This is a genomic window from Pseudomonas sp. 203-8 (assembly GCF_020708595.1).
Classification (GTDB): Bacteria; Pseudomonadota; Gammaproteobacteria; order Pseudomonadales; family Pseudomonadaceae; genus Pseudomonas; species Pseudomonas aeruginosa.
Genome location: NZ_JAJFDF010000004.1, coordinates 284,157 through 499,765, shown reverse-complemented (window position 1 = coordinate 499,765; position 215,609 = coordinate 284,157). Strand labels below are relative to the sequence as shown.

Annotated in this window: 231 protein-coding genes, 5 tRNA genes, 2 pseudogenes and 3 riboswitches (2 of these 241 cut by a window edge); of the genes and pseudogenes, 117 read left to right on the top strand and 121 right to left on the bottom strand. The window is 66.3% G+C overall.

The genetic code is table 11. From position 1 onward, the window contains the following. Nucleotides 1-204, top strand: the 3' end of a protein-coding gene (locus LJF27_RS12380) for an OprD family porin (RefSeq protein WP_003099122.1). The gene continues 1,074 nt to the left of window position 1, outside the view; the window shows 204 of its 1,278 coding nt (coding positions 1,075-1,278); its start codon lies off the left edge, out of view; its stop codon occupies nt 202-204. A gap of 156 nt (nt 205-360) precedes the next feature. Beyond that, nucleotides 361-732 (top strand): hypothetical protein, encoded by a 372-nt coding sequence (locus tag LJF27_RS12375; RefSeq protein WP_003116594.1) that lies wholly within the window; start codon nt 361-363, stop codon nt 730-732. A gap of 42 nt (nt 733-774) precedes the next feature. On the opposite strand, the gene LJF27_RS12370 is transcribed toward LJF27_RS12375, so the two are convergent. Both LJF27_RS12370 and LJF27_RS12365 read right to left on the bottom strand, forming a co-directional pair. Further along, a complete protein-coding gene (locus LJF27_RS12370; protein WP_023116947.1) occupies nt 775-1,119 on the bottom strand; it encodes a cupin domain-containing protein in 345 nt (114 codons plus the stop codon). Nucleotides 1,120-1,230: 111 nt separating this feature from the next. Further along, nucleotides 1,231-1,440 carry a hypothetical protein gene (locus LJF27_RS12365; RefSeq protein ID WP_003090820.1) on the bottom strand — a complete coding sequence of 70 codons (210 nt, stop codon included), beginning with the start codon at nt 1,438-1,440 and terminating at the stop codon, nt 1,231-1,233. 269 nt (nt 1,441-1,709) lie between these two features. Here LJF27_RS12365 and LJF27_RS12360 point away from each other — a divergent pair, with 269 nt between their 5' ends. Continuing rightward, nucleotides 1,710-1,898 carry a hypothetical protein gene (locus tag LJF27_RS12360; RefSeq protein WP_003090821.1) on the top strand — a complete coding sequence of 63 codons (189 nt, stop codon included), beginning with the start codon at nt 1,710-1,712 and terminating at the stop codon, nt 1,896-1,898. Nucleotides 1,899-1,912: 14 nt separating this feature from the next. Here the strand turns inward: LJF27_RS12360 and LJF27_RS12355 are convergent, their stop codons facing one another. Next, nucleotides 1,913-2,104 (bottom strand): hypothetical protein, encoded by a 192-nt coding sequence (locus LJF27_RS12355; protein WP_003099127.1) that lies wholly within the window; start codon nt 2,102-2,104, stop codon nt 1,913-1,915. 348 nt (nt 2,105-2,452) lie between these two features. Here LJF27_RS12355 and LJF27_RS12350 point away from each other — a divergent pair, with 348 nt between their 5' ends. Further along, a complete protein-coding gene (locus LJF27_RS12350; RefSeq protein WP_003090823.1) occupies nt 2,453-3,148 on the top strand; it encodes an alpha/beta hydrolase in 696 nt (231 codons plus the stop codon). Nucleotides 3,149-3,195: 47 nt separating this feature from the next. Here LJF27_RS12350 and LJF27_RS12345 read toward each other — a convergent pair whose 3' ends face one another. After that, nucleotides 3,196-4,095, bottom strand: coding sequence for a Dyp-type peroxidase (locus LJF27_RS12345; RefSeq protein WP_003119903.1), 900 nt, complete (start codon nt 4,093-4,095; stop codon nt 3,196-3,198). Nucleotides 4,096-4,436: 341 nt separating this feature from the next. Beyond that, nucleotides 4,437-5,018, bottom strand: a complete 582-nt coding sequence (locus LJF27_RS12340) for a TetR/AcrR family transcriptional regulator (RefSeq protein ID WP_003090825.1) — start codon at nt 5,016-5,018, stop codon at nt 4,437-4,439. Between the two features lie 87 nt (nt 5,019-5,105). Here LJF27_RS12340 and LJF27_RS12335 point away from each other — a divergent pair, with 87 nt between their 5' ends. Together LJF27_RS12335 and LJF27_RS12330 are read left to right on the top strand one after the other, a co-directional pair. Beyond that, nucleotides 5,106-6,074: an enoyl-CoA hydratase/isomerase family protein gene (locus LJF27_RS12335; protein WP_003114421.1), complete on the top strand. Its 969-nt coding sequence runs from the start codon at nt 5,106-5,108 to the stop codon at nt 6,072-6,074. 5 nt (nt 6,075-6,079) lie between these two features. After that, nucleotides 6,080-6,562 (top strand): DUF6632 domain-containing protein, encoded by a 483-nt coding sequence (locus LJF27_RS12330; RefSeq protein ID WP_003114422.1) that lies wholly within the window; start codon nt 6,080-6,082, stop codon nt 6,560-6,562. 150 nt (nt 6,563-6,712) lie between these two features. Here the strand turns inward: LJF27_RS12330 and LJF27_RS12325 are convergent, their stop codons facing one another. The 3 genes from LJF27_RS12325 to LJF27_RS12315 form a co-directional block, all read right to left on the bottom strand. Beyond that, the gene (locus LJF27_RS12325; protein ID WP_003099138.1) at nt 6,713-7,123 is read right to left on the bottom strand and encodes a nucleotide triphosphate diphosphatase NUDT15; all 411 of its coding nucleotides are present in this window, start codon (nt 7,121-7,123) and stop codon (nt 6,713-6,715) included. Between the two features lie 21 nt (nt 7,124-7,144). After that, nucleotides 7,145-7,924: a PhzF family phenazine biosynthesis protein gene (locus LJF27_RS12320; protein ID WP_003114424.1), complete on the bottom strand. Its 780-nt coding sequence runs from the start codon at nt 7,922-7,924 to the stop codon at nt 7,145-7,147. Nucleotides 7,925-8,010: 86 nt separating this feature from the next. Further along, entirely contained in the window at nt 8,011-8,250 is a 240-nt protein-coding gene (locus LJF27_RS12315; protein ID WP_003114425.1) for a hypothetical protein, read from the bottom strand. A gap of 331 nt (nt 8,251-8,581) precedes the next feature. Here LJF27_RS12315 and LJF27_RS12310 point away from each other — a divergent pair, with 331 nt between their 5' ends. Then, entirely contained in the window at nt 8,582-9,607 is a 1,026-nt protein-coding gene (locus LJF27_RS12310; RefSeq protein ID WP_003451910.1) for a diguanylate cyclase, read from the top strand. 6 nt (nt 9,608-9,613) lie between these two features. Here the strand turns inward: LJF27_RS12310 and LJF27_RS12305 are convergent, their stop codons facing one another. Further along, nucleotides 9,614-9,835 carry a hypothetical protein gene (locus LJF27_RS12305; RefSeq protein WP_003114427.1) on the bottom strand — a complete coding sequence of 74 codons (222 nt, stop codon included), beginning with the start codon at nt 9,833-9,835 and terminating at the stop codon, nt 9,614-9,616. Between the two features lie 263 nt (nt 9,836-10,098). On the opposite strand from LJF27_RS12305, the gene LJF27_RS12300 reads away from it, so the two are divergent. Continuing rightward, nucleotides 10,099-10,269: a hypothetical protein gene (locus tag LJF27_RS12300; protein WP_003099153.1), complete on the top strand. Its 171-nt coding sequence runs from the start codon at nt 10,099-10,101 to the stop codon at nt 10,267-10,269. A gap of 92 nt (nt 10,270-10,361) precedes the next feature. On the opposite strand, the gene LJF27_RS12295 is transcribed toward LJF27_RS12300, so the two are convergent. The 4 genes from LJF27_RS12295 to LJF27_RS12280 all read right to left on the bottom strand — a co-directional run bounded on the left by LJF27_RS12295 (nt 10,362) and on the right by LJF27_RS12280 (nt 12,379). Further along, complete coding sequence (locus tag LJF27_RS12295; protein WP_003122551.1) at nt 10,362-10,883, bottom strand: hypothetical protein; 522 nt, start codon at nt 10,881-10,883, stop codon at nt 10,362-10,364. A 198-nt stretch (nt 10,884-11,081) separates the two neighbouring features. Further along, nucleotides 11,082-11,669 carry a type IV secretion system toxin Tse4 gene (gene tse4, locus LJF27_RS12290; RefSeq protein ID WP_003099160.1) on the bottom strand — a complete coding sequence of 196 codons (588 nt, stop codon included), beginning with the start codon at nt 11,667-11,669 and terminating at the stop codon, nt 11,082-11,084. Nucleotides 11,670-11,673: 4 nt separating this feature from the next. Further along, nucleotides 11,674-12,111 (bottom strand): type VI secretion system immunity protein Tsi4, encoded by a 438-nt coding sequence (gene tsi4, locus LJF27_RS12285; RefSeq protein WP_003099162.1) that lies wholly within the window; start codon nt 12,109-12,111, stop codon nt 11,674-11,676. A 191-nt stretch (nt 12,112-12,302) separates the two neighbouring features. Further along, nucleotides 12,303-12,379: transfer RNA gene (locus LJF27_RS12280), tRNA-Val, on the bottom strand. Nucleotides 12,380-12,562: 183 nt separating this feature from the next. On the opposite strand from LJF27_RS12280, the gene LJF27_RS12275 reads away from it, so the two are divergent. Continuing rightward, on the top strand, nt 12,563-13,846 hold the full coding sequence (locus tag LJF27_RS12275; RefSeq protein ID WP_003114430.1) for an NAD(P)/FAD-dependent oxidoreductase: 1,284 nt from the start codon (nt 12,563-12,565) through the stop codon (nt 13,844-13,846). A gap of 50 nt (nt 13,847-13,896) precedes the next feature. Here LJF27_RS12275 and LJF27_RS12270 read toward each other — a convergent pair whose 3' ends face one another. The 3 genes from LJF27_RS12270 to LJF27_RS12260 all read right to left on the bottom strand — a co-directional run bounded on the left by LJF27_RS12270 (nt 13,897) and on the right by LJF27_RS12260 (nt 16,295). Next, nucleotides 13,897-14,853 carry a formate/nitrite transporter family protein gene (locus tag LJF27_RS12270; RefSeq protein WP_023116948.1) on the bottom strand — a complete coding sequence of 319 codons (957 nt, stop codon included), beginning with the start codon at nt 14,851-14,853 and terminating at the stop codon, nt 13,897-13,899. Nucleotides 14,854-14,934: 81 nt separating this feature from the next. Further along, on the bottom strand, nt 14,935-15,864 hold the full coding sequence (locus tag LJF27_RS12265) for a PA2778 family cysteine peptidase (RefSeq protein WP_003162463.1): 930 nt from the start codon (nt 15,862-15,864) through the stop codon (nt 14,935-14,937). A gap of 32 nt (nt 15,865-15,896) precedes the next feature. Beyond that, the gene (locus tag LJF27_RS12260) at nt 15,897-16,295 is read right to left on the bottom strand and encodes a PA2779 family protein (RefSeq protein ID WP_003090843.1); all 399 of its coding nucleotides are present in this window, start codon (nt 16,293-16,295) and stop codon (nt 15,897-15,899) included. Between the two features lie 407 nt (nt 16,296-16,702). Here LJF27_RS12260 and LJF27_RS12255 point away from each other — a divergent pair, with 407 nt between their 5' ends. Then, nucleotides 16,703-17,047, top strand: a complete 345-nt coding sequence (locus LJF27_RS12255) for a helix-turn-helix domain-containing protein (RefSeq protein WP_003115217.1) — start codon at nt 16,703-16,705, stop codon at nt 17,045-17,047. 53 nt (nt 17,048-17,100) lie between these two features. Here the strand turns inward: LJF27_RS12255 and LJF27_RS12250 are convergent, their stop codons facing one another. Next, nucleotides 17,101-17,709: a flavodoxin family protein gene (locus LJF27_RS12250; RefSeq protein ID WP_003114434.1), complete on the bottom strand. Its 609-nt coding sequence runs from the start codon at nt 17,707-17,709 to the stop codon at nt 17,101-17,103. A gap of 154 nt (nt 17,710-17,863) precedes the next feature. On the opposite strand from LJF27_RS12250, the gene bamI reads away from it, so the two are divergent. From bamI to LJF27_RS12220, 6 genes are all read left to right on the top strand, one after another. Then, nucleotides 17,864-18,523: a biofilm-associated metzincin protease inhibitor BamI gene (bamI, locus tag LJF27_RS12245; RefSeq protein WP_003124476.1), complete on the top strand. Its 660-nt coding sequence runs from the start codon at nt 17,864-17,866 to the stop codon at nt 18,521-18,523. A gap of 77 nt (nt 18,524-18,600) precedes the next feature. Continuing rightward, nucleotides 18,601-20,400, top strand: coding sequence for a metalloendopeptidase Mep72 (gene mep72, locus LJF27_RS12240; RefSeq protein WP_003452301.1), 1,800 nt, complete (start codon nt 18,601-18,603; stop codon nt 20,398-20,400). 171 nt (nt 20,401-20,571) lie between these two features. After that, complete coding sequence (locus tag LJF27_RS12235) at nt 20,572-21,129, top strand: DUF2975 domain-containing protein (RefSeq protein WP_003090849.1); 558 nt, start codon at nt 20,572-20,574, stop codon at nt 21,127-21,129. Between the two features lie 8 nt (nt 21,130-21,137). Then, nucleotides 21,138-21,356 (top strand): helix-turn-helix domain-containing protein, encoded by a 219-nt coding sequence (locus tag LJF27_RS12230; protein ID WP_003108924.1) that lies wholly within the window; start codon nt 21,138-21,140, stop codon nt 21,354-21,356. 114 nt (nt 21,357-21,470) lie between these two features. Further along, nucleotides 21,471-21,938, top strand: coding sequence for a GAF domain-containing protein (locus tag LJF27_RS12225; protein ID WP_003104034.1), 468 nt, complete (start codon nt 21,471-21,473; stop codon nt 21,936-21,938). A gap of 66 nt (nt 21,939-22,004) precedes the next feature. Next, nucleotides 22,005-23,243, top strand: coding sequence for a M20/M25/M40 family metallo-hydrolase (locus tag LJF27_RS12220; protein ID WP_003452304.1), 1,239 nt, complete (start codon nt 22,005-22,007; stop codon nt 23,241-23,243). Between the two features lie 21 nt (nt 23,244-23,264). Here LJF27_RS12220 and mcpN read toward each other — a convergent pair whose 3' ends face one another. Beyond that, nucleotides 23,265-24,860, bottom strand: a complete 1,596-nt coding sequence (mcpN, locus tag LJF27_RS12215; protein ID WP_003452307.1) for a nitrate chemoreceptor McpN — start codon at nt 24,858-24,860, stop codon at nt 23,265-23,267. A 243-nt stretch (nt 24,861-25,103) separates the two neighbouring features. Between mcpN and LJF27_RS12210 the strand changes: the two genes are divergently transcribed. Further along, a complete protein-coding gene (locus LJF27_RS12210) occupies nt 25,104-26,183 on the top strand; it encodes a hypothetical protein (protein WP_003452310.1) in 1,080 nt (359 codons plus the stop codon). A 434-nt stretch (nt 26,184-26,617) separates the two neighbouring features. Then, on the top strand, nt 26,618-27,103 hold the full coding sequence (locus tag LJF27_RS12205; protein WP_003138785.1) for a hypothetical protein: 486 nt from the start codon (nt 26,618-26,620) through the stop codon (nt 27,101-27,103). 88 nt (nt 27,104-27,191) lie between these two features. Here LJF27_RS12205 and LJF27_RS12200 read toward each other — a convergent pair whose 3' ends face one another. From LJF27_RS12200 to LJF27_RS12185, 4 genes are all read right to left on the bottom strand, one after another. Further along, nucleotides 27,192-27,482, bottom strand: a complete 291-nt coding sequence (locus LJF27_RS12200) for a hypothetical protein (protein WP_003116583.1) — start codon at nt 27,480-27,482, stop codon at nt 27,192-27,194. A 93-nt stretch (nt 27,483-27,575) separates the two neighbouring features. Beyond that, on the bottom strand, nt 27,576-28,172 hold the full coding sequence (locus tag LJF27_RS12195; protein ID WP_003104044.1) for a hypothetical protein: 597 nt from the start codon (nt 28,170-28,172) through the stop codon (nt 27,576-27,578). Between the two features lie 80 nt (nt 28,173-28,252). After that, complete coding sequence (locus LJF27_RS12190) at nt 28,253-29,287, bottom strand: hypothetical protein (RefSeq protein ID WP_003090863.1); 1,035 nt, start codon at nt 29,285-29,287, stop codon at nt 28,253-28,255. Nucleotides 29,288-29,553: 266 nt separating this feature from the next. Beyond that, nucleotides 29,554-30,210, bottom strand: a complete 657-nt coding sequence (locus tag LJF27_RS12185; protein WP_003116580.1) for a GntR family transcriptional regulator — start codon at nt 30,208-30,210, stop codon at nt 29,554-29,556. Nucleotides 30,211-30,314: 104 nt separating this feature from the next. Here LJF27_RS12185 and LJF27_RS12180 point away from each other — a divergent pair, with 104 nt between their 5' ends. From LJF27_RS12180 to LJF27_RS12165, 5 genes and pseudogenes are all read left to right on the top strand, one after another. Further along, nucleotides 30,315-31,529, top strand: coding sequence for an MFS transporter (locus LJF27_RS12180; protein ID WP_003090864.1), 1,215 nt, complete (start codon nt 30,315-30,317; stop codon nt 31,527-31,529). 27 nt (nt 31,530-31,556) lie between these two features. Next, complete coding sequence (locus LJF27_RS12175) at nt 31,557-32,150, top strand: cysteine hydrolase family protein (RefSeq protein WP_003104048.1); 594 nt, start codon at nt 31,557-31,559, stop codon at nt 32,148-32,150. Between the two features lie 591 nt (nt 32,151-32,741). Beyond that, a pseudogene (locus LJF27_RS30530) lies at nt 32,742-32,810 on the top strand (hypothetical protein); the annotation flags it as partial. A gap of 970 nt (nt 32,811-33,780) precedes the next feature. Next, a complete protein-coding gene (locus LJF27_RS12170) occupies nt 33,781-36,405 on the top strand; it encodes an ATP-binding protein (protein ID WP_023116949.1) in 2,625 nt (874 codons plus the stop codon). Nucleotides 36,406-36,423: 18 nt separating this feature from the next. Next, entirely contained in the window at nt 36,424-38,691 is a 2,268-nt protein-coding gene (locus tag LJF27_RS12165) for an AAA family ATPase (protein WP_023116950.1), read from the top strand. A 207-nt stretch (nt 38,692-38,898) separates the two neighbouring features. On the opposite strand, the gene LJF27_RS12160 is transcribed toward LJF27_RS12165, so the two are convergent. From LJF27_RS12160 to LJF27_RS30525, 29 genes are all read right to left on the bottom strand, one after another. After that, complete coding sequence (locus LJF27_RS12160) at nt 38,899-39,159, bottom strand: hypothetical protein (RefSeq protein WP_023116951.1); 261 nt, start codon at nt 39,157-39,159, stop codon at nt 38,899-38,901. Continuing rightward, nucleotides 39,156-39,524: a hypothetical protein gene (locus LJF27_RS12155; RefSeq protein ID WP_023116952.1), complete on the bottom strand. Its 369-nt coding sequence runs from the start codon at nt 39,522-39,524 to the stop codon at nt 39,156-39,158. Before LJF27_RS12155 ends, LJF27_RS12160 begins: the two co-directional genes overlap by 4 nt. Then, complete coding sequence (locus LJF27_RS12150; RefSeq protein ID WP_023116953.1) at nt 39,521-40,150, bottom strand: glycoside hydrolase family 19 protein; 630 nt, start codon at nt 40,148-40,150, stop codon at nt 39,521-39,523. The genes LJF27_RS12155 and LJF27_RS12150 overlap by 4 nt, the downstream gene beginning before the upstream one ends. A 245-nt stretch (nt 40,151-40,395) precedes the next feature. Then, nucleotides 40,396-40,632, bottom strand: a complete 237-nt coding sequence (locus tag LJF27_RS12145) for a hypothetical protein (protein WP_019682828.1) — start codon at nt 40,630-40,632, stop codon at nt 40,396-40,398. Further along, nucleotides 40,632-42,392, bottom strand: coding sequence for a hypothetical protein (locus tag LJF27_RS12140; protein WP_023116954.1), 1,761 nt, complete (start codon nt 42,390-42,392; stop codon nt 40,632-40,634). Before LJF27_RS12140 ends, LJF27_RS12145 begins: the two co-directional genes overlap by 1 nt. Continuing rightward, complete coding sequence (locus LJF27_RS12135; RefSeq protein ID WP_023116955.1) at nt 42,389-43,249, bottom strand: hypothetical protein; 861 nt, start codon at nt 43,247-43,249, stop codon at nt 42,389-42,391. The genes LJF27_RS12140 and LJF27_RS12135 overlap by 4 nt, the downstream gene beginning before the upstream one ends. After that, entirely contained in the window at nt 43,246-44,247 is a 1,002-nt protein-coding gene (locus tag LJF27_RS12130; RefSeq protein ID WP_023116956.1) for a hypothetical protein, read from the bottom strand. Before LJF27_RS12130 ends, LJF27_RS12135 begins: the two co-directional genes overlap by 4 nt. After that, a complete protein-coding gene (locus tag LJF27_RS12125) occupies nt 44,247-47,798 on the bottom strand; it encodes a hypothetical protein (RefSeq protein ID WP_023116957.1) in 3,552 nt (1,183 codons plus the stop codon). The genes LJF27_RS12130 and LJF27_RS12125 overlap by 1 nt, the downstream gene beginning before the upstream one ends. A 48-nt stretch (nt 47,799-47,846) precedes the next feature. Beyond that, complete coding sequence (locus tag LJF27_RS12120; RefSeq protein WP_023116958.1) at nt 47,847-48,257, bottom strand: hypothetical protein; 411 nt, start codon at nt 48,255-48,257, stop codon at nt 47,847-47,849. Continuing rightward, on the bottom strand, nt 48,254-51,514 hold the full coding sequence (locus LJF27_RS12115; RefSeq protein ID WP_031643210.1) for a tape measure protein: 3,261 nt from the start codon (nt 51,512-51,514) through the stop codon (nt 48,254-48,256). The genes LJF27_RS12120 and LJF27_RS12115 overlap by 4 nt, the downstream gene beginning before the upstream one ends. A gap of 228 nt (nt 51,515-51,742) precedes the next feature. Beyond that, nucleotides 51,743-52,183: an RICIN domain-containing protein gene (locus LJF27_RS12110; protein WP_014602839.1), complete on the bottom strand. Its 441-nt coding sequence runs from the start codon at nt 52,181-52,183 to the stop codon at nt 51,743-51,745. A gap of 232 nt (nt 52,184-52,415) precedes the next feature. Continuing rightward, a complete protein-coding gene (locus tag LJF27_RS12105; RefSeq protein WP_004353040.1) occupies nt 52,416-53,162 on the bottom strand; it encodes a hypothetical protein in 747 nt (248 codons plus the stop codon). Nucleotides 53,163-53,189: 27 nt separating this feature from the next. Then, on the bottom strand, nt 53,190-53,384 hold the full coding sequence (locus LJF27_RS12100) for a hypothetical protein (RefSeq protein WP_023116961.1): 195 nt from the start codon (nt 53,382-53,384) through the stop codon (nt 53,190-53,192). A gap of 50 nt (nt 53,385-53,434) precedes the next feature. Next, nucleotides 53,435-53,872 (bottom strand): hypothetical protein, encoded by a 438-nt coding sequence (locus LJF27_RS12095; protein ID WP_015648938.1) that lies wholly within the window; start codon nt 53,870-53,872, stop codon nt 53,435-53,437. Next, nucleotides 53,869-54,150 carry a hypothetical protein gene (locus LJF27_RS12090; RefSeq protein ID WP_023116962.1) on the bottom strand — a complete coding sequence of 94 codons (282 nt, stop codon included), beginning with the start codon at nt 54,148-54,150 and terminating at the stop codon, nt 53,869-53,871. Before LJF27_RS12090 ends, LJF27_RS12095 begins: the two co-directional genes overlap by 4 nt. Before the next feature lie 32 nt (nt 54,151-54,182). Continuing rightward, entirely contained in the window at nt 54,183-55,181 is a 999-nt protein-coding gene (locus LJF27_RS12085; RefSeq protein ID WP_004353033.1) for a major capsid protein, read from the bottom strand. A gap of 67 nt (nt 55,182-55,248) precedes the next feature. Beyond that, nucleotides 55,249-55,884, bottom strand: a complete 636-nt coding sequence (locus LJF27_RS12080) for a head decoration protein (RefSeq protein WP_023116963.1) — start codon at nt 55,882-55,884, stop codon at nt 55,249-55,251. Continuing rightward, on the bottom strand, nt 55,881-57,053 hold the full coding sequence (locus LJF27_RS12075) for a head maturation protease, ClpP-related (RefSeq protein ID WP_023116964.1): 1,173 nt from the start codon (nt 57,051-57,053) through the stop codon (nt 55,881-55,883). The genes LJF27_RS12080 and LJF27_RS12075 overlap by 4 nt, the downstream gene beginning before the upstream one ends. Further along, a complete protein-coding gene (locus LJF27_RS12070; RefSeq protein ID WP_023116965.1) occupies nt 57,037-58,503 on the bottom strand; it encodes a phage portal protein in 1,467 nt (488 codons plus the stop codon). Before LJF27_RS12070 ends, LJF27_RS12075 begins: the two co-directional genes overlap by 17 nt. Then, a complete protein-coding gene (locus LJF27_RS12065) occupies nt 58,503-58,727 on the bottom strand; it encodes a hypothetical protein (RefSeq protein ID WP_019396964.1) in 225 nt (74 codons plus the stop codon). The genes LJF27_RS12070 and LJF27_RS12065 overlap by 1 nt, the downstream gene beginning before the upstream one ends. Before the next feature lie 11 nt (nt 58,728-58,738). Continuing rightward, the gene (locus LJF27_RS12060; protein ID WP_023116966.1) at nt 58,739-60,748 is read right to left on the bottom strand and encodes a phage terminase large subunit family protein; all 2,010 of its coding nucleotides are present in this window, start codon (nt 60,746-60,748) and stop codon (nt 58,739-58,741) included. A 2-nt stretch (nt 60,749-60,750) separates the two neighbouring features. Then, entirely contained in the window at nt 60,751-61,326 is a 576-nt protein-coding gene (locus LJF27_RS12055) for a hypothetical protein (protein WP_023116967.1), read from the bottom strand. A 254-nt stretch (nt 61,327-61,580) separates the two neighbouring features. Beyond that, a complete protein-coding gene (locus LJF27_RS12050) occupies nt 61,581-62,318 on the bottom strand; it encodes a hypothetical protein (RefSeq protein ID WP_023116968.1) in 738 nt (245 codons plus the stop codon). Then, nucleotides 62,315-62,665: a phage holin family protein gene (locus LJF27_RS12045; RefSeq protein ID WP_019726481.1), complete on the bottom strand. Its 351-nt coding sequence runs from the start codon at nt 62,663-62,665 to the stop codon at nt 62,315-62,317. The genes LJF27_RS12050 and LJF27_RS12045 overlap by 4 nt, the downstream gene beginning before the upstream one ends. Nucleotides 62,666-63,239: 574 nt before the next feature. Next, complete coding sequence (locus tag LJF27_RS12040) at nt 63,240-63,611, bottom strand: hypothetical protein (protein ID WP_019396873.1); 372 nt, start codon at nt 63,609-63,611, stop codon at nt 63,240-63,242. Further along, nucleotides 63,608-65,854 carry a VapE domain-containing protein gene (locus tag LJF27_RS12035; RefSeq protein WP_049877514.1) on the bottom strand — a complete coding sequence of 749 codons (2,247 nt, stop codon included), beginning with the start codon at nt 65,852-65,854 and terminating at the stop codon, nt 63,608-63,610. Before LJF27_RS12035 ends, LJF27_RS12040 begins: the two co-directional genes overlap by 4 nt. Next, a complete protein-coding gene (locus tag LJF27_RS12030) occupies nt 65,818-65,982 on the bottom strand; it encodes a TraR/DksA C4-type zinc finger protein (RefSeq protein WP_405045491.1) in 165 nt (54 codons plus the stop codon). The genes LJF27_RS12035 and LJF27_RS12030 overlap by 37 nt, the downstream gene beginning before the upstream one ends. Before the next feature lie 37 nt (nt 65,983-66,019). Beyond that, a complete protein-coding gene (locus LJF27_RS12025) occupies nt 66,020-66,574 on the bottom strand; it encodes a phage regulatory CII family protein (RefSeq protein WP_019726483.1) in 555 nt (184 codons plus the stop codon). 305 nt (nt 66,575-66,879) lie between these two features. Next, nucleotides 66,880-67,116, bottom strand: a complete 237-nt coding sequence (locus LJF27_RS30525; RefSeq protein ID WP_071537471.1) for a transcriptional regulator — start codon at nt 67,114-67,116, stop codon at nt 66,880-66,882. An 81-nt stretch (nt 67,117-67,197) separates the two neighbouring features. Here LJF27_RS30525 and LJF27_RS12020 point away from each other — a divergent pair, with 81 nt between their 5' ends. The 8 genes from LJF27_RS12020 (at nt 67,198) to LJF27_RS11985 (ending at nt 70,922) form a co-directional block, all read left to right on the top strand. Beyond that, entirely contained in the window at nt 67,198-67,938 is a 741-nt protein-coding gene (locus LJF27_RS12020; protein WP_071536510.1) for an XRE family transcriptional regulator, read from the top strand. A 272-nt stretch (nt 67,939-68,210) separates the two neighbouring features. Further along, nucleotides 68,211-68,522 carry a hypothetical protein gene (locus tag LJF27_RS12015; protein WP_023116972.1) on the top strand — a complete coding sequence of 104 codons (312 nt, stop codon included), beginning with the start codon at nt 68,211-68,213 and terminating at the stop codon, nt 68,520-68,522. A gap of 9 nt (nt 68,523-68,531) precedes the next feature. Further along, a complete protein-coding gene (locus LJF27_RS12010; RefSeq protein ID WP_023107148.1) occupies nt 68,532-68,825 on the top strand; it encodes a phage antirepressor KilAC domain-containing protein in 294 nt (97 codons plus the stop codon). Nucleotides 68,826-68,975: 150 nt separating this feature from the next. After that, entirely contained in the window at nt 68,976-69,206 is a 231-nt protein-coding gene (locus LJF27_RS12005; protein ID WP_019726488.1) for a hypothetical protein, read from the top strand. Next, nucleotides 69,203-69,520 carry a pyocin activator PrtN family protein gene (locus LJF27_RS12000; RefSeq protein WP_019726489.1) on the top strand — a complete coding sequence of 106 codons (318 nt, stop codon included), beginning with the start codon at nt 69,203-69,205 and terminating at the stop codon, nt 69,518-69,520. Before LJF27_RS12005 ends, LJF27_RS12000 begins: the two co-directional genes overlap by 4 nt. 50 nt (nt 69,521-69,570) lie before the next feature. Beyond that, nucleotides 69,571-70,197, top strand: a complete 627-nt coding sequence (locus tag LJF27_RS11995) for a hypothetical protein (protein ID WP_023116973.1) — start codon at nt 69,571-69,573, stop codon at nt 70,195-70,197. Beyond that, nucleotides 70,194-70,433, top strand: coding sequence for a hypothetical protein (locus LJF27_RS11990; RefSeq protein ID WP_023116974.1), 240 nt, complete (start codon nt 70,194-70,196; stop codon nt 70,431-70,433). Before LJF27_RS11995 ends, LJF27_RS11990 begins: the two co-directional genes overlap by 4 nt. A 9-nt stretch (nt 70,434-70,442) precedes the next feature. Next, nucleotides 70,443-70,922, top strand: a complete 480-nt coding sequence (locus tag LJF27_RS11985) for a hypothetical protein (protein WP_023116975.1) — start codon at nt 70,443-70,445, stop codon at nt 70,920-70,922. Nucleotides 70,923-71,233: 311 nt separating this feature from the next. Here LJF27_RS11985 and LJF27_RS11980 read toward each other — a convergent pair whose 3' ends face one another. Further along, nucleotides 71,234-71,974 (bottom strand): hypothetical protein, encoded by a 741-nt coding sequence (locus LJF27_RS11980; RefSeq protein ID WP_153549384.1) that lies wholly within the window; start codon nt 71,972-71,974, stop codon nt 71,234-71,236. Between LJF27_RS11980 and LJF27_RS11975 the strand changes: the two genes are divergently transcribed. Together LJF27_RS11975 and LJF27_RS11970 are read left to right on the top strand one after the other, a co-directional pair. Further along, the gene (locus LJF27_RS11975) at nt 71,965-72,432 is read left to right on the top strand and encodes a phosphoadenosine phosphosulfate reductase family protein (RefSeq protein ID WP_023116977.1); all 468 of its coding nucleotides are present in this window, start codon (nt 71,965-71,967) and stop codon (nt 72,430-72,432) included. The two genes, LJF27_RS11980 and LJF27_RS11975, sit on opposite strands and share 10 nt — an antisense overlap. Before the next feature lie 111 nt (nt 72,433-72,543). After that, nucleotides 72,544-72,819, top strand: a complete 276-nt coding sequence (locus LJF27_RS11970; RefSeq protein ID WP_003130859.1) for a pyocin activator PrtN family protein — start codon at nt 72,544-72,546, stop codon at nt 72,817-72,819. Here the strand turns inward: LJF27_RS11970 and LJF27_RS11965 are convergent. After that, nucleotides 72,793-73,947, bottom strand: coding sequence for a site-specific integrase (locus LJF27_RS11965; RefSeq protein ID WP_023116979.1), 1,155 nt, complete (start codon nt 73,945-73,947; stop codon nt 72,793-72,795). The genes LJF27_RS11970 and LJF27_RS11965 overlap by 27 nt on opposite strands. 143 nt (nt 73,948-74,090) lie before the next feature. Here LJF27_RS11965 and dusA point away from each other — a divergent pair, with 143 nt between their 5' ends. After that, nucleotides 74,091-75,071 (top strand): tRNA dihydrouridine(20/20a) synthase DusA, encoded by a 981-nt coding sequence (gene dusA, locus LJF27_RS11960; protein WP_016562059.1) that lies wholly within the window; start codon nt 74,091-74,093, stop codon nt 75,069-75,071. A gap of 79 nt (nt 75,072-75,150) precedes the next feature. Further along, nucleotides 75,151-76,074 (top strand): transaldolase, encoded by a 924-nt coding sequence (gene tal, locus LJF27_RS11955; RefSeq protein ID WP_003090868.1) that lies wholly within the window; start codon nt 75,151-75,153, stop codon nt 76,072-76,074. An 87-nt stretch (nt 76,075-76,161) separates the two neighbouring features. Here tal and rssC read toward each other — a convergent pair whose 3' ends face one another. After that, nucleotides 76,162-76,644, bottom strand: a complete 483-nt coding sequence (gene rssC / locus LJF27_RS11950; protein WP_003104052.1) for an anti-sigma factor antagonist RssC — start codon at nt 76,642-76,644, stop codon at nt 76,162-76,164. Beyond that, nucleotides 76,641-77,825, bottom strand: a complete 1,185-nt coding sequence (gene rssB / locus LJF27_RS11945; protein WP_003119890.1) for a two-component system response regulator RssB — start codon at nt 77,823-77,825, stop codon at nt 76,641-76,643. The genes rssC and rssB overlap by 4 nt, the downstream gene beginning before the upstream one ends. A gap of 255 nt (nt 77,826-78,080) precedes the next feature. On the opposite strand from rssB, the gene pilZ reads away from it, so the two are divergent. Further along, the gene (pilZ, locus tag LJF27_RS11940; RefSeq protein WP_003104055.1) at nt 78,081-78,380 is read left to right on the top strand and encodes a cyclic di-GMP-binding protein PilZ; all 300 of its coding nucleotides are present in this window, start codon (nt 78,081-78,083) and stop codon (nt 78,378-78,380) included. Nucleotides 78,381-78,437: 57 nt separating this feature from the next. Here pilZ and LJF27_RS11935 read toward each other — a convergent pair whose 3' ends face one another. Continuing rightward, on the bottom strand, nt 78,438-79,142 hold the full coding sequence (locus LJF27_RS11935; RefSeq protein WP_003114777.1) for an MlaA family lipoprotein: 705 nt from the start codon (nt 79,140-79,142) through the stop codon (nt 78,438-78,440). Between the two features lie 102 nt (nt 79,143-79,244). On the opposite strand from LJF27_RS11935, the gene LJF27_RS11930 reads away from it, so the two are divergent. Then, the gene (locus LJF27_RS11930; protein WP_003114776.1) at nt 79,245-79,649 is read left to right on the top strand and encodes an acyl-CoA thioesterase; all 405 of its coding nucleotides are present in this window, start codon (nt 79,245-79,247) and stop codon (nt 79,647-79,649) included. 1 nt (nt 79,650) lies between these two features. Here the strand turns inward: LJF27_RS11930 and LJF27_RS11925 are convergent, their stop codons facing one another. Then, nucleotides 79,651-80,370, bottom strand: a complete 720-nt coding sequence (locus LJF27_RS11925; RefSeq protein WP_003104061.1) for a UTRA domain-containing protein — start codon at nt 80,368-80,370, stop codon at nt 79,651-79,653. A 133-nt stretch (nt 80,371-80,503) separates the two neighbouring features. On the opposite strand from LJF27_RS11925, the gene LJF27_RS11920 reads away from it, so the two are divergent. The 3 genes from LJF27_RS11920 to LJF27_RS11910 all read left to right on the top strand — a co-directional run bounded on the left by LJF27_RS11920 (nt 80,504) and on the right by LJF27_RS11910 (nt 82,162). Beyond that, nucleotides 80,504-81,247: an HAD family hydrolase gene (locus tag LJF27_RS11920; RefSeq protein WP_003452346.1), complete on the top strand. Its 744-nt coding sequence runs from the start codon at nt 80,504-80,506 to the stop codon at nt 81,245-81,247. After that, the gene (locus tag LJF27_RS11915) at nt 81,244-81,825 is read left to right on the top strand and encodes a phosphonate degradation HD-domain oxygenase (RefSeq protein ID WP_003090877.1); all 582 of its coding nucleotides are present in this window, start codon (nt 81,244-81,246) and stop codon (nt 81,823-81,825) included. Before LJF27_RS11920 ends, LJF27_RS11915 begins: the two co-directional genes overlap by 4 nt. 73 nt (nt 81,826-81,898) lie before the next feature. Further along, complete coding sequence (locus LJF27_RS11910) at nt 81,899-82,162, top strand: DUF4404 family protein (RefSeq protein ID WP_003090878.1); 264 nt, start codon at nt 81,899-81,901, stop codon at nt 82,160-82,162. 66 nt (nt 82,163-82,228) lie between these two features. On the opposite strand, the gene queF is transcribed toward LJF27_RS11910, so the two are convergent. The 3 genes from queF to ptrA all read right to left on the bottom strand — a co-directional run bounded on the left by queF (nt 82,229) and on the right by ptrA (nt 84,157). Next, nucleotides 82,229-83,059: an NADPH-dependent 7-cyano-7-deazaguanine reductase QueF gene (gene queF, locus LJF27_RS11905; RefSeq protein WP_003098780.1), complete on the bottom strand. Its 831-nt coding sequence runs from the start codon at nt 83,057-83,059 to the stop codon at nt 82,229-82,231. A gap of 117 nt (nt 83,060-83,176) precedes the next feature. Next, nucleotides 83,177-83,794, bottom strand: a complete 618-nt coding sequence (locus tag LJF27_RS11900; protein WP_003119888.1) for a cupredoxin domain-containing protein — start codon at nt 83,792-83,794, stop codon at nt 83,177-83,179. Between the two features lie 171 nt (nt 83,795-83,965). Further along, the gene (gene ptrA / locus LJF27_RS11895) at nt 83,966-84,157 is read right to left on the bottom strand and encodes a T3SS anti-activator PtrA (RefSeq protein WP_003090881.1); all 192 of its coding nucleotides are present in this window, start codon (nt 84,155-84,157) and stop codon (nt 83,966-83,968) included. A 125-nt stretch (nt 84,158-84,282) separates the two neighbouring features. Between ptrA and LJF27_RS11890 the strand changes: the two genes are divergently transcribed. Then, nucleotides 84,283-84,963 (top strand): heavy metal response regulator transcription factor, encoded by a 681-nt coding sequence (locus tag LJF27_RS11890; protein WP_003098784.1) that lies wholly within the window; start codon nt 84,283-84,285, stop codon nt 84,961-84,963. Further along, nucleotides 84,960-86,291, top strand: a complete 1,332-nt coding sequence (locus tag LJF27_RS11885) for a sensor histidine kinase (protein ID WP_003090883.1) — start codon at nt 84,960-84,962, stop codon at nt 86,289-86,291. The genes LJF27_RS11890 and LJF27_RS11885 overlap by 4 nt, the downstream gene beginning before the upstream one ends. A 49-nt stretch (nt 86,292-86,340) precedes the next feature. On the opposite strand, the gene LJF27_RS11880 is transcribed toward LJF27_RS11885, so the two are convergent. The 4 genes from LJF27_RS11880 to LJF27_RS11865 all read right to left on the bottom strand — a co-directional run bounded on the left by LJF27_RS11880 (nt 86,341) and on the right by LJF27_RS11865 (nt 89,531). After that, complete coding sequence (locus LJF27_RS11880; RefSeq protein WP_003090884.1) at nt 86,341-87,120, bottom strand: ABC transporter permease; 780 nt, start codon at nt 87,118-87,120, stop codon at nt 86,341-86,343. Continuing rightward, entirely contained in the window at nt 87,117-88,049 is a 933-nt protein-coding gene (locus LJF27_RS11875) for an ABC transporter ATP-binding protein (protein ID WP_003090885.1), read from the bottom strand. The genes LJF27_RS11880 and LJF27_RS11875 overlap by 4 nt, the downstream gene beginning before the upstream one ends. 75 nt (nt 88,050-88,124) lie before the next feature. Next, the gene (locus LJF27_RS11870; protein WP_003108953.1) at nt 88,125-88,745 is read right to left on the bottom strand and encodes a glutathione S-transferase family protein; all 621 of its coding nucleotides are present in this window, start codon (nt 88,743-88,745) and stop codon (nt 88,125-88,127) included. A 114-nt stretch (nt 88,746-88,859) separates the two neighbouring features. Further along, nucleotides 88,860-89,531, bottom strand: coding sequence for a transglutaminase-like domain-containing protein (locus LJF27_RS11865; protein ID WP_003098789.1), 672 nt, complete (start codon nt 89,529-89,531; stop codon nt 88,860-88,862). Nucleotides 89,532-89,683: 152 nt separating this feature from the next. Here LJF27_RS11865 and LJF27_RS11860 point away from each other — a divergent pair, with 152 nt between their 5' ends. From LJF27_RS11860 to LJF27_RS11800, 13 genes are all read left to right on the top strand, one after another. Beyond that, nucleotides 89,684-92,131, top strand: a complete 2,448-nt coding sequence (locus LJF27_RS11860) for an acyl-CoA dehydrogenase (protein ID WP_003108955.1) — start codon at nt 89,684-89,686, stop codon at nt 92,129-92,131. Nucleotides 92,132-92,259: 128 nt separating this feature from the next. Then, a complete protein-coding gene (locus tag LJF27_RS11855; RefSeq protein ID WP_003119883.1) occupies nt 92,260-92,640 on the top strand; it encodes a PA2816 family glutamine-rich protein in 381 nt (126 codons plus the stop codon). Between the two features lie 58 nt (nt 92,641-92,698). Next, nucleotides 92,699-93,109: a PA2817 family protein gene (locus LJF27_RS11850; protein WP_003090890.1), complete on the top strand. Its 411-nt coding sequence runs from the start codon at nt 92,699-92,701 to the stop codon at nt 93,107-93,109. A 264-nt stretch (nt 93,110-93,373) separates the two neighbouring features. Next, nucleotides 93,374-94,099, top strand: a complete 726-nt coding sequence (locus LJF27_RS11845; RefSeq protein WP_003090891.1) for a Crp/Fnr family transcriptional regulator — start codon at nt 93,374-93,376, stop codon at nt 94,097-94,099. 65 nt (nt 94,100-94,164) lie between these two features. Beyond that, nucleotides 94,165-94,758 (top strand): RNA polymerase sigma factor, encoded by a 594-nt coding sequence (locus LJF27_RS11840; protein ID WP_003116572.1) that lies wholly within the window; start codon nt 94,165-94,167, stop codon nt 94,756-94,758. Between the two features lie 69 nt (nt 94,759-94,827). Beyond that, nucleotides 94,828-95,070 (top strand): RebB family R body protein, encoded by a 243-nt coding sequence (locus tag LJF27_RS11835; protein WP_003090893.1) that lies wholly within the window; start codon nt 94,828-94,830, stop codon nt 95,068-95,070. Between the two features lie 30 nt (nt 95,071-95,100). After that, nucleotides 95,101-95,733, top strand: coding sequence for a hypothetical protein (locus LJF27_RS11830; protein WP_003108962.1), 633 nt, complete (start codon nt 95,101-95,103; stop codon nt 95,731-95,733). A 50-nt stretch (nt 95,734-95,783) separates the two neighbouring features. Continuing rightward, a complete protein-coding gene (locus tag LJF27_RS11825; protein ID WP_025921238.1) occupies nt 95,784-97,925 on the top strand; it encodes a hypothetical protein in 2,142 nt (713 codons plus the stop codon). A gap of 10 nt (nt 97,926-97,935) precedes the next feature. Then, nucleotides 97,936-98,130, top strand: a complete 195-nt coding sequence (locus LJF27_RS11820) for a hypothetical protein (protein ID WP_003116569.1) — start codon at nt 97,936-97,938, stop codon at nt 98,128-98,130. Nucleotides 98,131-98,153: 23 nt separating this feature from the next. After that, nucleotides 98,154-98,393, top strand: coding sequence for a hypothetical protein (locus LJF27_RS11815; protein ID WP_003116567.1), 240 nt, complete (start codon nt 98,154-98,156; stop codon nt 98,391-98,393). A 53-nt stretch (nt 98,394-98,446) separates the two neighbouring features. Continuing rightward, nucleotides 98,447-98,992, top strand: coding sequence for a hypothetical protein (locus LJF27_RS11810; protein WP_003452364.1), 546 nt, complete (start codon nt 98,447-98,449; stop codon nt 98,990-98,992). Between the two features lie 150 nt (nt 98,993-99,142). Beyond that, complete coding sequence (locus LJF27_RS11805) at nt 99,143-99,463, top strand: RebB family R body protein (protein WP_003108980.1); 321 nt, start codon at nt 99,143-99,145, stop codon at nt 99,461-99,463. Nucleotides 99,464-99,525: 62 nt separating this feature from the next. Further along, nucleotides 99,526-99,846, top strand: a complete 321-nt coding sequence (locus LJF27_RS11800; RefSeq protein WP_003108983.1) for a RebB family R body protein — start codon at nt 99,526-99,528, stop codon at nt 99,844-99,846. A 209-nt stretch (nt 99,847-100,055) separates the two neighbouring features. Here the strand turns inward: LJF27_RS11800 and LJF27_RS11795 are convergent. From LJF27_RS11795 to LJF27_RS11785, 3 genes are all read right to left on the bottom strand, one after another. Beyond that, nucleotides 100,056-100,131: transfer RNA gene (locus tag LJF27_RS11795), tRNA-Gly, on the bottom strand. A gap of 84 nt (nt 100,132-100,215) precedes the next feature. Further along, nucleotides 100,216-100,291: transfer RNA gene (locus tag LJF27_RS11790), tRNA-Gly, on the bottom strand. Nucleotides 100,292-100,293: 2 nt separating this feature from the next. After that, nucleotides 100,294-100,369, bottom strand: a tRNA-Glu gene (locus LJF27_RS11785). Between the two features lie 217 nt (nt 100,370-100,586). Between LJF27_RS11785 and LJF27_RS11780 the strand changes: the two genes are divergently transcribed. Together LJF27_RS11780 and LJF27_RS11775 are read left to right on the top strand one after the other, a co-directional pair. After that, nucleotides 100,587-101,360: a hypothetical protein gene (locus LJF27_RS11780; protein WP_003090903.1), complete on the top strand. Its 774-nt coding sequence runs from the start codon at nt 100,587-100,589 to the stop codon at nt 101,358-101,360. Between the two features lie 61 nt (nt 101,361-101,421). Continuing rightward, nucleotides 101,422-102,084, top strand: coding sequence for a glutathione S-transferase family protein (locus tag LJF27_RS11775; protein WP_003114770.1), 663 nt, complete (start codon nt 101,422-101,424; stop codon nt 102,082-102,084). Nucleotides 102,085-102,093: 9 nt separating this feature from the next. On the opposite strand, the gene LJF27_RS11770 is transcribed toward LJF27_RS11775, so the two are convergent. Both LJF27_RS11770 and LJF27_RS11765 read right to left on the bottom strand, forming a co-directional pair. Then, on the bottom strand, nt 102,094-102,576 hold the full coding sequence (locus LJF27_RS11770) for a GAF domain-containing protein (protein WP_003090905.1): 483 nt from the start codon (nt 102,574-102,576) through the stop codon (nt 102,094-102,096). Continuing rightward, on the bottom strand, nt 102,573-103,463 hold the full coding sequence (locus LJF27_RS11765) for an ATP-binding protein (RefSeq protein WP_003143737.1): 891 nt from the start codon (nt 103,461-103,463) through the stop codon (nt 102,573-102,575). Before LJF27_RS11765 ends, LJF27_RS11770 begins: the two co-directional genes overlap by 4 nt. 82 nt (nt 103,464-103,545) lie before the next feature. Between LJF27_RS11765 and sagS the strand changes: the two genes are divergently transcribed. Continuing rightward, complete coding sequence (gene sagS / locus LJF27_RS11760) at nt 103,546-105,906, top strand: two-component system sensor histidine kinase/response regulator SagS (protein ID WP_003158678.1); 2,361 nt, start codon at nt 103,546-103,548, stop codon at nt 105,904-105,906. 18 nt (nt 105,907-105,924) lie between these two features. On the opposite strand, the gene ospR is transcribed toward sagS, so the two are convergent. From ospR to msrB, 3 genes are all read right to left on the bottom strand, one after another. Next, complete coding sequence (gene ospR / locus LJF27_RS11755) at nt 105,925-106,416, bottom strand: hydroperoxide stress response transcriptional regulator OspR (protein WP_003114767.1); 492 nt, start codon at nt 106,414-106,416, stop codon at nt 105,925-105,927. Further along, complete coding sequence (locus LJF27_RS11750; RefSeq protein WP_003090910.1) at nt 106,413-106,898, bottom strand: glutathione peroxidase; 486 nt, start codon at nt 106,896-106,898, stop codon at nt 106,413-106,415. The genes ospR and LJF27_RS11750 overlap by 4 nt, the downstream gene beginning before the upstream one ends. Before the next feature lie 111 nt (nt 106,899-107,009). After that, nucleotides 107,010-107,408 carry a peptide-methionine (R)-S-oxide reductase MsrB gene (gene msrB, locus LJF27_RS11745; RefSeq protein WP_003090911.1) on the bottom strand — a complete coding sequence of 133 codons (399 nt, stop codon included), beginning with the start codon at nt 107,406-107,408 and terminating at the stop codon, nt 107,010-107,012. 184 nt (nt 107,409-107,592) lie between these two features. On the opposite strand from msrB, the gene LJF27_RS11740 reads away from it, so the two are divergent. From LJF27_RS11740 to LJF27_RS11725, 4 genes are all read left to right on the top strand, one after another. Continuing rightward, nucleotides 107,593-108,804 carry a pyridoxal phosphate-dependent aminotransferase gene (locus LJF27_RS11740; protein ID WP_003090913.1) on the top strand — a complete coding sequence of 404 codons (1,212 nt, stop codon included), beginning with the start codon at nt 107,593-107,595 and terminating at the stop codon, nt 108,802-108,804. 51 nt (nt 108,805-108,855) lie between these two features. Next, nucleotides 108,856-109,308, top strand: coding sequence for a hypothetical protein (locus LJF27_RS11735; RefSeq protein ID WP_003116564.1), 453 nt, complete (start codon nt 108,856-108,858; stop codon nt 109,306-109,308). Nucleotides 109,309-109,441: 133 nt separating this feature from the next. Then, complete coding sequence (gene htpX / locus LJF27_RS11730; RefSeq protein ID WP_003090915.1) at nt 109,442-110,317, top strand: protease HtpX; 876 nt, start codon at nt 109,442-109,444, stop codon at nt 110,315-110,317. Nucleotides 110,318-110,457: 140 nt separating this feature from the next. Beyond that, entirely contained in the window at nt 110,458-111,585 is a 1,128-nt protein-coding gene (locus tag LJF27_RS11725) for a M14 family metallopeptidase (RefSeq protein ID WP_003116563.1), read from the top strand. A 31-nt stretch (nt 111,586-111,616) separates the two neighbouring features. Here the strand turns inward: LJF27_RS11725 and LJF27_RS11720 are convergent, their stop codons facing one another. Together LJF27_RS11720 and LJF27_RS11715 are read right to left on the bottom strand one after the other, a co-directional pair. Further along, entirely contained in the window at nt 111,617-112,273 is a 657-nt protein-coding gene (locus LJF27_RS11720) for a thiopurine S-methyltransferase (RefSeq protein WP_003452374.1), read from the bottom strand. A gap of 55 nt (nt 112,274-112,328) precedes the next feature. After that, nucleotides 112,329-112,775, bottom strand: a complete 447-nt coding sequence (locus LJF27_RS11715; RefSeq protein WP_003106084.1) for a universal stress protein — start codon at nt 112,773-112,775, stop codon at nt 112,329-112,331. Between the two features lie 129 nt (nt 112,776-112,904). On the opposite strand from LJF27_RS11715, the gene LJF27_RS11710 reads away from it, so the two are divergent. The 6 genes from LJF27_RS11710 to LJF27_RS11685 all read left to right on the top strand — a co-directional run bounded on the left by LJF27_RS11710 (nt 112,905) and on the right by LJF27_RS11685 (nt 119,975). Further along, on the top strand, nt 112,905-113,864 hold the full coding sequence (locus LJF27_RS11710; RefSeq protein ID WP_003143729.1) for a LysR family transcriptional regulator: 960 nt from the start codon (nt 112,905-112,907) through the stop codon (nt 113,862-113,864). A 137-nt stretch (nt 113,865-114,001) separates the two neighbouring features. Next, nucleotides 114,002-115,594, top strand: coding sequence for an MFS transporter (locus LJF27_RS11705; protein WP_003114761.1), 1,593 nt, complete (start codon nt 114,002-114,004; stop codon nt 115,592-115,594). A gap of 11 nt (nt 115,595-115,605) precedes the next feature. After that, the gene (locus LJF27_RS11700) at nt 115,606-116,670 is read left to right on the top strand and encodes an HlyD family secretion protein (protein ID WP_003114760.1); all 1,065 of its coding nucleotides are present in this window, start codon (nt 115,606-115,608) and stop codon (nt 116,668-116,670) included. Continuing rightward, on the top strand, nt 116,667-118,106 hold the full coding sequence (locus tag LJF27_RS11695; RefSeq protein WP_003452375.1) for an efflux transporter outer membrane subunit: 1,440 nt from the start codon (nt 116,667-116,669) through the stop codon (nt 118,104-118,106). Before LJF27_RS11700 ends, LJF27_RS11695 begins: the two co-directional genes overlap by 4 nt. 36 nt (nt 118,107-118,142) lie before the next feature. Continuing rightward, a complete protein-coding gene (locus LJF27_RS11690) occupies nt 118,143-119,114 on the top strand; it encodes a LysR family transcriptional regulator (RefSeq protein WP_003106096.1) in 972 nt (323 codons plus the stop codon). 90 nt (nt 119,115-119,204) lie between these two features. Beyond that, entirely contained in the window at nt 119,205-119,975 is a 771-nt protein-coding gene (locus LJF27_RS11685; RefSeq protein ID WP_003109673.1) for a DODA-type extradiol aromatic ring-opening family dioxygenase, read from the top strand. A gap of 366 nt (nt 119,976-120,341) precedes the next feature. On the opposite strand, the gene LJF27_RS11680 is transcribed toward LJF27_RS11685, so the two are convergent. Next, entirely contained in the window at nt 120,342-122,045 is a 1,704-nt protein-coding gene (locus LJF27_RS11680; protein ID WP_003119873.1) for a DEAD/DEAH box helicase, read from the bottom strand. Nucleotides 122,046-122,355: 310 nt separating this feature from the next. Here LJF27_RS11680 and LJF27_RS11675 point away from each other — a divergent pair, with 310 nt between their 5' ends. Continuing rightward, nucleotides 122,356-123,147 carry a crotonase/enoyl-CoA hydratase family protein gene (locus LJF27_RS11675; RefSeq protein ID WP_003104155.1) on the top strand — a complete coding sequence of 264 codons (792 nt, stop codon included), beginning with the start codon at nt 122,356-122,358 and terminating at the stop codon, nt 123,145-123,147. A gap of 25 nt (nt 123,148-123,172) precedes the next feature. Here the strand turns inward: LJF27_RS11675 and LJF27_RS11670 are convergent, their stop codons facing one another. Further along, complete coding sequence (locus tag LJF27_RS11670) at nt 123,173-123,922, bottom strand: spermidine synthase (RefSeq protein ID WP_003119872.1); 750 nt, start codon at nt 123,920-123,922, stop codon at nt 123,173-123,175. A gap of 174 nt (nt 123,923-124,096) precedes the next feature. On the opposite strand from LJF27_RS11670, the gene LJF27_RS11665 reads away from it, so the two are divergent. Further along, nucleotides 124,097-125,443, top strand: a complete 1,347-nt coding sequence (locus LJF27_RS11665) for a class II 3-deoxy-7-phosphoheptulonate synthase (RefSeq protein WP_017149146.1) — start codon at nt 124,097-124,099, stop codon at nt 125,441-125,443. Nucleotides 125,444-125,483: 40 nt separating this feature from the next. Here the strand turns inward: LJF27_RS11665 and LJF27_RS11660 are convergent, their stop codons facing one another. Continuing rightward, nucleotides 125,484-126,692, bottom strand: coding sequence for a winged helix-turn-helix domain-containing protein (locus LJF27_RS11660; protein WP_017149147.1), 1,209 nt, complete (start codon nt 126,690-126,692; stop codon nt 125,484-125,486). Nucleotides 126,693-126,774: 82 nt separating this feature from the next. Beyond that, nucleotides 126,775-127,008: a DUF1127 domain-containing protein gene (locus LJF27_RS11655; protein ID WP_003104163.1), complete on the bottom strand. Its 234-nt coding sequence runs from the start codon at nt 127,006-127,008 to the stop codon at nt 126,775-126,777. Nucleotides 127,009-127,104: 96 nt separating this feature from the next. On the opposite strand from LJF27_RS11655, the gene LJF27_RS11650 reads away from it, so the two are divergent. Continuing rightward, nucleotides 127,105-127,959 (top strand): LysR substrate-binding domain-containing protein, encoded by an 855-nt coding sequence (locus LJF27_RS11650; protein WP_003090936.1) that lies wholly within the window; start codon nt 127,105-127,107, stop codon nt 127,957-127,959. Nucleotide 127,960: 1 nt separating this feature from the next. On the opposite strand, the gene LJF27_RS11645 is transcribed toward LJF27_RS11650, so the two are convergent. Continuing rightward, nucleotides 127,961-128,710 carry a sulfite exporter TauE/SafE family protein gene (locus tag LJF27_RS11645; RefSeq protein WP_003114755.1) on the bottom strand — a complete coding sequence of 250 codons (750 nt, stop codon included), beginning with the start codon at nt 128,708-128,710 and terminating at the stop codon, nt 127,961-127,963. 99 nt (nt 128,711-128,809) lie between these two features. Between LJF27_RS11645 and LJF27_RS11640 the strand changes: the two genes are divergently transcribed. The 3 genes from LJF27_RS11640 to ohrR (LJF27_RS11630) all read left to right on the top strand — a co-directional run bounded on the left by LJF27_RS11640 (nt 128,810) and on the right by ohrR (LJF27_RS11630) (nt 130,880). Continuing rightward, entirely contained in the window at nt 128,810-129,766 is a 957-nt protein-coding gene (locus LJF27_RS11640; RefSeq protein WP_023116982.1) for a LysR family transcriptional regulator, read from the top strand. Nucleotides 129,767-129,851: 85 nt separating this feature from the next. Next, nucleotides 129,852-130,307 (top strand): hydroperoxide stress response transcriptional regulator OhrR, encoded by a 456-nt coding sequence (ohrR, locus tag LJF27_RS11635; RefSeq protein ID WP_003090940.1) that lies wholly within the window; start codon nt 129,852-129,854, stop codon nt 130,305-130,307. A gap of 144 nt (nt 130,308-130,451) precedes the next feature. Further along, complete coding sequence (gene ohrR / locus LJF27_RS11630) at nt 130,452-130,880, top strand: organic hydroperoxide resistance protein OhrR (RefSeq protein ID WP_003104171.1); 429 nt, start codon at nt 130,452-130,454, stop codon at nt 130,878-130,880. 87 nt (nt 130,881-130,967) lie between these two features. Here ohrR (LJF27_RS11630) and efp read toward each other — a convergent pair whose 3' ends face one another. Together efp and earP are read right to left on the bottom strand one after the other, a co-directional pair. Beyond that, nucleotides 130,968-131,534, bottom strand: a complete 567-nt coding sequence (efp, locus tag LJF27_RS11625; RefSeq protein WP_003090942.1) for an elongation factor P — start codon at nt 131,532-131,534, stop codon at nt 130,968-130,970. Nucleotides 131,535-131,576: 42 nt separating this feature from the next. Next, a complete protein-coding gene (earP, locus tag LJF27_RS11620; protein ID WP_003452377.1) occupies nt 131,577-132,707 on the bottom strand; it encodes an elongation factor P maturation arginine rhamnosyltransferase EarP in 1,131 nt (376 codons plus the stop codon). A 155-nt stretch (nt 132,708-132,862) separates the two neighbouring features. On the opposite strand from earP, the gene LJF27_RS11615 reads away from it, so the two are divergent. Both LJF27_RS11615 and oprI read left to right on the top strand, forming a co-directional pair. Continuing rightward, nucleotides 132,863-132,952 (top strand) — tRNA-Ser (locus LJF27_RS11615). A 416-nt stretch (nt 132,953-133,368) separates the two neighbouring features. Continuing rightward, nucleotides 133,369-133,620 (top strand): outer membrane lipoprotei OprI, encoded by a 252-nt coding sequence (gene oprI, locus LJF27_RS11610; protein ID WP_003090944.1) that lies wholly within the window; start codon nt 133,369-133,371, stop codon nt 133,618-133,620. A gap of 123 nt (nt 133,621-133,743) precedes the next feature. Here oprI and LJF27_RS11605 read toward each other — a convergent pair whose 3' ends face one another. From LJF27_RS11605 to tesA, 3 genes are all read right to left on the bottom strand, one after another. Then, entirely contained in the window at nt 133,744-134,715 is a 972-nt protein-coding gene (locus LJF27_RS11605) for a L,D-transpeptidase family protein (RefSeq protein WP_003090946.1), read from the bottom strand. Between the two features lie 77 nt (nt 134,716-134,792). Then, nucleotides 134,793-135,071: a hypothetical protein gene (locus tag LJF27_RS11600; RefSeq protein WP_003452378.1), complete on the bottom strand. Its 279-nt coding sequence runs from the start codon at nt 135,069-135,071 to the stop codon at nt 134,793-134,795. A 55-nt stretch (nt 135,072-135,126) separates the two neighbouring features. Further along, entirely contained in the window at nt 135,127-135,732 is a 606-nt protein-coding gene (tesA, locus tag LJF27_RS11595; RefSeq protein WP_003114753.1) for an esterase TesA, read from the bottom strand. 10 nt (nt 135,733-135,742) lie between these two features. Here tesA and LJF27_RS11590 point away from each other — a divergent pair, with 10 nt between their 5' ends. Genes LJF27_RS11590 through greB form a run of 3 tightly spaced genes read left to right on the top strand, consistent with a single transcriptional unit; the run spans nt 135,743 to nt 139,485 of the window. After that, nucleotides 135,743-136,426, top strand: a complete 684-nt coding sequence (locus tag LJF27_RS11590) for an ABC transporter ATP-binding protein (protein WP_003090949.1) — start codon at nt 135,743-135,745, stop codon at nt 136,424-136,426. Between the two features lie 8 nt (nt 136,427-136,434). Next, entirely contained in the window at nt 136,435-138,927 is a 2,493-nt protein-coding gene (locus LJF27_RS11585) for an ABC transporter permease (protein ID WP_078465430.1), read from the top strand. A gap of 51 nt (nt 138,928-138,978) precedes the next feature. Next, nucleotides 138,979-139,485 (top strand): transcription elongation factor GreB, encoded by a 507-nt coding sequence (gene greB / locus LJF27_RS11580; RefSeq protein ID WP_003090951.1) that lies wholly within the window; start codon nt 138,979-138,981, stop codon nt 139,483-139,485. A gap of 12 nt (nt 139,486-139,497) precedes the next feature. On the opposite strand, the gene LJF27_RS11575 is transcribed toward greB, so the two are convergent. Next, nucleotides 139,498-139,815, bottom strand: a complete 318-nt coding sequence (locus LJF27_RS11575) for a hypothetical protein (protein ID WP_003452382.1) — start codon at nt 139,813-139,815, stop codon at nt 139,498-139,500. 176 nt (nt 139,816-139,991) lie between these two features. Here LJF27_RS11575 and thpR point away from each other — a divergent pair, with 176 nt between their 5' ends. From thpR to LJF27_RS11560, 3 genes are all read left to right on the top strand, one after another. Then, the gene (thpR, locus tag LJF27_RS11570) at nt 139,992-140,540 is read left to right on the top strand and encodes an RNA 2',3'-cyclic phosphodiesterase (protein WP_023116983.1); all 549 of its coding nucleotides are present in this window, start codon (nt 139,992-139,994) and stop codon (nt 140,538-140,540) included. Nucleotides 140,541-140,735: 195 nt separating this feature from the next. After that, the gene (gene lipA, locus LJF27_RS11565) at nt 140,736-141,671 is read left to right on the top strand and encodes a triacylglycerol lipase (protein ID WP_003090955.1); all 936 of its coding nucleotides are present in this window, start codon (nt 140,736-140,738) and stop codon (nt 141,669-141,671) included. Nucleotides 141,672-141,720: 49 nt separating this feature from the next. Continuing rightward, nucleotides 141,721-142,743, top strand: a complete 1,023-nt coding sequence (locus tag LJF27_RS11560) for a lipase secretion chaperone (RefSeq protein ID WP_003452388.1) — start codon at nt 141,721-141,723, stop codon at nt 142,741-142,743. 166 nt (nt 142,744-142,909) lie between these two features. On the opposite strand, the gene LJF27_RS11555 is transcribed toward LJF27_RS11560, so the two are convergent. Together LJF27_RS11555 and LJF27_RS11550 are read right to left on the bottom strand one after the other, a co-directional pair. Continuing rightward, nucleotides 142,910-143,344: a DoxX family protein gene (locus LJF27_RS11555; RefSeq protein ID WP_003090958.1), complete on the bottom strand. Its 435-nt coding sequence runs from the start codon at nt 143,342-143,344 to the stop codon at nt 142,910-142,912. Nucleotides 143,345-143,442: 98 nt separating this feature from the next. After that, nucleotides 143,443-144,873, bottom strand: a complete 1,431-nt coding sequence (locus LJF27_RS11550; RefSeq protein ID WP_003114749.1) for a transglycosylase SLT domain-containing protein — start codon at nt 144,871-144,873, stop codon at nt 143,443-143,445. Nucleotides 144,874-145,119: 246 nt separating this feature from the next. On the opposite strand from LJF27_RS11550, the gene LJF27_RS11545 reads away from it, so the two are divergent. The 5 genes from LJF27_RS11545 to LJF27_RS11525 all read left to right on the top strand — a co-directional run bounded on the left by LJF27_RS11545 (nt 145,120) and on the right by LJF27_RS11525 (nt 150,181). Beyond that, entirely contained in the window at nt 145,120-145,923 is an 804-nt protein-coding gene (locus LJF27_RS11545; RefSeq protein ID WP_009876725.1) for a TatD family hydrolase, read from the top strand. A gap of 138 nt (nt 145,924-146,061) precedes the next feature. After that, nucleotides 146,062-147,534, top strand: a complete 1,473-nt coding sequence (locus tag LJF27_RS11540; protein WP_003110283.1) for a methyl-accepting chemotaxis protein — start codon at nt 146,062-146,064, stop codon at nt 147,532-147,534. A gap of 125 nt (nt 147,535-147,659) precedes the next feature. Then, on the top strand, nt 147,660-148,019 hold the full coding sequence (locus LJF27_RS11535) for an Mpo1-like protein (protein ID WP_023116984.1): 360 nt from the start codon (nt 147,660-147,662) through the stop codon (nt 148,017-148,019). 86 nt (nt 148,020-148,105) lie between these two features. Next, nucleotides 148,106-148,594 carry a hypothetical protein gene (locus tag LJF27_RS11530; RefSeq protein WP_003119860.1) on the top strand — a complete coding sequence of 163 codons (489 nt, stop codon included), beginning with the start codon at nt 148,106-148,108 and terminating at the stop codon, nt 148,592-148,594. A 9-nt stretch (nt 148,595-148,603) separates the two neighbouring features. Beyond that, nucleotides 148,604-150,181, top strand: a complete 1,578-nt coding sequence (locus LJF27_RS11525) for a GGDEF domain-containing protein (protein ID WP_003101679.1) — start codon at nt 148,604-148,606, stop codon at nt 150,179-150,181. Between the two features lie 8 nt (nt 150,182-150,189). On the opposite strand, the gene LJF27_RS11520 is transcribed toward LJF27_RS11525, so the two are convergent. The 7 genes from LJF27_RS11520 to LJF27_RS11490 form a co-directional block, all read right to left on the bottom strand. Continuing rightward, nucleotides 150,190-150,987 (bottom strand): acyl-CoA thioesterase, encoded by a 798-nt coding sequence (locus LJF27_RS11520; protein WP_003090970.1) that lies wholly within the window; start codon nt 150,985-150,987, stop codon nt 150,190-150,192. Nucleotides 150,988-151,067: 80 nt separating this feature from the next. Further along, complete coding sequence (locus LJF27_RS11515; RefSeq protein WP_003114744.1) at nt 151,068-151,838, bottom strand: CHAD domain-containing protein; 771 nt, start codon at nt 151,836-151,838, stop codon at nt 151,068-151,070. Beyond that, a complete protein-coding gene (tgpA, locus tag LJF27_RS11510; protein ID WP_003122520.1) occupies nt 151,835-153,841 on the bottom strand; it encodes a protein-glutamine gamma-glutamyltransferase TgpA in 2,007 nt (668 codons plus the stop codon). The genes LJF27_RS11515 and tgpA overlap by 4 nt, the downstream gene beginning before the upstream one ends. Beyond that, on the bottom strand, nt 153,838-154,791 hold the full coding sequence (locus LJF27_RS11505; RefSeq protein ID WP_023116985.1) for a DUF58 domain-containing protein: 954 nt from the start codon (nt 154,789-154,791) through the stop codon (nt 153,838-153,840). Before LJF27_RS11505 ends, tgpA begins: the two co-directional genes overlap by 4 nt. Next, nucleotides 154,791-155,708 carry an AAA family ATPase gene (locus LJF27_RS11500; protein WP_003090974.1) on the bottom strand — a complete coding sequence of 306 codons (918 nt, stop codon included), beginning with the start codon at nt 155,706-155,708 and terminating at the stop codon, nt 154,791-154,793. Before LJF27_RS11500 ends, LJF27_RS11505 begins: the two co-directional genes overlap by 1 nt. 247 nt (nt 155,709-155,955) lie before the next feature. Next, complete coding sequence (pyrF, locus tag LJF27_RS11495; protein WP_003090975.1) at nt 155,956-156,654, bottom strand: orotidine-5'-phosphate decarboxylase; 699 nt, start codon at nt 156,652-156,654, stop codon at nt 155,956-155,958. Nucleotides 156,655-156,750: 96 nt separating this feature from the next. Then, complete coding sequence (locus LJF27_RS11490; protein WP_003101696.1) at nt 156,751-157,644, bottom strand: LysR family transcriptional regulator; 894 nt, start codon at nt 157,642-157,644, stop codon at nt 156,751-156,753. A 45-nt stretch (nt 157,645-157,689) separates the two neighbouring features. Here LJF27_RS11490 and LJF27_RS11485 point away from each other — a divergent pair, with 45 nt between their 5' ends. Next, nucleotides 157,690-158,331 carry a DUF924 family protein gene (locus LJF27_RS11485; RefSeq protein ID WP_004344575.1) on the top strand — a complete coding sequence of 214 codons (642 nt, stop codon included), beginning with the start codon at nt 157,690-157,692 and terminating at the stop codon, nt 158,329-158,331. A 22-nt stretch (nt 158,332-158,353) separates the two neighbouring features. On the opposite strand, the gene LJF27_RS11480 is transcribed toward LJF27_RS11485, so the two are convergent. Continuing rightward, nucleotides 158,354-159,244: a LysR family transcriptional regulator gene (locus LJF27_RS11480; protein ID WP_003117638.1), complete on the bottom strand. Its 891-nt coding sequence runs from the start codon at nt 159,242-159,244 to the stop codon at nt 158,354-158,356. Between the two features lie 91 nt (nt 159,245-159,335). Between LJF27_RS11480 and LJF27_RS11475 the strand changes: the two genes are divergently transcribed. Further along, nucleotides 159,336-159,806 (top strand): multidrug/biocide efflux PACE transporter, encoded by a 471-nt coding sequence (locus LJF27_RS11475; protein ID WP_003117639.1) that lies wholly within the window; start codon nt 159,336-159,338, stop codon nt 159,804-159,806. Nucleotides 159,807-159,814: 8 nt separating this feature from the next. Here the strand turns inward: LJF27_RS11475 and LJF27_RS11470 are convergent, their stop codons facing one another. Continuing rightward, nucleotides 159,815-160,726, bottom strand: a complete 912-nt coding sequence (locus LJF27_RS11470; RefSeq protein WP_003090981.1) for a response regulator — start codon at nt 160,724-160,726, stop codon at nt 159,815-159,817. 1 nt (nt 160,727) lies between these two features. Further along, nucleotides 160,728-162,029 (bottom strand): sensor histidine kinase, encoded by a 1,302-nt coding sequence (locus tag LJF27_RS11465; protein WP_023115247.1) that lies wholly within the window; start codon nt 162,027-162,029, stop codon nt 160,728-160,730. A 236-nt stretch (nt 162,030-162,265) separates the two neighbouring features. Here LJF27_RS11465 and LJF27_RS11460 point away from each other — a divergent pair, with 236 nt between their 5' ends. After that, the gene (locus LJF27_RS11460) at nt 162,266-162,433 is read left to right on the top strand and encodes a DUF2897 family protein (RefSeq protein WP_003090984.1); all 168 of its coding nucleotides are present in this window, start codon (nt 162,266-162,268) and stop codon (nt 162,431-162,433) included. A 232-nt stretch (nt 162,434-162,665) separates the two neighbouring features. Next, nucleotides 162,666-163,430, top strand: a complete 765-nt coding sequence (locus LJF27_RS11455) for a CPBP family intramembrane glutamic endopeptidase (RefSeq protein ID WP_003090986.1) — start codon at nt 162,666-162,668, stop codon at nt 163,428-163,430. Here the strand turns inward: LJF27_RS11455 and atuR are convergent, their stop codons facing one another. Continuing rightward, nucleotides 163,431-164,054 (bottom strand): atu genes transcriptional repressor AtuR, encoded by a 624-nt coding sequence (gene atuR, locus LJF27_RS11450; protein ID WP_003117641.1) that lies wholly within the window; start codon nt 164,052-164,054, stop codon nt 163,431-163,433. A gap of 253 nt (nt 164,055-164,307) precedes the next feature. On the opposite strand from atuR, the gene LJF27_RS11445 reads away from it, so the two are divergent. From LJF27_RS11445 to LJF27_RS11410, 8 genes are all read left to right on the top strand, one after another. Then, a complete protein-coding gene (locus LJF27_RS11445; RefSeq protein ID WP_003117642.1) occupies nt 164,308-166,110 on the top strand; it encodes an acyclic terpene utilization AtuA family protein in 1,803 nt (600 codons plus the stop codon). Nucleotides 166,111-166,179: 69 nt separating this feature from the next. Continuing rightward, nucleotides 166,180-167,058 carry an SDR family oxidoreductase gene (locus LJF27_RS11440; protein ID WP_003090991.1) on the top strand — a complete coding sequence of 293 codons (879 nt, stop codon included), beginning with the start codon at nt 166,180-166,182 and terminating at the stop codon, nt 167,056-167,058. Nucleotide 167,059: 1 nt separating this feature from the next. Then, nucleotides 167,060-168,676, top strand: coding sequence for a geranyl-CoA carboxylase subunit beta (atuC, locus tag LJF27_RS11435; protein ID WP_003114738.1), 1,617 nt, complete (start codon nt 167,060-167,062; stop codon nt 168,674-168,676). Nucleotides 168,677-168,792: 116 nt separating this feature from the next. Continuing rightward, nucleotides 168,793-169,953 (top strand): citronellyl-CoA dehydrogenase, encoded by a 1,161-nt coding sequence (atuD, locus tag LJF27_RS11430; RefSeq protein WP_025921194.1) that lies wholly within the window; start codon nt 168,793-168,795, stop codon nt 169,951-169,953. Between the two features lie 20 nt (nt 169,954-169,973). Next, entirely contained in the window at nt 169,974-170,768 is a 795-nt protein-coding gene (gene atuE / locus LJF27_RS11425) for an isohexenylglutaconyl-CoA hydratase (protein WP_003090995.1), read from the top strand. Nucleotides 170,769-170,813: 45 nt separating this feature from the next. Then, nucleotides 170,814-172,799, top strand: coding sequence for a geranyl-CoA carboxylase subunit apha (gene atuF, locus LJF27_RS11420; protein ID WP_003160590.1), 1,986 nt, complete (start codon nt 170,814-170,816; stop codon nt 172,797-172,799). 57 nt (nt 172,800-172,856) lie between these two features. Next, a complete protein-coding gene (locus LJF27_RS11415) occupies nt 172,857-173,681 on the top strand; it encodes an SDR family oxidoreductase (protein ID WP_003101741.1) in 825 nt (274 codons plus the stop codon). 161 nt (nt 173,682-173,842) lie between these two features. Beyond that, nucleotides 173,843-175,669, top strand: a complete 1,827-nt coding sequence (locus LJF27_RS11410) for a long-chain-acyl-CoA synthetase (RefSeq protein ID WP_003117644.1) — start codon at nt 173,843-173,845, stop codon at nt 175,667-175,669. Nucleotides 175,670-175,682: 13 nt separating this feature from the next. Here LJF27_RS11410 and LJF27_RS11405 read toward each other — a convergent pair whose 3' ends face one another. The 13 genes from LJF27_RS11405 to cobG form a co-directional block, all read right to left on the bottom strand. Further along, nucleotides 175,683-176,105 carry a hypothetical protein gene (locus LJF27_RS11405; RefSeq protein WP_003091000.1) on the bottom strand — a complete coding sequence of 141 codons (423 nt, stop codon included), beginning with the start codon at nt 176,103-176,105 and terminating at the stop codon, nt 175,683-175,685. Nucleotides 176,106-176,450: 345 nt separating this feature from the next. Further along, the gene (sbrR, locus tag LJF27_RS11400) at nt 176,451-177,215 is read right to left on the bottom strand and encodes an anti-sigma factor SbrR (protein ID WP_016562070.1); all 765 of its coding nucleotides are present in this window, start codon (nt 177,213-177,215) and stop codon (nt 176,451-176,453) included. Next, nucleotides 177,212-177,796, bottom strand: a complete 585-nt coding sequence (gene sbrI / locus LJF27_RS11395) for an ECF family RNA polymerase sigma factor SbrI (RefSeq protein WP_003119848.1) — start codon at nt 177,794-177,796, stop codon at nt 177,212-177,214. The genes sbrR and sbrI overlap by 4 nt, the downstream gene beginning before the upstream one ends. 328 nt (nt 177,797-178,124) lie before the next feature. After that, nucleotides 178,125-179,564 carry a PLP-dependent aminotransferase family protein gene (locus LJF27_RS11390; protein WP_003091003.1) on the bottom strand — a complete coding sequence of 480 codons (1,440 nt, stop codon included), beginning with the start codon at nt 179,562-179,564 and terminating at the stop codon, nt 178,125-178,127. Nucleotides 179,565-179,785: 221 nt separating this feature from the next. Further along, a complete protein-coding gene (locus LJF27_RS11385; protein WP_003107036.1) occupies nt 179,786-180,154 on the bottom strand; it encodes a hypothetical protein in 369 nt (122 codons plus the stop codon). 85 nt (nt 180,155-180,239) lie between these two features. Further along, nucleotides 180,240-180,878 carry a response regulator transcription factor gene (locus LJF27_RS11380; protein WP_003091005.1) on the bottom strand — a complete coding sequence of 213 codons (639 nt, stop codon included), beginning with the start codon at nt 180,876-180,878 and terminating at the stop codon, nt 180,240-180,242. Between the two features lie 193 nt (nt 180,879-181,071). After that, nucleotides 181,072-181,881 (bottom strand): OmpA family protein, encoded by an 810-nt coding sequence (locus LJF27_RS11375; RefSeq protein WP_003091007.1) that lies wholly within the window; start codon nt 181,879-181,881, stop codon nt 181,072-181,074. After that, on the bottom strand, nt 181,881-182,240 hold the full coding sequence (locus LJF27_RS11370; RefSeq protein ID WP_003091008.1) for a DUF4398 domain-containing protein: 360 nt from the start codon (nt 182,238-182,240) through the stop codon (nt 181,881-181,883). Before LJF27_RS11370 ends, LJF27_RS11375 begins: the two co-directional genes overlap by 1 nt. Beyond that, on the bottom strand, nt 182,237-183,085 hold the full coding sequence (locus tag LJF27_RS11365) for a substrate-binding periplasmic protein (RefSeq protein ID WP_003117645.1): 849 nt from the start codon (nt 183,083-183,085) through the stop codon (nt 182,237-182,239). The genes LJF27_RS11370 and LJF27_RS11365 overlap by 4 nt, the downstream gene beginning before the upstream one ends. Before the next feature lie 69 nt (nt 183,086-183,154). Next, nucleotides 183,155-184,834 carry a precorrin-3B C(17)-methyltransferase gene (gene cobJ / locus LJF27_RS11360; protein WP_014833942.1) on the bottom strand — a complete coding sequence of 560 codons (1,680 nt, stop codon included), beginning with the start codon at nt 184,832-184,834 and terminating at the stop codon, nt 183,155-183,157. Next, nucleotides 184,827-185,579, bottom strand: coding sequence for a precorrin-2 C(20)-methyltransferase (locus tag LJF27_RS11355; protein WP_003091011.1), 753 nt, complete (start codon nt 185,577-185,579; stop codon nt 184,827-184,829). Before LJF27_RS11355 ends, cobJ begins: the two co-directional genes overlap by 8 nt. Beyond that, on the bottom strand, nt 185,576-186,202 hold the full coding sequence (locus tag LJF27_RS11350; protein ID WP_003117647.1) for a precorrin-8X methylmutase: 627 nt from the start codon (nt 186,200-186,202) through the stop codon (nt 185,576-185,578). Before LJF27_RS11350 ends, LJF27_RS11355 begins: the two co-directional genes overlap by 4 nt. After that, complete coding sequence (gene cobG / locus LJF27_RS11345; RefSeq protein ID WP_003158669.1) at nt 186,199-187,569, bottom strand: precorrin-3B synthase; 1,371 nt, start codon at nt 187,567-187,569, stop codon at nt 186,199-186,201. Before cobG ends, LJF27_RS11350 begins: the two co-directional genes overlap by 4 nt. 89 nt (nt 187,570-187,658) lie before the next feature. Continuing rightward, a riboswitch (cobalamin riboswitch) is annotated at nt 187,659-187,910 on the bottom strand. A gap of 85 nt (nt 187,911-187,995) precedes the next feature. On the opposite strand from cobG, the gene cbiE reads away from it, so the two are divergent. The 3 genes from cbiE to LJF27_RS11330 are packed head-to-tail and all read left to right on the top strand — an operon-like array spanning nt 187,996 to nt 191,061. Further along, complete coding sequence (gene cbiE, locus LJF27_RS11340) at nt 187,996-189,243, top strand: precorrin-6y C5,15-methyltransferase (decarboxylating) subunit CbiE (RefSeq protein ID WP_003114023.1); 1,248 nt, start codon at nt 187,996-187,998, stop codon at nt 189,241-189,243. Continuing rightward, nucleotides 189,236-190,336 (top strand): cobalt-precorrin-5B (C(1))-methyltransferase, encoded by a 1,101-nt coding sequence (locus tag LJF27_RS11335; protein WP_003114022.1) that lies wholly within the window; start codon nt 189,236-189,238, stop codon nt 190,334-190,336. The genes cbiE and LJF27_RS11335 overlap by 8 nt, the downstream gene beginning before the upstream one ends. Next, nucleotides 190,333-191,061: a cobalt-precorrin-6A reductase gene (locus LJF27_RS11330; protein ID WP_003158668.1), complete on the top strand. Its 729-nt coding sequence runs from the start codon at nt 190,333-190,335 to the stop codon at nt 191,059-191,061. Before LJF27_RS11335 ends, LJF27_RS11330 begins: the two co-directional genes overlap by 4 nt. 53 nt (nt 191,062-191,114) lie before the next feature. Here LJF27_RS11330 and mntP read toward each other — a convergent pair whose 3' ends face one another. Continuing rightward, nucleotides 191,115-191,684 carry a manganese efflux pump MntP gene (gene mntP, locus LJF27_RS11325; protein ID WP_003091017.1) on the bottom strand — a complete coding sequence of 190 codons (570 nt, stop codon included), beginning with the start codon at nt 191,682-191,684 and terminating at the stop codon, nt 191,115-191,117. Nucleotides 191,685-191,693: 9 nt separating this feature from the next. Beyond that, nucleotides 191,694-191,859, bottom strand: a riboswitch (yybP-ykoY riboswitch). A 157-nt stretch (nt 191,860-192,016) separates the two neighbouring features. Continuing rightward, a riboswitch (cobalamin riboswitch) is annotated at nt 192,017-192,222 on the top strand. 98 nt (nt 192,223-192,320) lie between these two features. On the opposite strand from mntP, the gene LJF27_RS11320 reads away from it, so the two are divergent. Genes LJF27_RS11320 through LJF27_RS11305 form a run of 4 tightly spaced genes read left to right on the top strand, consistent with a single transcriptional unit; the run spans nt 192,321 to nt 197,299 of the window. Then, nucleotides 192,321-194,477 (top strand): TonB-dependent receptor, encoded by a 2,157-nt coding sequence (locus tag LJF27_RS11320; RefSeq protein ID WP_003452422.1) that lies wholly within the window; start codon nt 192,321-192,323, stop codon nt 194,475-194,477. A gap of 52 nt (nt 194,478-194,529) precedes the next feature. After that, a complete protein-coding gene (locus LJF27_RS11315; protein ID WP_003101422.1) occupies nt 194,530-195,303 on the top strand; it encodes an ABC transporter ATP-binding protein in 774 nt (257 codons plus the stop codon). Further along, on the top strand, nt 195,300-196,271 hold the full coding sequence (locus tag LJF27_RS11310) for an ABC transporter substrate-binding protein (RefSeq protein ID WP_023109850.1): 972 nt from the start codon (nt 195,300-195,302) through the stop codon (nt 196,269-196,271). Before LJF27_RS11315 ends, LJF27_RS11310 begins: the two co-directional genes overlap by 4 nt. Continuing rightward, entirely contained in the window at nt 196,268-197,299 is a 1,032-nt protein-coding gene (locus LJF27_RS11305; RefSeq protein WP_017149160.1) for a FecCD family ABC transporter permease, read from the top strand. The genes LJF27_RS11310 and LJF27_RS11305 overlap by 4 nt, the downstream gene beginning before the upstream one ends. Here the strand turns inward: LJF27_RS11305 and LJF27_RS11300 are convergent, their stop codons facing one another. The 3 genes from LJF27_RS11300 to LJF27_RS11290 all read right to left on the bottom strand — a co-directional run bounded on the left by LJF27_RS11300 (nt 197,300) and on the right by LJF27_RS11290 (nt 199,766). Beyond that, the gene (locus LJF27_RS11300) at nt 197,300-198,166 is read right to left on the bottom strand and encodes an MBL fold metallo-hydrolase (RefSeq protein ID WP_003101427.1); all 867 of its coding nucleotides are present in this window, start codon (nt 198,164-198,166) and stop codon (nt 197,300-197,302) included. It abuts the gene before it with no gap. A 119-nt stretch (nt 198,167-198,285) separates the two neighbouring features. After that, the gene (locus LJF27_RS11295) at nt 198,286-198,879 is read right to left on the bottom strand and encodes a LysE family translocator (RefSeq protein ID WP_003114018.1); all 594 of its coding nucleotides are present in this window, start codon (nt 198,877-198,879) and stop codon (nt 198,286-198,288) included. Nucleotides 198,880-198,929: 50 nt separating this feature from the next. Continuing rightward, nucleotides 198,930-199,766: an AraC family transcriptional regulator gene (locus LJF27_RS11290; RefSeq protein WP_003160598.1), complete on the bottom strand. Its 837-nt coding sequence runs from the start codon at nt 199,764-199,766 to the stop codon at nt 198,930-198,932. Nucleotides 199,767-199,976: 210 nt separating this feature from the next. Here LJF27_RS11290 and LJF27_RS11285 point away from each other — a divergent pair, with 210 nt between their 5' ends. After that, nucleotides 199,977-200,750 carry an SDR family oxidoreductase gene (locus LJF27_RS11285; protein WP_003101432.1) on the top strand — a complete coding sequence of 258 codons (774 nt, stop codon included), beginning with the start codon at nt 199,977-199,979 and terminating at the stop codon, nt 200,748-200,750. A gap of 50 nt (nt 200,751-200,800) precedes the next feature. Then, entirely contained in the window at nt 200,801-201,058 is a 258-nt protein-coding gene (locus LJF27_RS11280) for a hypothetical protein (RefSeq protein WP_003101434.1), read from the top strand. Nucleotides 201,059-201,069: 11 nt separating this feature from the next. On the opposite strand, the gene LJF27_RS11275 is transcribed toward LJF27_RS11280, so the two are convergent. Together LJF27_RS11275 and LJF27_RS11270 are read right to left on the bottom strand one after the other, a co-directional pair. Beyond that, nucleotides 201,070-202,707, bottom strand: a complete 1,638-nt coding sequence (locus LJF27_RS11275) for a methyl-accepting chemotaxis protein (RefSeq protein ID WP_003114016.1) — start codon at nt 202,705-202,707, stop codon at nt 201,070-201,072. 84 nt (nt 202,708-202,791) lie between these two features. Continuing rightward, nucleotides 202,792-203,781, bottom strand: a complete 990-nt coding sequence (locus tag LJF27_RS11270) for a LysR family transcriptional regulator (protein ID WP_012613913.1) — start codon at nt 203,779-203,781, stop codon at nt 202,792-202,794. 100 nt (nt 203,782-203,881) lie between these two features. On the opposite strand from LJF27_RS11270, the gene LJF27_RS11265 reads away from it, so the two are divergent. Genes LJF27_RS11265 through LJF27_RS11245 form a run of 5 tightly spaced genes read left to right on the top strand, consistent with a single transcriptional unit; the run spans nt 203,882 to nt 208,139 of the window. Continuing rightward, a complete protein-coding gene (locus LJF27_RS11265; RefSeq protein ID WP_003114014.1) occupies nt 203,882-205,051 on the top strand; it encodes a M20 aminoacylase family protein in 1,170 nt (389 codons plus the stop codon). Nucleotides 205,052-205,110: 59 nt separating this feature from the next. Next, nucleotides 205,111-205,896 carry an ABC transporter substrate-binding protein gene (locus LJF27_RS11260; RefSeq protein ID WP_003114013.1) on the top strand — a complete coding sequence of 262 codons (786 nt, stop codon included), beginning with the start codon at nt 205,111-205,113 and terminating at the stop codon, nt 205,894-205,896. Between the two features lie 55 nt (nt 205,897-205,951). Then, complete coding sequence (locus LJF27_RS11255) at nt 205,952-206,641, top strand: ABC transporter permease (RefSeq protein ID WP_003091034.1); 690 nt, start codon at nt 205,952-205,954, stop codon at nt 206,639-206,641. Further along, nucleotides 206,638-207,351 carry an ABC transporter permease gene (locus tag LJF27_RS11250; RefSeq protein WP_003091035.1) on the top strand — a complete coding sequence of 238 codons (714 nt, stop codon included), beginning with the start codon at nt 206,638-206,640 and terminating at the stop codon, nt 207,349-207,351. The genes LJF27_RS11255 and LJF27_RS11250 overlap by 4 nt, the downstream gene beginning before the upstream one ends. A 20-nt stretch (nt 207,352-207,371) precedes the next feature. Further along, nucleotides 207,372-208,139 (top strand): ABC transporter ATP-binding protein, encoded by a 768-nt coding sequence (locus tag LJF27_RS11245; protein ID WP_003091036.1) that lies wholly within the window; start codon nt 207,372-207,374, stop codon nt 208,137-208,139. A gap of 9 nt (nt 208,140-208,148) precedes the next feature. Here LJF27_RS11245 and LJF27_RS11240 read toward each other — a convergent pair. Continuing rightward, nucleotides 208,149-208,361: pseudogene (locus LJF27_RS11240) on the bottom strand (GNAT family N-acetyltransferase); the annotation flags it as partial. 99 nt (nt 208,362-208,460) lie between these two features. Between LJF27_RS11240 and LJF27_RS11235 the strand changes: the two are divergent. Beyond that, a complete protein-coding gene (locus tag LJF27_RS11235) occupies nt 208,461-209,792 on the top strand; it encodes an esterase/lipase family protein (RefSeq protein ID WP_003101445.1) in 1,332 nt (443 codons plus the stop codon). 55 nt (nt 209,793-209,847) lie between these two features. Here the strand turns inward: LJF27_RS11235 and LJF27_RS11230 are convergent, their stop codons facing one another. After that, the gene (locus LJF27_RS11230; RefSeq protein WP_023102998.1) at nt 209,848-211,356 is read right to left on the bottom strand and encodes a PA2928 family protein; all 1,509 of its coding nucleotides are present in this window, start codon (nt 211,354-211,356) and stop codon (nt 209,848-209,850) included. A 122-nt stretch (nt 211,357-211,478) separates the two neighbouring features. Further along, nucleotides 211,479-212,093, bottom strand: coding sequence for a LysE family transporter (locus LJF27_RS11225; RefSeq protein ID WP_023116987.1), 615 nt, complete (start codon nt 212,091-212,093; stop codon nt 211,479-211,481). 65 nt (nt 212,094-212,158) lie between these two features. Here LJF27_RS11225 and LJF27_RS11220 point away from each other — a divergent pair, with 65 nt between their 5' ends. Beyond that, on the top strand, nt 212,159-213,085 hold the full coding sequence (locus LJF27_RS11220) for a LysR family transcriptional regulator (protein WP_003091041.1): 927 nt from the start codon (nt 212,159-212,161) through the stop codon (nt 213,083-213,085). A gap of 10 nt (nt 213,086-213,095) precedes the next feature. Here the strand turns inward: LJF27_RS11220 and LJF27_RS11215 are convergent, their stop codons facing one another. After that, entirely contained in the window at nt 213,096-213,686 is a 591-nt protein-coding gene (locus tag LJF27_RS11215) for a TetR/AcrR family transcriptional regulator (protein WP_003119828.1), read from the bottom strand. A 125-nt stretch (nt 213,687-213,811) separates the two neighbouring features. On the opposite strand from LJF27_RS11215, the gene LJF27_RS11210 reads away from it, so the two are divergent. Next, nucleotides 213,812-214,921 (top strand): alkene reductase, encoded by a 1,110-nt coding sequence (locus LJF27_RS11210; RefSeq protein ID WP_023102996.1) that lies wholly within the window; start codon nt 213,812-213,814, stop codon nt 214,919-214,921. Nucleotides 214,922-214,986: 65 nt separating this feature from the next. Continuing rightward, on the top strand, nt 214,987-215,609 hold the 5' portion of the coding sequence (locus LJF27_RS11205; protein WP_003091044.1) for an MFS transporter. 556 nt of this gene lie beyond the right edge of the window; only the first 623 of its 1,179 coding nucleotides appear in the window; the start codon lies at nt 214,987-214,989; its stop codon lies off the right edge, out of view.

Below are 215,609 nucleotides of genomic sequence, written 5' to 3'. Positions count from 1 at the left end.
AACATCAAGACCGCCGAGACCAGCAACGGCAAGGAGCGCGAGATCTTCAACCAGGTCCAGTACGTGGTGCAGAGCGGTCCGGCCAAGGACCTCACCCTGCGTCTGCGCAGCTCGTTCCTGCGTGTCTCCAACGACGCCCGCTCGTACAACGACGACGGCAACGAAATCCGTGCCTTCGTCGAGTACCCGTTCAGCGTGTTCTGATCGAACCTGCGAGCGCGACGAGAACCCCGGGCCAGTCCCGGGGTTTTCTTTTTTGCGTTTCGTGCGCCAGTTCAACCTTATCGGGTAGAGCCGTACAGCTTCGGAAAGCCAGTGATAGCATTCGCTCTCGCTTGCCATTGCTTATCGATATCGACAATGCCGTTCCGGAAACACCTTCTGCTCCCCCTCCTCGGTCTTGCCCTGCTGCTCGGCGGTTGCGGCCCTAGCGTCAGCTACTCCTACATTCCGCCGACCAGCGATGCCGGCCTGCACTGCGTGAGCCAGTGCAATGCCGAGAAGCGCCAGTGCAAGACCCTCACCAAGCTGCAGCAGCGCCAGGACGAGGCGCTCTACCAGGCGCAGAGCACGGCCTACAACTACTGCATGCAGAACAGCGACAAGAAGAAGCGCAAGTCCTGCCCCTACCCGCAGCGCAACTTCGATTTCGGCGACGACTGCCAGGACGAGTACCGCAGTTGCTACCAGTCCTGCGGCGGCACCATCCGCCGCATCGTCCACCAGGACTGAGGCGCGACGTCCGGCAGGCATCCCGGACGTGCGGCAATACCGTCAGGCGAAGACGAAGTGCTTGCGCACCGTCTCCACTACCTCCCAGGTACCACGCAGGCCCGGCTCGATGACGAACACGTCGCCCGCCCTCAGGTGCACCGGTTGCTCGCCTTCCGGGGTGATGATGCAGTAGCCGTCGAGGAAGTGGCAGAACTCCCAGCGTTCGTAGTTCACCTCCCACTTGCCCGGCGTGCAGATCCAGGTGCCCATCAGCTTGCTGCCGTCCGCCGAGGCGTATGCGTTGAGGTTGACGGTATGCGGATCGCCGTCGATCCGCTTCCACTTGGTGGCGTCCAGCACGGGTACGGGACAGGTATCGCGCAGTACGGTGATGAAATCTGACATGGTCGCTCCAGGAAGGCAGTGGATGAATGCCTCACCATAGGGCCACGCGCGGGGCGCCGGTTGTCTGGGTTCGACATCCGCCTAGCTGAAAGCGCTAGGCAGCCCGTGCGCTCAGCGACGCCTGCCATTCAGCGCTGCCAGCAGGTCGCAGACCATGATCAGCAGCAGCATGGGTACGGCGAACGGAAAGAATGCCAGCGCCGCGTATTCGTAGGCCTGGCCCGTCCACCACAGGCAAAGGCTGGCGACCGCCACGAGCAGGAAGCTGGCGGCGACGATGAACTTGCACAAGCGCGAGGCGAATCTGAGCGTATCGTCCACGACGAATCTCCTTCGGCGACTCCCCCGCAGTCTGCCGAAACCGCTCTGTCCCGGCGGTGACGCAAGAATGACGATTCGGACAGAATTGTTACGCCTGCCGCAAAACTTCATTCCACTTTGTTAGCTGGCTAATCAAATTCCCCCTTGATATCGTCTTTTTCGCCAGATCCCCAAGGCCTGGCAAATGTCCCTTGTACAGGCCATTACCAACCCTCCCCCCGCTTGGTAATGGCCTTTTTTTCCCTTCTGCCGTAGTCCATGGAGATCGCATGCCACGCATTGCCCTGGTCCTGGGTGTGCTGCTGGTCAGCGCCTGCGCACAGCCTGTCACGCCGGACTCGATAGTCGAGGAATCGTTTTCCCGCAGCGCCAGCGAACGCCAGCTGGAAGAGCTGAACCGCCAGGGCCTTCCCTACGAGCAGTACCGGCTGCGCCGCCAGCGCATTCTTGGCCGCTGATCCCGGCACCGCGCCTAGCGCTTCTTCGGCACCACCGCCCGCACCGCCTCGCAGACGACCAGCCCGACCATCAGCGGGATCAGCAGCGGCAGGATCGACATCGAGAGGTTTTCCGCTCCCGAGCTGAGGAGAAACGGAAACTGGCTGAGGAAGGCGACCATCGCCAGGCTGAGCAGGATCAGCAGGCCGTAGAGGCATGACGCCAATTTCAGAGCTTTTTCCATGACCGGGTAGAAAGTGAAGGATTCGAAAGAAAATCTACCCGCCCCGCTCCCCCGGTATGGCGAGAAGCAAGATTTTTTCAGATTCGGGTGCCCCGAAAAGACGCGAACCCGACCGACCGATCACCCCTCCATGCCCGTCGCGACAACCCGATCGGTCGGGTCCGGACTTGCAACATACCGCCGTGCCGATATCACGTCGCCTACCGGAACAAGGAGTTGTTCTTTTCGACGAACGTCCTCGCCTCCCGCTATCGCCCGCCCATCGCGACCTCGTATGCTCGCCGGGCGATGTCTCATGCCAGCAACCCTCACCCACAAGGGAGCAACACGATGAGCAACCTGCCTGCGATCATCCTGGTCCACGGCTTCTGGGGCGGCGCCGCCCACTGGAGCAAGGTCATTCTCGAACTGAAACGCCTCGGCCACGACAACCTGCATGCCGTCGAACTACCGTTGACCTCGCTGGCGGACGATGCCGAGCGGACGCGCAAGATGATCGCGCAGCAACAGGGGCCGGTCCTGCTGGTCGGACACTCCTATGGCGGCGCGGTGATCACCGAGGCCGGCAACCAGCCGAATGTGGTCGGGCTGGTCTATATCGCCGCCTTCGCCCCCGACAGCGGCGAAAGTCCCGGTGGCATCACCCAGGAGCACTTGCCCCTGGCCGCAGCGAACCTGGCGCCGGACAGCGATGGCTATCTCTGGGTGAAGGCGGACAGGTTCCACGAAAGCTTCTGCCAGGATCTCGCTGCGGACGAAGGGCTGGTCATGGGCATCACCCAGAAGGCTCCGCTGGCCAGCACTTTCGGCGATGCCATCGGCAGCCCGGCCTGGAAGAGCAAGCCCTCCTGGTACCAGATTTCCAGCGCCGATCGCATGATTGCGCCGGAGAACCAAGAGCGGATGGCCGCGCGGATCGCACCGAGGAAGATCGTCACCCTCGATGCCAGCCACGCGTCACTGGCCTCGCGAGCGAAAGAAGTAGCGGCGCTGATCGACGAGGCCGCCGTGGCCACCGCCCACTAGCGCCGCGCAGGACGCGGCAGCAGGCCTGGCCTGCTGCCGCGGCGGGCTCAGAGGCCGAGGGCGGACAGGTCGAGGCGGCCGTCGGCCATGGGCGGACACCAGAAGTAGCTGCCGCTGATCGGCCGGGTGAAACGGAACAGGCCATCGAGCACCCCGTCTTCCACGCCGATCATCCGTAGCCACTGGACCTCGAAGGCCTCGAACGAGCGGCCGAAGGCGGCAAACAACAGCCCCGCGCGGTGCTCGTCGGACCAGGGCGCGCCGCGCCGCAGGAGGAACGCGGCGGGCTCGAAGCTTTCCTGCTCGGTGCGCTTGACGTGGGCGTAGGCCGGCGCGTCTTCCAGTTCTTCATCGTCGGACTTGCGGCGGCCGATGATGTTGTCCATCTCCTCGCCGGGGATCGCCTGCATCCGGTCGAAGTCATGCAGCCACTGCTGGACAGCAACGAAACTGCCGCCATCCAGGCCCGCACCGCGCCCGGAGACCAGCGCGGCTTCGAGCGCCGCATCGCCCTTGGGGTTCTCGGTGCCGTCCTTGTAGCCGGACAGGTCGCGGTCCTCGCCGTAGAGGAACGCATCCACCGCGCCGGTCCGCTGGAAGGCCGGCGCCAGCGACCGTTCCAGCGCGTGCGAGCGCAGCGTCACCTCGCCGCGATCCTCGCCGCGCAGCCAGCACCACAGCGCGGAGGGCGTGGACGGCAGGTCGATGCCGGGCGCGGCGAGCACCGGATAGTCCTTCATGCCCTCGACGGTCTTGCCGAGGCTGAGCATCAGCGAATGGCCGATACCCACCACCAGCTGGTAACCATCGGTGGCCGCGGCCAGGCTGGCCAAGGTCGCGGCCACCTGCTCGGGTTGGGAAATGCTGAAAAACAGGTAGCGACCCACCACCGGAATCGGGGTGAGAATGCCTGGCTGAGCCGCGCTCATGTTGCCTCCATCTATCATCAGGCCGTGCGCCGCTCGTGGCGATGCACCTTCGATCTCGTTCTGGTTCGAGCAATGCTCGGTTTCGGAGCGCAGCGGCGGGCGACGCCAAGCGAAGCGGCTCCGAAATACCCGCGCATCCTAAACCGGTGCAACGCCAGAGACCACTCGAAGACGAGGGAAAAGCGCGAAGTCGAACCTGCGTCGCTCAGAACTCCATCGGCATGAGACCGACCACCAGGCCGGCGACGGCAAGGGCAAACACCAGCAGGGCCTTGGCGAGTTCGAGATGATGGGCGTTCATGGGCTTACCTGTCGGAGGGAAAGCCTGACGCTAGACGCCGAACATTGCAGTTGTGCAATCAGTCCCGGTCCGCTTGCGGCGAAACCGCTCCGCTCGCCGAAAGCAGGCCCAGCGCATGCTCCAGCGCCGCATCCAGGACCTTGTCGCGCGCCACCTCGCTCGCCTGGGCACGCGCGAGAAGCACCGCGCCGACCGACAGGCAGGTGAGCACCCAGGCCCGGTTCTCGTCGCCCATCAGTTCGGCCAGCCGCCGTTGCCGCTGTTCCAGGGCGCGTTCGAAGGTTTCCCGCACCTCGGGCCCTGCCCGGCCCACCTCGGCGGCCAGCGCCGGAATCGGGCAGCCCATGTCGGCATGCTGCGCATGACCGCGACTGAGGTAGAGACGGGTGGCGCCGGCCAGTTGCTCCAGGCTGTCCAGCGGAAAGGCATCGTGCTGGGCGCTCAGCTCGCGCTGCAGGATCGCTTCGAGCAACTCCGCCTTGCTGGAGAATTGCGAGTAGAACGCCCCGGTGGTAAGACCAGCCGCCTTCATCAAGGTGTCCAGGCCGGTGCTGGCGAAGCCCTGGCGCTTCACCAGCGGAGCGGCCTTGCTCAACAGCAGGGCGCGGGTGGCCTGTTTCTGTTCCGGTTTGTAGCGCATGCCGACTATCCGTTGGTTGGGGAGACGATGTCGTCACATTGGATAATGATCTTTATATAACGCTCGCTATCCAATGAGGAAGCCGCAATGACTCTAGCACCGCGACACCTGCGCATAGAACAACGAGGACGCGTCCTGCAAGTCCTGCTCGACAATCCCCCGGCGAACTTCCTCACCACGGCGGTGATGCAGGAGCTGGCCGACCTGCTGGAAGACCTTGAGCAACGCCAGGACATCGGCGCCGTCATCCTTTCCGGAGCGGCGGACGGGGTCTTCCTGACCCACTTCGACGTCGACGAGATCGAGCGCGCCGTCGCCCCCATCACCTTTTCCATGCCGGCCTGGCTGACACGCCTGCTGCTGGAAAGCGAAAGCCTCCTGCGCCACTTGCCTGGGGCGAGGAAGCTGCTGCGGCGCACCCTGCTGGCAGGCGTCGCCGACATGAACCTGTTCCATGAGGTCACCGCGCACATGCGCCGCATGGACAAGGTGTTCATCGCCGCGATCAACGGCCTGGCCCTGGGTGGCGGCTGCGAGCTGGCGCTGGCCTGCGACCTGCGCCTGATGGCCGAGGACGACCAAGTGGAACGCTTCCTCGGCCAGCCGGAAGTACTCATCGGCCTGATACCGGGAGGCGGCGGCACCCAGATGCTGGCGCGCAGCCTGGGCGTAGCCAGGGCCCTGGAGCTGTGCCTGGAAGGGCAACTGCTGGAGCCGCGCCAGGCCCTTGCGCTGGGCCTGGTCAACGGGCTGGCGCCAGCGGAGGAGCTACTGGAAGCCGCCGACGCGCTGGCGCAACGCCTGTCCCGGCGCTCACCGCAAGCGGTGCGCCTGATCAAGCGTTCGATCTACCAGGCGGCTTCCCGCGACTGGACGGAGGGCATGGCCAGCGAAAAGGCCGGCTTCCTCTCCGCCGCCTCCCAGGGCAATACCCGCCGCGCCATGCGCGAATACATCGAACGGGTGCGCACCATCACCCGGGAAGAGCGCCCTTTCCGCCGTGCGGATTTTGACGACCTGACCGAAGGCAACGCCATCGACATGGCCTACAGGTGATCTGCATGACTGCCTCCCCTTCCCCGGTTTCCGCCACGCCTTGGCTGACCCTGAGCATTCGCCTGATGGCCGGCGGCTTCCTGCTGTTCTTCGGCCTGGCCCTGGCCACGCTGCTCCTGCGGCTCGACCAGTCGCTGCTCGACTCCGACGCCGGGCGCCTGCTGCTCCGCCTGGTTCGCTGGGGCGACCAGCAAGGCGGCGGACAGCACTATGAGCTGATGATCTCGACGATCTACCTGGTCTGGGGCGCATTCCTCTGGCGCGCCGCCAGCCAGCCCTTCCGCCACCGGCTGTTTATCGACTTCACCGTGGCGGCCAATGCCGCGCACTTCGGCCTGATGTTCCTGCAGGGACTGTTGATGCCCGGCGAACACATCCACCTGGCCGGCGATGTCCTGCTGGGCTGGGCCTCGCTGCTGCCGCTGATGCTGTTCTGGATACCGCAACGCAAGCGGGCAGCCCCTTCGCTCGCCGTCGAGCGGAAGTGACGACAGTGGAACGGCCCCCAAAGGGGCCTAGCAGTTCGAACAGGCTCCTCTTGATGCCGTTGCGGACTGGCCTATGCTCACGGTGTGTGCGAACCCCAAGGGTATTTCCCGACCAGCTCCCCCGCGGTCGGGATTTTTTTTGCCTGTCGCTCAGCGCTTCGGGTCGAAGGGCGAATAGCCCCGCCGGCGCAGGCTCGCCAGGGGCGCGAACAGCGGTTCCGGCAGATCGGCCCAATCGAACCAGGCCCAGCCGTCGCACTTGTCCGGCTCCATGAGGCGCGCCTCGGCATCCTCCGCGCAACCGGCCAGGATGAACGCGGTGAGGTAGTGGCGCCCCTCGAAGACGTCATTGCTGAACGGGCCGTGGCGCAGTTCGCTCAGCGCCAGGCCGGTCTCTTCCAGGGCTTCGCGCAGGGCGCAGTCCTCCACCGCCTCGCCGAACTCGAGATGGCCGCCGGGCGCCGACCAGCAGCCAGCGCCATGACTGCCCTTGCGGCGCCCCAGCAACACCTTGCCGTCCCGCAAGATCAGGACGCCCACGCCTACCTGCGGTGCCGGCATCGTCGTACTCCTGCTTCGGGATCAGAGATGGAGCGTACCGCTCATGTACAACGCCGCCTTGCCGGAGATGACCACCCGCTCGCCGCGCACGTCGCATTCCAGGCGCCCCTTGCGCGCCCCGCCCTGCTCGGCGCTCAGCCGGGTCTTGCCCAGGCGCTGCGCCCAGTACGGCGCCAGGGAGGTATGCGCGGAACCGGTCACCGGGTCTTCGTTGACGCCGACGTTGGGCCCGAACCAGCGCGAGACGAAATCGAAGCGCTGGCTGCGCGCGGTCACCGCCACCCCGCGGCACGGCAAGCCCTTCAGCCGGGCGAAGTCAGGCGCCAGGGCGGCGATTGTCTTTTCGTCGTCGACCACCACGAGGTAATCGTCGGTCTTCAGCACTTCCGCCTCGGCAATACCCAGCGCCTCCAGCAGTCCGTCCGGTGTCGCGCAAGGCTCCGGACGCTTGGCCGGGAAGTCCATCGCCAGCGAGTCGCCCTCGCGCCGCACGCTCAGCTCACCGCTACGGGTAGCGAAACGCAGTACCGGGGAAGCGTCGTCGAGCTTGTGGATCAGTACCCAGGCCGTCGCCAGGGTCGCATGACCGCACAGGTCCACCTCGACCTGCGGCGTGAACCAGCGCAATCGATAGTCGCCGTCGCGGCCGACGACAAAGGCGGTTTCCGAAAGATTGTTCTCTTCCGCGATGGCCTGCAGGCGCTCGTCGTCCAGCCAGGCATCGAGGGGGCAGACCGCCGCCGGATTGCCCTGGAAGGGACTGTCGGCGAATGCGTCTACCTGGAAGATCGTCAGTTCCATGTTCCGGACTCCTGTATCGATGGGCTGCGCACCTTAGCAGCCGGACCGAGACCAGGACAATGCCGCGCCCCGCGCAGGCGCCTCGCTCAGATCTGACGGATATCCAGCAGCGCCCAGACCTGGTAACCCTGGCGCTTGGCTTCCTTCTCCGCTTCCAGTTGCGCGGTGACCTTGCTGATGGAGCGCGAGCGATGTTCGAAACGCAGCGGCAATCCCGCCCCGCCCTTGCGCACGCTCAGTTCGACGATGGTGTAGCGGACCGGCTGGCTGGCCTCGGTCCGGACCTTTTTCGGTCGCGTTTCGGCAAGGCCCAGCGCCTTGCGCATCTGTTCTTCAGAGTAGATTTCCTGCACGCATTCACCCAGATTGAATAAAACCCGCAAATCCTATTGGTTCGCGACCCCACTTGCCAGGATAGTCGGCGAAGCGGGTCACACATCGACGCGAAAATCGCGCCTACCAGATCCGGCAGCTTCATCGAAACCGCCGCCGACATAAGCTGTGGGCGCTGTACATCCCTGGATCCTTTCCCGGCCTGCTCCACGCGGCCGGGATTTTTTTTGCCCTCTTCACCCTTGCGCCGACTGCGGACGCCAGGCTGGCCTTCAGCCTGTCCGGCAGCTATACCGAAAGTCTCCACCGTGATCAGGATCCAGTATGCTCGCCTGCCCCCTCCCTCCCGACGAAGCCCTGCGCCAGCAGGCCCTGGACGACATGGCGCTGGTCGACACCCCCGCCGAACACTACCTGGACGCCCTGGTGGAACTGGCGCGGGAAACCTTCGGGGTGAAGACCGTGCTGATCAGTCTGATCGACCACGACCGCCAATGGTTCAAGGCCCGTATCGGCCTGGATGCCGAACAGACGCCGCGCGACCTGTCCTTCTGCGGCCACGCCATCCTGGCCAGCGAACCGCTGATGGTGACGGACGCCTCCAGGGATCCGCGTTTTCACGACAATCCGCTGGTCACCGGGCCGCCCTTCATCCGCTTCTACGCCGGCGAGCCCCTGCACGCCAGCAATGGCCAGGCCATCGGCACACTCTGCCTGATCGACCCGAGCCCGCGGCTTCTGGATCTCCGGGAAGGACGCCAGCTCAATCGACTGTCGATCCTGGCCGAAGGATATCTCCAGCTACGCAGCCTCACCGAGCACACCCGCTTCCTGCGCCAGGAGATCGACCGGGAGCAGCGCAAGTCACTGCTCGACCCCCTCACCCAATTGTGGAACCGGGCCGGCTTCCACGCGCTGCACCAGCATGAACTGGAGTTGGCGCGGGCCAGCGACCAGCGCATCGGCATCATCTACAGCGATATCGACCATTTCAAACGTATCAACGACACCCTGGGGCACCGGGCCGGCGACAGCGTCCTCCGCGAGGCGGCTTCGCGACTGCGCGCGGCGCTGCGGCCGGAAGATCTCCTGGCGCGTTTCGGCGGCGAGGAGTTCGTGGCGATGGTCCGGGTCTGCGAGACCACGGAACTGACCATGATCGCCAATCGCATCCGCGAACTGATGGAAGCGACCCCGATCGACTGTGCCGGCACGTCCGTGCCGGTGACCATCAGTGCCGGCTGTACCCTGGCCGGCAGCGGCGAAGAACCGGAACGGGCACTCGCCCGGGCGGATGCCGCGCTGTACGACGCCAAGCGTGCCGGACGCAACCGGGTGGTCAGCGTCTGACCAGGGCTAGTCCTCCAGCCCTGCGCAATCGGCGCAGATAGAGAAACCCTCGCTATCGACTGGCACCTGGACCGCGTCGCAATATTCGCAGGAACGTCGCCTGCCGGTTCCGCAGGCATCGGGCTCGTCGAGCGCGCCGAACGTATCTTCGTCACGCTCGTCCTCGAGGTAATCGTTATCCAGCAGGTGATCGTGTTCGGGTTCGTGAATATCGTCTTCGTCGCTCATCTTCGACTGCCTGCCGGCTGCGTGAGGCGGTCTTATAAAGGCAGCGACAGCGCCCGTCAACGGCTCAACCCAGGTACAGACGCAGTTGCAGCCGGATTCGCCCCGGCTCGCCGTCGATCGGCGCAGGGCGACTGTCGAATCGCTGGGCGCCCTGGACCATGTAGAACGCTTAGGCATGCAAATCGGCTCCTCCCCCTGCCTCATTGCACTAGAATCGCCCGGCGCAGCGCCTGCGCCCTCAAGCCTCTTTCGTAGAAAACACCATGAGCAAACTGCAACATATCGGCCTGTTCCTGTTCGTTCTTCTTTCCGCCGGCCTGGCGCTCGGCTACCGAGTCGACTGCCCGGACGGCAGCCATGTCGAGACCTACCTGCTTCGCGGCCTGGGCGCGCGCCTCCTCGGCAACGATCTCTGCGAGCAGGCAGCGCCCTGACGCCGGGCGTTCCCGGATCCGACGGCGCCCGCCTATCGAGCCGGCAAGCCTCCGCCAACGCCAAGCCTTGCCGAAGCGATGGGCCACCAGCGCTAACCGGCCAGTTGCAACCAGAGCGAAAACACGCCCAGCGCACACCAGAAGCCGGCGAACAGGAACGGCACGCGTCGCGAGAACAGCAAGGTTTTCTCGAAGCTGCCGCGGTTGACCTCGCGTTCGCTGAACAATGGCGAATCATCGTAGGCCAGGCCGATCTCCGGATCGCTGTGCAACAGGCAGGACTGCTTGAACTGCCAGTGGCAGATGATCTCCGAGGATGCCTGGATGCCCGGCCAGGCATGCAGGGAATTGACGATCCCGAGCAGTGCTAGGAGCGCCGGCACCACCAGGGTGAACAGCTCGCCCCAGGCCGGGTTCAGGTTGGCCATCGACGAGGCATAGGCGATGACGAGGAACGACTGCGCCGTCAGGTAGGCGTTGGTCCGACTGGATAGCTGGCCCGTCTCGTAGTGGATTTCCCGCCGGTAGAAGTCCAGCCGCTCCTTGGGTGAACAGAAGATCCGGACATCGGATTCTTGCGACAACGGCCCTCCGGGCATGATCAACCTGGACACAAGCACGACACCTCGAACGAGTGGATGGGCTTGTTTGGAAAGAACCGATCCACGCCGGTTCGGAATCTCCGACGACCGTTCCCCGCGCCGGTAACGATTTCCGCCACCGCCCCGCTGGCCATGGAACTCAACGGAGCCCTGGCCGCCGCACGCCTGCGCAAGGTAAAAAGGGCGATCCTCCCGGATCGCCCTCCTGCATCAGAACAACGCCCCCAGGTAAGCCGCCGCGCCGCCGCCGAACTGTGCACCGACGTTGACCCCGGCCATCAACAGGGCGCCACGGGACGATTGCAGTAATTGCCGCGACATGCTGGCGCCCAGCGCGGCGGTCAATGGCGAGGCGCTCGCCAGCGCCACCGCCGCCAGCAGCTTGGGATCGAGGCCGAAGAGGATCGCCGTGCCCGAACCGCCGGCGATGACTCCCGCGCCGAGTTCGACGTACATGCAGGGCCCGGTGAAGTCGCCGCGGGACAGGTCGCGCCCCACCAGGCCGTCCGCGACCAAGACGGTTCCGGTGCTCGGCAACGCCTCCAGCGCACCGGCCCCGCCAACGCTCTTGCCCTTGACATTGAGGTTGACCTTGCCGAAGCGCGGCAGGCGCATGCCCAGTCCGATCCCGCCGCCCACCCCGCCATAGCGGAAGGACACGTTCTCACCCTCCGGCGAGAGCAACGTGATGGAGCCGCCGCTACCCGCCAGGAAGGCCACGGTCATGCCTCCGCCACTGGCCGTCACGTAGCGCCAGCGACTCTCGTTGAGGGGCAAGGGAATGGGAAGTTGCGACATGACTTCAATGTCCTTTTGAGGTCGGTTGGGAAGAACGCAGGCCCAGCAATCCCCTGAACCCGACAATACCGAAGAGTGCGCCGAAGCCGCAGAGGAAAGCGCTGGTTCCCCAGAGCGCGCCGGCATCGTCGACTATCGCGCTGGCCGCCGGCCGCCCAGCCTCGTAGAGGACGCGAACCGGCTCGCCCACCTGGTAGCCGAAGATGAAGCCGCCCTGGGGATAGGAAATCCGCTCGCCGGAAACGCTGGTGAAATCGATCTGCGGATGCGAACCGCCGGCATTCAAGGCGCTGACCGTCCCCTGGGCTTCCTGCGCAGTACGCAGGAAATGGTACCGCTCGACGGTCTTGAAACCGCCGGCGAGCAGGAGGCCGAGTCCGAGCAGGGAAAAAAGGGAAGCGTGAAGAAGTCCGCCGATACGCGAACCGGAAGAGGTCGTCATGAGCCTTGTCGCCTGAATCATCCGTGAAGGCGCTAGGGTCGGAAAAGACCGCCCCCGCTGTCAATAGCGGCTATGCGATGAAGCGCGAGCCCAGGCGAGCACGGGCCGAGCGGCCTTTTTCGGGGCGCAAACGAAAAAAGGCGACCCTTTCGGATCGCCTTTCTTGCCCCGCCAGCAGCGCGGGATTTGTTTGGTAGGCACGATTGGATTCGAACCAACGACCCCCACCATGTCAAGGTGGTGCTCTAACCAACTGAGCTACGTGCCTGCTGATGGCGCGCATTCTACAGACCCCAAAAACACCGTCAAGCTTTTTTTTCGCTAACTCTCTGAAAAAGTGGAATTTTTATTTTCAGGGGGTCCGTTGAAAATTTTGCACGGAGGCTAGCCGGCCGATTTCGACTCGGGTAGCATCCGGGCATCCGTAAAAAATAAAAAACAGAGGTGCAAGATGCCGCACACCCCCTACCCCTCCTCCTATTACGCCGCGTCGGCCAATCCCGCGCCGCCCCGCCCGGAACTCCAGGGCGAGGTCGAAACCGACGTCTGCGTGATCGGTGCCGGCTATACCGGCCTCTCCACCGCCCTGTTCCTGTTGGAGAATGGTTTCAAGGTCACCGTACTGGAAGCCGCCAAGGTCGGCTTCGGCGCTTCCGGGCGCAACGGCGGCCAGATCGTCAACAGCTACAGCCGCGACATCGACGTGATCGAGCGCACCGTCGGCAAGCGCGAAGCGCAGTTGCTCGGCGAGATGGCCTTCGAAGGCGGGCGCATCATCCGCGAGCGCGTGGCCCGCTACGGTATCCAATGCGACCTGAAGGACGGCGGGGTGTTCGCCGCCTTCACCGAGAAGCAGATGGATCACCTGCGCGCGCAGAAACAGTTGTGGGAACGCTACGGCCACAACCAGTTGGAGATCATGGACGCCAAGCGCATCCGCGAGGTGGTGGCGACCGACAACTATATAGGTGGCATGCTTGACATGAGCGGCGGCCACATCCATCCGCTGAACCTCGCCCTCGGCGAAGCGGCGGCGGTGGAGTCGCTCGGCGGCAGAATCTACGAGCAGAGCCCGGCGACCCGCATCGAGCGCGGCGCCAGCCCGGTGGTGCATACCCCGCAAGGCAAGGTGAAGGCGAAGTTCATCGTGGTCGCCGGTAACGCCTACCTCAACGGCCTGGTCCCGGAACTGGCGGCCAAGTCGATGCCCTGCGGCACCCAGGTGATCACCACCGAGCCGCTGAACGAGGAACTGGCCCACAGCCTGCTGCCGCAGGACTACTGCGTGGAAGACTGCAATTACCTGCTCGACTACTATCGCCTCTCCGGAGACAAGCGCCTGATCTATGGTGGCGGCGTGATCTATGGCGCTCGTGATCCGGCGGACATCGAGGCGATCATCCGGCCGAAGATGCTCAAGACCTTCCCGCAACTGAAGGACGTGAAGATCGACTTCGCCTGGACCGGCAACTTCCTGCTGACCCTCTCGCGCCTGCCCCAGGTCGGCCGCATCGGCGACAACATCTACTATTCCCAGGGTTGCAGCGGCCACGGCGTGACCTACACCCACGTCGCCGGCAAGGTCCTGGCCGAAGCCCTGCGCGGCCAGGCCGAGCGCTTCGACGCTTTCGCCGGCCTGCCGCACTACCCCTTCCCCGGCGGCAAGCTGTTCCGCGTACCGTTCACCGCCATCGGCGCCTGGTACTACAGCCTGCGCGACAAGCTCGGGGTCTAGTCCGCGTCGACAGAACGGCACCCCGGGGTGCCGTTTTTTCCATCCGCTCCTCAACCTTCGCTACGGATCTGCGCATGACTGATCAGGGCGAAGATCAGGCTACCGCCGACGATGTTGCCGCCCAGGGTAGGCAGGGCGAACTTCAGCAGGAACTCGGTCCAGCCGATTTCCCCGGCGAACGCCAGGTAGCCTACCTCCGCCGAGCCCACCACGATGTGGGTGAAGCTGCCCAGCGCCATCAGGTAGGTGATCATCGCGATGATCCAGATCTTCGCGCCCTCCGCCGCCGGGATCAGCCAGACCATGGTGGCGATCATCCAGCCGGAAACGATGCCCTTGGCGAACATTTGCGCCAGGTCGTTGTGCATCACCTCGCGGCCGATCTCAAGGAACGCCGCGTCGGCCGCTTCATTGAATATCGGCAGATGCAGCACCGCCCAGGCGAACAGCAGCGTACCGACGATATTGCCGAACAGCACCACGCTCCAGAGACGCAACAGTTGCCAGGCCTTTTCCAGGGTCGGCTCGGTCATCACCGGCAACACGGCGGTCAGGGTGTTTTCGGTGAACAGTTGCTGGCGGGCGAGGATCACTGCCAGGAAGCCCAAGGGATAGCCGAAGCTGCTGACGATGATCGCCCACTCCTGCTCGGGCAAGGCAGCGCGGAACAGGCCCATGCCCATCAACGAGAGGCCGATGGTCAGCCCCGCGGCCACCGCCGACCACCAGAGTGCCGCCAGCGTGCGCTGCAACTCGTGTTCGCCCTGGACGCGAATCACCTCGTGCAGGACAGCGGCGCGCGGTGGCTGCTTGTCGTCGATCTCCCGCCGCTCGTTGGCGGTCAGCGCCGTGGCCGAACGTCCGTCGGCCGGTTTCTCTTTCCGCTCCTCGCCGCGCGCACGCGGCTTGCGCGTGCCCTCCGCCGCATGCCCCTGGCGCTTGCCCGCCGCACCGCCCTTGGCCGGTTGCCGGGGGGTGGGGGGCGAAGTCCGCTTGTCGTTGGCCATGTTCTGCACCTGAGTGGGGTCCTCCCAGGTATAGAGCCGTCTCGCTGGAACGGGGTTCCGACAACCTTCGGCTCGGCCGCCTCAGCGGGGCGGTGCGCCAACGGGACAGGCCGGCAGCTCGGCGCACCGCGCCGCGGGTGCGACGGCCTGCGGCAAGGCCGCAGCGAAGCGGGCTTCCCCAGGCTGCAATGCCCGCGCGCAGGCCTGCGCCTGGCGCGCCGGCGCCGCGCAACCGCGTTCCGCCAGCAACTGGGACAGGTTGAACCAACCCGCGGCGAAATCCACGCGACGCTCGACGCTGGTGAGCATGGCCTGTTCGGCAGCGGCGGAATCGCCTGCGGCGTAGCGACTGTTGCCCAGGGCAAACCAGGCGAAGGCGTCCTCAGGCCAGCGTCGCACGGCTTCTTCGTAGGCGCGCCGGGCAACCTTGGGGTGGCCGGTTTCCTCGCTGTCACTGGCGGCCTTGAGCCACGGGACCGCCGCTGCCGTGGCCGGCAGGCGGTCACCCGGCAGGGTCAGCACCGCCCAGCGCCCCGAACGCTTCCAGGTCGACTCGAAGCTGGTGAAGTCGGTAACCCAGCGCCGGGTGATGCCCGAGCGCAGCACCAGTTCGCGGCGCTCCCGATCGAAACCGACCACCACCGCGAAGTGCCAGCGCGGCCACCAGGAGAAAGCCTGGTTCTGTAACACCAGCACCGGGTTGCCCGCCGCGACCTCCTCGAGCACGCTCTCCAGTCCGCCTTGCAGCGGATAGACCAGCATGCCGTGGCGGCGCGCCGCGGCGACCATCTCCAATTGCAGGCTGCCCTCGCGACCGGGAATGAACACCTCGTCCTTCAATTGCCCCGGCGTCAACGCCAGGCCGCGCTGGCCGAGCATCGTGGCCAGCGCGGCGGGACCGCACTGGTAGGCTTCCTGGGGGAAGAACGGCACTTCGCGCAGCTCCACCCGCGCGGGCAACGCCGCGCTTTCCGGCGGCAGTCTCGGCGGCTGCGCGCAGCCGCCGAGCATTGCGGAGACCAGCAGTGCCCCTGCCAGCCGCCTCACCGATTGATGCATTTGATGAAGCTGAAGATATCCGTGGCGCAAAGCATGTCGGTGATGATGAAGATCACCAGGAACAACACGATGATGCCGATGATGCCGCCCGCCGGCGCCTGGTCCAGCTGCTGGTTGAACTGCGCCAGCTCGGCGTTGGTCAGGCTGTTGATGCGACTCGCCACCTGGTCGCGGGGCACGCCCATGGCCTCCAGCTTCTTCTGGACGCCCTGGTCGTCGAGCATCTTCAGCAGTTGCTGGCGATCGAGGTTGTGCTGTTGTTGCTGCATGACTTCCGCAGTACCGATCATCGCTGCCTGGGCGAGCGGAACCTCGGCGAAGGTGAGCAGGTGCAGCGCTGCCAGGACGGCAGCGACACGGCGGATGCTTGTTGTTGTTCTCATGGGAATGACCTCTGCGTGAAACCCGGCTATTAGTCCTGGAAGGCGAGGCTTGGTTCCGCAACGCCCACCTTTCCTGAGTATCGTCCCGATCGCCGTTTTCCGCCGCCTCGGCGCCGATGCCCGCCCCTCTGGCGAGACGACGACCCGCCGCCCCCAGGCGACGAAACGGCGTCCGCCTTTATGCAATTCGCATATACTCCGGCTCGCCGCGAGAAAACCGGAGCATGCGCGATCTCGGCGACATCGACGCATATCCCCGCCGCAGCCTCGTACACGGCGTCGAAACCGCGCGCCGCCCCGGACGACAGAGCCTCCGGCACGGCGAAAACTAAGGATTCCTGAGCTTCCATCTTGTCCAGATTTGCCCAACCTTGAGCGAGCGGGCCAACGGGACGGGAGTTGTATGGATGCTAGGTACCCGGCTAAAAGCCGCAAGAATCAGAGCGGGATACTCGCAGAAACAGTTGGGCATGCTGGTGGGAATGGACGAGTTTTCCGCCAGCGCACGGATGAACCAATACGAACGCGAACGGCACTCCCCCAACATGCGGACTTCCGAACAGCTGGCCATGGTCCTCCAGGTCCCCATGGCCTACCTCTATTGCCCCGAGGACGAGCTGGCCGAGCTCATCCTCAAGGTGTCCAGCCTGACACCCGAGTTCAAGAAAGAGCTGACGCGTTTCATCGAACAGTTGCTCGCGGCCCAGGGATCAACCAGCCGCCAGCCTGTACGCACAAGGAGTGAACTGTGAACAAAAGCTTGGATTCAGACTCGATAACCACCGCCATAATGGCCCTGCGTCGCCTACGCGACACGCATCCGGAGCAGTACCGGGAGCTGCTGCCGTTGTGCGCCTCGGGGCTGGTGGAGACCCTGGTCGGACAGAGCGACGGGGACGACCGCAGGAAGGCCGAGACGCAGAGCGAGACCATCGCCCGCTGGACCTGGCTGCAGTTGCTCGGCTGGGCCCAGAACAACAGCCTCAGCCAGCAGCAGATCGAAAGCCTCTACAGCATCGTCGAAGGCATCCGCAGTTGCCGGCCGCTGATGCAGGAGCGCGCCCGTCTCCTGCAACTGGCGCGAGGCTGAGGCCCCGGCGCGGCTAGAGGCCGTACCGGGTTGCCTGGAGATGAGCGAACATGCCACCGTCGGCCGGGATGTCGACACCCCATAGCCAGCGCGAGGCGTCAGCGAAGCCAGCTGGACGAACCAGGGCTTTGAGGTGGCATCGGCGAACTTCTTGAACTGCCAGGCCGGTCCGCCCATATAGGTGGGGCTGCCGTAGACGATGGCATCGGCTTCGACGAGCCGAGCAACTTCGTCCAGTTCTTCAAGCGCGAGGACGGCCAGGTGCGCCGAAGCCTTCCGCCGCGAACAGCATGGCGGCCGAACGCCAGCCTTGCCGCAGCGCACAGAGCGCACGTGACCTGGCGCCCGCAGCGCTCCGGCCTGATTCGCAGTTTCGTCACGCCGGCGCGCGGCCTGGCGCAAATGTGAACGGTTGCCGCCACGCTGGGAGAGGCTTCTTCCTAGACTCCGCGCCACGTTCACTCAGAGGAGAAACAACGTGGCCAAGACATGGATCTACGCAGCCTCGGCCGCCGCCATCGGCGGTGCGCTGATCGGCGGCTGGCTGCTCGACCCGGCTCCGCCCGAGGCATCGCCGCAGGCCCGCCAGTCCCCCGCCGCCCAGGCAGCCGCCGCCCCGACAGCGGCGCTCGCGGCGCCGGCGGCGGACGCTACCCGCATGCTCGCCCCGACCCCCGTCACGACGCCCGCGCCACGCGAGCGGGTGACGCTCTGGCAAGGCGAACTGCGCAGCCGCGAAGGCGCCCAGGGCATTCCCGAATACCTGGCGCAGGTCGAACCCGCCCTGCTCGACACGCTGGCGCTCGGCCAGGTGCTGGAAATGAGCCTGCCGGGTCGCGAGCGGCCCTTGCAGGCACGCCTCGCCAGCACCCATAACAGCGCCGGCCTGCCGGTCTGGCGCGGCGGCCTGGTGGACGGCGACGAGGCGGAAAGCCTGACCGTGGTGCGCGGCAGCCTGGAAACCCACATCAATGTCGCCACCCTCGACGGCAGCTACTCGATCATCGTCGACAACCGCAGCGGCAAGACCCGGGTGATCGACGAGAACGACATCGCCGCGCGTAGCGACCCGCACGGCGATCATGTCGACGCGCCGCTCGCCGAGCTGCCACCGATGCCGCCGCCCGCCCAGGGCTGAGCCCACCTTCCCAGCATGTTTCCCCAGCGGTGCCCTCGGGGCGCCATGGCTTCCTATTGTCCGAACACAGGCAACCCATGAAGAAATCCCTGCTCTGCTCCACCCTAGCCCTGGCGGTAGCCTCTGCCGCCCAGGCCGCGCCGAAGACCGTCGACATCATGGTCCTCTACACCACCGCGGCGACCCAGACCGCAAATGGCCGCGACATCGATGCGCGGATCGCCAGCTACATCGAGTTCGCCAACACCGCCTACGAGAAGAGCGGCGTCAACCTGCGCCTGCGTCTGGTGCACAAGCAGCGCCTGGACTGGGCCGACTACCCGACGGTGACCGGCGCCAACCTCGATCGCTTCATGCGCGACCCGCAGGTGCAGCGCCTGCGCGAGCAGTACGGCGCCGACCTGGTCAGCCTGGTCAACCGCTCGCAGAACAGCGGCAACGGCTACATCACCTGCGGCATCGGCTACATGGGCTCGGGCGATAAGAACAGCGGGCGCTTCCACGGCAACGCCAAGGACATTGCCTACAACCTCACCGGGGTCGACTGCGGGCTCAACACCTTCGCCCATGAAGCCGGCCACAACATGGGCCTGCGCCACTCCTACGAGCAGGACCTGGAGTCCAGCTACTACGATCCGCGCTACGCCCACAGCGGCACCTACGAATGGAGCCGCGGCTACGGCGTGCAGGGGCGCTTCGCCACCGTGATGGCCTACCCGCATGCCTTCGGCACCAACAAGCAGGCACCGTTCTTCGCCAACCCGCGCCTGGTCAACGCCGAATGCGCCAACCAGCCCTGCGGCCGCGAAGAACACGCCGACGCCGTACGCGCGCTGAACAGCATGGCCACGCAGATCGCCGACTTTCGCCCGACCAAGGTACCCGGCACGGTCAACCCGGGCTCCGGCGGCGACACGCCGACCCCGCCGGACCTGCCATGGTGCACGAAAGCCAAGCTCGGCGGCCTGCTCGGCGATGGCGAGTTCGCCAGCATGGAAGGCTGGCGCGCATGGTCCGGCAACGCCCAGCTGAGCCTGGTGAACGTCGCCAAGGGCTGCCGCGACAATGCCTTGCTGGTCGACGTGCGTGGCTTCGACCTGCTGGTCCGCCCCATTGCCCCCCTGCGCGCCGGCAGCGGCTACCGGCTGAGCGGCAAGGTCATGCTCAAGGCCGCGAATACCCGTGAAACCGTGCGCATGGCGCTGCTCAGCGAACGCGCCGATGGCGCCCTGGCCTACAACCCGGCGCAGAGCGTCGAACTGTCGGTCAGCGGCAACGAGTTCAGTCGCCTGGAGAAGACCTTCGACTACCGTCCCGCCGCCGACCAGCGCAACCTCTACGTGGCGGTCTGGAGCGACAGCGGCGCCAGCCTGCTGGTCGACGAGATGAACCTGCAGGAAGCGCAGGCCGCGCCGCCGAGCGTACCGCCGGCGCCGAAACGCATCGCCTACGACTTCGAGAGCGGCATCGGCGGCTGGAGCGGCGTGCATGCCAGCGCCCGCGCCACGCGCGTCGCCAGCGCCGGGCGGCTGGCCCTGGAAGCCTACCAGCGGCGCTACGCCGGCACCGGCGCGAGCACCAGCCTGCTGGGCAACCTGGAAGCAGGCCGGACCTACGCGTTCAGCGCGGACGTACGGGTCGGCGACGGTCGCGGCTCGCAGGCCATGACCTATGCCTACCTCTACCTGGAAAGCCAGGGTCGGCCCGGCGAATACCTGCCCCTGGGCTACAAGGTGGTCGAGAATGGCCGCTGGGCCAGCCTGCGCGGCCAGGTGCAATTGCCGAAGGGGCCGATCAAGCGTGCTGAACTGATGATCCTCAGCGGTAACCAGCAGGAGTCGATGTTCATCGACAACGTCCAGTTGCTGCAGAAGTAGGACGCTTCCCCTCCATGCCCCCGGCGGGCACGGAGGGGATTTTGCGGAGCGCTCCAGGCCGGATGCAGCGATCAAGAAATTATCGTTTTACGATAATTTATTATTAAACTATGATCACTCCGGTTTCCCTCGTTTCCGAGGGGCCTGCCCACCTTCCCAGGAGTACCCCCGATGACAAGCGACCGCCTGGCCGGCTACAGCCGCCTGATGGCTACTCTGACCCTGCTGTTGATCGCCGGCATGCTGCTGCTCAACGCCGCGTGCTGGATCTTCCCCGACCTCGCCAGCGAGCACGGCCTCGGTTTCGCTCTCACCGCCACCGGTGTCGCCGGCGACCTCGGCGTTGTGGCGCGGGACATGCCGCTCTGGCAGGCCCTCGGCGGCATCCTCCTGTCGAGCCTGCCGCTGCTGGTCCTGGCCAGTGGACTGCAGGCGCTGCGAAGGCTGTTCCAGCACTACGGGCGCGGCGAGTATTTCTGCGAAGACGCCGCGGCGCTGCTCGGCAAGGTCGGCCTGTGCCTGGCTTGCTGGGTGCTGGCGAACTTCCTGCTGGAACCGCTGCTGACGGTCTGGGTCACCTTCCTCCAACCCCAGGGGCAACGCATCGTCAGTCTCAGCTTCGGTTCGGCGGAACTGGTCAGCCTGTTCGCCGCCGCCTCGGTGATGGTGATCGCGCGCATCCAGCGCAAGGCCGCCCTGCTCGCCGAGGAAAACCGCCAGTTCGTCTGAGGTCCGCCATGCCCATCGAAATCAGGCTGGACGTCATGCTCGCCCTGCGCAAGGCCAGGTCCAAGGACCTGGCCCAGGCCATCGGCATCACCGAACAGAACCTGTCGCTGCTCAAGCAGGGCAAGGTAAAGGGCATTCGCCTCGCTACCCTGGAGGCCATCTGCGCCTACCTGGCGTGCCAGCCGGGAGACCTGCTGGAGTACCTGCCCGGCCCGACCGAGGAGTGACAGCCGGGCGCTTATGCGCTCGAGCGAGGGGGAGCGCACCAAAGGGTATTTAGGCCAAGCCCCCTTTCGCCGCTACAGTCGCGGTTCATCCACCAGACATGGGCGAGGCCGGGCATGGCGAAATCCTCCGAACGATTCGAATCCCTGCGCCGGGATATCGACGCACTGGCCCGCCGGCTCGACGTGCCGTCGGTGCTGATCATGCGTTCCCTGCCCCGGCACATGCGCGTCGAGGCCTCCGCCGGACGCCTGGAGGACACCTACCCGATCGGCGCCGAAGGCCGCAAGAGCGTCCATGAAGACGGCGCCAAACCCCTCTACTGCGAACGCGTGGTCGACCGCGACGCCCCATTGCACGTGCGCGACTCGCGCCAGGAGACGGAATGGGCCGGCAACGAGGATGAAGTCGAGTTCGGCCTGAGCAACTACCTTGGCTATCCGGTTCATGCGCCCGACGGCACCCCGTACGGCACCGTCTGCGTACTCGACAGCCGACCGCGCGACTATTCGGCCGAGGAACGGGCCCTGCTGGAAGAATTGCGGCGCAAGGTCGAGGCGCTGCTGGCGGAAACCGTCTCATGACCTAAGGTCAATCGGATACCGCGGCGCACAACCGCGCCGCCTCCGCCCACCAGACGAGGACCTTCCGTGCACGCCAGCCGCCTGCCCCGCCTCTTGCCGCTCGCCCTCGCCTTCCTGCTTTCGCCCGCCGCCTTCGCTGCCGACACGCCAGCCGCCGAGCTGCTGCGCCAGGCCGAAGCCGAACGCCCGGCCTACCTCGACACGCTCCGGCAACTGGTCGCGGTGGACAGCGGTACCGGCCAGGCCGAAGGCCTCGGCCAGTTGTCCGCGCTGCTCGCCGAACGCCTGCAGGCGCTCGGCGCGCAAGTCCGCAGCGCACCGGCGACGCCCTCGGCCGGCGCCAACCTGGTGGCCACCCTCGATGGCACCGGCAGCAAGCGCTTCCTGCTGATGATTCACTACGACACCGTGTTCGCCGCCGGCAGCGCGGCGAAGCGTCCGTTCCGCGAGGACGCGGAGCGCGCCTACGGACCCGGCGTGGCCGACGCCAAGGGCGGCGTGGCGATGGTGCTGCATGCCCTGGCGCTGCTCAGGCAGCAAGGCTTCAGGGACTACGGACGGATCACCGTGCTGTTCAATCCCGACGAAGAGACCGGCTCCGCCGGCTCGAAGCAACTGATCGCCGAGCTGGCCCGGCAGCAGGACTACGTCTTCTCCTACGAGCCGCCGGACCGGGACGCAGTGACGGTAGCCACCAATGGCATCGACGGCCTGCTGCTCGAGGTGAAGGGTCGCTCGTCCCATGCCGGCTCGGCACCCGAGCAAGGCCGCAACGCCATTCTCGAACTGTCGCACCAGTTGCTGCGTCTCAAGGACCTCGGCGATCCGGCGAAAGGCACCACGCTGAACTGGACCCTCGCCAGGGGCGGCGAGAAGCGCAACATCATTCCCGCCGAGGCTTCGGCGGAAGCCGACATGCGCTACTCGGACCCGGCCGAGAGCGAGCGGGTACTGGCCGACGCCCGGAAGCTGACCGGCGAACGCCTGGTCGCCGATACCGAAGTCAGTCTGCGTCTCGACAAGGGTCGTCCGCCCCTGGTGAAGACCCCCGCCTCGCAGCGCCTGGCGGAAACCGCGCAGACGCTCTACGGCCGAATCGGCAAGCGCATCGAGCCGATCGCCATGCGCTTCGGCACGGACGCCGGCTACGCCTACGTGCCCGGCAGCGACAAGCCGGCGGTGCTGGAAACCCTCGGCGTGGTCGGCGCCGGCCTGCACAGCGAGGCGGAATACCTCGAACTGTCCAGCATCGCCCCGCGCCTGTACCTGACAGTGGCGCTGATCCGCAACCTGTCCGCCGACTAGCGCCGACGCCCGCAGCCAGCCTCAGGTGCGGAAGCGACCGAGCACCACGCGCAAGCCAGCCATGTGCTCCTTGACCCTCTGGTTGGCCGAAAGCACTGCGGCGGTCCCTTCGTGGGCCTGCTCGGAGAGTCCGGAGACGTTGGTGATGTTGCGGTCGATGTCCTGGGCCACCTGGCTCTGTTCCTCGGCGGCGGTCGCGATCTGCTGGTTGAGGCCGTCCAGCTCTTCCACCGTGGCGACGATGCGTCCCAGCGCCTGGGCCGCGCTGTCGGCCTCGGCGAGGTTGCTCTGGGCATGGCTGGCGCTACCGCGCATGGCGGCTACCGCATCGTTGGCGCCGTCCTGCAACTGCTCGATCAGCCCCTGGATCTCCTGGGTCGACTGCTGGGTACGGTTGGCCAGCGAACGCACCTCATCCGCCACCACGGCGAAGCCGCGCCCGGCCTCCCCGGCCCGCGCCGCCTCGATGGCGGCATTGAGCGCCAGCAGGTTGGTCTGCTCGGCGATGCTGCTGATCACCGTAAGCACCTGGCCGACGCTGCCGGCGTGCTGGTGCAGGGTGTTCAGCGCCAGGGCGGTCTGCTCCAGTTCCTCCGCCAACGCACCGGTCTGGCTGCTGGCGTGCTCCACCAGACGCCGTCCCTCGTGGGCCAGGGCCGCGGCGTCGCGCGTGGAGTGCGCCGCATGGTTGGCGTGGCGGGCGACCTCGGCCACGGTGGCGCTCATCTCGTTCATCGCGGTGGCCACCTGGTCCAGGTCCTGGTGCTGGCGCGCCACCTGGTCGCCGGCGCCGAGCGCCTGCTCCAGGGCCTCGGCCACGTCCTTGTCGGTCTCTGCCGCGCTGCGCTTGACGTTCGCCAGCAAACCGCTGACGTCCTGGCGCATCCGCTCGTAGCCAGCGACGATGCGGCCGATCTCGTTGTCCGCATGGCCCGCCGCCAGGGCATGGGTGAAGTTCGCCGCGCCGACCTCGGTCAGCGCCACTTCCAACCCACGCAACTGCCGCATCAGCGGCGCCAGGCCGAACTGCCGGCCGAGCACCACCAGCACCAGGATCGCCAACAGGCAACCGAAGGCGATCCACATCTGGGTGTGCTGGACACTGTCGGCGCGCGCGCTCATCAGCGAGACCAGGTTGTTCAGCTCGCCCAACAGCTCGGTGGAATACTGCGAGAAGCCGCGCAGATCGACCTGGCTGGCAGGCTGTGCCACCTGGTCGAGCATGGCCCGGTAGCGGCCCCAGATCTGCGCCACCTTCTGCCGCTGGGCGGCGATCTCCGGCGCGCCCATCCGGCTCACGTTGCGCTCGGCATTGCCCGCATCCAGATCGGCGGCCGAGCGTTCGTACTGGGCGATGGTCGCGGCCAGGGCCTTTGGGTCGCCGGCGCCGAGTCGCAATTGCAGCGCCTCGCGGGCCATCTTCTGGCTGAGCATGCGCTGCGCGCCGGCCACGTTGATGGTTTCCGGCGAGATCGACATGCTCAGGTACAACGCCACCGAGGCGCAGGCGGCCAGGCCGAACATCAGTGCATAGGACAGCAGGAACTGGGCGTTCAGGGTCTTCAACCCGAGCCCCCGTAGAATCCGATCGAACACCCTGGCGACGCTTTCGTTCATTGGTTTTTCCCCACTGGACTACAGAAACCGATAACCACCCCATCGGCCCGTCGCGCCTGGGCTTGAATCGGCACTTCGCCGACTCCATCCCCGAGCGCCTCCCTCTCCAGGGCGTGGCCCCCGGCGGACAAGGCCTGAAGACAGTTTGCCGCTGCGGCATCGGGACGCGCCCTGTAAACTCTGGCAGGTACCCGGCACGCCGCGCCGGAGACGTCATGGAACCCAACCCGCAAGGACGCCCGCGTGATCCCCGTCGCCCCTATTCCCCTGATCGTCCCGCTCATCTACCTGTCGTCGTTCGTCGCCGGCATCTGGCTGCTGGTCTGGCTATCGCTCCTGGCCTTCAGCCCGCGCGCGCGCCAGCGCTTGCGCCGCCGCTGGCCGAGCCGCGGCCTGCTGATGCTGCTCCTGCTGTTCCCGTTGGGACTGCGCGCCTGGCTGGAGATCGGTCTCTGGCAGTACGAGCGCGAACGCGCGCGCGAGGAAGCCGCGCACAGCGCCGTGCTCGAGCGCCCCTCGCGCCTCGGAGGCATCGAGATGCCTGCCGGCACCCGGCTGAAGCTGGAACTCAAGCACCAGCCAGAAAGCTTCCGCGAAGCCGAATTCCCCACCCCGGTGACGATCCGCGGCGTCGCCACCCGCCACCTGCAACGCTGGCTGCAGAGCGAGCAGGACAACCCGCAGGACCCATGGAAAACCACCGGCGTCCATCCCACTTCGCTGCGCCTGCGTGGCGAGGGCGTCGCCGAGATCGAAGGCTGGCGTTGCGACGCCAGCCAGGAAATCGCCTTCGCCAGCGAGCGCGACGGGCGTCCCGCCGCCTTCGAAGGCTGTAGCCTGGCGACCGGCAACCGCGCCGACGACATCGACTTCCCCGCCGGTGCGCGATTGTTCGCCAGCGACGGCATGGCCTACACCGACGGCTACCGCGACGCCGAGCGCTGGCGGGTAATGCCGGAAACCGGGCAACAGGTGTCGGTGCGCGGCATCGCGCTGAGCGGCGGCGCCCTGGCCTTCGACCGCGACCGCCGCCTGTACGGCCTCGGCGGCACGGTCCTCGCCGAGGCCTTGCAACTGGGCGCCTGGCACTACCCGGCGGGCACCGAGGTCAGCCTTTCGCCCCGCGCCGCCTGGCGCGCGCAACATCCGCACGCCTGGCTGTTCAGTCCTACCCGCGAAGCCGCTTCGCATGCCTCCGGCGAGCGCCTGGAACACGGCACCTCGCTGTTGCAGACGCTGGACGGCCAGGAACTTGAGCGCCTCGACAACCGCGCGGCAGGGGTCATCGACTTCATCGAACTGGAGATCGGCGACGAACGCTGAACCTGCGCCGCGCGGTTATCTGAGGCTCAGCCAGCAGCGCGGCGGGAAGGGCAATCAGGAAATGGACGAGGCGCATGGACCCTCCGTGGCCATCACTGCGGTATGGCTAGGCATTTTCCCGATCCTGCGGGAAAAGCGATGCCGCTTCGCTTGCCGCACAGCGAAACAGGGCTAGCCTTATCAATGTGACTTTCTCCTATGGTGGTCACCAAAGCCCCGGGGGCCGCTCATCCCTCCGGGGCTTTCCCCCCGCCTGCTGCCTCTCCCCTCCTTGATACAGCAGCCCATCGCAGTTCAACGAGGAAACCCGATGAAACTCAGCATTGTCGCCCTGGGCCTGTTGTCCATGGCAGGGGTGCTCATCTGCACCTATCTGATCCTGAAATCGCTCAGCGCCATCTGATATCGCTCGTGCACGAAGCTGTGGATCGCCCATGGGCAGATCCAGCAGTCCGCGCGTAGGATGGGCAGGCACGCTTCCTGCCCATTTTCCGCCAGGAAAAGAAAGGAATTCCTTTCCGAGATTTCCACAGAGGTCATGGATGAAAAAAAGCCCCCTGCTGATACTGAGCGTACTCCTCGCCGCCTGCGGCCCCGACAAGCTGATTTCCGACCTGCCGTCGCCGAACGGGCAATACCACGTCGAGGTTCGGAAATGCCCGGAGAAAGGTTCGATCACCTGGGGCGAAGAAATACAGGTCTCCCTCCTCGAAACCGGGAAATCGGAAAAGTGCCATTCAGTCGTGCAGTCGCTGGCGCAATTCGACCTGCGCGCATCCGCGGACGAATTGCAACTGGAGTGGCTGTCCGATACGGAACTCAGGGCCTGGCACCCTAGCTTCGAGCCCGGAAACCAAGCGGACGGCTCGCGCCTGAAGCACGATGCGCCGGTGAAGATGGTCTTTGCGCCGAAGCGCTGAGCGACTCAAAGGACGCACCTGTATTCCGCCGCAGCAGGAGATATCAAAGCAGTCCGCTTACTCGAGCTACACACCCGCGAGTGCCTGATTAAAGACTGGAAAATATGAAACAAAGCGGCGCCATCCACAGCGCCAGGTTGATCGTCCATTGCAGCGCTCTTTCGCGAGCGCTTCCCAGCTTTCGCTGCTGGAGCACGAATGCCAACGCAGTGGAATGCAGCAACAGGGCGCAGGCAGGAAAGGCCAGCAGGTAGGCGATCAGCCCAGGCGCATTCATATTGGGATAGCTATGGCTGTCGAGCGATCGCCAGTACGCCACCAGGAAAGCGCTCGCGACCGCGAGGCTGAGTCCCAGGCTGATGCGGCTATACCACTTCATCGAGACCCTCCCGACGCGCCTTCCGGACCTACGCCGATCGCTCCGGAAAACGGCCCGATCCGCCTCGCCTCACCCTGCTTCAGTCAGAGCGGCTCAGGGCTTCCGGGGTTCGTTGCCGAGCAGACGATCGAGCTCGCCCATGACGCGATCGCTCTTGGCCTCTTCGAGCTTGCGCCGGGCCTCGGCGAGATTGGCCTGGGCGCGCTCCATCTCGACCATGCCGACGGCGGTGATCACCGCCTGCAATGGCACGCCCCTGCCGGTGGAGCGCATGCCATTGCGTTCGCGCTCCTGCGGCGCGCAGATGAACTGGAGGACAGCCTCATGGCTTTCGTTGGGCAGCGGGGTCCAGCCCTTGGCGAAGGTGAACTGGAGGTTCGTGGGTTGCCCGTTGTTGGAGAAGGTCTTGGCGTTGACCACCTTCACCTCTCGCGTATCGCAGCGGTACTGGTGCGCGCTGAGCAGATGGAAGGAGTCGAACAGCATGGCGATCTGCAACTGCCAGGCGTTTTCGATACCCGGCACCGGTGCCAGCGAATCGGCATCGGCCAGGAACACGTCAAGCTCGGCAGGGTCGTCGCCCTTGTGTACCACCCACCAGTCTTCGGCCCAGGCATGGCCGGATGCGGCCAGCAGCGCGGCGCACAGCCAAGTCGCGGCACTGCGGGAAACCTTGCGATATACGTTCATGTCACCTTCCTTGTGGGGAAATGCTTCCCTGCCGATCGTGGATAGGGGCGGCACCCGGCGCGCCCCTGAGCGAACACCCGCTATTTCAATGACAGCGGCACGCCCCAGACCGGGTCTTCCATGCCCTGCTTGCGCAGCGGCGTGATCTGCAGGGGCTGGAGCCTGGACAGCAGTTGCCGGTGCTTGTCGCTCAGGGCCCGCTGGGCGATCAGGGACTGGCTGAAGTCCATCGGCGCCGGCCAGGTGTAGACGGTCAGGTTTTCCAATGGGCATTCGATCTTCTTCGGATCGATCGCCCGGCACTTCGACTGCTGGTACTTGTAGCCGGGGGTCTTCAGGTGCATGCGCGGGGCCAGCAGCAATTGCCCGCCCTGCACGGTGAAGCTGGCCAGCGCCTTGTCGACCGGCAGGCGCGCCTGGACCTTGATCGAGGGCACGTCGCGGGAGTCGGTCTGCTGGTAATAGCCGGCCTGGGAGCCCTGGGTCGTCTGCGTGTATTGCTGCTCGCCCCAGCTCACGCAGGCGCCCGAGGCCACATGCACGGCGGTGCAGACCTTCTCGGTCTTGATCTCGCTGCCATAGGTGGCATCTTTCCAGACTTCTTCCCGGTAGTACTCGCGATACAGCTCGGGGGACAGGTACGCGGTGCCGTTGGCGCCATGGCCCGAACCGGGCGGACCGCTGCGGGCGCCGACCTGGTCGAGCAAGCCATGGATCTGGTAGTCGTCGCCGCCGGTCAGCAGGTACTTGCCGGGCGGCAGGATATGCACCTCGAAGGCCTTGAACAGATAGGTCTCGTCGGGCTTCCGCTGCAGCGCGTTGGTCTGGAACTTGCGGCCGAAGGTCACCTTCGGGTCCTTCTCGTACTCCCAGATCGCCGTTGGCGTCCACTGGGTCATGGTCAGGGCATCGCTCAGGGACTTGTGCGGCATCACGTCGGCCACCAGTACCACGGCCATGTTCCCCTTCAGCGCCTGGTCCACCAGGTCCAGCATCTGCGCGTTGCGCGGATCGTCCATGCTGCCATAGGCGCCCGAATCGAGTTCCGACACGCAACCGGAAAGGCAAAGCAGCAAGGCGGCGGAAAGGGCAAAACGCGGGCGGGGCAGTCTCATGCATCGATCCTTGATAGAGGCTGGTGCGGGTCGTCGGACGGCCCATCTTACTGGCCCCAGCCTGGATCGCAATATTTCAAATGAACTAGGTCGGCAGGGGCACACCGGCAGGGCCAGGAGCTGCCACGGCCCGCCGGCCCTCGTTGGTTCGGCTCCTCCCGATCAGACTGCCCACAACCGGCTGCAGACCTTCAGGCGTCGGAATCGGCGCCGCCTGGCATGCCCCTCCTCGGGAAACGAGACCGAATCGCCCTGCCCGGCCGGCATCACTCAGGAAGAATGGTGATTCCGCGTGCCCTGAGACTGCGCCGGTCTTTTCGGAGAGTTTCCAGCAACCGGTCCCTTGTCTCCCGGACGTGCGATTCGACCATCCCCGCGGCGCGTTCGATATCGCATGCCCTCAAGGCGGCGATGATGGCGCGATGCTCGGCCCAGCCGTGATGTTCCGGTTGGCTCTCCAACCATCTGACACGCTGGAGGCGCGTCAGGGCCTCGCCGAGCCCCCGACTGATGAATTCATTGCGGGCCAAACCGGCAATCCAAAGGTGGAATTGGCGTCCGGCAGACTCGGTCTCTTCTGCCGAGGCATTTATCGGCACCGCATCCAGTATGGCCTCCCCCTCCCGGAGATAGCTTTCTTCCGCCTCTTTTCCACCGAGGCGAACTGCCGTTACCTCAAGCATCTCCCGGTATACGAACAATTGTTCTATTTCCTGAAGATCGATGGGCGGCACCAGCCATCCCCGGCCCTCCCTCGCAACGAGACCTTCAGCCTCAAGACGAACCAGTGCCGTGCGGATAGAGCTTCGCGAGGCCCCTGTCTGCCCTTCGAGCCAGCGCTCCGTCAGGCGCTCTCCAGGGCCGATCTCCATATCCAGAATCAAGCGGCGCAGCCGCTCTTCAGCCTGCTGAATGACCGTCATTAGGTGCCTCCGATTGACAGATCCATTGGCCAACGTCAATGTATACCAAATTGGTATACCAAATTGACTGTGTGGTATCGAGTGTCTCTGATCGGAGTCTGCTGATGCAAGGCAACATGAACGAACCCGCTATCGACTGCTGGCAACGCAACCTCGCCGTGTGCTTGTTCGGAGCCTTCACCACCGTCTTCGCCATGACACTTATCCTGCCGTTCCTCCCGGTCTACATAGGTCAACTCGGGGTATCGGGCCACGCTGCAATCGTGCAGTGGTCGGGTATCGCCTACGCCGCCACTTTCGTCACCGCCGGGTTGGTAGCACCGCTTTGGGGGATGCTTGGCGACCGCTACGGTCGCAAGCCCATGCTGGTCCGAGCTAGCCTGGGAATGGCGATCACCATGTTGCTGATGGGGCTGGCCTCCGATATCTGGCAATTCATCGGCTTGCGCTTGTTGGCGGGAATCGCCGGCGGGTACTCGTCGGGGGCAACGATCCTGGTCGCGGTGCAAGCTCCGAAATCCCGTTCGGCATGGGCATTGGGTCTTCTTTCCTCGGGCGTGATGGCCGGCAATCTGTTAGGGCCGCTGGTTGGCGGCTTCCTGCCTCCTCTGATCGGCATACGAGCCACATTCTGGGGCGCCAGTGGATTGATCTTCATTGCGTTTGTCTTCACGACCTTCATGTTGCGCGAGACTGCACGCCCCTCCGTCCCCGCCGTCGAAGAACCTCCCAAGGTCGGTTGGTCGAATATGCCCAACAAGGCGGTGATCCTCGCCATGCTGGCGACAGGCCTGCTGCTGATGATTGCCAACATGTCGGTCGAACCGATTATCACCGTCTATATCGAAACGCTGCTCGAGGACTCGAGGCGGGTGACGTCTGTGGCGGGTCTGGCCATGTCGGCGGCAGCGCTCGGAAGCATCATCTCCGCGACCTATCTGGGTAAGGTGGCCGACCGGATTGGCTACGGCGTCATCATGATAGCCGCGCTGAGCGTCGCGGCCGTCCTGCTGATTCCCCAGGCTTTCGTATATGCGGGGTGGCAACTCATCGCCCTGCGCTTCCTGATGGGCATGGCGCTTGGCGGCCTGCTTCCGTGCATGGCCGCTGTAATCCGCCATAGCGTCCCGGAGCGATTCGTCGGCTCGGCAATGGGCTGGTCGCTATCCGCGCAATTCGCCGGCCAGGTAATCGGGCCGGTAATCGGAGGGTTCGTCGGTGGCCAGTTCGGGATGCGCAGCGTTTTCCTGGTAACCAGCCTGTTGATGCTGGCAGGGGCGCTATTCAACTGGCGAGCCCTTGGGCACTCCACCCGCTAGACGGTTTTCCACCACCCAGAGGTCGTCATGACTGAGCTCGTGCTTGAATCTCCCTTTAATTCCGCCCTGCTGCTGATGGATTTCCAGGAATTCGTGCTGAACAACTTCGTGCCCGCACCTCGCGCAGCCGAGGTAGTGGCCCGCACCTCCAGATTTCTTTCCAGGGTACGGCAAACCGATATGCTTGTAGTTCATGTAACGGTGGGCTGCCCGCCCGATGGTCCGCCAATGGACAGGCGCAACAGGCTATTCCGCGAGCTACGTGAAAGTGGCTTGATCGAACCGGGAAGCCCCGGGTTGGCGATCACCGCCGCCTTGCAGCCGATCGAAAGCGAACCGGTCATTACGAAGAGTCGCGTCGGCGCCTTCACGGGTACGGAACTGGACGAGCTTCTCTGGGCGCATGATATTGAAACATTGCTCATCGCTGGAGCCACTACCTCAGGCGTAGTGCTGACGACGGTTCGCCAGGCGTTCGATCTGGACTACCAGTTGGTTGTGCTCAGAGACGGCTGTGTCGATGGCGATGCAGAGTTGCATGACTACCTCATGGCCAGAGTCATTTCCGACCACGCCACGATCACCGAAATCGATGAAGTGGCGAAAACTCTACGCATGTAGAGTGCGCCAGCCATACAGAAGCAACGGTCGTTCCCGAGTACCGCCGCCCAGACCCTTGGCAACTTCCCTCGCTCGATCCCACCTCCGATAAAAGCATCGGCGATGTGCTCGGCGACTCCTCGGGGCTATCGAAGCTGACCATCAGTAGCGTCAAGGCCACTCACCGGGAACGCTCCTTTGGGCTGGAACCCGCCTCCCTGCCAAAAGGCTTTCAAGATCCGGGAGCTCGATACTATCGTCGAGCGCATGTAGAGAGGCCCAGTGGAGGGTAACGACTACCTCCTCGGGTCTGGCAACCATTTTGCCTGGCAGCGCCCCAGAAAATGGCGATCGAGTCCATCCCCACGAAAGATGTACCAGGGGCGGAGATTCTGGTCAGTGACTGAAAAACGGTGGCGGCCCAGGTCGAGAGGCTGATGGAGACATCATCCGAATCGAAGTACTGTGACAGCCTACGAGCCGTGCTGGAAAGCCTCGGGTTATCGGACACCGACGCTGGGCGGGTGGAACTGCTCATTGCCGACGATATGGCAAAGGCCCCATCCCTGATAAAATCCCTCGCCCTGCTCCGCTCCCCCTACCGAAGTCCCGATGCGCCCAGAACCGACCAACGCCCCCGCCGCCCTCTCACGCCGCTTCTCCGTTGCGCCGATGATGGATTGAACCGTCAGTTCTCTATAAGTGCTTTATTTCTAGGCCTTACGTCTCTTCTTAATTTTCTATTTACCACTTTTTTACCACTAGCCTGACACCCTGCAGCCCATCAGCAAGCCTTGGCATACGTTCCCTACATCCTGCGACGACTTCAGATTAAGTAACCCAGGCCCCCTTCTCGAATCAGCTCATGCCACAAAGAACGAGCCGCAGCGGCAGGCATGCCACTGCTAAGATCACTCACGATCACCGTCGGCGTTTTTGGAATGTAGTAGTGGACGGCTTACAGATAGAGGTTCAGGTCTCCCTGTCCCGATACGCGCGGCATGCTCCAAGGCGAACCTGTTGACAGCAGGTCATGGATAAGCTAATAGCCATGTAGTGGCGCTTTGCTTCCATAAATTGACCGATACCTAATGGCCTCGATGCGAGGGCCTACAGATGCGAGTCATTTTGAAATGTCCGACGCGGATCGGAGTTCTCTGTATTGCCCAATCGAGTGACAGGCGGTTTCAGCCTATTTTGGGGAGTGAGAGTTTGGGTAGCTATCGAAGCATTGCCCATGCGATCGATGATCTGGCGAACGATGCAACTAGCGCCTTACTACATCCGGAAACCTTCGGGTTATTATATACATCCACTCTCAAATTGCCTGATAATCCGGGCGAGTGGGTCCTCGCTTGAGGTCTAAACGTGCCCTACAGACTCACCGCTCGAAGCGCCAACAAGGCAGTTTTAGTTACTCTTCCGAATCACTACAGACCTTGTAAACACTCGATGGTTGATTTCGGCCAATAGCTACCAATGAGTTAGACTGGGCGTTGCAAAAATTACCAACACCCCAAGCGACTCGCAAGCCACTTTGACCAACCAGACCAGTAGACTACTATCAACCATTAGAACAGAAATATTAACTAATTTCGACTCACCCCCATTGAAATACAGCCAAATCAGAATTTAAAGGAGATTACCAAACATGCCTACTCCCTCCGACTTTCGGCTCACTTGGCTTTGGCGCCATGCCTTTATAAATCCATTGCCAGACATTACGACCGCCGAGCAAGAATTCTTCCGTGATAGTTATCTCGCCATGCGAGAGAAAGCTGCGGTTCTTGTGTCACAGATAGCAGCAGCAATACCGGGATTAACCGTCCATGACCTGACCCATCTTGATGCATTATGGGAAACGGCCTCTCTGGTGTCTGAAGGAGCAATTACGGTTAGTCCAGCTGAAGCATTTGTTTTCGGAGCAAGCGTCCTCCTACACGACTCTGCAATGAGCTTAGCGGCCTACCCAAAAGGCTTGGAACAGTTGAAACAGACGATTGCTTGGAAAGATGCAGTTGCGGCCTTACTTGGTAATTCTGAATATGACTTGCAGGCAGTAGATAACCCCCCGCCAGAAATCATTCAACAAGCAGTACCGGAGGTTTTGAGGCAGCTACATGCTCAACAAGCAGAGGCTCTCGCGAAGCAAGGCTGGGAATCAACTAGCGGCGACACGATTTATCTTATCGATGACTCTGAGTTGCGATTTTTTTACGGTGAGACTATTGGACAGATTGCACATAGCCACTGGTGGTCAGTATCGCGTGTCGAGCAGGAACTCTCAGAAGACCTCGGAGCGTACCCAAGCAAAACGAAGAGCCGGATCGACCGTGTTAAATTAGCTTGCCTACTTCGGATCGCAGATGCACTTCATCTCGACCAACGGCGGGCTCCCCGATTTCTGCGAGCTTTAACGAATCCGCAAGGGATATCAGCTTTGCATTGGTCATTTCAAGAACGTTTGGCTGTACCACATATTGAACACGAAGCAGTAGTTTTTACCGCAGGTGCTCCCTTTTCGGTTTCCGATGCAGATGCGTGGTGGCTTGCCTACGATACGATTTCGGCAGTCAACAAAGAATTACAGGATGTCGACTTACTGATGCAGAACCGGGCTAAAGGACTATTTTTTCGGGCGCGGCGAGTTAAAGGGGCGGGCAGTCCCGAGTCTCTTGCACGAACCATTCAAACTAGAGGATGGCGTCCAGTCGACACACGGCTCCGAGTTTCCGACATTCCAAAAGTTGTTGAAACGTTGGGGGGAGCAAAGCTTTATGGTGACGATCCAACCGTCGTATTGCGCGAGCTAATCCAGAATAGTACTGATGCAATTCAGGCACGACGGCGCTATCAACAAGGCCGGCGTGAAACCTGGGGTAAAATCACTGTCGGCTTAACCACCAGAGCAGACGGTCACTGGTTGACCGTGGAAGACAACGGAATCGGTATGTCCGAGTTGGTATTGACAGGGCCTCTAATAGATTTCGGTACATCCTTCTGGCGGTCCTCCCTTGCGGCACAAGAGTTTCCAGGACTGATTGCGAAGGGTATGAATGCCATAGGCCGGTATGGGATTGGGTTCTTCTCAGTTTTCATGATTGGTACCGTAGTTCGAGTAATCTCGCGGCGATTCGATCATGGGGAGGACTCCGCTCGAATACTGGAGTTTCGGGATGGCACCGCATCGCGACCAATCCTGTCACAAGCTGGACGAGGCCAAGCACCCGTCGATGGTGGAACACGTGTTGAGGTCCTACTGAAGGCTGACCCGAGAGAGAAAGGTGGGATGCTGAATACCAAAAATTATGCTGACAGTGCACTGACACTCAAGCAGTTAGTTGCATCAATCGCTCCTAGCCTCGCAGCTTCCATTGATGTAGAAGAGAATGGAGAAATCACGTTAGCAGTTAGCTCAGATGATTGGCTACAGCTGTCTGACGAAGAATTCCTATCTCGACTCCACCCGCTAACATCAAAAGAAGCACGTAATAAATATCGCAAGACCGCAAATCAGTCGCCCATACGACAAATCTATGGCCATAACAATGAGCCTCTAGGCCGTGCATTCATCCAGCCGAGTAGCTATTTCAGTGGAGATGGTGGCTGGGTGACTATTGGAGGTCTTCGCGCAACGCGCATCTCCAACATCCAGGGACTTCTAGTTGGCGAGACACTAACAGCCTCTCGCAACTCTGCTATACCTAAGGTTTCAAAGGAGCAACTAGCGTCTTGGGCAACTGAGCAAGCTAGCATCATCGCCAGTTCGAAATCCGATGAACTCTTCAAGGCTAATTGTGCAGAAGTAATTTTAGAATGTGGTGGCGAAATTATGGAGCTACCTATTATTTGCTGTGGGCAAGATGGATGGCTAAGCTCGGCCGACCTGCGTGACCGCCTCGCCGGGATCAATGAGCTATCAATTAGTTTTGATGGTCACTTTTCATATGAAGAAGATATGGACGATGTCCTCCCACGAGAATTCCGAAACAGCTTTGAGGTAGATCCGAGCATCGCAATAGTTCCCAAGCACAACGGGTCGGTCTTGATAGTAGGCCAGCAACGATGGCCCAAAATGCTCACAGAAGAGCCCATATGGGGAGACTCGAATCTCGCGCAGTTGGTTCGTGAGATTTTACTAGATACATGGGGCGACAGTACCGAAGAAGAATATGAAGAAAGAAAGGTTGGAACTGTAGATGGCACACCAATTTATAGAAGCATCAGCATCTTCACGCGCCCTATAGAGCTTCCTGAGGACGCCAGTAGCTCTTAACATTAAAAAGGTGAACACATGATCAAGAGCATCGAGAGAATTAGAAACTTAGGTGTCTATCATAACTATATAAAACCTGCCGGCACCAAGGAGTTCGCAGCCAAGAACTTAATCTATGGTTGGAACTATTCAGGAAAAACAACTCTATCTCGCCTTTTTGCCCAAATTGAAGAAAGGCTGCCTCACGCAGACTTCCAAAACTGTGAATTCACTTTCAATAGCGGAAGCGAGGCTGTCACAGAAAAGAATTTTCACGAGTGCGGCCTTTCGGTAAGAGTCTTTAACTCTGACTTCGTGAGAAATAATCTATTCTTTGATTCTGGAAGCTGCAATCCGATATTGTTGCTTGGCAAGGAATCTGAAGAAGCCCAGAAGAAGATTAACGCCTTAAACGAACGCATCACAAAATGCCAGAAAACGAATAAGACGATCAGCAGGAAAGTCGAAGCTTGCACGGTAGCCATTCAAGAAGAAAAGAAAAGATCGGCCCAGAACATTCGTCAACGCCTGAAGATTGACCCTTACACTGCAACCCATCTTGGGAGTGACCTTATAGCAGTTAACATTCTTGATTCACAACTGCTGTCAGAGAAAGATCTAGTCGATGCAATCGACCTCGCCTTAACTCCTGACTCAAATAAACCTAGTCAAGTCTCCGAGATTACTGCAACGCCCTCCATTGCGTCTTTACACAGGGAGGCAATTTCTGTCTTAGCTGCAACACCAAGCTTCTCCAACACGATTAAACACTTGGAGAAGAACCCTGAAATTGAGCGCTGGGTAGAGACTGGGCTTCATTTGCATCCTGAGGCCGGGCCATGTGAATTCTGCGGAAACAAAGTCACCAGTGAACGACTAGAGTCTTTCCGATCACACTTCTCGAAAGACCTAGCCGACCATAATGGCAAGGTGCAAGACTTACTTGACCGAGTAATCGCTGCAGAGTTTAAGTTAGACCTACCCAGCCCAGTAGAACTCAACACTCAGTTTCGCGAAGCATATAAAGCGGCTTGCGTCCCGCTAGCAGACCGAGTCAAAGCATTCAATGATGCTGTTAACACACTGGTCACCGAGGTTACCTCGAAGGTCGAAAGCTCTCGCAAGACAATGGAGCCCTTGCCTCTAGCACCTGGACTTGAACAGGCCATCCAAGATACAGCCAAGGCAATTAACAGTGTGATCAAGGAAAACAATAAGCTAGCTGCCAATTTCGTCAGCGTGCGTGCTGCAGCCCTAAAAAAAGCTAAATATCACTTCGTACAAGAGACTGCTGACAAACTAGAGTCCGAGGGCTGGGAGCGCAAGAAGAATTTACTAACGAAGAGGGCTGACCGGGTTCGAGCCTTCAACGTTCAGCTGCAAAATGATGTGGTACGCCTGCAGGCCGAGATTAGCCAAGCACAACAGGGCCGTGAGCGAATCAACGAACGGCTGGTCTTGATGCTGGGAAGTGAAGCCATTCAGATTAAAGTCACGAAAGATACTGCGGGCCAAGAGCGTTTTCAACTCGTTCGCAAGAATGGTGCTGTCGCCAAGAACCTCAGTGATGGAGAGCGAACAGCAATTGCATTCTCCTACTTTCTCACCAAGCTCAAAGAACTAACCCACGATGATTTTAAGGAAGCGATTGTCTACATTGACGACCCCATCTCAAGCCTCGACAGCAATCACATATTTCAAATTACTGCAGCGATTAATGAAATGTTTTTTTCCAAAATCAAACAACCCAATGGCAGTGAAGCCTGGGGCACAACCTGCAAGCAGCTGTTTATTTCAACGCACAACTTTGAATTTTTCAATCTTATACGCGAACTCCACCCCACCAAAGACCAAGTAGCGAGACTATTCTTAATCAAGCGAGTTGATAGCGACAACTCCGAATTGATCAATATGCCCAACTCACTCTCAAACTACAACTCCGAGTACCAATTCCTATTTGACTGCCTTCACAAATTCCATTTTTCAACCAACAAAATAGAAAATGAGAATCTAATTATACTTCCAAATGCACTGCGGCGATTCTTGGAGCTTTACACATACTCACGGGTCCCCGGGACCCATAGTGATACAGTCGATCAGCGCGCAAGCGAACTTTTCGGGAAAGAACGAGCCAAGTCGATCTTAAAATTCCTGCACACCTTTAGCCATGGAAACTCGATTGAGCGGATCACCGGAAATAACGAGCTTATTTTTCTGCTAGAGGAGACAGTAAAGGCTGTCTTCAACGAACTTCAAGAAAAAGATGAGCGCCACTGGAAAGCTTTATTATCCTCAACACAGACCTAAAATGAAAAAAACTTATCACAGGTAAATCAGCAGCATGATTACACATGAATATATATTTTGGCAGACCTTAGCATTAATCAGCCAACCTAACCCAAAGACATAATATTTTCTCATATAATATATCTGGCTTGACGTGCATGGATGATCGCCCCCCCCCCCGAAAGGTCTGCTTTTAGCCGAAAATAGTATCGACGCGGTTTTGCCCATCTACTGGCAGGCCCGGCTCGCAGCCAGGAGTTGCGCCTCGTAGCCGATCCGCTGGCGACGCTCCGCAAGTAATGCGCGGGCCTTGGTCTGTAGGTCATCCCCCTTCTTCAGCCCATCCGCCACCCAGGCCGGCACCTCAACGGTCGGCACACGGCACGGCACCGCAACCGGCACTTCTACGCGCACGGGGCGCGGCTCAGGCTCGATCTGGGCGGCGCATCCTGCCAACGCTACCACCACCAACATCAGCACCATCCTCATAGCCCCAACTCCTGGTCGATCACCGCTTCGGCGGCCGCGCATTGCTCACCAGCGGTGTGCTGGTTCAGCAGGCGCTGTGCCGCGGCATACTGCTCGGCAGCCTGCTGCCGTCCCTGATCCATCGCCTGGACGGCATCCCTGGCGCGCTGTTCGCCGGCCAATCGCAGTGCGGCGACCTGCCTGCTCTGCTCCGCTACTGCGGCCTCCAAGCTCCCACGAGCAGAACGGCAGGCGGTCAGATCCGCGCGCGCGGCATCAAGCAGTGGCTGGTAATGACGCGCGCTGAGCCAGCCCCCCCCGGCGGCTCCCACGCCGATCAGCAGCATACAGCCCAGCATGATCGAGACAACGCGTGCCGAGATCACGACAGCACCCTCTTCGCCCGCTCCCACAACGCCATGCGCTCCACTTGGCCGTTCATGCCGCCGTTGATCCGGCGGGTGATGGCAACAAACTCGCCGCGGTCGGCCAGGCTATTGAGCCCATGCGCCGCCCACCACCAGGCGCTCGAACTGGCGGCGTGCTCGGGCTGCTCCAGCAGTTCCGGTTCGATTTCCAGCGGCAAGCCGAGACTGTCTCCGACGGTGCGGTAGTTTCTCCGACCAGTGATTTGCAACAGCCCCCGACCGCGAAAGCGCCAACCGTCTCCGCTGGACTCATCGCCATTACCGTTACGATTGGCATATGTGTTATTGGCGATCGCCTCGGCGTGACGGGCCAGACTCAACGCCAACACATTGGGCTTCCCGCCTGCTCCGCGATAGCGGCTAGGCCAAGTCGCCGCGAGGCCACAGGCGCTGTAGTTGAGGTTCTCAACCAACCGGGTCAGGTGTGCGCTCTCGTGCCCAACTTGGGCGAGGAAAGCGGCGACACGCACCGGCGAGGTAATGCCGAAGCGCCCCATGGCAGCATTCAGTGCGGGCACAAAAAAGCCGGCGCGATGGCCGGCGTTCGGAAATATCTGCAGCAGCTGCTGCTCGGTAATCAGCATCGGTACTCTCCAGTAACGTTAATGCTCTGCTATCGGTAGGCGTGAAGGGGTTCCGGTTTGCTATCGTTCGCCTGCCAGGTAGGAGGCGAACCACGATGAATAAACGGATGTTGCCCGGGCTGCGCGCCCATGTTGATCAGCTCTTGCGTGATGGCTGGTGGATCTCCGCACGCGATCCGCTCACCTTGAAACGCGGGTCCGACCGCCTGCAGTGCCTGGACGGCATGCTGGTCGGATCGGCTCAGTCAAACCTCGATATCGAACTGGGGGAGCTGCGGCGCCGGCCCGGTCACCATGCCATCGCTGATGAACGCCATCTGCCCGGCCGGCACCGCCGTGCCCCGAGCCGCGATCACGACGTTGTTTCGCAGGCGGACGCGGCAGGTGCCGGCGCCCTCGTCGACATCGATCACCTCCCCCACCGTGCGCGCGCCGCCCGGTAAGAGCCCGATGAACCGACGCCAGGGGTTGACCGTCGCCATCAGGAACCTCCCGGATAGTGGCGCTCGATGCGCAGGGTCTGCCAAACGCGGCTAGCCCCTACCCCCTCGGCCGAGATATCGGTAGCCAGGCAGAGACCGCGCCACGTCGCCTGTTCGTCTCTCACCTCGACCAACATGCCCGGCTGCACCAGGCCCGGTACCCCATCATCCTTCTGGAACAACGGGATACGCCGCGTCTCGATCGCCTGGTTACCGCCCTTCGATAACTCGCAGATCCCGCGCGAGCGTGCCACCTCGGTGCCGGTCATCCAGTCCTCCATAACATCAGGCGCCGACTCCTCGCCGGCGGTACCGGCGCGCCGCACCTGCACGCTGACGCCGTAGCTGGTACCGCTGACGTAGACGAAATTCCATGCCGGCTGGGGACTCCACTCGCTGCCCCACTCGGCGACGATGGCGGCCGGGATGATCCGGTCGGGAATCGCGGTGTCCCAGTACCAGGTCGCCTCACGATACCGCGGCAGGATCGTCACCGAGTCGTCCATCAGGCCCGGCCGCACGATTCCGCCGGCGACCTCGGCCAGCTTGACGATGACCTGCATCGGCGTCTGGTCCTGGTAGCTGAAGGCGCCGGCCGGCAGCGTCCAGTCCGGCGGCCCCATGTTCTCGACGTCCCAGGACACTGAAAAGCCGGTGTACTGCAACTGGTCGTCGACAACCTGACGTGCGTTCAGCGGCGCCGTGTTCACCGCGCTGCGCTTCGGCGCATAGGGCGCGTCCAGCAGTTGGGTGCGGCTCGCGCCGCTGATGGTGTAGCGCTCGCTCGGATGCTTGCCGCTGCCGCTGTAACGCTCGACCAGAAACCGCCAGGTCCAGCCGTTGATCTCCAGCTCTACTGTCTTCGGCCCGTTGGCATCCGGCGCCGCCAGGTCCAGCGAGGTGCGACCGAACAGATCAGCCGAGAACGACCAGGCGAACGAGTCGATATCCAGGCCGATGCGAATGCTGGTCGCATCCAGTGGCGTGCGACTCGGCAGCACCACCAGGGTGACCGTGTTTCCTATCATGTAGGTCTCCAGTATCTCGGGCTCGGTGGGTGGATCTATCGGTACCACCGGCCCCGGATAGTCGGGGTAGACAATGCCCGTCGGCACCGGATCGGTCGGCCGCCCCCATGCCCAGGGAATCCGCCGCAACGCATCGAAGCGGGCCGGACTGCCGTAGCTGCTGCGCGCTCCGGCGTCCACCGGACGGATACCGCGGACCGGCGCCACGTAGCGGAAATCGAAGAACACGTCGGGCGTGTTCGCCGGGGTGTAGCGGGTCGGGCCGAAATTGAAGTCGAGCAGGCCGGTCGGGATGTAGAGACTGGCACGCCTCTCCGACAGCGCATCGCGGAAGCGGTCGAACTCGGCCGAGCGCCGCCAGCCGGGTGGACGGCCGGCGTCCTTGGGCGACGGGCGCGGGTTGTAGATCAGCGACAGGCGCCGATCACGCGGGCGCAGCGTCCGATCCCAGCCTAGCTCTCTCTCCACGTCCAGCACCCGGGTGCTGTCCCAAGCGCTGCGGGCTGCCGCGTTGCGCTGCTCGGCGTGCTCCCAGCCACTCCCCCAGCCCGCATCACGCACCGGTACACCGGACCAGCCACTGGCGCAACGCCGTGCCAGTGGTCGGCCGGAGCCCCACAGCCCGGCGCTATGCGCATCGGCAAGCACCAGGCGCTGCCAGCGCAGCGGGACGGCGCGCACGGAAAGCGGCGCCGCCCTCTGCCAGGGGGCGCCGAAACTCGCATTGATCATAGAGCCTCGACAGGAAAGGGCCCGTGGCTGAGCGGGCGGTAGTAACGCGTCGCCTGCAGACGGGCCGTGCCGACCTGGCGGCTGGGGTTATCGCCCTCGATCGGCCACCACTCCGGCTCAGCCACCGGCAGTACCCCGGCCTCGGTCACCTCGTAGAGCCAGCCAGAGAAGATCGTCGGACGCACGCGCTGGCCCAGGCTGACGGCGAGACGCGGCTCGAACACCGCGCCCCAGTCATCCAGCCCCATTGCGTAAGTGGTCCCGCCGGCCGTCACCTCCAGGGCGATCTCGGCGCGCCCGGACTCGGCCGTCTGCCCCACGCCGGCCACCCGCCATTCGCCATCAAGCTTGCGCTCGATGACCACCACCCAGCGCGAGGCCGCACCGCCGTCGACCGTGACGACCGCTCGCACCTTCGCCGGGTCGGTCGGATCTCGACCGCCCGAGCCTTCGGTCAGGTCATAGGACAGCAGGCGCGTATCGGCATCGAGGACCGGCCAGCGAATGATCCCCAGGCGCGGGTCACCTTCGTCGGTGACCTGTATCACGAACTGTCCGCGCAGGCCCGATGCCTCGAAGCGCTGCACCGTCTCGCCCTCGTAGACCTGGAAGGTCGCCGTCATCGCGGTCGCGGTGACCACCGTCCCGCGATACAGCGTGGCGATCTTGCGCGCCGGAGTCTCCTCCCCTTCGCGGGTGACCTTCACGGCGAGGGTCTGGTAGATCGCCTGCCCGGCCCCCGACCAGGCGACTGCCACCGGCGGGCGAAGGGTCTTCGGCCCAATGCCGAACCGCTGCAGCCAGGTATCGGGCCGGATCTGGACCGGCGGCACCACCTGCAGCATCAGCGCGCTCATGCTGGCCACCACGCCGGATCCACAGACAGGAACCAGAGCCCCCAGCGGTCCATATGCACATGGTAGGTCTTGCCATCCATCTGGACTACCTCCGCCACCGCCGTTGCGCCCAGGGACAACCCCAGCCGCTCCAGCAGGTGTCCGTGGCGGTAATGGCCCAAGATCGGGTCGAAACACACACCCTTCAGGCGGCCGACGTAGTTCGCACCATTCGTCACATAGGGCTGCTGCATCCGCCAATAGGGTGGATTCTCTCCCTCCGCCCGGTCGTAGTAGGTGCTCTGATACTGCATCTGGTCCATCAGCGCTCCCACGCTGGGACCGCCACCCTGGATGATCTCTCCCGAGCGCTGGTCACGCAGCGAACTGAAGCCACTCCCGAAGGACCAGTTTCGGCTGTACCCCGTTGTGTTCTGGTAACCCTGGGCACCGCCGACGGCAATAAACCCCTGAACGCCGGAGGCGCCGCTGAAGCTCTCGTACTGCCCGACGTAGAGGCCGAGCTGGTACGCCTCGCTCGTGTTTTCGTAACCGGTGGATTGGAGGACGCAGAAGATGAACGTCTCGGCGTCCGCACAGATCTGCCAGTACGTCGCATGGTTCCAGTACATGTACCCCAGGTAGATGACATGAGCGTCATTGCTGGTGGGATTGGTGTCCGCCGACCAGGTACGTGACCGCGTATTGACGCCCTTTGGGAGCGGAGTGCTGATATCCAGCATGCCCTCATGCACATAGACTGCGATGTAGTCGTTGACGCTGCCGCTACCGGTTAAGTGCCTGTAGAACGTCACCTGCGCGCAGTTGGACGCCGGGGCCAGGGTGATGGCGGTGTCGAACTCGCTTACGACGGTCCACCCTGCCGGTGGCTTGTTGCCGTAGCCGTCGACCAGCGCCGCGCGCAGGTAGCTCTTGAACTTCTGGAACGGCGTCACCGCCGACGGGAAGAGCGCCGGCGGCGCGCCGGCGTCCCGATAGCTGTACTGTCGAGCGGTCATCAGTCCGCGTCTCCTCTGATCTGCAGGTGGAATTCATCGTCCTCGACGGTGCCCTTGCCACTCAGCACCGTCCGCACGATCCACATCGGCCCCAGGCACGAGTCGGTGTTGAAGCGCACCGCGTTGCCGGCCGCCCAGCCACTGCCCCAGCCTTCCTTGCGGATGGTGAAGTACGGCGTGTTCGTCTCCGGGTTGATCGGCGCCGTGTCGGTGGTGGTAGTGCCGTTGGCGATGACCCCCAGCTTCTCCTCCACCACGCTGAAACTGGTCGAGGAGTTGAACACCAGCGCCCACTTCGCATCGATCGCACCGCGGTTGGCGATCAGCGGCGGATAGGCGAGGCTGTTGTAGTTGGCGGTGGTCCCGTCGCCCTTGGGCTCGTCGGTCCAGTTCGGCGAGCCGATATCCCAGGTCCGCTGGGTGAACCAGTGGTGCAGCCGCGCCTGCAGGTCGCCCCAGCTCAGCGCACTGGACGCCAGCGTTTCGCCCGCCGGCAGATCCCAGGGCAGCGGCGAGGAGATTCCCAGCTCGCCGTTCACTTGGACCTCGGTGCAGAGGGTCATGTGCTCGACCCGGTCACGCACCACCAGCGGCAGGGTCAGCGGGTTGCCCTCGGCATCCTGCAGGACCAGCGGGTTGGCCCATGTCACCCGGCCGCGTTCTAGGTCGACGCTGTAGCCCGCCGAGGCCAGTTCCACCGCGTTGGCGTCCACCACCTTGATCTCGGCCTGCTGGTCGCGGCCGAGCTGCAGCACGCCGCCAGCTTGAGGACTCGGCACCGTGGTCTCGGCGGTATGGGCAACCACCATCACGTCGCCCTCGCGGAACACTGGCACCCGCCCGTCCGCCGGCAGTCGCACCGGGTCCAGGCCCAGCAGGGTTGCGTCCAGCGGCAGCGAGGTGAAGACGACCGCGTTGTAGCGCAGCAGCAGCGGAATCACCGGGATATCGCTGGCCCCAGTGGTGTCCTCCAGATTGCTGGTGAAGCGCAGCCGGACGATGCCGGTCACGATATCGACGCTACCCTTGATCACCGCGCCATTGAGCTTACCGTTCGCGTCCGCCGTGGTGGTCACGATCTGCGCGGTATCCAGGCGAACCGCCGTCACCTGCAGGCTCGCAGAACGCAGTGGCGCCCCCGGCGTGCGGAAGGTCATGCTGGTGACGCTGAAGCCGGCGTTGGTGGTCAGACAGGCCAGCAGCGTGACCGTCGGTGCCGCCCCCGAGCCATAGGTATTCAGCGTCGCGGTACGGCCGGCGTAGTCCACCGAGCCGACGGCGATGCCGGCGTTGGTGCTGCTGTTGATGTTCTTGTAGAGCACACCGGAGCGGTCGACGTAGACCTCGCCGGCCCAGGTGAACACCAGCGAGCCCGGCAGGATCGGCTCGGCCACACCAGGCAACAGGTCCAGGGTCACCGGAGCGACGGTCTGCGAATCGGTCTGCTCGCCGTACTCGACGCCGCGGCTCTGCGCGCGCACGCTCAGCGTGCCGCCGAACCCCTCCAGCAAGGTGGTATCGGTGGCCACCAGGCGCAGCTTCTTCATACCGAAGTTGTCGACCGTGTCGGTGTAGTAGGTGTACTCCTTGAACACGTAGTTGCCGGCCACCTTCAGGCTGAATTCGCCGGTCTCGTAGTTGATCGTCCCGGCGCGCCCGGCCCAGCCGCCGGCGGCGTCGTCGGTCACCGAGTTGTCCACGGTGATCTCCGATTCGAAGATCGGCAGCGCCCCGGTGCCCATGTCAGCACCGAGGGTCGGTGCCGCCTGGCGACGCTTGGTGATCCACGATAGGCGCACGCTGCCCGCCTTGAGCGGCGCCCCGGGGAGAGTGCCGATGCACATGCCGGTGCTGTCGGAGGTCACCGCCAGCGGGCTGTCGGTCACGCTGCCCTGCTCGTAGGTATGCACGATCCCACTCCCGGCATCCGGGGTGGCGCTCAATTCCATGCTGACCTTGCCGTCGGCATAGTTGATCTGGCCGCTGCCACCGGTACCGCTGAGCGAGCCGTTGCCGCTATCGAGCACGGTGCGCTCTACCCCGCCGACCTTGAACGTCGCCTTGTAGGAGCCGGGCAACAGCCCCTGGTGCGGCAACGTCCGGTTGATCCGTGCGCGCGCCTGCACGCTGGTGCCGGTGCGCTGGGTCAGCGCCGCATCGTTCTGCCCGACGTAGGCGTAGATCAGCGAACTCCCCACGTCCGGCAGCGCGCTCAGGGTGATGGATACCGAGCCGGTCGCGAAGTCCACCGTGCCGGTGCCTTCCCCGGCCAATTCGCCGTTGCCCTGGTCGCGGATCTCCTGCCATTTGCCCAGGGCGAGGAACGAGACCACCAGGGTGCCCGGCTGGGGCGGCGCTTCGGACAGCGACAGGGTGTAGACGAAGCCGCGGTTGCCCAGTTCGATAGGGATCTCCCCGGTCACCGCTTCGCCCGTCGCCGCCGCGGCAGGCTGGTAGGTGGCGCTCGCTGTCCCGCTCCAGCCGCTGCCGGAGGCCGCCATCTCGATTGCGCCGCTCTCGTAGTCGACGGTACCGCTGGCAATCCAGTTCGAACCGCTGATGTAGCGCAGGCCTCCCTTGCGGTCGTCGGCGAACACACCGCCGCCGGCGCTCAGCGACAGCGAACCCGGCGCGCAGCCGGTGCCGAGGAACGTCCGCGACCTGCCGCTGCCTATGTTCGCGACATTCAGGTTGACCGTCCGCGCCGGCCCGGCCGCAGCGAACAGGCGCCGCTGGTAGCCGGCCAGTTGGTCGACCAGCGCGTTTTCCCGGGTGGTACTGGGCACCAGTTGGGAATAGACCGACTTGACCCGCAGGCTCAGCGCGCCGCGGCTGACAGCCTCGGCCAGGGGGCTGATGCCGTAGTACCGCGCGGCATCGGCGACCTGGGTGCTGAGCACCTGGCTTTTCGGGCTGGTGGTGCCGCCTGGCGTCACCTGGCCGCCGGTGAAGGTCGCGCCCAGCGGCGCGCTGATCGACAGGTCCAGCCGGCGCCGGGTGAAGTTCACGAAGTTGCCGTTGCCGTAGTCGTGGGCGAACTGTTCGAGCCGCGCCTCGACGTCGGTGATGCGGACATACTGCGAGCGCGACTCGAACACCAACTGATAGACCTCGCCGATCTCGGGCAGCCGCTGTTCTTCGCGCTGCACGCAAGCGATGGCGCGCTGGCCCTGCAACTGGTTGCCCAGCAGTTCGAACGAGGCAGACACGGCCGGCACCACGAAGGACTCGATGGCGTTGCGCGCGTCGCGGCGCTCGTCGGTCTGGCTGCCGGTGTTGAACAGCAGCACCGAGACACGCGGATCGGCCGGCGCCCGCGTGACGATGGCATGAGCGCCCAGGTACGGCTCGGCGCTATTCGAACTGATGCCGGCGAAGGCCTTGCGCAGGTTGATCCGGCCGATGGTCCGGTCCAGGCGCGAGATATCGGGAAACAGGTTGTTGATCTCGCGATCCACCACGGCCTGCCCGGTGGCACGGCCGCCGCCGTCGTCCTCATCGGTGAGGCGCTGGGATTTCAGCAGCTTTACATCATCGACGGTGATCGTCATGGAACACTCCAGCCAGAAAAGAAAACCCCGCCGAGGCGGGGTGTGGGATCAAGGGTCGGGGGTGGGCGGTGCCGAGGGCGGCGCTACGGTGAGCAGTCGCAACGTCACCAGGTAGTCGGCGTCCGGACCGGGGTTGACCTCGCGGAACAGCGGTTCGGCTTCCAGCGGCGCCCCTTCGGCGCGGTTGAAGATCACCGAGAATTCGCGGCCGTCTGGTAGCACCAGCGGCATGACCCGCAGGCGCTGGTCGCGCAGCACCTCCAGTTGCCGCACGACCCACAGCGGCGTCCATACCCCTCCCCCGGAGCGCAGTGTGATCGGGCGGCCATGCAGCTTGGTGCCTTCCTGCACCAGCAGCGCGCCGGTCAGGGAGCGTTCCTGCTCTTGTGCCACCGCATCCCAGGTGAACTCGTCCACCCATTCGAACTGGTCGCCCAGTTCCACCGCATCGAGCCTCATCGGCCGGTCCTCATGCTGGCCTGCTCGAGCACGCCGAGCAGGTTGGTTTCGTCCTGCTCGCTGGCCACCGCCACGTCAACGGCTCCCCGCGGCGTCTCGAAACGAACGACCCGGGGCGGAGGACTCGAAGCCGGCGGCGAGGCAGGCGGCGCCGCCGCGGCCTTGGCGGCGTTCTGCTCGTCCACCCGCTTCTGCTGCTCCTCTCTCTGCCGCTTGGCATCCGTCTCGGCCTGGATCTGCTGCAGGGTGGCCAGCGCCGTCATCAGGTTCTGTACCGCGTTCATGTCGCCGCTGCCCTGGGCCTCGGCCAGTTGCTGCTGCAACTCAGCCTTGCGGCTGTTGAACCGGCTGCGATCCACGGTCTCCTGCTCGCCGCGCAGCCCCGCCAGTTCCTCGCGCAGGCTGATCAGCGTCGACTTCGAGCCTTCCTTGAGCTGCTGGATCTTCTGATTGGCCGCCTCGATTGCGCTCTCCAGTTGCCGCATGTCCGAATCGTTCAGCAGGCTGAGGCCATTTCGAGCGCCCTTGGCCGCCGACACGAAGTCGCCCAGCTTCATGGTCCCGCGCTCATAGTCGTCCATCAGGCTCTGCAGGCTGCGCTTCTGCTCCAGGTACGCCGTCTGGATCTCCAGGCTGGCTCGCTGGGTATCCATCGCCCAGCGCCCGAAACCGCTCATGCCCACGCCCGACTCGGCCTTGATCCGGGCCAGTTGCTCGCTGACCTTGGCCAGCGAGCGCGACGTGGCGTCCAGGCTGCTGGTGTCGATGCTGAGATCGACGGTGGAGATCCCACGCATCGCGTCGAAGGCGTTCAGCGCTTCCTGGCTCAACTGCGCGACGCCCTGCCGCGCGGTGCTCAACACCCCACCGAAGAACCCTTCGAAGGCGCCCATGTCGTCCTTCGTCGACGCTACTCCCTTGCGGGTCGCCTCCATCGATTCGCCGATGGCCTTGCGCTGGTCCGAGAGCGATTTGGCCGCCTTGTCCGAGGACTCCGCGACCGCCTGCATACCCTTGGCGCCCTCCTCGCCGGCCGCCTTCAGTTCCTTGATCTTGGCGGACAGCTTGGTCTGTTCCTGGTTGAACTCCCGCGCGCTGATCGTGCCGTCGTTGTACAGCCGGCCCAGCGCCGTCCGGATGTTCTGGATATCGACCGTGGTCTTCGCGCTGCTGATCGCGTCTTGGACCTGCTTCAGGTTCTCCAGGCCGGTGCTGAGGTCAGACACCCCCAGGGCGGCGCCGCTGGCGGTCGACTTCAGTTCGGTCAGCTTCGCGTTGAGGACACCGGCGCCGTTCGCATACTCCTGCTGGCTCAGCGTGCCGGCCTGGTAGGCCTTGAGCATTTCCCCCTGCAGGGCGGTCAGTTGCTCGGTGGTCTTGGCCGCGCTGATCTGGTCCAGGGCATTCTGCAGGCTGGTCACCGCCTGCACCGACTCGGCGGCCGCGTTCTTCGCACCCGCCTTCAGGTCGGTGAAGGTGTCGGTGATCGCCTGGCTCTGCTGCTGTGCGGCGGAGGCGATGGCCGTGGTGCTGGTGTCCCAGGCATCCGCGATATCCTGCGCGTCCTGCTGGATCTGCTGGCGAAAACCCTCGCTCATGCTGCTGAGCAGGTCGTGGACGCCGGCGACGGAACTGCGGATGCGCTCTCCACCCAGCGCCGCCGGTATCTTCTCCGCCACCTTCTCGATGCCGGCGACCATCAGCGACAGGGTGCCGGTCCAGGCCAGAGCGATAGCGCTGATGCCCGAGGTGACACCGTTGAACAACGTCCGGAACGGCGCGATGAACAGTTGCACCCGCGAGGCCATGTCGTCCAGCTGGGTGCTGAAGCTGCTAAGCCAGGCCGAGGTCTTGTCGATCAGGGTGCCGAAATCGACGTCGGCCAGGCGCTTGATGAAACGCTCGACCCATTCCGAGCCCTGGACGAAGGCATCCGACAACCCCTTGGCCAGCGTGTCGAGGCGCCCGTCCTGGTCCATCTGCGCGATGGTGTCACCCAGTTCCTTCAGCTTGTTCTTGACGTGGTCCAGCGCGCCGGCGTTGGCAATGCGGTTGAGAAAGTCGGCCGCAGTGTCGCCGAGGTTGCTGACCAGACCGGTCAGGGTGCTCATGGCCTTCGCAGCGGCCCCTTCGGAGCTGCGCCCCATTTCGTCGACCAGCGCCTTGATGACGTCCCGGCCAAGCTTGCCCTTGCTCGCCAGATCCTGCAGTTGCGCGGCATTCTTGCCGGTGACCTTGGCCAGCATGTCCCACACCGGCACGCCACGCTCGACCAGTTGCAGGATCTCCTCGGTCTGCAGCTTCTGCTTCGCCCAGGCCTGGCCGACTGCCGTCGTGATGCCCTCCAGGCGCTCCATGCCGCCGCCCAGCTTCTCCGACTGGTCCTCGATCGCTTTCAGCGACCCGTCCATCGGGTCCAGGCCGTAGGCCTTCAGCAGCGCGAAGGCGTCGGTGACGTCGCCCAACTGAAGCGGCGTGTCCTTGGCAAAGGTCTTGATCCAGGCGGTTGCCCGCTCCCCCCCGGCAACCGAGCCCATCAGCGACGTAAGCCGGTTCTGCAGGTTCTCGAACTGGTCGCCGGTGGTCAGCATCGAGACGATGCCATCACGCACCAGGCCGATTCCTCTGCGCACCAGGTTCAGCGCCGCCTGAATGCCGACGAAGGCTGCGGCGTAAGCTGCTGCCTGGCGAACGCCGGACGACATGGCCTCGCGCAGCGCCGTCACGCGCGAGGTGTGGCCAGCAGCCTCCCGCGCCGCTCGCATCTGCGCGCGTTCCAACTCGCGGATCTCACGGCTGTTCTGCGCGATGCTCTCGCGGGTGTTGTCGACCACCGACGCCAGCCGCCGCTCCTCGTTGGCAAGCTGCCCGGTATCCACGCCCGCCGCCCGCGCCGCACGTTGCTGCTCAGCGTGCCGAGCGGTCAGTTGGTCAAGGGTCCGACGCAGACCCGCTGCGTCCCGTTCCGCGATCTGCAGGGACACGGCCAGGCCCCGGCTCCCGGGGTTGCGGTCCAACGCCTCGCGCAGGTCCGCAATGGTACGGTCCACCCGCTGCACCGACGTCTGCGTCTGCGCAATGGCGCGCTCGGTAGTTCCGAGCGCGGTCACCAGGCCGCGGGCCCCCTTCGCATCGTCCAACTGCCGGTTCAGGTTCGCCGCCGTGGTGCGCAGCCCTTCCAGCGCCTCGGTCGACTGCTGGGCGGCGGGCGAGAGTTCGTCCCGGCCGCGAAGAACGAACTGGATCAGGCGCTGCATTGGGCTCGCCATAAGAATCTCCGGACAATAAAAAACCCGCCATATGGCGGGTTAAGATCAGAACTGGCTATTACTAGCGAACTCTCTTGAGCCACAAAAAATTACGCCCCACTAAAAGTCTCTGAATGACACAACTTCGTCCCAACAGAGAAACCAAGAACTTACTTACAAACCATTTAAAAGAGCCTCCAACTTGGAAATACTGGAGGCTCTATAAAGGCTAATTTTTTAGAAGTCAGCCTTCGCGAACGAGAGTCGCTGCGGGATCCATTGCTGAGCCTGCGAACCGTTGAACTCGTAGAGCCAGATCGGGTTGCCGTCTTTAGTTACACGATTCTGGTTGTCGATACAGAGCCCCGGTTCGGGGACGCTCAAGATGTAGAGCGGTTTCGTCACCATATCGAAGCGTTGGCTCTTCGAACTCGAATTCACGACAGCCAGCGTCAGGATATTCTGTGGCGAAACCTTCCCACCCTGCGGGTCGATCGCCAACTGGCCGCCGCTTGAGTTCAGGGTGATCACCCCTGTGTCCTGATCGACATCCCAAAGGATGAAGCGATATGGCGTGCCTTGCGCTTTCCGCAGTACGACTTTGGCGCCGGACTGCTCATCGGAAACACCCAGCACATAATCCTTATCTTGTGCATATTGGAACAGATAAGTACCCATTTGCGATGCTCCTTGCATAGCGAATAGTTATTAGCCCCACACTCGACAGGCAGGACCACCGAGCCGTTTCCAGGCTCGCAGAATTAAACCTAGCCAAATATAAATAAGACACCCCTACCAGAAATATGGGGGTTAACACCAAATAACAGCAATACCTGGGCGCCCTATTTATATTCGCAATATTGGAGAGACTTTATATTACCTCTCTAAAAGTAACTTTTTATTTCCATTCTTATCCTGCCAGATCCATCTGGCAGAACTTGGAAATGTCGGTCGCGGTCACGCGCGAATCTGCGAGCAGTTCCGCCGGGCCGGTGAGCTTGGCGTATTCCTGGCCCAACACCGCCAGCTCCTGCAGGAGGCCGAACTTGACGCGGCGAGGACGCAGCGCGAACGGCTCGCCCGACTGCGCGTCGTTCAGGCCAGCGATGAACAGCTCCAGCTCCTTCTGCGAGCCGTTGAGCATATGCACCGCCCGGCTCGGGCGCGGCGTGTAGCTGACCTTGATGCCGGTTGCATCGATCTTGCCGCCGCTCAGCACCTGAATACCGTGGGGTACCAGCAGGTAGTCGGTGCCCGGGGCCACCTCGACGTCCCCCGCGGTCTTCACCGTCACGGGCTTGGTCAGGTCCGGCAGGTACTTGAACGGGATCAACTCCAGCGCAACCCCCTGAGAGGTATGCGCCTCGTCGGTGATCGCGGCGGTGGGCGCCACCTGGATGGTGGAGCGCGTCACCAGGGCGACATTCTCGGCGGTCAGGTCGAACATTCCGATGGAGGACGTCACGTCGGTGACGCGCTCGCGGACGTTGCTGTTGCCGCCGCCTCCCATGTAGTTGGGCAGCGTCTTGCGGTCGGTGGCGAAGCTGATGTTGAAGGTGTCGCAGTTGCCGAGCGGCAGGAACGGTTCCTGCGATCCGTACAGCCGCGCATGGATGATGCCCTCGCCGATGAACGAGCGGTCGATGGTCTGGAGCATGGGGCTCTCCTGATGGGTTCGGGTGGGTTACTTCTGGTCGCGGCCGGCCGGTTCGGCGGAGGCTGCCGGAATCGGCGCCTTGGCCTCGGTGGCGTAGCCCTTGCCCAGGGCATGGGCAGCTACGGCGGCGGTAACGCTGATGGCGCCCTTCGACGCCGGGTAGTGGGTCGCGTCGAGCCCCTCGCGGTAGTTGAACGGCCTGGTAACGATGATCTCGGGCATGGAGCCCTCCGGAAATGAAGAGGTCGCCCGGAGGCGGCCTGGTGGATGGGTTACAACTGCTGCGAGTAGCTGACCTGCAGAGGGATGGCTCGATAGGCCCAGCGCCGGCCGGGCTCGGGCAGGCGCACAGCGGATGCCGGAAAATCGACACGCACCAGGCCGGGCACTGTCAGCCCGGCCTTGTGGCCCTTGAGCACCCGCTTGATCGCCAGGCGCGCCTCGCGCAACGCCTGGGCGGCGTCCCTGCCGCGCGCCATCGGGACGATGTTCACGGTCCACTCCTCCACGACACTGCCCGGCGACCGGTCTCGTTCCACGGTGTCCCCTTCCTGCAGGATGATCAGCCGTTCGGGCTCGTCGCTGTCCTCGGCGTCGAGCACCCCGGCCACCCAGTCCTCACGGACGGCGTCGCCGAACGCCGGTACCGCGGCCAGCAGGTCCAGCAGTTGGCCGATGACCGCGGTCTGTACATCGATCACGTCGCTCATTCGGGCACCACGTAGAAAGTGATCCAGTCGCCGTCGTCGGCATGGATGCCGTCGATGCGCCAGACCTGGCCATCGGAATCGAGGAACGCCCCCTTGCGATCAAGGGGCTGCAAGAACGCCTTGCGGCACGCAATGGTGCGGTACCGATCCAGCGCGCCGGCCTCCATGCGTTCCACACCTTCCTCAACGATCACCGCAGCATTGCCGACCTGCCGGCCAGAGCGGTCCAGGTAGCCAAACTCACCATCGCCGAGGACGTCGGCGATGATCTCGTCCATGTCGGCGACCAGTTCAGAGAAACCCGCCACGGTCAGAGGGTCAGTTCGCGCACCGCCAACGGGCGGGTGCACAGGTGCAGCGGGTTCGATTGCGCTTCCCCAGCCACGCCTTTGTCGAAGGGCAGACGCTCAAGCTTGGCGTAGTACGGCAGGCCTTCGGTGTTGACGACCTCCATGTAGTCCGCCGGCGCAAAGGCGCTGATGAACAGGTCCGGAACCCCCTCCGGGACCAGTTGGGCACTGCCATCGTCCACGAACGGCTCCCCGTCATGCTTGCCGCGATAGCGCTCCCAGACCACGCCGCCGAACTCGAACGACTGGCGACGGTCACCCCGCAGTTGCGCCGCCTGCAGGGTGTTCAGGTAAGTGCCGCGCACTTTGGGGTGATCGATGAGCTTGGCCCAGAAGTTCTTGCCACAGAACGCTCGCGATCCGGTGCTGGTGACGTTGCCCAGCGCGTCGTCCTGCTCGTCCAGCAGGTCGGCCAGAATGCCGCTCAGGTCACCCTCGGGGTTACCCAGCTCGAGCGATCGCGGCTTGGGCTTCCTCAGTCCGAAGGCCTGGTAGATATCCAGCAGTACCGTCGAACCGTCGGCATCGAGAATCTTGCCCTTGATGGCGCCGATGCGCTGATACTCGTGGGTCAGGTCCAACTGGCGGCGCGCTTTTTCCAGGCGCTTGGCCACGACCGCCTCGGCGGACTGCAGCTCGGTCCGGCTACCCACCGCACGGATGCCCTGGATTTCATCGGCGAGGATCTGGAACGTCTGCGGCAGGTGAACGGTGTTGAAGGGGACCAGTTGACGCTTGTCACCGGTCACGACCTGGCCAACGCCGCCGCGGGCTTTCGCCTCCACCAGTTGCAGCGTGGTGCCGTCCTTTTCGATCTGTACCACCAGCGAGGACACGCCCTGCTCCTCGAACAGGCCCAGCGCGGCGAGTTGCCCCGGCACCGGGTGATCGGTGTTGATCACCGCCAGCAGCGCCTCCACCGAGAACGCCTCATCTTCGAAAATGCTGATTTCAGCCATGTGGATACTCCAGAAATGAAAAACCCCGCGCAGGCGGGGGCTTGAGGTGGTTGAGGGACGGAGGAGGTCAGGTGCGAAGGATGAGGCCCAGCGCCTTGAGGTCGGCCTCACCGGCGGTATCCAGGCCGGTCAGCAGGCTGGCGATCACTTCGGCATCACGGACCACGGCCACCGCCTTTACGTCGGCATCCGTGGCGTCCACTGGACCGAACAGAATGCCGCCAGCCGCGCGACGGCCGTCATCGGCACCGTCGTCGTCGTAGGGCGTCCACTCGCCGAGCCCTGCCAGCACCTGCAGGTTGAAGCGATCACCCACCACGAAGTCGGTGGCCCCGTCGGAAAGGGTGAAGCCGACTCCGCCGCCGGTGAACGCCTGGCCGACTTGACCAGTGCCCACCTGGAGTCCCTGCGGGTCGACCACCTCGAACTTGCCGCCATTGGCTCCGGCCTCGGTGATTTCCAGCACGTAGGTTCCGCTGATGGCGGCGCTGGTCACCACGGAGGCACCGACAGTGCCGTCGCCGGTGTTCCCTGCCGCCGCGGTCGCGGTCAGCGCATTGGCGGCGGTGATGGGGGCGATCAAGGTACCCGCCACCAGCCGGCCGGAGCCGGCGGTGATGACGATGTTTTCGCGGCTGCGCGAGCCGTTGGCCTCCGACAGGAGGAACTCTCCGGCGTGAACGCCTTCGGTCTTGATGGTCATGCTTGCTTTCCTCCTTTCGAGGCATTGAGCCGGCGCTTCGCGTACACGTCGCTCGGCGCCGGGGGTTGGTAAGCCGTGTTCTGCGGCTGATCGTCCGTCGGCACGCGGTTGTCGATCTCCACCTGGGTGCTGCGCGCTACGATCTTGTCGTACAGCCGCAGACGGGCGCCGTCGGCATCCAGGCCCTCCTCGATGAGCGCCTTGGCCTCATTGGGCATTTTCGCGACGAGGCACACCGACCGGACGGCCTTCGCCCTGTCCAAGGCCGCGCGCACCGTCTCGCGATCTTTCAGGCCCGAGGCCTTGATCAGGTACGCCGCGCAGTCGGCCAGACCGGCCTGGGCGCAGTCCGCCGTCAGCTCCGCAGCCAGTTCGGCCGACGTCAGTGCGGGGTCGCCCACCGGCTCCCGGCTGGCCAGCAGCCGGCGCGCCGCGTCGGGCGTGTTGCGATAGCGATTCAGCACCTTGCCCAGGCGTGCATTCATGCCGACCGGCTCGGCCGCGCCGAGCACCTCGTCCACGAACCCCTTGTCCTTCGCCTCGGGTGCGGTGAGCCAGGTTTCGTCGTCGATCATCCGGCGCAGCTCGGCGTCATCGACATTCAGCGGCCGATGCTGGTAGCTCGCCACGATGCCCTCGAACGCCTGGTCCATCATGTCGGCGACCTTGCGCAGGTCTTCGCTGTCGCCTGCCGCGAGGGTCCAGGGGTTGTGGATCATGAACAGCGCGTTGTCGGCCATTTCGACCCGGTGTGCACCGCAGGCCGCGACACTGCCCGCGCTGAAGCAGGCCCCGTCGATCCGGGCGGTGCAGCGCTCGCCCAGGGCCCGGAGCGCGTTGTGGATGGCGATGCCGTCGAAGAGGTCACCGCCGATGGTGTCGAAGTGGACCAGTACCGGAGAGGTGCCGTCGTCGACTGCTTTCAGGTCGCGGATGAAATCCGCGGAGGTGATGCCCCAAAAGCCGATTTCGCCGTAGATGTAGATCTCGATGGAGGCGGCCGAGCCGGTACCCTCAGCGCTCAACGCCTTGACGCTGTACCAGTGCTCGGCCTGCAGATCCGGCGCGCCCTGCGCCTTGTTCTGGATGCGCGGATCGGCGAGCGTGCCAACGCCCAGCAGCGCCCACAGGGCGGCCAGCGCCAGGGGCTGTTCATTGCGTTTCTTCATGGGTGTCCCCTTGGTCTCTCACCGGTTGCCCGGTGTCGGTGGTGTAGTGCAGGTTCAGGCTCTCGGCCCGGGCGTTGTCCTGGGCGTTCTCCCGGTCGATCACCTCGGCGTCGTATCCGGTGCGTAGCGCATGCTCGCTCCGGCTGGCGAGGCCTCCGCCGATCTCCAGCAGCTTGCCCTGGACGTCCTGCACCGGATGGATGTAGGCCCAGCCCTGCGGGATCCAACGCGTGCGCAGGAACTCACGTCGCCGCGCCGGATAGTCCGGCAGGTCGACTGCTCCGCTGAGGTACGCGGTATCCAGCCACCACGCGCGCACCGGGCGGCAGAGCTGGTAGACGTACACGCTGAATTGAACCTGTTCGATCCGGCGCCGAAACTCGTTGAGCAGCACCCGCAAGGTGCGGTCGCTGATATCGCCCATGTCGCCGGTGAGCAGCTCATACGGCAGGTCGACACCGACCGCCGCTGCCATCAGTTGCTGTCGCATGAAGTCGACGTAGGTGTTACCGGCGTCCGGCGGGTCGGAGAAAACCACCTCCTCCCCTTCCAGCAGTTCCTGCATGGTCCCCGGCTCCAGGCCGACCATCGGTGTCCCGTCGCGATCCTGCGCAGGTGCCAGCCCGGTCGACGGATCGAAGATCGGCGCCCCGTCCTGTCGAGGCCTGGTGATGAACCCGGCGAACAGGTTGGAAACTTCCTGCCTGAACAGCACCGCGTCGTCGTAGTTGTCCAGCGACTTCAGCCGCAGGAGAACCGGCGACAAGCGCGGCACACCGCGCAGCTGGCCACCCTCCAGCGGTTCGAAGATGTGCAGCACCTGGTCCGCCGGGATGCGGTTGAGCTGGTTGTAGCCGCGCCGGGGCGCCGCCGGATCGCCGGGATGGCTCTGCCACATCCAGTAGGCAACCCGGCGGCCGATGGCGTCGAACTCGATTCCCGCGCGCACCACGTTGCCACTGCGGGTCTTGAAATTGCGATCCACCGGGACGAAGTCAGGCGGGAGCACCTGCAATTGCAGAGGTACCGCCAGGCCGTCCTCCGGCCGTCGGTTGCGGCGCCTCACGAAGCACTCGCCCGCTTCCTCGACCATCCGCGCGATGATCATCTGCAGGCCGTAGAAATCGGTACGGTCATCCGCGTCCGACTCGTCTACCCAGTCCTCCCACAGCAGGTTCAACGCCTCGCGCAACGCCGCGTCGTCCAGACGTGCGCGCGGCGTAATGCCGGTGCCGATCAGGTTGCTGACGCGCTTGCTGATCGCGCTCGCGGCGTAGGGGTCATTCCTCACCGCCGCTCGCGAGCGCTTGCGCAGGGTCGGCAATGCCGGAATGGCTACCGCATTCAGCGCCGCCTCAGGCGCGTCCCAGCCAGCGGCGCGGCGTCCGGTGCCAGCGCCCTCGTAGCTGTTGCGAATGCGCTTCGACGTGATTCGGTATCGGGTAGCCATCAGATCCCCTTGCCTCCGCTGTAGAGGCGAACCTGGCGCGGGCGCCGGTTGTTCGTAGCCGCCTCCAGGGCTGCGGCTTCGGCGTACTGCTGCTCCAGAACGCGCAGACTCGCCAGTTGCGCGCGGTCGACCTGGCGGTCTCCCTTGCGCACCGACTGCCCTTTTTTCAGGATGTCCTGAATCGCCACCCGGACCTCGTCCAGGCGCTGCTGCGCTGTGCTCATGCTGACCTCGTCTATCGGCGGCTCAGATACCCGCTGCGCGAGGTACGCCGGCCAGTTGGTTGGGATGGTGGGTTCGCGCTCCGCGTGGGAGGTGCCGGCCGCGCTGGGGCGCTTGGCGCCTCGCCCTGCGGCTCATGCTCGTCCGCTTCGTCGGCCGCGCTGGGCACCGTGGCGACTGGGTCGGCGAACAGGCTGGTCTGGGACACCGCCTGCCGGAGCCGGGCCCAGTCGTTGACGCTGTAGCGGTTCATGCCCAAGTAATGGGCCATGGCCAGGTTGTAGGTGAGCAGGTCGAGTCCTTCGTTGCGGGCCGACTTCGCTTTCACGTACTCGGTGCGCTTGTGCCCCTTCACGAATCGGGTGATTTTCCGCTCGGCCACGATCTGGTCGTAGAAGTCATCCGCCAGGTCCTTGGAAAAGTGCAGCGCGCCGGGCCCCTCACTCAGGGGATAGCGGTTATAGATCCAGTCCTTCGCGGTGTCGGTGCCGATCATCCACAGCTCGACGCCGCCCTTTTCCGTCTTGCCTTGCCAGGTAACGTCGACCTTCGACGGCCGCTGTGCGATCACCGGCCGTCCGGGCTTGCTGTGCCCCCTGATAGCCAGGACGTTACGCCAGCGCCGCAGGCGGGCGAACTGGTAGACCTCGTCCGAATGGTGGCCACCAGAGTCGATAGCGGTGGCCACGATTGCCAGCTCGACGCCCGAGGCGTGCCGGTAACGGCGTTTCAGTTGCTCGTCCAGCAGGTCCCAGGTCCGCAGGTCGGAGGGGTTGCCCATCAGCACCTGGTGATCCACCACCCAGCGCTCCATGCCCTCGCCCCAGCCGATCACCAGCAGCTCAAGCCGGTCACCCTGGGTATCCACCGCGGCGGTGAGGATGACAGCGCCGTTAGGTACCTGGCCGAGGGGGTAGTCTTCGGCCCGCGCCCTCAGTTCGCTGGCGTTGGTCATTTCCTGGGAGGAATCCCAAACCCGTGCCAGGCGGGTGTTGTAGAACACCTGCATGGGCTCCAGGTCCCCGCGCTCCTCGGCACGCCTAGCCTTGACGTACTGCTTGGCCAGGCCGGCCCAACTGACCCAGCCGAGGGGTGCATAGAGCGCATTGAGATAGAAACCAACCGTCTCCCCATCCCCTGTGGCGTGGGAGCGCCACTCGCCATTGGCCAGCATCCAGCTCTTGCTCGACTCCTCAATCTGCGCGTGGCATTCCTCATTGGCGCAGAGGTAGTCGACGCGGGAGAAGTCATCGCTGTACTTCAGGTTCTCCCACTCCAGCACCTGCATATGCCGGCAGTGCGGACAGGGCACGTAGTAGTGGCGCTGGTCGCTCTGCTCGAACAGGTCCGCAATCTTCGACACGCCCTTGATCGTGGGCGAGCTGGAGTAATAGAACTTGGCCCGGCGCCCGAAGGTTGAGCCGCGTGCTTCGGCCAGTTCGACGGGGTCACCCTCGCCGTTAATGTCGATTTCCCAACGATCGATCTCGTCGCCGTAGATGTAGCGCGCCGCCAGCTCGGCGAGGTTGGAGGCGGAGCCGGCCGTGGTGCAGTACAGCGTCCCACCCTCGAACTCCTTGGTGTCGATGGTGTTGCGGGCATCTCGGGAACGGGCCTTTGCGACCCGCTCCCTCAGTTCGGGAACAGCATCGATGTTCTTGCCGATCCGCGAGGAAACCCGCTTGGCCAAGGCCAGGCTGGGCAACAGCGCCAGGATGTTGGCCGGCGCCTGGTGGATGCAGGCGCCGATCCAATTCAACCCAATCTGGGTTTTCATCAGCTGCGACGCCACCATGGTGACGACGCGCTTGGCTGGATGCGCTGGGGATAGGCATTGCATCGGCTCCCGAGCGTAGGGCGTGCGCTCGGTGTGGTACTTGCCGGGCTCTGCTGCACCGGCCTCGCGCGGGATGCGCTGGTACTCGTCGGCCCATTGATCGACCCACAGTTCGGGGTCGGGGGTCAGGCCCCTGACATATGCCGCCCGGTACACGGCGGCACCGTCGGCATAGTGGTGTTGCATGGTTATGCAGCCTCCTCAGCCTTGCTGTCTTCGGGTGGTTGGATCTGACTGGCAGCCTCCTCCAGAGCAACGCGGATCAGCGACGTCAGGCGCTGCTCCATCTCCCAAGGGTCAGTGATAGCCACCAGCTCGCCCGCGACCTTCGTGGGCAGCCCCATCAGCAGGTCGCGCAGACTGCGCGCCACGTCGAACGCGGCGCAGTCCACCACTTCGCGCTCCACCAGCTCGCCTCGGCCCTTACGGAACTCGTCTTCGGCCAGCAGTGCCAGGTAGTGCTCGCGGTGGGCGCGAGCCTTCTGGAAATTCAGGCTGCCACCGCCAGACGGTGCAGGGAGGGAGGCCGGAGCGGTAGGGGTAACGTGTGCGTGCACGCCTTTGTCGGCGCGGTCGCGCTGGTGCCGCTCGGCCACCCCGGCCTTGCTCGGGTCGCTGGACTCAGCCAGCAGTTGCTCGGTGGCCTCTACATCGATCTTTCCACCCTCGCCCAGGACCAGACGGCCCTGCGACTTGAGCTTGGAGACGTAGGCGCGGGACCAACCACGACGCGCCGCGAACTCCGACTGGGTTAGTAGTTCCATGTGAGATACCTGTTAACCACGGTGAACCGAGGGGGTTAACCCGGTTAACCCTGTTAACTAACTTCCCGGCCCAGCCACTAGCGCGAGAACGAGGTTCGAATCACCCTTGTCGGGGGCGGCGCTTCAGGGGCCCCCGGTGCTTTTTGAGTAGCACGTCACTGCCCCGCTTTTCGCGACACCCCGTCTGCAGGCGGCCACCGCCGGCTCGGGTTGAACTAACCCCGCTCCGCCCGGCCAAGCCACCTGCCAACGGTTCAGCGCAACGCTTTCGCCAGGGTCCGCTCGATGTTCGCCTCGATGCGCGCGTCGTCCTCGGCAATACGCCGAACGACTTCGTGAAACTGGAAGCGCACGCGGTACTGAGGCTGGCGGACGAAGGCGAGGACCATGGTCAACGTCCGTCCACGGCGTTCGGCGATGCCAATCGGCCGGCGGCCACGGCGCATCACGAAGTACGCCAGTTGGTGTCCCTTCGCCAGGGAGCGCGCCGACTGAGTGGCGTTTCCTTTGAACCCCGCTCGGTATTCCAGGGCGCCCAGGCCGGAGAGGATCTGGATCATCTGGCCGCGGCTCATGTTGCCGTACTGGTCCAGCCGGGCGCCCTCCGCTGGAACGACGAACATGCCCGCAGGCAGAATGCCCCGGGCTCGGAGGTTCCGCTCCGACGCCTTGTCCACCCTCGGCCCCCCGAAGACTTGGGGAGCCACCCAGTCCTCCGGCGCCTGCCCCTTCGAGGCATGGTCCTTTTCGTCCTTCACCCACAAGGCCGCCTCAAGGCGGCGCGAAGTGGCATGCAGGATGCGGATGGCGTTGCGGGTGAACGGTGTCGGCCGGTCGAAGACCTGGTCGATCTCCCCGACCAGCGCCTGATTCGCCTGGTTCGCCGTGTGGTTCAAGGCGTCGGCCAACACAGCAGCAGGCAAGTCGCCACCGAGCTGCTGCAAGGACCGAACGGCGTCGTCCAAGTCCCGCGCAGTGATAGCCCCTCTCACTCCGAGTCAGCCCGACGAGGCGGCACCTCAGAACCGCCCGCTTTCCGCTCAAGCCAACGTGTGTAAAAACCAGATGCCACGTCGGCGCCGAGGCACGCGACCACGCTACCGAGCGCGGCGGCAACCGGCAGCCCCGCACCGCTCGCCGTGGCGAGCAACACCGAGGCCAGGCCGAACACCACCGACGCCCCCGAGCGCAGCAGGACACGTTTCAGCAGATCGCTGACCGTCAGCCCTGCCGCCTCGGCGCGCCACAACTCCCCAGACAGGCCTGCCATCGACACCAGCACGAACAGCCAGGTCGGGATATCGCTCAGCGTCTGCTGAACGTCGTTCTCTGTCGCCATGTTCACCTCGGTCTGAGTAGGCGGCCCGTCCCTGGACCCGACGCCCCGCCAGGGAGGCCAGAGGCGCCGAAATCGAGCCAATAAAAAACCCGGCGCGATGGCCGGGTTCGGATGATGTGGAGCGTGTGCCTCACTGGCGCACCTCTACGAGAGTGCCTACTTTTTACCCCTTCAGTTCGGTGGCAGCAACCCAGTTTTATTGCCACCCCGAACTTATCCCGGAGTCGCCCCAAACTCGTCCCGGACTCGTCCGGCGTATATCCATCTACGGTTATCAAGCGCCTCCGGCGCTGTCCTACTGGTCAGTAGGTGGGTCAGCAGGTGGGACAGATAACCCATTGTTTTATATGGCGTTGTCCTACTGTCCCACTTGTCCTACTACTTTCTACGCATATAAGAGAAGAATAATAAGAGCGCACGCTACGCGCGTGCGCGCGCGATACGCGCCTATGTGCGGGCGGGTGTGTGAAAGGTGGGACAGTGGGACAGCCCCAGCGGCGACGGGGCTTTGCGCTGTCCCGCCTCGAAAAACGAAGCGGGACAGAGTAGGACGGTGGGACAGTGCACGGCCAAGTCAGGCCGCCCGCCGCAGCAGGATTTCAGCAATGGCCGCATGGGCCAGGTGCAGGCGCTGGTAATACTGGGTTCTACCGCACCCGCACGCTTCCCATTTCATCGGGTCCGACATGTCGTAGTCCGTGTAATGCAACCGCACCACCCGCTCGATGGGCGGCGGAAGGTGCTTGTTCACGATCAGCTCAATGTCCGCCGTGCGATCCAGAGGACAGCGAGCCCCCGCTGTGGAGCGAGTCAGGTTTCCCCTGGTCGCCATCAGCATAGCAATCACATTGCTCCCGCCGCTAGCGTTGCCGGCTGAACCTACGCCGTTCGGTGGGTGCAGCTCGGCGGCCCAGGTCCGTAGCATCTCGTCAATTGGCTTGATCAAAATGCGGCCTCCTTCTGCGTTGGCCGCCCCTTCCACGACGGCGGCCGCTCATAGCCCCACGGCCGCACCGGTGACTTACCGGATGCGGGCAGGCGTCTGCGCCGCCAGCCCAGCCGGTGCATGATATGGCCAACTCGCATCTGCTCCGGTTTGCCCCAATGCCCGAAGTCGAGGTTGAGCGCGTCCCCCAGCAGGTCAGCACTGGTGACGGTCTCGCCGACGTACCCCTCCAGCCAACCGATCAACTTGTGCTCCCAGGCGTCGACGGTGTAGCGCTTGTCCTGCTCCTCCTCGAACAGCGCGCGCTCTTCACGCGAGACCCACCACTGATCTCCGGCGCGGTAGCAGAACAGCGCTTCTGCCCATAGCTGGTCCCGGATCTCGCGCAGCAGGTCCAGATCCACCTTCGTGCAGAGGACCGGCCAGTATCGACGGTTACCGGTGGTGTCTTTCAGGTACTCCTCCTGGTTTGTAGTACCTACGAAAACACACTGTCGCGGCACATCGCGGGATCTGCGGCCATATTTCTCGCGGAAGGTATCAACCGATGCCGAGAAGAACTGCTTCGCCTTGGTGCTGTCGGCCTTGTTGAAGGCATCCAACTCGCCCAGTTCGCTGATCCATTTGCCGCGTAACATCTGAAATGTTTCTGTGTCACCAAGCACGAACGGGGTATCCATGAACCACTCGCCGCCCAGCACCGACATGGCAGTCGACTTGCCCTCACCCTGCAACCCTTCGAGGATCAGCACCGTATCCATCTTGCAGCCTGGGCGCATAACACGCGCAACAGCGCCGATCAGCCAGCGCTTGCCGGCCTTCATCGAGTACGGGGTCTCCTCCACGCCCAGGGCCCTGTTCAGCCAATGCTCGATCCGCGGCGTACCGTCCCACTCCAGGCCCTCAAGGTACGCCCGCACCGGGTGAAAACTGTTCTTGCTGGCCACCACAGACACCGCTTCGAGCACCGGCGGCACCTTCGTCAACAGACCGTACTGCTGTGCCAGCCACTCGCACGCCAGCATGTCGTCCAGATCTGTCCACTCCCCCGTACCACCGCCATAGGGTGGCGTCCGCAGCTTCATGGTCTTGGCGCTGAACTCGTCATAGCCGAGCACGCCTTGCCACCGTTCATCGTTCTGCAAGATGAGACTGATGTTCACCATGTGCGCCGCCAACCCGCCGCCCTTGATCCGCAGCAAGCAGTCACGCCAGCCCCCTTCCGCCGGCGGCCGGACCACCGCCATGACCTGGGCGCGGACAACCTCCAGCCCCTCGGCACAGTGCAGGTCGTTGAAGTCAGTCCAGCCCTCATCCCGCTCGCTGCCGAAGCGAGGGAGTACGAACTGGCCGCCCAGGATCGTGGCGGCGTTCTCCGCAGCCTGAGCGCCCGGATTCCAAGGCGATCCGTCCTGGCGGGTGGTCTTCCAGTCGTCATCGCCGCAGAAGATCAGCGGCCGCGACGGGTACTCGGTCTGCATCGCCTTGCCGACCGGCAGCAGGTTGCCGGCATCGAAGGCAATAGCCACCGCGCAGCCCGTCGCCATATGCAGGCTGACGCCGGTTGCGTAGCCCTCAGCGATCAACACCGGCTCGCCGGGTTCGGGGCGCGGACCGATCAGGCAGAACGCGCCTTCCTTCTGCATGCCGTAGGGCCAATACGCCTTGTCCCGGCCGGTATCGGGCTGCTTTTCAGGGTAGATGATTTGCAGCCCCACCAGCCCCTTGAGCGTTCGCATGGGCACCATGAAACGCCCGCCGTAACCGTAGCGACCGCCGATACCGACGATTTGCTTGCGGTCGAGATACGGCGCCTTGCCCTTCTCCGATAGCCGTTCCCACAGCCGCGCGGCGCCCTGCGCAGCACGCTGCGCGGCGTAGGCGGCCTTTGCCGCGGCCTTGCGCTTGGCCTCTTCCTGGCGGGCGTGCATAAGCTCGCGCTCCTCGGCAGTCAGGCGAACACCCTTGAGCTTGAATTTCTCGTTGAGATCCTGCCGCCAGTTGCCGAAGCGCCCGAAATAGAGGGTCTTGCCGCTGGCAGTGGTGTATTCGTGCAGTACGTACCAGCCAGTAGCCTCCCCGCTCCGGTCGCCCTCGACCTTGCAGCGCACCAGCTTGCCGAACACCCAGCCCGGGCTCCGCTTGGTGAAGGGCTCGATACCATGATCCCGAAGCTGATTCAGCACTTCGTCCAAGGCTTCGTTACTCACCGGCGCCCCCTCCGCTCGTTGAAGGACTGGCATTCAATGCAGGTTTGGCACCCCGGCACAGCTTCGCGACGGCGCGGCGGGATTGGCTCGCCGCAGCACTCGCGCTCATGAGCCGATTCGCCAGCCACTACCAGCGCTCGGGCAGCCAACGCCGCCTCCATGCGCTCCAGCACCAGGTCATTGGCGTGATCCGCGATATCAGCCATTGGCCACCTCCCCGCGTTCGGCGCCCTTGGTGGTCTGGTGGACGTAGCGAGCCCGCTCGTAGAGGCCAACCGCCGCGCGGATGATGCTCATCGCCAGTTTTTGGGTTTCGGCCAGCTCGGCCGCATCGATGCGACCATCCTCGATATGGCGCGCGATGGTGGTTGCCGCATTGGCCGACGTGTGCAGGATCTCGCCGGCACCGGCAATCAGGCTGGCCGGCACATCCTCGAACTGAAGCGGCGAAACGAAGAACCACAGGCTGTCGCCCAGCTCGGCATGCAGCGCGTCGAGCACGACCGCCCGCCCCTCGGCCGACACGTACCGCAGGAAGTCGAGCACGTCGTAGATGTTGAGGATGTGGCTGGTGTGGCTGGGGTCGAACTTGTGGGAAGTGGTGGAGACGCTGCGGCCGGTGGAGTGAGCGAAGCCAGTGATGCCACCGTGGCACATGCGTTGATTGCGGGCGACGAGGTTGAGCGCTTCGCCCAAGGGAAGCACCTCGCGGCCCATGCGGTCGAACTGATCCGCGAACGAGGGTCGGGACATGGCAATTATTCCTGTTTACTGCCAGTGCCACGACGCCACCAACCTTGTTAGAGTAGGCGCCGTGGTCACATTGCATGGTGGTCACAAGGCAGATGGCCGCTCTGTGGTGGAAACGCCATCTGCCACGATGGCCGGGTGATCGGTATTCCTGATCACCCGACCGTTACAGCCAGCAGCTCTGTGGTGGAGAGGCTGGCAACCCCGAGGCATCCGTGCTTCGGGTCTGGGAAGCTCGGCCGGCTGTGGTGGTACTTAGCGTGCTGCTCCAGCCGGCCTGGCTCCCCTCCCTCGGTGGTGGCGAGGGACTAAGCTGCTTTCCTAGAGTGCTTATCTGGAAGTGGAAATAGGTCTGGCAGGTCCGGCCGTAATTCATGTGCAGCAACAGCACCTTTGCATGCTCGCACCACGGCAGGCACACGCTCAGCAGGCACCCCGCGCTTTTTCCATTGGGAAACAGCCATCGGGCTAAGCCCCATTGCTTGCGCGAGCGCCCGTCCACCTCCAGCAGCGTTAATCGCCTTTTCCAATGCCGATTGATCCATAAACGCACCGTTTTCTTCGCATTCGGTAATACACATTACGTTTATTTAAACGCAATGTCTACCCCTGTAAACTCTGAGTTTATGAGCACATCCGGCACCAGATTGCGCGGCCTCCTCGATGAGAGAGGAATCGCCTATAGCGAGTTCGCAGCAGCGCTAGGCGTTGAGCCCCAACACGTCAACAATTGGTTCAAGCGCGGGATTCCAAAGGCCCGCGTTTTCGCTATTGCTGACGCACTAGCCGTCAATCCTCGCTGGCTGAGCGATGGAACAGATAGCGAATCTCCATCGAACTCCCTAGCCACAGGCGGTGAAAGCTCCCTGCTCTCTCCCCTCGATCCCTGGGATGACAGAACGCCCCTAGAACCGGACGAGGTTGAAGTGCCGCTGTACAAGGAAGTTGAGCTATCCGCCGGAGCCGGCCGAACAGCGGTGCGTGAGATTAAGGGGAGAAAGCTGCGATTCTCCTACGCTACGCTTCGAAATGCCGGAGTCTCCCCTTCGGCGGCTTTCTGCGCCACGGTCAGCGGGAACAGCATGGAGCCATTGATTATGAATGGCGCCACCATCGGAGTGGACAAGAGCGCAACCCGCATTCTGGACGGCGAAATCTACGCCCTTGAACATGACGGAATGCTACGAGTGAAATACCTATATCGCCTGCCAGCGGGCGGTATGCGCCTGCGGAGCTTCAACACAACAGAGCACCCAGACGAAGAATACTCAGCCGAGCAGATCGAGACCCAACAAATCCGAATCCTTGGCTGGGTATTTTGGTGGTCGACGCTCCGAAAAAAGAAAGGCCTTGCCTTCGACCAATAAACAAAATAAACAAAACGTATTGACCCAGCGTTAAACGTTGCGTTTAATTACCTCGACTCTCCACCACAGAGACGAGGTAACACCATGCAACGTTCCGCCACGGTACACGTCCACCCGGCCTGTACCTCCTCCCCGCAACAGGTCCAACGCCTCCAGGCCGAAACTGGCTGCCTTGTCGTCATCTTCAACGGCAAAGCCCAGCTTGTAGCCAGCCGTACCCCGGGCCGCCGTTATTCGGTAACCACCACCTCCCCGTTTGGAGGTGACGCGGCATGACCTACGCACTCCGCCAACCATCCTTTGTGCGGCTCAAGGCTCAGCTCAGCCTCAACGGCCGCTTCAACCACGCCCTCTACGACGCCGAAACCCGTCAGGCAGTCCACGTCACTCTCGACATTGAGCGCGGCGCTGGACAGGTCCACATCATCGTTCGAATGGGCTCCACGCTGAACAGCCTGGGCCTCCCGCTCGACTCCCAGTCCAACGCCAACACCGTGGCCGACTACATCGAGTCCATCGCGAATGGCCGCCTGGACACCGCGGACGAGACCCCGGCTCGCCGCCGTTTCGACCAGGCTGCGTAGGGGGCCGCGATGAAAGACTTGTCCCTGCACCAGGCCGCGCAGCGCCTCGGGCTGACGCGTCCCGAGCTGATCAAGCGCATGAAGGCGGCCGGCCTGCTCGACAGCAACACTCTTCCAGCCGCTCCAGTCCGCGACCGCCTCTACCTGCGCGCAAAGGAAACGCCCTGGCACCACCCCGAACTCGGCATGCAGTACAGCCACTCGACGAAAGTGCGCCCGGCCGGAGTGGCATGGCTGGCCGACAAGCTCGGCATCCCCCGCGTCTGCCCGCCGGCGGTCCCGGACCGCCGCGAGGTTGGCTGACGAGCCCCGGCCCCGCGAATACGCCCGCCAGATCGTCGCCCTTCGAACCATTGAGGAACGCAGGGCGGCCCTGGAGCGGGTGCCGGAACACCTACGGGAACTTGTACGAACCCACGTAGAGATCGCCTGGAACCACCCCAAGGGGAACAAATGAACAACGCACGCCGACGCCAACTGCAACAAATCACCGCTCAACTCGAAGAGATCCGCGAGCAGATCGAAACCTTGGTTAGCGAGGAGGAGGAGGCCCTGGACGCTATGCCCGAGAGCCTGCAAGCCAGCAACCGCGGAGCGCGCATGGAAGAGATCGTCGACCAACTCAACGAAGCAGCCAGCGGCATCGAGGACGCGGTAGCCGTGCTCAACGAGGCCGCCGCATGAGCACTCCTCACGACAACCAACCCGAGCTTCGCCTGACTCCGGCCCCACGCCCGGAGACGGTGGAACTCCTCTACCGCACCTTCGGCGACGTGCTGATCCCGCTGGAGCACCTGCGCATTCGGTACTTCCACAACCTCAACGAAGAGACGTTCAGCCGTTCGATCAAGGAACGCCGAATCCGCCTCCCCATCACCACCGTCGACCCGAGTCAGCGCGCCCAGCCATTTGTCGATGTGCGCCACCTTGCGGCCTGGATCGACTCACGAGCCTGGCAGGCCGACGAGGCATATGCCCGACTCGGCAGTAACGAGTAACCACACCGGCCGCCACCACCGGCCACCCACCACCAATGGAGAAAACCACCATGCATACCCAACACATCATTCTCGCGGCCACCACTCTCGCCGCGCTGCTGGTCCTGATCGCCACCGCCTATCTTGCTGGGCGCAAGGACAGGAAGAACGCCCAACAGCAGGCGGTCGACGAGGCGCTTTACCTCTGCCGCGCCTCGCACAGCCAGGAACTGACGGCGCTGCATGCCGACCTTGCCAAGCTGCGCACCAATGCCCAGCGCCTGCAACAGGTCATCGATGAGCAGCAGGAAGAGATCAGCGACGAGAAGGAACTTCGTCAAAACGTCGAAGCCGAGGCCACCGAGAAACTTGCGGATTGGCAGCAGCGCCACGAAGAGCAACAAGCGGAACTGAAGCGCCTGGAGACGGAGCTGGAGACACGCATCGCGACCAATCATCGGCAGGCTGAGACCGCGAAGCTCCTCCGCGAGCAGAACTTGGTCGCCGAAGAACTGGACGCCATCCGCACCGCCAGTCGCCTCCTCAGCGGCCACGCTCGACAGTTCCAAAAGACCGGCACCACCAAGCGCAACGCAGACGCCGAAGCCCAACAGCAGCTCGCCGCGATCCTCCAGCGGCTCGCCATCACGGAACTGGCCAGCCAGAGCGCAGAAGTTGAAGCGCAGGAGGCGGCATGAACTACTCCAGCCTCTCCACCTACGACCTGCTGAAGCACCGCAGCCACCACGTCGACAGCCTGACCCGCCTGCGCCGCGCCCAGCCACAGTGGGACGAGGACGATGCTCGACGCGGGGAAATCACGATTGCCGATATCAGCGACCAGATCCGCGAGATCGATGACCACCTTCGTCCGAGCGGCTGGGAGTCAGTCGACCTCGACTACTCCGGCGACACTGCACCGATGTGCATGTGAGGCAGCGCGATGACTACTATCCCGGCTAGCCGCGTAGCGGCACAAGACCAGGGCGCCGCCCTGGCACACGCCACCCACAGCACCCAAGCCCCGGCCGCGCAAAAGCGCGGCGGCGGCCTGGCACGTCGCATCCAACTGATCGCCATCGCCCAAGGCCGCCAACCGATGCCCGAGGGTGGCGCTATAGAAAGCCACTGCTGCGCAGCAGCAGGCATATTCCAACCCAACCTTCAGTACACGCCGAAGGCACGCATACCCCACGAAAGGCTGCGCCGGGGCGCGAAGCACATAGCCACGCTTCGCTTAATGACTCGCTCGCCCGCGCAGCTTGTCGAGGGGGGAAAGCGCCCACCGAAGCCCACCGATAACGCACTGATCCGCACGCTGTGCGCGCAGATCCGCGAGCAGAACCAAGAGATTGCCGCGCTGCGCATCGCGAACACCGACCTCCTCCAGCGCCTGGAGAAAACCGAAGGGGGACGGGCATGACCGCTTTCCGTCGCCACGATCTCGCCCAGGCCATCTACCAGGCCCAGCTCCCTCTCGGCCCTCGCGAGTCTCCGAACATCGATCTCTTCGCCTCCGCCGAGCTATGTCGCTTCAGCAGCCACTGCGCACACCATTACAGCACAGCGCAACACAGCTATTTCGTCGTTTTTCTGGCTGTCGAAGAACACCAACTGACTGCGATCTGGCTCGGCATGAAAAACGACTATTTTCTAGTGTCGGCCCGCTTACACAAGCACAGGCACATACCGGAGTCAGAAACTTTAGCCACTGCCCAGGAAAATCTCGACTTACTAATCCAGCGACTTTGGCAGAGGTGGCCCGTCAATTTTTTTTCTACTTGTTCCCAATGCTTTAAGCATGGAGGCCTCATCGCCCAACTCCGGAATAAATGCCGCAGCATCAATTACCAATCTCGCTATAGCGCGATCAATTACCACCGCCAAAGGAGCCAGGCGATGAAACTCCACACTTTCTGGCTCATCAACTTGCACTATCTGACACAGGTCCGAAAGAGCATGCTGCAGCTCCAGCCAAGCCAGTGCACTATCCACTGTTGGCAACTGGTTAAAATTAACCGACCTCATGGTGCTGAGGTACTCAGAAGTTCCAAAGAGCGCTTGCTGTTGGCCCCCTCTTTTCTCCTTCACGGAAGATATAACCATTTTCCCCAGCTTTCCAGCATGCTTCGCAACTCCAACCGTCTGCTTAAGCATCAGCTTGTTATCTTCGGTTTGTTTCCGACGCTGAATTCGCTTATCAAGCACAAAGAAAATCCAACTCACAAAAATAGCGACAACACTGCCAACCGCCTGAACCCAGGCCGGAGCATTGGCGCTACTCCATCCCCAAGACCATATCCAGCACCCCAGCAGCACCATAAAGGGAGAGACCAGTACGCAGCCCAAAAGATGACTAGGACGCAACTTGATTGTGACTTCCTCTTGAAACATGGCCATCCCCTTGCCATCAGCGATAAACGAAGCATGCAGACACCAAGGCAAATGGTCCAGGGGGAGACGGCATGACAGCATTCTCTGCCTCCACTCCATCGCAAGCCATACCATGCTCGCGGATTGGCGCTGACCTGGTACTCGGCGAACAACACAACATCATCAGTGTTTCCGGCGGTAAGGACAGCACAGCTACGCTACTGCTAGCCATCGCAGTGGAGGCCCCAAACATCCGAGGGGTCTTCGCCGACACCGGCAACGAGCACGAGCTGACGCTGGAATACATCGACTATCTGGAGCAGGTCACTGGCGTGATCATCGAACGCCGGCGTGCTGACTTCTCTCGGCAGATCGCCGGCAAGCGCCGCTACATCGAAACCAAGTGGCGCGACCAAGGCGTGGCTGAGAGCCTCATCGAGGCCGCGCTGGAAGTGCTCCAGGATCTCGTCCAGCAGGCAGAGGTGGACATGCCGCAAACCGTCATCGAATCGCTCAAGGACCGGGCAGCGGCGAGTCAGGGAGAGCTAAGCGATGCGTAGAGCACTGACCGCCCTTGGCATCATCGCCGCCCTTGGCCTGACCGCGGTGCTCGCCGTGGAGGTATTCCCGATCCTCCACACGCTAGCGGCATGGCAAGCGGGGTGCTACTGATGAATACCCTGTTCCTTCTCATGGCCCAGTACAACGGCCTCGCCATCATCCCGCTGAATAGAGTATGCGCCGACTACTTCAGTCACCTGACTGTCGAGCAGTTCCAGCGGAAGGTCCTGGCCGGACAGATCCAGATCCCTATCACGCGGATCGAGTCCAGCCAGAAGGCTGCCAGAGGCATTCACTTGGCGGACCTGGCGGCGTATCTGGACAAACAGCGCGAGGTCGCCCTGAAAGACCATGAACGGCTAAACCGAGCCCGACCGGCGGCCTGACTTCTTCTTGGAAACCCATTCCCCGAAGGACACCGGCATCGCCAGGACCTTCGGGAGCCATTCCCAGCCAGCATATTTATCACCAGACCCACGCAGATGGGTATATCGCCGAAGAGAGTTCCAATCTCGGTGCCCGCTGACCGAAGCCACCTTGGGAATGTCCCACTCCAGCTCAAACAGCCGACTGATCGCTTCGTGGCGCAGATCGTGAAACGTCAGATCCTCTATACCTGCGGCAGTGATCGCGCGACTCCATGCCCCCTGAATCGCATCGGTGGTGTATGGAAAGATCTCGTCGAAGGCCCGCGGCATACTCTTGATGACCGCCATTGCCTCCTCGGGTAGCTGACACCACACGTCGTTACCCCACTTGTCGCCTGGGTTCTTCATGTCCCGGACCAGGACGGCGCCCCGGGCCTCGTCCAGATCCGCCCACCGGATACGGATGATCTCCTCCTGCCTTCGGCTGGAGAACAATGCGAAGGCAGCGACCTTCGCCATGCACATCGAGGTCGGCCGCGATCGCCATGAGCGCTCGAACGCCTGGAACAACCGATCCAACTCTTCAAGTGTCGGGCGCCGATCACGCTCCCTGCTGCGCAACTTGTAACCCAGGTTCTTGAGAACTCTGCGGGCTTTCGCCATAACGTCCGGGTCGACTTGATACCCCCAGGCTGCCTCCGCCACTCCTAACACCGACCCAAGATGTGCCAGGTCATTGGCAACTGTCTGCGCCTTCACCCCTCCCCCGTCCGGCCCCATGCGCCACAGCGCATAGTCAACGAGCACCTGACTGGTGATATCCCGGTCGATGGTATCGCCCAGGTGGGAAGCGGCGATGGCGGTCAGCGTGGCGATCTTGGTCTTACCCAGCGGGCGAGTCTTATCCCGGTCGGCCAGGTACTGGGCGATGATGTTCCGAAGCAGTACCCCCTTTTTCGTCGCCCGCTCCAAGCCACCGGGCTCGGCCAATTCAGCCTCCCGACGGAGCGCCCATGCTTCAGCGGCCTTTTTCCGGCTGAAACTTGCGCTCTCCTGATAGACTTGCGCGCCTCCGCGCTTGATACGAATCTGCGCGGTGTACATCACCGTTCCATCGGCGTTGCGCCGAGCGCGAATAGTGGCCATCGTAACTCCCGGTCCCGGTGGTAAAAGGCGTTAGGCGAGTGGTAATTTTTACCACCAACCCGCCAAATATGCCCGAAAACCCCGAAAAACGCACCGATAAAGCGCACACAAAAGACCTGATGAATCAAGCCTCAACGCCAGCAATGACGCGCCCTACACTGTCCCGCCGCTTCTCCGTTGCGCCGATGATGGACTGGACCGATCGCCACTGCCGCTTCTTCCTGCGCCAGTTGTCCCGTCACACCTTGCTCTACACCGAGATGGTCACCACTGGCGCGTTGCTGCACGGCGATCGCCAGCGCTTCCTCCGCTACGACGAATGCGAGCATCCACTGGCGCTGCAACTGGGCGGCAGCGTGCCGGCGGAACTGGCGGCCTGCGCGCGGCTGGCGGAAGAGGCCGGCTACGACGAGGTCAACCTCAACGTCGGCTGCCCCAGCGACCGGGTCCAGCACAACATGATCGGCGCCTGCCTGATGGGGCATCCGGCGCTGGTGGCGGACTGCGTGAAGGCAATGCTGGATGCGGTGGAGATAGCGGTGACGGTGAAGCACCGCATCGGTATCAACGGGCGCGACAGCTATGCCGAGCTCTGCGATTTCGTCGGCCAGGTGCGCGAGGCCGGCTGCCGGAGCTTCACGGTGCATGCACGGATCGCCATCCTCGAAGGGCTCTCGCCCAAGGAAAACCGCGAGGTGCCGCCGCTGCGCTACGAGGTCGCGGCGCAATTGAAGAAGGACTTCCCGGACCTGGAGATCGTCCTCAACGGCGGCATCAAGACCCTCGAGGCCTGCCGCGAGCACCTGCAGACCTTCGACGGCGTGATGCTCGGTCGCGAGGCCTACCACAACCCCTACCTGCTGGCCGCGGTGGACAGCCAGTTGTTCGGCAGCGAAGCGCCGCCGCTCAGTCGCAGCGAGGCCTTGCTCCGTCTGCGTCCGTACATCGAGCGACACCAGGCCGAAGGCGGCGCGATGCATCACGTGACCCGCCATATCCTCGGCCTGGCCCAGGGCTTCCCCGGCTCCCGGCGATTCCGCCAACTGCTCTCGGTGGACGTGCACAAGGCCGCCGATCCGCTGCGGGTTTTCGACCAGGCGCTGGAACTTCTGGCGGGGCGATAGCTCCCATTGAGCCGCGCCTGCGGCTCGGGTAAGGTCGGGGAATTCTTCTTCCCAAGAACCCACCTGACAAGACCTCGCCATGACTTCGAAGCTGGAACAACTCAAGCAATACACCACGGTGGTCGCCGACACCGGCGACTTCGATGCCATTGCCCGCCTGAAGCCGGTGGACGCCACCACCAACCCGTCGCTGCTGCTCAAGGCCGCCGCCCTGCCGCGCTACGCCGAGCACCTTCGACAGGCTACCGCGGGTAGCGGCGGCGACGCCGGACTGGCTTGCGACCGCTTCGCCGTGGCAGTCGGCAAGGACATCCTCGGAGTCATTCCCGGACGTATTTCCACCGAAGTCGACGCGCGCCTGTCGTTCGACAGCGAGGCCACCCTCGCCCGCGCCCACCGCCTGATCGAGCTGTACGACGAACAGGGCATCGACCGCGAGCGGGTGCTGATCAAGATCGCCTCCACCTGGGAAGGAATCCGCGCCGCCGAGATTCTGGAACGCGAGGGCATCCAGACCAACCTGACCCTGCTGTTCTCCTTCGCCCAGGCGGTGGCCTGCGCCGACGCCGGGGTGTTCCTCATCTCGCCGTTCGTCGGGCGCATCTACGACTGGTACAAGAAGAGCGAGAACCGCGACTACGCCGGCGCCGAGGATCCCGGCGTGCAGTCGGTCTCGCGCATCTATCGCTACTACAAGGCCAACGGCTACAAGACGGTGGTGATGGGCGCCAGCTTCCGCAATCTCGGCCAGATCGAGCAACTGGCCGGCTGCGACCGCCTGACCATCAGTCCCGACCTGCTGCAACAACTGGCTGACGCCCAGGGCGAGCTGCCGCGCCTGCTGCTGCCGGGCGAAGGCGAGCCGCGCCAGGTGCTCGACGAGAGCGCTTTCCGTTGGCAGATGAACGAGGACGCCATGGCCACCGAAAAGCTGGCCGAAGGCATCCGCCTGTTCGCACGCGACCAGGAAAAGCTCGAATACCAGTTGGCGACCCGCCACTGATCGCCGCTGCCGGCGGGACGCGCATGCAGGGCGTCCCGTTCCGGCGCAGCGGAGGATTCAGCAGGAATTCGGGAAGGGATCGACCGGTTAATGGCGCTCCAGGGCGCTGACCAGGTCGTGGAAGGCTTCGCGGTTGGATTCGTTGAGGCCCATCAGGATGCGGTGCGCCTCCAGAACCTTGTCGCGCACCACATCTTCCGACTGGTCCTGCGGCGGCAGGTCGGACAGGCATTCCGGGCACGGAATCGGACGATCGACGATATTGAACACCTGATCGAAGCCCATCGACTGCAACAGACGGGTAATGTCCGGATTGGTGGTCACCAGCGTGGGCAACAGGCCGATTTTCTGCCGCGACAGGATGGACAGCTTGGCCAGCAGGCCGAGCGTGGTGCTATCGATGCTCTGGGTTTCCGTAAGATCGATGATGATCGCCGAAAAATTCAGCGCAGCGAAGATCTTTTCGATGGTGGAATCCAGGGCCGAGCACAGGGTGAGGCGGACCTCACCGACGAATTTCAGAACGAAGGAGCCGTTCTGTTCGGCAAACTGGATTTTACCGGTACTCATGCAAGGTTCCTGCTCAACACCAGCAAGGCGATATCATCCGGCATCTCCGCCAGGTTGGCCAGCCCGAAGACCTGGCGCAGCCCGTCGAGGGTGCCTCCGGCGGCTGCCACCTGTTCCGGTAGCGAAGCCTCTTTCTCCTTCAGCGTAGCTCCTGGCAGCACATCGAGGATGCCATCGGAAAACAGCGACAGGCTGAAGGAAGGCGGCAACTCCATGACCCGGTCGTCATAGGTCGCATCGTCGAACAGGCCCACCGGCAGGCCACGGCCCTCCAGGTAGCTCGCCTGCCCTTCGACGAACAACACAGGAAGCGGCAGGTGGCCGCCGATGCTGTAGGTCAGGCTGTTCTTCTCCAGGTCGATGACCCCGCCGAGCATGGTCACGTGCTTGCCCAACTTGGTGTTGATCAGGCCGCGGTTGATGTGCGCCAGCACCTCGGACGGCTTGAACTCCGGGAGCGTGCCGTTGCGCCTCGACTCATAGAGCAGGCGCGTGGTCATGAACTTCAGCAGCACCGTGACGAAGGCCGAGGAAGCGCCATGGCCGGAAACGTCGGCCAGGTAGAACGCCACGCGTCGCTCGTCGACCCGGAAGTAGTCGACGAAGTCGCCGGAGAGATACAGCGACGGAATGATCCGGTGGGAAAACTCCAGCCCCTCGATGCTCCACGGCGTCACCGGAAGCATGTTCATCTGCACCTGGCGGCCGGCGTTCTGGTCTTCCTGAAGCAGGTTCAGGCTGGCCTGCAATTCGCGGTTGGCGGCTTCCAGCTTGTCGCGGTAGCGCTGGTTCTCGACCCGCAGGTAGGCGCGATCCAGGGCCCGGCGCACCGAATGCTCGAGCACCGCGAGGTCTTCCAGGGGCTTGATCAGGTAGTCGGCGGCGCCCAGGCGCAAGGCTTCCACCGCATCGCTCATCACGCCGGCTCCGGAAAGTACGATGATCGGCGTTTCCGAAGCGGTCTGGCGGATGCGGCGGATCAGTTCGAGGCCGTCGATCTGCGGCATGCGCAAATCGCAAATGACCAGGTCCGGCTGTTCGCTTTCGAAGATCTGCAGGCCCTGCAGACCGTTGAGGGCCTGCAACACCTTGAAGTTGCTGTCTTCCAAGTAGGCGGCGAGGCTTTCGCGCACCACCTCGTCGTCATCGATGATCAGCAGCGTGGCACTGACTTTATGCATGGGTCATCCAGGCAAACGGCGCCGGAAACAGTGGGTCCTAGGCGCTTATTGTAAGTGACAACAGCGCGGCTACGGGGTTCGACAAGGCGCAGACGGTACTCCCATCCGTTGAGCAGTTCAAGCCGTTGACCTTTGCCGGAAAATCCGCCTTTGTCCGTCCGATCCCGTCCGCACGGTATAAACTTTGACGATAATCGCCAGGATTGCCAGTCGCCCTCCCATCGCCCCGACCATGAGGATCAGCCCATGCAGCCCATGCAGCCCATCGAGCACAACTACAGCGAGAAGCGCGACTTCATCCGCATGAAGCTCGACACCCCGGTCACCATCCGCTGCGAAGGCCGCGAGTCGGTGGCCCTGTGCCGGGACCTGTCCGCCAGCGGGCTGCTGCTGGAAGCGCAAAGCGAGCTGGCTCCGGGCGACCACCTGCGGGTGAGCATCCCGTCCACCCACGAGACGCTCACCGGCCTGGAACTGGAAGCCCGCGTGGTGCGCTGCGAACGCCTCGGCCCGGGTCGGCATAGCCTGGGGCTGAGCATCGTCGCGATCCACTGAAACGACGAAAGGCGACCCAAGGGCCGCCTTTCCAGGTGTCGCACGAAGCGGGTCGACTTAGAAGTCGTCCTCCACCTCGCCGTCCTTGACCTTGAACTCGCGGTTCTGCAGGTAGGCGTTGCGGATGAAGATGTACTTGTCGCCGCTGATCAGTTTTTCCGACTTCAGCAGGTTGGCACGGGTGTCGACGGTATTGATGCCGAACATCACGTTGCGCGCGCGTACGTCGTCCATGTAGTGGTAGGGACTGACATAGATGTCCGGGATCTTCGCCGGGGCATCGCGCAGCGTGCTCGGGCCGAGGAACGGCAGCATCACGTACGGGCCGCTGCCGACGCCCCAATAACCCAGGGTCTGGCCGAAGTCCTCATCGTTGCGCTGCAGGCCCATCGGGGTCGCCACGTCGATCAAGCCGGCCAGGCCGAAGGTGCTGTTGAACAGCAGGCGGCTGGTGTCCACGCCGGCATTGTGGAACTTGGCCTGCAACAGGTTGTTGGCCAGGTTCTTCACGTCGCCGAGGTTGTTGAAGAAGTTGTGCACGCCGTCCTGAACGAAGTTCGGGGTGACCTTCTGGTAACCCTGGGCCAGCGGTTTCAGCGCATAGGTGTCCAGGGTGTCGTTGAAGGTGAAGATGGGACGGTTGATGCTTTCCCAAGGGTCTTCTTCACTGGCCGCCAGGGACAGCGTGGGTGCCAATGCGAGGCTGGCGCAAGCCAGGATTCGGGCACTACGTTCGATCCAGTTCACGCCGCGGGCGCGCATTGCTGTATCTCCTTTGCATGACTAGTCTTGGCCGCCAGCGCGGCTTCAGCGTGCGCGCAGTATATAGGCTCGCATCGATTTTGAGACTAGAAGAGTTACGAGATGGCTGACAGACAATTGCTACACACGGCCCATATCCCGGTGCGCTGGGGCGACATGGACAGCTACGGGCACGTCAACAACACCCTCTATTTCCAGTACCTGGAAGAGGCCCGGGTGGCCTGGTTCGAAACCCTCGGCATCGACCTGGAAGGCGCTGCCGAGGGGCCGGTCGTGCTGCAAAGCCTGCACACCTACCTGAAGCCGGTGGTGCATCCGGCCACCGTGGTGGTGGAACTGTACGCCGGCAGGCTGGGCACCAGCAGCCTGGTACTGGAACATCGCCTGCACACCCTGGAAGATCCGCAAGGCACCTATGGCGAAGGCCACTGCAAGCTGGTCTGGGTGCGCCACGCGGAAAACCGTTCGACGCCCGTGCCGGACAGCATACGCGCCGCGATCGCCTGACTCAGGCGCCCGGATAGGCCGCGTCGAGCACGATCTCCAGAGCGTCCGGGCGCCAGAACTCCTGGTCGAACTCGACCACCCTCTGCCCCTCCGCGTAACTCAGTCGCTCCAGGTACAGCGCCGGCGAACCCGGCGCCAGTTGCAGCGGCTCGGCCTGGGCCGCGTTCAGCGCGGTCGGGTGCATCGCCAGTTGGCAGCGCGTCGGCTGCAGGCCGAAACGCTCGCGCAGCAGGCTCATCAGCGAAGTATCGAGGTCGTGGTCCAGCAGGCCTGGGCACCACCCGGCATCCAGGGCGATCAGTTCGATCAGCACCGGACGCTCGTCCACCCAGCGGCGCCGTTGCAGGAAATACACCGGCGCGCTGTCCTCCAGCCCCATCCGCTTGGCCAGCCAGGCGCCGGCTGCACGCCGCTCGGCGTGCAGCGTCTCGGTACGCGGCTGGCGTCCCTGGGCGCTGACGTATTCCATGAAGCCGGTGGTACGGGTCGGGTTGTAGCGGATCCGCGGCGGCGCGACGAACCAGCCGCGGCGGTTCTCGCGATAGACCAGGCCTTCGGTTTCCAATTGCTGCAGGGCTTCGCGAAGGGTGATGCGGGTACACAGGAAGCGCTCGGCCAACTCCCGCTCGGAGGGAAGTTTCACTTGCAGCACACCCTGGGCGATATCCGCGGCGAGCTGGTCGCGGATGCGCAGGTACTGACGAGATTGATCGACCGGCATGACGGCCTCGCTGATTCAGACCGGCCGATTATAACGGCAGCCCGTCGGCCTATCGCCACTGCCACGAAAACGTCACGGCGGCGTCACAAAACCCCTCTAGGCTGGCCTAGACCATTTGCCAGACGCCTTTCGCATGCCCAGCTCCGACCAACTCCCGCGCTTCACCGCCCTGCTCTTCGGACTCTCCGGCGGCCTGGTGGATTTCGGCGCCCGGACCCTGTCCCTGGCGCTGCTGCGCAGCCATCCGCATAGCCCTGCCGAATACCTCCGCGACGCCAGTCTGCTGCCCTTCGCCGAGGCACAAAGCTTCCTGTTGCGGCGCAAGCCGAACAAGAGCGAGCGCCAGCGCCTGGAGCAGGCCCTCGACGAAGCCGCCGGGGAACAGGCCGAAGCCATCGCCGGTGCCGTGGCCCTGTTGGAGAGCCTGGACGAACAACGGATTCCCTACGCCTGGCAGGACGAGCTACCGGAATCGGTCTGCCAGCGCCTTGCCGCGCCGCTCGGCCGAGCGAACGCCCTGATCCCCCTCGCCGGCGCGCGCCCCTGGCCGGCCCCCGATGGCTGCTGGCAGGCCCTCGCCCGGCTGGGCATCGAGCGCCTCGACGGCTGCGTGCTGGTCAGCGCCCAACCGCGTCAACTCCAGGCCGGACTCAATGCCGGGCTATGGACCATCGGCCTGGCCGCCAGCGGGCCGTCGTGCGGCCTCTCGCCGGCCGACTGGGACGCTCTCGGACACACCGAGCGCGACCGCTTGCGCGCCGACGCCACCTTGGAACTGTACCGCCTGGGCGTGCATTCCGTGATCGATCACCTGGGCGAGCTGCAACCCTGCCTGCACGACCTCGCCGTCCGCCGCCTGAAAGGAGAAAAACCATGAGTCGCGCCCGTCACCGCTTTCTCGACGAACTGGCCGAACGCTTCGCCAGCCATGGCGCCGAGCCCTATGGCGAGGCAGTCAGCCAGGCCGAGCACGCGCTGCAGTGTGCGACCCTGGCCGAGCGCGCCGGCTGCTCGGACAGCCTTGTAGTCGCCGCCCTGCTGCACGATATCGGCCACCTCTATGAAGACCCGGCGCAGATCGACGAGGAGGACCTGCGCCACGAGGAATTCGGCGCACGCCTGCTACGCGAGCTGTTCCCCGAGTCGGTCTGGCAGCCGGTGCGCCTGCACGTATCGGCCAAGCGCTTCCTCTGCGCGGTGGACCCGAGCTACCACGCCAGCCTGTCGCCGGCCTCCCGGCACAGCCTGGTGCTGCAAGGCGGGCCGTTCGACGAGCGTGCCGCCGCGGCCTACATCAAGGCGCCCTATGCCCAGGACGGCCTGACCCTGCGCCGCCTCGACGACCTGGCCAAGGACCCGGCCATGCGCACCCCCGAACTGACGCACTTCTTCCCGCTGCTGGAACGCCTGCTGCGGATTGATCCGGATCGCGCACATCTGCGCCCGACAGGTTAATCTGTTCGGCATGGACGGACCTTTCGGCGCCCGCCGGAGGTCCACCGAAGACTTGTACGTCGAGGGAAATACCATGCCGAAAGAGAGTCTGCTGCGCGAACTATCCGCCCTGCGCGAGCAACTGGAGCAACAACCGCCGCTGAACGAAGAGCAGCGCGCCGAACTGGAACTCCTGATCAGGGACATCGAACTGAAACTGGCCAACGAGGACGCCCTCAACGAAGGCAGCCTGGTCGATGGGGTCAACCTCGCCGTCGAGCGCTTCGAGGTCAGCCACCCGACCCTCGCCGGCACGCTCCGCTCCATCGTGCAGAGCCTGGCCAACATGGGTATCTGAACGACTTGCCGAAATGAAAAGCCCCGGCATGGCCGGGGCTTTTTCGTATCCGCGTGTTGCGAGGCGTTACTGGCGCACCAGGCGTCGGTTGTCCGGTGCGACCTCCGCCAGGCTGCGGTAGGGATTGATATCCAGGCCGCCACGGCGTACGTAGCGCGCGTAGACGCTGAGCGCCTGCGGCTGCAACAGGCGCTGCAGGTCGAGGAAGATGCGTTCGACGCACTGTTCGTGGAAGTCCTGGTGCTGGCGGAAGGAAACCAGGTAGGCCAGCAGGCTGGCCGGGTCCAGCGCCGGGCCCCGGTAGTCGACCACCAGGGTGCCCCAGTCGGGCTGGCCGGTGACCGGGCAGTTGGACTTGAGCAGGTGGCTGTAGAGCTGCTCCTCGACGATCCGCCCGGCGTCGCAGCGCAGCAGTTCCGGGCGCGGCTGCTCGTAGCCGTCGACGGCGATGTCCAGCTCGTCGATGCAGCGCCCCGGCAGACGCCCGATGCCCTCCTCGGCAACCTCGTCGAGGCTGCGCAGGCGCACGCCCACGGGCGCCCCGGCAGCGGCCGAGAGGTCTTTCTGCAATACCGCGCGAAGCGCCTCGCGACTATCGAAGGCGGACTGGTTGAGGGAATTGAGGTAAAGCTTGAACGACTTCGACTCGATGATGTTCGGCGAGTCCGCCGGGATCGAGAACTCGCCGATCGCCACCACCGGCTTGCCGGCCGGGGTCAGCCAGGACAGCTCGTAGCAGTTCCAGATATCCACGCCGCGATAAGGCAGGGTCTCGGCGCTCAGGCCAAGCTCGGCCCATTTCGCCGTGCGTGAAATGGGAAACAGCAGCGACGGCGTGTAGCTGGAGACGTATTCGCTGGTCTTGCCCAGCGGCGAATGTTCGGCGGGATGCTGCATGAGGGAAACCTGCTGGATGAATCGCGCAGGGCCCTTCCCCGCGCGCCGCGCCGCACTGGCGGGCGGCGGCAAGTGTATACGGATCGGCCGGCATCTTCACGCCGGCCGTCCGCCGGCTCAGGGCTGCACGGTCAGTTGACCGACCATCCCGGCCTGGTAGTGGCCGGGGATGTTGCAGGCGAACTCCAGCCGGGTGGCTTTGGCGAAGGTCCAGGTCAGCTCGGCGCTCTTGCCCGGCTCGACCAGCACGCTGTTGGGGTCGTCGTGCTTCATCATCCGGCCATGGTCCATGCCGGCCATGCCGTGGCCCATCTGACTATGGTCCATCGACGCCATGCCGGTCGGGGTGAGCATCCCGGACTGCTGCATCTCCAGCATCTCCTTCTGGTGCTCGGCATGCATCGCCGCGTCTCCCAGGTTGAACTCGTGCAACAGCTTGCCTTCGTTCTTCAGCACGAAGCGGACCGTCTCGCCGGCCTTGACCTCGATCGCCCGCGGCTTGAAGTACATGTCGCCGAGCACCACCTCGATGCTGCGGCTGGCCTGCGCGGCCTGGGCCGGCTTGCCGAAGGCCTGGCCGTGGGCCGGTGAAGCCTGGGCGCTGGCACCGAAAAGCACGCCGAGGACGATCAGGGAAGCGGGAAGCAGGCGGCGCGGAAACATACGGGGAATCTCCATCGGGTTGATGTCGCCTATCCTGTGTCGCTGCGCCTGCCGGCTGGCTGTCGGGAGCATTACATCTTTGTCAGCTTGCCGCCGTTGCGGACCGCGAAGGCTAAGATCGCCCAGCGCCACCGACGGGCATAAAAAACCCGCCGACCGGAAACCAGGGAACCGGTGGCGGGTGAAGACGGGATCGGAGCCCTCCGTCATCCCGTGTGGAGCCGGGGATGGAAGAACTGGCGATCAGCAGTTTTCCTTGTCCTTCTTCGTCGCTTCGGCCTGCTTCGCCAGTTTCTCCTGGTGCGCGGCACGAGCCTTGGCGGCCTGGGCCTGCATGCGCTCGAAGACGATGTCGCCGCCGCTGTCGGCCATGGCCGGAACGGTCGGGGCGAGGACCAGCAGGAAAGCGAGGGTGGAGGCAGTGAAGGTACGCATGGGAAGTCTCCTCGAATGAATTCCCCTGTAGTCTGCGCGGGGGCCACTGTCGCCCCCGTTACCCACTGATTACGATGCTGTCAGAAACAGGTCGGCATGGCCGGCAAATGTAACGAGGGATGAACATGAAACTGCTGATCGTCGAAGACGAACCGCGCATCGGCCAGTACCTGCGCCAGGGGCTCGCCGAGGCAGGCTTCGCCGTCGACCTGAGCGACGATGGCAACGAGGGCGAGCAACTGGCCCTGGGCGGCGACTACGACCTGCTGATCCTCGACGTCATGCTGCCCGGCCGTGACGGCTGGCAGATCCTGCGCAGCGTGCGCGACGCCGGGATGACCGTACCGGTGCTGTTCCTGACCGCCCGCGATGCCGTAGAGGACCGCGTGCGCGGCCTCGAACAAGGCGCCGACGATTACCTGGTGAAGCCGTTCGCCTTCGTCGAACTGCTCGCCCGGGTGCGCACCCTGCTGCGCCGGGGCAGCCAGCAGTTGCAGGAGACCACCCTGCAACTGGCCGACCTCGAACTCGATTTGCTGCGCCGCCGGGTGCAACGCCAGGGCAAGCGGATCGACCTCACCGCCAAGGAGTTCGCCCTGCTCGAACTGCTGCTGCGGCGCAGCGGCGAGGTGCTGCCCAAGTCGCTGATCGCCTCGCAGGTCTGGGACATGAACTTCGACAGCGATACCAACGTCATCGAGGTGGCCATCCGCCGCCTGCGCGCCAAGGTCGACGACGACTACCCGCAGCGCCTGATCCATACCGTGCGCGGCATGGGCTACGTTCTCGAAGAGCGCGACGAATGAGCGCCGGGTTCGGCTCGCGGATGTCCCTCGGCGTCCGCCTGAGCCTGCTGTTCGCCGCCTGCACGGCGGCGGTCTCGCTGATCGCCGGATTGATCTTCAGCAGGGCCATCGACGAGCATTTCGTCGAGCTCGACCATATGGCGATGTCCGCCAAGCTCGCGGTGTTTCGCGATGAGCTGCGCGGCCTCGGCTCGGAACAACAGATGCGCCGCCGCGAAGCGGAACTGCTGCGCGAACTGGCACGCCATCCCGACCTTGGCCTGCGCCTGAACGGCCCGGATGGCAACCTCTGGTTCGAGCGCCTGCCGCAGCCTGCGCATCCCGGCCTGCCCGCCAACCGCGAACTCGGCGCCCCGCTGGAGCCCGGCAACGACGCTTCGCCGCGACTCACAGTGATCCTCGACATCAGTCATCACCAGCACTTCCTGCAACGCATGCGCCAGTTGATCTGGCTGACCATGAGCCTGTCGGCGCTGGCCACGGCGCTGCTCGGCGCCTGGGCCACCGGCGCCAGCCTGGCGCCGCTGCGACGGATGCGCGAAGTCGCCGCGCGGGTTTCCGCCAACTCCCTCACCACCCGCCTCGACGCCAGCCGGATGCCAGAGGAGCTGCGCGGACTGGCCGGCGAGCTGAACGCCATGCTGGCGCGCCTGGAAGAAGCCTTCCAGCGCCTCTCGGCGTTCTCCGCCGACATCGCCCACGAGTTGCGCACCCCGCTCACCAGTCTGCTGACCCAGACCCAGGTGGTATTGTCCCGCCCACGCTCGCTGGAGGATTATCGCGAGGCCCTGCACGGCAACCTCGAGGAGCTGGAACGGCTCACCGCGATGGTCAACGACATGCTGTTGCTGGCCAAGGCCGACCACGGCCTGCTGGCGCCCAGCCGCCAGGCCCTGGACCTGGGCGCGGAAGTCGACTCGCTGCTGGAGTTCTACCAGCCGCTGGCGGAAGACCGCGACATCCGCCTGCTGCGCGAAGGCAGCCTGAGCCTGCCCGGCGACCGCGGCATGCTGCGGCGGGTGCTGGCCAACCTGCTGGACAACGCCCTGCGCTTCACCGCCGATGGCGGCGAGATACGTATCCGTCTCGGCGACCGACGCCTGAGCGTGGAGAACCAGGGTCCGGCGATTCCTCCCGAGCGCTTGCCGCGCCTGTTCGACCGGTTCTATCGTGCCGATCCGGCGCGCCGCGAAGGCCAGGGTGAACACGCCGGGCTCGGCCTGGCGATCTGCCGCTCCATCGTCCAGGCCCACGGCGGCGAGATCCGCTGCGAGTCTGCCGACGGCTGGACCCGTTTCGTCATCGATTTCGCTCGCCCGCGCCGATGAAACGCGAAGCCCCCATGACGGGGGCTTCTGTTTCATGCCTTCGAGCGCTTCATTGGCGCATGCCGCGCCCGCTCACCAGCAGCCTTACGCAGCCGAGATAGAGCACCGCGGTGGCCAGCAGCATGAAGCCGATGGCCACGCCGATGCGAATGTCGGAGACGCCGAGGATGCCGTAGCGGAAGGCGTTGACCATGTGCAGGATCGGGTTGGCCAGCGACACTGTCTGCCAGAACGGCGGCAGCAGGTTGATCGAGTAGAACACCCCGCCCAGGTAGGTCAGCGGCGTCAGCACGAAGGTCGGGATGATCGAGATGTCGTCGAAGTTGCGCGCGAACACCGCGTTGATGAAACCGCCCAGGGAGAAAATGGTCGCGGTAAGCACCACCACCAGCACCGTGATGCCCAGGTGGTGCACCTGCAGCTTGGTGAAGAACAGCGACAGCATGGTCACGATCACCCCCACCGCCAGGCCGCGCAGTACGCCGCCGATGGTGTAGCCGAGGAGGATGGTGTGCGGCGATACCGGCGACACCAGCAGCTCCTCCACCGAGCGCTGGAACTTGCTGCCGAAGAAGCTCGACACCACGTTGCCGTAGGCGTTGGTGATCACCGACATCATGATCAGGCCGGGCACGATGTATTCCATGTAGGTGAAGCCGCCCATGTCGCCGATCTGCCGGCCGATCAAATTGCCGAAGATCACGAAGTACAGGACCATGGTGATCGCCGGCGGCAGCAGGGTCTGCGGCCAGATCCGGGTGAAGCGGCGCACCTCGCGGTAGACGATAGTGTTCAGGGCGACCAGGTTGGCGCTCAGCTCGCTGCTCATCGGGCGATCCTCGTCAGGTTCTTCTCCACCAGCGACACGAACAGCTCCTCCAGGCGATTGGTCTTGTTGCGCAGGCTCAGTACCTCGATGCCTTGTGCGCCCAACTGGGCGAACAGATCGTTGATGCCCTGGCTTTTCTCCACCTGCACTTCGAGGGTGTGATCGTCCACCAGCCGCGTCGGGTAGCCGTCGAGAGTCGGCGGCAGGGCCTGGACGTTCTTCAGGTCGAGCAGGAAGGTTTCCGAATGCAGGGTCATCAGCAGGTCACGCATGCTGGTGTTCTGCACGATCTCGCCGTGGTCGATGATGGCGATGTTGCGGCAGAGCTGCTCCGCCTCTTCCAGGTAGTGGGTGGTGAGGATGATGCTGATGCCTTCCTGGTTGAGTTCGGTGAGGAAGCTCCACATCGAACGACGCAGCTCGATGTCGACCCCGGCGGTGGGCTCGTCGAGGATCAGCAGGCGCGGCTGGTGGACCAGTGCGCGGGCGATCATCAGGCGCCGCTTCATGCCGCCGGAGAGCATCCGCGAGGCTTCGTTGCGCTTGTCCCACAGGCCCAGTTGGGTCAGGTAGCGCTCGGCGCGCTCCTTGGCGATCTTCGCCGGGATGCCGTAGTAGCCGGCCTGGGTCACGACGATGTCGAAGACCTTCTCGAACTGGTTGAAGTTGAACTCCTGCGGCACCACGCCAAGGCAACGCTTGAGGCCGGCCGGGTCCTTGTCGAGGTCGTGGCCGAACACCGAGACCGAACCGCTGGTCTTGTTCACCAGGGTCGAGAGAATCCCGATGGTGGTGGACTTGCCCGCGCCGTTGGGGCCGAGCAAGGCGAAGAAATCACCTTCGGCGACGTCCAGGTCGATGCCCTTGAGGGCCTGGAAACCGTTGCCGTAGGTTTTCGTCAATTGACGGATGGACAGGGCGGAACTCATTAGGCTTCCCGTGTCGGAAGGTGAAGAGGAAGAGCTAGATAAGGCTACGGGTAACAAAATGCAACAGTAGCCGGCTCAGGTCAGTTCGGTCATTACCGCGGTGCGGAACGCCGGGCGCTCGCGCAAGCGCAGGTACCAGGCCTCGAGGTGGGGCAGCGGCGGGCGCTCGATGGGCATCTCGAACCAGGCGTAGATGAAACAGCCCAGGGGAATGTCACCCATGCCGAAGCGTTCGCCGGACAGCCAGGGTTGGCCGGCCAGGGTCTGGTCCGGCACCCGCAGCAACTCGCCGCAGGTCTGCAACGCCTTTGCGATCAGGGCCTCGTCGCGTTGCTCCGGCGGCGTACGCAGCGTTCCCCAGAACAGGTCGCGGAACGGCCCGGCGAGAGTCGAGGTGGTCCAGTCCATCCACTTGTCGGCGTCGGCGCGGCGCACCGGGTCCTGCGGATAGAGGTCGCCCGGCGCATAGCGGGCGGCCAGGTAGCGGACGATGGCGTTGGACTCCCAGAGGACGAAGCCGTCGTCCTCGATCACCGGCACCCGACCGTTCGGGTTCATCGCGCGGAACGCCGGCTCATCCACCAGGCCGAACGCCCCGCCGGCATCCACCGTCCGGTACTCCAGGCCAGCCTCCTCGGCGCACCACAACGCCTTGCGCACATTGCTCGAGTTCTTCCGGCCCCAGATGGTCAACATACTCTGCGTTCCCTCTTCGGTTGATGCGGCGGATGGGTCGCCGGAGCGCCCGGACGACATGCCGCACCCTACCGAGGATGGACCGAAGAAGGAAGACGCGCCGGCTGATGGTGACTATCGACGCCCTTCATCTTGCCCGGCCTCGGCCTGGAAATCGCCGTCCAGGGCCAGCGGGCGGCCGGAGAACAGGTGCGGATAGTGCTGCTGCAAGTGGGAGAAGAACAGTTCCTCCGGCAGGTCGGCGAACTGGCCGTGATCGGCCAGGTACTCCATGTAGCGCTCGCCCTGGCGGTTGAATGGATGGAAGACGCTGTCGGCGACGCCGTCGAACTCCAGCGGAGCGACGTCGAAGGCGCGGCACAAGGCACGGTTGAACGCCGGGGTGGCCTTCACCCAGCGGCCCTCGAGGTACAGTTCGGTATAGCCGTGCATGGCGAACACCTCGCTGCGCAGCGCCTCCAGCAGGCGCGGCGTGGCCAGGTGGTTGCGGACGTCGGCCAGGCCGATCCGCGCCGGAATCCGGCAATGCCGAGCGCAGGCGGCGAGCAGGATGGCCTTGGGCACGCAATAGGACTCGCCCTGCTGCAGCGCGTGGCTGGCCTTCAGGGTCTGCGGATCGCGGCTGAACACGTAGGGGTTGTAGCGCACCCCGTCGCGTACCGCGTAGTACAGCGCGACCGCCTGGTCACGCGGTTTCGCCGAATTCCCCCGGGATTTTTCCGCGAACTCCACCACCACCGGGTGGTCACTATCCACGAAGCGGCCGGATTGTAGGTAGGACTGCATGGCGGGCTCCCGGCGGGCAATTTGTCCCAGTCTAAACGGGAAGTTTTCGCCTATAACGTGACAAACCGGCCAAGCTGACCGGCCCTGCCGCCAAACGGCGGCAAACGGGCTAAGCTCGAGACGCCGCCTGGCGTCTTCATGGAGGATTCCGCATGTTGTTGCTCTGGTTAGTCGTACTGGTACTCGGTGTCGCTTACCTCGCCCATCGGCGTACCCCACCCGCTCCCGCGCTCGGCATCAGCGCCGCCTACCTGATCCTGATGGGCGTGTTCAGCCACGCGCCCGGCTGGCTGCTGCTGGTCTTCTGGCTGCTCTGGCTGGCGGTGGCGCTTCCCCTCGCCCTGCCTGACCTGCGCCGGCGCGTGCTCAGCGGTCCGCTGTTCGCCTGGTTCCAGAAAGTCCTGCCGCCGATGTCCGACACCGAGCGCGAGGCCATCGAGGCGGGCACCGTGTGGTGGGATGGCGAATTGTTCAGCGGCCGCCCGGACTGGCAGAAACTGCTCGACTACCCCAAGGCGCAACTCACCGAAGAAGAGCAGGCCTTCGTCGACGGCCCGACCGAAGAACTCTGCGCCATGGTCAGCGACTGGGACATCGGCCAGCGCATGGACCTGCCGGAAGAAGCCTGGGCCTTCATCAAGCAGCACGGCTTCTTCGGCCTGATCATTCCCAAGGAGTACGGCGGCAAGGGCTTCTCCGCCTTCGCCCACTCGCAGGTAGTGATGAAGCTCGCCACCCGTAGCGGCGACCTGGCCTCGACGGTGATGGTGCCGAACTCCCTCGGCCCGGCCGAGCTGCTGCTCCACTACGGCACCGACGAGCAGCGCCAGCGCTACCTGCCGAGCCTGGCCAAGGGCGACGACATCCCCTGCTTCGCCCTCACCGGCCCCTACGCGGGCTCCGATGCCGGCGGCATGACCGACGTCGGCATCGTCTGCAAGGGCGAATGGGAAGGTCGCGAGGTGCTCGGCCTGCGCCTGACCTGGGAAAAGCGCTACATCACCCTCGGCCCGGTGGCCACCCTCCTCGGCCTGGCCTTCAAGTGCCACGACCCGGACCATCTGCTGGGCGACGAGGAGGACCTGGGCATCACCCTGGCGCTGATCCCCACCGACACCCCCGGGGTCGAGATCGGCCGCCGCCACGTGCCGCTGGGCGCCGCCTTCATGAACGGTCCGAACTCCGGCAAGGACGTGTTCGTGCCGCTGGAGTACATCATCGGCGGGCAGGAAATGATCGGCAAAGGCTGGATGATGCTGATGAACTGCCTGTCGGTCGGACGCTCCATCTCGCTGCCGGCGGTGGGCACCAGCGCCGGCAAGGCCAGCAGCTACGTCAGCGGTCGCTACGCCCAGGTCCGCGAGCAGTTCAACGTGCCGATCGCCGCCTTCGAAGGCATCCAGGAGGCGCTCGCCCGCATCGGCGGCAACGCCTGGCTGATGGACAGCGCGCGAATCCTCACCGCCAACGCGGTGGACCTCGGCGAGAAGCCCTCGGTGCTTTCGGCGATCCTCAAGTACCACCTCACCGAGCGCGGCCGCGAGTGCATCGCCCATGCCATGGACATCCATGGCGGCAAGGGCATCATCATGGGCCCGAACAACTACCTGGGTCGTTCCTGGCAGGGCGCGCCGATTTTCATCACGGTGGAAGGCGCGAACATCCTCTCGCGCAACCTGATGATCTTCGGCCAGGGCGCGATCCGTTGCCATCCGTACGTGCTCAAGGAAATGGAACTGGCCCAGCGCGAGGACAAGGACCAGGCCGCCCGCGAGTTCGACGCGCTGCTGGTGAAGCACATCGGCTTCGCCGTCGGCAACGCCGCCAGCAGCTTCCTCCTCAGTCTCAGCTGCGGCCACCTCGGCAACGCGCCCGGCGACCGCATCAGCCGTCCCTACTTCCGCGCGCTGAACCGCCTGGCGGCGTCCTTCGCCCTGCTCGCCGACTTCAGCATGATGCTGCTGGGCGGCGAACTGAAGCGCAAGGAACGCCTCTCCGCGCGTCTCGGCGATGTCCTTAGCTATCTCTACCTGGGCTCGGCGGCGCTCAAGCGCTACCACGACCTGGGCAACCCGGACTACCTGCATCCGCTGCTGCGCTGGGCCATGGAGGAAAACCTCGGCAAGGCCGAGGCGGCGCTGGAGGACCTGCTGAACAACTTCCCCAGCCGCTTCTTCGGCTGCGCGCTGAAGGTCCTGGTACTGCCGTTCGGCCGCCGGCACAAAGGGCCGGGCGACGAACTGGACGCCGAGATCGCGGAAATCCTCGGCCGTCCGGACGACGACCCGGCGTTGCAGGCGATCCTCGCCGGCGCGTTCCTGCCGAAAGACCCGCAGGACCCGGTCGGTGCCCTCGCCCACGCCTTCGACGCGGTACGCGAAAGCGCCGCGCTGGAGAAAACCCTGCACAAGGCGATCAAGGAAGGCAGGGTCCAGCCGCAAGCGGGGCAGAACCCGATCGATGCCGGCGCCGCCGCCGGCGTGCTGAGCGCCGAGCAGGCGCAGGCCCTGCACCAGGCCGAAGCGGCACGGCGCAAGGTGATCGACGTCGACGACTTCGCCAAGGAGGAACTGCAACTGGCCGACGGCAGGATCCGCTGACACTCCGCGGCAAAGCGACAGTCGCAACCGACAAAGGCGCCTTCCGGCGCCTTTGTCGTCTTCACCCACCCAAACCCGGGCGATTGGCTAGAATCGACGGGCACATCCCTGACGTACGGGAGGCCATCATGCTCAAGCTACTTGCCACCGGCCTGGCAGCCTCGTTTCTCCTCCTGCCCCCGGCGCAGGCCGCACCGCCTGCGCCCTATGGCGTGCAACCGCACCAGCAGGCGGTGCAGCGCGCCGGCGAACAGCGCCAACGCCAGCTCCAGGAACAGCGCCAGCGCTTCGACGAACAACGCCTGCAATTGCAGCAGGATCAACTGCAACGCCAGCAGCAGAACCTGCAGCGGCAACGGCAGCAGCGACAGATGCAGGACAACCTGATCCGCCAGCAGCAACTGGACCAGCAGCGCTGGCGCCTGGAGCAGGACCAGCGGCGCCTCGACAGCGAACGCCGGCAACTGGAAAACCGCCGGCGCCAGAGCCAGTCCCCAGCGATCCGCTGAAACTGGCCGGCGCCGCGAAACCCTTTATACTGCCCAGCTTTTTTCCAGAGGACCCGTCATGGCCAACTCCTACCTCGAGCACCACCTCGCCCTGCTCCAGCACCTGCGCAACATCCTCGGCGCCCTGGGCGAGGCCGAGCAGGTGCCGGAAGAAAACCACGGGCTGTTCCTCGAGCGTTTCGACGAACTGATGGACGAACTGCCGCGCGACCCGGAAGGCGCCCAATACCTCGGCCAGGACCTGATTTCCCAGGTCTTCCACCGCTATCCGCAGATCGCCCACCTGGTACCTCGCGACCTGCTGTGGTTCTTCGGCGGCGATTGCCTGCACTTCATGCCGGACGAAGAGATCGACCTGTTCCAGCGCCTCGACGAGCGCCGCTACGAAGCCGAAGAGCGCGGCGAAACGTTCGACTGGAACCGCGAAAAGCAGTTGCTCGCGCTGCCCGAGGACAGCCCGCGGCACTGAGCCCGCCACGGCCACCGGCCGTCCCGCCCCGACCGCCATCCGTGCGCTCGGGGCCGCCTCCCGCCAGCCCAAACCTCGCTACCCTTTCCGAATAAAAAACGGACCGCCCGCCCGATTGCCGGAGCGCGCCGAGTCCGTACCTAGCAGTTCTGCCGGGTAGCCGGAGCTTCACACCCCTTCGCCGCACACGTCCCCACTGATTGCTCTGCAGCGAGCATGTCGTACCTCGCCGGAGCTGCCGATCAATCTGGCGAAGGCGCAGGCATGCACTCGAACGAGTCAACGGAAGACCGCTGTTCACGCCACTACACCCTGCTGCAACGGTGCCCGCTGCTGCACGGGCTGCCCGATCTGCTGCGGCACGTGGCGACCCATGCGTCGGAGCGCCGGTTGCGCGACAAGGACGTCCTGTTCCTCAAGCACGACCCTGAAGACTTCATCGGCCTGGTCCTCGGCGGACACCTCTATACCGTGCTCTACGGGCCGGACGGGCGGGAACTGATCGTCAATGACATCCGTCCTGGCGAAGTGATCGGGGAAACCGCGCTGATCCAGCCGAACCGCCGCGAGACCTCCGCCTACGCCTCCGGCGCGGCGTCGGTGCTGATCCTCCACCGACGTCACTTCGCCCCGTTGATCGCCGACACGGAATTCCTCAACCGCGCGCTGGCCCTCCTCTGTTCGCGCCTGCGCGAAGCCTCCGGTTTCGTCGAGAGGGTCTGCCTGCATCGCCTGGAGTCGCGCCTGGCGCGCCATCTCCTGGCCAGCCTGGCGAGCGAACAGCCCGAGGGAGCCTGCGCGACGCTACCGACCAACCAGAGCATCCTAGCAGCGATGCTCAACGCCAGCCGCCCGAAGCTCAACGCGCAACTGCAAATATGGAAACGCGAAGGGCTGATCAGCTGCCACAACGACCGGATCCTGATCAACGACCTCGGTCGCCTACGACGCAAGGCCGAACTGCCGGCCGCGCCCCTGTCACCCAGGTAACAGCCTCGCCCACCGCCCGCCTCACAGACTGCTCGCCGACACGAGCAACCAGGGAGGTAGCGGTTATGGATCGTCCGAATCAGCCAGGCGGCAACGAAACCGGTTCCGATCGCCTGTTCGAGGAAAGCTGGCGTGCCGCGCAGGCTGGCCTGCGCAAACGCGCGCAACGCCTTGCGCGCGGCAACAGCCATCGGGCCGAAGAATGGCTGTCGAGCACCGCGGTCAAGGCGATGCTGTTCCTGCGCCAGTCACCGGAGCGGGTACGCGACCCCCAGGGCTTCCTGTTCCTGGTCCTGGAACACGTCTACCTGGACAGCGCGCGCCACCAGATCCGCGAGGACCGCCTCATCGACCGCGGCATCGACCTGCACGATGGCCAGTTGGAGCGCTTCGCCGCCGTCGGCTCGCCGCTGGAACGCCTGGAGCAGCTGGAACGTCTCGACCAGGTGGACAAGGCCCTGGCCTCGCTGTCGCGCCAACAGCAGCAGCTCTTCGAGCTGCGCTTCATCGAAGAACTGCCCTATGCCGACATCGCCAGCCAACTCGGCATCGCCCCGCCGCTGGTGCGCAAGCGCGTGCAGTTGCTGCGCTCGCGGCTGAGCGCCGACTTTTTCGCCGGCGACGTTTCACAAGACAGACGCAGCCGCGTTCATTCCTGACAAGCGAGTCGAGGCCCGTGCGACCGGCCCCCCTGCCCGACGAGCACCTGCCCATTCAAGGAGAGTCCCATGGCTGACCCCACGGCTGTGAATGCCCAGATCACCGATGCCGTCACCCAGACCAACGTCAAGGTGGTCGCCGAAGCCCCGGCCCAGGCCATCGCCGCGCTCTACCAGATCGCCAGCCATTCCGCCGGCCTGTCCCTGCAGAACGCAGTCTACAGCCAGCAGGCCCTGAACCAGATCTCCACCGCGGTGGTTTCCAAGGCGGTGTCGATGATCATGGCGATAGAAGACAAGAAAGGTATCTGACCCGCCCCTTGATCCCAGGAGTGCCCAGACATGTTCGGCTTCGGCAAGAAATCCGCGCCCGCGCCCGCGCCATCCGGCGACAGCGAGCAAGCCGCCGCCCCTGGCGAGGCCGGCCGGCAGACGCCAGCCAGCGGCGGCAGGGCGTCCGCCAACGGCGACGTGAAGCTGCCGTCGCGCCCTTCGCCGCTGGCCGGCATGAGCGAGCGCCTGCTCAAGCAGACCGAGGCGCCGCCACCGGACACCAGCGCCCTGAACAGTCAAGTCGTGCAGGCGGTGCAGATGAGCAACAGCGAAACCGCCGGCTATGCGCCGTCGCAGATCGCCATCGCGCCGAACATGATGATCAGCCAGGCCTCCGGGCTGGTGGCGCAATCCGCCGCCAGCTACTTCGACGGAGTCAGCAAGATCGCCCTGGCCAGCCAGGCGATCCTGCTCCGGCAGATGACCCAGAACATCGCCGAAAACAAGCTGGCCCAGGCTGCCGAGGACGCGCTCGGCGCCCTTGCCACCGACCTGCTGATGGGCGCTGCCGCCGCGGTAGCCGCGGCGGCCGGGGCGATCGAGGCGGAATCGGCCAGCTTCGCCATCGACAAGATCGACCAGAGCATCGCCAAGTACAGCGAGACCCTCGCCAGTCGCGGCGGCAAGGACACCCAATCGTAGCCACCACCGACGGGGCCGGCGGCGCCCGGCCCTGGCACAGGAGAGCCGTCATGGCCTATTTCAAGCTGGAAGAACCGGTCAGGTTCCATCGCTATCCCTTCGACTTCCATAGTCACTTCGCCGGCATCCTGCCGGTGGAAAGCAACAGCCGCTGGACGCGCGACCGCCGGGTCTTCCGCGTCGGCGAGCGGCAGGTGAGCCTGGAGAAAGGCCAGGAGCTTTCCCTGATCGGGCTGCTGATGAGTGCCCGCGGCGTCGCCCCGGACGTCGACGGCAAGGCGCTGGAGGAGGCTCGCCAGGCCGCGCACTATGAGCTGTTCGAACTGGCTCTGCAGCGGATGGTCAGGCGCAATCCGTTCGCCGCGACCGACCGTCAGGGCTACCTGCGCGGCGAATGCGCGGCGGAGAACATCTATCTCGCCTGCCTCATCCTGGCACAACGTTTTGGCCGGACCTCGCCGCCAGCGACCATCGACCAGCCGGCGATCTACCTCGGCACCCTGGAACTGCTCGGTGCGAGCGCGGTTCGCGACAGCGAGACGGACCAGTTCGTCCGCTACTTCAACCGCAAGATCTGGAGCGGCAACAAGTACACGCCGTTCGACGACGCCTACTGGGCCCGCGGCGCCATCCGCGATCGCCATCCGGGCGAATTCGCCTGCCTGACGCTGGGGTTCCTCCTCCACGAAGGAATCAGCCATACCCAGACGGCGACGGGGGAAGACGAGGTGGCCGTCCTCGATTCCCTGTTCGAACAATTCAACGCCTCCGAGAAGACCGCCTACCGCCTGCTCGCCCACACCGCGCATGGCTATGCCAGCGAAGCCGCCTTCGATGCCGAGCTGCACAGGATCCTCCGTCATTTCGAAATACAGCAGGGGCAGCCACCGCAGGCCCGGCTGGTCGGCATCGACCTGCTCGGCATGGAGACCGCTACCGGCCTGTACCGACAGTTCTTCGACTTCCTCCTCGAACAGGCCGCGGTGTTTCGCCGCTACCTGGACGGCAAGCCGGAAACCCGCAAGGTGGTCCTGCACATCCATTGTGGAGAGGGGACCGGGGTGTCCGACGACAACCGGTCGCTGTGCGGTTACTTCCTGCGCAACGCCAACGCGCTGGACGATTTCTACGCAGCGCTCTCCGCCTATGCCTGGAAGTGCTATGGCAACACCATCCGCCAGGGCAAGGCGCGGCTACGCGAACGGGAGAACCTGCAGGACCGTGACAAGGCGCCCAGCGCCCTCGCCGGCCTTTTCGACGAACTGTTTTTCGGCAACAGCCTGACCTCCTCCGGCCTGCGGCTACGCCGCTTCGACATCACCAGCGGGACTACCCAGGCCCTGGTCGCCTACTACGCCCGCACCAACGTCGTGAACCTCTGCCAGGCGCTGGCCAGCCGCGACGCCGACGGCAACAGCTACTACCGCCGCCTGCTGGAGAGCGATCTGTTCAGCCTGCGCACCGGCCATGCCTACTACTACCGCAACTATCTGGCCAGCAAGTTCCCCGAGCTGTGCTTCGACACCAACCTGGGAAGCAATTTCATTACCGGCGCCTCCGGCCTCTTCGACTCGCTGCAGGAATACCGCCTGAACCGTGGCCTGCGCCATCTCGACGGATACGTCGGCACCGACCAGCTCAAGGAACTCAGCCTGGCCATCGCCTACCAGGGCGAACAGCGCCTGGACCCACAACAGATGCAGTACGTCCATGCCCTGGCGGAAAGCCAGAGCGGCTTCGACGAACTGGGCGAACACCTCCCGGGTACACCCGGCTGGGCGAAACCCGCGCTGGAACAGTTCTTCGTAAGTCAGTGCGCGCTCTACCGCTCCGAGGAGGATCGCTACTTCCAGTTCGAAGCCTACCGGCGCCTCTTCGCCCAGGTCCTCAACTGGCGCTCCTATCTGCTGGGCGCCGACGGCCAGGGTGTCGAGCACTCCAACGTACAGGACGAAGCGATCCGCATGGCGCTCCTGCTCAACTATGCCGCCGCGGACCGCCACGGCCGGGTACCGGTCGCTTCGCTGGAGAATGCCCAACGCCTGCTGGTGCAACTGGGCAGCGCCTACTGGGAGGAAACCATCGGCGCCGTCGACCTGGCCGGCGCGCCCCATCGGGACCGAGAGCTGCAGCGCTTCGAAGGGTTCGCCGCCCCCGCCTCGGTCGTGCGCATCTCCACCCGCAGCAGTTGAGGAGCGACCGATGAGCGCCTACGCACGCTACATCAGACGCCGCGCGCTCGCCGCCGCGGACCGCCCGGCGCAGCGTTCGCCGGACGCCAGCGAGGAGACACGGGACCAACCGCCCCCCAGCAGGCCGGCGAGCGGAAAGCGCCTGCTGGAAATATCGGACAGCGATGCGGCCAAGCTCTTGGCCGTGCTGAAACTGCTCGGATGAGCACCCACCCCAGGAGAAGCGTCATGAAAGAAGAACTCGAAACCCTCGTCACCCAGGTCAAGGCACTCCTCACCGAATGCCTGCAAGGCTGGCTCCAGGCCCTGTCCCAGGGAGACAGCGTGGACGACCCGGCCAGCCTTGGACAGTTGGCGGTGCAGTTGAGCACCGCCTACAGCACCCTGCAGGCCGCTGCCGCCGCCTACCCCGGCGATACCGGCGGCAGCGCGCAGGCCCCCTCGGCGGACGGCACGCAGCAGTACTGAAGCCTCGCCACGACACCCCGCGCACCGCGCGTCTATCGCAGAGGAGTCCGCGCATGTCGATCTCGGAAGAATTGGGGAGGAATCTGGTCCAGCTGGCGCAACTCTGGCTGAAACGCCCCCTCACCAGCGAAGAACACGAGCAGTTGAGACAGTTCCAGCTCGGCCTCGGCAACGACGCCAGCAGCGATCCGGCCGTGCACGCGCGACAGCAGGCCGAACAGGTGATCGAGAACGGCCGGCAGCGTTCCGAAGGCTCCATCCGCCAGATCCTGCAGAACGTCCAGCAGGCCTCGACCCAGGCCCTCCGCGCCCAGGACAGCGGCGAGCAGGCGATTCTTGAGGCGGTCAATGCCGCCGGCAGCCTGGCCGAACTGCGTCCCGGCCACCTGCAGAGCGGCCAGGCAAGCGCCAACCAGTTGGTGATGTCGCAGATTGCCGACCGCCTGGCCAACCTAGTGAAGAGCGAGGTACGCCTGTGCTTCGAGCAGAACTTCGGCTCGCTCAAGCAGCAACTGGAGAACGCTATCGCCATCTTCAACCAGAGCAACCACAACACGTCCGCACCGCCGCCGGACAAGCCCGACCCGCCCGCCGCATGAGACCGCACCGACAAGCGCCCCGCCTCGCGGGGCGCTTGCATTTTCGCCGCCCGCCAGGCCTGGCGCCGACGGATTCACAACTCCCTGGCTGGAGCGTTCATCAAGACAGCACGACATGAGCCGTGCCGTTCACTCACAGGGAGTCACATCATGAGTTTTCCGACCGCAGTCAACGACCAGATCACCGATGCCGTCACCCAGTCCAACGTCAAGGTCGTCGGTGAGGCGCCAGCCATGGCGCTGGGCACCATCTACCAGACCATGGCCCACTCCACCGGGATTCTCTTCGAGAACGCGGTGAGCGCCCAGCAACAGCAGAACGCCCTGGCCCTGGCCGCCTCCAACATGGGCGTGATGCAGATCTACAGCCTCGACACCGCCGCCGATGCCGGAGCCACCGAGAAAGTCGGCCAGTTGGGCGTGGCCGACAACCTCACCAGCCTGCTGACCGTACTGAAATCCTTCACCTGAGCCTGACCCGCCGGGTCCAAGCAATCGCCGTACATCCTTCGCAATGATTCAGGAGAATCACCATGAGCTTCCCAACCGCAGTAAACAACCAGATCACCGATGCCGTCACCCAGTCCAACGTCAAGGTGATCGGTGAAGCCCCGGCCATGGCGCTGGGCTCGATCTTCCAGACCATGGCCCACTCCACCGGCATCCTGTTCGAGAATTCGGTAGCTGCCCAGCAACAGCAGAACGCCCTGGCCCTGGCCGCTTCCAACATGGGCGTGATGCAGATCTACAGTCTGGATACCAGCGCCGCCGGCGGCGCCACCGAGAAGATCGGCCAGCTGGGCGTGGCCGACAACCTCACCAGCCTGCTGACGGTGCTCAAAGCGCTGCCCTGATCGCCGCCGTCGCTCCACCAGAGAAGGCCACTCCACGAGTGGCCTTTTTCGTCTCGACGATCGAGCGAGCAGATGCGGCGGGACAGCGGCCTGCCGAGGGGAACATGGGGGGAATCGGGAAAAGCACCAGGGCGGTGCGGATCGCAGAAACGAAAAAAGGGCCCGAAGGCCCTTTTCTCTTCGACCCAGGCCGAAACCTGGATCATGTTTGGAGCGGGAAACGAGACTCGAACTCGCGACCCCGACCTTGGCAAGGTCGTGCTCTACCAACTGAGCTATTCCCGCGTTACAACTTGTTGCCCGTTCGGCCGAAACCGAACCTTTGACGCCTAACTTTCACCAACCCCGCCGAAGCCAGGTTGTAGAATTTGGAGCGGGAAACGAGACTCGAACTCGCGACCCCGACCTTGGCAAGGTCGTGCTCTACCAACTGAGCTATTCCCGCAATGGCGTCCCCTAGGGGACTCGAACCCCTGTTACCGCCGTGAAAGGGCGGTGTCCTAGGCCACTAGACGAAGGGGACGCGGCCCGGAACTTACAACAGATCTTTCCGGCTTCCAGTGTTTCGCGTTTGGCTTCACGCTGGAAGTGGCGCGCATTTTATGGAGCGTCCGGGGAGGCGTCAACCCTTCTGAGAAAATTTTTTTAAATCAAAGACTTCTGTGCAAATAATGAGCTGCTGCTATCAGTGGTAGCACCAAGACATTAGACTGAGAAAATTCTTACAGCGGAGTCCCAAGGTGTCGCCACTCCTCATTACCGCCCTCATCATCGGCGGGATCGCCCTCCTCATCGCCATTGGCTATATCAACCACGTGGTGGAAAACAGCAAGCTGGAGAAAGCGCGCCTGAAGGCCGAACTCAACGACCGGGTCCGGCGCTGCGCGCAGATTTCCGAGAGCCTTCCCGGCCAGTTCGTCAGCCCGTCGCTGAAGCTGTTGATGAGCCAGATCGAGCTCAGCCTCAGCGAGCAGCAACTGGCGCTGGAGAAGAAAGCCGATGCCGGGCTCAAGGCTCGTATAGAAGAGTTGCGCGCGCTGGTCGCCAAGGGCGAGTCGATCCCGGTGCGCAATCCGCCCCAGGCGATCCTGACCGAGGACAAGGCCAAGGAAGTCCGCTTCCTCTTCGAAGCCCTGCATGCCCAGCTCACCCGTTTCACCCAGGACGGCCACCTGCCGCGCAGCGAGGCGCAGATCTGGGTCAAGGAGATTCGCCACCTCCTGGTGCGCCTGCATATCGAGTTCTTCGGCAATCTCGGCCAGCAGGCCCTGCAGCAGAACGAACCGCGCCAGGCGCGCCTGGCCTTCGAACGCGGCGCCCAGTACCTGCGCAAGCAGCCCGAGCTGGCGCGCTACCAGGCGGAGCTGCAGCAGATGGAAGCGCAGCTGGCCCGCGCCAACGCGATGGTGCTGAACAACAGCCAGCCGGCGAGCGAGGAGCCCAGCGAACTCAACGAGGGATTGAAGGCCCTCGATGCAGACGACCTGTGGAAGAAGAAGAACGTCTACGACTGATTCCGGCCTGCCTACGGCAGCCGTGCTATAACCCAGGCTCATATCGACCGAGGAAATCGTTATGAGCCTGACACTCTACGGAGCCCCGCTGTCTCCGTTCGTCCGCAAGGTCCGCCTGCTCCTGGCCGAAAAGGGCCTCGACTACCAGTTGGAAGCGATCGCCCCGTTCGGCCAGCCGGCCTGGTATCGCGAGATCAGTCCGCTGGGCCGCATCCCGGCGTTGCGCGACGGCGACCTGGCCCTCGCCGACTCCAGCGTGATCTGCCAGTACCTGGAAGAACGCTATCCCGAACCGCCGAATCTCCAGGGCGACGCCCCCGCCAGCCGCGCAGCGGTGCGCTGGCTGGAAAAATACGCCGACTACGAGATCGCTCCCCTGGCCACGCTGACGATCTTCCGCAACCGGATACTCAAGCCGGCGATGGGCCAGGCCTGCGAGGAGAACGACGTGCGTCGCGCGCTGGAGGAAAAGCTGCCAGCGCACTTCGATTACCTGGAAAACCATCTCGACGGCCGGGCCTTCTTCGTCGGCGAGCGACTGACCCTCGCCGACCTGGCGATCGCCAGCCAGTTGGTCAACCTGCGTCACGCCGGCGAAAACCTGGACGAGCAACGCTGGCCGGCCCTCGCCGCGCATTTCGCGCGGATGCTCGAACGCCCGGCGATGCAAGCGCTGCTGCCGGGGGAACGACGGACCCTCGACAAGCTCGCAGCGAAAGCCTGAACGCGTCGCTCAGCAGTCCGTCAGGCGCAGGAATATCTCCACCAGGCCTTCGATCCCGGCCTGGTCCTCGGCGCTGAAGCGTCCCACGCTCGGGCTGTCCAGATCGAGCACAGCGACCAGGCGGCCGTCCTTGAGCAGGGGCACCACCAGTTCGCTGCTGGAAGCGCTGTCGCAGGCGATGTGGCCGGGAAACGCGTGGACGTCGTCGACCCGCTGGGTCAGCCGGGTACGCGCCGCGGCGCCGCAGACGCCCTTGGAGAAGGGGATGCGGACGCAGGCGACCTTGCCCTGGAACGGTCCCAGGACCAGCTCCTCGTTGCGGTTCAGATAGAAGCCGGCCCAGTTCAGGTCGCCCAGCTCATGGAAGAGAAAGGCGGAGAACTGCGCGGCGTTGGCAATGAAATCGCGCTCGTCGGCGAACAGCGCCTCGGCCTGCGCCGCCAGCAGGGCGTAGCCGGCCAGCCCGGCGCCAGATTGCTGCAGATCGATCATGCCTGGCGCTCCAGCAGTTGCTTGCCCACCCAGTAGCGGGAGAACTGATAGGCGCAACGGCCGTTGCGGTTGCCGCGGCCAAGCGCCCAGCGGATCGCTTCCTTCTCCAGTTCCTCGCTCCAGCTCCAGGCCAGCCCGGCCTTCTCCGCGAGCACGTCCACCCAGTGGCGAACCACGCTGAGGAAATGCTCCTGGGTGAAGGGATAGAACGACAGCCACAGGCCGAAACGGTCGGACAAGGCGATCTTGTCCTCCACCGCTTCGTTGGGATGCAGCTCGCCGTCCACCATCTTCCAGTTCTCGTTGTCGCTCTGCTTCTCCGAAACCAGGTGCCGGCGGTTGGAGGTGGCGTAGAGCAGCACATTCTCCGGCGCCTGTTCCAGCGAGCCGTCGAGCACGCTCTTGAGTACCCGGTAGTCGCCTTCCCCGGCATCGAACGAGAGGTCGTCGCAGAACAGCACGAAGCGCTGTGGCAGGCCTTGCAGTTGCTCCACCACGCGCGGCAGGTCGGCCAGGTGGTCGCGCTCGATCTCGATCAGGCGCAGCCCGGCGCCGGCCAGCTCGGCCAGCAGCGCACGAACCAGGGAGGACTTGCCGGTCCCGCGGGCCCCCCAGAGCAAGGCGTGGTTGGCCGGCTGGCCGGCGACGAACTGGCGGGTGTTGCGTTCCAGTTGCTCGCGCTGCCGCTCTACGCCCAGCAGGTCGGCCAGGCGCAGGTCGAGGCTGACCTCCAGCGGCTGCAGGTAGCCGCTACGGCCGTCGCGGTGCCAGCGCGCCGCCAGGCTGCGCTCCCAGTCGACGGCTTCGCGTACGGCCGGCAGCAGCGGCTCCAGGCGCGCGAGCACGCTTTCGGCGCGGGCAAGAAAATCGCTCAATCGGGAATCCACTCTGTTCTCCTCGGATCGGACTGACGTCACGGATCGATCATCGGTTGCGCCCAGGAACCCCGACAGACGGTCGGGATGGGCTATGCTAGGCGGCAGAACCTCGCCAAGGCTGATCCCCGCCCCCATGGATATAGCGCTGACCCATCGCCTGTCGTTCAAACAGGCCAGCCTCACCGTGCTGGTGGCCTTTATCCTGGGAACCCTGCTCAGCCTGATTCAGGTTGGCGTCGATTATGCCAGCCAGGACGCATCCATCAATCGCGAAGTGCGCGCGCTGCTGGACGTCAGCCACAACCCCGCCGCGCGAATCGCCTACAACATCGATGCGGAGCTGGCCCAGGAGCTGGTCCTCGGCCTGCTCCGTTCGCCCGCCGTGGTCCGCGCGGAAATCATCGACACCTCCGGCCTGCCGCTGGCCAGCGCCTCGCGCGAATCCGCCGAAAGCCGCCTGCGGCCGCTCAGCGACTTCCTCTTCGGCCACAAGCGGGTCTACGAGGACCCGTTGCATGTCGACCATGCGCCGGGCGAGGCCCTCGGCGTACTGCACCTGGAAATCGACACCTTCGTGTTCGGCAACGACTTCCTCCGTCGCGCCGGCATCACCCTGCTCTCCGGCTTCGTGCGCAGCCTGCTGCTGTCGCTGATCCTGCTGGTGCTCTTCTATACCCTGCTGACCAAGCCCCTGGTCAGCCTGATCCAGGCCCTCAGCGGACACGATCCACGCTCGCCGGCACGCATGCGCCTGCCCTGCCCCAAGGGCCACGAACGCGACGAGATCGGCGTGCTGGTGGAAGTCATCAACCGCCAGCTCGGGCGCATCTCGGTAGAGATCGAACAGCGCCGGGAGGCGGAGAACCGCCTGACCCAGTACCTGGAGGAGCTGGAAAGCATCGTCGCCGCCCGTACCGCCGAGCTGAAGGCCGCCAACGCGCGCCTGACGCTATCCAACCAGGAACTCGAAGAAGCCCGCCAGACCGCTCTCGATATGGCCCAGGCCCGCGCCAGCTTCCTGGCCAACATGAGCCACGAGATCCGCACGCCGCTGAACGGCCTGCTCGGCATGCTCTCGCTGAGCCTCGACGGCCCGCTCACCCCGGAACAGCGCCAGCAACTGTCGATCGCCCACGACTCCGGCAAGGTGCTGGTGGAATTGCTCAACGACGTGCTCGACCTCTCCAAGTTCGAGGCCGGGCAACTGGTCCTGGAACAGATCCCGTTCGACCTGGGCGTCCTGGTGGAAGACACCGCCAGCCTCCTCTCGCAGAACGCCGCGGCCGGCGTGGAGTTGACCTGCCTGGTCGACCCCGCCCTGCCCGCCCAGGTTTCCGGCGACCCGACGCGGATTCGCCAGGTCGTCAGCAACCTGCTGTCCAACGCGCTGAAGTTCACCCGCCTGGGGCGGGTCGACGTTCGCGTGGAAGCCACCGCCGAGGGTGTGCGCATCAGTGTGCGCGACACTGGCATCGGTATCGCCCAGGAGGCGCTGGATCGCATCTTCCAACCGTTCACCCAGGCCGACGCGGGTATCACCCGCCAATACGGCGGCACTGGCCTCGGCCTGGCCCTCACGCGCAAGCTGTGCGAGGCCATGCAGGGCGAGCTGACGGTGGAGTCCACGGTCGGCCTGGGCAGCCTGTTCAGCGTCGGCCTGCCGCTGGCGCCGGTCAGCCCTCCGCTGCAGGCGCTGCCGCTGCGCGGCCGGGTGATCGCGCAATGCTCGGCCAACAGCGGGCTGGCGCAGCTGCTGCAAACCTGGCTGCCGCGCTGGGGCCTGGAGTACAAGCGTCTGGAGACCGACGACAGCCTGCTCGGCCACTCGCTCGACGTACTGATATCGGATTGCCCGGACTGTCTGATGGGACTGCGTCCGAGCATCGGTACACCGATCCTGCTGGTCACCGCCTACGGCAGTTTCCTCGAACCGGAGCTGGCCCGCCGCCTGTCGCCGCTGCGCCAACTGGCCAGGCCGCTGAGTCGCAACCAGTTGTACCAGGCCCTGAAACACGTGCTCGAACACACTGCCATAGCCCCGTCGAGCGCCTCGGACACCACGGGAGAACAGCGCAACACCCGGGTCCTGCTGGTGGAGGACAACCCGGTCAACCAGTTGGTCGCCAAGGGCCTGCTGCACAAGCTCGGCTGCCAGGTATGGATCGCCGAACACGGGCTGAATGCCCTGAAGATGCTGGAGGAGCATCCCATCGACCTGGTCCTGATGGACTGCAACATGCCGGTGATGGACGGCTACGAAGCGACCCGGCAGATCCGCGACAGCGGACGCTGGGGCGGCCTGCCGATCATCGCACTGACCGCCAACGCCCTGCCGGACGAGCGCGAACGTTGTCGTGCCGCCGGCATGGACGACTACCTGGCCAAGCCTTTCCACCGCGATGAACTGAAAGCCATCCTCGACCGTTGGTGCCCGCTCACCGCGAGCGACTAGCCGGCCTCGCGACGACGGCTAGCCTCCTACCACCAGACGGAAGCGCGACAGCAATCCGCCCAGGCGCTGGTGCAGGTCGAACATCTCGTTGAGGTCGAAACCGGTGCTGCAGATCAGCTGCTGGCGCAGCGGAATGACCCGTTCGCGCAAGGTGATCCCCGGCACCGTCAGCGTCAGGTGCACTTCCCGCTCATCGTGACTGGCGCGACGGCGATCCACCAGGCCGAGCTGTTCGAGACGCTTGAGCAAGGGCGTCAGGGTTCCGGAGTCGAGCAGCAGGCGGTCGCCCAGGGCCTTCACCGTCGGCTGCTCCGGCGGGCTCGCATGCCACTCCCAGAGCACCAGCATGACCAGGTACTGCGGGTAGGTCAGGCCGATCTGTTCGAGCAGCGGCCGATAGCCGCGGATCACCGCGCGCGAGGCGGCGTACAGCTTGAAACACAGCTGGTTGTCGAGCAGCAGCGATTCTTCGACGCCATCCGGCCTGGCGACTTTTCCCCGGGTGCTCATTCAAGCAGCGCCTCGATCGCCGAGCTCAGCTCCTCCGGCTTGGTGGTCGGCGCATAGCGCTTCACCACCTGGCCATCGCGGCCGATCAGGAACTTGGTGAAGTTCCACTTGATGCCCTGGCTGCCGAGCAGGCCCGGCGCGCGCTTCTTCAGGCTGACGAACAACGGGTGGGCGCCGGCGCCGTTGACCTCGATCTTCCTGAACAGCGGGAAGCTCACCCCGTAGTTCAGTTCGCAGAACTGCGAAATCTCGCCCTCGTCACCCGGTTCCTGCTTGCCGAACTGGTTGCAGGGGAACCCGAGCACCACCAGTCCGCGCTCACGGTATTTTTCCCACAAGGCCTCCAGCCCCTGGTACTGCGGGGTGAAGCCGCACTTGCTGGCGGTGTTCACCACCAGCAGCGCCTTGCCGCCGAAATCGGCCAGGGTCTTCTGTTCGCCCTTGATGGTGGTGCAGGGAATGCTCAGCAGCGAATCGCTCATGGCTTGTCTTCCTTGTTGAGGGTGGGTCTCGAAACAAAGTAGCTCGCAATTCAATTGCACACAAATTGATTGAATGAAAAACGACCCGAACCAAAGACGGGTCGTCGCTCTCTAGCTCTCCCGCGGCACCAGCTTCAGCGAGGCCGAGTTGATGCAGTAACGCAACCCGGTGGGCCGGGGGCCATCCGGGAAGACGTGCCCCAGGTGGGCATCGCAGCGACCGCAGCGGACTTCGATGCGATGCATGCCGTGGCTGAAGTCGTCCAGTTCGCGGACCGCCTCGGCGTCCACCGGCTGGAAATAGCTCGGCCAACCGCTGCCGGAGTCGTACTTGGCGTCGGAGTCGAACAACGCCGTGCCGCAGCAGGTGCAATGATAGATCCCGGGGGTCTTGGTGGCGTGGTATTCGCCACTGAAGGCGCGTTCGGTACCGCCCAGGCGACAGATGTGGAACTGCTCTTCGGTCAACTCCTCGCGCCAGGAGTCCAGGGGTTTGTCGATCTTGCTCATCGGCTCTACCTCGCGATCTGAAAAATGCCCGGCGCTCCCTTTTCCGGGGGACGGGCCGCACGTATCATGCGTGCTCCTTATAGACGCCAGTCTGTCATCCGCGTTACAGCCTGCCAAGCCGCGATCCAGCGGGCTTTTCGCAGCCTGTTCCACGGTGTTCGCTCACTTCGGGACTCGACACATCATGCAGGTCAGCAAATCGAACAAGCTCGCCAACGTCTGCTATGACATTCGCGGGCCGGTGCTCAAGCACGCCAAACGCCTAGAGGAAGAGGGTCACCGCATCCTCAAGCTGAATATCGGCAACCCGGCGCCGTTCGGTTTCGAAGCTCCCGAGGAAATTCTCCAGGACGTCATCCGCAACCTGCCGACCGCCCAGGGCTACAGCGACTCCAAGGGCCTGTTCAGCGCGCGCAAGGCAGTGATGCAGTATTACCAGCAGAAGCAGGTGGAAGGCGTCGGCATCGAGGACATCTACCTCGGCAACGGCGTGTCGGAACTGATCGTGATGTCCATGCAGGCGCTGCTGAACAACGGCGACGAGGTGCTGATCCCCGCTCCCGACTACCCGCTGTGGACCGCCGCCGTCAGCCTCGCCGGCGGCAAGCCGGTGCACTACCTGTGCGACGAGCAGGCCAACTGGTGGCCGGACCTGGAAGACATCAAGGCGAAGATCACGCCGAACACCAGGGCGATGGTGATCATCAACCCGAACAACCCCACCGGCGCGGTGTATTCCAGGGAAGTGCTGGAAGGCATGGTCGAACTGGCCCGCCAGCACAACCTGGTGCTGTTCTCCGACGAGATCTACGACAAGATCCTCTACGACGGCGCCGTCCACGTCTCCACCGCCTCGCTGGCGCCGGACGTGCTCTGCCTGACCTTCAACGGCCTGTCCAAATCCTACCGGGTGGCCGGCTTCCGCTCCGGCTGGGTGGCGATCTCCGGGCCCAAGCAGCGGGCGCAGAGCTATATCGAAGGTCTCGACATCCTCGCCAACATGCGCCTGTGCGCCAACGTCCCGGCGCAGCACGCGATCCAGACCGCCCTGGGCGGCTACCAGAGCATCAACGATCTGGTCCTGCCGCCGGGGCGCCTGCTGGAGCAGCGCAACCGCGCCTGGGAACTGCTCAACGACATCCCCGGCGTCAGCTGCGTGAAGCCGATGGGCGCGCTGTACGCCTTCCCGCGGATCGATCCGAAGGTCTGCCCGATCCACAACGACGAAAAGTTCGTCCTCGACCTGCTGCTCTCGGAAAAACTGCTGATCGTCCAGGGCACCGCCTTCAACTGGCCGTGGCCCGACCACTTCCGGGTGGTCACCCTGCCCCGCGTCGACGACCTGGAGCAGGCGATCCTGCGCATCGGCAGCTTCCTCAAGGGCTACCAGCAGTAACCCCCCCGCTCCCGCGGCGCCGCTGGCGCCGCCCTGCCCGGCGACCCATCCATGGACCTGCAGATCGACGACTTCCACAAGGACGCCGCTGGCGGCCTCCTGCTTCTCTACCAGGCGTTTCCGCGCAAGACCGCGCTCTACGTCGAAGACCTGATCGGCCGCGAGGCGCCGGACGAGTTCGGCCTGCCGAGCAAACGTCACCAAAGTTGTCTGGGCGCGTTGCTCTGGCTCGCCGAGGAAGGCTACCTGCGCTTCGCCAACACCATTCATTACGAGGCTCTCGACCAGGCGGTGCTCAGCGAAAAGGCCTTCCTAAGACTTACCCGTATCGTCCCCCGGGCCTCGGCGGCGCTGGCCGAGGCGCCGGCCAGCGTGCGCCGCGAACAGGCCAGCCTGGCCAACCAGTTGCGCCAGGCGCTGGCGCAGGGCGACGGCGAACGCCTGGCCGGGCTGACCCGCCTGCTGTTCGAGGGCAATCTGGGCGCGCAAGGCGACACAGTTTGAAATAGTCCCTCGATTGAATCGCCATGGACCGCCCCTTATATAACCCCGCATGATTATCAGGAGCCCGTTCGCCCGCCCCGGCGGCCTGCGAACCGCGCTCCGTGCCTTCAGCCGTGAGGAGAAGCTTTACACCATGATGCGCATCCTGTTGTTCCTGGCCACCAACCTGGCAGTCCTGGTGATTGCCAGCATCACCCTGAAACTGCTCGGGGTGGACCGCTTCACCGGCCAGAATTACGGCAGCCTGCTGGTCTTCTGCGCCGTGTTCGGTTTCGCCGGTTCGCTGGTCTCGCTGTTCATCTCCAAGTGGATGGCGAAGATGAGCACCGGTACCGAAGTCATCAGCCAGCCGCGCACCCGTCACGAACAGTGGCTGCTGCAAACCGTCGAAGAGCTGTCCCGCGAAGCCGGCATCAAGATGCCGGAGGTCGGCATCTTCCCCGCCTACGAGGCCAACGCCTTCGCCACCGGCTGGAACAAGAACGACGCGCTGGTCGCGGTCAGCCAGGGCCTGCTCGAACGTTTCTCGCCCGATGAGGTGAAAGCCGTCCTCGCCCACGAGATCGGTCACGTCGCCAACGGCGACATGGTCACCCTGGCATTGATCCAGGGCGTGGTGAACACCTTCGTGATGTTCTTCGCGCGGATCTTCGGCAACTTCGTCGACAAGGCCATCCTGAAGAACGAGGACGGCCCGGGCATCGGCTACTTCGTCGCGACCATCTTCGCCGAACTGGTGCTCGGCATCCTCGCCAGCATCATCGTCATGTGGTTCTCGCGCCGCCGCGAGTTCCGCGCCGACGCCGCCGGCGCCCACCTGGCCGGCACCGGCGCGATGATCGCCGCGCTGCAACGCCTGCGTTCGGAACAGGGCGTGCCGGTGCAGATGCCCGACACCCTGAACGCCTTCGGCATCAATGGCGGCCTCAAGCACGGCCTGGCCGGCCTGCTGATGAGCCACCCGCCGCTGGAAGATCGTATCGAAGCGCTGCGCGCCAGCGCACGCTGATCCGCTTTCACACTTGGGACAGGGCGACCATCGGTCGCCCTTTTTTTATGCCCGGGAAAGCCACCTATCCATGGTCGCTTTGACAGCCGCGAGCCAGCCCCGGAACATGCGGGTCCGTGATTTCGCCCGATGAGGTTCCCATGCAGATCCGCGCCGATTTCGACAGCGGCAACATCCAGGTCATCGATGCCAGCGATCCCCGCCGGATCCGCCTGGCGATCCGTCCCGACCTGGCCAGCCAGCATTTCCAGTGGTTCCACTTCAAGGTCGAGGGCATGGCTGCCGCCACCGAGCACCGCTTCACCCTGGTCAACGCCGGCCAGTCGGCCTACAGCCATGCCTGGAGCGGCTACCAGGCAGTCGCCTCGTACGATGGCGAACGCTGGTTCCGCGTACCGTCGCAATACGACGCCGACGGCCTGCATTTCCAGCTGGAACCGGAGGAAAGCGAAGTCCGCTTCGCCTACTTCGAGCCCTACAGCCGCGAACGGCATGCCCGCCTGGTCGAACGTGCGCTCGGCATCGAGGGCGTCGAACGGCTCGCCGTCGGCACCAGTGTGCAAGGCCGCGACATCGAATTGCTGCGGGTCAGGCGCCATCCCGGCAGCCACCTGAAGCTGTGGGTCATCGCCCAGCAGCATCCCGGCGAACACATGGCCGAATGGTTCATGGAAGGCCTGATCGAGCGCCTGCAGCGGCCGGATGATACGGAAATGCAGCGCCTGCTGGAAAAGGCCGACCTGTACCTGGTGCCGAACATGAACCCGGACGGCGCGTTCCACGGCAACCTGCGCACCAACGCCGCCGGCCAGGATCTCAACCGGGCCTGGCTGGAGCCGAGCGCCGAGCGCAGCCCGGAAGTCTGGTTCGTCCAGCAGGAGATGAAGCGCCATGGCGTCGACCTGTTCCTCGACATCCACGGCGACGAGGAAATCCCCCACGTATTCGCCGCCGGCTGCGAGGGCAACCCGGGCTATACGCCCCGCCTGGAACGGCTCGAGCAACGCTTCCGCGAGGAACTGATGGCGCGCGGCGAATTCCAGATCCGCCATGGCTACCCACGCAGTGCGCCGGGCCAGGCCAACCTGGCGCTGGCCTGCAACTTCGTCGGGCAGACCTACGACTGCCTGGCGTTCACCATCGAGATGCCGTTCAAGGACCACGACGACAACCCGGAGCCCGGGACCGGCTGGTCCGGCGCCCGCTCCAAGCGGCTCGGCCAGGACGTCCTGAGCACCCTTGCGGTGCTGGTCGACGAACTCCGCTGAAAATGGACGGGGCGCCGCGCGGCGCCCCGTTTCAGCCTCTCTCCAGCAGGTAGACGGCCTCGTCCAGCCAGGACACCCCGCGCTCGAGGAATTTCCAGTTGACGCCGAGCACGTCGCCGCGCTCCAGTTCCTCGATCCGCCAACCGCCAGCGTAGTAGCCACGCACCTCCTCGTCGGGCACGGCGAACGGCGGACCGGCCATCTCCGCCTGCGGGTAGTCGATGGTGACCAGCAAGCCGAGGCTGCGCGTCGGCAGGACCGCCTGGAGATGCCCGGCATAGCGCTCGCGCATCTCCGGCGGCAGGGCGATCAGCGCGGCGCGGTCGTAGAACGCCCTGCACTGCGCCAGGTGCTCTGCCTGCAAGGCGAAGAAATCACCCTGCAGCAGGGTGATGCCGGCGACCCGGTAGCGGCGGAAACCACCCAGTTGATCGATCTCGGGGCGCAGGTCGTGCTCCTCGAAGAAGTCGCTCACGGCCTTTTCCGAAAGCTCCACCCCCAGCACCTCCAGTCCCTGGGCGGCCAGCCAGGCCAGGTCCAGGGTCTTGCCGCACAACGGCACCAGGATCCGTTCGCCCGCTTGCAGTCGCAGCCGCGACAGGTGGCGCATCAGGTAGGGATTGATCTCGTCCAGGTGGAAGCCGATCTGGTTGTTCGCCCAGCGGGCGTGCCAAAAATCCGCCTGCATCCTGTCCTCCGCATTCGTGGGAAAAACCGCAAGGTGGCGACAATCGGCCGGCAGGTCAACTCCCCTGCGCATCTCCCTCGCGCACTTCCACCAGCACCGGACACGGCGCCTCGCGGATCACCCGGTCGCCGACCGAAGGATCGAGCAGGCGCTCCAGCCGTCCCAGGTGCCGATGGCCGATGACGATCAGCTCGCAGCCCAGGCGCCGCGCCTCGCCCAGGATCACCTGCACCGGGTCGCCGGCGCGCAGCTCGGCCCGTACCTCCAGCTCGCACCCGGCTAGCAGCGCACAAGCCTCGTCGAGCACCTGCCGGGCCTCTTCGCACTCGTGCGCGGCGGGCGGATAGTCGAGCAGCGTCGGCCGGCCCGGCAACGCATAGCCGGCGTCCACCGCGCACAGCAGGTGGACCCGCGCGCCCGGCGCGGCGGCCTGCCGCGCCAGCTCGGCAATGCGACGGGTCTGCGGGCCGCCGTCGATGGCGACCAGGAGCGTATGGAACATCGGCAAATCCTCGGATAGAGCGTGCACCGGCATTCTTCGGCAGCCACCGGTGCGCGTAAAGGCACCGCGAACGCAATCCAGCAATGCAGCGAACGCACGCCTGGGAGAACGAAAGACTGCACCCTGCGCATGCCAGCGTGCTTATACTTCCACTCCATGCATCTTCCCGATCTGAATCTCTTGGTCGCCCTCAACGTTCTTCTCGAAGAGGGCAGCGTGGTCGGAGCCGCGCGCCGCATGCACCTCAGCCCACCGGCGATGAGCCGTACCCTGTCACGGATCCGCGAGGCGGTAGGCGACCCGATCATGGTCCGCGCCGGCCGCAAGCTGGTGCCCACGCCCCGTGCCCTGGAACTGCAGGAGCAGGTCCGGCAACTGGTGGACCAGGCCCGCGACCTGTTCAACACTCGCGAGACCATCCAACTGGACAAGCTGGAGCGCTGCTTCACCCTGCGTTCCAACAACACCCTGGTCGGCGGTCTGTCGATACGCCTGCTGGAGATCTTCGCCGAGGAGGCGCCGCGCTGCACCCTGCGCTTCGTGCAGGAGTCGGACATCGACGACGAGGCACTGCGGCAGAACCGCATCGACCTCTACATCGGCGCCTCGTCCTGGATGGAACCCGAGGTCAAGACCCAGCAGTTGCTCACCACCCGCTTCGTCGGCCTGGCCCGCCAGGGGCACCCGATCTTCGACGGCGAGATCACTCCGCAGCGCTTCGTCGCTTTTCCGCATATCGCCGTCTCGCGTCGTGGCCTCAACCATGGACCGCTGGACCAGGCCCTGGGAGAACTCGGCCTGAAGCGCGACGTCAAGCTGATCAGCCCGACCTTCCACTCGGCGATCTTCGCCCTGCCCGGCTCCGACCTGCTGCTGCCGATCGCCGAGCATTCCCTGTGGCGGGCCAACCGACTGGGCCTGGGCCTGCGCCAGTTCGACATCCCGGTGCCGTTGAAGACCGTGATGGTGGTCCAGGCCTGGCATCCACGCTTCGACAACGATCCCGCGCACCGCTGGTTCCGGCAAACGATCAAGCGGATTTGCGAGGAAGTGCAGAGCGATCCCCATCCGCTGCTTGGCTCCAACTGAAACAGATGCACAAAATGCACTGATTCATTTCGATCATTTCAATTTTCACACTACCGGGACGCTCCTAGACTGCGGCGGAAATCAGAAGAGTTTCCGCCCATGCCTTGTTTCCCCACCCTCGCCGTAGCGAGGTCGCGATGACTTCGCTCGCCACCCCGCTCGGCCAGCCGACGCCAACCGCAGCCCCCGCCGCCCAGCCTTTCGGCACGCGCATCGTGGTAGGCCTGCTCGGCGTGCTGCTCGCCTCGCTCACCGCCGGTCTCAATGGTCATGTCACCGAGATCGCCATGACCGATGTGCGCGGCGCACTCGCCATTGGCCATGACGAAGGCACCTGGCTGACCGTGCTCTACGAAGCCACCCAGGTCGCCGCCATGGCATTCGCGCCCTGGTGTTCGGTGACCTTTTCCCTGCGCCGCTTCACGCTCTTCGCCATCGGCGGCTTCGCCCTGCTGGCCCTGCTCTGTCCGTTCGCGCCGAACCTCGAGAGCCTGCTGGTCCTGCGCACCCTGCAAGGGCTGATGGCCGGCTGCCTGCCGCCGATGCTGATGACCGTGGCGCTACGCTTCCTGCCACCCGGGATAAAGCTCTATGGCCTGGGCGCCTATGCCCTCACCGCGACCTTCGGGCCCAACCTGGGCCTGCCACTGGCGGCGTTCTGGTTCGAATACGTCGGCTGGCAGTGGGTGTTCTGGCAGGTCATTCCACTGTGCCTGGTGGCGATGGCCGCGGTGTCCCATGGCATCCCCCAGGACCCGGTGCGCCTGGAACGCTTCCGCCAGTTCGACGGCATCGGCCTGCTCACCGGCTTCCCGGCGATCTGCGCCCTGGTGATCGGTCTGCTGCAAGGCGAACGCCTGGACTGGTTCGAGTCGCCGCTGATCTGCCTGCTGCTGGGCAGCGGCAGCCTCCTGCTGGGGCTGTTCCTGGTCAACGAATGGAGCCACCCGCTGCCGTTCTTCCGCCTGCAGTTGCTGAAGCGCCGTAACCTGACCTTCGCCCTGATCACCCTGGCCGGCGTGCTGGTGGTGCTCGGCGCGAGCATGGGCGTGCCGACCGAATTCCTCGCCGAGATCCGCGGCTACCGCCCCCTGCAGAGCGTACCCATGGTGTTGCTGGTGGCCCTTCCGCAGCTCGTCGCGCTGCCGCTGGTGGCGGCCCTCTGCAACATCCCGCGGGTCGACTGCCGCTGGGTGCTGGCCTGCGGCCTGTGCCTGTGCGCCGGTGCCTGCCTGAGCTTCAGCCAACTGACGGCGGACTGGGTGCGCGAGGACTTCTACCTGCCGATGCTGTTACTGGTGGTCGGCCAGCCGATGGCGGTGATTCCGCTGCTGATGCTCTCCACCAGCGTCATCGCGCCCATCGAGGGACCCTTCGCCTCGGCCTGGTTCAACACCGTCCGCGGCTTCTCCGGGGTAGTCGCCACCGCGGTGATCGGCGCCCTCGGCACCGCCCGCGAGCACTACCACTCCAACCGCCTGGTGGATCACCTGGGCAATGCGCCCCAGGCCGTCGAACTGCGCCTGCAACAGATCGCCGGCCTGCAACCGGGCGCCGACTCCGGCGCGCACTGGCAGCACCTGGCCGAACAGGCCCGCCAACAGGCCCAGGTGCTGGGCAACGCCGACGTGCTGCTGGCAATGGCCGGCCTGGCCTGCGCCCTGCTGATCCTGATTCCGATCCTGCCGCAACGGGCCTACCCGCCCCGCCCGGTCGCTCCCACACACTGAAAGGTCGCTGTATGTCGTTCATCACTTCGCGCAAGGGCAGCCTGCTGCTCGCCGCCCTGCTGGTCCTGACCCTACTGGTCTACCTGCTGTTCCACCTGCTCGCCCCACGGGTCGTGCAGAGCACCGACGACGCCTATGTGCACGCCGATTTCACCCTGGTCGCGCCGAAAGTCGCCGGCTTCGTCCAGGACGTTCTGGTCGAGGACAACCAGCCGGTCAAGGCCGGCCAGTTGCTCGCCCGCCTCGACGACCGCGACTTCCGCACCGCCCTGGCCGCCGCCGAAGCCGACGTGCTCGGTGCCGAGGCCAACCTGGCCAATGCCGAGGCCAACCTGCAACGCCAGCAGGCGCTGATCGAACAGGCGCGGGCCAAGGTCCGCGCCGAGCAGGCCGAGCTGGTCTTCGCCCGTCACGAGCAAAGCCGCTACCAGACCCTCGCCAGCAAGGGCGCCGGCAGCCTGCAGAACGCCCAGCAGGCGCAATCGCGGATCGATACCGCCAGCGCCCGGCTGGCCGAGGGCCAGGCCGCAGTGGATGCCACGCGCAAGCAGGTGAGCGTCCTCGAAGCCCGCGTCGGCCAGGCCCGTGGCGACCTGCAACGCATGCAGGCGCGACGCGACCAGGCCCGCCTGGACCTCTCCTACTGCGAACTCCGCGCGCCCTTCGACGGCCAGGTCGGCCGCCGCCAACTGCGCGTCGGCGCCTATGTCACGCCGGGCAGCGCGCTGCTGGCGGTGGTGCCACTGCAGCAGGCCTACGTGGTCGGCAATTTCCAGGAAACCCAACTGACCCACGTCTCTCCCGGACAGGCCGTGGAGATCCGCGTCGATACCTTCCCCGGCGAGGTTCTGCGCGGCCATGTCGACAGCATCGCACCGGCCACCGGCCTGAGCTTCGCGCCGATCGCCCCGGACAACGCCACCGGCAACTTCACCAAGGTGGTCCAGCGGATCCCGGTGAAGATCGTTCTCGAGCCGCGCCAGGCCATGGCGGGCAAGTTGCGTGTGGGCATGTCGGTGGAAGCACGGATCGACACCGCGACCGGCACCCGCTCCGCCGAGGTCGCCCAGCAATGAAAGGCACTCCGCTCCTGCTTATTGCCAGCCTTGCGCTCGGCGCCTGCAGCCTCGGCCCCGACTTCACCCGCCCGGACCGCCCTGCGCCCGGCGAATGGTCGCTCCAGGCCGCTGCCGGCAACCCCAGCCACCTCGCCGCCGCGCCGCTCGCAGCCCAATGGTGGACGCTGTTCGACGACGCGCAATTGAACGCCCTGCTGCAACGGATCCAGCGTGCCAACCTCGACCTGCGCAGCGCCGCGGCGCGCCTGCAGCAGAGCCGCGCGATCCGTCGCAGCCTCGGCGGCGACGCCCTGCCCTCGGTGGACGCCAGCGGCAACTACCAGCGCCAGCGGACCACCAGCGCCGGCCTGTTCGATCCTTCCGGCAAGGCCGGCAAAGGCAACTACAACCACGCCCTGGCCGGCTTCGACGCCTCCTGGGAGCTGGACTTCTGGGGCCGCGTGCGACGCGAGCTGGAAGCCGCCGACGCGACGGTGGAAGCCAGCGAGAACGAACTGCGCGACGTGCAGGTCTCGGTGCTGGCGGAAGCCGCGCGCGACTATATCCAGTTGCGTGGCGAACAGAACCGTGCGGCGATCATCCGCGACAACCTCGAGACTGCACGGCGCAGCCTGGAACTCACCCGCACGCGCCTGGCCAACGGCGTCGCTACCGACCTCGAGGTAGCCCAGGCGCTGGCCCAGGTGGCCAGCATGGAGGCACGCCTGCCCGAGGTGGAAAAGAACCAGGCGCACCTGGTCAACGCCCTCGGCTACCTGGTCGGCGCCAGCCCCGGCAGCCTGCTCGCCGAACTCGGCCCGGCGCGGGCGATTCCGCGTCCGCCGGGCAGCGTGCCGGTCGGCCTGCCGTCCGAACTGGCCCAGCGCCGCCCCGACATCCGCCGTGCCGAAGCGCGCCTGCACGCGGCTACCGCCAGCATCGGCGTGGCCAAGGCGGACTTCTATCCGCGCATCACGCTCAACGGCAACTTCGGTTTCGAATCCCTGCAACTGTCCAGCCTGGGCGACTGGGACCATCGCCAGTTCGCCATCGGCCCGGCGTTCAGCCTGCCGATCTTCGAAGGCGGACGCCTGCGCGGACGCCTGGAGCTACGCGAGGCACAGCAGCAGGAAGCCGCCATCGACTACCAGCGCACCGTGCTGCGTGCCTGGCAGGAAGTCGACGACGCGATGCACGACTACGCCGCCAACCAGCGCCGCCAGGAGCGCCTCGGCGAAGCCGTGGCGCAGAACCGCCGCGCCCTGCAGAGCGCCCGCGAGCAATACCGCGCCGGCGCGGTGGACTTCCTCAGCGTGCTCGACAGCCAGCGGCAACTGCTGGACAACCAGGAACAGCAGGTCGCCAGCGACGAAGCGGTGTCGCTGACCCTGGTCAACCTCTACAAGGCGCTGGGCGGCGGCTGGAGCCCAACGTCCGATCCGGCGTCGGGCTGAGATGACGCCGGGCGCGGACCGGCGAAGGAGTTGGAAATGGACCTGCTGCAAGGTATCCGGACCTTCGTCCGCGTGGTGGAGCACGGCAGCTTCACCCAGGCCGCCCAGGCGCTGGGCACCTCTCCGGCGACCGTTTCGCGCCAGGTCGCCGGGCTCGAACAGGCGCTCTCGGCGCGCCTGCTGCAACGCAATACGCGCAGCGTCGTGGTGACGGAAAGCGGTCTGCGCTACTACGAGCATTGCAAGCAGATCCTGCGTACGGTCGCCGCCGCCGCGGCGGACGTCGAAGACAGCCAGTCCCACGCCAGTGGTCGCCTGCGCCTCCACGCGGTGACCGAACTGGGCCTCGAGCACCTGATGCCGCTACTGGTGGACTACCTGGACGGCCACCCGGACGTCTCCGTCGACCTCACGCTGGCCCAGGGCACCCCGGCCCTGCTCGAGGAAGGCCTGGACGTGCTGATCACCCTCGGCCGAACCTTGCCGGACTCGACCCTGGTCGCCCGCGATCTCGGCCAGGTGTTCAGCGTGGTCTGTGCCGCGCCGGAATACCTGGCACGGCATGGCGTGCCGCGCACGCCGGAGGACCTGCTGCGGCATCGCTGCCTGAACGTGGCCGCGCCGTCCTGCCCGCAGGGCTGGGCCTTCGTCGGCGAACGCGGCGAAACGCTGCTCGATCTCGATGAGGCGCTCAAGGTCAACCTCCCCGAGGCCGCCTGCGCCGCCGCCGCGGCCGGGCTCGGCGTCTGCCTGCTGCCCGGCTTCGTCGCCGCCCGCGCGCTGCAGGAAGGCAGCCTGTTGCGGCTACTGCCGGGCCATCGACTGCATGTCCGCGAGGTGTTCGTGCTGTACTCCTCGCGGCGCTACCTGGACGCCAAGATCCGCACCTGGGTGGACTTCCTCAGGGAACGCCTGCCCCTGGCGTTCGAGCGTGACCGGGCGATTCTCGACGATCGGCGCTACTGGGCGGAAAGCCCAACCGGCGTAGCGCGCGAGACCGCGACCTAACGTCTGGATCGATAGGTATCCTCAAAAACATATACTGGTTTTCGATTGATCGAGGGAGGAACATGGCTCATCCGAGTCATGAGGTGAATCATGCTACCGACTCTCTATATTTCCCACGGCTCACCGATGCTCGCCCTCGAACCGGGCGCCAGCGGCGTACAACTGCGCCGCCTGGCTACAGAGCTGCCGCGGCCGAAGGCGATCCTGGTGGTTTCCGCGCACTGGGAAAGCGACGACCTGCGAGTAACCGGCGCCGCGGCGCCGGATATCTGGCACGACTTCTACGGCTTTCCGCCGCCCCTCTACGCCGTGCGCTACCCGGCCAAGGGCGCGCCGGCGCTGGCGCAGCGGACGATCGAACTGCTCCAGGCCGCCGGCCTGCCGGCCCAGGCCGACCCACAGCGACCATTCGACCACGGCACCTGGGTGCCGCTGAGCCTGATGTATCCGCAGGCGGACATCCCGGTGCTCCAGCTGTCCCTGCCGAGCCGCCTCGGTCCGGCCCTGCAGAGCCGCGTCGGCCAGGCCCTGCGCCAACTGCGCGGGGAAGGCGTGCTGCTGATCGGTTCCGGCAGCATCACCCACAACCTGGGCGAACTGGACTGGCACGCCGGACCGGAAGCCATCGCGCCCTGGGCGCGGGAGTTCCGTGACTGGATGGTGGAAAAGCTCCAGGCCGACGACGAGGCCGCGCTTCACGACTACCGCCGGCAGGCGCCCTGGGCGGCGCGCAACCACCCCAGCGACGAGCACCTGCTGCCGCTGTTCTTCGCCCGCGGCGCGGGCGGCGGCGGGATGCGCGTCGAGCACAGCGGCTTTACCCTGGGCTCGTTGGGGATGGATATCTATCGCTTCGATTGACAGAGCTTCTCGTGGGACTGGCGGAGAGCATTGGCTTCCCGCCGCAAGCTGGGTGGACTCGGCTGGCAGCCAGGAAATCGCGAGCGATATAGTCCTGTAGCGCGGATAACGCCATAGGCGTTATCCGCGATGTCATGGATAGGCGGCAGATCAGGGCTTCGGTATGTGCAGGTCTGGCATGCACGACGTGGTGCCTGCCCTGGCGGCTGGGCGAGTCTTTTGTTTCCTTTAGACGCTTGCCCGAGGGGCTCGCCCGGGGTGACGAAACGAGAAGCCGGGGCAGGCGCGAAAAACAGCCCGGCCAGCAAACATCAAGCCCATGAAAAAGCCCCGCCGAAGCGGGGCTTTTGTTCATCGCGCTGGACCTCAGTCCTCGCGATAGCGGCGCAGGCGCAGGGCCTTGCCGGCGACGCGGGTGTCCTTGAGCTTGGTCAGCAGGCGCTCGAGGTTGGCCTCGGGCAGTTCGATCAGGCTGAAGGTATCGCGAATCTGGATGCGACCGATGTCCTCGCGGGACAGGCCGCCCTCGTTGAGGATCGCGCCCAGCAGGTTCTTCGCCGCAACCCCGTCGCGCGCGCCGAGGGCAGTGCGGCAGCGGGCACGGCCTTCGCTCGGCGGCGCCATCGGACGACGCTCGCCGCTGCGCTCCGGACGCTCGCCGCGTTCGCCACGGTCGGCACGCTCGCGCGGTGCCGATGGGGTCAGCGGCTGTTCGCGGCGCACCGACTCCAGGTCCAGCGCCTTGCCGGCGGTCAGGCGTGCCAGCAATGCGGCGGCCAGGGTCTCGGCATCGCAGCCGAGGCGACGGCACAGCTCGTCGCGCACCGCGCCGCGCTGCTCGACGGCGCTGTCGAGCAAGGGCGTCAGGCTCGCGGCCAGGCGCGCCAGGCGGGCCTCCAGCACGGTCTCGGCATCCGGCAGGCGGACTTCGCCGACCTTCTGCCCGGTGACCCGCTCGATCACCTGCAGCATGCGCCGCTCGCGCGGAGTCACCAGCAACAGCGCGCGCCCTTCCCGGCCGGCACGGCCGGTACGGCCGATGCGGTGCACGTAGGACTCGGGGTCGTAGGGCATGTCGATGTTCAGCACGTGGGTGATGCGCGGTACGTCCAGGCCCCGGGCGGCAACGTCGGTGGCGATGACGATGTCCAGCGAACCGTCCTTCAGCGACTCGATGACCCGCTCGCGCTGGGCCTGCGGCATGTCGCCGTTGAGCGCGGCGGCGCGGTAGCCCTGGCGCTCGAGCAATTCGGCGTAGTCGAGGGTGGCCTGCTTGGTGCGGACGAAGGCGATCAGCGCGTCGAACTGCTCGACTTCCAGCAGACGCTGGATCGAACCGGCCTTCTGGTCGGCATGGACCATCAGGTGGACCTGCTCGATGCGCGCCACGGTCTGGGTCTTGGCGGCGATCTTGACGTGCTTGGGCTGCTTCAGGTGGCGCTCGGCGATGCCACGGATGGACGCCGGCAGGGTCGCCGAGAAGAGCACGGTCTGGCGCGATTCGGGAAGCGCCTCGAAGATCACTTCCAGGTCGTCCATGAAGCCGAGCTTGAGCATCTCGTCGGCTTCGTCGAGCACCAGGCGCTGGACGGTGGCCAGCAGCTTCTCGTCGCGGCGCAGGTGGTCGCACAGGCGGCCGGGGGTAGCGACGAGGATCTGTGCGCCCTGGCGCAGGGCCTTCAGCTGCGGCCCCATGGGCGCGCCGCCGTAGACGGCGACCACGCCGACGCCCGGCAATTGCTTGGAATAGGTTTCGCAGGCGGTGGCGACCTGCAGGGCCAGCTCGCGGGTCGGCACCAGCACCAGCATCTGCGGCTCGCGGCGGCTCGGGTCGATGCGCGACAGCAGCGGCAGGGCGAACGCGGCGGTCTTGCCGGTACCGGTCTGCGCCTGGCCGATCATGTCGTGGCCTTCGAGGATCAGCGGAATCGATTGAGCCTGGATAGGCGAAGGCTCTTCGTAGCCTACGGCGACGATTGCCGCGAGCACATTGGGGTGAATACCGAGCGCGGCGAAGCCGACGGTTTCCTGAGTCATGGGTTTGCCTCGTATACATCCGCAAAGACCCATGACCCATGGCTGCTCATGCCCTGTACGGCCGAAACGGCCACCCAGGCAGCTGGGGCGGGGATTTGCGAGATTGCTTTTGAATTAGAAGATTACGTAAAGGAAATCCGCAGAGCGGATACACAGCCAGAGCACAGCGCTCCGAAAAATGCAGGTCCTGAACGGGGTCAGTTTTGACCGGCGCGCATCATACCGGAATTTTGACGTTTGTGTGCGTTTTTTCCGACATGCGTCATCGGAGAGACTGACAATGGACATCCCGATTCCAGACGTCTATACCGACGTTGCCCGCCCCCCGCCAGGAAACCGCCGCATGAACGACACCCTCCCAGGACGCATCAGCCGCGAACGGCGCGGCCACCTGCTGCTGCTCGGCCTCGACCGCGTGGCCAAGCGCAACGCCTTCGACCTGCCGATGCTCGACGACCTGGTCGCCGCGCTCGGCGAATACGAGGCCGACGACCAGTTGCGCTGTGCCCTGCTCTTCGCCCACGGCGAGCATTTCACCGCCGGGCTGGACCTGGCCAATGTCGGCGAGACCTTCCGCCAGGGCTGGAAACTTCCCGAAGGCGCCGTCGATCCCTGGGGCACCTTCGGCGGCCGGCGTCCAAGCAAGCCGCTGGTGGTGGCCGTGCAAGGCTACTGCTACACCATCGGCATCGAACTGATGCTGGCGGCCGACATCAACCTCTGCGCCAGCAACGCGCGCTTCGCCCAGCTCGAAGTGCAGCGCGGAATCCTCCCGTTCGGTGGCGCGACACTGCGCATGCACCAGGTCGCCGGCTGGGGCAACGCCATGCGCTGGCTGCTCACCGGCGACGAATTCGACGCCCACGAAGCCTATCGTCTCGGCCTGGTGCAGGAAGTCACCGCCCCGGAGGACCTCCTCGACCACGCCATCGCCCTCGCCGAACGGGTCGCGGCCCAGGCGCCGCTGGGCGTGCGCGCCACCCTCGGCTCGGCGCGCCAGGCCCTGCTGGAAGGCGAAGCGGTCGCCGCCGCTGCGTTGCCGGAAGCCGCCAGGCGCCTGCTCGACAGCGAGGACGCCAAGGAAGGCCTGCGCGCTCTCCAGGAACGCCGCCCGGGACGCTTCGAAGGACGCTAGCCGGGCCCTTGTCCGCGCGCCCTGGCTACTGGGCCGGGCGCAGGCTGTCGATATAGCCCTGCAACGAATAGCCGAGTTGCGGCTCCAGCGCCGCGGCACGCGTCCGCAGGGCTTCCTGGTCGAGTTCGAGGGCCAGGTTCGCCGGCACCAGCATCACCACGTTGCCCTCGGCCACCGGACACTCCCAGTAATGATGGTGATAGCGCCCGCGCAGCAGCGGCGCGCCCAGCGGCTTGCCATCGGTGCCGCTCCACTGGTTGATCACCAGCCAGCCATCCTCGGCGAGGCGCTCCTGGCAGGCACCGAGGAAATTCCAGGCCAGGTGCGCGGCCGACGGGCCGGTATCGGTATAGAGGTCGAGGAAGATCAGGTCGGCCTCCGCGCATTCGCCCAGGCTCTCCAGTGCGTCGCCGATGCGCAATCGCAGGCGCGGGTCGTCGCGCAGCCCCAGATGCTCGCGGGCCAGGCGCGGAATCGCCGGGCGCAGCTCGATGGCCTCGGCCTCCTCCAGCGGCAGGTGGCGCAGGCAGGCCTGGGTCAGGCTGCCGGCACCGAAACCGAGGAACAACGCGCGACGCGGTTGCGAATGGCAGAGCCCGCCGAGCAGCATGGCGCGGGTGTAGTCGTATTCCAGCCAGGCTGGATCGGGCATGAACACGCAGCTCTGCTCGACACCGTCGCCGAACTCGAGGAAGCGATAGTCGCCGGACTCGATGACCCGGATGACCCCGTATTCGTCGCGCTCCTCGACCAGCAGACGTTCTTCGCTCACCACTCACCTCCCCCGCCGCTTCGCCGGCTATCGCCAGGCGCTCCGGCAAAAGCACCACAGCATAGCAAAGCCGGCCCGACGATGGATTTCCGCTATTGCAACGATCGCTGGCGGCGCTGCGGCGAGCTGCTCTACCATGCCGCAATCCGCTTTCCCGAGCATTGCCAAGAGTCGTAGATGAGCCAGTCCTGGAGCCCCGAGAGCTGGAGGGCCAAGCCGATCCAGCAACAACCCGAGTACCCCGATGCCGCGCACCTGGCCAGGGTCGAGCAGACCCTCGCCGGATACCCGCCGCTGGTCTTCGCCGGCGAGGCTCGCGAGCTGCGCCGGCAGTTCGCCGAAGTCACCGCCGGACGCGCCTTCTTGCTCCAGGGCGGGGATTGCGCGGAAAGCTTCGCCGAATTTTCCGCGGCGAAGATCCGCGATACCTTCAAGGTACTGTTGCAGATGGCGGTGGTAATGACCTTCGCCGCCGGCTGCCCGGTAGTGAAGGTCGGGCGCATGGCCGGCCAGTTCGCCAAGCCGCGCTCCTCCGGCGACGAAACGCAGAACGGCGTGACCCTGCCCGCCTATCGCGGCGACATCGTCAACGGCATCGGCTTCGACGAGAAGAGCCGCGTGCCGGACCCGGAGCGCCTGTTGCAGGCCTACCACCAGTCCACCGCCAGCCTCAACCTGTTGCGCGCCTTCGCCCAGGGCGGCTTCGCCGACCTGCACCAGGTGCACCGCTGGAACCTCGATTTCATCGCCAACTCGGCGCTGGCCGAGCGCTACCAGCAACTCGCCGACCGCATCGACGAGACCCTCGCCTTCATGCGCGCCTGCGGCCTGGACAGCGCGCCGCAGCTCCGCGAAACAAGCTTCTTCACCGCCCACGAAGCGCTCCTGCTGAACTACGAGGAAGCCCTGACCCGCCGCGACAGCCTGACCGGCGAGTGGTACGACTGCTCGGCGCACATGCTCTGGATCGGCGACCGCACCCGCCAGATCGACGGCGCTCATGTCGAGATGCTGCGCGGCGTGGGCAATCCGATCGGGGTCAAGGTCGGGCCGAGCATGGACAGCGAGGAGCTGATCCGCCTGATCGATATTCTCAACCCGGACAACGATCCGGGCCGCCTCAACCTGATCGTGCGGATGGGTGCCGACAAGGTCGGCGACCACCTGCCGCGCCTGATCCAGGCCATCCAGCGCGAGGGCCGCCAGGTGCTGTGGAGTTCCGATCCGATGCACGGCAATACCATCAAGGCCTCCAGCGGCTACAAGACCCGCGACTTCGCCTGCGTGCTCGCCGAAGTCCGCCAGTTCTTCGAAGTGCACCAGGCCGAAGGCAGCTACGCCGGCGGCATCCACATCGAGATGACCGGGCAGAACGTCACCGAGTGCATCGGCGGTTCGCGACCGATCACTGAAGACGGCCTCAGCGACCGCTACCACACCCACTGCGACCCGCGGCTGAACGCCGACCAGTCGCTGGAGCTGGCCTTCCTGATCGCCGAAACCCTGAAGCAGGTGCGCCGCTGAGCGCGCCGCGGCCGCTCCCGCCGCCCGGCGGGAGCGTTCGCTAGAGCAGCACCCCGCGCAAGCGTACCGCCAACTCCCCACGCCCCTCGATCGCCACCGTCGCCAGGCCCAGCCAGGCGGCCATGCTGCGCAGCTGCTCGGCCAGCTCGTGCAGGGCGGCATCGTCCATGCCGTTCGCCTCGGCATGCAGCGCATGCACCGCCAGGCGCTCCCGCGCCCGCTCAGCGCGGAGGTCGACGCGGCCGACCAGACGGCCGTTGTACAGGAATGGCAGCACGTAGTAGCCGTACACGCGTTTTTCCTTCGGCGTGTAGATCTCCAGGCGATAGCGGAAATCGAACAGGCGCTCGGCCCGCGCCCGCTCCCAGACCAACGAGTCGAAGGGCGAGAGCAAGGCACTGGCGCCTAGCCGCCGCGGCACCTGCGGTTCGCCGGGGCAGTAGGCCGGCTGGCTCCAGCCCTCGACCCGGACCGGCAGCAGCTCGCCAGCCTCCACCAGTTCGGCGAGGCGCGCGCGGCTCTGCGCCGGGCTCAGCCGATAGTAGTCGCGCAGGTCCTTTTCGGTGGCCACGCCCAGGGCGCTCGCCGTCATCCGCAACAGCTCGCGCTGGGCCTGTGCCTCCGAAAGCTCGGGGCGCGCCAGCAATTCCGCGGGAAACACCCGCTCCGGCAGGTCATAGAGCCGCTCGAAGCCGCGCCGTCCGGCCACCGTCAGCTCGCCGGCGGCGAACAGCCATTCCAGCGCATGCTTTTCCGCGCTCCAGTCCCACCAGGGACCGGCCCGCTCCTGCCGCGTGCTCAGGCTGCCGGCACCTAGCGCACCTTGCTCGCGCACCGCCTGCAACACCTGGCGGATCAGTGGCTGCTGTTCCCGGCCGAAACGTGCCAGTTGCTGGTAGATGCCCTGGCCGTCGGCGGCCTGGCGCATCCGCCAGCGCATCAACGGGTAGTGTTCCAGCGGCAGCAGCGAGGCCTCGTGCCCCCAGTATTCGAACAACTGGCGGTGACGGCCGACACTCCAGGCCGCCTCGTCGAGCAGCGTCATGGAGTAGGGACCGAGACGGGAAAACAGCGGCAGGTAGTGCGAGCGCACCAGCGCATTCACCGAATCGATCTGCAACAGGCCAAGGCGCGCGAGCATTTCGCGCAGATGCCGCCGCTGCACGCTGCGGCGCGTCCGCCGGCCGTCGAAGCCCTGCGCGGCCAGGGCCAGGCGGCGGGCTTCGGCGAGGGAAAGCGAAAGACTCATGGAGCGCCCCAGTCGATGAAGGAGACTGCGAGTCTATCGCGCCTCCGCCGCCGTGCCAGCCTGGCGCGCCGCTGCGGTTCGCTCAATGCCGACGCAGCGGGTCGTCCCAGAAATGCCGCTCGCCCTCCTGGAAGATATCCGCCCGACTCAGGCCGAGGTCCTTCAGCGCTTCGTCGCTCATCCTCAGCAGTTCCCGGCGCTCGCGGGCCAACTGCAACCAGCGCCGCCAGCGACGCCACAACGACGGCGCAGCGGTCGAGGCGGGATGGGATGCAGCGTGGAAGTGACTGCCGAAATAATCCTGTTGACCTTTCATCGTCTTGCCCTCCGTTCGGGATAGGCACAGTGTCCCGCCAGGCATAGGATCAATCCAACGAATCATTTTTATGCAATGCATCTTGGAGATTGATGAATGAGCTACCAGCCCGGCATCGATACGGAATTGCTCCGCACCTTCGTCGCCATCGCCGAGCACGGTGGTTTCACCCGCGCCGCGGAGGCGGTGAATCGCACCCAGTCGGCGGTCAGCATGCAGATGAAGCGGCTCGAGGAGGACGTCCTGCAGCGCTCGCTGTTCGAGCGCGACGGAAGGCAGACCCGCCTCACCGCCGAAGGCCAGGTGCTGCTCGGCTATGCCCGGCGGATCCTCAAGCTGCACGGCGAGGTGTTCAACACCCTGCGCCGCCCGCACATGGTCGGTTCGGTGCGCATCGGCACCCCGGACGACTACGTGATGCGCTTCCTCCCGGCGATCCTGTCGCGCTTCGCCGAAGCCTATCCGCTGGTGCAGGTCGAGGTGCATTGCGACACCTCGCTCAACCTGCTGGCGCGCAACGACCTCGACCTGTCCATCGTCACCCGCGAGCCGGGCACCGAGATCGGCCAGTTGCTGCGCCAGGAGCCCTTCGTCTGGATGGCCGCCGAGGGCTTCTGCCCCCACGACCAGCGGCCGATCCCGCTGGCCATGTTCAACACCACCTGCTTTTGCCGGGCCTGGGCCTGCAACGCCCTGGAGGCGGCGGAACTGGACTACCGCATCGCCTACAGCAGCCCCAGCCTGTCGGCGCTGTTCGCGGTGGTCAGCGCCGGCCTCGCCGTGACCGTGCAACTGCGCAGCCTGCTCACCGGCAACCTGCGCATCCTCGACGAGAGCGAGGGCCTGCCCGCCCTGCCCTCGGCCAGCATCATGCTGATGCGCAACCCGCACAGCCAGTCACCGGTCACCGAGAAACTCGCCGAATACATCGGCGAGGGCTTCCGTCTCTGACTCAACCGCGCACCAGCAGGAGCACCGCGCACAATGCGAGGAAGGCGCAGAAGGCCATGCGCAGGCTGCGCTCGGGCAAGGCGTGGGCCAGCCTCACGCCCCAGGAAATGCTCAGCAGGCCGCCCAGCGCCAGGGGGATCCCCATCCGCCAGTCGACATGGCCGTGCATGGCGTAGGTCCCCAGCGCCACCGCCGTGCTCGGCGCGGCCAGGGCCAGCGCGAGGCCCTGGGCGACGACCTGGGCGAGGCCGAACACCGAAGTCAGCACCGGTGTCGCCAGCACCCCGCCACCGACCCCGAAAAGCCCGCCGAGCGAGCCCGCGCCAAGGCCCAGCACGCCCATCCAGGGCAAACCGTAGCGCGGCGTCGCGCCGCCCTGCGGCGGGCGCCGGAACAGGCGCCAGAACATGTAGCCGGCCAGCGCCAGGAGGAAGATCACGAACGCTTCGCGCATCCGCGCCGCATCGATCCGCGCGGCCACGCTGGACGCCAGGAACGCGCAAAGCAGGCCGGTCAGGGCAAGGACTCCGGCCTGGCGCGGATCGATGCGGTTGCGCTGGTGGTAGCGCCACAACGCCAGCACCACGTTCGGTACCACCATCACCAGCGCGGTACCCTGCGCCAGTTGCTGGTCGAGACCGAAGATCACCCCCAGCGCCGGGATCGCCAGCAAGCCGCCGCCTATCCCGAACAGACCGCCCAGGCAACCGAGCACCATCCCCAGCAGGAAATCGAGAAATACATCCAGCATGTCAGCCCCTCTTCGACGCCTCCATGCTAGGCAAGCGTGGCTGGATGGGAAACGCACAAGAAAGCACAATGGCTATGCCAATTACGCAAAGGCATGAGCATGTTGCCCGATACCCTCAGCGAACAGTTCGTTCTCTACCTCGATGTCCTCGATGGCGGCAGCTTCTCCGCCGCTGCGCGCAAGCACCCGCTCACCCCGTCCGCCGTGGCGCGCCGGATGGACGCCCTGGAACGCGCCGTCGGCAGCACTCTGCTGGTGCGCACCACCCATGCGGTGCGCGCTACTCCGGCCGGCCTGGCCTTCGCCGACCGCGCCCGGCGGATCGTCACCGAACTGCGCCTGGCCCGTGCCGAAGCGGTGTCCCTGAGCACCGCGCCGCAGGGCCTGATCCGTATCGATGCGCCGGTGCCCTTCGGCCGCCGCCACCTGGCCCCGGCGGTCGCCGACTTCCTCAAGGCCAACCCCGGCCTCGACGTGCAATTGCGCCTGATCGGCAGCTTCATCGACCTGCAGGGCGAACATCTCGGCGAGGTCGACCTGGTGTTGCGCGCCGGCCCGCTACCCGACAGCCGCCTGGTGGCCACCTCGCTGGCGCCGATGGTGCGGGTGGTCTGCGCCAGCCCGGAATACCTGCGCGAACACGGCGTTCCCGCATCCCCAGGCGAACTGCCGGAGCATGCCGGCATCGATTGGGACAACCTGTCGCCACCCTATGCCTGGCGCTTCCAGCACGACGGCAAGCTCCAGCAGCTGCGGCCGAAACGGGCGCGGCTGGCCACCAATAACGCCGAAGCGATGGTCGACGCGGCGCTGGCCGGCCTCGGCATCGCCCACCTGCCGACCTGGTTGTGCAGCGAGTACCTGCTGCGCGGCGAACTGCAGGCGCTGTTCTGCGACGACGGCTTGCCCGCCGCCGAGCCCACCTGCATCTATGCCCTGCGCCTGGAACGCGAAGCCAGTTCGCGAACCCGTCTGCTGCTGGCTTTCCTCCGCGAGCGCTTCGGCTTTCCGCCGCCCTGGGACCAGGCCCTGCAGCAGCGTCTCGGCGAGCGCTGAGGACACCACCCGGCGGGAAACCTGGAAAGCCAATAGCCACTACGCTAAATTCATGCACAGTGCCCTACTTACTTGGAAGACAGCCATGTCCCGACTGCCCACCACCCCTTGCGAGCAGCTCAAGCTGGACAACCAGCTGTGCTTCGCCCTGTATTCCACCTCGCTGCAGATGACCAAGGTCTACAAGCCCCTGCTGCAAGCGCTCGGCCTCACCTATCCGCAGTACATCGCCATGCTGGTGCTGTGGGAACGCGACGGCCTGACCGTGGGCGAAATCAGCGCACGCATGCTTACCGACCCGGGATCGCTCACGCCTCTGCTCAAGCGCCTGGAGGGCGAAGGTCTGATTACCCGCACTCGCAGCAGCGAAGACGAGCGGGTAGTCCTGCTGCGCCTGACCGACAAGGGCCGCGCCCTGCAGCGACAGGCCGAGAGCATTCCCGCCTGCATCCTGGAGAGTACCGGCCTCGACTTGCCACAACTGGTCGCCCTAAAGGATGAGCTGCTGGCCCTGCGCGGCAACCTGCAAGCACCGGATTGAGGGGCTTATACCTACCTGTCTGGTTTTTATCGCCAAATCTTCCAACGAATTATCTTGCGCACAAAATAACATGACGATAAATTTCGCTTCACGCACTTACTTAGCGCGCAAGAACTTAACGTACAAATCAGACAGGTGACCCTCATGCAAACCATCAAGGCTCTCTACACCGCAACCGCAACCGCCACCGGAGGCCGTGACGGCCGTGCGGTATCCTCGGACGGCGTGCTCGACGTGAAACTCAGCACTCCGCGCGAACTGGGCGGCCAGGGCGGCGCGGCCACCAACCCGGAACAACTGTTCGCCGCCGGCTACTCCGCCTGCTTCATCGGAGCCCTGAAGTTCGTTGCCGGCCAGCGCAAGCAGACCCTTCCCGCCGACGCCTCGATAACCGGCAAGGTCGGCATCGGCCAGATTCCCGGCGGCTTCGGCCTGGAGGTCGAACTGCACATCAACCTGCCGGGCCTGGAGCGCGAAGCCGCCGAAGCGCTGGTAGCCGCCGCCCACCAGGTCTGCCCCTACTCCAACGCTACCCGCGGCAATATCGACGTACGCCTGAACGTGTCGGTCTGAAGCTTCCGACTCTCCGCGCCGCGGCGGCGGACAGCGGAAACGAAAAAGCCCGGCGAATGCCGGGCTTTTTCTCGTCGCACGAAAGGATCAGGCCTTGACGCGGGACTTGTACTCGCCGGTGCGGGTATCGATCTCGATCGAGTCGCCGATTTCGCAGAACGCGGAAACCTGCAGCTCGGCGCCGTTGTTCAGGCGCGCGGTCTTCATCACCTTGCCCGAGGTGTCGCCGCGGACGGCCGGCTCGGTGTAGGCGATCTGGCGAACGATGGTGGTCGGCAGCTCTACCGAGATCACCTTGTCGTTGTAGAACACGGCTTCGCAGATGTCGGTCATGCCGTCTTCGATGAAGGTCAGCACGCCTTCCAGATCGTCTTTCTCGATCTCGTACTGGTTGAACTCGCTGTCCATGAAGACGTACAGCGGGTCGGCGAAGTAGGAGTAGGTCACTTCCTTGCGATCGAGGATGATCGGCTCCAGCTTGTCGTCGGCCTTGAACACGGTCTCGGTACCGGCGCCGGTCAGCAGGTTCTTCAGCTTCATCTTGACGACGGCAGCGTTACGGCCGGACTTGTTGAACTCGGCCTTCTGGATGACCCAGGGAGCGCCATTGATGTTGGCAACCTGGCCGGCGCGGAACTCTTGAGCGGTTTTCATACGAATATCCGATGGATGAAAGACAAAAAATCAGGCCGCGTATCATAGCCAATCTGCGTAAAATTGCACCAGCCTTGCCGCAAGATCCGGACGCATGCCCTGTTCGTCGGCCCAGCGCTGCGCTTCCCGACGCCACTCGGGCAGTTGCCTCTCCAGCCCCTCCCAGGCCCCGGCAAGTCCACCGCCGGCGTTCCACGCCAGCCAGAAGGTGCGCAGGTTTTCCGCCAGGTCGGCGGGCAGGCCGGCGCAATAGAGTTCGAGGAATGCCTCGAGCTTCGCCAGGTGCGCCTCCTCTTCCTGTCTATAGATGTGCCAGAGCAGCGGCCGTCCCGCCCACTGCGCGCGAACGAAGGAATCCTCGCCGCGCACCGCGTTCAGGTCGCAGCACCACAACAGGCGATCGTAGTCGTCCTGCGCCATGAACGGCAGCACCTGGACCCGCAACGCGTCGCGCACGTGGACGTCCCCGACGGCCAGGGTAGCCACCCGCAGCCAATCGGCGACATCCGCCAGCACCCGCCCTTCCGGCACCAGCAGCAGGCTCGGCTGGCGGGCGTCGCGCAGTTGTTCCAGCCAGCCAGGCAGCGCCGGGTTTTCGTAGGCAAACAGCGAAATCAGTCGCTCGCCAACCTTCCGCCGCACGCCGAGAGAGGCGAGAAACTCATCCTGCTCCGAGACGGAGGCCTGGAAACGGCGCCGACGTTCCAGCAGGCCGGCCTCGCGCAACAGGCCGCCACTGGGCTCGCGGAACCCGGGAAAGAAGAAGTACTTGGAAAGCCCGCACGCCTGCAGCGACGGCAATGCGTGGCAACTGCCGATCCATTCCTCGGCACTCAGGTACTCCAGGTTCAGCCACAGGGACGGCCGCTTGCGCTCGCGCATGGCCTGCCGGTGCGCCTCCGGCAGTTCGCAGGCGAAGGCCTCTATCACCACATCGGCGGCCGCCACCGGTGCCCACGGTCGGCCCCAGGCACGCACTTCGACCCCATCCAGGCACTGCACGTGCGCCGCCGGGTCCGCCCGCGGACAGATCCGGGCGAAGGCCTGCGGCTCGTCCACCCACAGGCGCACGGCCTGACCGTGCTCGGCGGCCAGTTGGCGAGCCAGGCGCCAGGTGACGCCGATGTCGCCATAGTTGTCGACCACGCTACAGAAAATCTCCCAGCTCGCCATCCGCCTCTCCTCTTCGTGCCCGGCAGTCTACCAAGGCACCCCGCGGACTTTCCTCCGACGACCTAAGCCGATGAAAAAGTTAAAAAAATATTTGCCAAGCGGGAAATGTTCGAGTACATTGCGCGCCTCGACAGACACGGCGCTGTCGAGAACCTGGTGAGGTGTCCGAGTGGTTGAAGGAGCACGCCTGGAAAGTGTGTATACGGGAAACCGTATCGAGGGTTCGAATCCCTCCCTCACCGCCAGATCGCAAGAAGGCCCGGCTAATCAAGTTAGCCGGGCCTTTTTCATTTCCGCACCAATACTTACGGCATTTCCGGCAACATGCTGGCAACTTAGTTGTTACTTGCCACTCCCCGCCAAGTCGATAAGCGCCAGCCACTCCGGCGGAACATTCTCGACAACCCGGCAGCCCTCATCCCCCGCCTCTTGCAGCAACTCTAGCCAAGGTCCGGGAAATTGCTTACTTGCGCCGCACGCTGGATATTTTTTGAACAAACGACACTCCAACTACTGCTAAAGTCGGGGGGACTAAAAAAAAAGTTGCTCGGCTTGCGCTTGGTCAGTTTACTTACTACAAGTAATGGGTAGTATGTAGCCGGCTAATTTCCCCGGCTGGGGAGATTGCTGTTATGGAAATGTCCACCTTAAGGGGAACACGATGAACAACGTTCTGAAATTCTCTGCTCTGGCTCTGGCTGCTGTTCTGGCCACCGGTTGCAGCAGCCACTCCAAAGAAACCGAAGCTCGTCTGACCGCTACCGAAGACGCAGCTGCTCGTGCTCAGGCTCGCGCTGACGAAGCCTATCGCAAGGCTGACGAAGCTCTGGGCGCTGCTCAGAAAGCTCAGCAGACTGCTGACGAGGCTAACGAGCGTGCCCTGCGCATGCTGGAAAAAGCCAGCCGCAAGTAATAGGTCTCACGACCTGTTGAAAACCGGTCCCTCGGGGCCGGTTTTTTTATGCCTGCGTTTCGCCGGGCATGAAAAAACCCGCGTCCCTTGCGGGTACGCGGGCCTCTGCCTCGACGCTCTCCGTCAGGGCGTAAGCTGGGTAGGATCGCTATCCACCGTCGCGGTCATCGCCGGCGCCGATTCCTGGGCGATTTCCACCGGCACGCCATCCTCCGAGGCCACCACTTCGCGGACCACGTCCCAGTTCAACTGGATACGCTTGGCCAGGTCGTCGCGCTTGAGCAGGGTGTTGATCACCGCGGTGTGCTTGTCCACCACCGACGGGTCGCCATGGTCGTTCAGCGGCGTATGCGCCTCCAGGTAGACCTTGCCGTTGCTCACGCCGAACTTGTAGGGCTCGTTGATGATACGCACGCTGGTGCCGACGCTGATCATCGAGAACAGGTGGGTCACGTCGGCGTTGTACATGCGGAAGCAGCCATGGCTGGTGCGGGTGCCGATGCCGAACTTCTTGTTCGAACCATGGATCAGGTAGCCCGGCACGCCCAGGGTCAGCTTGTACGGCCCCAGCGGATTGTCCGGGCCCGGCGGCACCACGGTCGGCAGCGGATCGCCATCGGCGGCGTGCTCGGCGCGGATCGAGGCCGGCGGATACCAGGCCGGGTCCTTGGTCTTGGCGGTGATGCGGGTGTTCGCGATCGGCGAACCCCAGCCCTCGCGGCCGATGCCCAGCGGATAGGTGTGCACCACGTTCTGCCCTTTCGGGTAGTAGTACAGGCGGTATTCGGCCAGGTTGATCACCACGCCTTCGCGCGGGCCAGGCGGCAGCACGAAGCGGGTAGGGATGATCACCTCGGTGCCGACGCCCGGCAGCCAGGGATCGACACCGGGGTTGGCGGCGACCATTTCACTGTAGCCCAGGTTGTACTGCTCGCCGAGGTCGGCGAAAGTGTCCTCGTACTTGGCCTTGATCACCTGGACCTGGCCGACGACGTCCTCGCCCGGAGGCGGGAGCTGCAGTTCCAGGGCCGATGCGGAGCCGGCCGAAAGCAGCGCGGCGAAAGACAGTGAGACAACGGGTACGCGCGACAACATTCCGGAGAATCCTTGGCGAGTGCGATGAAGGAGTAGGAAAGACAGTGTAACACCCCGCCAGGTTTCACCGGGAGGGCTCAGACCAACCAGGACAGGCGCTCCCCGCGCTTTTCCGCCTCCAGTTGTTTCCGGCAATCGGGACACAGCAGCCGGTCGCGCAGACGCGCCCGTTCCAGCTGCTGCCAGCGCGGCTGGGCCGGCAGCAGCTTGCCGCAAAGCGTGCGGTCCGCCGGGGTATCCAGCTCCAGCTGACGCGCCACCACATGCACCCGGACCTCGCGACAGGCGAACAGGTCCAGCTGATCGTCGGGCTCGATCAGTTGATAGGCGTAGAGGGTCCAGGCGGGACGCGGCATGGGGGGCTCCTGAGGGGTGCGCAACCTTAGCCGAAAGCGGTTTCCCGGGGAAGTCTCAAAGCAGCGGTTTCAGCGTCGGCCAGACATTTTCCAGGAGCCTCGGCTGGGCGGCGAGCGCCGGATGGATGCCATCCGCCTGCATCATCCCCTGGACCCCGCCGACCCCTTCGAGGAAAAACGGCACCAGGGCGGTCTTTTCCTGCGCCGCGACCGCGCCGTAGACCCTGGAAAAGGCCTCGATGTAGCGCGGGCCGTAGTTCGGTGGCAACTGGATACCCAGCAGCAGCACCTTCGCTCCTTCCGCCCGGGCCTTTTGCGCCATGCTGGCAAGATTCTGTTGCAATTGCGCCGGTGCCATTCCGCGCAGCCCGTCGTTGCCTCCCAGCTCGATCACCACCAGCGCCGGCTTCTCCTCGGCAAGCAGCGCCGGCAGGCGCGCCAGGCCGCCCGCGGAGGTGTCGCCGCTGATCGAGGCGTTCACCACCCGGTAGTCGTAACCTTCGTCGGCGAGGCGCTTCTGCAACAGGGCAACCCAGCCCTGGCTGGTATCCAGTCCCAAAGCGGCGCTGATACTATCGCCCACGACCAACAGCGTCTGCGCCGCGGCCTGCTGGGTCAGCAGGACCAGGGCCAGGCAGCCGCTCAACAGCAATGCACGCATCGGAACCTCCATGAGCGCCAGCATTCTCAACGCGCAGAACCTTAGCAAGGTTGTCGGTAGCGCGGAAGGCAAGTTGACCATCCTCCACGACCTCTCCCTCGACCTCGCCCGCGGCGACAGCCTGGCGATCGTCGGCAGCTCCGGCTCCGGCAAGTCGACCCTGCTCGGCCTGCTCGCCGGGCTCGACCAGCCCAGCGGCGGCGAGGTCCGTCTCGCCGGGCACGCCCTCGGCGACCTCGACGAGGACCAGCGGGCGCGCGTCCGCGCGGCCCATGTAGGCTTCGTGTTCCAGTCGTTCCAGTTGCTCGACAGCCTCGATGCGCTGGAGAACGTGATGCTGCCCCTGGAGCTGGAAGGCCGCGCCGACGCTCGCCAGCGCGCCAGAGAACTGCTCGAGCGAGTCGGCCTCGGCCAACGCCTGGGCCACTATCCGCGCCAGCTCTCCGGCGGCGAGCAGCAACGGGTCGCCATTGCCCGTGCCTTCGCGGCGGAGCCGGACGTGCTGTTCGCCGACGAACCCACCGGCAACCTCGACAGCGCCACCGGCGAGCGGATCAGCGACCTGCTCTTCGAACTCAACCGCGAACGCGGTACCACCCTGGTCCTGGTTACCCACGACGAGCGTCTGGCGCATCGCTGCCGGCGCCTGATCCGTCTGGAAAGCGGTCGCCTGATCGACCGGGTCGAACCCTGATGAAGCCGGTGCCCCTCTCCCGCCTGCTGAGCCTCGCCGGTCGCCAATTGTTCCGCGAGTCGCGCAGCGGCGAGCTGCGCGTGCTGTTCTTCGCCCTGCTGATCGCGGTCGCCTCGAGCACCGCCATCGGCTATTTCAGCGCCCGCCTGAACGGCGCCATGCTCGCCCGCGCCGCCGAGTTCCTCGGCGCCGATCTGGTGCTCAACGGTACCCAGCCGGCAAGCGCCGAACAGATCGAACGCGGCACCCGTCTGGGCCTGCGCCACGCCGACAGCGTCGAGTTTTCCAGCGTGATCGCCACCGACCAGGGCATCCAGCTCAGCAGCATCAAGGCGGTCGGCGACCGCTACCCCCTGCGCGGCCAGCTCAAGAGCGCTGCCGCGCCGTTCGCCGCCGAGCAGGCCGGCGGTCGTCCGCAGGCGGGCGAGGTATGGGTCGAATCGCGCTTGCTGGTCAGCCTCGACCTGAAGGTCGGCGACAGCATCGAGATCGGCCGCAAGCCGCTGCGCATCGCGCGCATCCTTACCTACGAGCCGGACCGCGCCGGCGACTTCTACAGCCTGACGCCCCGCGCCATGATGAGCCTGGCCGACCTCGATGCCACCGGGGTGGTCCAGCCGGGCAGCCGGGTGCGTTACCGCGATCTGTGGGAAGGCCCGCCGGAAGCCCTCCAGGCCTATCGCCAGCAGGTCAAGGGCAGCCTCGCCGCCAACCAGCGCCTGCAGGATGCCCGCGACGGCAACCGCCAGGTGGGCGATGCCCTCGGCCGTGCCGAGCGCTACCTGAACCTGGCCAGCCTGGCCGCGGTGCTGCTCGCCGGCGTCGCCGTGGCGCTGTCCGCCGCCCGTTTCGCTGCACGGCGCTACGACGCCAGCGCGCTGCTGCGCTGCCTCGGTCTGTCGCGCAGCGAAACCCTGCTCCTCTACGCGCTGCAACTGTTGCTGCTGGGCCTGCTCGCCAGCGCCATCGGCGCCCTGCTCGGCTGGTTGGCGCAGCTCGGCCTGTTCCGCCTGCTCGCCACGCTGCTGCCGCCGGACGTACCAGCCGGCGGCCTGTTCCCCGCCTTCGCCGGGATCGCCACCGGCCTGGTAGCGCTGGCCGGCTTCGCCCTGCCGCCGCTGGCAGCCCTGGGCCGGGTACCGCCGTTGCGGGTCCTGCGCAGCGACCTGCTGCCGGTGCCGATGCGCACCTGGATGGCCTACGCCTGCGCCCTGCTCGCCCTGGGCCTGATCATGTGGCGGTTGAGTCTCGACCTGAAGCTGACCCTCGCCCTGCTCGGCGGCGGCCTGGTCGCCACGCTGGTGCTCGGCGCTCTCCTGCTGCTCGGCCTGAACGGCCTGCGCCGGGCACTGGCGCGTGCCAGCCTGCCATGGCGGCTGGGACTCGGCCAGTTGTTGCGGCACCCACTGGCCGCCGCCGGACAGAGCCTGGCCTTCGGCCTGATCCTGCTGGCCATGGCCCTGATCGCCCTGCTTCGCGGCGAACTGCTGGATACCTGGCAGGCCCAGTTGCCGCCGGACGCCCCCAACCATTTCGCCCTGAACATCCTGCCGACGGAAAAGGACGCCTTCGAACGTCGCGTGCAAAAGCTCTCCCCCGGCGCCGAGCCGCTGTTCCCCATGGTTCCCGGGCGCCTGGTAGCGGTGAACGGCAAGCCGGTCCAGGCGCTCGACGAAGACGTGCGCAGCGAGCGTGCCCTGCAGCGCGACCTCGGCCTGACCTGGTCGGAGCGACTGCCCTCCGGCAACCAGCTCACCGCCGGACGCTGGTGGAGCGCGCCGCAGCCGGGGGCCCTGCCGGGCGTGTCGGTGGAAGAGAAGCTGGCCGCCAACCTGCGCATCCAGGTCGGCGACCGGCTCACCTTCAGCGTCGCCGGGCAGAATCGCGAGGTCCAGGTCCAGAGCCTGCGCAAGGTGAAGTGGGACAATTTCCAGCCGAACTTCTTCATGGTCTTCCAGCCCGGCACCCTGACCGACCTGCCGGTGACCTACCTGACCAGCTTCTACCTGCCGGCCAGCCAGGAACGCGACCTGGTCGAACTGGCCCGCGCCTTCCCCACCGTCACCCTGCTGCCGGTAGACGCCCTGCTGAGCCAGCTGCGGAGCATCCTCGACCAGGTCACCCTGGCCGTGGAGTACGTGCTGGTGTTCGTTCTCGCGGCGGGTTTCGTGGTGCTCTTCGCCGGTCTCCAGGCGACCCTCGACGAGCGCGTGCGCCAGGGTGCCCTGCTGCGCGCGCTGGGTGCCGAGCGCGAGTTGCTGCAACGTACCCGGCGGGTGGAGTTCGCCCTGCTCGGCGCAGTCAGCGGCCTGCTCGCGGCGCTCGGCTGCGAGGCGGTCAGCCTGCTGCTCTACCGACTGGTCTTCGACCTGCCGTGGCAAGCGCATCCCTGGTTGCTCGCACTGCCTCTGGTGGGCGCCGTGCTGGTAGGCGGCGCCGGCCTGCTAGGCACCCGTCGCGCCCTCAACAGCAGCCCGCTGCGGGTCCTGCGCGAGGGCTGATCGGATACACTGGCAGGCTTTAATCCGTTCATTTGTGGAACCACCCGAACCATGAGTCGCTATCGTCCACCGCGCACCGCCGGCACCCCGCTGATCACTCCGGAGGGCGCCGCGCGGTTACGCGCAGAGCTGCATGAACTCTGGCACGTGCGCCGTCCCCAGGTGACCCAGGCGGTCAGCGAAGCCGCCGCCCTCGGCGATCGCTCGGAAAACGCCGAATACATCTACGGCAAGAAGATGCTGCGCGAGATCGACAGCCGCGTGCGCTTCCTGCGCAAGCGCCTGGAGAACCTGAAAGTGGTCGGCGAGCGGCCGGCGGATCCGAACCGGGTGTACTTCGGCGCCTGGGTGACCCTGGAAGACGAAGACGGCGAGCAGGCCCGCTATCGCATCGTCGGCCCCGACGAACTGGACCTGCGCAACAACCAGATCAGCATCGACTCGCCGCTCGCCCGCGCACTGGTCGGCAAGGAGCTTGACGCCGAGGTGCTGGTGCGCACCCCGGCCGGGGAAAAGCTCTGGTTCGTCGTCGAGATCGAGTATCCGCCGGCGCCCTGAGGGGTCACGCGCTCAGCGCAGGATACGGCGGGTGATCAGGCCCTGGCGGGCGACCCGGATCAGTTGCCGGACCACCAGGTCCAGCTCTTCCGCCTCGGGGGCCTGGACCACGGCGAAGTCGAACGCGTCGCTGGGGAAGCGCGCTAGGTCCTTGCCGTCCTGGGCGAACTGGATAAGGAAGGTACGCGAACCGTTCCAGCGCTTCGGCCAGCCTTCGAGGTAACGGACGAGGGTCGGCTGGTGTGGGCCGCTGAGGAGAATCCTCGGGTTCCGCCGGACCAGGCCGGTGGTGATGGGTGCCAGGCGCAATTGCGTGCTGGGACAGGTCATGACGTCATGTCTCCGCCTCTTCGGTCCCGCTGGACAGCGGTGAGAGGCAACACCGAGCCAGCGCTTTAGCGGTATTTCGGCTGCTGCCGGGCGCCCCGCAAGTTGCTGTTTAAATCGGCGCACGCGCATCCTAGAAAAGCCGCATGGAGACTGTCAAGAAACACGCGGAGGCGCCCATGCCCGATCGCTCTCTTCGCCTGTTCTTCGCCCTGCCCTGTCCACCTCCCCTCGCCGAGCGGGTCGGCCGGTGGCGCGATGGCCGGCCACTGCCCGGACGCCAGGTGGCGACGGCGAACCTGCACCTGACCCTGGCCTTCCTCGGGCAGGTCCCGTCCGCTCGGCTCGAGGCCCTGCTGGACATGGCCGCGGCCATCGAGGCCGCGCCCTTCGACCTGTGTCTCGACCGCCTGCTGCGCTGGAGGAACGGCATCCTGCTGCTGGCACCCAGCCAACCGCCCGGCGCCCTCCTGCGCCTGCGCCGTGCCCTGCGCTCCGGCCTTGCCGAACTGGAGCTGCCCGTGGAAACCCGCCCATTCAGCGCCCATCTGACCCTGGCTCGCGATGCCGCGCCGCTGGAGGACGCCCCGCTACCCCCAACCTTCGTATGGCAGGTCGACCATTTCAGCCTGTTTTGCTCGCAAAACGACGCCGCGGGCGTGCGCTACCGCACACTCGGTCGCTGGGCGTTGTGCGGGGAAGATTCAAACGAGCGTTTCGCGCCGTAACAACCCGCCTCTTCCGCTCTGCCACGCAGGTTATGACCGGCCGCCAGGAAGCCGCGGATTTCCTGGCCTGGAGGAAAAAAGCCGAAGCTGGCACGGTTCCTGCGCAAGGGACAGCGAAGCGGTTCTCCCGGAAGGATTCGGGCGATGGCTGGCAGGACGCGCCCCTCGGCCCCATCAACCTGAGATGAGAACAACATGAAGAAGAAGTCTCTGCTCCCCCTCGGCCTGGCCATCGGCCTCGCCTCTCTCGCTGCCAGCCCGCTGATCCAGGCCAGCACCTACACCCAGACCAAATACCCCATCGTGCTGGCCCACGGCATGCTCGGCTTCGACAACATCCTCGGGGTCGACTACTGGTTCGGCATTCCCAGCGCCTTGCGCCGTGACGGTGCCCAGGTCTACGTCACCGAAGTCAGCCAGTTGGACACCTCGGAAGTCCGCGGCGAGCAGTTGCTGCAACAGGTGGAGGAAATCGTCGCCCTCAGCGGCCAGCCCAAGGTCAACCTGATCGGCCACAGCCACGGCGGGCCGACCATCCGCTACGTCGCCGCCGTACGTCCCGACCTGATCGCTTCCGCCACCAGCGTCGGCGCCCCGCACAAGGGTTCGGACACCGCCGACTTCCTGCGCCAGATCCCACCGGGTTCGGCCGGCGAGGCAGTCCTCTCCGGGCTGGTCAACAGCCTCGGCGCGCTGATCAGCTTCCTTTCCAGCGGCAGCACCGGTACGCAGAATTCACTGGGCTCGCTGGAGTCGCTGAACAGCGAGGGGGCCGCGCGCTTCAACGCCAAGTACCCGCAGGGCATCCCCACCTCGGCCTGCGGCGAAGGCGCCTACAAGGTCAACGGCGTGAGCTATTACTCCTGGAGCGGTTCCTCGCCGCTGACCAACTTCCTCGATCCGAGCGACGCCTTCCTCGGCGCCTCGTCGCTGACCTTCAAGAACGGCACCGCCAACGACGGCCTGGTCGGCACCTGCAGTTCACACCTGGGCATGGTGATCCGCGACAACTACCGGATGAACCACCTGGACGAGGTGAACCAGGTCTTCGGCCTCACCAGCCTGTTCGAGACCAGCCCGGTCAGCGTCTACCGCCAGCACGCCAACCGCCTGAAGAACGCCAGCCTGTAGGACCCCGGCCGGGGCCTCGGCCCCGGCCCTTTCCCGGAAGCCCCCTCGCGTGAAGAAAATCCTCCTGCTGATTCCACTGGCGTTCGCCGCCAGCCTGGCCTGGTTCGTCTGGCTGGAACCTTCCCCCGCCCCCGAGACGGCGCCCCCGGCCAGCCCGCAGGCGGGCGCAGACCGCGCCCCGCCAGCAGCCTCCGCGGGAGAAGCGGTGCCGGCCCCCCAGGTCATGCCGGCCAAGGTCGCGCCGCTGCCAACCTCCTTCAGGGGCACCAGCGTCGATGGCAGTTTCAGTGTCGACGCCAGCGGCAACCTGCTGATCACCCGCGACATCCGCAACCTGTTCGACTACTTCCTCAGCGCCGTCGGCGAAGAGCCCCTGCAGCAAAGCCTGGACCGCCTGCGCGCCTACATCGCCGCCGAACTCCAGGAGCCGGCGCGCGGCCAGGCGTTGGCGCTGATGCAGCAATACATCGACTACAAGAAGGAACTGGTGCTGCTCGAACGCGACCTGCCGCGCCTGGCCGACCTCGACGCCCTGCGCCAGCGGGAAGCCGCGGTGAAAGCCCTGCGCGCGCGGATCTTCAGCAACGAAGCGCACGTGGCGTTCTTCGCCGACGAGGAAACCTACAACCAGTTCACCCTGGAGCGCCTGGCGATCCGCCAGGACGGCAAGCTCAGCGCCGAGGAAAAGGCCGCCGCCATCGACCGCCTGCGCGCCAGCCTGCCGGAAGACCAGCAGGAAAGCGTGCTGCCGCAACTGCAAAGCGAACTGCAGCAGCAGACCGCCGCCCTCCAGGCCGCTGGCGCCGGCCCGGAAGCCATCCGCCAGATGCGTCAGCAACTGGTGGGCGCCGAAGCCACCACCCGCCTGGAGCAACTCGATCGGCAACGCTCGGCCTGGAAGGGCCGGCTGGACGACTATTTCGCCGAGAAGAGCCGGATCGAAGGCAATGCCGGGCTGAGCGAAGCCGACCGCCGCGCGGCGGTCGAACGCCTGGCCGAGGAGCGCTTCAGCGAACAGGAACGCTTGCGCCTGGGCGCGCTGGAACAGATGCGCCAGGCCGAGCAGCGCTGACCGGCACGGAAACGCCGAGAACGCGGCGAAGGGCGCTTCGGCGGATAACGCTACCCTCAGGGGTGCAGCCCTGGCGTGGCCGGCGAGGCGGAAACCTGTGCTGCGCGCCGCAACGAAAAAGGGCGGCCACCCGAAGGTGTCCGCCCTTTTTCGTCGCCAGCCCGGTTCAGCGGGACAGCTTGCCGTCCAGCGAGAACTTGCCGGCGCCATCGATCAGCAGCGCCACGCTGATCATCAGCAGGGTCAGGGCATATTCATAGCCGTTGTCGGTGATGAAGAAGCCATTGCCGATGTGCACGCTGAAGATCGCCACGATCATGGTGAAGCCCACCACCACCGACGCCGGACGCACCAGCAGGCCGATCACCAGCGCCAGGCCGCCGAAGAACTCGGCGCTGCCGGCCAGGGTCGCCAGCAGGTAGCCAGGGGTCAGGCCGATGGATTCGAACCACTGCGCCATGCCGTTCAGGCCGGCGCCGCCGAACATGCCGAAGAGCTTTTGCGAACCGTGGGACATCAGGGTAAGACCGGTGACGATACGCAGGATGGCCAGGCCGGCACCGGCGTTGGTCGACAGGATGGTCTTGATCAGTGGATTCATGGTGCGTCCTCAGGTGTGGGATAAGATGGGCACACTATAGGCAAGATAATTCGATATTAAAACCGTAAAAAACGCGTTATCAATATCGAATTTATAGATTATTTTTGAGCCGTCGCCGTCTTCGCACGCACCCCGGGCTCCAGGCGAACCCGTTCGCGCTCATATGCAAGGTAGTACTTGTTGACGCTGCTGACATAACTCACCACACCCATGCCTATCTCTTCCGCAGCCACCCGCTCGACCTGGAAGAACCAGCGATTCGGATCGAGCCCCCGGCGACGCGCCTGGGTGCGCAGGTTCTGTACCCGCTCCGGCCCCATGTTGTAGGCCGCCAGGGTGAACGCCAGGCGCTCGCGTTCGTCGAGGTGCTTGCTGGAGAAGAACTGCTTGCGGATCTTGGTCAGGTAGCGACTGGCGGCCAGCACGTTGCTGTCCTTGTCGTGCACATTGCCGACCCCGACGCTGCGCGCCGCCGCCGGGGTGATCTGCATCAGCCCGCTGGCGCCGCCGGAACCGCGCGCCTTCGGGTTCAGGTGCGACTCCTTGTAGGCCACCGCCGCCAGCGCCAGCCAGTCCATGCTGCTCTGCCGCGCGTAGCGCTGCAGCAGTGGACGGACCGCTTCCAGGCGCTTGCGGTCCGCCGCGCCGAGGGGGTTGCGGACCTTGTAGGCGCGCCGGTAGACGCGCTGGAAAGCCACGTCCTGGTCGGCCGGCGCGCGGTAGTCGGCGAGGAAGCGGTCGATGGTCGCGCGCAGGGTGCTGGCATCGCGGCGCACGTACCAGGCCATGTCGGCGCGATTGTCCAGCACCAGGTGGCGGTCGACGCGCAGCTTCGGCAGCACCTTGGCCCAGCGTTCGGCGATGGGCTGCTCGACCACGGTGAAGCCGAGGATGCCTGCCTGGACCATTTCCATCACATCCTCGACGGCCAGGGAAGCGTCCAGCTTTTCGATCCGGATCGGTGCCATGCGGCGTTGCGCCAGGCGCTGGTTGACCAGTTCGATGGCGCCCTCGGCGGCGCTGCCGGCCGGCAGCGGGATGGTCCGCCCGGACAACTGCTCCAGGCGCGTGTAGCGCCGGTTGCCCTTGCGCGCCACCAGCACCAGCGGCACATCGGCGCGCACCGGCGCGCTCGGGCTGACCTGCAGGCCGTCGTGCGCCGGCAGCAGTTCGCCGGGGGCGACCAGGTCGCCTTCGCCACGCTGCAGGGCGGCAAGCAACTGGTCCTTGGGCTTGGGTATGAGCTTGAGGGTGAGGTTCCGCGCGGACGGCGAACGGCTGTTGAGGTATTGCTCGAAGGCGCGCAGGCGACGGTACTCGACGCCGATCGGCTCGCCCTTCACCTCGCCCGAGCTGTTGCGGCTCTGGTTGACCAGCACCTTGAGCACGCCAGCGCGGCGGATGCTCGCCAGGTCGCGGGTCTCCGGCTGTTCCCTGTGCCAGTTGTCCGGCTGGCCGGTGATGCGCGCAGCCGCCGGCAAGGGTGCGAGCACCAGCAGGCAAAGCGAAAGCAGCAACAGACGCGTCATCCAGGTCTCCAGAGGCCAGGCTCGATGTCCCTCTCCGGGGGACCGGATCAATCAGAGCATGGCAGTCTTGGCAAGTTCCTCTCCGACAGCGGCTGCAAACGGAGGCATTGGGTAGATAATCCGGGCGCCGAAGAACCCGATCTGCGATTATAACGGATTGTTCTACAAGCGGTTTGCCACCCATCTCCCGGCGGGTCCGGCGCGATCGAGGGGGCGCCGCCTCGCTGCGAACTCCAGGAAGGCACCATGCAACTCATCGATATCGGCGTCAATCTGACCCACGCCAGCTTCGCCCCGGAACGTGAAGCACTGCTCGCCCGCGCGCGCGCCGCCGGGGTGGTACAGATGGTGATCACCGGCACCAGCCTGGCCGACAGCGAACAGGCGCTGCAGCTCTGCGGCGAACTCGACGAGGGCGGCCGGCTGTTTACCACCGCCGGCGTCCACCCCCACGAGGCCAGCCACTGGAACGCCGACACCGCTCGCGGCCTGCGCGCCCTGTTCGACGACCCGCGGGTACGCGCGGTGGGCGAATGCGGCCTCGACTTCAATCGCGACTTCTCTCCCCGTCCGGCCCAGGAAAAGGCCCTCGAGGAACAACTGGCACTGGCCGTCGAGCTACAGCGTCCGGTGTTCCTCCACGAACGCGACGCCAGCGAGCGCCTGCTGGCGATCCTGCGCGACTTCCGCGATCGCCTGCCGGCCGCCGTCGTACATTGTTTCACCGGCGAGCGCCGGGCGCTGTATGGCTACCTCGACCTCGACCTGCACATCGGCATCACCGGCTGGATCAACGACGAGCGCCGCGGCACCCACCTGCATGATCTGGTAGGCGAGATCCCGGTCGGCCGTCTCATGCTGGAAAGCGACGCGCCCTACCTGCTGCCGCGCAGCCTGCGGCCGAAGCCGAAGAACGGGCGCAACGAGCCGGCCTACCTGGTCGAGGTGCTCGACTGCGTGGCCCGCCATCGCGGCGAGAGCTCAGAGCGCCTGGCCGCTCACACCAGCGCCGCGGCGCGGGCGTTCTTCGGCCTGCCGACGATCGACTGAGATCGCCCTCAAGCTCCCGGCGGATCGGCCGCTAAGCTGACGAACGGTCTCGTTGACCCGCATCAACGATTGCCCCTTACTCAGCTTTCAAGATAATGGCGCCTTGCCATTAGCTTGCCGATAAGAAGAAATCCCCCTATGGGCACCTGGATCAGCGACATTCCACTGAAATACAAGTTCTGGGCCGTCAACGCGGTGGCCTTCTTCACCACCCTGCTGCTGGTGTTGTTCGCCATGCAGCAGGAAGCCGCCGGGCGCAACGCTTCCGCCCAGCGCGCCGCCGCCGCCGAGGGCGAGCTGGTTCAGAGCTGGCCAGCCGGCAGCGCCCTGCCCGCCCGCAGCAACCTGCTGCCGCTGGAACAGGCCGCGAGCCTGGGCGGCACCGCTGCCCAGGCGCTGGGCAAGGGGCAGGGTTGGATCGAGTTGTCCGGCGCGCGCCAGGGCGATACCCCGCTGCTCGGCGCCTGGGTCGGCCAGACCGGCTCCGGCCAGCGCTTCGCCGTGCTCGCCCCGGCCAGCGACCTGTGGCAGGTCTTCGCCGACCGGGCCGGCGCCTACGCCGTCGCCGTGCTGGTGCTGATGCTGGCGCTGCTGGCGGCCTCGCAACTGCTGATCCGCTTCATCCTCACCCACCTGCATACCCTCAAGGACGTGATGCTGCACGTCGAGAAGAGCGGCGACCTGTCCGCTCGCGTACCGCTGCAGGGACGCGACGAAGTCGGCCAGATGGCCAGTGCCTTCAACGCCATGCAGGCCGGCTACCAGCGCATCGTCGGCACCGTCGCCGCGGCCGCTACCAAGCTCGACGAAGGCGCCCAGGCGCTGGCCCGCAGCATGGGCCAGGTACGCCAGGGCATGCTCGGCCAGCAGAGCGAGACCGACCAGACCGCCACCGCGATCAACGAGATGTCCACCACGGTCTTCCATATCGCCCAGCACGCCGCCGACACCCGTGACCAGTCGCAGGAAGCCGACCGCCTGGCCGGCGCCGGCCAGCAGGCGGTGAGCCGGGTCAGCGCGTCGATCGCCGGGTTGTCCCAGGGCGTCCAGGACACCGCCGAGATGATCCAGAAGCTGGCCGAGGACAGCCAGAAGATCAGCGGCGTGGTCAACGTGATCCACGGCATCGCCGAACAGACCAACCTGCTTGCCCTCAACGCCGCCATCGAGGCCGCGCGGGCCGGGGAAATGGGCCGCGGCTTCGCCGTGGTGGCCGATGAGGTGCGCAACCTCGCCCGTCGCGTGCAGGACTCCACCGACGAGATCACCCAGATGATCCTCGCCCTGCAGTCGGGTACCCGCGACGCCGTGGAGTTCATGCAGGAAAGCTCGCTCAAGGCCGACGGTTGCGTCAGCCAGGCCGGCGACGCCGGCGAGGCGCTGGCGGCGATCGCCAACGCGGTGGCGCAGATGCGTGAAAGCAACACGCAGATCGCCGTCGCCGCGGAACAGCAGAGCCAGGTCGCGGAAGAGATGACCCGTTCGGTGGTGGGCATCCGCGACGTCACCGAACTCACCGTGCAGCAGACCGTCGAGTCGGCGGCCACCAGTCAGCAACTGGTCGACCTGGCGGGCGATCTGACCCGCGCCATCGGCCAGCTACGCCTCTGATCCGCAGGCGCACCTGCCTATCGCCCGGATAGGCAGGAATCATTCGCCGCGCTGCCGCACCCCGCCTAGACTCGACGACATGCAAGGATCCGCCCCGCGGGTCGCCGTCACGGAGTACCGAGAACATGGGCAAACGTCATCCCAACCTGCTCGCCTGGCAATGGCGCGGCTATGCCGCCAACCACCGCAACCCGACCAACCTGGTCCTGCACCTGATCGCCGTGCCGCTGTTCATCGTCGCTGCGATCCTGCTGCTCGGCGGCCTGTTCGGCCTGGACCTGCTGCAGGTGGTGCTCGGTGTCATCGGCATCGGCGCCGGCCTGGCGATCCAGGCCAAGGGACACGCGCTGGAGGAACAGGCACCCGAGCCATTCAGCGATCGGCGCGACGCTGTCAGTCGCCTGCTCGTCGAGCAGTTCGTCACCTTCCCCCGCTTCGTCCTCAGCGGCACCTGGTGGCGGGCTTGGCGCGAACGGCATAAGTGACAGTTCGTCCGGGATTTTGCACAGCCCTTCAGTTTTAGCGCGACGCTGCCGATATAATCGACGGAATCCTGTCGTGGACCGACAACATGCCGTCAACGCGTCAATTAATCGTCTTTCTCTGTTGCCTGGGGCTGCCTCTTGCCCAGGCCGCGGAGCCCGTGCCGCTGGGCGGACGTCCGATCGTCACCCTGCAGCGGTCCGGCGACGCTCCCGTACGGCTGACCCTGTCCGACCTCGAAGCCCTGCCCAGCGAGACCCTGGAAGCCCAGCTCCCCGGCGAGGCCAACGCCCGCTGGCAAGGCGTGCGCCTCAGCCTGTTGCTGCGCCACCTGGACCTGGCGCCGCCCACGCGCCTGCGCGTGCTGGCGCTGAACGACTACTCGGCGATCATCCCGTACAGCGACCTCGACAGCTACCAGCCCATCCTCGCCTATCGCCGCAACGGCGCCTACATGGCGATCCGCGAACGCGGACCGCTTTTCATCATCTACCCGATGGCCCGCTATCCTGAGTTGAGAAACCAGGTCTACTACAACCGTACCGTCTGGCAGGTCAGCTCCATCACTCTTGAGTAAGTAACGGACATGACTGTGCCGCTGCTCGATCCGACAAAGCTGCGCCGGCAACGCCAGATCATGGGGCTGTTGCTCGGCCTGGTGCTGCTCATGGCGCTGATCGCCGGGGCTGCGCTGTGGCTGGCGGTGCGCCAGGCCCAGCAACTGGCCCAGCCGAACCTGCACAACGAGCTGTGGCAGACCTACTCGCTGCGCGCCGAACTGGATCGCACGCTGGACGCCGCGCGGCACACCGAGAGCGGCGAAGGCCAAGCCGACGACCTGGCGATCCGTCTCGAAGTCCTCGCCAGCCTGATCGCGCCGCTGCGCCGCCAGTCGTTGTTCAGGCATCTCGCCGAACCGCGTCCGGAGGTACAGGCCACCCTGCAACGCCTGATCGAGCTCAGCGATCGCTGGTCGAACCAGGCCCCCTGGGGCGATCCCGTCGCCGCGCGCCGCCTGGCCGCGGAGATCGTCCAGCAGGTTCCGCCCTTGCTCGAACCGACCCACCAGATCGTCGTCGCCAGCAACATCGCCCTGACCAACCAGTTGGACGTCGACCGCAAGCGCCTGCACCGGGCGTTCTACGCGTTGTTCTGGGCGCTGCTCGGGATCGGTGCCGGCGGTGCCCTGCTGGTGCTGCGCCTGGTCACCGACTTCAAACGCGCACAGCAACTGGCCGGGCATCTGATCGAGCTTAACGCCACCCTGGAGAAACGCGTCGGCGAGCGCACCCGCCAGCTCAGCGAAGGCAAGGCGCTGCTGCATTTCATCCTCGAGGCCAGCCCGAGCGACGTGGTCCTGCTCAGCGCCTGCGGCGCCAGCATCCATTACGTCAGCCCACGCCTGCTCAAGCGCCTGGGTTGCCAGGCCCAGGACGACTTCAACCTGCCCCGGCTGTTCGCCAGCACCAGCGAATACAGCCGCCTGCAGAACGCCCTGGAGGCGCGCGGCCAGGTGGATGGCTGGGAAGCCCAGCTATGCGGGGAAACGCCTTGCTGGGCGGTGATCTGCGCGCGCCACCTGGAAATCGACGGCGAGCCGGCGACCCTGATCTGGTGCTACGACATCAGCCGGCGCAAGGCCATGGAGCAGGAACTGCGCCTGCTGGCCAGCACCGATACCCTGACCGGCCTGCACAACCGCCACTCGTTCCTGCACCAGGCGGAACTCATGCTCAAGGCCGCCGAACGCTTCCGCCACCCCTGCGTGGCGCTGATGCTGGACATCGACCACTTCAAGAACATCAACGACAGCCACGGCCACCTGACCGGCGACCGCGCCCTGCAACGTGTCGCCGAGACCCTGCGCCAGGGCCTGCGCGAGGTGGACCTGCTCGGTCGCCTGGGCGGCGAGGAATTCGCCGCGCTGCTTCCAGAGGTCAGCCTGGACCAGGCGCTGGACGTCGCCGAACGGCTGCGCGCCGGCGTCGAGGCGCTACGGGTGAGCAATCCCGACGGCGAACCGCTGCGGATGACCGTGAGCATCGGCGTCGCCCTGCGCAGGGACGCCGGGGACGACCTGGAAAGCCTGCTGGTGCGCGCCGACAGCGCGCTCTACCAGGCCAAGAGCGGCGGGCGCAACCGCACCGAGTACGCGCCCGCCTGACATGCGCCTCAGCCGAACACCGTGACCATCTGCCGGCTGATCGCCAGCAACTGGCCGTCGGCGCTCCACATCCGCGCCGCCACGTGACCGTAGCCGTCGCGCGCCTCCTCGATCTCCGCCAGGTAACGGCACCAGTCGCCGCTGCCCTGCTGCGGCAGCGGCTGGAGGAACTCGGCGGTCCAGGTCAGCGAGCTGGCCATCGCCGGGGTGCCCAGGTGCGGCAACAGCGCCGGCGGCCAGGAGTCGAGCAGCGCCAGCAGGTGGGAAACCTCCATGGGCTCTCCCTCGGGTTCGTCGCGGAAACGCATCCAGCCGCCCATCTGGCGCGACTTGTTCGAAGAGAACGGCAGGCCGCCCACTGCCCAGCGCATGGCGATGTAGCGAGTGAACTCCGGGGTCACGTTACGGATATAGGGCAGCTCCTGGCTCTCTTCGGGGCCCTTCATCCCGGCCGCCGGCAACGCTTCCACCGCCACCGCCGACGCGCGGGCGACGCCGAAACTGGCCTGGACCAGCGTCACCACCTGCTCGCCCTGACGGACCTCGACCTGTACCTGGCTCACCGCCTTGCCCTCGCGCAACAACCGGGCGCTGAAGCTCGCCGGCTGCTCGGGGGCCAGCGGTCCGACGAAGCTGACGCCAATGGAGCGCAACGGACGCCCCGCCTCGACCACCGCAAGCATGGCCTCGTAGGCCAACGCCACCACCAGGCCACCGAAGGTGGCGCGGCCCTGGCCCCAACTGGCCGGTACTACCACCGAGGAAGGGTCGCGGCGGACCGCCTGGATCAATTCGGAAAAATTCATGTGTGCCTCGCGAGGGGATTCGAGGGCCCATCTTAGGCGAGGCGATCCTTGGGAAAAAGCCGATCGGAATACCGGCGGCCTCAGTGCCCGGCAAGCGCCTGCTGCAATGTCGACAGGGCCCGTCCGGCACGCTCCCGGGCCAGTTCGAAGCGTGCCGTCCAGACCTCGCGCACGGGCGCCAGGTCCGGCTCGCGCTGGCATCGCAACAGCCACTGTTCGAGGTCGTGCCAATCGCCCAGCGCCGACTGGGCCGCCTTGAGCGGCGCCAGCAGCGAGCCGGGAATGCTGCAATCGTGCGGATAGGCCTCCAGCCCGTAGCGCACGCGCTTGATCCGCAGCCGTAGCGGGTGCCAGTGCTCGTAGGTGGTGTCCGCCAGCTCGGCGCGCAGGGTCTTCCATTGCCGGCGCAGGCGCTTGCGCACCCGGCCGTGCAGGCCATCCAGCACGGCATGCCGCTGGGCCGTACGCAACAGGGCCGGCCAGACGTCCAGGCAAAGCTGCAGGCGGTGCAGCGGCTGGCTGGCGAGAACCGCCACGTAGCCGGACTCCAGCACCGGCCGGCGCACCGCCAGCGCATCCCGCAGCCCTTCGGCGGCGAGCGCCGGCAGCAGCACCTCCAGGTCGCGGATCGGCCCGCTGAGCCGCCCGACCTCGGCGGCGGCATGCTCCAGCTCCTCGACGCCGGGGACTCCGCGGATCGGCCGCAGCAGGCTGCGCAGACGGCGCAGGGCGATGCGCAGGTCGTGCAGTGCCTCGCCATCCGTGCGCGCCTCCAGGCGGGCGACCGCCGACATCAACGCCACCTGCTGGCCGATCACCTCGGCCAGCAGTTCATCGATGAACCCCGTCATGCCTGCTCCTCTCCCCGGCCATCCCGCGTGGGCGTGCGCACCAGGCGCCAGGGCAGCGCCCGGCGCAATGCGCGCAGACGCAACCCTGGATCATCGGCACCGCCGTGTCCATAGCGTTGCGCTTCGAACGCGCCGACGAAGGCCGCGATGGCTGGCGCCTGCGCCGGCAGGACGCGGGCGGCGCGCTCGCCGTAGGAGCGTAGCCCTTCGCCGGGGGAACGGCGCAGGCCATGCATCTCCAGCAGGCGTTCGAAGCGGCGCAGTTGGCGGCTGCGCAGATCGTCACGGCCTTGCCAGGGCTTGAGCAGGAACAGCGCGAGCAGACCGACCGACAATATCGCCGCGGCACCGAGCAACAGGCCCAGTCGGGTCGGATCGAGCCCGCCGAACCAGCGCTGCAGGAAGGCGCCCTGCTGCTCACCCTGGTAGGCCAGGACCCAGCGTTGCCAGCCGTAGTTCAGGCTGTCCCAGGCCAGACGCATGTCGTTGAGCCAGGGCAGGCCACGGTAGCGCAACGGCGACAGCGGCGCGTCGGCGAGGTACTCGCTGTCCCCGGCCAGGGCCTGCTCCAGCCCCTGTTCGATCCGTTCGGGCGCCACCTGGTAGGTCGGGTCGACGCTCAGCCAGCCCTGCTCCGGCTGCCAATACTCGACCCAGGCGTGGGCGTCGAACTGATGCACCAGCAGGTAGTTGCCCGCCGGATTCAGCTCGCCGCCCTGGTAACCGGCCACCACTCGCGCAGGAATGCCCGCGGCGCGCAGGACGAAAGCCATCGCCCCGGCGTAATGCGCGCAGAAGCCGCTGCGCGTGTCGAACAGGAAATCGTCCACCCCGTCGGCGCCGGTCGCTGGCGGTTTCAGGGTGTAGGCGAAGGGCTCGTGGTTGAAGCGCTGCAACAGGGCCGCGACCAGCGCCTGCGGTTGCGCATGGGCCTGGCGCAACTCGTCGGCCAGCGCTCGCGCGCGCGGATTGCCGTGCATCGGCAACTGCAGGTTGCGCCAGCGCGTGCGCGGATCGATGCTGGACTCGCGCAGCGCCTGTGGCCAGGAACTGACTCGGTAGAACAGACGTTGCTCGACCGGCTGCCGCCGCTGCAGGTGGAAATCGCTCATCAGGCGCGTGTCGGTCTGGTCGGTCTGCGCCACGTCGAGGGCGAACAGCCAGGGCTGCGAACTGGGCTGCATGATCACGTCGTAGCGCAGCTCGGGGCCACGCTTCTGCCAGTGCAGAGCATCCTCGCCCGGCCATTGCGGCGCCTGAGCCCAACGTCGTCCGTCGAAACGCTCCATGGTCAAGGCGCGCCAGTAGAGCTGCTCGCGCGGCGGCGGTGCGCCCTCGAAGCGGACCCGGAACGCCAGTTCGGCGGAGCGCCCAAGCTCGGCGATATCCCCTGGCGCCATGCTCTCCGAGAGTCCGGTGACCCCCTTGTTGCCGGGCATCGGCAACGACCACAGCGGCCCCAGGCGGGGGAAGAACAGGAACAGCAGGAGCATCAGCGGCAGCGCCTGCAGCAACAGCCCGCCGGCCAGCCGCAGGGTCGGCCAGGGCCGGCTGGCGAAAGCGCTCTGCTGCAAGCCGATCAGCGCCGCCAGCAACGCGGTCACCGGCAGCAGGCTGTACAGCGCGGCGAGGAAACCGTCGTCGAACAGGTAGCCCACCACCACTGCGAAGAAACCGAGGAACACCAGTACCAGCGCATCGCGGCGGGTCTTCATTTCCACCAGCTTGAGGATGAACGCGGCGATCAGCAGCACCGCCCCCGCGTCCAGGCCCACCAGGCTGCCGCGCGACAACCAGACCCCGGCCCCGGCGAGCAGCGCCAGGGCCAGCTTGACCCAGGCGCGCGGATAGCCGGCACGCATGCGGAAGACCTGCACCCGCCAGGCCGCGCAACCGAGCCACATGGCCGCGATCCACAGCGGCATGTAGGCCAGGTGCGGCAGGATCACCAGTACCTGCGCCACCAGCAGCCAGACCAGCGCGACCCGCGGAATCGCGTTCATCGCGCCGCTCCGAACAACGCTAGCGCACGCAGGCAGGCCTCGCGCTGGGCCTCGCCGCTGGCCGGTTGCAGGCGTGTGCCGGGCAGCGCCAGGCCATAGGGCTGCTGCCGCGCGGAGAGTTCCAGGACTGCATGGCACAAGCGGCCCAGGCGACTTTCGAGATCCCCGCCGAGGCGCTCGAATTCCAGCCACAAGTCTTCCCCACCGAGCGCGGCGAAGTCCTTCACCAGCAGCCCCTGGCCACGGGAAAACGCCTTCCAATGCAGGCGCCGCCGCGAGTCGCCCGGCTGGTAGGCGCGCAGTCCCTGGTAGTCGTCGACGCCCGCGCTCGCCAGCGCGCGCCCCTGGTCCTCGGCATCCTCCGCGCCCGGCGCGAGGAACGGCTCGCCGGCCTGCGGCCGAGGGTAGACCAGCGCCTGCTGGCGCAGGTCGACCCAGCTCCAGGCCACCAGCAGGCCGAGGGGAAAGCGACTCTCCACCCGCAGGCGCCCCGGCCGCAGCCAGCCGCGTCGCTCGGTCGGGTGGAACAGCAGCACCTCGGCAGCCGCGTCGCCTGCCAGGTCGGCGTATTCCAGCGGCCGCTCCGGCCAGCCGACGGCGATGGCCTGGCGCGCCCGCCGCGGGCTTTCCAGGCGCACCCGGAAACCGGCGCGCTCGCCGGCGAACACCGGGTCCGCTCCCAACACGGTGAGGCGCAGGCCGGCAAGGTTGCGATAGGTATGGAGGATGGTCACCACGCCCAGGGACAGCAGCAGGAAGGTCAACCCGTAGGCCAGGCTGTTCTGGTAGTTGATCGCCGCCAGCAGCATCACCAGCAGCGCCAGGCCGAAAGCGCCGCCCTGGCGGGTCGGCAGGATGAATACGCGGCGCTGGTTCAGCTCGACGCTGCTCGCCGGCGGTATCCGCCGGTTCAGCCAGCGCTGCCAGCGCGGCCAGTTGCGCAGGCGCATCAGAGCGCCGGGACTTCGCGCAACAGCCATTGCACCAGCGCGCCGCCACCGTGCCCGGTGGGGTCCGCCTGGTCGCGCAGGCGATGCCCGGCGACCGCCGGCAACACCGCCTGGACGTCTTCCGGAATCACATAGTCGCGTCCCGCCAGCAGCGCCCAGGCACGCGCCGCGGCGAGCAACGCCAGGCTACCGCGCGGCGACAGGCCGAGGGCGAAGGCCGGCTGCGTGCGGGTCGCTTCGACCAGGCGCAGCACGTAGTCCACCAGCGCATCGCTGGCGCGGACCTTCGGCACTTCGGCCTGGAAAGCGGCCAGCGCCGCGTGGTCGAGCAAGGGTTCCAGGCGCGGCAGCAGATCGCGCCGGGCTTCGCCGAGCAACAGCGAGCGTTCCGCCGCGCGTCCGGGGTAGCCCAGCGACAGGCGCATCAGGAAGCGATCCAGCTGCGATTCCGGCAGGGAGAAGGTGCCGCCCTGGCTGGCCGGGTTCTGCGTGGCGATGACGAAGAACGGTTCCGGCAAGGGCCGGGTGGCGCCCTCGATGGTCACCTGGCCTTCTTCCATCGCCTCGAGCAAGGCGCTCTGGCTTTTCGGCGTGGCGCGGTTGATCTCGTCGGCAAGCACCAGTTCGGCGAAGATCGGCCCGGGATGGAAGACGAATTGCCCGCTGTCCTTGTCGAACACCGAGGTACCGAGGATATCGCCCGGCAGCAGGTCCGAGGTGAACTGGATGCGCTGGAAACTGAGCCCGAGCACCCGCGCCAGGGCATGGCTGAGGGTGGTCTTGCCCATCCCCGGCAGGTCTTCGATCAACAGGTGCCCACGGGCCAGCAGGCAGGCCAGGGCCAGGCGCACCTGGCGGTCCTTGCCCAGGAGAATCTCATCGACCGCCTTCAGGCAGGCTTCCAGGGTGTTCAGCATCCCGACCTCGCGTTTCCGGGGAAAACAGCGATCCTACTGGCCTGGGGCCAGCCGGCAAGGCACTTGCAATTTTTCCTCACGAAACTGTGAAACCGTTGCCACCGGTACTTGCCGGAGTGCCCGCTACAAGCCTAGACGCTGGGGAGGGACAGGCGCCCCCCTGGGCGCCGGCGCGGATGATGCCTGCGCCAGTCCGGCTCGACACGGCGCGCGACGGTCGCCGACGGCAGGCGTGGGGGAAGCCGCCTCAGCCCAGTTCGGCGACGATCGCCGCCAGCGCCTTGGCCGGGTCGGCGGCCTGGCTGATCGGCCGGCCGATCACCAGGTAATCGGAGCCGGCGTCCAGGGCCTGGCGCGGGGTGAGGATGCGCCGCTGGTCGTCCTGGGCGCTGCCGGCCGGGCGGATGCCCGGCGTGACCAGTTGCAGGCCCGGATGGGCGGCCTTCAGCGCCGGCGCTTCCTGGGCCGAGCAGACCAGGCCGTCCATGCCGGCCTTCTGCGCCAGGGCGGCGAGGCGCAACACCTGCTCCTGGGGCTCGATGTCGAGGCCGATGCCCGCCAGGTCCTCGCGCTCCATGCTGGTCAACACGGTCACGCCGATGAGCAACGGCCTGGGCCCGCTGAAGGCCTCCAGCGTCTCGCGGCAGGCGGCCATCATGCGCAGGCCGCCGGAGCAGTGCACGTTGACCATCCACACGCCCATCTCGGCGGCGGCCTTCACCGCCATCGCCGTGGTGTTCGGGATGTCGTGGAATTTCAGGTCGAGGAACACCTCGAAGCCCTTGCCACGCAAGGTCTCGACTATACCCGCGGCACAACTGGTGAAGAGTTCCTTGCCGACCTTCACCCGGCACAGTTTCGGGTCCAGCTGATCGGCCAGCGCCAGGGCGGCCTCACGGGTGGGGAAATCCAGGGCGACGATGATGGGGGACTGGCAGGCGGACATGGGCTCTCTCGCGGCGAATCGAAAACGGCGCGCATTGTCGCAGAATCCGGCCGTTTGCCGTAGCCCGGAACGCGCCGGGGAGATGAACGTCGTGGACTAGAGGCGGGCGCGGAGCAGTTGCTCCAGCCAGTCGACGAATGCCCTGACCCGCCGCGACAGATGCCGCCGGTGCGGATACAGGGCGTACGCCGGCATCGCTTCGGCCCGCCACTGCGGCAGCACCTCGCGCAGCTCGCCGCGTTGGAGGTGCTCGCGCACGTCGTAGGCAGGGATCTGGATCAGGCCCAGTCCGGACAGGCAGCAGGCGATGTAGCTTTCCGCGTTGTTCACCGTGACCCGGCTGCGCAACGCGCGGGTCAGGGTGCGCCCATCCTCGCGGTACTCCCAGGGCAACACCCGGCCGCTGCTGGGCGAGGCATAGTTGACCGCCCAGTGCCGGTCGAGGTCGGCTGGCGTCCGTGGCTCGCCATGCTCTTCCAGGTAGGCGGGACTGGCGCAATTGATCAGTTGCATCTCGCCGAGGCGTCGCGCCACCAGGCTGCTGTTGCCCAACTGGCCGACCCGCAGGACGCAGTCGACGCCCTCCTGCACCAGGTCCACCGAACGGTCGCTGGAGCCCAGTTCCAGTTCGATGTCCGGATGCTGGCGGAAGAATTCCGGCAGCGCCGGGGCGATCAGCAGTCGCGCCACCCGGCTCGGCACGTCGACCTTGAGCCGGCCGCTGGCGCGGCTGCCGTCGTGGAACAGGCTCTCCAGCTCCTCCATGTCTTCCAGCAGGTGGCGGCAACGCTCCAGCACCACGCTGCCGTCGTGGGTCAGCTGGACCTGCCGGGTGGTGCGATGCAGCAGCCGGCTGCCGAGTTGCGCTTCGAGCTGCTGGACCGCCGCCGAGACCGTCGCCCGCGGCATGTCCAGCAGGTCCGCGGCCTTGGTGAAGCTGCCGGTTTCGGCAACGCGCAGGAACACGCGCATGCTGTCCAGACGATCCATGGGCAGGCCCCTTCTCTCTATTCGGGATGGCTGGACAGTCTATCCATGCCACCTACGTTTATCCAAAGAACCCGGACCAATAGCCTGGAGTCCCTACTCTCCTTCCTGGATCCGCAGATGCCCCATGCAGCGCTTTTGCTTCCTCCCAGCGCGTCCCCGCTGCCGGAAGTGGTCGGTTTCTGGCGCGATGCCGGCCCTACCCTCTGGTTCGCCAGGAACGCCGATTTCGACCGGCGCTTCCGCGAGCGCTTCGCCCACCTCTACGAGCTTGCCTGCGCCAACGCGCTGCGCCCGGCTGCCGATGAAGCCGAGGACCATCTCGGCCTGCTGTTGCTGCTCGACCAGTACCCGCGCAACGCCTTCCGTGGAACCCCGCGCATGTACGCCAGCGACGCCCAAGCGCGGCGCTGGGCGGAGCGGGCTCTGGGACAAGGCCTCGACCGCCAGGTCGGGGACGCGCTGCGGCTGTTCTTCTACCTGCCGTTCGCCCATGCCGAGAACCTTGCCGACCAGGATCGCTCGGTAACGCTGAACCACGGACTCGGCCAGCCCTTCCTCGCCCACGCTCGTGAGCATCGCGAGATCATCCGCCGCTTCGGGCGCTTTCCCCATCGCAATCCGATCCTCGGTCGCCCGTCCAGCGCCGAGGAACTCGCCTTCCTCGCCGCCGGCGGCTTCGCCGGCTGAACCGGGGCTCAGCCGGCCCTCCCTAGATAGGCAGGTCGCGATCCAGCAAGCGGTCCAGCAACCAGTTGGCCGCCGGTCCCAACGGCCGCTGCCGCGACCAGACCACGTCCACCGCCTGGCTGCGCGGCCAGCCGGACACCGGCAACTCCTTCAGCCGTCCGTTGGCGTAGCCGCTGACCAGCCAGCGCGGCAGCTCGGCCCAACCGAAGCCGTGGGTGGCCATTTCCAGCAGCAACAGGTAGTTGGGCGCCGACCAGCAGCGCCCGCCGCTGGACGGCAGGCCGTCGCTGATCGCCGCGCCGGTCTCGCTATAGGTGTTCAGGCGCAGCAGACGCCATTCGGAAAGGTCGCGCTCGCTGACCCGCTCCAGACCCGCCAGCGGATGGTCGACGGCGGCGAACAGGCCGAACTCGGCACGCTCGGCGACCGCCGCCACGCCCAGCTCCGGCGGGTAGTGCGGCTGCGCGGCGAGCAGGCCGAGGGTGGCGCGGCCGCGGCTGACCTGGGCGATCACGTCCTGGTCCTCGGCGATCAGGCATTCGAACTCCAGCTCAGGGTAACGCTCGTCCAGTTCGGCCAGGCGCGCCTCGTAGCGCGCCGAATGGTAGGTGTCGGATAGCGCCAGGGTCACCCGTGGCTCCGAGCCGCCGGCGAGCAGCGCGGCGACCCGGCGCAGGCGGTCGGATGCGCCGAGGACCTCCTCGACCCGTCCCAGCAGGGTGCGTCCGGCCTCGGTCAGTTGCGGCTGGCGGCCACTGCGATCGAAGAGTTCCAGGCCGAGGTCGATCTCCAGCCGGGCAATGGCCTCGCTGACGGTCGACTGGCTCTTGCCCAGCTTGCGCGCGGCGGCGCTGAAGGAGCCGAGGGAAACGGCCTGGACGAAGGCCTCGAGGGATTCGGGCGACAAATGCATATCGGTTTTTCCGATGGTATCCAACTTAACCCTATCCCAAAGACCGATGACAATACAGCCCGACTTCAACGACGAACCGGGAGCGTTCGCCATGACCCACACCCACACCGCCCTCGACAAGACTCTCAAGGAGCGGATCTTCCACGCCCTGGCCTTCGAGGGCCTGGCCGTCCTCCTCACCGCGCCGGTGCTGTCGCTGGTGATGAACAAGCCCCTGGCGCACATGGGTGCGCTGACGCTGATGTTCTCCACCGTGGCGATGCTCTGGAACATGCTCTTCAACAGCCTCTTCGACCGCGCCCAGCGGCGCATGGGCTTCCAGCGCACCCTGCTGGTCCGGGTGCTGCATGCGATGCTCTTCGAGCTGGGCCTGATCGTGGTGCTGGTACCGCTGGCCGCCTGGTGGCTGTCGATCGGACTGGTCGAGGCGTTCCTCCTCGACATGGGCCTGATCCTGTTCTTCCTGCCCTACACCATGGCCTTCAACTGGAGCTACGACGTCCTCCGCGCACGCCTGGTGGAAAGCCGCCAGGCCAAGGCCGCCGGTTGCGACGCCGGCTAGGCCGGCGTTCAGGCCGTCAGCCGCTCGCGCAGGCGGCCGAGCATGCCGAGCAGGCTGCCGACCCGTTCCTTCTCGCGCTCGTCGCGCGGCACCTCGGCCAGCCGGTCGACCTCCGGCAGGCTTCGCCCGCGCCACAGCAAGGCCTGCTCGGCGGCCGCCTTCAGGCCTTTCTCGAACAATCCCCTGCGGATCGGCTTGGGCAGGTAGCGGAATATCTGCGCCTGGTTGATCAGTTCGAGCAGGGCCTGGGTGTCGCGGAACGGCGTAACCACCAGGCTGAGCAGGCGCGGATGGGCCTGGGCCAGGGATTTCAGCAGCGGCGCGGTATGCTCCCCGGCCAGCTTCAGGTCGCTGACCAGCACCTCCACCGGTTCGGTGTTCAGCCACACCAGCGCCTCGGCCAGGTTGCGCGCGCGCAGCAGGCGATGCCCGCCGGCATGGCAGAAGGCCCCGACGCAGTCCAGGGTTTCCGGGTCGTCGTCGAGCAGCAGCACGCTCAGCGGCGCCGCCAGCGTGGCCGCGGGCGGCGCCGGCAGGCCCTGGCGGCTGGCGATCTCCGCCGCCTGGCGCAGGGTGAAGGCCATTTCCTGGGGATTCCAGGGCTTGGTCAGGTAGCGGAAGATGCCACCGTCGTTGAGCGCGTCGACGGCGGCATCGAGGTCGGAATAGCCGGTGAGGAGAATCCGCAGGGTCTCCGGATAGCGCTCGCGAGCCTGCGCCAGCAGTTCGGCGCCGCTCATCTGCGGCATGCGCTGGTCGCTGACCAGCACCTGTATCCGTTCCGTCTTCAGGCGCTCCAGGGCGCGCCGCGGGTCGCTCTCGGTGAGCACCTCGTAATGGCGGCGGAACTGCATGGCCAGGCTGCGCAGGATGCGCTCCTCGTCATCGACGAAGAGAATGCGGACGGGAGATGGGCTCATGTCAGGCGCTCCGTTTCAGTTCGCGGGCCTGCTCTCGCGGCAGGCTGATGAGGAAGCGGGTTCCGCGGCCCGGTTCGGAGGCCACGCGGATGGTCCCGCCATGTTGCTGGATGATCTTGTAGCTGATCGACAGGCCGAGCCCGGTGCCCTGCCCCACCGGCTTGGTGGTGAAGAACGGGTCGAAGATCCGGCCGAGGACCTCGGCGGGCATGCCCTTGCCGTTGTCCTGCACGGAGAGGAACACCTGGCGCTCGTCGGCCCAGCTCTTCAGCAGGATGCGGCCGAAACGCTCCATGGCCTGCGCGGCGTTGGTCAGCAGGTTCAGCAGCACCTGGTTGATCTGCGACGGCGCGCAGGCGATAAGCGGCAGCTCGCCGAGCTGGCTGCTGATCTCGGCCTTGTCCTTGATGGCGGTGCGGGCGATCAGCACGGCGTTGCGCACGCAGTCGTTGAGGTCGACCTCCTCGCTGAAGGCGCGGTCCAGGCGGGCGAAGTCCTTGAGCCCGGAAACCAGCTCGCCGATCTGGCCGAGGCCGTAGCGGGTATCGACGAACAACTGCCGCAGGTCCTCGCGCAACTGTTCGACGGCGGCTTCACGGCGCACCGCGTCGGCCGCCTGCAGCACCTGCGCCAGGCGCGCTTCGTCGCACTGCGGGTCGCCCAGGCAGTCGACCAGCGCCGCCTGGGCATCGGCCAGGCGCAACAAGGGATCGCTCAGCTCCTCCAGCAGCGCCAGGTTGTTGCCGACGTAGCCGAGCGGCGTGTTCAGCTCGTGTGCGACCCCGGCCACCATCTGCCCGAGCGAAGCCATCTTTTCCGACTGCACCAGTTGCGCCTGGGACTCCTTGAGGTCCACCAGCGCTTTGCGCAGCACCCGGTTGCGCTGGGCGATGCGCGCCTCCATGGCCTTCAGCAGGTCGAGCACGGTGCCCAGGCCACGGTAGCGGCCCTCTTCGTCGACCAGGGCGAAGTCCTCGGTGATCGGATACTGCAGGCGACCGGTGACCTGCTGCGCCGCCTCTTCCAGGCTGGCGCCGAGGGAGACGCTGAGGGGCGCCCGGTTCATGACGTCGCGCACCGGATGGCGGCCCCAGAGGTCGCGGCCGAAACGCTGCATGAAGATGTCCTGGAGGGTGTAGCGGCTGACCAGGCCGAGGACCCGGCGCTCGTCGTCGACCACCGGCAGCGAGAGGAAGGCACGGTGCTCCGGCATCAGCAGGCGGTCGGCGACGTCGCTGATGCTCATCGCCGGAGTCAGGGGTTCCACCGGGCGCAACAGACGGGACAACGCGCTCGGAGACATCGGCAACCTCTCGCTGGCAGGCCCGGACGGGGCAATGAAGGGATACCCGCCAGTTAAGCAATGTCAGATTGCCAACATGTGACAGGCATCACGCCGGCCAGGCTCAGCGTTTTCTCCGCCCGCAACTTCCGAGCGCCGCCGGGAGTCTCAACCACAGGGCCTCGCGCCGGAGCGTTGTCTGACAGAAAGGCAAACCCGGCGTATGGTGAACATTCATATCGATGAGGGAGAACAACATGCCCTGGTACGCCTGGTTGATCATCGTCCTCGCCCTGGGCTCCATCGTCGGCGGACTCCTGCTGCTGCGCGACTCGGCGAAGAAGCTGCCGTTGAGCGAGGAACAGCTCAAACGCATCCATGAACGCAACGCCGAGCTGGACGCGCAGGAGGCGAAGGACCGCTGAACCTATTGGCCTGCCGGCGGGTCACTAGGTCTCGTAGGAAAACCCCGGCGGGCGAAAAACCGGCGAGGCGAAGGCTCGCGGGGCGGAGTCATGCGGGCCGCGCGTGGTTTTTCCTGCGCAACCTGGGGTTCGTTCCCCGTGTGTTTCCCTCTGGCAGAAGGTTCGTTCCTTGCGCTTTTCCCATCCGCGGGTCGAAATGCCTTTAGAATCCCTCCTTTAAACGGGAGGCTGCATGCTCGGGCGTCTGATACCGCTTCTACCCATTCTGTTCCTGCTCGGGGGCTTCTTCACCGGGCACATCGCGCTGCTGACGGCGGTCATCGTCCTGCTCTACATCATCTGGGTGACCTACGCCGAGCGCTGGCTGCCGACCCTGCTCTGGTGGCCGGTGAGCCTCGCCGCCAGCGCCCTGATCGCCATCCACTACCTGCCCGGCTTCATTCCCCTGCGCCTGTTCCCCTGGGACCTTGCCAGCGCCAGCCCGCCGATCCAGATGATCTGGCTGCCCTGGGACAAGGCCCTGGTCGCCCTTACCCTGCTCGCCTGGTGGCTACGCCGGCCGAAGCAGCCGCTGGTGTCGCTGGATATCACCGCGCTGGCCTTCTGCCTGACCTTCTTCGTGGTGCCGCTGCTGTCGATCATGACCAATGCCGCGAGCTGGCAGCCGAAGTGGCCGGATGCCTTCTGGTGGTGGCTGGTACTGAACGTCGGGGTGGTCTCGCTGGCCGAGGAGGCTTTCTTCCGCGGCCTGCTGCAAAGCCAGTTGATCCGCTGGTTCGGCGCCTGGCCGGGAATCATCGTCGCGACCCTCGCCTACGCCGCGCTGCACCTGCTGGTGAACCCGGTGTATGCGCTACTGGCCGGGATCGCCGGGCTGGGCTACGGCATGGTCCTGCACTTCAGCGGGCGGCTGTCGCTGGCGGTGCTGCTGCACGCCTCGATCAACACCCTGCACTTCCTCCTGCTGAGCTACCCGTTCCGCCTGATCTCCGAGTGATCAGGCGTCCTTGATCACCAGCGCCAGGGCCTCCTCGGCGAGCTGGTCGAGACTCATCGGTCCTTCCGGACGGAACCAGGTGGTGGTCCAGGACAGCGCGCCGGTGAGGAAGCGCCGCAGGATGAACGGATCGCCCTGGCAGTAGCCGGCCAGCCGCGCCTCCCCCAGCACGTCCAGCCACATCTGCTCGTAGATGTCGCGCAGGCCGAGGATGTACGCCTGGCCTTCGGCGGACAGCGAGCGCCACTCGTAGACCAGCACCGCCATCGCCTCGCCGGTACCGCCCATGATCGATTGCAGCTCGCAGCGGATCAGTCCCAGCACCCGCTCGCGCAGGTCCTCGGCGTCGGCCAGGGCGGCGCGCATCAGCGCGGTGTTGTAGAGGATGGTCTCTTCCATCACCGAGCGCAGGATCTCGTCCTTGCTCTTGAAGTGATGGAAGATGCTGCCCGACTGGATGCCCACCGCGCTGGCCAGGTCGCGCACCGTGGTGCGTTCGTAGCCTTTGCTGCGGAACAGGTGGGCGGCGGTCTGCAGCAGCTTGCCGCGGGCGCTTTCCGGATCGGTGAGCTGTCCGGTAGCCACCAGCTCCAGCATCACTTCCCGGGCTTTCTGATCGTCCAACGCTGAGTACCCCTTTTCCGGATCGTCGGCGGCTCGGTGCCGCTCATCCGCGCGCCCGGCCGCTCCGTATTTGCCGACCGGCCTCGGGATTGCCCCGCAAGTGCTTGTCGGCATTCATGAAATGTATGCCTGCGAAGACGACCGAGCAAGCGCTTGGGTAACAGCCGAGAACGGATTTGTTTCCGCCCTCTTCTCAACCAAGCGCTTGCTTGGTAATGTCGCCCCACACTTCCGCCGTCACGGGTCAAGAACAATGCAAAAGACCGTACGCATCGGCTGCGCCTCGGCCTTCTGGGGCGACACCTGCACCGCGGCCGCCCAGTTGGTGCGCGGCGCGCCGCTGGACTACCTGGTGTTCGACTACCTGGCCGAGATCACCATGTCGATCATGGCCGGCGCCCGCCTGAAACAGCCGGACGCCGGCTACGCCACCGACTTCGTCGAGGTCCTCGCACCACTGCTGGGCGAGATCGCCGAGAAGAAGATCCGCGTCATCAGCAACGCTGGCGGGATCAATCCGCAGGCCTGTGCCGCCGCCCTCGCCGCGGCCTGCGAGAAGGCCGGGGTGCAGCTGAAGATCGCCGTGCTCCATGGCGACAACCTGCAAGCGCGCCAGGCCGAACTGGCCAAGGCCGGCATCCGCGAGATGTTCAGCGACGCGCCTTTCCCGCCGATGTGCGTCTCGCTCAACGCCTACCTCGGCGCGCCGGGCATCGTCGAGGCCCTGCGCCTGGACGCGGATATCGTGATCACCGGCCGGGTGGTCGACAGCGCGGTGGTCAGCGCCGCCCTGGTGCACGAGTTCGGCTGGGCCTGGGACGACTACGACCGACTGGCCCAGGCAGCCCTCGCCGGGCACATCGTCGAATGCGGCGCGCAATGCACCGGCGGCAATTTCACCGACTGGGAGCAGGTGCCGGACTATGAGCACATCGGTTTCCCCATCGTCGAGGTCGAGGCCGACGGGCGCTTCGTGGTGACCAAGGCGCCCGGCACCGGTGGCCTGGTCAGCGAACTGAGCGTCGGCGAACAGATGCTCTACGAGATCGGCGACCCACGCGCCTACCTGCTGCCCGACGTGGTCTGCGACTTCACCGAGGTGCGCCTGCGCCAGGTCGGACCCGACCGGGTCGCGGTGGAAGGCGCGCGCGGCCTGCCGCCCACCGACCGGTACAAGGTCAGCGCCACCTATCCGGACGGTTTCCGCTGCACCGCCAGTTGCCTAATCGCCGGCATCGATGCGCTGAAGAAGGCCGAGCGGGTCAGCCAGGCGATCATCGCCAGGACCGAGGAAATCTTCGCCGAGCGCGGCTGGGAGCCCTACCGCGAGGTCAATGTCGAACTGCTCGGCAGCGAAGCCACCTATGGTCCCCATGGGCGACGGCAGGACAGCCGCGAAGTGGTGGTCAAGCTGGCCGTCCGGCATCCGCGCAAGGAAGCCCTGGTGCTGTTCTCCCGCGAGATCGCCCAGGCCGCCACCGGGATGGCGCCCGGCCTGACCGGCATCGTCGGCGGCCGGCCGACGGTGTATCCGGTGATCCGCCTGTTCTCTTTCCTGATCGACAAGGCGCAATGCGCGTTGAGCGTAGAGATCGACGGCCAGCGCCATCCGCTGGAACTGCCGGTCCTCGAAGCCTTCGACCCGGCACGATTGGCCGAGGCGCGCCAGCCGCCACGCCCGGAGCAGCCCGCCAGCGCCAGCGTGCCGCTGGTGAAGCTGGCGGTGGCGCGCTCCGGCGACAAAGGCAACCACAGCAACATCGGGGTCATGGCGCGGCGCCCGGAGTACCTGCCGTGGATCGCCGAGGCGCTGGAGGAAGGCGCGGTGGTGGACTGGATGCAGCATGTGCTCGACCCGCAGACCGGCCGGGTCGGCCGCTGGTACCTGCCGGGCAGCCACAGCCTGAACTTCCTGCTGGAGAACGCCCTCGGCGGCGGCGGCGTCGCCAGCCTGCGCATCGACCCGCAGGGCAAGGCCTTTGCCCAGCAGTTGCTGGAGTTCCCGGTGGCGGTGCCGCAGGCGCTCGCCGACGCGCTGGAAACGCAAGGCAGATAACCACAACCAGGAACGGCGAATGCGGCGTTCCGCTGCCCCTCTACGGGATTCATCGGAGTCACCAGAACAATGAGCTACGACTCGATCTTCCGACCTGGCCTGTTCGACGGCCAGACCATCATCGTCACCGGCGGCGGCAGCGGCATCGGCCGCTGCACCGCCCACGAGCTGGCGGCCCTCGGCGCCCACGTGGTGCTGGTCGGACGCAAGGCGGAAAAGCTGGAGAAGACCGCCGGCGAGATCGTCGAGGACGGCGGCAGCGTCAGCTGGCACGCCTGCGACATCCGCGAGGAGGAAGCGGTGAAGACGCTGGTGGCGAATATCCTGGCCGAACGCGGAACCATCCATCACCTCGTCAACAACGCCGGCGGCCAGTATCCCTCGCCCCTCGCCTCGATCAGCCAGAAGGGCTTCGAGACCGTGCTCCGCACCAACCTGGTCGGCGGCTTCCTGGTCGCCCGCGAAGTGTTCAACCAGTCGATGAGCAAGACCGGCGGCAGCATCGTCAACATGCTCGCCGACATGTGGGGCGGCATGCCCGGCATGGGTCACTCCGGCGCCGCACGCTCGGGCATGGAGAATTTCACCAGGACCGCCGCCGTCGAGTGGGGCCATGCCGGCGTGCGGGTCAACGCGGTGGCGCCGGGCTGGATCGCGTCCAGCGGCATGGATACCTACGAAGGCGCGTTCAAGGCGGTGATCCCGACCCTGCGCGAGCACGTGCCGCTCAAGCGCATCGGCAGCGAGTCGGAAGTCGCCGCCGCCATCGTCTTCCTGCTCTCCCCCGGCGCCGCCTTCGTCAGCGGCAACACGATCCGCATCGACGGCGCCGCCAGCCAGGGCAGCCGCGCCTTCCCGCTATTCAAGGGCAAGCCGGGACAGAGCCGCGCGTACAACGGCTTCCACCGCGCCTACCTGCCCGACGTACTGAAGGACCAGGAGGACTGACATGCCCGCGATCCAGTCGGAACTCGACGTCAACGGCGAGGACTTCGCCCGCAACCGCGAGGCCATGCTCGCCGCCGTGGCCGGCTTCCGCGAGTTGGAGCAGAAGGTCCTGGACAAGGCCGCCGAGGCCAGGCCGAAGTTCGAGAAACGCGGCCAGCTGCTGCCGCGCGAACGCCTGGCGCTGCTGCTCGACCCGGGCGCGCCGTTCCTCGAACTGTCCTCGCTGGCCGGCTACAAGCTGCACGACGACAAGGACGGCACCCAGGCCGGCGGCGGGATCATCGCCGGGATCGGCTACATCGCCGGGGTGCGCTGCCTGGTCAGTGCCAGCAACAGCGCGATCAAGGGCGGCACCATCTCCCCGACCGGGCTGAAGAAGACCCTGCGCCTGCAGCAGATCGCCATGGAGAACAAGCTGCCGGTGGTGACCCTCACCGAAAGCGGTGGCGCCAACCTCAACTACGCGGCGGAGATCTTCGTCGAAGGTGCGCGCGGCTTCGCCAACCAGGCGCGGATCTCCGCCATGGGCATTCCCCAGGTCACCGTGGTGCATGGTTCCAGCACCGCCGGCGGTGCCTACCAGCCGGGGCTGTCGGACTACGTGGTGGTGGTGCGCGGCAAGGCCAAGATGTTCCTCGCCGGGCCGCCGTTGCTCAAGGCCGCCACCGGCGAGATCGCCAGCGACGAGGAGCTCGGCGGAGCCGAACTGCACGCGCAGGTCGCCGGCACCGCGGAATACCTGGCGGAAAACGACGCCGACGGCGTGCGCCTGGCCCGCGAGATCGTCGGCATGTTGCCGTGGAACGCACAACTGCCGGCGCGCCCGGCGCGTTCCTGGCGTGAACCGCTGTACCCGGTGGAGGAGCTGCTCGGGGTGGTTCCGGCCGACCCGAAGAAGCCCTACGACGTCCGCGAGATCGTCGCGCGCATCGCCGACGGCTCCGAGTTCCTCGACTTCAAGAACGAGTTCGACGGCCAGACCGTCTGCGGCCACCTGCGCATCGAGGGCCACGCCTGCGGCCTGATCGGCAACAACGGACCGATCACCCCGCAGGGCGCGGCCAAGGCGGCGCAGTTCATCCAGCTCTGCGAACAGAGCAACACGCCGCTGCTGTTCCTGCACAACACCACCGGCTTCATGGTCGGCACCGAGTCGGAGCGCCAGGGCGTGATCAAGCACGGCTCGAAGATGATCCAGGCGGTGGCCAACGCCCGCGTGCCCAAGCTGACCCTGGTGGTCGGCGGCTCCTACGGCGCCGGCAACTACGCGATGTGCGGACGCGGCCTCGACCCGCGCTTCATCTTCGCCTGGCCGAACAGTCGCACCGCGGTGATGGGCGGTGCCCAGGCCGGCAAGGTGCTGCGCATCGTCACCGAGGAGAAACACGCCAAGGAAGGCAAGGAAGCCGATCCGAAGATGCTCGAGATGCTGGAAACCGTCACCGCGCAGAAGCTCGACAGCCAGTCCACCGCGCTCTACGGCACCGCCAGCCTGTGGGACGACGGCCTGGTCGACCCGCGCGACAGCCGCAGGCTGCTCGGCTACCTGCTGGATATCTGCGCGGAAGCCGAGGCGCGGCCGCTGAAGGGCAACAGCTTCGGGGTCGCGAGGTTCTGACTGCAACAGGCGAGCCGGCGACAGCCCCTCTCCCCGCTCTCCCTGAAGGAAGAGGGTTGGGAGAGAGCAAGCGGATCCTGCCGGAAAACAATGATGCCCAGGAGGAAAGACAACCCATGATCTTCACCCAGGAACACGAGGAACTCCGCCGCACCGTTCGCAGCTTCGTCGAGCGGGAAATCAACCCCAACGTCGACCAGTGGGAAAAGGACGGCCGCTTCCCGATCCACGAGATATTCCGCAAGGCCGGCGAACTCGGCCTGCTGGGCATCTCCAAGCCGGAGAAGTTCGGCGGCATGGGCCTGGACTACAGCTACTCGATCGTCGCCGCCGAGGAATTCGGCAGCATCACCTGCGGCGGCATCCCGATGGCCATCGGCGTGCAGACCGACATGTGCACCCCGGCCCTGGCCCGCTTCGGTTCCGACGAGTTGCGCGAGGAGTTCCTCCGCCCGGCCATCGCCGGCGAGATGGTCGGCTGCATCGGCGTCTCCGAGGTCGGCGCCGGCTCCGACGTCGCCGGCCTGAAGACCACCGCGCGCAAGGACGGCGACGACTATGTGATCAACGGCAGCAAGATGTGGATCACCAACTCGCCGTCGGCCGACTTCATGTGCCTGCTCGCCAATACCTCCGACGACAAGCCGCACGTCAACAAGTCGCTGATCGTGGTCCCGATGAAGACCCCGGGCATTACCCTCAGCCCGCACCTGGACAAGCTCGGCATGCGCAGTTCGGAGACCGCCCAGGTGTTCTTCGATAACGTCCGCGTACCGCAGCGCAACCGCATCGGCGCGGAAGGCGCCGGCTTCATGATGCAGATGCTGCAGTTCCAGGAAGAACGGCTGTTCGGCGCGGCCAACATGATCAAGGGCCTGGAGCACTGCATCGACGTCACCATCGAGTATTGCAAGGAGCGCAGGACCTTCGGCCAGCCGCTGATCGACAACCAGGTCATCCACTTCCGCATGGCCGAGATGATGACCGAGGTCGAGGCGCTGCGCGCCCTGGTCTACCAGGCCACCGAGCTGTACGTGAAAGGCAGGGACGTGACGCGCCTGGCTTCCATGGCCAAGCTCAAGGCCGGCCGCCTCGGCCGCGAGGTCAGCGACGCCTGCCTGCAGTACTGGGGCGGCATGGGCTTCATGTGGGACAACCCGGTCTCCCGCGCCTACCGCGACTCCCGCCTGGTATCCATCGGCGGCGGTGCCGACGAGATCATGCTCGGCATCATCTGCAAGCTGATGGGCATCCTGCCGGGCAAGAAGAAAGGCTGACGTTCCAGGAGGAAACCGGCATGAGCCTGCCGCATTGCGAGACCCTGCTGCTGGAACCCGTCGAGGGCGTCCTGCGGATCACCCTGAACCGCCCGCAAAGCCGCAACGCCATGAGCCTGGCGATGGTCGGCGAACTGCGCGCGGTGCTCGCCGCCGTGCGCGACGACCGTAGCGTGCGGGCGCTGGTGCTGCGCGGCGCCGACGGGCACTTCTGCGCCGGCGGCGACATCAAGGACATGGCCGGTGCCCGCGCCGCCGGGGCGGAAGCCTACCGCACGCTGAACCGCGCCTTCGGCAGCCTGCTGGAGGAAGCCCAGGCCGCCCCGCAACTGCTGGTGGCGCTGGTGGAAGGCGCGGTGCTCGGCGGCGGTTTCGGCCTGGCCTGCGTGTCGGACGTAGCGATCGCCGCCGCCGATGCGCAGTTCGGCCTGCCGGAAACCAGCCTCGGCATTCTCCCGGCGCAGATCGCGCCTTTCGTGGTCCGCCGCATCGGCCTGACCCAGGCCCGCCGCCTGGCCCTCACCGCCGCCCGCTTCGACGGCCGCGAGGCGCTGCGCCTGGGCCTGGTGCATTTCTGCGAGGCCGACGCCGATGCCCTCGAACAGCGCCTGGAGGAAACCCTCGAGCAACTGCGCCGCTGCGCGCCGAACGCCAACGCCGCCACCAAGGCCCTGCTGCTGGCCAGCGAAAGCGGCGAACTCGGCGCCCTGCTGGACGATGCGGCGCGCCAGTTCGCCGAAGCGGTGGGCGGCGCCGAAGGCAGCGAAGGCACCCTGGCCTTCGTACAGAAACGCAAGCCGGTCTGGGCCCAGTGAGCCACGACCGCGAAACAGGGCAACAGCCTCCAGGAGCCGAACGACATGCCCAGCTTCAACAAGATCCTCGTCGCCAACCGCGGTGAAATCGCCTGCCGGGTGCTGCGCACCGCCCATGAACTGGGCTACCGCAGCGTCGCCGTGTACAGCGAGGCGGACGCCGACGCCCGCCATGTGCAACTGGCCGACGAGGCCGTGTGCATCGGCCCGGCAGCGGTGGCGCAGTCCTACCTGAACCTCGAGGCGATCCTCGACGCCGCCCGTCGCAGCGGCGCCGAGGCGATCCACCCCGGCTACGGCTTCCTCTCCGAGAACGCCGAATTCGCCCGTGCCTGCGAAGCCGCCGGGATCGTCTTCATCGGCCCGGATGCGGAAGCCATCCACCTGATGGGCAGCAAGCGCCTGTCGAAGATCGCCATGCTCGCCGCCGGGGTGCCGTGCATCCCCGGCTACGAAGGCGCCGAACAGGACGACGCGACCCTGCGGCGCGAGGCCGAACGCATCGGCTACCCACTGATGATCAAGGCCAGCGCCGGCGGCGGCGGCCGCGGCATGCGCCTGGTGGAGGAACCCGACCAACTGCTGGAGCAGTTGCGCACCGCACGCTCGGAAGCGCTGGGCGCCTTCGGCAGCGCCGAACTGATCCTGGAGAAGGCCGTGCTGCGCCCGCGCCATGTGGAGATCCAGGTGTTCGGCGACCGCCACGGCAACCTGCTCTACCTCGGCGAACGCGACTGCTCGGTGCAGCGCCGCCACCAGAAGGTCATCGAGGAAGCTCCCTGCCCGGTGCTCGATGCCGACCTGCGTCGCGCCATGGGCGAGGCGGCGGTGAAGGCCGCGGCTTCGGTCAACTACGTGGGCGCCGGCACCGTCGAGTTTCTTCTCGGCGAGGATGGCCGCTTCTACTTCCTGGAGATGAATACCCGCCTGCAGGTCGAACACCCGGTCACCGAACTGGTCACCGGCCAGGACCTGGTGGCCTGGCAGATCCGCGTCGCCGAGGGCCATCCGCTGCCGCTGCGGCAGGAACAGGTGGAACTGCGCGGGCATGCCATCGAGGTCCGCCTCTACGCCGAGGACGCCGGTCGCGGCTTCCTGCCGCAGACCGGCACGGTGCTGCGCTGGGACCCGGAACTGCTGCCCGGCGTACGCATCGACCATGGCCTGGTCGAGGGGCAGGCGGTGACGCCCTTCTACGACCCGATGCTGGCCAAGCTGATCGCCTACGGGGCGACCCGCGACGAAGCCCGGCGCAAGCTGATCCGCGCGCTGGAGCGCTGCGTGCTGCTGGGGGTCGACGGCAACCAGCGGTTCCTCGCCAACCTCCTGGCGCATCCGGACTTCGCCGCCGGCGAGGCGACCACCGCCTTCATCGGCGAACGCTTCGCCGAAGACCCCAGCCTGCAACCGCGCCAGCCGGGCGCCGAGGAACTGGCCCTGGCCGCCGCCCTGCTCTACCAGGCCGGCGCCGAGGCCAGTGCGCACCAGCCCGGCCTGGCCGGCTGGCGCAGCGCCGCCGGGGCACCGTGGAAGATCGTCCTGAAGCACGCCGAACAGCGCCTGGAGATCGGCCTGGACGTCCTCGAAAGCGGTCGCCGGCCGCGACTGCTGGCGCGCCTGGAGCGACGCGAGATCGCCGTGCGCCTGCTCGACTGCGACGGACGCTGGGCCAGCGCCGAACTCGACGGCATTCGCCGCCGCCACGCCTACCACCTGGACGGCGGGCGCCTCTGGCTATACGGCCACGGCGGCAACCTCGAACTGCTCGACGTCACCCACGCCGGCGCCAGCGCCCAGGTCGGCGCCAGTTCCGGCACGCTCAAGGCGCCGATGGACGGCGCCATCGTCGAGGTGCTGGTCGGCGAGGGCGAACGGGTCGGCAAGGGCCAACTGCTGCTGGTGCTGGAGGCAATGAAGATGGAACACCCGCTGAAGGCCGGAGTCGACGGCGTGGTCCGCCGCGTCCAGGTCGGCCGTGGCGAGCAGGTGCGCAACCGGCAGGTGCTGGTCGAGGTGGAAGCCGACGCCTGAGACACCCCGCCGCTCATCCGCAACGACAACGACAACGACAAGAAAACGGAGACGCCCATGTCACTGCACGGCAAGACCCTGTTCATCACCGGCGCCAGCCGCGGCATCGGCCGGGAGATAGCCCTGCGCGCCGCGCGCGATGGCGCCAACCTGGTGATCGCGGCGAAGAGCGCCGAGCCGCATCCGAAGCTGGAAGGCACCATCTTCAGCGTCGCCGCCGAGGTCGAGGCCGCCGGCGGCCAGGCCCTGCCGCTGCAACTCGACGTGCGCGACGAGCAGGCCGTGGCGGCGGCCATGGCCCGCGCCGCCGAACGTTTCGGCGGGATCGACGCGCTGGTCAACAACGCCGGGGCGATCCGCCTGGTCGGGGTGGAGAAGCTGGAGCCCAAGCGCTTCGACCTGATGTACCAGATCAACACCCGCGCGGTGCTGGTCTGCAGCCAGGCCGCCCTGCCCTACCTGCGCAGGAGCGCCAACGGCCACATCCTCAGCCTGTCGCCGCCGATCAACCTGGCCGGCAGGTGGTTCGCCCAGCACGGCCCCTACACGGTCACCAAGTACGGCATGAGCATGCTTACCCTGGGGATGCACGAGGAGTTTGGGAAATACGCCATCAGCGTCAACGCGCTGTGGCCGAAGACCATGATCGCCACCGCCGCCATCGAGTTCGAGCTGGGCAGCCGTGACGCCTTCCGCCGCGCGCGCACCCCGGCGATCATGGCCGACGCCGCGCACGCCATTCTCACCAGCGAGGGGCGCAGCCTCAGCGGGCGCCTGCTGGTCGACGAGGAATTGCTGCGCGAGCGCGGCCAGAGCGATTTCGAGCAGTACCGCTACGACCCGGAGGGTGGCGCGCTGGTGCCTGACCTGTTCCTCGACTGAGGTCTCCGACGAAAGGCGCGCGGCGCTCTGCGGCGGGCTTCCGGGCTATTTGCCGAAGTGCCCCGGGGCGACCGCGCAACGGTCATAGCCGAGGCGGCGGCTGCGGTCTAGAGTCGCGGGAGCGTCCTACGCCCCGCACAACAACGACAAGCGCGAGAGCCATGACCCACGCCGACCTGATCACTTTCAACCGTTTCGTTGCCCGCCTGCCTGCCACCTTCGGCCGCGTGCCGCGCATGCTGCGCGGCCTGTACTACACCGCGATCCGTAACCGCGAGAAGAGCCTGTCCCTGGGCTGGGCGCTGGAGCGCGCGGCACGCCTGTACCCGGACAACCCGGCGGTGCTCGACGGCCAGCGGCGGATCAGCTACGCCCTGTTCAACGGCTGGGCCAATCGCCTGGCGCGCGCCTTCAAGGCCGAGGGCGTAGGCCACGGCAGCGTGGTCGCGGTGATGCTGGAAAACCGCGTCGAGCTGCTGGCGATCCTCGCCGCCCTGGCCAAGCTCGGCGCCATCGGCGCACTGGTCAACACCACCCAGCGCGGCAAGGTCCTGGTGCACAGCCTGAACCTGGTGAAGCCCGGCCACTTCGTGGTCGGCGAAGAGTTGCGCGAGGTGTTCGAGGAAGTCCGCCAGGAGGTGCTCGGCAACGCCGGCCATTGCTACTGGGTCGACGACGGCGACACCCTCGGCGATCCCGGCTCGCCGCCGATGGGCTGGCGCAACCTGATGCGCCTGGCCCAGGGACAGACCTCGGAGAACCTCGAGGACACCGGCAGGGTGCGGCTCAAGGACTCCTGCTTCTACATCTACACCTCCGGCACCACCGGCCTGCCGAAAGCCTCGATCATGAGCCACGGCAAGTGGATCAAGGCCTACGGCGGCTTCGGCCATTCCGGCCTGGGCCTGGGCCGCGACGACGTGCTCTACCTGACCCTGCCCTGCTACCACAACAACGCCGTGACCGTCTGCTGGAGCGCGGCGCTCGCCGGCGGCGCGGCCATGGCCCTGCGCCGCAAGTTCTCCGCCAGCGGTTTCTGGAAGGACGTGCAACACTACCGGGCGACCTGCTTCGGCTACATCGGCGAGCTCTGCCGCTACCTGCTGAACCAGCCACCGTGCGCCGAGGAACGCGGCAATAGCCTGACCTGCATGATCGGCAACGGCCTGCGCCCGTCGATCTGGGCCGAGTTCAAGCAACGCTTCGAGATCCAGCGGATCACCGAGTTCTACGCTTCCAGCGAAGGCAACATCGGCTTCACCAATGTATTCAATTTCGACAATACGGTGGGCTTCTCCCCAGCCACCTACGCCATCGTCCGCTACGACCTGGAGAACGACCATCCGGTGCGCGACGCCAAGGGCTTCATGGAGAAGGTCGGCAAGGGCGAGGTCGGCCTGCTGATCAGCGAGATCAGTGCGAAGTGGCCGTTCGACGGCTACACCGATCCGGCCAAGAGCGAAGCGGTGATCCTCCGCGACGTGTTCAAGAAGGGCGACGCCTGGTTCAACACCGGCGACCTGATGCGCGACATCGGTTTCAAGCACACCCAGTTCGTCGACCGTCTCGGCGACACCTTCCGCTGGAAGGGCGAGAACGTTTCCACCACCGAGGTGGAAAACGCCCTCGGCGCCTTCGACGGGGTCGAGGATGCGGTGGTCTACGGCGTGGAGATTCCCGGCACCAACGGCCGCTGCGGGATGGCCGCGCTGCGCCTGGCCGATGGCGTCGAACTGGACCGCGACGCTCTCGCCGCGCACCTCGACCGCGAGTTGCCGGCCTATGCCACACCGGTGTTCCTGCGCCTGCTGCGCGAAGTCGAGACCACCGGCACCTTCAAGTACAAGAAGACCGACCTCAAGCGCGACGCCTACGATCCCGCGCGGGTCAGCGACAAACTCTTCGTCAGGTTGCCCGGCAGCGCCGGCTACCAGCCGCTGGACGCGGAGCTGTACCAGGCGTTGCAGGAGCAGCGCTACCGCTTCTGAGCACCGTGGCGGCCTACTGGCGGAACTCGAACTGCAACTCGGCCCCTTCCAGGGGCCGCGACACGCCCAGTTCGCGGTCGCGATAGAGCAACTGGCCGTTGAGGCGGAAGTCGCTGTCGTCCTTTTCCTCGAACATCGGCGGCAACAGCGGCTTGGGCTTATGGGTCTCTTCCGTGCCGGGCGGCGCCATCTTCTGCACCAGTTCCTTCGGCAGGCGCAGGTCCAGCTTGGCGCTCGGCAGCGGCTTGCGTACCTCGGGGTCGAGACGAGCGGTGGAAGCGCGCTTCGCCGGCGCCGGCTTGTCCTTGGCGACCGGCCTGCTGGCCGGCTTCGGCGGCGCAGCCGCAGGCTTCGGCTTGGCCGGCGGCTTGGGTTCGGCAACCTGCTCCGCGGCTGGCGCGACCTTCTTCGAAGCTGTTTTCGGCGCGGCAGGCACGGCAGGCGCTGGCTCCGCTCGTGCAGGCTTCACTGGCTTGGCAGGGGCGCGCTGCTCCTGCGGCGGTGCTTCCGGGGCTTTCTTTTCCGGTGCCTTGGAGCCGTCATCGCAGGCCGCCAGGAAGCAACCGAAAAGAACAACGACGCAAATTCGGCAAAGACGTTTCATAGTCACGCAGGTATGGCCAATTGCGGCAATGCTGACGGCAGACAGCAACCAAGGCAAGGGGTCACTATCGTCATCCTGGCACTCTCTCTGTTGTTCGCCCCATGTCTAACCTGTCATGCGCGGATAACCGCTTGATGTCAGCCCGCGACGCCGCCGCCGCGTCGCGGGCCATGGTCGTCACGGCCGTTTCCTGGCGCTCGCGGCTATCGTCGCGAGGCGTTCCAGTCGTTCCACCAGGTTCTCTCCGGGGAAACGTTTCTGCAGCTCGGCCAACTGGGTCGCGGCCTGCTCCGTCTTGCCCTGCTCACGCAGGGCAAGGACCGCCCCGAGCGCCTCGTCGAGCACCTCCGGCTTCACCGCAACCGCCTTGCCCCTGGCCTGGGCGACGAAGTCGCCGGCCAGCGCCGCCTGGACCTTCGCCTGCTGCGCGGCCTGGGCCGGCGGTCGGTCGGCCAGGGCAGCCGGAGCCGCCGGCGCGGCCTCGGCCATCAGTTGCGGCGCCTCCCCGGACGATGCGTAGCTGGCCAGCAAGGCCGGGGGCTCCGACATCTCGCCGGACAGCGGAGCCGGCGCCGCCGGCGCGCGCATGGCCCGCTTCGCCGCAGCGGCCCCGGCGACTCCGTCGCGCAGGGGCACATCGCTGAACGCCACTTCGGGGCGGGCCTGGCGCTCGGCGTCGTCCAGCACGTTGTGGCTGACCAGCCCCAGCACCAGCGCCACGCCCAGCAGGCTGGCGAAAGCCGCCTGCCAACGCGGCCTGCGGGAGGCTTCCAGCCAGCGCCGCCACCAGGACCGGGCGGGTTCGACATGCGCCGCCTGGCGTCGCGCGGCGGCGAGGATCGCCTGATCCAGCGCCGGCGCCGGCTGCTGCGGCGCGTGGGCGCGGAAATGCGCCAGCATCTGCTCTTCGGCGACGCTCGCGGAATGCTTCTGTGGGTTCATACCGCCACCTCCTCGGCCAGCAGCCGGCGCAGCTTCTGCACCGCGTAGCGGAAACGGCTCTTCACCGTCTCCAGCGGCGACTGGGTGAGCGTGGCGATCTCGGCCAGTTCCAGTTCGCCGTGGGCGCGCATCAGGAATACCTCGCGCTGTTCCTCGGGCAGGGTCTCCAGCGCGCTCTGCAAGCGCTCGCCGTCGCGGCTCAGGCTGAGCTGCTGCTCGGGGCCGGCGCCCTGGTCGGGTTGCGCGTGCAACTGTTCGTCGTAGCTGTCCTGCAACGGCTGGCGCTGGCCATGCTTGCGCCAATGATCGATCAGGCGGTTGCGGGCGATCTGGTAGAGCCAGGTGCGGAAGCTCGCCCGGCCCTGCGGCTGGCTCTCGCTGCGGATCAGGCTGAGCCAGGTTTCCTGGTAAATCTCGTCGGCCAGTTCGGTCTGTCCGGCCAGGCCGCAGAGAAAACGGTAGAGACCCTGCCGATGGCGCTGGTAGAGCACCTCGAAGGCCGCGCTGTCGCCCTTGCGGTAACGCGCCAGCAGCGTTTCGTCGCTGCCGGCGGCCGTCGTGGCGCTGGTGGAGGCATGCATGCCGCTGGTCGACTCCTGTCCTGTGTCAAAGGCGACCGAGAGCAGGCTCATCGGCCACATCCTTCGCGGCACGCATCGGCGTCGCCACGAAACGCCCGGGCCGTCGCCAGAAGCGCGGCCGGAGCGGCTATCGGTAGACATTTTCCAGCGTCGGACAGTTCGGCGAAAGTGCCGGTCCGGATGGAAGCCGGGAAAAACATCGAGACGACCTCGTCGTGCAGCGGAGATACCCGCTGAGACGAAGCTGTCGGTGGATTCGGGTTAATCCCCGGGAAAATTCTTCGCGGACTGTCGCGGGGCGCCCCTCAGCCAGGGGAGCGCCTCGCGCTCAGGCGGCGATAAGGCCTTCCTGGCAAAGCTGCCCGGCAAGCATGCCGAGGGTCATGATCGCCCGCTCCGCCTCGCGGTTCCAGGGAATCCCGCAGGTCAGCCGCAGGCAGTTGTTGAACTGCTCGGTGTTGCTGAAGATCAGCCCCGGGGCGATGCTGATGCCCTGCTCCAGGGCCCGCACGTGGAGTTCCTTGGTGTTGACCTTGGCCGGCAGGCTGACCCAGAGGATGAAGCCGCCCTTGGGCCGGGTCATCTGCGTACCTTCCGGGAAGTACTGCTGCACCGCCAACTGGTAGGCGGTCATGTTCTTCCGGTACTCCTGGCGGATGTAGCGCAGGTGGCGGTCGTAGCCGCCGTTCTCCAGGTAGGCGGCGACGCCCATCTGGGTCACGGTGCAGGCCGAATGGGTGGTGAAGGTCTGCAAGCGACGGATCTCCTCCTGGTAGCGCTCGGCGATGATCCAGCCGATGCGTACGCCGGGCGAGATGGTCTTGGAGAAACTCGAGCAGTAGATCACCCGGCCGTCGCGGTCGTGGGACTTGAGCGAGCGCGCCTGGCCCTGGTCGAACATCAGTTCGCCGTAGATGTCGTCCTCGACCACCCCGATGTTGTGTTCGGCGGTCAGTTTCAGCAGTTGCTTCTGGCGATCCTCGGGAATCGTCCCGCCGAAGGGATTGCTCAGCCGCGCGGTCAGCACCAAGGCCTTGATCGACCACTGGTTGGCCGCCAGTTGCAGCGCTTCAAGGCTGATCCCGGTGCGCGGGTCGCTGGGGATCTCGATGACCTTCAGGCCCAGCACGTCGGCCAGTTGCAGCAGGCCGTAGTAGCTCGGCGACTCGGTGGCGATCAGGTCGCCGGGACGGGTCAGCACCCGCAGGGCCATGTGGATCGCATCCACGCAGCCGTGGGTGATGGTCACCTGCGACGGGTCGACCACCACGCCGGCGTCGCGCATGCGGATCGCCACCTGCCGCCGCAGCGGCTCGAAACCGGGGCTGAACATGTAGCTGAACGCCCGTGGGCTCTGGAAGCGGGTGACCTTGGCCAGTTGCTGGTGCAAGGCGCGCACCGGCAGGTAGTCCACGTGCGGCACCGCCGCGCCGAGCGGGAATACCCCTTCGCGGCGGGACTCGGCGAGCACCTGGTTGATGATGCTGCTGCGGGTGACCAGGCCGGGACGCTCGACCCGCGCGATATCCGGGGTCGGCGCGGTCAGCGCCGGGGTGCGGTGGACGTAGAAGCCGGATTGCGGACGGGCGCGGATCAGTCCCTGGTCCTCGAGGGTGGCGTAGGCCTGCAGCACGGTGGCGTGGCTGACGTTCAACTGGGTACTGAGCTTGCGTACCGACGGTACCCGCTCGCCCGGCTGGTAGACGCCACGGCGAATGTCCTCGGCCAACTGCTGGGCGATGCGTTGGTAAAGCAGCAGATTGGTCATGGCGGGTTTTCCTCGGCGATTGAACCGAAACAGTAGCTCAATTCGTGAAACTGCTCCAGAACAGTTCGGCCGACAACCAGGCATACAGTCGCAAAACTGTACGGGTCGGTCGCAGAGACGGCGCGTTCGCGAGAAAAAGAAAACCCGGTCGGTCGCCACCGGCCGGGTGCGGGCGGGAAACAGTCCGCCAAGAGCCGCCTGGGGAGCGGCCATAGGGAAAGTCAGAAACGCAACGCGTCCGCCGCCGCGCTCTCGCCGGTCAACGCTTGCCAGGCGAAGGGGCTTGGCGCCAGGCCGAGATCGCCGAACAGGCGGTAGTCCGGGACGGCGGCGGGCTGGCGGGCGGCCGGGGAAAAATCATCGCGGCCGAGGCGGGTGACCAGAACCCGGGCCTGCACCTGCAACGCCACCAGGCTGAGGCTTTCCCGCGCCGTGCAGCCCGCCTCGCCGCACGCCACCGGCGAGTCCTCCAGCAGGAGTTCCTGGCGGCGTGCTTCGGCAACCGCGCGGAGTTCGGCGGCGAAGGACGGCTGGCACAGGCTCAGCAACAACGGCAGGACGAAACGGGCAAAGCGGGGCTGGCGGATCATGCGGATTCCTCGGCTGCGGCGGGATGGCTCCCGGGGGCTGGCGAGGATTGTTCCGCAACTGGCGGTCGAGATGTTTCGAACCCGGTCAGGCGAGTTCGTGGAGCCAGTTCATCACGCCCAGGGCGATCAGTTCGGCGTCACTGTTGAGGCCTATCTTGACCATCGCGTTCTTCTTGTGGGTGCTGATGGTCGACACGCTGCGCATGGTCCGCTGGGCGATCTCGCTGACCGTGTCGCCACGCGCCAGGCGCCGGAGGATGTCCACCTCGGTGGGGCTCAGCGGCTTGCCGGTATGCCGCTGCGGGTGCAGGCCGGGGTCGAGGAAGGTCTGTCCGAGCGCCATGCACTCCAGCGCCGCCTTCAACGTCTCCAGCGGGCTGCGCTTGCTGATGTAGGCCGAGGCGCCGCTGCGCAGGACCGCCTTGGCCAGCAACGGCGCGCTGAACACCGAGTAGACCATCACCTTCATTTGCGGGCAGTGCCGGGTCAGCCATTCCACCAGGTGGATACCGTCGCGGCTGCGCTGGCCAGGCAAGCCCAGCTCGGTGATCAGGATGCTTTCCGGCGGCAGGTCGGCCAGGCGCTCCACCAGGCTGTCGCTATCGCCGACCACCGCCAGCACCTGGCGTCCGCACTCCTCGCTGAGGTAGCGCTGCAGCGCCCACTGCATGACCGGGAAGGAATCGGCGATCACCAGCCCCGGCAGGGTTTCGTTCGAACTCATTGCGCCTCTCTACTCGTTATAACGAAATACAAGGTGCTTATGCTGCACGGATTGCTGCTCGAACTAGTTCGATCCCGATGATAGCCCGCTCTTGCGCAAGTTCTGACAGAGAAATCCGGCGCCACCCGGTTCGCCAGGCGAAAAAAGCCCCGGACCCTTTGGGGTACCGGGGCTCCCTGCGGCGGCGCGGGGCTCAGCGCGGCGCGCTGAGCTGGCCCTTGTCGTTGGAGAAGACGATCTCCACCCGGCGGTTCTGCGCCCGCCCCCGGTTGGAGGCGTTGTCGGTGACCGGGAAGGCTTCGCCGTAGCCGACCACCTGCATGCGCGCGGGATCCACGCCGAGATCGGCGAGCACGTCGGCCACCGCCTGGGCGCGCTCGCGCGACAGGTCGAGGTTGGCCTGCCTGTCGCCGACGCTGTCGGTATAGCCTTCGATGCGGATCACCCGCCGCGGATTGAGCTGGAGGAACTGCACCAGCTTCAGCGCGGTGCGGTTGGCCGCCGGCTTGAGTTCGGCGCGGTTGAAGTCGAACAGCACGTCGCCAAGGGTGAGCACCAGGCCACGCTCGGTTTCCTCGGTGCTGAGACTGGCGATCTCCTCGCTCAGGCGCTGGCCCTGCTCCTGCACGCTGAGCAGCTTGGCTTCGCGCAGGGCCAGTTGCAGGCGCTCGCGCTCCAGTTGCAGGCGGGTCAGGCGCTCCTGGTTGAGGTTGAGCAAGGCGTGCTGGCGAGCGATCTCGCTGTAGCGCTGGCTCAGGTAGGCATACTGGATCACGTCGCTGCTGCTGCCCCAGTAGCTGGACAGGCGTTCGGCGCGGGCCAGCGATTCGCCGGCGCGGATCACATCCTTGGGCGCCGCGCGGAGCACGTCGGAATCTTCCTTGACCTGGTCGAACTCGCTCTGCGCCTTGGCCAGCGACTGTTCGCTGAGCTTGTGGTCGGCGCAGCCAGCCAGCGCGGCGCAGGCCAGCAGGGTGGCGAAGAGAGTCGCTTTGCCCGGCATCAGTCGGTCTCCCCCAGTTGCTTGCGCAGACGTTTCAGGCTCTTGTCCAGCTCGCCGAGCTGGTCCTTGCTCTTCTGCGTCAGCACCTTGGACTCGGCGAGGCGTGCGTCCAGCTCGGCCTGCTCGGCCAACAGGCGCGCCTTCTTGTAGGACTCCGCGGTCATCGCGATCTGCGCCGCGGCGTACTTGTCCTGGGCCAGTTTCAGCTCGGCCACGTCGTCGGTGGCACCCACCGCCTTGGCCTGCTCCAGCGCCTGTTCGGTCAGGCGCATCTGCTCCAGCGGAGCCGGGTCGTTGCTCGCACAACCGCTCAGGGTCAGCGCGGCGAGGCCTGCGGCCATCATCCATCGAATGCTCACAAGTCACTTTCCTGCGTAGTCGAACTGGCGCCGGAAGCCGGCAATTGCTGGGCTTTCCAGCGTTCGAGATTGTCCTGCAAGAGCGTTACGGGAACGCCGGCAGCCGACAATTCTGTCATCTTTTTCGCCAGTTGTCCGCGCAGCCACGGATCGTTGCAGGCGGAGTTGTGCGACAGCGTCAGGTACAGCCCCTCGCTGCTCAGCACCGGTTCCAGCGCCTCCAGGTCGTCGGCCATGCCCAGCGCCTCGACCTGGGCCTGCCCGGGCAACGCCTGGTAGAGGAGGAACTCGCTGCGCTTGAGCATCAGGTCCTGCAAGCCCTGGGTCAGGCTCGGCACCGGCTTCAGGTCGAGACTGGCCTTGGCGAAGCGGTCGAACTCCTCGCCCAGGCTGCTGCCGGCCAGCACGCTGCCCTTGTGCCCGATCAGGTCGTCGCGGCCGATGAACGGGAACGCGGCGTCCTTGTTCACCCAGACCACCCCGCTGGTCATCAGGAACGGCGGATGTACATAGTCCATGCTGCCGAGCCGTGCCAGGGTCAGGTAGGCCCCGGCGAGCAGGTCGGCGCGACCGCTGGTCACCTCTTCCTGGGCCTCCTCCCAGGAGCCGCTGTAGAGCACGTCGATGCGCACGCCGAGCTCCTTGCCCAGGCGCTGCAACAGGTCGGCATTGGCTCCGATCAGGCGCTTCGGATCCTGCGGGTCGCGCCACAGGTAGGGTGGGTACTCCGGGTTGCCGGTGGCCACCAGGCGCTCGCAGGAGCCGGCCGCCGCGGCCAGCCCCGGAACGAACAGCGCCGCCAGCAGGATGCCGGCCAGGCGGCACGGGGAACAGCGAAAGGACATGGATTCAGGCTCCGCGGTACAGGGATGCGCGCAGCAGTCTGCCACATTTCCGCGCGCGCTCCCGCCCCGCTATTCCGATGGGTACCAGCGCGGCGTGTAGACCCAGGCTTCGCCGTCGGCGCGCGGGAAGCTGCGGGTAGTGGACGAGCCGATGATCACCAGGGTGCGCATGTCCACCTGCTCCGCACGCAGCTCGCCCAGGGTGGTGCGCAGCAGGCGCTCACCGGGCCGCCCGATGTCGCGACCGAGCACCACCAGGGTCTGCGGCGAACGATGGCGGGCGACGATCTCCAGCGCCCGTCCCAGTTGCCAGGGCCGCGCCCGCGAGATCGGATTGTAGAAAGCCATCGCCAGGTCGGCGGCGCCGGCCAGGTCCAGGCGCCGCTCGATCACCTCCCAGGGCTTGAGGTTGTCGGACAGCGACAGCACGCAGAAATCGTGGCCCAGAGGCGCCCCCGCCCTGGCCGCGGTGGCCAGGGCCGCCGAGACGCCAGGGAAGATCCGCAGCTCGACCGCGTCCCAGGCCGGCTCGCCAGCGCCATGCAGGGCTTCCAGCACCGCGGCGGCCATGGCGAACACGCCGGGGTCGCCGGACGATACCAGCACCACCGCCCTGCCCGTCGCCGCCAGTTCGAAGGCATGCCGGGCGCGCTGCAATTCCTCGCGGTTGTCGCTGCCATGCAGCACCTGTCCGGCGCGGAAGGGTCCGGCCATGTCGACGTAGGTCTGGTAGCCGAGGATGTCCTCGGCCTCGTCCAGTGCCCGCCGCGCCGCAGGCACCATCAGCTCGGCGCAGCCGGGCCCCAGGCCGATCACTGTGAGTCGGCCGCGACGCTGGCCGATGCGGTCCATCGCCAAGGGCGCGGCGGCCACCGCCAGTCGGTCGCCGACCTGCTCGGCGGCGGGCAAGGCCTGGCGCAGGCGCGCAGCGGGATCGGTCTGCGGCAGGAAGCGCAGCGGTACGCCGAGCGCATCGGCGGCGGCCTGCAGGCGCGGATCGGCCATCCGCGCGCTGTCGGCCAGCAAGCCGCCGAGCGCCGCCGCGGCCAGGCCGGCATCGACCAGCGCCTGGCGCACCGCGTCCGCCGCCGCGTCGGCAGGTTCGAGCGCCGCCAGCACGCAGCGCGGATGGATCAGCAGTTCCTCGGCCCGCGGCGCACGCGCCGAGGGCGTCACGTGAATCGCCAGCGCTGCCTCCGGGTCGCGCGGCAAACGGGCCGCGTCGAGCCAGTCGGCGGCACCCTCGACGCGCACCGGCTGGCCACCGAGCAAATCGGCAACGAAGCGCTTGCCCTGCTCCAGGTCGGCCAGGACATAACCGGCGGGCGGGTTGAGCACGCAGGTGCCGAAGCGCAGCTCGCCGCTGGTGGTGATCGCCGGCGCCACGGCCAGCACCTCGCCGATTTCCCGCGCCAGCCGGTTGACCCCGGCCAGCCCGCCGAGCAGCGGCACCACCGCGCTGCCGTCCTCGGCCAGGGCCAGCACCGGCGGCTCCGCTCCCTTGCGTTGCAACAACGGCGCCAGGCTGCGAATGACGATGCCGGCGGCGCACAGGGCGACGATCGGGCGGTCGGCGCAATACAGTTCGCGCAGGGTGTCGCCGAAGTCCGTATAGGAACGGTCGGCCTCGACCCGCCCGGCGAGCCCGTGGACCAGCGCCCCGGGATAGCGCGCCTGGACCCGCCGCGCGGTATCCAGCGCGCCCTGGCCGAGGATGACGATGGCCGGAACCTGCTGGGCGTCACTCACCACCGGCCCCTCCCTGCCACTTGTCGCCGGGAACGACGATCAGCGAGAAGTACGGCGAGGCCATCGGCTCCACCCGTTCCAACGGCACGATCCGCTGGTTGGCCATGGTCGCCCGCTCGACGTACAGCGCGCGGCGCTCGAGGCCAAGCTCGACCAGCACGCGGCGGACCTTGTCGAAATTGCGGCCGAGCTTCATCACCACCGCCGCGTCGGCATCCGCCAGGCGCCGGCGCAACTCCTCCTCGGGCAGCACTCCGGAGAGCACCGAGAGGCTCTGGTTGCGGTACACCAGCGGCGCACCGAGCACCGCCGCGCCGCCGAGCATCGAGCAGACGCCAGGCACCACTTCGCTTTCGTAGCGCGTCGCCAGGCGGTCGTGCAGGTACATGTAGGAACCGTAGAAGAACGGGTCGCCCTCGCAGATCACCGCCACGTCGCGGCCGGCGTCCAGGTGCGCGGCCAGCTGTTCGGCGGCGGTGTCGTAGAAATCGCTGATGATGGTCTCGTAGCACAGCGGCGGTTCCAGCTTCTCGGTGGTCACCGGATAGACCAGCGGCAGGCGCACCTGGGCCTGGTCCAGGTGCGCCTCGATGATGCCGAAGGCGTTGCCCTTCTTGCCCTTGGCCACGAAATAGCCGACCACCGGCGCCGCGCGCAGCAGGCGCAGGGCCTTGAGGGTGATCAGTTCGGGATCGCCGGGCCCGACGCCCAGGCCCAGCAGGCGGCCCTTCACGACACTCATCATTCGCGCTCCGTGGCCAGGGCGTTCACCGCCGCGGCGGCCATGGCGCTGCCGCCACGGCGACCGCGGACGATCACGTAGGGCACCCCGCGGCTATCGGCGGCGAGCATCTCCTTGGATTCCGCGGCGCCGACGAAGCCGACCGGGAAGCCCAGGATCAGCGCCGGTTTCGGCGCGCCGGCGTCGAGCATTTCCAGCAGGTAGAACAGCGCGGTCGGCGCGTTGCCGATCACCACCACGCTGCCCTCCAGGTGCTCGCGCCAGTGCTCCAGGGCCACCGCCGAGCGGGTATTGCCGAGTTCCGTGGCGAGCGCCGGCACGTCCGCTTCGTTGAGGGTGCAGATCACCCGGTTGGCGGCGGGCAGCCGCGAGCGGGTCACTCCTTCGGCGACCATCCGCGCGTCGCAGAGGATCGCCGCGCCGGCGGTCAGCGCGGCGCGGCCGGCGGCGCCGGCGCCGGGCGAGAAGCGCAGGTCGTCGACCACGTCGACCATGCCGCAGGCGTGGATCACCCTGACCGCGAGCTTTTCAAGGTCGGCCGGGATGCCGGCGAGGTTCGCTTCAGCGCGGATGGTGGCGAACGACTGGCGATAGATCGCCTGGCCATCGCGGATGTAGTCAATCATGCGGGTTTTCCGGAAGTGGGCTGGGAAGGCAGGGCCGCCAGGTAGTCGGCGGCCGTGGCGAAAGTCAGGCGGCTGGCCAGCAACTGGCCGAATCCGGGGTGGCATGGGTCGTGCCGGTACAGGTCGTAGAACCCGCCGCTGCGCGCCAGCAGGGTGAGCGGCGCGCGGTGGGCGGCGGCGCAGGACCGTTCGCAGCCGCACAGGTGCAGTTGCGGCAGGTCGCTGCGCGGGCCGAGGCGTTCGGCCAGGCGCAAGGCGTCGCCCTTGGTGTCGGCCAGGCCCCTGGCGCAGGCGCTGGAACCGCTGCAGGCGATCAGCCGCGCCAACGGCGCATCGGGCTCGGTCAGCAGGCCGAGTCCGCGCAGGCCGAGCAGCGCCTGGTCGGCCTCGGCATGCGCCAGGTTCGGCAGGAGCACGCCTTGCCAGGGGGTCAGGCGCAGGCTGCCGTCGCCATGGCGTTCGACCAGCTCGGCCAGGCCTTCCAGGCAAGCGCTGTCGAGCCGGCCGAGCGGCGCCGCCGCGCCGACCATCACCAGGCCCGGCTGGCGTTGCGGCTGGACGCCGAGATGACTCCACGGACGCCCCGGCGAACGCCGCCAGGCCGCCACCCGCTCGTCACGCCGCAGAGGGAAATCCAGGCGCGCCTGCAAGGCCTCCAGCAAGGGTTCTCCGGCCAGCTCCTGCAACAGGTGGCGCATTCGCGTCTGTTGCGGCTGGGCGCGCTCGAGGAACAGGTCGAGCAGCGCCAGCACCAGGGACTCGCCCCGCTCCGCCGGCAACGCCGCCAGGGGGCGGTCGCGGGCCGGGCAGCCGGCGAGTCCGAAGACCAGCGTCGCGGTCGGCGCCGCGGGCATCGGCGAGAGCCAGATGTCATGGGGATGTTCGAGCATCGCCAGGTCTTCGCCGCCGTCCAGCTGGATGGCGAACTTGGCCGACAGCGCGTGGTAGCGGCTGTCCGCCTGGAGCCGCAGCAACAGCCGAGCGGCCAGCGGGCGCACGTCCAGCGACAGGTGCGGATCGAGCCCGGCGGCCGGGCTGAGCATCAGGTTGCGCACGTCGTCGGCGCCGGCCAGGGACCCATGCCGGGGACCGAGGCCGGCGTCCAGCAGGCGGCGGACAAGCCGCTCTTCCTCGCCGCGACGGACGCCGCGCAATTGCAGGTTGGAACGGTTGGTCGCCTCGATCACGCCGCTGGCGCAATCCCGCGCCGCGGCCGCCACGGCGCGTGCCTGGGCGGCGTCCAGGCGGCCGGCGTCGAGCTTGATGCGGCAGATGCCGCCGTCCAGCGCCTGGACGATACGCAGCAGGCCGGGACAGGGCGACGGACGTGGTACGGGCAGGGGCGCCGGGGTCTGGTCGTCGTTCAAAAACGCTACTCGAATCGGCGTCGCGGCGACCGCACCGCTGTCCCCCAGGGACAGACCACGGCATCGGTACACCCCGCCCGATGTTGGCACTCGCGACTGGTTTCGGCGGCAGGTCTCCTGGCTCGCAGCCCGGCGTTCCACCCGGGGGAGGAACCTCCGCTTCGCGCCGCCTTCCCGGTAATCCAGTGGCGAATGGCGCGAATACAGGCTGCATACAGTTGCGGGGGCAGCCACGGCTAGGCCCGGGCTTCGAAAAGACCGCGGCTCCGTGTTCCCTCTTCGGCCCTCGTTGGCCCCGCGCTAACGCGAAAGGGCCGGGCACCGACGAACGCGCTATTATGCCGCCCAGCCCGGGGCCGGGAAAACCCATTCCGTCCGGAAGCCGTCGCGGGCCCTTCACAGACGCATTTCAGGAGTATCGGAACCGTGTCATCGGCAGACTCGACGCCGCCCTGGCTGACCCTGGTGGGCATCGGCGAGGACGGTTATCCCGGCCTCGGCAAGCAGGCCCGGCGTGCCCTGCTGCAAGCCAGCCGGATCGTCGGCGCGGCGCGCCAGCTGGAACTGCTGCCGCCGTGCATCGGCGCCGCCCGCGAAACCTGGCCGACGCCGTTCTCCCTGGAACCATTACTGGCCCGGCGCGGCCAGCCGACCTGCGTGCTGGCCAGCGGCGACCCGATGCTGTTCGGCGTCGGCGCCAGTCTCGCCCGGCAACTGCCGGCGACCGAACTGCGGGTCCTGCCGGCGCCCTCCTCCCTCTCGCTGGCCGCCGCCCGCCTCGGCTGGGCCCTGCAGGAGGTCGCCTGCCTGTCGCTGGTGGCGCGCCCGCTGGCGGCGCTGCAGGCACAGGTCCACGACGGCCGGCGCCTGCTGGTCCTCAGCAACGACGGCGACAGCCCGGCCGCCATCGCCCGCCTGTTGAACGCCCGTGGCTTCGGCGCCAGTCGCCTGAGCGTGCTGGAACACCTCGGCGGGCCGCTCGAGCGCCGTCTCGACGGCCTCGCCGGCGACTGGTCGCTGCCGCGCGCCGCCGATCTCAACCTGGTGGCGGTGGAATGCCGCGCCGGCGCCGGCGCCGTGCGCCTGCCGCTGACCCCGGGCCTGGCCGACGAGGCCTATCGCCACGACGGCCAGTTGACCAAGCGCGACGTCCGCGCCGTGACCCTGGCGCGCCTGGCGCCCTGCCCAGGCGAGCTGCTCTGGGACGTCGGCGCCGGTTGCGGCTCCATCGGCATCGAATGGATGCGCGCGCACCCCAGTTGCCGGGCGATCGCCATCGAAGCCAACGACGAGCGCCAGGAACATATCCGCCACAACCGCGACGCCCTCGGCGTACCGACCCTACACCTGGTCGCCGGCAGCGCCCCGGAGGCGCTGCTGGAACTGCCCGAGCCGGACGCCATCTTCATCGGCGGCGGGGTCACCGCCGAGGGCGTGCTGGAAACCTGCTGGGAGCGCCTGCGGCCCGGCGGCCGCCTGCTCGCCAACGCGGTCACCCTGCAGAGCGAACGGGTGCTGCTCGACTGGCAGCAACGCCTGGGTGGCGACCTCACCCGCCTCGGCGTCGCCCACGCGCGACCGCTGGGCGGTTTCGACACCTGGCGCCAGGCCTTGCCGATCACCCTGCTGGAATTGCGCAAGCCCGCCGCCAGGAAGCCTCCCCGCGATGCGTGAGGAAACCCCCGAGCAGCCCGCGCCGTTGCGCAGCGGCTACACCACCGGCAGTTGCGCCACCGCCACCAGCCTGGCGGCGGCGCGCCTGCTGCTGGGCGGCACGATCAGCGACGCGGTGCAGATCGTCCTGCCCAAGGGCCAGCAGGTGCTGATGCGCCTGGAATTCTGCCGCGCCTGGGAAAACGGCGCGGAAGCCGGCACCCTCAAGGATGCCGGCGACGATCCCGACGTCACCCATGGCGCCCTGGTGTTCGCCCGGGTGCGCCTGAGCGCCGAGCCTGGCGTGCGCTTCCATGCCGGCCCCGGGGTCGGTACGGTGACCCGCCCGGGGCTGACCCTGGCGGTCGGCGAGCCGGCGATCAATCCGGTGCCGCGACAGATGATCGAACGCCACCTCGCCCAGCTCGCCGCCGAACGGGGCTACGCCGGCGGCTTCGAGGTCGCCATCGGCGTGGAGGGCGGCGCCGAGCTGGCGCTGAAGACCATGAACCCGCGCCTGGGCATCCTCGGCGGGCTGTCGATCCTCGGCACCAGCGGCATCGTCCGGCCGTTCTCCTGCTCGGCCTATATCGCCTCGATCCATCAGGGCATCGATGTCGCTCGCGCCAACGGCGTCCGTCACATCGCCGCCTGTACCGGCAACGCCAGCGAGGACGCCATGCGCCGGCGCTATGCGCTGCCGGAGATCGCCCTGATCGAGATGGGCGACTTCGCCGGCGCGGTGCTCAAGCACCTGCGCAGGGCGCCGGTGGAAAAGCTCAGCCTGTGCGGCGGCTTCGGCAAGATCAGCAAGCTCGCCGGCGGCCACCTCGACCTGCACAGCCGCCATTCCAGCATCGACCTGCCGCAATTGGCCGGCTGGGCCGCCGCGCTCGGTGCCAGCACCGCGCTACAGGACAGCATGCGCGCCGCCAACACCAGCCAGCAGGCGCTGGCCCAGGCACACGCTGAAGGCGTGGCCCTGGGCGATGCGGTCTGCGCCCACGCCCTGCGCTTCGCCCGCGGCATCGTGCCCACCGAGGTGGCGCTGGAAGTCTTCGCCATCGACCGCCAGGGCAACCTGGTCGGCCAGGCCTGCGAGGAGCGCCGATGAAGCGCCTGTTGCTGCTCGGCGGGATCGGTGAGGCCCTGGCCCTCGCCCGCCGGCTCGGTCCGGCGCATCTCTACAGCCTCGCCGGGCTGGGCAAGGTGCCCGGCGACCTGGCCTGCCGGGTCCGGGTCGGCGGCTACGGCGGCGCCGAAGGGCTGGCGGCGTTCATCGACGAGCAGGGCTTCGACCTGCTGGTGGACGCCACCCACCCCTACGCCGCACGGATCAGCCAGAACGCCGTGCGCGCCGCGCGACTGGCCGGAGTACCCTGCTGGGCGCTGCGCCGGCCCGGCTGGCAGGCCGGGCCCGGCGACGACTGGCGCGAGGTAGCCGACTGGCGCGAGCTGATCGCCGCCCTCGCACCCTTCCGCCGTCCGCTGTTCACCCTCGGCCGCGAACCGCTGGAGCATCTCGGCCAGGTCCCGCCGCACCAGCACTGGACCGTGCGCTGCCTGCAAGGCCAGCCGGCCGCGCCGCGCGCCGAGGTGATCGGCGCGCGCGGGCCGTTCAGCCTGGATGGCGAACGGGCGTTGTTCGAGCGCCTCGCCTGCGACGTGCTGGTGAGCAAGAACAGCGGTAGCCAGGCCACCGAGCCGAAGCTCCAGGTGGCGCGGGAAATGGGCCTGCCGGTGCTGGTCCTGGCACGTCCGGCGCTGCCGCCGGCGGACCGCGAGTTCGCCGACGGCGAGGCGCTGCTGGCGGCAATCCGCGATTGGGAAAGCGCCTGAAGCGAACGCCCACCCACTCGCCGCGACCTGTCCCGCCCCGTCTCCGATGCCGCTCACGCCGCGCTGAGATGCTCGTAGAGAATGGTCGCACCGACCAGGATCAGCACCACCCCGCCGACCATCTCCGCGCGCTTGCCGGTCACTGCGCCGAGCGCCCGGCCGAGCATGGTGCCGAGGGTGACCATGGTCATGGTGGCCAGGCCAATGGCACCGGCGGCGAGGAAGATGTTGACATCGACGAAGGCCAGGCCGACGCCCACCGCCAGCGCGTCGATGCTGGTGGCCAGCGCCGTCACCGCGAGAATCCAGAACGAATGCTGGCCGGGCTTTTCCTGTTCCGTCGCATGATCCGCGCGCAGGCCGTTGTGGATCATGTGCAGGCCGAGCAGCACCAGCAGGACGAAGGCGATCCAGTGGTCCCAGTCGGCGACGAACTGGCTGGCGGCCTGGCCAAGCAGCCAGCCGACCAGAGGGGTGATGGCCTCGATCACGCCGAAGATTATCCCGGTGCGCAGCGCCTCCGACAGGCGCGGCCGATCCAGGCTGGAGCCCTTGCCGATGGCCGCGGCGAAGGCATCGGTGGACATGGCGAAGGCGAGGAAGATCAGGGAAACGGGATTCACGCGGATACTCCAGCCGGGCATGAGTCAACGACATGACCCCGCGGCCCGGCTTTGGCGCAGGAATGTCGTTGGTCTCACCAATCCGGTTGGATGCGCTGGCCATGGCAGGTTGCCAAGAATGTTGACCAGCGCGCCGTCAACGGGTGACGGCAGGCTACTCCCCAAGGAAGGCCGGCAGCATAGCAGACCGGCGTGAAGAAAATGTGATGACCCGGGAAGCTGCGCCAGGGCGTGGGGTCCGGCGAAGAAAGACTGCACAAGCGAATTGTTATAGTATAACATTTTATTCAATCCAGATCGTTCAAGGCTTGACTGGAAACGGTGCGGATGTTCCCATCCGGCCCGTTCCAGGTGCCTCCTGCCGCCGCGCAGGAGGTGAAACGGGAAGCCGGTGCGTCACTTCAGTGATCAGTCCGGCGCTGCCCCCGCAACGGTAAGCGAGCGAAATCCTCTTCAGGCCACTGTGCTCCAGCATGGGAAGGCGAGGATTTCACGACCCTCGCAAGCCCGGAGACCGGCCTGCAACGCCCTGTTGGCACACCCGCGGTGGGCGGGAGCGAGCCGGTTGTTCGAGGCGCTGTCGCGCCTGCGATTTCCTGCGCGTTCCGTCCTGCCCGGTCATGAGATGGAACGCCCATGCCCCGCTTCAGCCGTTTGCGCACCGAGCCTTTCGCCCTCGGCCTCTCCACCAGCCTGCTGCTGGTACCGCCCGCCCTCGCCGAAACCGAGGAAGCCGCCCTCGCCCTGCCCAGCCAGTTGGTCAGCGTTCGCCAGGATCCCGCCGAACTCGACCACATCGACCTCGCCACTCCGGTCAGTGCCGGTTCGCGCCTGGGCCTCAGCGCCCTGGACACCCCGGCGAGCACCAGCAGCATCAGCGGCGAGGAAGTTCGCCGACGCAACAACCCCAGCGTCCAGGCCGCCGTTACCCGCAGTCCCGGCATCAGCTTCATCGGCACCCCCGGAGATGGCGGTACCGGCCTCTCGGCGCGCGGCTTCAGCGGCCATGCATCGGTGATGCAACTGTTCGACGGCACGCGCCTGTACACCGGCATGGGCACGGTGAACTTCCCCAGCGATCCGTGGATGGTCGAGCGCATCGACGTGATCCGCGGCCCGGCCTCGGTGCTGTACGGCGAAGGCGCCACCGGCGCGGTGATCAACGTGGTGCCGAAGAAGCCTTTCGCCGGCGAGATCCGCAACCACCTGCGCCTCGGCTACGGCTCCTACGACAACCGCCAGTTGGCCCTGGACAGCGGCGGCTCGCTGACCGACAGCCTCAGCTACCGGCTCAACCTGAACCAGCAGCAGAGCCACGGCTGGATCGACCGTGGCGACTCGCGCAACCTGGGCATCAGCGCGGCGTTGCGCTGGCAGGCCAGCGACGATCTGGCCTTCACCCTCGCCCACGACTATGGCGACCAGGAGCCGATGAACGACTTCGGCACCCCGCTGGTCGGCGGCAAGTACCACAAGCGCCTGCGCGAGAAGAACTACAACGTGCGCAACGACGTGCAGCGCTACAACGACCAGTGGACCCGCCTGACCAGCGACTGGAGCCTTTCCGACAGCGTCACCGCGAGCAACCAGTTGTACTACATCAAGGCCCGCCGCCACTGGCGCAACGCCGAAACCTACGAATGGGACGTCCCGCGCGAAGAGCTGTTGCGCAGGGACTACCTGCGCATCAGCCACGAGCAGGAGCAGATCGGCGACCGCCAGACCTTCGCCTTCCAGCACGCCCTGTTCGGCCTCGACAGCCGCACCCTGGTCGGCGCCGAGTACAACCGCATCCGCTTCCGCCTGAGCAACAACTCGCCCTATACCGATGTCGGCGGCGACTACATCGACCCCTGGCATCCCGCGCCCGGCTACTTCGAAAGCCGCTCGCCCTACCGGCCGCACTCGCGCAGCCAGACCCGCACCTTCGCCCTGTTCGCCGAGAACCGCCTGCAGCTCAACGAGCGCCTGTCGCTGGTGACCGGGGTGCGCCGCGACCAGAACCATATCGACCGCGACGACCTGCGCGCCGGCACCCGCAGCGACCGCAGCCTGCAGGGCGGCAACTGGCGCGCCGGGATGGTCTTCGCGCTGACCCCGGAACTGTCGCTGTACGGCCAGTACTCCACCAGCGAGGACGGTGTGAGCAACCTGATCACCCTCAACGCGGCCCAGCAGCAGATGGACCTGACCCACTCGAAGCAGACCGAGGTCGGCCTCAAGCAGCTGTTCCCGGACGGTCGCGGCGAATGGACCCTGGCCGCCTACCATATCGTCAAGAAGAAGCTGCTCAGCGCCAACCCGCTGCCGCCGCACGACGCGCAGCAGGTCGGCCAGCAGAGTTCGGACGGCCTGGAGGCCAGCCTGGAACTGAACCTGGCCCAGGACTGGCGGCTGTCGGCGAACGCCGCGCTGGTGCGTGCCGAATACGACGACTTCGACGAAACGATCGACGGGCAGACCTACTCGCGCAACGGCAACCGCCCCAGGAACGTGCCACGGCGCACCGCCAACCTCTGGCTGGACAAGTCCTTCGCCGAGACCCTGCGCGTCGGCGCCGGGCTGCGCTACGTCGACCGGCGCTACGCCGACGCCGCCAACCAGGCCAGCCTGCCCGGCTACACGGTGGTCGACGCCAACCTGGGCTGGCGGGTACGGCCGGACCTGACCCTCGGCCTTGAGCTGTACAACCTGTTCGACCGCCAGTACGCCCTGGCTGACAACAACAACGGCCAGCAATGGATCATGGGCCAGCCACGCTCGTTCAACGTCACCGCCGACTTCAGTTTCTGAAGCCGGCGCCGCGGCAATCGTCTCTGCTGAACCACCGGACCTGCGAGTAGCCATGTCGTCCCTTCACCTCGATGCCCTGCACTGGTCGCCCGACGCCTCCACCGAGTTGCTGCGCGGCGTGCATCTGGAAGTCCCGGCCGGCAGTTTCGTCGGCCTGATCGGCCCCAACGGCAGCGGCAAGACCAGCCTGCTGCGCTGCGCCTTCCGCTATGCGCGACCGCAGCGCGGCCGGGTGGTGCTCGACGGCGACGACCTCTGGCGCCAGCCGCCGCGCTGGGCCGCCCGGCGTATCGCGGTGGTGTTGCAGGAGTTCCCCGAGGACTTCGGCCTTGCCGTCGAGGACGTGGTCGCCATGGGCCGCACGCCGCACAAGGGCCTGTTCGACGGCCACGGCGCGGACGACCGCCAGCGAGTCCGCCAGGCGCTGCTCCAGGTCGGTCTCGAAGGGCGTGCCGCGAGCCCCTTCGCCAGCCTCTCCGGTGGCGAGAAGCAGCGCGCCCTGCTGGCTCGCGCGCTGGTTCAGGAGCCGCGCCTGCTGATCCTCGACGAACCGACCAACCACCTCGACCCGCGCTACCAGCTGGAGCTTCTGCGCCTGCTGCGCAGCCTCGGCCTGAGCACCCTGGCGAGCTTCCACGACCTCAACCTGGCGGCGGCCTTCTGCGACCGCCTCTACGTGCTCGACGGCGGCCGCATCGTCGCCCAGGGCACGCCGACCGAGGTGCTCGACGCCGACCTGCTGTGGCGGGTGTTCGGCGTCCGCGCCTTGGTCGACCGCCACCCCCTCGCCGACCACCCGCGCCTGACCTGGATTACCCAAGCATGAAGCACCCGATCCTGCACCACCTGCTGCTCGGCGCCCTGCTCGCCTGCGCCGATGCCGCGCTGGCCGAGCGCTACCCGCTCAGCGTGCGCAGCTGCGAGCGCGAAGTGACGTTCGAGCGCGCGCCGTCGCGCGCAGTCAGCCACGACATCAACCTCACCGAGATGATGGTCGCCCTCGGTCTGCAGACGCGCATGGTCGGCTATACCGGCATCAGCGGCTGGTGGAAGAATGCCGATCCCGGATTGATCGCCGCGCTCAAGCCGCTGCCCGAGCTGGTGGCGCGCTACCCCACGGCGGAAACCCTGCTCGATGTCGACGCCGACTTCTTCTTCGCCGGTTGGGGCTACGGCATGCGCGTCGGCGGCGACCTCACTCCGGCCAGCCTGGAGCCGCTGGGGGTGAAGGTCTACGAGCTGAGCGAATCCTGCGCGCAGATCGGCGAGCCGCGCCGCGCCAGCCTCGACGAGCTGTACCGCGACCTGCGCAACCTGGGACGGATCTTCGACGTCGAACCGCGCGCCGAGCGCCTGGTCGCCAGCCTCCAGGCACGCATCGAGCGCGCCCGCGCCGGCATCCCGGCGAACGCCGAGGCGCCGCGGGTGTTCCTCTACGACAGCGGCGAGGACCGCCCCTTCACCTCTGGCCGCCTGGGCATGCCGCAGGCGCTGATCGAGGCCGCCGGCGGTCGCAGCGTGACCGACGACGTGGCGGCCAGCTGGACCCAGGTCAACTGGGAAAGCGTGGTCGCCCGCGATCCGCAGGTCATCATCATCGTCGACTACGGCGAGACCAGCGCCGCGCAGAAGCAGCGCTTCCTCGAAGAGAACCCGGCGCTGCGCAGCCTGACCGCGATCCGCGAGCGACGCTTCATCGTCCTGCCCTATAACCAGGCCACGCCAGGCATCGGCAACGCCGCGGCGATAGAAACCCTGGTCGCCGGCCTCCACCCTCGGGCGCCACGTCCATGACCCTGTTCCGCAGCCCTCGCGCCTATTGCCTGTTGCTGGGCGGCCTGGTCATGTTGCTCGGCCTGTCCTGCGTGGTCGCCCTCGGCTTCGGTCCGGCGCGACTGGACAGCGGCCTGGTCGGCCGCATCGTCCTCCAGCGCCTGTTCGGCGTGGCGGCGGAGGCCGGTGCCTGGAGCGCCGGCCAGGAGCACATCGTCTGGCTGATCCGCGCCCCACGGGTACTGCTCGGCGCCTGCGTCGGCGCCGGCCTGGCGCTGGTGGGAGCGGCCCTGCAGGCGGTCACGCGCAATCCGCTGGCCGATCCGCACCTGCTCGGCGCCACCTCCGGCGCGACCCTCGGCGCGGTGTTGGTGGTGCTCTACATCGGCGAGGTGATCGGCCTGCTGACCCTGCCGCTGGCGGCCTTCCTCGGCGCCCTCGGCAGCATGCTGCTGGTGCTCGGCGTGGCCAGTCGCGGCGGCCGCCTGGGCAGCGACCGGCTGTTGCTGGCGGGGGTCGCGGTGTCGTTCGTGCTCCTGGCGCTGGCCAACCTGCTGCTGTTCCTCGGCGACCACCGCGCCGCCTCCTCTGTGCTGTTCTGGATGCTCGGCGGCCTCGGCCTGGCGCGCTGGTCGTTGATCTGGCTGCCGGCGCTGTGCGTGGCCGGCGGCCTGCTGGTACTGCTCGGGCTGGGCCGTGCGCTGAACGCGCTGATGGCCGGCGAACAGACCGCCGTGACCCTCGGCCTGGACGCCCGTCGCGTACGCCTGTGGGTCTTCGTCTGCTGCTCGCTGCTGACCGGCGTGCTGGTCTCGGTGAGCGGCGCCATCGGCTTCGTCGGTCTCATGCTGCCGCACGCCGCGCGCCTGCTGGTGGGTGCCGAGCACCGCCGACTGCTGCCGGTGTGCGCCCTGCTCGGCGCGCTGTTCCTGGTCTGGATGGATGTCGCCGCGCGCACCCTGATCGCCCCCCAGGACCTGCCCATCGGCATCGCCACCGCGGCCATCGGCGGGCTGTTCTTCATTCTCCTGCTGCGTCGCCGCAGCTGATCAGAACAGATCCAGCGGGATCTTCAGGTAACGCACCCCGTTGCCTTCCACCGGCGGCAGGTTGCCGCCGCGCATGTTGACCTGGATCGCCGGCAGCATCAGGGTTGGCATGCCGAGGGTGGCATCGCGCTGCTGGCGCATGGCGACGAACGCCTCCTCGTCGACGCCTTCGCGGACGTGCACGTTGTGCCGGCGCTGCTCGCCGACGCTGGTTTCGCAGCGGTGCTCGTCGCGGCCGGGAGCCGTGTAGTCGTGGCACATGAACAGGCGGGTCGCGTCGGGTAGCGCGAACAGGCGCTGGATCGAGCGATACAGCTGGCGCGCGTCGCCGCCGGGAAAATCGCAGCGGGCGGTGCCGTAGTCGGGCATGAACAGGGTATCGCCGACGAAGGCGCTGTCGCCGACCAGGTAGGTCATGCACGCCGGGGTATGCCCCGGGGTATGCAGCGCGCGGCATTCCAGGGCGCCGATGCGGAACGACTCGCCGTCCTCGAACAGGTGCTCGAACTGGCGGCCGTCCACCGGGAACGCCTCGCCGAGGTTGAACAGGCCGGAGAATTTCGCCTGCACCTGGGTGATTCGCGCGCCGATGGCCAGGCACCCGCCCAGTTCGCGCTGCAGGAAGATGGCCGCCGACAGGTGGTCGGCGTGCACGTGGGTCTCCAGCAACCATTCCACCTGCAGGTCGTGCTGGCGAACATGGGCGATCAGGCGTTCGGCGCTGGCATGGCTGGTGCGCCCGGCGGCCGGGTCGTAGTCGAGCACCGGGTCGACGATGGCGCAGGCGCGGCTGGACGGGTCGCGCACCACGTAGCTGTAGGTGGAGGTGGCCGGGTCGAAGAAGGCAGTGATGTCGGGTTTCAACATGGAGGTTCCTTGCGCGGCGTGCTGACGGCGACCGCGCCATGGCTACGGATCGTCCCACCATAGCCAACCCGGGCCCGGCGTACCAACCCACAGGTTTGTCAGGAAGCTACCGGACCGCCTCAGAGCAGCAGGGCGGCCCAGGCCGATGCCAGCAACAACAGCGCCATGCCCTGGTTGAAGCGTTTCATCAGCGACGGCGAGCGCAGCAGCCGCGCGCTGCCGACGCCGAGCAAGGCCCAACTGGCCAGGCACGGCAGCGAAACCAGGAAGAACAGCAATGCCAGCAGGCCGATCCGCCCGGCCTGTCCGGCGCCTTCCCCGGCGAACAGTGCCAGCGCGGCGAGGGCCATCATCCAGGCCTTGGGATTGACCAGTTGCAACGCCGCGCCGCCGAGCACGCCGAGGCGCCGCGGCGGCTCCGCGCCGTCGATGCCGCCCGCGCTGCGGAACAGGCTCCAGGCCAGGTAGCTGAGCCAGCCGACGCCGAGCCAGGCGAGCCCCTGCTGGAGCAGCGGATGGCGTCGCAGCAACTCGCCCAGGCCGAGCCCGAGCAGCAGGATCAGCGCCGCCACCGCCGCGCAGGCGCCGAGCACGATCGGCCAGGCGGCGGCCAGGCCGTGGCGCTGGCTGTTGCTCAGGACCAGGATGTTGGTCGGTCCGGGGGTGATCGAGGCGACGACGGCGAACAGCAGGAAGGGCACGAGGGATTGCATGGACGGGCTCCTGTGGCGGGGGAGCCTTCATCCTGGCGACGCGCCGGGCCTCAGTCTGGAAGCTGGGTGCACTGCCGGCGGTAGGCCGCCGGGGTCATCCCGTAGGCGCGCCGGAACCAGCGGCCGAGATGGCTCTGGTCGGCGAAACCGAGAGCGCTGGCGAGGTCCGCCGGTTGCCCGCCGACAGCGAGCATCTGCCGCGCCTTGGCCAGGCGCAACTGGACCAGGTAGGCGTAGGGTGGCAAGCCGTAGGCGGCCTTGAATGCACGGTTCAGGCGGAAGCGGTCGGTGCCGCAGGCGCTGGCCAGCTCGTCCAGGCCGATGTCCTCGTAGAAGTGCGCATGCAGGTAGTCGCGGGCTTTCTGCGCCACCAGCGGCAGGCGCGGATCGAATGGCTTCGCCTCGCGCCAGCCGAGGTGCACGCGCAGCCGCTCCAGCACCAGCTCCAGGGCGGTCTGCCGCAGCAGTCGCAGCTCGCGGCCATGCAGGACGCGGAAGGCCTGGGCGATGGCCAGGGTCAGGCGCGGGTCTTCGGTGAGGTTGGCGTGGAAGCCGGGGTCGCGGTCGCTGGGCGCATCGTCGAAGGTCGCCCGCAGTTCGCGCCGCAGCCAGTCCGGCTGCAGGTACAGCATCGAGTAGGTGAAGCCGCCGGCGATCGGCGCGCGACCGTCGTGGATCTCCCCCGGTTCGACCAGGAATACCTGGCCGGCGGTGCTGTCGTGTCGGCGTCGGCGGCAGTTGAATTGCTGCACGCCGATCTCGGTGTAGCCGATCAGGTAGCTGTCGTGCCAGTGCGGATCGTAGGCGTGGCCCTCGAAATGGGCGCGCAGGGTCTCGATCCCGGTCTCGGCGTCGCGGGCCAGGTCGATCCAGTCTCGGCTCCCCATCGTGCGTCAGGTCTTCCCACTCGTTGGTTTCGTCGCCGCGACTATAACGCGCCCGTCCCGGGGTTCTAGAAGATTCGTGCAGGCGGCTGCGCTCCTCCGGAGGCGGGAATTGATCGGCGTTTCTGGACAATCTATCCAGGCCGCCGCGATTACTCCGCAAGGCCGCCCTCCCTAGACTGGGTTCTCCACTCACCGCAGGAGAAACACCCCATGGTCGACCACTCCATCAAAGGCAAGACCGTCCTCATCACCGGCGGCGCCAAGAACCTGGGCGGGCTGATCGCCCGTGATCTCGCCGCCCACGGCGCGAAGGCGATCGCCATCCACTACAACAGCGCCGCGAGCAAGGCCGATGCCGACGCCACCGTCGCCGCGCTGCAGGCAGCCGGAGCCAAGGCGGTAGCGCTGCAGGGCGATCTCACCAGCGCCGCGGCCATGGAAAAGCTGTTCGCCGACGCCATCGCCGCGGTGGGCAAGCCGGACATCGCCATCAACACCGTCGGCAAGGTGCTGAAGAAACCCATCACCGAGATCAGCGAGACCGAATACGACGAGATGAGCGCGGTCAATTCCAAGTCTGCGTTCTTCTTCCTGCGCGAAGCCGGCAAGCACGTCAACGACAACGGCAAGATCTGCACCCTGGTGACCTCCCTGCTTGGCGCCTATACCCCGTACTACGCCGCCTATGCCGGCACCAAGGCGCCGGTGGAGCACTTCACCCGTGCCGCTTCCAAGGAGTTCGGCGCGCGCGGCATCTCGGTCACCGCGGTCGGCCCGGGCCCCATGGACACGCCCTTCTTCTACCCCGCCGAAGGTGCCGATGCGGTGGACTACCTGAAGAACGCCGCGGCCTTGTCGCCGTTCTCCAAAACCGGCCTGACCGACATCGACGACGTGGTGCCGTTCATCCGCCACCTGGTCAGCGAAGGTTGGTGGATCACCGGCCAGACCATCCTCATCAACGGCGGCTTCTCCACCAAGTGAGCCACGCAGCGGCCGCCACGGCGGTCGCTGCCTGCCTGCGGAAACCCTTCATGCACGTGACCCTGGTAATCGCCGGCGGCATCGTCCTGCTCGGTCTGTTCCTGCTCTTCGGCAAACTCTGGGATGCCGGGCCGGCGCTCGCTGCCGGCCTGTTCCTGCCGACCTGGCTGGCCGTCGCGCTGGTCAACCTGTGGGTCGGCGTCCAGCACGCCGGCTACGGCTTGCGCGAAGAACTGCCGATCCTGCTGCTGGTCTTCCTGGTCCCGGCGGCACTGGCCGGCGTGGCGATCTGGCTGGCGCCGCGCTAGGCGGCGGCGCTTCAGACGCGGAAACGGCCGACCAGCCGCGCCAGTTCCGAGGACAGCTCGGACAGCCGGCGGCTGGCCCCGGTACCCTGCTCCGAATGTTCCGCCGCCTGGGCGGAAAGCTCGCGCACCTCGCTGATGTTGCGGGCGATTTCGTCGATTACCCGGCTCTGCTCCTCGCAGGCCGAGGCGATCTGCGCGGCGAGGTCGTTGATCCGCCCCACCGCGTCGCCGGTGGCGGCCAGCACGCCGTCGACCCCGGCGGCGCGCTCGACGCTGTCGCGCGCCTTGAGGCTGCCCGACTGCATGGCCCGCACGGCGTTCTGCACCCCGGCCTGGAGGCGCTCGATGCGCGCCTGGATGTCCTTGGTCGAATCCTGGGTGCGCGCCGCCAGCGCCCGCACCTCGTCGGCCACCACGGCGAAACCGCGACCCTGCTCGCCGGCCCGCGCGGCTTCGATGGCGGCGTTGAGGGCGAGCAGGTTGGTCTGTTCGGCGATGCCCTTGATCACCGTCAGCACCGCGTCGATGCTGGCGGTTTCCTGGGCCAGTTGCTGGATGCTCTCGGAACTGCTCTCCACTTCCTGCGCCAACTGGCGGATCACCTCGATGGTCGCTTCCACCACGTTGGCGCCCTCGCGCGCCTGCCGGCGGGCGTCATCGGCCACCTGCGCGGCGCTCTGGGCATTGCGCGCCACCTCGTGGACGGCGCTGCTCATCTGCGTCGCGGCGGTGCTGACCTGGTCCACCGATGCGTGCTCGCTGTTGATCAGACGATCGTTGGCGGCGGTCATGCCGGCCAGCGAACCGGCTGAATCGGCGACCTCGCCGGTGACCCGGCCGACCTCGCGGATCAGCGGCTGCAACTTGTCGAGGAAGGCGTTGAAGGCGCTGCCGAGGCGGCCGGGTTCGTCGCGCGAAGTGACCTCCAGGCGCACGCGCAGGTCGCCATCGCCGTTGGCGATCTCTTCCAGGCGTTGCAGCAGACGCTGCAACGGACGGGTCACCAGGCCGGGGAACACCAGCACCAGCGACAGGCACACCAGCAGGCCGAACGCCACCAGCGCCACCTGCTGCCAGCGGTGGCGCTCGCCCAGCGCGGAGGACGCCTCGCCGTCGGCGGCCGCGGCCGCCTCTTCCATCTCGTCGAGCTGGTTGATCACCTCGCGCATCGCCCCGAACTGGCGATCGCTGTCACCGTAGCTGAGCTGCGCCGCGGCGCTCGGATCGCTGGCCGCCAGGCTCAGCACCCGCGCCGAGGTCGCGCTCCAGAGGGCATAGCCGCGCTCGAACTCGGCGACCTTGGCCAGTTCCGCCTCGCCCGGCTGCATCGCCGCGTACTGGCGCACCCGATCCAGGGCCTGCTGCAGGTTTTCCGCGTGATCGTTCCTCAGGCCGGCGATCTGCTCGGCGCTCAGGTGGCCCTCGAGCAGGCTGCGCTCGGCGACGAAGGCCTGGTAGAGATCACGGTCGGCGTTGAGCAGCAGGGCGATGCCGGGGAGAAAACGCTTGCCCAGGCGCTGGTTGGATTCGTTCAGCTGGGCGATGCCATGCACGCCGAGCGCGCCCACCAGCAGCAGAAGCACCGCCAGCAGGAGGATCGGCAGGGCGATTTTCCTGCGGAACGACAGGTTAGCGAACCATTGCAGCATGCCGGCATCCTCGCTCGTGGCTTTCCAGGCTATCGGTCGCAGCACGACCGATCTTGAGCGACCGTACGTCCGTGCCAGTAGGAATCAGACTAGCAGGCGCAGGGTTTCGAACAGGCGCCGGTCATCCTTCTTCGCCGAGCGGGCGTGGCGGCGGATCGCCTGCAGCAGGCACTCGACGAAGCATTGCGCCGGATTGCTGAGGGCTCCGCCGCGCCGGGTGATGATGCCCAGCCGTCGTGGCTCGAAGGTTTCCCGCAGCGCCAGCGGCACCACCCGGCCGAGCAACGGCGGGGCGGCGCCGATGATCGCCGGCACCCAGGTGCACATGTCGGCCTGCTCCACCAGGGTCTGCAGGATCGCCACGGAGTGCGCGCGGACGATGCGCCGCTCGTCGATCAAGGCGCCGTGGCGCCAGAACAACTCGCGCATCAGGGCGTCGTGGCCGTCGCCGGTGTAGTTCAACGCCCAGTCCTGTTCCAGCAGCTCGTGGATCGAGCCGCAACCCGCCAGCGGATGCCCCTGGCGGACCAGCACCGCGGTGTCGTAGTCGAGCAGCTTCTCGCAGGCGAATTCCTGGGCCGCCTGGGCGCCGTGCAGCGGGCCGATGGCGAAATCCATGCTGCCGTCGCGAAGCAATGGCTGGGCCACCGCCATCAGGCTTTCGAAAAGCTCCAGGCGCACCTCCGGCATGCGCTCGCGGAACGCCTGCACCGCCTCCGAGAGGAAGGTCAGCGCCACCCAAGGCGTCACCCCGATGCACAGCCGGCCGCTGGCCTGGCCACGCAGGTGGTCGAGTTCGACCTGCGCGTGCTCCAGTTGCTTGAGCACCAGCCGGGCGTGGATCAGCAGCGCCTTGCCGTATTCGGTGAAGGTCAGGCCGCTGGGCGTGCGGACGAACAGCGGCAGATGCTGTTCGGTTTCCAGTTCGCGCAGCGCGCGGGTCACGGCCGCCTGGGAAATCCCCAGGACGCGGGCGGCGGCGCGGATGCCGCCGGCGTCGGCACTGGCGACCAGGGCTTGCAACTGGTGGAGTTTCACGGGCTTACCGAGGTGACAACGAAAGGTTGTCATCATAGCCAAAGCGAGCCTCCCCGCCAGTCCCCCGCTTGCCTACCATCGGCTTCGACAACGCCCCGCCGCCCACCGGTCGGAGCCCTTGAGGAGAACAAGAAGAATGACCGAGCCTGCCGTCCTGCCCGCCATCGCGGCGCTGCGGGAAGAGATGGTTACCTTGCGCCGCCATATCCATGCCCACCCGGAGTTGGGTTTCGAGGAACGGCGAACCGCCGCGCTGGTCGCCGAATGCCTGGAGGCCTGGGGCTACCAGGTCAGCCGTGGAGTGGGTCGCACCGGCGTGGTCGGCACCCTGTGCCGCGGCGAGGGCCCAGCGCTGGGCCTGCGCGCCGACATGGACGCGCTACCGATCCAGGAAGCCACCGGCCTGCCCTACGCCAGCCAGGTGGACGGCGTGATGCACGCCTGCGGCCACGACGGCCACACCGCGATGCTCCTCGCCGCAGCCAGGCACCTGGTCGAGTCGCCGCACTGGCGCGGCACCCTGCAACTGATCTTCCAGCCTGCCGAAGAGGGCCTCGGCGGTGCCCGCGCGATGCTCGACGACGGGCTGCTGGAGCGCTTCCCCTGCGACGCCATCTTCGCCATGCACAACGTCCCGGGATACCCCGTCGGCCACCTCGGCTTCCATCCCGGCCCCTTCATGGCCTCGGCCGATACCGTGGTCATCCGCGTGATCGGCAGTGGCGGCCACGGCGCGGTGCCGCAGCGCACCGTCGACCCGGTGGTGGTCTGCTCCGCCATCGTGCTGGCCTTGCAGAGCATCGTCTCGCGCAACGTCGACCCGCAGGACACCGCGATCGTCAGCGTCGGCGCGATCCATGCCGGGACGGTCTCCAACGTGATCCCGGCCAGCGCCGAAATGATCCTCAGCGTCCGGGCCCTGACCGCGGAAACCCGTGCCCTGCTGGAGCGCCGCATCGGCGAACTGGCCCGCGGCCAGGCCGCCAGCTTCGGCGCGCGGGCGGAGGTCGACTACCGGCATTGCCATCCGGTGCTGGTCAACCATCCCGGGCAGACCGCGTTCGCCCGCGAGGTGGCCCGCGACTGGCTGGGCGAGGAATGCCTGATCGACGGACTGCGGCCGTTCACCGCCAGCGAGGATTTCGCCTTCATCCTCGAACGCTGTCCCGGCAGTTACCTGGTGATCGGCAATGGCCAGGGCGAGAGCGGCTGCCAGTTGCACAACCCCGGCTACGACTTCAACGACGACTGCCTGGCCGTCGGCGCCAGCTACTGGGTGCGACTGGCCGAGCGCTTCCTGGCCTGAGCCAGGGTTTTCAACGGGCGCGCGGCCTGGCGCGCGCGGATCGACAGAGGACAACCACAATGACAAGAACCCTCGGCAGCATCGCCCTCTCCCTCCTCCTCGCCGCACCGGCCGGCGCCGCCGACTGGACAGGCAAGGTCCTGCGCCTGGGCGTCGACCCGACCTACCCGCCGCTCGAATACAAGCAGCCGGACGGCCGCCTGGCAGGCTTCGGCATCGAGATCGGCGAAGCCCTCTGCGCGGAGCTGCGAGCCCGCTGCGAATGGGTCGAAAGCAACTGGGACGGCATCATCCCGGCGCTGCTGTCGCGCAAGATCGACGCCATCGTCTCGTCGATGACCATCACGCCGAAACGCGCACAGCACATCGCCTTCACCGACCGCGTCTCCAACGCGCCGAGCCGCCTGGTGGTACGCCGTGGCTCGGCGCTCCTGCCCGACGCCGAGAGCCTGCGCGGCAAGCGCGTGGGGGTCGGCCAGGGCTCCAACCAGGAGGCCTACGCCAAGGCCGAATGGGCCGCCAAGGGGGTACGGGTCGTCTCCTACCAGAACCAGGACCAGGTCTACGCCGACCTCGTCATGGGCCGCCTCGACGCCTCGCTGCAAGGCGCGGTGCAGGCCAGCTACGGCTTCCTCGACAAGCCGGTCGGCAAGGATTTCGAACTGGCCGGAGCGGTGCTGGACGACCCTCGCTACTTCGGGGTCGGCGACGGCATCGGCCTGCGCAAGGAGGACGTGGCGCTGCGCGAGGACCTGAACAAGGCGCTGGCGACGATCCGCGCCAACGGAACCTACGCGCGAATCAACGCCCGCTACTTCGACTTCGACCTCTACGGCACGCCCTGAACGGCGTCCGGCCGCTTTTCACCTCGACCGACAACAACAAGCAATGGAGAGTGAAATGTTCCTCGACGGCTTCGGCCCGCAGATACTCGCCGGCACCCTGGTGACCCTGAAGCTGGCGCTGGGCTCCCTGCTCGGCGCCGTGCTCATCGGCCTCCTCGGCGCCAGCGCCAAGCTCGCCGCCAACCGCCCGCTGCGCGCCCTGGCCAGCGGCTATACGACGCTGATCCGCAGCGTCCCCGACCTGGTCATCATGCTGTTGCTGTTCTTCAGCCTGCAGATCCTCCTCAACCGCGTCACCGACGCCCTCGGCATCGGCCAGGTCGACATCGACCCGTTCGCCGCCGGCTGCGTCACCCTGGCGTTCATCTATGGCGCCTACTTCACGGAAACCTTCCGCGGCGCCTTCCAGGCGGTCCCGGCCGGCCAGGTCGAAGCCGCGCAAGCCTACGGCATGGGGCGCTGGCGAGTGTTCCGCCGGGTACTCCTGCCGCAGATGCTGCGCTACGCCCTGCCGGGCATCGGCAACAACTGGCAGGTGCTGGTCAAGTCCACCGCGCTGGTCTCGATCATCGGCCTCGGCGACCTGGTCAAGGCCACCCAGGACGCTGGCAAGGGCACCCTGCAGTTCTTCCACTTCACCCTGGTCTGCGGGCTGATCTACCTGGCCATCACCGCAATCTCCAACGCCGCGCTGCTGTGGCTGGAGCGGCGCAGCTCGCTGGGCGTCAGGAGGCCGCTGCCATGAACGCGGTACTCGACGAATACTGGCAGGCCTACCTGTGGACCGACGGCCTGCAACTGACCGGACTGGCGATGACCCTGTGGCTGCTGATCCTCGCCGTGGCGCTTGGCTTCCTGCTGGCCATCCCGCTGGCGGTGGCGCGGACCTGCGGCAACCCGCTGCTGCGCTACCCGGTCTGGCTCTACACCTACGTGTTCCGCGGCACCCCGCTGTACATCCAGTTGCTGTTCTTCTACACCGGCGTCTACAGCCTGAATGCCATACGCGCCCAGGACTTTCTCAACGCGTTCTTCCGCGACGGCTTCAACTGCACGGTACTGGCCTTCGTCCTCAACACCTGCGCCTACATGACGGAAATCTTCGCCGGCGCGATCAGGAACACGCCCCACGGCGAAGTGGAAGCGGCGCGCGCCTACGGCATGGGCGGCTTCACCCTCTACCGGCGCATCGTCCTGCCCTCGGCGCTGCGCCGGGCACTGCCGTACTTCAGCAACGAAGTGATCCTGATGCTGCATTCCACCTCGGTGGCGTTCACCGCCACCGTACCGGACCTGCTCAAGGTGGCCCGCGACGTCAATTCCGCCACCTATGCGCCGTTCCTGTCCTTCGGCATCGCCGGCGCGCTCTACGCCGGCACCGCCTTCCTGCTGATCTGGCTGTTCCGCCGCGGCGAGCTGCGCTGGCTGGCCTACCTCAGACCGCAAACCCACTGACCTCTCCCGGAGACACGCGCATGTACAGCCTGCAGGTCGAAGACATCCACAAGCGCTACGGCAGCCATGAGGTGCTCAGGGGCGTTTCGCTCAGGGCCGGCAAGGGAGACGTGATCAGCATCATCGGCTCCTCCGGCTCGGGCAAGAGCACCTTCCTGCGCTGCGTCAACTTCCTGGAAAAGCCCTGTGCCGGGCGCATCCGCGTCGGCGACGAGGAACTGCGCACCCGTCCCGGCGCCCTGGGCGAGCTGCGCGCCGCCGATCCCCGGCAGTTGCAGAGGATCCGCAGCCGGCTGGCGATGGTCTTCCAGCATTTCAACCTGTGGAGCCACCTGACGGTGCTGGAGAACGTGGTCGAGTGCCCGGTCAACGTCCTGAGAATGAACCGCGACGACGCCGTGGCCCGCGCGCGCCACTACCTGGCCAAGGTCGGCCTGGCGGAGAAGGTCGAACGGCAGTATCCCTGCGAACTCTCCGGCGGCCAGCAACAGCGCGTGGCGATCGCCCGCGCCCTGGCCATGGAGCCGCAGGTGATGCTGTTCGACGAACCGACCTCGGCGCTCGATCCGGAACTGGTCGGCGAAGTGCTGAAAGTCATGCAGCAGTTGGCCGAGGAAGGTCGCACCATGGTCCTGGTCACCCACGAGATGGCCTTCGCCCGCCAGGTTTCCAGCCATGTGATCTTCCTCCACCAGGGCGTGATCGAAGAGCAAGGGACGCCGGACCAGGTGTTCGGCGCGCCGCGCAGCGAGCGCCTGCGCCAGTTCCTCGCCGGCAACCTGAAATGAGCCCGGGACTCAGCGCGACGGCGCGAGGAAACGCACGAAGACCAGCTCCGGATCGCCTTCGTCGAGGTTGTCGATCACCCCGCTCGGCTGGAATCCCTCGCGCTCCAGCAGGCGCCGCATCGGCAGGTTGGAGCGGTTGCAGGAAGTGAACAGGCGGTCGCCGCGACAGTCGTCCCGCGCCTGCCGCAGCAACGCGCTGGCGATGCCGCGCCGGCGGCAGTCGGGGGCGACCGCCGCATCCTAGACGTTTTCACAGGTCAGGGCACGTCGCAGCGGCGCATGATCTATAGTCGCCCGGATCAGCCCCAGAGGATGCCGGACATGCCCCGTTCGATCGTCATCGTCCACGGCTGGAGCGACGATTCGAAGTCGTTCCGCCGCCTCGCCGAGCAGCTGGAAGCCTGGTTCGGCAGCGCGCCGACGCAGATCCGCCTCGCCGACTGGATCTCCCTGCAGGACGACGTCACCTACGCCGACCTCGCCGCCGCCCTGGATCGCGCCTGGACCGCCCAGGGACTGTCGCGGGCACCGCGCACGGTGGACGTGGTGGTGCACAGCACCGGCGCCCTGGTGCTGCGCGACTGGCTGACCCGCCACTTCGACCCCGCCAGCGCGCCGGTCAAGCGCTTCCTGATGCTCGCCCCGGCCAACTTCGGCTCGCCGCTGGCGCACAAGGGACGCTCCTTCATCGGTCGCGTACTGAAAGGCTGGAACCGCTTCGTCGGGCAGACCGGCACCCAGGTGCTGAAGGGACTGGAGCTGGGCTCGCCGTACTCCTGGCAACTCGCCGAGCGCGACCTGTTCGGCGCCGAGGCCTGGTACGGCGCCGGCCGCCTGCTCGCCACGGTGCTGGTGGGCAATGCCGGCTACAGCGGCGTCGAAGCCATCGCCAACGAAGCCGGCGGCGACGGCACGGTGCGGATCGCCACGGCGAACCTCAACGCCTGCCGCCTGAGCCTCGAACTGGATGTCCGCCAGCGCGCCAGGCCCGGCTGGCGCCTGGAAGAATCGCGCGGCGAGATCGCCTTCGCCATCGTCGACGGCGAGAACCACGCCAGCGTGGCGCTGAAGGACCGCGGACCGAAGAACCCGCATACCCTGGAGCTGATCCGCGCCGCGCTGGAGGTCGAGGACGCCGATTACCGGAGCAGCGGCGCAAGCTTCCCCTGGCAGCGCCGCATCGATCAGCTCGACCCCGGCATCGAGCGCCGCTCGCCGCGCTACCTGAACCTGGTCAGCCACGTCTGCGACGACCTCGACCAGGAGGTGCGCGACTACTTCATCCAGTTCTTCCGCAAGCTGAACAGCGACCGGCGTTTCGAACAGCGCTTCTACGAGCAGGTCATCGCCGACGTCCATCCCTACGAGGACAACCCCGCCTACCGCTCGCTGTACCTGTCGATCGAGTCCCTCGACGACCTGCTCGCCGGCTTCGCCGTGGACACCCTGTCGCTCAGCGTGTCGGCCCAGCCGCCGTTCGATCCGCCGCGCCAGCCGGTCGGCTATACCGCGGTGGGCCCCGGCGACAGCGAAGGCCTGGCAATTCCGCTGGCGCAGGTGCCGCGCTTCCTCGCAGCCCACCGCACCCTGCTGCTGCGCATCCGCCTGACGCGCCTGGTGGACAGCGGCGTATTCGTCTTCAGGAACCCCTGAATCGGCGCCCGGCCCCCCGCCCCGCTGGGCAGACACCCAGGCTGGGCGCAGGCGATCACGGTTGGCCTTCGGGCCACTCGACCCGCTGCAATGGCGCGCCGCCGCGCCCGAGGCGATGGACGATGCCGCTGCCCCGGCGCAGATCGACCCGCACCAACCGCCCGCCTTCCTCTCCACGGCCGCTGAGAAGCAGGTTGTGGGCATCCAGGCGGAACAGCCGCTCGGGACGCTCGATGGGCAGCTCCAGGGTCCAGAGCAAGCTGCCGTCGCCAGACACCGAGCTGAGCAGCAGCTCGCTACGCTCGGCCAGGCTGCGCCGGTGCAGCACCAGCCAGTTGCCGTCGACTCGCCAGGGACGGCGCGCCAACCTGGAATCGCCGCCCGGCAGCGCCGAGGCATAGCGACGGTACAACGCCTCCTCGCGCGTCTGCTCGTCGCGCCGGCGACGGTACTCGGCATCCGCCGCCGCCTCCAGGTCGGCGACCCGTTCCCGCCAGGCATCGTGCGCGGCAATCCAGCGTCGCCGTTCCTGGCGGTAGGCGTCACGCGCCGCAAGGAACGCACGGGTACTGGGAAAACGCTCCACGCGCTCGTCGAACTCTTCCGGCGGCTGCGGCTCGGGCGGCAGCGACGGATGCTGGCGCTGCCGCTCGGACGGTCGCTCGAGCAGCCGCTGCGGCTCTTCGGCAGCGGCTGGATCGGGCAGCAGGCCAGCCTGCAGGAAGGCCGCGTCGAGCAGCGGACGCAGTCGATTCTCCGCCGGCGACCGCCAATCCAGGGTGCCCAGTGACAGGCGCTGGCGTCGCGCCCGTTGGTTCGCTGCCGGCAGCGCCTCGCCACGCTCCAGCGCTCGGGCCTCGTGATCGCTGGCGAGGATCAGCAGGCGTCCGTCGGGCAGGCGCGTCAGGCCCGGCGCCTGCCAGTCGATCCCGGCATTCGCCGGCGGCGGCGGGTCGCCCTGGAAATACCGCGCGGCATCGACTTCCGGGGCTTCGCGCAGGGCCAGGCTGTCGCCGTCGAGGAACCAGACGCGGCCGTCCAGGGCAAGCATCAGCAATCCGCCCCGGCCTTCGTCGTAGCGATAGGCGTCCTTCCCCCAGGGCGCCGACTTCAACGGCAGGCCGCCAGTGCGCCGCTCCAGCTCGTCGAACGCCAGCGCAGGGGCGGCGTCGCGCCGGTCGAGTACGTAGAGTTCGTTGCGCAGGAAGAACAGGTAGCGCGACGACTGGCCCAGCAGTTCGCCGGAACCCCAGTCGTCGCCGCGCTCGTTGTCGGCATCCAGGCGCGCGCTCCAGCGCAGGCTGCCGTCCTCCAGGTCGACCACCTGGGCATAGCTGCGGCTGCTGCCATGCACTACGCCGTTGTCCACTTCGTTGGCGCGATAGTCGTCGAGGGTGAACGCCAGGTAGGAATGGCCCTGTTCCTCGAAGACCAGTTGCGGCCCGCTGAACCCGGCCTCGTCGTACTGGCCGAGAATGAAATGGATGGCCACCGGCAAACCGACCAGCAGGCCCAGGCCGAGTACCGCCCAGAGGACGGCGAAAAGCGTCGCTCCCTTCTTCATGCAACTCCCATGCGTCCCGCGATCCTGGGACCGTCCCTCAACTGGCGACGGCATGAACGGCGCATTCTAGGGAGCCGCCGGCCTCGCTTCAAAGGCGGCAAGCGGCCATCAGTGGTCCATGCTCATGGGCTTTTCGCCCCCAGCAGGACGCCGAAACCGACCAGCAGGGCGCCAAAGAACTGGTCGATGCGCCGGCGGAAACGCAGGAGTCGGCCGCGCACCGCCGGGCTCGAGAGAAAGCAGGCGACCAGGCCGAACCAGGCCACGTGGGCGAGCGCGATGAAGGCCCCGTAGCCCAGTTGCGCCGGCAACGCGGTATGCGGATCGATCACCTGCATGAACAGGCTGACCACGAACAGGCAGGTCTTCGGATTGAGCGCATTGGTCAGGAAGCCGCTGCGCAACATCGCCCAGGACGAAACCCCGGCGCCGCCCGCCGCCTCCTCCGCCACCGTGTCCTCTCGCGCCAGCAGCATGCGCAGGCCGAGGAACACCAGGTAGGCGGCGCCCGCCATCTTCAGCGCGGTGAACAGCGCCAGCGACTCGCGCACCAGCACGCCGACGCCGAGGATGCTGTAGCCGACATGTACCGTCACCCCCGCGCCGATGCCCAGCGCGGTGAGCAGGCCGGCGCGGCGGGAATACAGCAGGCTGTTGCGCGAGACCATGGCGAAATCGGCGCCGGGGCTGATCACCGCAAGCACGGTGATGGTCAGGAAAGCTATCAACTCTGTCATGCCTGGAAGGCTCCAAGGTAGAATGTATGGCACAATCTACCGGTCTCCAGCGCCGAGCGAGAACGATGAATACTGACAATCATGGTGAGGAAAACTCACCATTCAGGCGCCGTCGCCTGCCCTCGCTGAACGCCCTGCGCTGCTTCGAGGCCGCCGCCCGCCTGGAGAACTTTTCCCGTGCCGCCGAGGCCCTGTGCCTGACCCACGGTGCCATCAGCCGCGCCGTGCGGACCCTGGAGGAGGAACTCGGTTGTGCGCTCTTCGAACGCCGCGGCCAGCGGGTTTTCCTCAGCGAGGCCGGCAGGCGCCTGCTCGCCGGCACCGGCCCGGCCCTCGACCTGATCGAGCGCACCGGCGAGGCCCTGCGCGCGGAGGCCGGCCCCACCGCGCTGGTGCTGTCCTGCGAACCGACCTTGCTGATGCGCTGGCTGATCCCGCGGATCGCCGGATTCATGCAGGAACAGCCACGACTGTCGATCCAGCTGGTCGCCGGCGGCGGGCCGTTCGCCTTCGGCCGCGGCATCGACCTGGCGATCCGCCGCAACGACTTCCCCTGGCCGCCCGGCAGCCATGCCCACTGGCTGTTCGACGAGCAGGTCGGCCCGGTCTGCCGGGCGAGCGACGTCGAACGGCATTTCCACCTCGATGCAGGCCCGCCCGGGCTTCGCGCCGTCGCACCGCGCCTGCACACGGCGACCCGCCCGCAAGCCTGGAACACCTGGACCCGTCTCGCCGGACAGGCGCCGGCGACGACCGAAGGGCAGCGCTTCGAGCACTTCTACCTGAGCCTGCAGGCGGCCGGCGCCGGACTCGGCGTGGCCATCGGTCCCTGGCAACTGGTGCGCGACGATCTGGCCGCCGGCCTGCTGGCGGCGCCACTGGGATTCCTCGCCGACGGCAGCAGCTATCACCTGCTGACCCCGCGACCGTTGCAGGCCGGAGAGCCTGCCACGCTGCTGCTGGAATGGCTGCGCCGCAGCGCGGCGGCCTGATGCGGCCCGCTCAGGGCCACGCGCGCAGCGCCCGTTCGACCACCGCCAGCAGGCGCTCGCAAGGAACCCGGTCCTTGGCCTGCACGCTGAGGCCGAACAGCACGGTGGCATAGAAGGTCGCCAACTCCTCCACGTCGGTGTCCGCCGCCAGGTCGCCGTCAGCGATGCCGCGCCGCATGCGCTCACGGAACAGGCGGATCGACTCGCCGCGCTCGGCGCTCAACGCGTCCCGCACCGCCTCGCTTTCCGGGGTTCCGGTCAGCGCCGCGAGCACCACCAGGCAACCGCGCGGGAACTCGTCGGAACAGAAGCGCGCGACGGTCTCGCGGAGCAGCTCGGCCACGCCCTCGCGGGCGCTCGGCGCGCCATCGAGGACATCCCGGCGATAGCGGCCGTGCTGGCCGAGATAGTGGGCCAGGGCTTCGCGGAACAGCCCTTCCTTGCTACCGAAGGCGGCGTACAGGCTGGGCGGCCTGATTTCCATCGCCTCGGTCAGGGCCGCCAGCGAAGCGCCTTCGTAGCCACGCACCCAGAACACGTCCATGGCTCGCTGCAGGGCGGTGTCCCTGTCGAATGCCCGTGGCCTGCCTCGCGTTGCCATCCTGACCTCCATTATTTGTATCGATCACTATAAATTTACTTGACGAGCGTTGCCATCGCCATATTATTTAGCGACCGATACAGATATTCAAGCCATCTCCCTGCCGCCTTCGAAAGGAAAAGACCATGTCCAACCTGCTCCTCTCCCCGCTCGCCGTAGGCAACCTGGCCTTGCGCAACCGCATCGTCATGGCGCCGATGACCCGCTCCCGGGCGCAACAGCCGGGCGACGTGCCGACCGCCCTGAACGCTCTCTACTATGCGCAGCGCGCCGGCGCCGGGCTGATCGTCAGCGAGGGCACGCAGATTTCCCGCCTCGGCCAGGGCTACGCCTACACCCCCGGTATCTACAGCGAGGCGCAACTGGCCGGCTGGCGCCAGGTCACCGAGGCGGTGCACGCCGCCGGCGGACTGATCGCCGCGCAGCTCTGGCATGTCGGGCGCATGTCGCATCGCTCGCTGCAGGCCGGCGGCGAGGCGCCGATCGCGCCCTCGCCGATCCAGGCCAAGGCCCAGGTGTTCATCGCCGATGGCCAGGGCGGTGGATCCATGGCGCCGGCCGACGCGCCGCGGGAAATGACCCTGGAAGACATCCGCCGGGTCCGCGACGAATTCGTCCGCGCCGCGCGCAACGCGCTCGACGCCGGCTTCGACCTGGTCGAGCTGCATGGCGCCAATGGCTACCTGATCGACCAGTTCCTCGCCAGCGCCAGCAACCGGCGCAGCGATGCCTACGGCGGTAGCCTGGAGAACCGCGCGCGGTTCCTGCTGGAGAACGTCGACGCGCTGGTCGCCGCGGTCGGTGCCGAGCGCGTCGGCCTGCGCCTGTCGCCCTGGGGCACGATCAACGACATGCACGACGACGAGCCGGAAGCGATGACCCTTTACCTTGCCGAAGCCCTGCAGCGACGCGGCATCGCCTACCTGCACCTGGCCGAGTGGGAATGGAGCGGCGGCCCGGCCTACCCGCAAGGCTTCCGCGAGCGCCTGCGCGAACGCTTCCGCGCGCCGCTGATCGTCTGCGGCAACTACGACGCCGAGCGTGCCGAAGCGATACTCCAGGCCGGACTGGCCGACGCGGTGGCGATCGGCCGGCCGTTCATCGCCAACCCCGACCTGGTCGAGCGGATCCGTCTCGGCGCGCCGCTGGCCGAGGCCAACCAGGCGCGGTTCTACGGTGGCGACGCTGCCGGCTACACCGATTACCCGACCCTCGGCCAGTCCGCTACGGCCTGATTCCCTTCCCTCCCATGCATCGTTCCCGGGCGCGGCCACGGCTGCGCTCGCGGAGGAGTCTTGCCGTGCTATTGCCGATCCTCCTGCTGGCCGCCGCCGGCTTCACCATCCTGACCACCGAGTTCGTCATCGTCGGCCTGCTCCCGGCGCTTGCCGCAGACCTCCAGGTCAGCGTCGCCCAGGCCGGCCTGCTGGTCAGCCTGTTCGCCTTCAGCGTCGCCGCCTTCGGTCCGTTCCTCACCGCCGCGCTGGCGGGCGTCGAACGCAAGCGGCTGTTCGTCGCCTGCCTGCTGCTGTTCGCCGCGGCCAATGCGCTGGCCGCCGTGGCCGGCGATATCTGGACGATGGCCGTGGCGCGCTTCGTCCCGGCCCTGGCGCTCCCGGTGTTCTGGGCCATGGCCAGCGAAACCGCCGCGCACCTGGCCGGCCCCTCGCGCGAAGGGCGCGCCGTGGCGCTGGTGTTCTTCGGCATCGTCGCCGCCACCGTGCTTGGCATTCCCATCGGCACGCTGATCGCCGACGCCTGGGGTTGGCGCCTGGCATTCGCCGCACTCGCCGCGCTGGCCCTGGCCAAGGCGCTGCTGCTGGCCGCCTGGCTGCCGCGCATTCCCGGACGACCGGGCGTCTCGCTGCGCAGCCAGGCGAGCGTGTTGCGCCAACCGCTGGTGCTCGGCCACCTGTTGCTGTC

Coding starts and splice junctions, on each gene's coding strand:
- tesA (WP_003114753.1), bottom strand. CDS start 135,732: ATGCGTGCATTGCTGTTGAGCGGCTGCCTGGCCCTGGTCCTGCTGACC.
- LJF27_RS11820 (WP_003116569.1), top strand. CDS start 97,936: ATGAGCGCCTACGCACGCTACATCAGACGCCGCGCGCTCGCCGCCGCG.
- LJF27_RS11840 (WP_003116572.1), top strand. CDS start 94,165: ATGGATCGTCCGAATCAGCCAGGCGGCAACGAAACCGGTTCCGATCGC.
- LJF27_RS11385 (WP_003107036.1), bottom strand. CDS start 180,154: ATGATCCGCCAGCCCCGCTTTGCCCGTTTCGTCCTGCCGTTGTTGCTG.
- pyrF (WP_003090975.1), bottom strand. CDS start 156,654: ATGTCCGCCTGCCAGTCCCCCATCATCGTCGCCCTGGATTTCCCCACC.
- LJF27_RS12375 (WP_003116594.1), top strand. CDS start 361: ATGCCGTTCCGGAAACACCTTCTGCTCCCCCTCCTCGGTCTTGCCCTG.
- atuF (WP_003160590.1), top strand. CDS start 170,814: ATGCCCAGCTTCAACAAGATCCTCGTCGCCAACCGCGGTGAAATCGCC.
- oprI (WP_003090944.1), top strand. CDS start 133,369: ATGAACAACGTTCTGAAATTCTCTGCTCTGGCTCTGGCTGCTGTTCTG.
- LJF27_RS11515 (WP_003114744.1), bottom strand. CDS start 151,838: ATGACGGGGTTCATCGATGAACTGCTGGCCGAGGTGATCGGCCAGCAG.
- LJF27_RS11535 (WP_023116984.1), top strand. CDS start 147,660: ATGGGCAAACGTCATCCCAACCTGCTCGCCTGGCAATGGCGCGGCTAT.
- queF (WP_003098780.1), bottom strand. CDS start 83,059: ATGCAGCATCCCGCCGAACATTCGCCGCTGGGCAAGACCAGCGAATAC.
- LJF27_RS11995 (WP_023116973.1), top strand. CDS start 69,571: ATGCATACCCAACACATCATTCTCGCGGCCACCACTCTCGCCGCGCTG.
- LJF27_RS12170 (WP_023116949.1), top strand. CDS start 33,781: ATGCCTACTCCCTCCGACTTTCGGCTCACTTGGCTTTGGCGCCATGCC.
- LJF27_RS12335 (WP_003114421.1), top strand. CDS start 5,106: ATGACTCTAGCACCGCGACACCTGCGCATAGAACAACGAGGACGCGTC.
- ptrA (WP_003090881.1), bottom strand. CDS start 84,157: ATGCGTACCTTCACTGCCTCCACCCTCGCTTTCCTGCTGGTCCTCGCC.
- LJF27_RS11550 (WP_003114749.1), bottom strand. CDS start 144,873: ATGACGCGTCTGTTGCTGCTTTCGCTTTGCCTGCTGGTGCTCGCACCC.
- LJF27_RS12035 (WP_049877514.1), bottom strand. CDS start 65,854: ATGCCAGTCCTTCAACGAGCGGAGGGGGCGCCGGTGAGTAACGAAGCC.
- LJF27_RS11290 (WP_003160598.1), bottom strand. CDS start 199,766: ATGGGGAGCCGAGACTGGATCGACCTGGCCCGCGACGCCGAGACCGGG.
- LJF27_RS12125 (WP_023116957.1), bottom strand. CDS start 47,798: ATGACGATCACCGTCGATGATGTAAAGCTGCTGAAATCCCAGCGCCTC.
- LJF27_RS12340 (WP_003090825.1), bottom strand. CDS start 5,018: ATGCGCTACAAACCGGAACAGAAACAGGCCACCCGCGCCCTGCTGTTG.
- rssB (WP_003119890.1), bottom strand. CDS start 77,825: ATGCATAAAGTCAGTGCCACGCTGCTGATCATCGATGACGACGAGGTG.
- LJF27_RS11215 (WP_003119828.1), bottom strand. CDS start 213,686: ATGGCAACGCGAGGCAGGCCACGGGCATTCGACAGGGACACCGCCCTG.
- htpX (WP_003090915.1), top strand. CDS start 109,442: ATGATGCGCATCCTGTTGTTCCTGGCCACCAACCTGGCAGTCCTGGTG.
- LJF27_RS11990 (WP_023116974.1), top strand. CDS start 70,194: ATGAACTACTCCAGCCTCTCCACCTACGACCTGCTGAAGCACCGCAGC.
- LJF27_RS11455 (WP_003090986.1), top strand. CDS start 162,666: ATGCTCGGGCGTCTGATACCGCTTCTACCCATTCTGTTCCTGCTCGGG.
- LJF27_RS12135 (WP_023116955.1), bottom strand. CDS start 43,249: ATGAGCGCGCTGATGCTGCAGGTGGTGCCGCCGGTCCAGATCCGGCCC.
- LJF27_RS12225 (WP_003104034.1), top strand. CDS start 21,471: ATGGCGAAATCCTCCGAACGATTCGAATCCCTGCGCCGGGATATCGAC.
- LJF27_RS11640 (WP_023116982.1), top strand. CDS start 128,810: ATGTTGCCCGATACCCTCAGCGAACAGTTCGTTCTCTACCTCGATGTC.
- LJF27_RS12065 (WP_019396964.1), bottom strand. CDS start 58,727: ATGAGCACAGCGCAGCAGCGCCTGGACGAGGTCCGGGTGGCGATTCAG.
- LJF27_RS11825 (WP_025921238.1), top strand. CDS start 95,784: ATGGCCTATTTCAAGCTGGAAGAACCGGTCAGGTTCCATCGCTATCCC.
- LJF27_RS12350 (WP_003090823.1), top strand. CDS start 2,453: ATGAGCAACCTGCCTGCGATCATCCTGGTCCACGGCTTCTGGGGCGGC.
- LJF27_RS12105 (WP_004353040.1), bottom strand. CDS start 53,162: ATGCTCCAGACCATCGACCGCTCGTTCATCGGCGAGGGCATCATCCAT.
- LJF27_RS11830 (WP_003108962.1), top strand. CDS start 95,101: ATGTTCGGCTTCGGCAAGAAATCCGCGCCCGCGCCCGCGCCATCCGGC.
- LJF27_RS12305 (WP_003114427.1), bottom strand. CDS start 9,835: ATGAGCGACGAAGACGATATTCACGAACCCGAACACGATCACCTGCTG.
- LJF27_RS12345 (WP_003119903.1), bottom strand. CDS start 4,095: ATGATAGATGGAGGCAACATGAGCGCGGCTCAGCCAGGCATTCTCACC.
- LJF27_RS11275 (WP_003114016.1), bottom strand. CDS start 202,707: ATGCTGCAATGGTTCGCTAACCTGTCGTTCCGCAGGAAAATCGCCCTG.
- LJF27_RS11980 (WP_153549384.1), bottom strand. CDS start 71,974: ATGCTGTCATGCCGTCTCCCCCTGGACCATTTGCCTTGGTGTCTGCAT.
- LJF27_RS11295 (WP_003114018.1), bottom strand. CDS start 198,879: ATGCAATCCCTCGTGCCCTTCCTGCTGTTCGCCGTCGTCGCCTCGATC.
- atuC (WP_003114738.1), top strand. CDS start 167,060: ATGCCCGCGATCCAGTCGGAACTCGACGTCAACGGCGAGGACTTCGCC.
- LJF27_RS11410 (WP_003117644.1), top strand. CDS start 173,843: ATGACCCACGCCGACCTGATCACTTTCAACCGTTTCGTTGCCCGCCTG.
- LJF27_RS12270 (WP_023116948.1), bottom strand. CDS start 14,853: ATGGCCAACGACAAGCGGACTTCGCCCCCCACCCCCCGGCAACCGGCC.
- LJF27_RS11540 (WP_003110283.1), top strand. CDS start 146,062: ATGGGCACCTGGATCAGCGACATTCCACTGAAATACAAGTTCTGGGCC.
- LJF27_RS12075 (WP_023116964.1), bottom strand. CDS start 57,053: ATGAAGAAACGCAATGAACAGCCCCTGGCGCTGGCCGCCCTGTGGGCG.
- dusA (WP_016562059.1), top strand. CDS start 74,091: ATGACGCGCCCTACACTGTCCCGCCGCTTCTCCGTTGCGCCGATGATG.
- LJF27_RS11520 (WP_003090970.1), bottom strand. CDS start 150,987: ATGAATTTTTCCGAATTGATCCAGGCGGTCCGCCGCGACCCTTCCTCG.
- LJF27_RS11480 (WP_003117638.1), bottom strand. CDS start 159,244: ATGCATTTGTCGCCCGAATCCCTCGAGGCCTTCGTCCAGGCCGTTTCC.
- LJF27_RS11265 (WP_003114014.1), top strand. CDS start 203,882: ATGACCGAGCCTGCCGTCCTGCCCGCCATCGCGGCGCTGCGGGAAGAG.
- LJF27_RS11655 (WP_003104163.1), bottom strand. CDS start 127,008: ATGAAAGGTCAACAGGATTATTTCGGCAGTCACTTCCACGCTGCATCC.
- LJF27_RS11970 (WP_003130859.1), top strand. CDS start 72,544: ATGAATACCCTGTTCCTTCTCATGGCCCAGTACAACGGCCTCGCCATC.
- LJF27_RS11750 (WP_003090910.1), bottom strand. CDS start 106,898: ATGAGCGATTCGCTGCTGAGCATTCCCTGCACCACCATCAAGGGCGAA.
- LJF27_RS12195 (WP_003104044.1), bottom strand. CDS start 28,172: ATGAACGTATATCGCAAGGTTTCCCGCAGTGCCGCGACTTGGCTGTGC.
- LJF27_RS11775 (WP_003114770.1), top strand. CDS start 101,422: ATGAGCCTGACACTCTACGGAGCCCCGCTGTCTCCGTTCGTCCGCAAG.
- LJF27_RS11675 (WP_003104155.1), top strand. CDS start 122,356: ATGAACGACACCCTCCCAGGACGCATCAGCCGCGAACGGCGCGGCCAC.
- LJF27_RS12020 (WP_071536510.1), top strand. CDS start 67,198: ATGAGCACATCCGGCACCAGATTGCGCGGCCTCCTCGATGAGAGAGGA.
- LJF27_RS12330 (WP_003114422.1), top strand. CDS start 6,080: ATGACTGCCTCCCCTTCCCCGGTTTCCGCCACGCCTTGGCTGACCCTG.
- atuD (WP_025921194.1), top strand. CDS start 168,793: ATGATCTTCACCCAGGAACACGAGGAACTCCGCCGCACCGTTCGCAGC.
- earP (WP_003452377.1), bottom strand. CDS start 132,707: ATGGCGAGCTGGGAGATTTTCTGTAGCGTGGTCGACAACTATGGCGAC.
- LJF27_RS11700 (WP_003114760.1), top strand. CDS start 115,606: ATGTCGTTCATCACTTCGCGCAAGGGCAGCCTGCTGCTCGCCGCCCTG.
- LJF27_RS12265 (WP_003162463.1), bottom strand. CDS start 15,864: ATGCTCGGCGGCTGCGCGCAGCCGCCGAGACTGCCGCCGGAAAGCGCG.
- ohrR (WP_003104171.1), top strand. CDS start 130,452: ATGCAAACCATCAAGGCTCTCTACACCGCAACCGCAACCGCCACCGGA.
- LJF27_RS11600 (WP_003452378.1), bottom strand. CDS start 135,071: ATGCCGCGTCCCGCCTGGACCCTCTACGCCTATCAACTGATCGAGCCC.
- LJF27_RS12090 (WP_023116962.1), bottom strand. CDS start 54,150: ATGGACGAGATCATCGCCGACGTCCTCGGCGATGGTGAGTTTGGCTAC.
- LJF27_RS11575 (WP_003452382.1), bottom strand. CDS start 139,815: ATGACCTGTCCCAGCACGCAATTGCGCCTGGCACCCATCACCACCGGC.
- efp (WP_003090942.1), bottom strand. CDS start 131,534: ATGAAAACCGCTCAAGAGTTCCGCGCCGGCCAGGTTGCCAACATCAAT.
- LJF27_RS12110 (WP_014602839.1), bottom strand. CDS start 52,183: ATGGGTACTTATCTGTTCCAATATGCACAAGATAAGGATTATGTGCTG.
- LJF27_RS11355 (WP_003091011.1), bottom strand. CDS start 185,579: ATGATGAGTGTCGTGAAGGGCCGCCTGCTGGGCCTGGGCGTCGGGCCC.
- LJF27_RS11220 (WP_003091041.1), top strand. CDS start 212,159: ATGAATACTGACAATCATGGTGAGGAAAACTCACCATTCAGGCGCCGT.
- LJF27_RS11375 (WP_003091007.1), bottom strand. CDS start 181,881: ATGCCGGGCAAAGCGACTCTCTTCGCCACCCTGCTGGCCTGCGCCGCG.
- LJF27_RS12070 (WP_023116965.1), bottom strand. CDS start 58,503: ATGGCTACCCGATACCGAATCACGTCGAAGCGCATTCGCAACAGCTAC.
- LJF27_RS11645 (WP_003114755.1), bottom strand. CDS start 128,710: ATGCTGGATGTATTTCTCGATTTCCTGCTGGGGATGGTGCTCGGTTGC.
- LJF27_RS12310 (WP_003451910.1), top strand. CDS start 8,582: ATGCTCGCCTGCCCCCTCCCTCCCGACGAAGCCCTGCGCCAGCAGGCC.
- LJF27_RS11285 (WP_003101432.1), top strand. CDS start 199,977: ATGGTCGACCACTCCATCAAAGGCAAGACCGTCCTCATCACCGGCGGC.
- LJF27_RS11680 (WP_003119873.1), bottom strand. CDS start 122,045: ATGGGTCTTTGCGGATGTATACGAGGCAAACCCATGACTCAGGAAACC.
- LJF27_RS11350 (WP_003117647.1), bottom strand. CDS start 186,202: ATGATTGACTACATCCGCGATGGCCAGGCGATCTATCGCCAGTCGTTC.
- LJF27_RS11965 (WP_023116979.1), bottom strand. CDS start 73,947: ATGGCCACTATTCGCGCTCGGCGCAACGCCGATGGAACGGTGATGTAC.
- LJF27_RS11870 (WP_003108953.1), bottom strand. CDS start 88,745: ATGTTGACCATCTGGGGCCGGAAGAACTCGAGCAATGTGCGCAAGGCG.
- LJF27_RS11335 (WP_003114022.1), top strand. CDS start 189,236: ATGCGTGAGGAAACCCCCGAGCAGCCCGCGCCGTTGCGCAGCGGCTAC.
- LJF27_RS12320 (WP_003114424.1), bottom strand. CDS start 7,924: ATGGAACTGACGATCTTCCAGGTAGACGCATTCGCCGACAGTCCCTTC.
- LJF27_RS12025 (WP_019726483.1), bottom strand. CDS start 66,574: ATGTCCCGACCCTCGTTCGCGGATCAGTTCGACCGCATGGGCCGCGAG.
- LJF27_RS11300 (WP_003101427.1), bottom strand. CDS start 198,166: ATGTTGAAACCCGACATCACTGCCTTCTTCGACCCGGCCACCTCCACC.
- LJF27_RS11305 (WP_017149160.1), top strand. CDS start 196,268: ATGACCCTGTTCCGCAGCCCTCGCGCCTATTGCCTGTTGCTGGGCGGC.
- LJF27_RS11805 (WP_003108980.1), top strand. CDS start 99,143: ATGAGTTTTCCGACCGCAGTCAACGACCAGATCACCGATGCCGTCACC.
- LJF27_RS11725 (WP_003116563.1), top strand. CDS start 110,458: ATGCAGATCCGCGCCGATTTCGACAGCGGCAACATCCAGGTCATCGAT.
- LJF27_RS11260 (WP_003114013.1), top strand. CDS start 205,111: ATGACAAGAACCCTCGGCAGCATCGCCCTCTCCCTCCTCCTCGCCGCA.
- LJF27_RS11650 (WP_003090936.1), top strand. CDS start 127,105: ATGAGCTACCAGCCCGGCATCGATACGGAATTGCTCCGCACCTTCGTC.
- LJF27_RS12055 (WP_023116967.1), bottom strand. CDS start 61,326: ATGGAACTACTAACCCAGTCGGAGTTCGCGGCGCGTCGTGGTTGGTCC.
- LJF27_RS12190 (WP_003090863.1), bottom strand. CDS start 29,287: ATGAGACTGCCCCGCCCGCGTTTTGCCCTTTCCGCCGCCTTGCTGCTT.
- ospR (WP_003114767.1), bottom strand. CDS start 106,416: ATGAGCACCCGGGGAAAAGTCGCCAGGCCGGATGGCGTCGAAGAATCG.
- LJF27_RS12185 (WP_003116580.1), bottom strand. CDS start 30,210: ATGACGGTCATTCAGCAGGCTGAAGAGCGGCTGCGCCGCTTGATTCTG.
- greB (WP_003090951.1), top strand. CDS start 138,979: ATGAGTCGCTATCGTCCACCGCGCACCGCCGGCACCCCGCTGATCACT.
- LJF27_RS12150 (WP_023116953.1), bottom strand. CDS start 40,150: ATGCTGATTACCGAGCAGCAGCTGCTGCAGATATTTCCGAACGCCGGC.
- LJF27_RS12200 (WP_003116583.1), bottom strand. CDS start 27,482: ATGAAGTGGTATAGCCGCATCAGCCTGGGACTCAGCCTCGCGGTCGCG.
- LJF27_RS11460 (WP_003090984.1), top strand. CDS start 162,266: ATGCCCTGGTACGCCTGGTTGATCATCGTCCTCGCCCTGGGCTCCATC.
- LJF27_RS11935 (WP_003114777.1), bottom strand. CDS start 79,142: ATGCGCGCCCGCGGCGTGAACTGGATCGAACGTAGTGCCCGAATCCTG.
- LJF27_RS11920 (WP_003452346.1), top strand. CDS start 80,504: ATGCCCAGCTCCGACCAACTCCCGCGCTTCACCGCCCTGCTCTTCGGA.
- LJF27_RS12045 (WP_019726481.1), bottom strand. CDS start 62,665: ATGGCGACAGAGAACGACGTTCAGCAGACGCTGAGCGATATCCCGACC.
- atuE (WP_003090995.1), top strand. CDS start 169,974: ATGAGCCTGCCGCATTGCGAGACCCTGCTGCTGGAACCCGTCGAGGGC.
- tgpA (WP_003122520.1), bottom strand. CDS start 153,841: ATGAACGCGATTCCGCGGGTCGCGCTGGTCTGGCTGCTGGTGGCGCAG.
- LJF27_RS12300 (WP_003099153.1), top strand. CDS start 10,099: ATGAGCAAACTGCAACATATCGGCCTGTTCCTGTTCGTTCTTCTTTCC.
- LJF27_RS12085 (WP_004353033.1), bottom strand. CDS start 55,181: ATGGCTGAAATCAGCATTTTCGAAGATGAGGCGTTCTCGGTGGAGGCG.
- LJF27_RS12160 (WP_023116951.1), bottom strand. CDS start 39,159: ATGAGGATGGTGCTGATGTTGGTGGTGGTAGCGTTGGCAGGATGCGCC.
- LJF27_RS11855 (WP_003119883.1), top strand. CDS start 92,260: ATGCTCAAGCTACTTGCCACCGGCCTGGCAGCCTCGTTTCTCCTCCTG.
- LJF27_RS11860 (WP_003108955.1), top strand. CDS start 89,684: ATGTTGTTGCTCTGGTTAGTCGTACTGGTACTCGGTGTCGCTTACCTC.
- LJF27_RS11865 (WP_003098789.1), bottom strand. CDS start 89,531: ATGCAGTCCTACCTACAATCCGGCCGCTTCGTGGATAGTGACCACCCG.
- LJF27_RS11250 (WP_003091035.1), top strand. CDS start 206,638: ATGAACGCGGTACTCGACGAATACTGGCAGGCCTACCTGTGGACCGAC.
- LJF27_RS12015 (WP_023116972.1), top strand. CDS start 68,211: ATGACCTACGCACTCCGCCAACCATCCTTTGTGCGGCTCAAGGCTCAG.
- LJF27_RS12005 (WP_019726488.1), top strand. CDS start 68,976: ATGAACAACGCACGCCGACGCCAACTGCAACAAATCACCGCTCAACTC.
- rssC (WP_003104052.1), bottom strand. CDS start 76,644: ATGAGTACCGGTAAAATCCAGTTTGCCGAACAGAACGGCTCCTTCGTT.
- mcpN (WP_003452307.1), bottom strand. CDS start 24,860: ATGAACGAAAGCGTCGCCAGGGTGTTCGATCGGATTCTACGGGGGCTC.
- msrB (WP_003090911.1), bottom strand. CDS start 107,408: ATGAGCAAGATCGACAAACCCCTGGACTCCTGGCGCGAGGAGTTGACC.
- LJF27_RS11695 (WP_003452375.1), top strand. CDS start 116,667: ATGAAAGGCACTCCGCTCCTGCTTATTGCCAGCCTTGCGCTCGGCGCC.
- LJF27_RS12275 (WP_003114430.1), top strand. CDS start 12,563: ATGCCGCACACCCCCTACCCCTCCTCCTATTACGCCGCGTCGGCCAAT.
- LJF27_RS11800 (WP_003108983.1), top strand. CDS start 99,526: ATGAGCTTCCCAACCGCAGTAAACAACCAGATCACCGATGCCGTCACC.
- LJF27_RS11685 (WP_003109673.1), top strand. CDS start 119,205: ATGCTACCGACTCTCTATATTTCCCACGGCTCACCGATGCTCGCCCTC.
- LJF27_RS11605 (WP_003090946.1), bottom strand. CDS start 134,715: ATGTTGTCGCGCGTACCCGTTGTCTCACTGTCTTTCGCCGCGCTGCTT.
- LJF27_RS11315 (WP_003101422.1), top strand. CDS start 194,530: ATGTCGTCCCTTCACCTCGATGCCCTGCACTGGTCGCCCGACGCCTCC.
- LJF27_RS11270 (WP_012613913.1), bottom strand. CDS start 203,781: ATGATGACAACCTTTCGTTGTCACCTCGGTAAGCCCGTGAAACTCCAC.
- LJF27_RS30525 (WP_071537471.1), bottom strand. CDS start 67,116: ATGGATCAATCGGCATTGGAAAAGGCGATTAACGCTGCTGGAGGTGGA.
- LJF27_RS12235 (WP_003090849.1), top strand. CDS start 20,572: ATGACAAGCGACCGCCTGGCCGGCTACAGCCGCCTGATGGCTACTCTG.
- LJF27_RS11810 (WP_003452364.1), top strand. CDS start 98,447: ATGTCGATCTCGGAAGAATTGGGGAGGAATCTGGTCCAGCTGGCGCAA.
- LJF27_RS11330 (WP_003158668.1), top strand. CDS start 190,333: ATGAAGCGCCTGTTGCTGCTCGGCGGGATCGGTGAGGCCCTGGCCCTC.
- LJF27_RS11500 (WP_003090974.1), bottom strand. CDS start 155,708: ATGCTGAACACCCTGGAAGCCTGCCTGAAGGCGGTCGATGAGATTCTC.
- LJF27_RS12165 (WP_023116950.1), top strand. CDS start 36,424: ATGATCAAGAGCATCGAGAGAATTAGAAACTTAGGTGTCTATCATAAC.
- LJF27_RS11280 (WP_003101434.1), top strand. CDS start 200,801: ATGCACGTGACCCTGGTAATCGCCGGCGGCATCGTCCTGCTCGGTCTG.
- LJF27_RS11665 (WP_017149146.1), top strand. CDS start 124,097: ATGAGCCAGTCCTGGAGCCCCGAGAGCTGGAGGGCCAAGCCGATCCAG.
- LJF27_RS11715 (WP_003106084.1), bottom strand. CDS start 112,775: ATGTTCCATACGCTCCTGGTCGCCATCGACGGCGGCCCGCAGACCCGT.
- LJF27_RS11445 (WP_003117642.1), top strand. CDS start 164,308: ATGCAAAAGACCGTACGCATCGGCTGCGCCTCGGCCTTCTGGGGCGAC.
- LJF27_RS12180 (WP_003090864.1), top strand. CDS start 30,315: ATGCAAGGCAACATGAACGAACCCGCTATCGACTGCTGGCAACGCAAC.
- LJF27_RS11735 (WP_003116564.1), top strand. CDS start 108,856: ATGGACCTGCAGATCGACGACTTCCACAAGGACGCCGCTGGCGGCCTC.
- LJF27_RS11690 (WP_003106096.1), top strand. CDS start 118,143: ATGGACCTGCTGCAAGGTATCCGGACCTTCGTCCGCGTGGTGGAGCAC.
- LJF27_RS12260 (WP_003090843.1), bottom strand. CDS start 16,295: ATGAGAACAACAACAAGCATCCGCCGTGTCGCTGCCGTCCTGGCAGCG.
- LJF27_RS11880 (WP_003090884.1), bottom strand. CDS start 87,120: ATGAGCAGCGAGCTGAGCGCCAACCTGGTCGCCCTGAACACTATCGTC.
- LJF27_RS11705 (WP_003114761.1), top strand. CDS start 114,002: ATGACTTCGCTCGCCACCCCGCTCGGCCAGCCGACGCCAACCGCAGCC.
- LJF27_RS12360 (WP_003090821.1), top strand. CDS start 1,710: ATGCCACGCATTGCCCTGGTCCTGGGTGTGCTGCTGGTCAGCGCCTGC.
- LJF27_RS11910 (WP_003090878.1), top strand. CDS start 81,899: ATGCCGAAAGAGAGTCTGCTGCGCGAACTATCCGCCCTGCGCGAGCAA.
- LJF27_RS11310 (WP_023109850.1), top strand. CDS start 195,300: ATGAAGCACCCGATCCTGCACCACCTGCTGCTCGGCGCCCTGCTCGCC.
- LJF27_RS11660 (WP_017149147.1), bottom strand. CDS start 126,692: ATGAGTCTTTCGCTTTCCCTCGCCGAAGCCCGCCGCCTGGCCCTGGCC.
- LJF27_RS11320 (WP_003452422.1), top strand. CDS start 192,321: ATGCCCCGCTTCAGCCGTTTGCGCACCGAGCCTTTCGCCCTCGGCCTC.
- tal (WP_003090868.1), top strand. CDS start 75,151: ATGACTTCGAAGCTGGAACAACTCAAGCAATACACCACGGTGGTCGCC.
- LJF27_RS11590 (WP_003090949.1), top strand. CDS start 135,743: ATGAGCGCCAGCATTCTCAACGCGCAGAACCTTAGCAAGGTTGTCGGT.
- LJF27_RS11440 (WP_003090991.1), top strand. CDS start 166,180: ATGAGCTACGACTCGATCTTCCGACCTGGCCTGTTCGACGGCCAGACC.
- LJF27_RS11470 (WP_003090981.1), bottom strand. CDS start 160,726: ATGAGCCCATCTCCCGTCCGCATTCTCTTCGTCGATGACGAGGAGCGC.
- LJF27_RS11900 (WP_003119888.1), bottom strand. CDS start 83,794: ATGCTCCCGACAGCCAGCCGGCAGGCGCAGCGACACAGGATAGGCGAC.
- tse4 (WP_003099160.1), bottom strand. CDS start 11,669: ATGTCGCAACTTCCCATTCCCTTGCCCCTCAACGAGAGTCGCTGGCGC.
- LJF27_RS12255 (WP_003115217.1), top strand. CDS start 16,703: ATGCTAGGTACCCGGCTAAAAGCCGCAAGAATCAGAGCGGGATACTCG.
- LJF27_RS11845 (WP_003090891.1), top strand. CDS start 93,374: ATGCACTCGAACGAGTCAACGGAAGACCGCTGTTCACGCCACTACACC.
- LJF27_RS11720 (WP_003452374.1), bottom strand. CDS start 112,273: ATGCAGGCGGATTTTTGGCACGCCCGCTGGGCGAACAACCAGATCGGC.
- LJF27_RS11230 (WP_023102998.1), bottom strand. CDS start 211,356: ATGAAGAAGGGAGCGACGCTTTTCGCCGTCCTCTGGGCGGTACTCGGC.
- LJF27_RS12080 (WP_023116963.1), bottom strand. CDS start 55,884: ATGACCATCAAGACCGAAGGCGTTCACGCCGGAGAGTTCCTCCTGTCG.
- sagS (WP_003158678.1), top strand. CDS start 103,546: ATGCTAGGCGGCAGAACCTCGCCAAGGCTGATCCCCGCCCCCATGGAT.
- LJF27_RS12315 (WP_003114425.1), bottom strand. CDS start 8,250: ATGCGCAAGGCGCTGGGCCTTGCCGAAACGCGACCGAAAAAGGTCCGG.
- LJF27_RS12030 (WP_405045491.1), bottom strand. CDS start 65,982: ATGGAGGCGGCGTTGGCTGCCCGAGCGCTGGTAGTGGCTGGCGAATCG.
- LJF27_RS11245 (WP_003091036.1), top strand. CDS start 207,372: ATGTACAGCCTGCAGGTCGAAGACATCCACAAGCGCTACGGCAGCCAT.
- LJF27_RS12370 (WP_023116947.1), bottom strand. CDS start 1,119: ATGTCAGATTTCATCACCGTACTGCGCGATACCTGTCCCGTACCCGTG.
- sbrR (WP_016562070.1), bottom strand. CDS start 177,215: ATGAACCCACAGAAGCATTCCGCGAGCGTCGCCGAAGAGCAGATGCTG.
- LJF27_RS11365 (WP_003117645.1), bottom strand. CDS start 183,085: ATGTCCTTTCGCTGTTCCCCGTGCCGCCTGGCCGGCATCCTGCTGGCG.
- LJF27_RS11885 (WP_003090883.1), top strand. CDS start 84,960: ATGAGCGCCGGGTTCGGCTCGCGGATGTCCCTCGGCGTCCGCCTGAGC.
- LJF27_RS11930 (WP_003114776.1), top strand. CDS start 79,245: ATGGCTGACAGACAATTGCTACACACGGCCCATATCCCGGTGCGCTGG.
- LJF27_RS11555 (WP_003090958.1), bottom strand. CDS start 143,344: ATGAATCCACTGATCAAGACCATCCTGTCGACCAACGCCGGTGCCGGC.
- LJF27_RS11485 (WP_004344575.1), top strand. CDS start 157,690: ATGCCACCTACGTTTATCCAAAGAACCCGGACCAATAGCCTGGAGTCC.
- LJF27_RS12325 (WP_003099138.1), bottom strand. CDS start 7,123: ATGCCGGCACCGCAGGTAGGCGTGGGCGTCCTGATCTTGCGGGACGGC.
- LJF27_RS12000 (WP_019726489.1), top strand. CDS start 69,203: ATGAGCACTCCTCACGACAACCAACCCGAGCTTCGCCTGACTCCGGCC.
- LJF27_RS12205 (WP_003138785.1), top strand. CDS start 26,618: ATGGGCAGATCCAGCAGTCCGCGCGTAGGATGGGCAGGCACGCTTCCT.
- LJF27_RS11490 (WP_003101696.1), bottom strand. CDS start 157,644: ATGGATCGTCTGGACAGCATGCGCGTGTTCCTGCGCGTTGCCGAAACC.
- lipA (WP_003090955.1), top strand. CDS start 140,736: ATGAAGAAGAAGTCTCTGCTCCCCCTCGGCCTGGCCATCGGCCTCGCC.
- sbrI (WP_003119848.1), bottom strand. CDS start 177,796: ATGCATGCCTCCACCAGCGCCACGACGGCCGCCGGCAGCGACGAAACG.
- LJF27_RS12060 (WP_023116966.1), bottom strand. CDS start 60,748: ATGCAACACCACTATGCCGACGGTGCCGCCGTGTACCGGGCGGCATAT.
- LJF27_RS11875 (WP_003090885.1), bottom strand. CDS start 88,049: ATGAGTTCCGCCCTGTCCATCCGTCAATTGACGAAAACCTACGGCAAC.
- LJF27_RS12120 (WP_023116958.1), bottom strand. CDS start 48,257: ATGAGGCTCGATGCGGTGGAACTGGGCGACCAGTTCGAATGGGTGGAC.
- LJF27_RS11235 (WP_003101445.1), top strand. CDS start 208,461: ATGCCCCGTTCGATCGTCATCGTCCACGGCTGGAGCGACGATTCGAAG.
- LJF27_RS12140 (WP_023116954.1), bottom strand. CDS start 42,392: ATGATCAATGCGAGTTTCGGCGCCCCCTGGCAGAGGGCGGCGCCGCTT.
- LJF27_RS12095 (WP_015648938.1), bottom strand. CDS start 53,872: ATGAGCGACGTGATCGATGTACAGACCGCGGTCATCGGCCAACTGCTG.
- LJF27_RS12010 (WP_023107148.1), top strand. CDS start 68,532: ATGAAAGACTTGTCCCTGCACCAGGCCGCGCAGCGCCTCGGGCTGACG.
- LJF27_RS11380 (WP_003091005.1), bottom strand. CDS start 180,878: ATGAGTTCGAACGAAACCCTGCCGGGGCTGGTGATCGCCGATTCCTTC.
- LJF27_RS11210 (WP_023102996.1), top strand. CDS start 213,812: ATGTCCAACCTGCTCCTCTCCCCGCTCGCCGTAGGCAACCTGGCCTTG.
- LJF27_RS11815 (WP_003116567.1), top strand. CDS start 98,154: ATGAAAGAAGAACTCGAAACCCTCGTCACCCAGGTCAAGGCACTCCTC.
- tsi4 (WP_003099162.1), bottom strand. CDS start 12,111: ATGACGACCTCTTCCGGTTCGCGTATCGGCGGACTTCTTCACGCTTCC.
- pilZ (WP_003104055.1), top strand. CDS start 78,081: ATGCAGCCCATCGAGCACAACTACAGCGAGAAGCGCGACTTCATCCGC.
- LJF27_RS11770 (WP_003090905.1), bottom strand. CDS start 102,576: ATGATCGATCTGCAGCAATCTGGCGCCGGGCTGGCCGGCTACGCCCTG.
- LJF27_RS11465 (WP_023115247.1), bottom strand. CDS start 162,029: ATGTCTCCGAGCGCGTTGTCCCGTCTGTTGCGCCCGGTGGAACCCCTG.
- LJF27_RS11390 (WP_003091003.1), bottom strand. CDS start 179,564: ATGACCAATCTGCTGCTTTACCAACGCATCGCCCAGCAGTTGGCCGAG.
- LJF27_RS12130 (WP_023116956.1), bottom strand. CDS start 44,247: ATGACCGCTCGACAGTACAGCTATCGGGACGCCGGCGCGCCGCCGGCG.
- LJF27_RS11225 (WP_023116987.1), bottom strand. CDS start 212,093: ATGACAGAGTTGATAGCTTTCCTGACCATCACCGTGCTTGCGGTGATC.
- mep72 (WP_003452301.1), top strand. CDS start 18,601: ATGAAGAAATCCCTGCTCTGCTCCACCCTAGCCCTGGCGGTAGCCTCT.
- LJF27_RS11475 (WP_003117639.1), top strand. CDS start 159,336: ATGACCCACACCCACACCGCCCTCGACAAGACTCTCAAGGAGCGGATC.
- LJF27_RS11835 (WP_003090893.1), top strand. CDS start 94,828: ATGGCTGACCCCACGGCTGTGAATGCCCAGATCACCGATGCCGTCACC.
- LJF27_RS11915 (WP_003090877.1), top strand. CDS start 81,244: ATGAGTCGCGCCCGTCACCGCTTTCTCGACGAACTGGCCGAACGCTTC.
- LJF27_RS12230 (WP_003108924.1), top strand. CDS start 21,138: ATGCCCATCGAAATCAGGCTGGACGTCATGCTCGCCCTGCGCAAGGCC.
- LJF27_RS11850 (WP_003090890.1), top strand. CDS start 92,699: ATGGCCAACTCCTACCTCGAGCACCACCTCGCCCTGCTCCAGCACCTG.
- LJF27_RS11530 (WP_003119860.1), top strand. CDS start 148,106: ATGCCGTCAACGCGTCAATTAATCGTCTTTCTCTGTTGCCTGGGGCTG.
- LJF27_RS11710 (WP_003143729.1), top strand. CDS start 112,905: ATGCCAGCGTGCTTATACTTCCACTCCATGCATCTTCCCGATCTGAAT.
- LJF27_RS11975 (WP_023116977.1), top strand. CDS start 71,965: ATGACAGCATTCTCTGCCTCCACTCCATCGCAAGCCATACCATGCTCG.
- LJF27_RS11740 (WP_003090913.1), top strand. CDS start 107,593: ATGCAGGTCAGCAAATCGAACAAGCTCGCCAACGTCTGCTATGACATT.
- LJF27_RS12100 (WP_023116961.1), bottom strand. CDS start 53,384: ATGCCCGAGATCATCGTTACCAGGCCGTTCAACTACCGCGAGGGGCTC.
- LJF27_RS11525 (WP_003101679.1), top strand. CDS start 148,604: ATGACTGTGCCGCTGCTCGATCCGACAAAGCTGCGCCGGCAACGCCAG.
- thpR (WP_023116983.1), top strand. CDS start 139,992: ATGCCCGATCGCTCTCTTCGCCTGTTCTTCGCCCTGCCCTGTCCACCT.
- LJF27_RS11255 (WP_003091034.1), top strand. CDS start 205,952: ATGTTCCTCGACGGCTTCGGCCCGCAGATACTCGCCGGCACCCTGGTG.
- LJF27_RS11890 (WP_003098784.1), top strand. CDS start 84,283: ATGAAACTGCTGATCGTCGAAGACGAACCGCGCATCGGCCAGTACCTG.
- LJF27_RS11415 (WP_003101741.1), top strand. CDS start 172,857: ATGTCACTGCACGGCAAGACCCTGTTCATCACCGGCGCCAGCCGCGGC.
- ohrR (WP_003090940.1), top strand. CDS start 129,852: ATGTCCCGACTGCCCACCACCCCTTGCGAGCAGCTCAAGCTGGACAAC.
- LJF27_RS12115 (WP_031643210.1), bottom strand. CDS start 51,514: ATGCAGCGCCTGATCCAGTTCGTTCTTCGCGGCCGGGACGAACTCTCG.
- LJF27_RS12175 (WP_003104048.1), top strand. CDS start 31,557: ATGACTGAGCTCGTGCTTGAATCTCCCTTTAATTCCGCCCTGCTGCTG.
- LJF27_RS11925 (WP_003104061.1), bottom strand. CDS start 80,370: ATGCCGGTCGATCAATCTCGTCAGTACCTGCGCATCCGCGACCAGCTC.
- LJF27_RS11545 (WP_009876725.1), top strand. CDS start 145,120: ATGCAACTCATCGATATCGGCGTCAATCTGACCCACGCCAGCTTCGCC.
- LJF27_RS12145 (WP_019682828.1), bottom strand. CDS start 40,632: ATGGCGACGGTCAACCCCTGGCGTCGGTTCATCGGGCTCTTACCGGGC.
- LJF27_RS11985 (WP_023116975.1), top strand. CDS start 70,443: ATGACTACTATCCCGGCTAGCCGCGTAGCGGCACAAGACCAGGGCGCC.
- LJF27_RS11505 (WP_023116985.1), bottom strand. CDS start 154,791: ATGCGCCTGCGCAACTGGCCGCGCTGGCAGCGCTGGCTGAACCGGCGG.